Source organism: Pseudidiomarina piscicola, from assembly GCF_902806985.1.
Classification (GTDB): domain Bacteria; phylum Pseudomonadota; class Gammaproteobacteria; order Enterobacterales; family Alteromonadaceae; genus Pseudidiomarina; species Pseudidiomarina piscicola.
Map to the genome: position 1 here is coordinate 629,891 of NZ_CADCXY010000001.1, position 230,686 is coordinate 860,576.

General features: G+C 48.6%; 211 protein-coding genes, 1 tRNA gene and 1 pseudogene (2 of these 213 cut by a window edge). 88 read left to right on the forward strand and 125 right to left on the reverse strand.

From position 1 onward, the window contains the following. The 4 genes in view from aroA to gyrA are tightly spaced (at most 15 nt apart) and all read right to left on the reverse strand, a layout consistent with a single transcriptional unit that may run on beyond the window. A protein-coding gene (gene aroA / locus PSI9734_RS03180; protein WP_173919650.1) for a 3-phosphoshikimate 1-carboxyvinyltransferase crosses the window boundary here: on the reverse strand, positions 1-1,091 show its 5' portion. 181 nt of this gene lie to the left of the window's left edge; only the first 1,091 of its 1,272 coding nucleotides appear in the window; it begins with the start codon at positions 1,089-1,091; the stop codon falls past the left edge of the window. Positions 1,092-1,098: 7 nt separating this feature from the next. Next, positions 1,099-2,199, reverse strand: a complete 1,101-nt coding sequence (gene hisC / locus PSI9734_RS03185; RefSeq protein ID WP_173919651.1) for a histidinol-phosphate transaminase — start codon at positions 2,197-2,199, stop codon at positions 1,099-1,101. A 15-nt stretch (positions 2,200-2,214) separates the two neighbouring features. Beyond that, positions 2,215-3,303 carry a 3-phosphoserine/phosphohydroxythreonine transaminase gene (gene serC, locus PSI9734_RS03190; RefSeq protein ID WP_173919652.1) on the reverse strand — a complete coding sequence of 363 codons (1,089 nt, stop codon included), beginning with the start codon at positions 3,301-3,303 and terminating at the stop codon, positions 2,215-2,217. 9 nt (positions 3,304-3,312) lie between these two features. Then, the gene (gyrA, locus tag PSI9734_RS03195) at positions 3,313-5,952 is read right to left on the reverse strand and encodes a DNA topoisomerase (ATP-hydrolyzing) subunit A (protein WP_173919653.1); all 2,640 of its coding nucleotides are present in this window, start codon (positions 5,950-5,952) and stop codon (positions 3,313-3,315) included. A 182-nt stretch (positions 5,953-6,134) separates the two neighbouring features. Between gyrA and ubiG the strand changes: the two genes are divergently transcribed. The 6 genes from ubiG (at position 6,135) to PSI9734_RS03225 (ending at position 12,006) form a co-directional block, all read left to right on the forward strand. Further along, positions 6,135-6,851, forward strand: a complete 717-nt coding sequence (ubiG, locus tag PSI9734_RS03200) for a bifunctional 2-polyprenyl-6-hydroxyphenol methylase/3-demethylubiquinol 3-O-methyltransferase UbiG (protein WP_173919654.1) — start codon at positions 6,135-6,137, stop codon at positions 6,849-6,851. After that, on the forward strand, positions 6,852-7,523 hold the full coding sequence (gene gph, locus PSI9734_RS03205; protein WP_173919655.1) for a phosphoglycolate phosphatase: 672 nt from the start codon (positions 6,852-6,854) through the stop codon (positions 7,521-7,523). Positions 7,524-7,878: 355 nt separating this feature from the next. After that, on the forward strand, positions 7,879-10,218 hold the full coding sequence (nrdA, locus tag PSI9734_RS03210) for a class 1a ribonucleoside-diphosphate reductase subunit alpha (protein ID WP_173919656.1): 2,340 nt from the start codon (positions 7,879-7,881) through the stop codon (positions 10,216-10,218). Positions 10,219-10,236: 18 nt separating this feature from the next. Further along, complete coding sequence (nrdB, locus tag PSI9734_RS03215; RefSeq protein WP_173919657.1) at positions 10,237-11,367, forward strand: class Ia ribonucleoside-diphosphate reductase subunit beta; 1,131 nt, start codon at positions 10,237-10,239, stop codon at positions 11,365-11,367. 5 nt (positions 11,368-11,372) lie between these two features. Next, positions 11,373-11,636 carry a class I ribonucleotide reductase maintenance protein YfaE gene (yfaE, locus tag PSI9734_RS03220; protein WP_173919658.1) on the forward strand — a complete coding sequence of 88 codons (264 nt, stop codon included), beginning with the start codon at positions 11,373-11,375 and terminating at the stop codon, positions 11,634-11,636. A gap of 103 nt (positions 11,637-11,739) precedes the next feature. Then, positions 11,740-12,006 (forward strand): GrxA family glutaredoxin, encoded by a 267-nt coding sequence (locus PSI9734_RS03225; RefSeq protein ID WP_173919659.1) that lies wholly within the window; start codon positions 11,740-11,742, stop codon positions 12,004-12,006. Here PSI9734_RS03225 and hrpA read toward each other — a convergent pair. The 3 genes from hrpA to PSI9734_RS03240 are packed head-to-tail and all read right to left on the reverse strand — an operon-like array spanning position 12,003 to position 17,303. Then, a complete protein-coding gene (hrpA, locus tag PSI9734_RS03230) occupies positions 12,003-15,740 on the reverse strand; it encodes an ATP-dependent RNA helicase HrpA (RefSeq protein ID WP_173919660.1) in 3,738 nt (1,245 codons plus the stop codon). The genes PSI9734_RS03225 and hrpA overlap by 4 nt on opposite strands. A 60-nt stretch (positions 15,741-15,800) precedes the next feature. Further along, positions 15,801-16,223: a CBS domain-containing protein gene (locus PSI9734_RS03235; RefSeq protein ID WP_173919661.1), complete on the reverse strand. Its 423-nt coding sequence runs from the start codon at positions 16,221-16,223 to the stop codon at positions 15,801-15,803. A gap of 45 nt (positions 16,224-16,268) precedes the next feature. Continuing rightward, the gene (locus tag PSI9734_RS03240; RefSeq protein WP_173919662.1) at positions 16,269-17,303 is read right to left on the reverse strand and encodes an isoaspartyl peptidase/L-asparaginase family protein; all 1,035 of its coding nucleotides are present in this window, start codon (positions 17,301-17,303) and stop codon (positions 16,269-16,271) included. Between the two features lie 180 nt (positions 17,304-17,483). Between PSI9734_RS03240 and sbcB the strand changes: the two genes are divergently transcribed. Both sbcB and PSI9734_RS03250 read left to right on the forward strand, forming a co-directional pair. Next, positions 17,484-18,917, forward strand: a complete 1,434-nt coding sequence (gene sbcB / locus PSI9734_RS03245) for an exodeoxyribonuclease I (protein WP_173919663.1) — start codon at positions 17,484-17,486, stop codon at positions 18,915-18,917. Continuing rightward, entirely contained in the window at positions 18,901-20,535 is a 1,635-nt protein-coding gene (locus tag PSI9734_RS03250) for a GMC family oxidoreductase (RefSeq protein WP_173919664.1), read from the forward strand. Before sbcB ends, PSI9734_RS03250 begins: the two co-directional genes overlap by 17 nt. An 8-nt stretch (positions 20,536-20,543) precedes the next feature. On the opposite strand, the gene PSI9734_RS03255 is transcribed toward PSI9734_RS03250, so the two are convergent. Beyond that, positions 20,544-22,880: an efflux RND transporter permease subunit gene (locus PSI9734_RS03255; RefSeq protein WP_173919665.1), complete on the reverse strand. Its 2,337-nt coding sequence runs from the start codon at positions 22,878-22,880 to the stop codon at positions 20,544-20,546. Between the two features lie 7 nt (positions 22,881-22,887). Further along, the gene (locus PSI9734_RS03260; protein ID WP_173919666.1) at positions 22,888-24,036 is read right to left on the reverse strand and encodes a WD40/YVTN/BNR-like repeat-containing protein; all 1,149 of its coding nucleotides are present in this window, start codon (positions 24,034-24,036) and stop codon (positions 22,888-22,890) included. A gap of 231 nt (positions 24,037-24,267) precedes the next feature. On the opposite strand from PSI9734_RS03260, the gene PSI9734_RS03265 reads away from it, so the two are divergent. Next, positions 24,268-25,623: a DUF1329 domain-containing protein gene (locus PSI9734_RS03265; protein WP_173919667.1), complete on the forward strand. Its 1,356-nt coding sequence runs from the start codon at positions 24,268-24,270 to the stop codon at positions 25,621-25,623. 68 nt (positions 25,624-25,691) lie between these two features. On the opposite strand, the gene PSI9734_RS03270 is transcribed toward PSI9734_RS03265, so the two are convergent. From PSI9734_RS03270 to PSI9734_RS03285, 4 genes are read right to left on the reverse strand one after another with little or no spacing between them, the layout of a single operon-like run. Beyond that, entirely contained in the window at positions 25,692-26,558 is an 867-nt protein-coding gene (locus PSI9734_RS03270; protein ID WP_173919668.1) for an NAD(P)-dependent oxidoreductase, read from the reverse strand. Between the two features lie 29 nt (positions 26,559-26,587). Continuing rightward, on the reverse strand, positions 26,588-27,487 hold the full coding sequence (locus tag PSI9734_RS03275; protein WP_173919669.1) for a diacylglycerol/lipid kinase family protein: 900 nt from the start codon (positions 27,485-27,487) through the stop codon (positions 26,588-26,590). Next, positions 27,477-28,250 (reverse strand): methyltransferase domain-containing protein, encoded by a 774-nt coding sequence (locus PSI9734_RS03280; RefSeq protein WP_173919670.1) that lies wholly within the window; start codon positions 28,248-28,250, stop codon positions 27,477-27,479. The genes PSI9734_RS03275 and PSI9734_RS03280 overlap by 11 nt, the downstream gene beginning before the upstream one ends. Before the next feature lie 7 nt (positions 28,251-28,257). Next, positions 28,258-29,016 carry a Nif3-like dinuclear metal center hexameric protein gene (locus PSI9734_RS03285; RefSeq protein WP_173919671.1) on the reverse strand — a complete coding sequence of 253 codons (759 nt, stop codon included), beginning with the start codon at positions 29,014-29,016 and terminating at the stop codon, positions 28,258-28,260. 105 nt (positions 29,017-29,121) lie between these two features. Here PSI9734_RS03285 and PSI9734_RS03290 point away from each other — a divergent pair, with 105 nt between their 5' ends. Further along, positions 29,122-29,475: a hypothetical protein gene (locus PSI9734_RS03290; RefSeq protein ID WP_173919672.1), complete on the forward strand. Its 354-nt coding sequence runs from the start codon at positions 29,122-29,124 to the stop codon at positions 29,473-29,475. A gap of 56 nt (positions 29,476-29,531) precedes the next feature. On the opposite strand, the gene PSI9734_RS03295 is transcribed toward PSI9734_RS03290, so the two are convergent. The 10 genes from PSI9734_RS03295 to PSI9734_RS03340 form a co-directional block, all read right to left on the reverse strand. Beyond that, entirely contained in the window at positions 29,532-30,059 is a 528-nt protein-coding gene (locus PSI9734_RS03295; protein WP_173919673.1) for a DUF3833 domain-containing protein, read from the reverse strand. After that, positions 30,056-30,580 (reverse strand): chalcone isomerase family protein, encoded by a 525-nt coding sequence (locus PSI9734_RS03300; RefSeq protein WP_173919674.1) that lies wholly within the window; start codon positions 30,578-30,580, stop codon positions 30,056-30,058. Before PSI9734_RS03300 ends, PSI9734_RS03295 begins: the two co-directional genes overlap by 4 nt. Positions 30,581-30,583: 3 nt before the next feature. Then, positions 30,584-31,117, reverse strand: coding sequence for a DUF2878 domain-containing protein (locus PSI9734_RS03305; protein ID WP_173919675.1), 534 nt, complete (start codon positions 31,115-31,117; stop codon positions 30,584-30,586). Beyond that, positions 31,108-32,343 carry an SAM-dependent methyltransferase gene (locus PSI9734_RS03310; RefSeq protein WP_173919676.1) on the reverse strand — a complete coding sequence of 412 codons (1,236 nt, stop codon included), beginning with the start codon at positions 32,341-32,343 and terminating at the stop codon, positions 31,108-31,110. Before PSI9734_RS03310 ends, PSI9734_RS03305 begins: the two co-directional genes overlap by 10 nt. Before the next feature lie 29 nt (positions 32,344-32,372). Then, on the reverse strand, positions 32,373-33,116 hold the full coding sequence (locus tag PSI9734_RS03315) for a DUF1365 domain-containing protein (protein ID WP_173919677.1): 744 nt from the start codon (positions 33,114-33,116) through the stop codon (positions 32,373-32,375). Further along, entirely contained in the window at positions 33,106-34,392 is a 1,287-nt protein-coding gene (locus PSI9734_RS03320; protein ID WP_173919678.1) for an NAD(P)/FAD-dependent oxidoreductase, read from the reverse strand. The genes PSI9734_RS03315 and PSI9734_RS03320 overlap by 11 nt, the downstream gene beginning before the upstream one ends. Before the next feature lie 21 nt (positions 34,393-34,413). Next, positions 34,414-35,139 (reverse strand): SDR family NAD(P)-dependent oxidoreductase, encoded by a 726-nt coding sequence (locus PSI9734_RS03325; protein WP_173919973.1) that lies wholly within the window; start codon positions 35,137-35,139, stop codon positions 34,414-34,416. An 11-nt stretch (positions 35,140-35,150) separates the two neighbouring features. After that, positions 35,151-35,618 (reverse strand): nuclear transport factor 2 family protein, encoded by a 468-nt coding sequence (locus PSI9734_RS03330; RefSeq protein WP_173919679.1) that lies wholly within the window; start codon positions 35,616-35,618, stop codon positions 35,151-35,153. Positions 35,619-35,684: 66 nt separating this feature from the next. Then, positions 35,685-37,088: a deoxyribodipyrimidine photo-lyase gene (gene phrB, locus PSI9734_RS03335; RefSeq protein WP_173919680.1), complete on the reverse strand. Its 1,404-nt coding sequence runs from the start codon at positions 37,086-37,088 to the stop codon at positions 35,685-35,687. Further along, the gene (locus PSI9734_RS03340; RefSeq protein ID WP_173919681.1) at positions 37,088-38,026 is read right to left on the reverse strand and encodes a YbgA family protein; all 939 of its coding nucleotides are present in this window, start codon (positions 38,024-38,026) and stop codon (positions 37,088-37,090) included. Before PSI9734_RS03340 ends, phrB begins: the two co-directional genes overlap by 1 nt. A gap of 139 nt (positions 38,027-38,165) precedes the next feature. Here PSI9734_RS03340 and PSI9734_RS03345 point away from each other — a divergent pair, with 139 nt between their 5' ends. The 3 genes from PSI9734_RS03345 (at position 38,166) to PSI9734_RS03355 (ending at position 40,132) form a co-directional block, all read left to right on the forward strand. Further along, a complete protein-coding gene (locus PSI9734_RS03345; protein ID WP_173919682.1) occupies positions 38,166-38,780 on the forward strand; it encodes an LON peptidase substrate-binding domain-containing protein in 615 nt (204 codons plus the stop codon). Between the two features lie 91 nt (positions 38,781-38,871). After that, a complete protein-coding gene (locus PSI9734_RS03350; protein WP_246194702.1) occupies positions 38,872-39,453 on the forward strand; it encodes a sigma-70 family RNA polymerase sigma factor in 582 nt (193 codons plus the stop codon). Further along, positions 39,446-40,132 carry a ChrR family anti-sigma-E factor gene (locus PSI9734_RS03355; protein WP_173919684.1) on the forward strand — a complete coding sequence of 229 codons (687 nt, stop codon included), beginning with the start codon at positions 39,446-39,448 and terminating at the stop codon, positions 40,130-40,132. The genes PSI9734_RS03350 and PSI9734_RS03355 overlap by 8 nt, the downstream gene beginning before the upstream one ends. A gap of 66 nt (positions 40,133-40,198) precedes the next feature. Here PSI9734_RS03355 and PSI9734_RS03360 read toward each other — a convergent pair whose 3' ends face one another. From PSI9734_RS03360 to thrS, 7 genes are all read right to left on the reverse strand, one after another. Beyond that, positions 40,199-40,495, reverse strand: coding sequence for an integration host factor subunit alpha (locus PSI9734_RS03360; protein WP_173919685.1), 297 nt, complete (start codon positions 40,493-40,495; stop codon positions 40,199-40,201). 3 nt (positions 40,496-40,498) lie between these two features. Continuing rightward, on the reverse strand, positions 40,499-42,886 hold the full coding sequence (pheT, locus tag PSI9734_RS03365) for a phenylalanine--tRNA ligase subunit beta (RefSeq protein ID WP_173919686.1): 2,388 nt from the start codon (positions 42,884-42,886) through the stop codon (positions 40,499-40,501). Positions 42,887-42,900: 14 nt separating this feature from the next. Further along, positions 42,901-43,881 (reverse strand): phenylalanine--tRNA ligase subunit alpha, encoded by a 981-nt coding sequence (gene pheS / locus PSI9734_RS03370; protein WP_173919687.1) that lies wholly within the window; start codon positions 43,879-43,881, stop codon positions 42,901-42,903. A 127-nt stretch (positions 43,882-44,008) separates the two neighbouring features. Further along, positions 44,009-44,362: a 50S ribosomal protein L20 gene (rplT, locus tag PSI9734_RS03375; protein ID WP_173919688.1), complete on the reverse strand. Its 354-nt coding sequence runs from the start codon at positions 44,360-44,362 to the stop codon at positions 44,009-44,011. A gap of 15 nt (positions 44,363-44,377) precedes the next feature. Continuing rightward, on the reverse strand, positions 44,378-44,575 hold the full coding sequence (rpmI, locus tag PSI9734_RS03380) for a 50S ribosomal protein L35 (protein WP_126762134.1): 198 nt from the start codon (positions 44,573-44,575) through the stop codon (positions 44,378-44,380). A gap of 77 nt (positions 44,576-44,652) precedes the next feature. Beyond that, entirely contained in the window at positions 44,653-45,195 is a 543-nt protein-coding gene (gene infC / locus PSI9734_RS03385) for a translation initiation factor IF-3 (protein WP_173919974.1), read from the reverse strand. A gap of 19 nt (positions 45,196-45,214) precedes the next feature. Further along, a complete protein-coding gene (gene thrS, locus PSI9734_RS03390; RefSeq protein WP_173919689.1) occupies positions 45,215-47,131 on the reverse strand; it encodes a threonine--tRNA ligase in 1,917 nt (638 codons plus the stop codon). Between the two features lie 2 nt (positions 47,132-47,133). Between thrS and PSI9734_RS03395 the strand changes: the two genes are divergently transcribed. Together PSI9734_RS03395 and PSI9734_RS03400 are read left to right on the forward strand one after the other, a co-directional pair. Beyond that, positions 47,134-48,159 carry a DMT family transporter gene (locus PSI9734_RS03395; RefSeq protein WP_246194704.1) on the forward strand — a complete coding sequence of 342 codons (1,026 nt, stop codon included), beginning with the start codon at positions 47,134-47,136 and terminating at the stop codon, positions 48,157-48,159. Positions 48,160-48,225: 66 nt separating this feature from the next. Beyond that, positions 48,226-48,435, forward strand: coding sequence for a CPXCG motif-containing cysteine-rich protein (locus PSI9734_RS03400; protein WP_173919690.1), 210 nt, complete (start codon positions 48,226-48,228; stop codon positions 48,433-48,435). Positions 48,436-48,539: 104 nt separating this feature from the next. Here PSI9734_RS03400 and PSI9734_RS03405 read toward each other — a convergent pair whose 3' ends face one another. Continuing rightward, on the reverse strand, positions 48,540-49,151 hold the full coding sequence (locus tag PSI9734_RS03405; protein ID WP_173919691.1) for a riboflavin synthase subunit alpha: 612 nt from the start codon (positions 49,149-49,151) through the stop codon (positions 48,540-48,542). A gap of 1 nt (position 49,152) precedes the next feature. Between PSI9734_RS03405 and PSI9734_RS03410 the strand changes: the two genes are divergently transcribed. From PSI9734_RS03410 to PSI9734_RS03425, 4 genes are all read left to right on the forward strand, one after another. Further along, complete coding sequence (locus tag PSI9734_RS03410) at positions 49,153-50,241, forward strand: DUF3080 family protein (RefSeq protein WP_173919692.1); 1,089 nt, start codon at positions 49,153-49,155, stop codon at positions 50,239-50,241. Between the two features lie 103 nt (positions 50,242-50,344). Next, a complete protein-coding gene (locus PSI9734_RS03415; protein WP_173919693.1) occupies positions 50,345-50,731 on the forward strand; it encodes a DUF6746 family protein in 387 nt (128 codons plus the stop codon). Between the two features lie 9 nt (positions 50,732-50,740). Beyond that, positions 50,741-51,577 carry an AAA family ATPase gene (locus PSI9734_RS03420; RefSeq protein WP_173919694.1) on the forward strand — a complete coding sequence of 279 codons (837 nt, stop codon included), beginning with the start codon at positions 50,741-50,743 and terminating at the stop codon, positions 51,575-51,577. Next, the gene (locus tag PSI9734_RS03425) at positions 51,577-52,776 is read left to right on the forward strand and encodes a vWA domain-containing protein (RefSeq protein WP_173919695.1); all 1,200 of its coding nucleotides are present in this window, start codon (positions 51,577-51,579) and stop codon (positions 52,774-52,776) included. The genes PSI9734_RS03420 and PSI9734_RS03425 overlap by 1 nt, the downstream gene beginning before the upstream one ends. Here the strand turns inward: PSI9734_RS03425 and PSI9734_RS03430 are convergent. Beyond that, on the reverse strand, positions 52,730-53,185 hold the full coding sequence (locus tag PSI9734_RS03430) for an Rrf2 family transcriptional regulator (protein WP_173919696.1): 456 nt from the start codon (positions 53,183-53,185) through the stop codon (positions 52,730-52,732). The genes PSI9734_RS03425 and PSI9734_RS03430 overlap by 47 nt on opposite strands. A 109-nt stretch (positions 53,186-53,294) precedes the next feature. Between PSI9734_RS03430 and PSI9734_RS03435 the strand changes: the two genes are divergently transcribed. Both PSI9734_RS03435 and PSI9734_RS03440 read left to right on the forward strand, forming a co-directional pair. Further along, positions 53,295-53,516, forward strand: a complete 222-nt coding sequence (locus PSI9734_RS03435; protein ID WP_173919697.1) for a hypothetical protein — start codon at positions 53,295-53,297, stop codon at positions 53,514-53,516. 142 nt (positions 53,517-53,658) lie between these two features. Further along, positions 53,659-53,735: transfer RNA gene (locus tag PSI9734_RS03440), tRNA-Val, on the forward strand. Positions 53,736-54,157: 422 nt separating this feature from the next. Here PSI9734_RS03440 and PSI9734_RS03445 read toward each other — a convergent pair. From PSI9734_RS03445 to PSI9734_RS03455, 3 genes are all read right to left on the reverse strand, one after another. Next, the gene (locus PSI9734_RS03445; protein WP_173919698.1) at positions 54,158-56,863 is read right to left on the reverse strand and encodes a TrlF family AAA-like ATPase; all 2,706 of its coding nucleotides are present in this window, start codon (positions 56,861-56,863) and stop codon (positions 54,158-54,160) included. A gap of 69 nt (positions 56,864-56,932) precedes the next feature. After that, on the reverse strand, positions 56,933-58,486 hold the full coding sequence (locus PSI9734_RS03450; protein ID WP_173919699.1) for a sigma-70 family RNA polymerase sigma factor: 1,554 nt from the start codon (positions 58,484-58,486) through the stop codon (positions 56,933-56,935). Positions 58,487-59,233: 747 nt separating this feature from the next. Continuing rightward, positions 59,234-59,536 carry a Rho termination factor N-terminal domain-containing protein gene (locus tag PSI9734_RS03455; RefSeq protein WP_173919700.1) on the reverse strand — a complete coding sequence of 101 codons (303 nt, stop codon included), beginning with the start codon at positions 59,534-59,536 and terminating at the stop codon, positions 59,234-59,236. A gap of 85 nt (positions 59,537-59,621) precedes the next feature. Here PSI9734_RS03455 and PSI9734_RS03460 point away from each other — a divergent pair, with 85 nt between their 5' ends. After that, entirely contained in the window at positions 59,622-60,620 is a 999-nt protein-coding gene (locus PSI9734_RS03460) for an NADP-dependent oxidoreductase (RefSeq protein ID WP_173919701.1), read from the forward strand. A 63-nt stretch (positions 60,621-60,683) separates the two neighbouring features. Here PSI9734_RS03460 and PSI9734_RS03465 read toward each other — a convergent pair whose 3' ends face one another. The 4 genes from PSI9734_RS03465 to PSI9734_RS03480 are packed head-to-tail and all read right to left on the reverse strand — an operon-like array spanning position 60,684 to position 66,353. Next, positions 60,684-63,818 (reverse strand): efflux RND transporter permease subunit, encoded by a 3,135-nt coding sequence (locus tag PSI9734_RS03465; RefSeq protein ID WP_173919702.1) that lies wholly within the window; start codon positions 63,816-63,818, stop codon positions 60,684-60,686. Positions 63,819-63,829: 11 nt separating this feature from the next. Beyond that, a complete protein-coding gene (locus PSI9734_RS03470; RefSeq protein WP_173919703.1) occupies positions 63,830-64,738 on the reverse strand; it encodes an efflux RND transporter periplasmic adaptor subunit in 909 nt (302 codons plus the stop codon). After that, positions 64,735-65,982: a TolC family protein gene (locus PSI9734_RS03475; protein ID WP_173919704.1), complete on the reverse strand. Its 1,248-nt coding sequence runs from the start codon at positions 65,980-65,982 to the stop codon at positions 64,735-64,737. Before PSI9734_RS03475 ends, PSI9734_RS03470 begins: the two co-directional genes overlap by 4 nt. A gap of 47 nt (positions 65,983-66,029) precedes the next feature. Beyond that, positions 66,030-66,353: a hypothetical protein gene (locus PSI9734_RS03480; protein WP_173919705.1), complete on the reverse strand. Its 324-nt coding sequence runs from the start codon at positions 66,351-66,353 to the stop codon at positions 66,030-66,032. Positions 66,354-66,381: 28 nt separating this feature from the next. Here PSI9734_RS03480 and PSI9734_RS12120 point away from each other — a divergent pair. Further along, a pseudogene (locus tag PSI9734_RS12120) lies at positions 66,382-66,534 on the forward strand (DUF488 family protein, N3 subclade); the annotation flags it as partial. Here the strand turns inward: PSI9734_RS12120 and PSI9734_RS03490 are convergent. Both PSI9734_RS03490 and PSI9734_RS03495 read right to left on the reverse strand, forming a co-directional pair. Then, on the reverse strand, positions 66,529-66,903 hold the full coding sequence (locus tag PSI9734_RS03490) for a GreA/GreB family elongation factor (protein WP_173919706.1): 375 nt from the start codon (positions 66,901-66,903) through the stop codon (positions 66,529-66,531). The pseudogene PSI9734_RS12120 and the gene PSI9734_RS03490 overlap by 6 nt on opposite strands. A 61-nt stretch (positions 66,904-66,964) precedes the next feature. Continuing rightward, entirely contained in the window at positions 66,965-67,264 is a 300-nt protein-coding gene (locus PSI9734_RS03495; RefSeq protein ID WP_173919707.1) for a GreA/GreB family elongation factor, read from the reverse strand. Between the two features lie 562 nt (positions 67,265-67,826). On the opposite strand from PSI9734_RS03495, the gene PSI9734_RS03500 reads away from it, so the two are divergent. Further along, positions 67,827-68,036, forward strand: coding sequence for a cold-shock protein (locus PSI9734_RS03500; protein ID WP_173919708.1), 210 nt, complete (start codon positions 67,827-67,829; stop codon positions 68,034-68,036). Positions 68,037-68,064: 28 nt separating this feature from the next. Here the strand turns inward: PSI9734_RS03500 and PSI9734_RS03505 are convergent, their stop codons facing one another. The 4 genes from PSI9734_RS03505 to zwf are packed head-to-tail and all read right to left on the reverse strand — an operon-like array spanning position 68,065 to position 72,700. Next, positions 68,065-68,676 (reverse strand): bifunctional 4-hydroxy-2-oxoglutarate aldolase/2-dehydro-3-deoxy-phosphogluconate aldolase, encoded by a 612-nt coding sequence (locus tag PSI9734_RS03505; protein ID WP_173919709.1) that lies wholly within the window; start codon positions 68,674-68,676, stop codon positions 68,065-68,067. A 26-nt stretch (positions 68,677-68,702) separates the two neighbouring features. Further along, complete coding sequence (edd, locus tag PSI9734_RS03510) at positions 68,703-70,520, reverse strand: phosphogluconate dehydratase (RefSeq protein ID WP_173919710.1); 1,818 nt, start codon at positions 70,518-70,520, stop codon at positions 68,703-68,705. Between the two features lie 18 nt (positions 70,521-70,538). Continuing rightward, a complete protein-coding gene (gene pgl / locus PSI9734_RS03515) occupies positions 70,539-71,231 on the reverse strand; it encodes a 6-phosphogluconolactonase (RefSeq protein ID WP_173919711.1) in 693 nt (230 codons plus the stop codon). Next, positions 71,228-72,700 carry a glucose-6-phosphate dehydrogenase gene (zwf, locus tag PSI9734_RS03520; protein ID WP_173919712.1) on the reverse strand — a complete coding sequence of 491 codons (1,473 nt, stop codon included), beginning with the start codon at positions 72,698-72,700 and terminating at the stop codon, positions 71,228-71,230. The genes pgl and zwf overlap by 4 nt, the downstream gene beginning before the upstream one ends. A gap of 113 nt (positions 72,701-72,813) precedes the next feature. On the opposite strand from zwf, the gene hexR reads away from it, so the two are divergent. The 4 genes from hexR (at position 72,814) to dbpA (ending at position 75,957) form a co-directional block, all read left to right on the forward strand. Further along, positions 72,814-73,659: a transcriptional regulator HexR gene (hexR, locus tag PSI9734_RS03525; protein WP_173919713.1), complete on the forward strand. Its 846-nt coding sequence runs from the start codon at positions 72,814-72,816 to the stop codon at positions 73,657-73,659. A gap of 70 nt (positions 73,660-73,729) precedes the next feature. After that, the gene (locus PSI9734_RS03530) at positions 73,730-74,233 is read left to right on the forward strand and encodes a DUF2569 domain-containing protein (RefSeq protein ID WP_173919714.1); all 504 of its coding nucleotides are present in this window, start codon (positions 73,730-73,732) and stop codon (positions 74,231-74,233) included. Then, positions 74,230-74,484, forward strand: coding sequence for a hypothetical protein (locus PSI9734_RS03535; RefSeq protein ID WP_173919715.1), 255 nt, complete (start codon positions 74,230-74,232; stop codon positions 74,482-74,484). The genes PSI9734_RS03530 and PSI9734_RS03535 overlap by 4 nt, the downstream gene beginning before the upstream one ends. 72 nt (positions 74,485-74,556) lie before the next feature. Beyond that, a complete protein-coding gene (dbpA, locus tag PSI9734_RS03540) occupies positions 74,557-75,957 on the forward strand; it encodes an ATP-dependent RNA helicase DbpA (protein WP_173919716.1) in 1,401 nt (466 codons plus the stop codon). Here dbpA and PSI9734_RS03545 read toward each other — a convergent pair. After that, positions 75,952-76,953: an AraC family transcriptional regulator gene (locus tag PSI9734_RS03545; RefSeq protein ID WP_173919717.1), complete on the reverse strand. Its 1,002-nt coding sequence runs from the start codon at positions 76,951-76,953 to the stop codon at positions 75,952-75,954. The genes dbpA and PSI9734_RS03545 overlap by 6 nt on opposite strands. Positions 76,954-77,065: 112 nt before the next feature. Here PSI9734_RS03545 and PSI9734_RS03550 point away from each other — a divergent pair, with 112 nt between their 5' ends. From PSI9734_RS03550 to PSI9734_RS03565, 4 genes are read left to right on the forward strand one after another with little or no spacing between them, the layout of a single operon-like run. Next, positions 77,066-78,385, forward strand: a complete 1,320-nt coding sequence (locus PSI9734_RS03550) for a flavin-containing monooxygenase (protein WP_173919718.1) — start codon at positions 77,066-77,068, stop codon at positions 78,383-78,385. Beyond that, positions 78,386-79,288 (forward strand): bile acid:sodium symporter family protein, encoded by a 903-nt coding sequence (locus PSI9734_RS03555; RefSeq protein WP_173919719.1) that lies wholly within the window; start codon positions 78,386-78,388, stop codon positions 79,286-79,288. Continuing rightward, a complete protein-coding gene (locus PSI9734_RS03560) occupies positions 79,285-80,208 on the forward strand; it encodes an SDR family oxidoreductase (protein WP_173919720.1) in 924 nt (307 codons plus the stop codon). Before PSI9734_RS03555 ends, PSI9734_RS03560 begins: the two co-directional genes overlap by 4 nt. Then, on the forward strand, positions 80,208-80,987 hold the full coding sequence (locus tag PSI9734_RS03565; RefSeq protein WP_173919721.1) for an SDR family NAD(P)-dependent oxidoreductase: 780 nt from the start codon (positions 80,208-80,210) through the stop codon (positions 80,985-80,987). Before PSI9734_RS03560 ends, PSI9734_RS03565 begins: the two co-directional genes overlap by 1 nt. Here the strand turns inward: PSI9734_RS03565 and PSI9734_RS03570 are convergent. The 8 genes from PSI9734_RS03570 to PSI9734_RS03605 all read right to left on the reverse strand — a co-directional run bounded on the left by PSI9734_RS03570 (position 80,984) and on the right by PSI9734_RS03605 (position 91,674). Next, on the reverse strand, positions 80,984-81,709 hold the full coding sequence (locus PSI9734_RS03570; protein WP_173919722.1) for a GOLPH3/VPS74 family protein: 726 nt from the start codon (positions 81,707-81,709) through the stop codon (positions 80,984-80,986). The genes PSI9734_RS03565 and PSI9734_RS03570 overlap by 4 nt on opposite strands. Positions 81,710-81,833: 124 nt before the next feature. After that, complete coding sequence (locus tag PSI9734_RS03575) at positions 81,834-82,178, reverse strand: BON domain-containing protein (protein WP_173919723.1); 345 nt, start codon at positions 82,176-82,178, stop codon at positions 81,834-81,836. Between the two features lie 144 nt (positions 82,179-82,322). After that, the gene (locus PSI9734_RS03580; RefSeq protein ID WP_173919724.1) at positions 82,323-84,722 is read right to left on the reverse strand and encodes a cellulose synthase subunit BcsC-related outer membrane protein; all 2,400 of its coding nucleotides are present in this window, start codon (positions 84,720-84,722) and stop codon (positions 82,323-82,325) included. Beyond that, on the reverse strand, positions 84,709-85,899 hold the full coding sequence (bcsZ, locus tag PSI9734_RS03585) for a cellulose synthase complex periplasmic endoglucanase BcsZ (RefSeq protein WP_173919725.1): 1,191 nt from the start codon (positions 85,897-85,899) through the stop codon (positions 84,709-84,711). The genes PSI9734_RS03580 and bcsZ overlap by 14 nt, the downstream gene beginning before the upstream one ends. A 9-nt stretch (positions 85,900-85,908) precedes the next feature. Further along, positions 85,909-88,134, reverse strand: coding sequence for a cellulose biosynthesis cyclic di-GMP-binding regulatory protein BcsB (locus PSI9734_RS03590; protein WP_173919726.1), 2,226 nt, complete (start codon positions 88,132-88,134; stop codon positions 85,909-85,911). Beyond that, a complete protein-coding gene (gene bcsA / locus PSI9734_RS03595; RefSeq protein WP_173919727.1) occupies positions 88,131-90,695 on the reverse strand; it encodes a UDP-forming cellulose synthase catalytic subunit in 2,565 nt (854 codons plus the stop codon). Before bcsA ends, PSI9734_RS03590 begins: the two co-directional genes overlap by 4 nt. After that, entirely contained in the window at positions 90,692-91,438 is a 747-nt protein-coding gene (locus PSI9734_RS03600) for a cellulose synthase operon protein YhjQ/BcsQ (protein ID WP_173919728.1), read from the reverse strand. The genes bcsA and PSI9734_RS03600 overlap by 4 nt, the downstream gene beginning before the upstream one ends. Next, a complete protein-coding gene (locus PSI9734_RS03605) occupies positions 91,438-91,674 on the reverse strand; it encodes a hypothetical protein (RefSeq protein WP_173919729.1) in 237 nt (78 codons plus the stop codon). The genes PSI9734_RS03600 and PSI9734_RS03605 overlap by 1 nt, the downstream gene beginning before the upstream one ends. Positions 91,675-91,793: 119 nt before the next feature. On the opposite strand from PSI9734_RS03605, the gene PSI9734_RS03610 reads away from it, so the two are divergent. The 3 genes from PSI9734_RS03610 to bcsG are packed head-to-tail and all read left to right on the forward strand — an operon-like array spanning position 91,794 to position 95,112. Next, positions 91,794-93,335, forward strand: coding sequence for a BcsE family c-di-GMP-binding protein (locus tag PSI9734_RS03610; protein WP_173919730.1), 1,542 nt, complete (start codon positions 91,794-91,796; stop codon positions 93,333-93,335). Between the two features lies 1 nt (position 93,336). Next, positions 93,337-93,486, forward strand: coding sequence for a cellulose biosynthesis protein BcsF (bcsF, locus tag PSI9734_RS12125; protein ID WP_425500044.1), 150 nt, complete (start codon positions 93,337-93,339; stop codon positions 93,484-93,486). Between the two features lie 15 nt (positions 93,487-93,501). Further along, positions 93,502-95,112: a cellulose biosynthesis protein BcsG gene (gene bcsG / locus PSI9734_RS03615; RefSeq protein ID WP_173919731.1), complete on the forward strand. Its 1,611-nt coding sequence runs from the start codon at positions 93,502-93,504 to the stop codon at positions 95,110-95,112. A gap of 22 nt (positions 95,113-95,134) precedes the next feature. On the opposite strand, the gene PSI9734_RS03620 is transcribed toward bcsG, so the two are convergent. Beyond that, complete coding sequence (locus PSI9734_RS03620) at positions 95,135-96,550, reverse strand: M14 family metallopeptidase (RefSeq protein WP_173919732.1); 1,416 nt, start codon at positions 96,548-96,550, stop codon at positions 95,135-95,137. 133 nt (positions 96,551-96,683) lie between these two features. Here PSI9734_RS03620 and PSI9734_RS03625 point away from each other — a divergent pair, with 133 nt between their 5' ends. Together PSI9734_RS03625 and PSI9734_RS03630 are read left to right on the forward strand one after the other, a co-directional pair. Continuing rightward, entirely contained in the window at positions 96,684-97,745 is a 1,062-nt protein-coding gene (locus PSI9734_RS03625) for a S66 peptidase family protein (RefSeq protein WP_173919733.1), read from the forward strand. Positions 97,746-97,815: 70 nt separating this feature from the next. Then, the gene (locus tag PSI9734_RS03630; protein ID WP_173919734.1) at positions 97,816-99,273 is read left to right on the forward strand and encodes a protein adenylyltransferase SelO; all 1,458 of its coding nucleotides are present in this window, start codon (positions 97,816-97,818) and stop codon (positions 99,271-99,273) included. Positions 99,274-99,345: 72 nt separating this feature from the next. On the opposite strand, the gene PSI9734_RS03635 is transcribed toward PSI9734_RS03630, so the two are convergent. The 3 genes from PSI9734_RS03635 to PSI9734_RS03645 form a co-directional block, all read right to left on the reverse strand. Further along, positions 99,346-99,699, reverse strand: a complete 354-nt coding sequence (locus PSI9734_RS03635; protein WP_173919735.1) for a BON domain-containing protein — start codon at positions 99,697-99,699, stop codon at positions 99,346-99,348. Between the two features lie 81 nt (positions 99,700-99,780). Further along, positions 99,781-100,269: a TspO/MBR family protein gene (locus PSI9734_RS03640; protein ID WP_173919736.1), complete on the reverse strand. Its 489-nt coding sequence runs from the start codon at positions 100,267-100,269 to the stop codon at positions 99,781-99,783. Positions 100,270-100,279: 10 nt separating this feature from the next. Then, positions 100,280-100,540 (reverse strand): TIGR03643 family protein, encoded by a 261-nt coding sequence (locus tag PSI9734_RS03645; protein WP_173919737.1) that lies wholly within the window; start codon positions 100,538-100,540, stop codon positions 100,280-100,282. Between the two features lie 77 nt (positions 100,541-100,617). On the opposite strand from PSI9734_RS03645, the gene PSI9734_RS03650 reads away from it, so the two are divergent. Beyond that, complete coding sequence (locus PSI9734_RS03650) at positions 100,618-102,483, forward strand: long-chain-acyl-CoA synthetase (RefSeq protein ID WP_173919738.1); 1,866 nt, start codon at positions 100,618-100,620, stop codon at positions 102,481-102,483. 82 nt (positions 102,484-102,565) lie between these two features. Further along, on the forward strand, positions 102,566-103,813 hold the full coding sequence (locus PSI9734_RS03655) for a DUF418 domain-containing protein (RefSeq protein WP_173919739.1): 1,248 nt from the start codon (positions 102,566-102,568) through the stop codon (positions 103,811-103,813). Here PSI9734_RS03655 and PSI9734_RS03660 read toward each other — a convergent pair. The 7 genes from PSI9734_RS03660 to PSI9734_RS03690 form a co-directional block, all read right to left on the reverse strand. Continuing rightward, a complete protein-coding gene (locus PSI9734_RS03660; protein ID WP_173919740.1) occupies positions 103,786-104,181 on the reverse strand; it encodes a YchJ family protein in 396 nt (131 codons plus the stop codon). The genes PSI9734_RS03655 and PSI9734_RS03660 overlap by 28 nt on opposite strands. Further along, the gene (gene prpF, locus PSI9734_RS03665; RefSeq protein ID WP_173919741.1) at positions 104,182-105,369 is read right to left on the reverse strand and encodes a 2-methylaconitate cis-trans isomerase PrpF; all 1,188 of its coding nucleotides are present in this window, start codon (positions 105,367-105,369) and stop codon (positions 104,182-104,184) included. A 3-nt stretch (positions 105,370-105,372) separates the two neighbouring features. Beyond that, a complete protein-coding gene (acnD, locus tag PSI9734_RS03670) occupies positions 105,373-107,967 on the reverse strand; it encodes a Fe/S-dependent 2-methylisocitrate dehydratase AcnD (RefSeq protein WP_173919742.1) in 2,595 nt (864 codons plus the stop codon). A gap of 25 nt (positions 107,968-107,992) precedes the next feature. Further along, on the reverse strand, positions 107,993-109,117 hold the full coding sequence (gene prpC / locus PSI9734_RS03675; RefSeq protein WP_173919743.1) for a bifunctional 2-methylcitrate synthase/citrate synthase: 1,125 nt from the start codon (positions 109,115-109,117) through the stop codon (positions 107,993-107,995). 156 nt (positions 109,118-109,273) lie between these two features. Beyond that, the gene (gene prpB, locus PSI9734_RS03680; RefSeq protein WP_173919744.1) at positions 109,274-110,152 is read right to left on the reverse strand and encodes a methylisocitrate lyase; all 879 of its coding nucleotides are present in this window, start codon (positions 110,150-110,152) and stop codon (positions 109,274-109,276) included. Further along, the gene (locus PSI9734_RS03685) at positions 110,149-110,817 is read right to left on the reverse strand and encodes a GntR family transcriptional regulator (protein WP_173919976.1); all 669 of its coding nucleotides are present in this window, start codon (positions 110,815-110,817) and stop codon (positions 110,149-110,151) included. Before PSI9734_RS03685 ends, prpB begins: the two co-directional genes overlap by 4 nt. A 185-nt stretch (positions 110,818-111,002) precedes the next feature. Beyond that, on the reverse strand, positions 111,003-111,497 hold the full coding sequence (locus tag PSI9734_RS03690) for a fasciclin domain-containing protein (RefSeq protein ID WP_173919977.1): 495 nt from the start codon (positions 111,495-111,497) through the stop codon (positions 111,003-111,005). Between the two features lie 195 nt (positions 111,498-111,692). On the opposite strand from PSI9734_RS03690, the gene PSI9734_RS03695 reads away from it, so the two are divergent. The 3 genes from PSI9734_RS03695 to PSI9734_RS03705 are packed head-to-tail and all read left to right on the forward strand — an operon-like array spanning position 111,693 to position 116,306. Continuing rightward, a complete protein-coding gene (locus PSI9734_RS03695; RefSeq protein ID WP_173919745.1) occupies positions 111,693-112,289 on the forward strand; it encodes a YceI family protein in 597 nt (198 codons plus the stop codon). Beyond that, the gene (locus tag PSI9734_RS03700) at positions 112,279-112,746 is read left to right on the forward strand and encodes a GNAT family N-acetyltransferase (protein WP_173919746.1); all 468 of its coding nucleotides are present in this window, start codon (positions 112,279-112,281) and stop codon (positions 112,744-112,746) included. The genes PSI9734_RS03695 and PSI9734_RS03700 overlap by 11 nt, the downstream gene beginning before the upstream one ends. 53 nt (positions 112,747-112,799) lie before the next feature. Beyond that, positions 112,800-116,306, forward strand: coding sequence for an EAL domain-containing protein (locus PSI9734_RS03705; RefSeq protein ID WP_173919747.1), 3,507 nt, complete (start codon positions 112,800-112,802; stop codon positions 116,304-116,306). Here the strand turns inward: PSI9734_RS03705 and PSI9734_RS03710 are convergent. Continuing rightward, on the reverse strand, positions 116,290-118,323 hold the full coding sequence (locus tag PSI9734_RS03710) for a BCCT family transporter (RefSeq protein ID WP_173919748.1): 2,034 nt from the start codon (positions 118,321-118,323) through the stop codon (positions 116,290-116,292). The genes PSI9734_RS03705 and PSI9734_RS03710 overlap by 17 nt on opposite strands. 125 nt (positions 118,324-118,448) lie before the next feature. Between PSI9734_RS03710 and PSI9734_RS03715 the strand changes: the two genes are divergently transcribed. Further along, positions 118,449-119,819 carry an SLC13 family permease gene (locus tag PSI9734_RS03715; protein ID WP_173919749.1) on the forward strand — a complete coding sequence of 457 codons (1,371 nt, stop codon included), beginning with the start codon at positions 118,449-118,451 and terminating at the stop codon, positions 119,817-119,819. Positions 119,820-119,850: 31 nt separating this feature from the next. Here PSI9734_RS03715 and PSI9734_RS03720 read toward each other — a convergent pair whose 3' ends face one another. The 4 genes from PSI9734_RS03720 to PSI9734_RS03735 are packed head-to-tail and all read right to left on the reverse strand — an operon-like array spanning position 119,851 to position 124,918. Further along, the gene (locus PSI9734_RS03720) at positions 119,851-121,206 is read right to left on the reverse strand and encodes an MBL fold metallo-hydrolase RNA specificity domain-containing protein (RefSeq protein ID WP_173919750.1); all 1,356 of its coding nucleotides are present in this window, start codon (positions 121,204-121,206) and stop codon (positions 119,851-119,853) included. Between the two features lie 28 nt (positions 121,207-121,234). Then, entirely contained in the window at positions 121,235-122,701 is a 1,467-nt protein-coding gene (locus PSI9734_RS03725) for a phospholipase D family protein (RefSeq protein ID WP_217420744.1), read from the reverse strand. A gap of 37 nt (positions 122,702-122,738) precedes the next feature. Next, a complete protein-coding gene (hemH, locus tag PSI9734_RS03730) occupies positions 122,739-123,833 on the reverse strand; it encodes a ferrochelatase (RefSeq protein WP_173919751.1) in 1,095 nt (364 codons plus the stop codon). A gap of 17 nt (positions 123,834-123,850) precedes the next feature. Next, positions 123,851-124,918 (reverse strand): alpha/beta hydrolase, encoded by a 1,068-nt coding sequence (locus PSI9734_RS03735; RefSeq protein WP_173919752.1) that lies wholly within the window; start codon positions 124,916-124,918, stop codon positions 123,851-123,853. A gap of 182 nt (positions 124,919-125,100) precedes the next feature. On the opposite strand from PSI9734_RS03735, the gene xthA reads away from it, so the two are divergent. Continuing rightward, positions 125,101-125,910 carry an exodeoxyribonuclease III gene (gene xthA / locus PSI9734_RS03740; RefSeq protein WP_173919753.1) on the forward strand — a complete coding sequence of 270 codons (810 nt, stop codon included), beginning with the start codon at positions 125,101-125,103 and terminating at the stop codon, positions 125,908-125,910. On the opposite strand, the gene yfbV is transcribed toward xthA, so the two are convergent. Then, on the reverse strand, positions 125,907-126,320 hold the full coding sequence (gene yfbV, locus PSI9734_RS03745) for a terminus macrodomain insulation protein YfbV (protein WP_173919754.1): 414 nt from the start codon (positions 126,318-126,320) through the stop codon (positions 125,907-125,909). The two genes, xthA and yfbV, sit on opposite strands and share 4 nt — an antisense overlap. A 210-nt stretch (positions 126,321-126,530) precedes the next feature. Between yfbV and PSI9734_RS03750 the strand changes: the two genes are divergently transcribed. Genes PSI9734_RS03750 through PSI9734_RS03765 form a run of 4 tightly spaced genes read left to right on the forward strand, consistent with a single transcriptional unit; the run spans position 126,531 to position 128,870 of the window. Then, positions 126,531-126,881 (forward strand): arsenate reductase, encoded by a 351-nt coding sequence (locus PSI9734_RS03750; protein ID WP_173919755.1) that lies wholly within the window; start codon positions 126,531-126,533, stop codon positions 126,879-126,881. Beyond that, entirely contained in the window at positions 126,878-128,023 is a 1,146-nt protein-coding gene (dapE, locus tag PSI9734_RS03755) for a succinyl-diaminopimelate desuccinylase (protein WP_173919756.1), read from the forward strand. The genes PSI9734_RS03750 and dapE overlap by 4 nt, the downstream gene beginning before the upstream one ends. Then, positions 128,017-128,739, forward strand: coding sequence for a M15 family metallopeptidase (locus tag PSI9734_RS03760; protein WP_173919757.1), 723 nt, complete (start codon positions 128,017-128,019; stop codon positions 128,737-128,739). Before dapE ends, PSI9734_RS03760 begins: the two co-directional genes overlap by 7 nt. Continuing rightward, complete coding sequence (locus tag PSI9734_RS03765) at positions 128,724-128,870, forward strand: DUF2897 family protein (protein ID WP_173919758.1); 147 nt, start codon at positions 128,724-128,726, stop codon at positions 128,868-128,870. Before PSI9734_RS03760 ends, PSI9734_RS03765 begins: the two co-directional genes overlap by 16 nt. Here the strand turns inward: PSI9734_RS03765 and purC are convergent. The 3 genes from purC to dapA are packed head-to-tail and all read right to left on the reverse strand — an operon-like array spanning position 128,867 to position 131,559. Continuing rightward, the gene (gene purC, locus PSI9734_RS03770; protein WP_173919759.1) at positions 128,867-129,580 is read right to left on the reverse strand and encodes a phosphoribosylaminoimidazolesuccinocarboxamide synthase; all 714 of its coding nucleotides are present in this window, start codon (positions 129,578-129,580) and stop codon (positions 128,867-128,869) included. The genes PSI9734_RS03765 and purC overlap by 4 nt on opposite strands. Before the next feature lie 30 nt (positions 129,581-129,610). Continuing rightward, positions 129,611-130,672, reverse strand: a complete 1,062-nt coding sequence (bamC, locus tag PSI9734_RS03775) for an outer membrane protein assembly factor BamC (protein ID WP_173919760.1) — start codon at positions 130,670-130,672, stop codon at positions 129,611-129,613. Continuing rightward, positions 130,669-131,559: a 4-hydroxy-tetrahydrodipicolinate synthase gene (gene dapA, locus PSI9734_RS03780; RefSeq protein WP_173919761.1), complete on the reverse strand. Its 891-nt coding sequence runs from the start codon at positions 131,557-131,559 to the stop codon at positions 130,669-130,671. The genes bamC and dapA overlap by 4 nt, the downstream gene beginning before the upstream one ends. Before the next feature lie 145 nt (positions 131,560-131,704). Between dapA and bcp the strand changes: the two genes are divergently transcribed. Further along, a complete protein-coding gene (gene bcp / locus PSI9734_RS03785) occupies positions 131,705-132,178 on the forward strand; it encodes a thioredoxin-dependent thiol peroxidase (RefSeq protein ID WP_173919762.1) in 474 nt (157 codons plus the stop codon). Positions 132,179-132,198: 20 nt separating this feature from the next. Here bcp and PSI9734_RS03790 read toward each other — a convergent pair whose 3' ends face one another. After that, positions 132,199-133,266: an AI-2E family transporter gene (locus tag PSI9734_RS03790; protein ID WP_173919763.1), complete on the reverse strand. Its 1,068-nt coding sequence runs from the start codon at positions 133,264-133,266 to the stop codon at positions 132,199-132,201. A gap of 142 nt (positions 133,267-133,408) precedes the next feature. Here PSI9734_RS03790 and bepA point away from each other — a divergent pair, with 142 nt between their 5' ends. Then, positions 133,409-134,863 carry a beta-barrel assembly-enhancing protease gene (bepA, locus tag PSI9734_RS03795; RefSeq protein WP_173919764.1) on the forward strand — a complete coding sequence of 485 codons (1,455 nt, stop codon included), beginning with the start codon at positions 133,409-133,411 and terminating at the stop codon, positions 134,861-134,863. Position 134,864: 1 nt separating this feature from the next. Here bepA and PSI9734_RS03800 read toward each other — a convergent pair whose 3' ends face one another. Continuing rightward, on the reverse strand, positions 134,865-135,323 hold the full coding sequence (locus PSI9734_RS03800) for a TlpA family protein disulfide reductase (RefSeq protein ID WP_173919765.1): 459 nt from the start codon (positions 135,321-135,323) through the stop codon (positions 134,865-134,867). A gap of 50 nt (positions 135,324-135,373) precedes the next feature. Here PSI9734_RS03800 and arsC point away from each other — a divergent pair, with 50 nt between their 5' ends. The 3 genes from arsC to PSI9734_RS03815 are packed head-to-tail and all read left to right on the forward strand — an operon-like array spanning position 135,374 to position 136,704. After that, positions 135,374-135,724, forward strand: a complete 351-nt coding sequence (gene arsC / locus PSI9734_RS03805; RefSeq protein WP_173919766.1) for an arsenate reductase (glutaredoxin) — start codon at positions 135,374-135,376, stop codon at positions 135,722-135,724. Further along, the gene (wrbA, locus tag PSI9734_RS03810) at positions 135,725-136,318 is read left to right on the forward strand and encodes an NAD(P)H:quinone oxidoreductase (RefSeq protein WP_217420745.1); all 594 of its coding nucleotides are present in this window, start codon (positions 135,725-135,727) and stop codon (positions 136,316-136,318) included. Continuing rightward, positions 136,315-136,704 (forward strand): DUF2069 domain-containing protein, encoded by a 390-nt coding sequence (locus PSI9734_RS03815; protein WP_173919767.1) that lies wholly within the window; start codon positions 136,315-136,317, stop codon positions 136,702-136,704. The genes wrbA and PSI9734_RS03815 overlap by 4 nt, the downstream gene beginning before the upstream one ends. On the opposite strand, the gene hda is transcribed toward PSI9734_RS03815, so the two are convergent. Continuing rightward, positions 136,697-137,386 (reverse strand): DnaA regulatory inactivator Hda, encoded by a 690-nt coding sequence (gene hda / locus PSI9734_RS03820; RefSeq protein WP_173919768.1) that lies wholly within the window; start codon positions 137,384-137,386, stop codon positions 136,697-136,699. The two genes, PSI9734_RS03815 and hda, sit on opposite strands and share 8 nt — an antisense overlap. Next, entirely contained in the window at positions 137,383-138,456 is a 1,074-nt protein-coding gene (locus PSI9734_RS03825) for a DUF2066 domain-containing protein (RefSeq protein ID WP_173919769.1), read from the reverse strand. The genes hda and PSI9734_RS03825 overlap by 4 nt, the downstream gene beginning before the upstream one ends. Before the next feature lie 167 nt (positions 138,457-138,623). On the opposite strand from PSI9734_RS03825, the gene PSI9734_RS03830 reads away from it, so the two are divergent. Next, positions 138,624-139,940 carry an MFS transporter gene (locus tag PSI9734_RS03830; RefSeq protein WP_173919770.1) on the forward strand — a complete coding sequence of 439 codons (1,317 nt, stop codon included), beginning with the start codon at positions 138,624-138,626 and terminating at the stop codon, positions 139,938-139,940. On the opposite strand, the gene pgm is transcribed toward PSI9734_RS03830, so the two are convergent. Then, positions 139,937-141,574: a phosphoglucomutase (alpha-D-glucose-1,6-bisphosphate-dependent) gene (gene pgm, locus PSI9734_RS03835; RefSeq protein ID WP_173919771.1), complete on the reverse strand. Its 1,638-nt coding sequence runs from the start codon at positions 141,572-141,574 to the stop codon at positions 139,937-139,939. The two genes, PSI9734_RS03830 and pgm, sit on opposite strands and share 4 nt — an antisense overlap. Beyond that, on the reverse strand, positions 141,574-142,086 hold the full coding sequence (locus tag PSI9734_RS03840; RefSeq protein ID WP_173919772.1) for a replication initiation regulator SeqA: 513 nt from the start codon (positions 142,084-142,086) through the stop codon (positions 141,574-141,576). The genes pgm and PSI9734_RS03840 overlap by 1 nt, the downstream gene beginning before the upstream one ends. An 83-nt stretch (positions 142,087-142,169) precedes the next feature. On the opposite strand from PSI9734_RS03840, the gene PSI9734_RS03845 reads away from it, so the two are divergent. The 4 genes from PSI9734_RS03845 to fur all read left to right on the forward strand — a co-directional run bounded on the left by PSI9734_RS03845 (position 142,170) and on the right by fur (position 144,315). Then, positions 142,170-142,946, forward strand: a complete 777-nt coding sequence (locus tag PSI9734_RS03845; protein WP_173919773.1) for an alpha/beta fold hydrolase — start codon at positions 142,170-142,172, stop codon at positions 142,944-142,946. A 69-nt stretch (positions 142,947-143,015) separates the two neighbouring features. Next, positions 143,016-143,231: a DUF2788 domain-containing protein gene (locus PSI9734_RS03850; RefSeq protein WP_173919980.1), complete on the forward strand. Its 216-nt coding sequence runs from the start codon at positions 143,016-143,018 to the stop codon at positions 143,229-143,231. Positions 143,232-143,271: 40 nt separating this feature from the next. After that, positions 143,272-143,796 carry a flavodoxin FldA gene (gene fldA / locus PSI9734_RS03855; RefSeq protein WP_173919774.1) on the forward strand — a complete coding sequence of 175 codons (525 nt, stop codon included), beginning with the start codon at positions 143,272-143,274 and terminating at the stop codon, positions 143,794-143,796. Between the two features lie 72 nt (positions 143,797-143,868). Continuing rightward, positions 143,869-144,315, forward strand: coding sequence for a ferric iron uptake transcriptional regulator (gene fur / locus PSI9734_RS03860; RefSeq protein ID WP_173919775.1), 447 nt, complete (start codon positions 143,869-143,871; stop codon positions 144,313-144,315). Here fur and PSI9734_RS03865 read toward each other — a convergent pair. Together PSI9734_RS03865 and PSI9734_RS03870 are read right to left on the reverse strand one after the other, a co-directional pair. Then, a complete protein-coding gene (locus tag PSI9734_RS03865) occupies positions 144,312-144,545 on the reverse strand; it encodes a putative signal transducing protein (RefSeq protein WP_173919776.1) in 234 nt (77 codons plus the stop codon). The two genes, fur and PSI9734_RS03865, sit on opposite strands and share 4 nt — an antisense overlap. Positions 144,546-144,563: 18 nt before the next feature. After that, the gene (locus tag PSI9734_RS03870; protein ID WP_173919777.1) at positions 144,564-145,238 is read right to left on the reverse strand and encodes a Fe2+-dependent dioxygenase; all 675 of its coding nucleotides are present in this window, start codon (positions 145,236-145,238) and stop codon (positions 144,564-144,566) included. Positions 145,239-145,329: 91 nt separating this feature from the next. Between PSI9734_RS03870 and PSI9734_RS03875 the strand changes: the two genes are divergently transcribed. After that, a complete protein-coding gene (locus PSI9734_RS03875; protein WP_173919778.1) occupies positions 145,330-146,130 on the forward strand; it encodes a hypothetical protein in 801 nt (266 codons plus the stop codon). A 36-nt stretch (positions 146,131-146,166) separates the two neighbouring features. On the opposite strand, the gene glnS is transcribed toward PSI9734_RS03875, so the two are convergent. The 6 genes from glnS to PSI9734_RS03905 all read right to left on the reverse strand — a co-directional run bounded on the left by glnS (position 146,167) and on the right by PSI9734_RS03905 (position 150,753). Then, a complete protein-coding gene (gene glnS / locus PSI9734_RS03880; RefSeq protein ID WP_173919779.1) occupies positions 146,167-147,828 on the reverse strand; it encodes a glutamine--tRNA ligase in 1,662 nt (553 codons plus the stop codon). A gap of 92 nt (positions 147,829-147,920) precedes the next feature. Beyond that, positions 147,921-148,862 carry a 5-oxoprolinase subunit C family protein gene (locus PSI9734_RS03885; RefSeq protein WP_173919780.1) on the reverse strand — a complete coding sequence of 314 codons (942 nt, stop codon included), beginning with the start codon at positions 148,860-148,862 and terminating at the stop codon, positions 147,921-147,923. Then, positions 148,855-149,538, reverse strand: a complete 684-nt coding sequence (gene pxpB, locus PSI9734_RS03890; protein WP_173919781.1) for a 5-oxoprolinase subunit PxpB — start codon at positions 149,536-149,538, stop codon at positions 148,855-148,857. The genes PSI9734_RS03885 and pxpB overlap by 8 nt, the downstream gene beginning before the upstream one ends. Next, positions 149,538-150,281: a 5-oxoprolinase subunit PxpA gene (locus PSI9734_RS03895; RefSeq protein ID WP_343039739.1), complete on the reverse strand. Its 744-nt coding sequence runs from the start codon at positions 150,279-150,281 to the stop codon at positions 149,538-149,540. The genes pxpB and PSI9734_RS03895 overlap by 1 nt, the downstream gene beginning before the upstream one ends. A gap of 13 nt (positions 150,282-150,294) precedes the next feature. Continuing rightward, on the reverse strand, positions 150,295-150,585 hold the full coding sequence (locus PSI9734_RS03900; protein WP_173919782.1) for a hypothetical protein: 291 nt from the start codon (positions 150,583-150,585) through the stop codon (positions 150,295-150,297). 6 nt (positions 150,586-150,591) lie between these two features. Further along, entirely contained in the window at positions 150,592-150,753 is a 162-nt protein-coding gene (locus PSI9734_RS03905; protein WP_173919783.1) for a hypothetical protein, read from the reverse strand. Positions 150,754-150,905: 152 nt separating this feature from the next. On the opposite strand from PSI9734_RS03905, the gene PSI9734_RS03910 reads away from it, so the two are divergent. After that, a complete protein-coding gene (locus PSI9734_RS03910; RefSeq protein WP_173919784.1) occupies positions 150,906-151,406 on the forward strand; it encodes a hypothetical protein in 501 nt (166 codons plus the stop codon). Here the strand turns inward: PSI9734_RS03910 and PSI9734_RS03915 are convergent. Genes PSI9734_RS03915 through PSI9734_RS03930 form a run of 4 tightly spaced genes read right to left on the reverse strand, consistent with a single transcriptional unit; the run spans position 151,403 to position 155,496 of the window. Continuing rightward, a complete protein-coding gene (locus tag PSI9734_RS03915; protein ID WP_173919785.1) occupies positions 151,403-152,167 on the reverse strand; it encodes an SDR family oxidoreductase in 765 nt (254 codons plus the stop codon). The two genes, PSI9734_RS03910 and PSI9734_RS03915, sit on opposite strands and share 4 nt — an antisense overlap. Continuing rightward, positions 152,164-153,240, reverse strand: a complete 1,077-nt coding sequence (locus tag PSI9734_RS03920) for a phosphotransferase family protein (RefSeq protein ID WP_173919786.1) — start codon at positions 153,238-153,240, stop codon at positions 152,164-152,166. The genes PSI9734_RS03915 and PSI9734_RS03920 overlap by 4 nt, the downstream gene beginning before the upstream one ends. Position 153,241: 1 nt before the next feature. After that, positions 153,242-154,468, reverse strand: coding sequence for an acyl-CoA dehydrogenase family protein (locus PSI9734_RS03925; RefSeq protein WP_173919787.1), 1,227 nt, complete (start codon positions 154,466-154,468; stop codon positions 153,242-153,244). A 53-nt stretch (positions 154,469-154,521) separates the two neighbouring features. After that, positions 154,522-155,496, reverse strand: a complete 975-nt coding sequence (locus tag PSI9734_RS03930; protein ID WP_246194707.1) for a LysR family transcriptional regulator — start codon at positions 155,494-155,496, stop codon at positions 154,522-154,524. A gap of 90 nt (positions 155,497-155,586) precedes the next feature. Here PSI9734_RS03930 and PSI9734_RS03935 point away from each other — a divergent pair, with 90 nt between their 5' ends. Continuing rightward, the gene (locus PSI9734_RS03935; protein ID WP_173919788.1) at positions 155,587-156,147 is read left to right on the forward strand and encodes an FMN-dependent NADH-azoreductase; all 561 of its coding nucleotides are present in this window, start codon (positions 155,587-155,589) and stop codon (positions 156,145-156,147) included. Positions 156,148-156,161: 14 nt separating this feature from the next. Here the strand turns inward: PSI9734_RS03935 and PSI9734_RS03940 are convergent, their stop codons facing one another. From PSI9734_RS03940 to sdhC, 12 genes are all read right to left on the reverse strand, one after another. Then, positions 156,162-157,127 carry an MBL fold metallo-hydrolase gene (locus tag PSI9734_RS03940; protein WP_173919789.1) on the reverse strand — a complete coding sequence of 322 codons (966 nt, stop codon included), beginning with the start codon at positions 157,125-157,127 and terminating at the stop codon, positions 156,162-156,164. Between the two features lie 22 nt (positions 157,128-157,149). Continuing rightward, on the reverse strand, positions 157,150-158,439 hold the full coding sequence (locus tag PSI9734_RS03945; RefSeq protein ID WP_173919790.1) for a hypothetical protein: 1,290 nt from the start codon (positions 158,437-158,439) through the stop codon (positions 157,150-157,152). A gap of 52 nt (positions 158,440-158,491) precedes the next feature. Then, positions 158,492-158,782: an excalibur calcium-binding domain-containing protein gene (locus tag PSI9734_RS03950; protein WP_173919791.1), complete on the reverse strand. Its 291-nt coding sequence runs from the start codon at positions 158,780-158,782 to the stop codon at positions 158,492-158,494. A 95-nt stretch (positions 158,783-158,877) separates the two neighbouring features. After that, on the reverse strand, positions 158,878-159,741 hold the full coding sequence (locus tag PSI9734_RS03955; protein ID WP_246194709.1) for a DMT family transporter: 864 nt from the start codon (positions 159,739-159,741) through the stop codon (positions 158,878-158,880). A gap of 90 nt (positions 159,742-159,831) precedes the next feature. After that, positions 159,832-160,704: a succinate--CoA ligase subunit alpha gene (gene sucD / locus PSI9734_RS03960; protein WP_173919792.1), complete on the reverse strand. Its 873-nt coding sequence runs from the start codon at positions 160,702-160,704 to the stop codon at positions 159,832-159,834. Further along, a complete protein-coding gene (sucC, locus tag PSI9734_RS03965) occupies positions 160,704-161,870 on the reverse strand; it encodes an ADP-forming succinate--CoA ligase subunit beta (protein ID WP_173919793.1) in 1,167 nt (388 codons plus the stop codon). Before sucC ends, sucD begins: the two co-directional genes overlap by 1 nt. Before the next feature lie 145 nt (positions 161,871-162,015). Continuing rightward, the gene (odhB, locus tag PSI9734_RS03970) at positions 162,016-163,605 is read right to left on the reverse strand and encodes a 2-oxoglutarate dehydrogenase complex dihydrolipoyllysine-residue succinyltransferase (RefSeq protein ID WP_173919794.1); all 1,590 of its coding nucleotides are present in this window, start codon (positions 163,603-163,605) and stop codon (positions 162,016-162,018) included. A gap of 13 nt (positions 163,606-163,618) precedes the next feature. Next, positions 163,619-166,426: a 2-oxoglutarate dehydrogenase E1 component gene (locus PSI9734_RS03975; protein WP_173919795.1), complete on the reverse strand. Its 2,808-nt coding sequence runs from the start codon at positions 166,424-166,426 to the stop codon at positions 163,619-163,621. A 104-nt stretch (positions 166,427-166,530) separates the two neighbouring features. Then, entirely contained in the window at positions 166,531-167,244 is a 714-nt protein-coding gene (locus PSI9734_RS03980; RefSeq protein ID WP_173919796.1) for a succinate dehydrogenase iron-sulfur subunit, read from the reverse strand. A gap of 15 nt (positions 167,245-167,259) precedes the next feature. Continuing rightward, on the reverse strand, positions 167,260-169,026 hold the full coding sequence (gene sdhA, locus PSI9734_RS03985) for a succinate dehydrogenase flavoprotein subunit (protein WP_173919797.1): 1,767 nt from the start codon (positions 169,024-169,026) through the stop codon (positions 167,260-167,262). After that, positions 169,027-169,383 (reverse strand): succinate dehydrogenase, hydrophobic membrane anchor protein, encoded by a 357-nt coding sequence (sdhD, locus tag PSI9734_RS03990; protein WP_173919798.1) that lies wholly within the window; start codon positions 169,381-169,383, stop codon positions 169,027-169,029. Further along, complete coding sequence (gene sdhC, locus PSI9734_RS03995; RefSeq protein WP_173919799.1) at positions 169,377-169,751, reverse strand: succinate dehydrogenase, cytochrome b556 subunit; 375 nt, start codon at positions 169,749-169,751, stop codon at positions 169,377-169,379. The genes sdhD and sdhC overlap by 7 nt, the downstream gene beginning before the upstream one ends. Before the next feature lie 467 nt (positions 169,752-170,218). Here sdhC and PSI9734_RS04000 point away from each other — a divergent pair, with 467 nt between their 5' ends. From PSI9734_RS04000 to PSI9734_RS04015, 4 genes are all read left to right on the forward strand, one after another. Then, the gene (locus tag PSI9734_RS04000; protein ID WP_173919800.1) at positions 170,219-171,499 is read left to right on the forward strand and encodes a citrate synthase; all 1,281 of its coding nucleotides are present in this window, start codon (positions 170,219-170,221) and stop codon (positions 171,497-171,499) included. 285 nt (positions 171,500-171,784) lie between these two features. After that, on the forward strand, positions 171,785-172,882 hold the full coding sequence (locus PSI9734_RS04005; protein ID WP_173919801.1) for an efflux RND transporter periplasmic adaptor subunit: 1,098 nt from the start codon (positions 171,785-171,787) through the stop codon (positions 172,880-172,882). Beyond that, positions 172,879-176,136: an efflux RND transporter permease subunit gene (locus PSI9734_RS04010; protein WP_173919802.1), complete on the forward strand. Its 3,258-nt coding sequence runs from the start codon at positions 172,879-172,881 to the stop codon at positions 176,134-176,136. The genes PSI9734_RS04005 and PSI9734_RS04010 overlap by 4 nt, the downstream gene beginning before the upstream one ends. Continuing rightward, positions 176,136-179,198 carry an efflux RND transporter permease subunit gene (locus PSI9734_RS04015; protein WP_173919803.1) on the forward strand — a complete coding sequence of 1,021 codons (3,063 nt, stop codon included), beginning with the start codon at positions 176,136-176,138 and terminating at the stop codon, positions 179,196-179,198. The genes PSI9734_RS04010 and PSI9734_RS04015 overlap by 1 nt, the downstream gene beginning before the upstream one ends. On the opposite strand, the gene kdsB is transcribed toward PSI9734_RS04015, so the two are convergent. The 5 genes from kdsB to PSI9734_RS04040 form a co-directional block, all read right to left on the reverse strand. Continuing rightward, positions 179,176-179,928 carry a 3-deoxy-manno-octulosonate cytidylyltransferase gene (gene kdsB, locus PSI9734_RS04020; RefSeq protein ID WP_173919804.1) on the reverse strand — a complete coding sequence of 251 codons (753 nt, stop codon included), beginning with the start codon at positions 179,926-179,928 and terminating at the stop codon, positions 179,176-179,178. The genes PSI9734_RS04015 and kdsB overlap by 23 nt on opposite strands. Next, a complete protein-coding gene (locus tag PSI9734_RS04025; RefSeq protein WP_173919805.1) occupies positions 179,925-180,122 on the reverse strand; it encodes a Trm112 family protein in 198 nt (65 codons plus the stop codon). The genes kdsB and PSI9734_RS04025 overlap by 4 nt, the downstream gene beginning before the upstream one ends. Beyond that, positions 180,109-181,119 (reverse strand): tetraacyldisaccharide 4'-kinase, encoded by a 1,011-nt coding sequence (gene lpxK, locus PSI9734_RS04030; RefSeq protein ID WP_173919806.1) that lies wholly within the window; start codon positions 181,117-181,119, stop codon positions 180,109-180,111. Before lpxK ends, PSI9734_RS04025 begins: the two co-directional genes overlap by 14 nt. After that, entirely contained in the window at positions 181,119-182,870 is a 1,752-nt protein-coding gene (msbA, locus tag PSI9734_RS04035; protein ID WP_173919807.1) for a lipid A export permease/ATP-binding protein MsbA, read from the reverse strand. Before msbA ends, lpxK begins: the two co-directional genes overlap by 1 nt. A gap of 69 nt (positions 182,871-182,939) precedes the next feature. After that, positions 182,940-185,246 carry a DNA internalization-related competence protein ComEC/Rec2 gene (locus tag PSI9734_RS04040; RefSeq protein WP_173919808.1) on the reverse strand — a complete coding sequence of 769 codons (2,307 nt, stop codon included), beginning with the start codon at positions 185,244-185,246 and terminating at the stop codon, positions 182,940-182,942. Between the two features lie 39 nt (positions 185,247-185,285). On the opposite strand from PSI9734_RS04040, the gene PSI9734_RS04045 reads away from it, so the two are divergent. Then, entirely contained in the window at positions 185,286-185,804 is a 519-nt protein-coding gene (locus tag PSI9734_RS04045) for a DUF2062 domain-containing protein (protein WP_173919809.1), read from the forward strand. On the opposite strand, the gene PSI9734_RS04050 is transcribed toward PSI9734_RS04045, so the two are convergent. Genes PSI9734_RS04050 through PSI9734_RS04060 form a run of 3 tightly spaced genes read right to left on the reverse strand, consistent with a single transcriptional unit; the run spans position 185,794 to position 188,966 of the window. Further along, positions 185,794-187,020: a lipoprotein-releasing ABC transporter permease subunit gene (locus tag PSI9734_RS04050; protein ID WP_246194712.1), complete on the reverse strand. Its 1,227-nt coding sequence runs from the start codon at positions 187,018-187,020 to the stop codon at positions 185,794-185,796. The two genes, PSI9734_RS04045 and PSI9734_RS04050, sit on opposite strands and share 11 nt — an antisense overlap. Next, positions 187,014-187,715 (reverse strand): lipoprotein-releasing ABC transporter ATP-binding protein LolD, encoded by a 702-nt coding sequence (gene lolD, locus PSI9734_RS04055; protein ID WP_173919810.1) that lies wholly within the window; start codon positions 187,713-187,715, stop codon positions 187,014-187,016. Before lolD ends, PSI9734_RS04050 begins: the two co-directional genes overlap by 7 nt. Positions 187,716-187,721: 6 nt before the next feature. Further along, positions 187,722-188,966 (reverse strand): lipoprotein-releasing ABC transporter permease subunit, encoded by a 1,245-nt coding sequence (locus PSI9734_RS04060; RefSeq protein WP_173919811.1) that lies wholly within the window; start codon positions 188,964-188,966, stop codon positions 187,722-187,724. A 142-nt stretch (positions 188,967-189,108) separates the two neighbouring features. On the opposite strand from PSI9734_RS04060, the gene mfd reads away from it, so the two are divergent. The 7 genes from mfd to PSI9734_RS04095 all read left to right on the forward strand — a co-directional run bounded on the left by mfd (position 189,109) and on the right by PSI9734_RS04095 (position 197,848). Then, the gene (gene mfd / locus PSI9734_RS04065) at positions 189,109-192,582 is read left to right on the forward strand and encodes a transcription-repair coupling factor (RefSeq protein ID WP_173919812.1); all 3,474 of its coding nucleotides are present in this window, start codon (positions 189,109-189,111) and stop codon (positions 192,580-192,582) included. A 10-nt stretch (positions 192,583-192,592) separates the two neighbouring features. After that, positions 192,593-193,726 carry a CsiV family protein gene (locus PSI9734_RS04070; protein ID WP_173919813.1) on the forward strand — a complete coding sequence of 378 codons (1,134 nt, stop codon included), beginning with the start codon at positions 192,593-192,595 and terminating at the stop codon, positions 193,724-193,726. A gap of 23 nt (positions 193,727-193,749) precedes the next feature. Next, on the forward strand, positions 193,750-194,244 hold the full coding sequence (locus PSI9734_RS04075) for a MarR family winged helix-turn-helix transcriptional regulator (RefSeq protein WP_173919814.1): 495 nt from the start codon (positions 193,750-193,752) through the stop codon (positions 194,242-194,244). Further along, complete coding sequence (locus PSI9734_RS04080; protein ID WP_173919815.1) at positions 194,213-196,012, forward strand: ExeM/NucH family extracellular endonuclease; 1,800 nt, start codon at positions 194,213-194,215, stop codon at positions 196,010-196,012. The genes PSI9734_RS04075 and PSI9734_RS04080 overlap by 32 nt, the downstream gene beginning before the upstream one ends. A gap of 68 nt (positions 196,013-196,080) precedes the next feature. Continuing rightward, positions 196,081-196,626 carry an RNA polymerase sigma factor gene (locus PSI9734_RS04085; RefSeq protein ID WP_173919816.1) on the forward strand — a complete coding sequence of 182 codons (546 nt, stop codon included), beginning with the start codon at positions 196,081-196,083 and terminating at the stop codon, positions 196,624-196,626. Further along, positions 196,623-197,012, forward strand: a complete 390-nt coding sequence (locus PSI9734_RS04090) for a hypothetical protein (protein WP_173919817.1) — start codon at positions 196,623-196,625, stop codon at positions 197,010-197,012. Before PSI9734_RS04085 ends, PSI9734_RS04090 begins: the two co-directional genes overlap by 4 nt. Further along, positions 197,012-197,848 carry a PDZ domain-containing protein gene (locus PSI9734_RS04095; protein ID WP_173919818.1) on the forward strand — a complete coding sequence of 279 codons (837 nt, stop codon included), beginning with the start codon at positions 197,012-197,014 and terminating at the stop codon, positions 197,846-197,848. Before PSI9734_RS04090 ends, PSI9734_RS04095 begins: the two co-directional genes overlap by 1 nt. 56 nt (positions 197,849-197,904) lie before the next feature. Here PSI9734_RS04095 and PSI9734_RS04100 read toward each other — a convergent pair whose 3' ends face one another. Then, positions 197,905-198,360: an Hsp20 family protein gene (locus PSI9734_RS04100; RefSeq protein WP_173919819.1), complete on the reverse strand. Its 456-nt coding sequence runs from the start codon at positions 198,358-198,360 to the stop codon at positions 197,905-197,907. A gap of 213 nt (positions 198,361-198,573) precedes the next feature. Here PSI9734_RS04100 and PSI9734_RS04105 point away from each other — a divergent pair, with 213 nt between their 5' ends. After that, positions 198,574-199,926: an alkaline phosphatase gene (locus tag PSI9734_RS04105; protein WP_246194714.1), complete on the forward strand. Its 1,353-nt coding sequence runs from the start codon at positions 198,574-198,576 to the stop codon at positions 199,924-199,926. A 21-nt stretch (positions 199,927-199,947) separates the two neighbouring features. Here PSI9734_RS04105 and asnB read toward each other — a convergent pair whose 3' ends face one another. The 4 genes from asnB to PSI9734_RS04125 form a co-directional block, all read right to left on the reverse strand. After that, positions 199,948-201,963, reverse strand: a complete 2,016-nt coding sequence (gene asnB, locus PSI9734_RS04110; protein WP_173919820.1) for an asparagine synthase (glutamine-hydrolyzing) — start codon at positions 201,961-201,963, stop codon at positions 199,948-199,950. A 21-nt stretch (positions 201,964-201,984) separates the two neighbouring features. After that, positions 201,985-203,049, reverse strand: coding sequence for an aspartate/ornithine carbamoyltransferase family protein (locus PSI9734_RS04115; protein WP_173919821.1), 1,065 nt, complete (start codon positions 203,047-203,049; stop codon positions 201,985-201,987). A 125-nt stretch (positions 203,050-203,174) separates the two neighbouring features. Beyond that, positions 203,175-204,614, reverse strand: a complete 1,440-nt coding sequence (locus PSI9734_RS04120) for a sodium:solute symporter family protein (RefSeq protein WP_173919822.1) — start codon at positions 204,612-204,614, stop codon at positions 203,175-203,177. Then, positions 204,607-205,077 carry a hypothetical protein gene (locus tag PSI9734_RS04125; RefSeq protein WP_173919823.1) on the reverse strand — a complete coding sequence of 157 codons (471 nt, stop codon included), beginning with the start codon at positions 205,075-205,077 and terminating at the stop codon, positions 204,607-204,609. The genes PSI9734_RS04120 and PSI9734_RS04125 overlap by 8 nt, the downstream gene beginning before the upstream one ends. A gap of 128 nt (positions 205,078-205,205) precedes the next feature. On the opposite strand from PSI9734_RS04125, the gene PSI9734_RS04130 reads away from it, so the two are divergent. After that, the gene (locus PSI9734_RS04130; RefSeq protein WP_173919824.1) at positions 205,206-205,616 is read left to right on the forward strand and encodes a 2-amino-4-hydroxy-6-hydroxymethyldihydropteridine diphosphokinase; all 411 of its coding nucleotides are present in this window, start codon (positions 205,206-205,208) and stop codon (positions 205,614-205,616) included. Next, positions 205,613-206,332, forward strand: a complete 720-nt coding sequence (locus tag PSI9734_RS04135) for an SDR family NAD(P)-dependent oxidoreductase (RefSeq protein WP_173919825.1) — start codon at positions 205,613-205,615, stop codon at positions 206,330-206,332. Before PSI9734_RS04130 ends, PSI9734_RS04135 begins: the two co-directional genes overlap by 4 nt. Positions 206,333-206,383: 51 nt before the next feature. Here the strand turns inward: PSI9734_RS04135 and acnA are convergent, their stop codons facing one another. Beyond that, on the reverse strand, positions 206,384-209,062 hold the full coding sequence (gene acnA, locus PSI9734_RS04140) for an aconitate hydratase AcnA (protein WP_173919826.1): 2,679 nt from the start codon (positions 209,060-209,062) through the stop codon (positions 206,384-206,386). Positions 209,063-209,328: 266 nt separating this feature from the next. Between acnA and PSI9734_RS04145 the strand changes: the two genes are divergently transcribed. Both PSI9734_RS04145 and tesB read left to right on the forward strand, forming a co-directional pair. Then, on the forward strand, positions 209,329-210,165 hold the full coding sequence (locus PSI9734_RS04145; protein ID WP_246194715.1) for a sensor domain-containing protein: 837 nt from the start codon (positions 209,329-209,331) through the stop codon (positions 210,163-210,165). Positions 210,166-210,264: 99 nt separating this feature from the next. Beyond that, positions 210,265-211,131, forward strand: coding sequence for an acyl-CoA thioesterase II (gene tesB / locus PSI9734_RS04150; protein ID WP_173919828.1), 867 nt, complete (start codon positions 210,265-210,267; stop codon positions 211,129-211,131). 53 nt (positions 211,132-211,184) lie between these two features. Here the strand turns inward: tesB and PSI9734_RS04155 are convergent, their stop codons facing one another. Both PSI9734_RS04155 and udk read right to left on the reverse strand, forming a co-directional pair. Beyond that, entirely contained in the window at positions 211,185-212,429 is a 1,245-nt protein-coding gene (locus PSI9734_RS04155) for a NupC/NupG family nucleoside CNT transporter (RefSeq protein ID WP_173919829.1), read from the reverse strand. Between the two features lie 27 nt (positions 212,430-212,456). Next, positions 212,457-213,089, reverse strand: a complete 633-nt coding sequence (udk, locus tag PSI9734_RS04160) for a uridine kinase (RefSeq protein WP_173919830.1) — start codon at positions 213,087-213,089, stop codon at positions 212,457-212,459. A gap of 175 nt (positions 213,090-213,264) precedes the next feature. On the opposite strand from udk, the gene PSI9734_RS04165 reads away from it, so the two are divergent. The 3 genes from PSI9734_RS04165 to PSI9734_RS04175 all read left to right on the forward strand — a co-directional run bounded on the left by PSI9734_RS04165 (position 213,265) and on the right by PSI9734_RS04175 (position 218,636). Beyond that, complete coding sequence (locus PSI9734_RS04165; protein WP_173919831.1) at positions 213,265-216,051, forward strand: M16 family metallopeptidase; 2,787 nt, start codon at positions 213,265-213,267, stop codon at positions 216,049-216,051. 143 nt (positions 216,052-216,194) lie between these two features. Beyond that, complete coding sequence (gene fghA / locus PSI9734_RS04170) at positions 216,195-217,043, forward strand: S-formylglutathione hydrolase (protein WP_281351423.1); 849 nt, start codon at positions 216,195-216,197, stop codon at positions 217,041-217,043. Positions 217,044-217,133: 90 nt separating this feature from the next. Then, positions 217,134-218,636: a putative bifunctional diguanylate cyclase/phosphodiesterase gene (locus tag PSI9734_RS04175; RefSeq protein WP_173919832.1), complete on the forward strand. Its 1,503-nt coding sequence runs from the start codon at positions 217,134-217,136 to the stop codon at positions 218,634-218,636. Here PSI9734_RS04175 and PSI9734_RS04180 read toward each other — a convergent pair. Then, complete coding sequence (locus tag PSI9734_RS04180; RefSeq protein ID WP_173919833.1) at positions 218,617-219,549, reverse strand: sensor domain-containing diguanylate cyclase; 933 nt, start codon at positions 219,547-219,549, stop codon at positions 218,617-218,619. The genes PSI9734_RS04175 and PSI9734_RS04180 overlap by 20 nt on opposite strands. A 162-nt stretch (positions 219,550-219,711) precedes the next feature. On the opposite strand from PSI9734_RS04180, the gene PSI9734_RS11980 reads away from it, so the two are divergent. Then, positions 219,712-222,501: a ligand-binding sensor domain-containing diguanylate cyclase gene (locus PSI9734_RS11980; protein WP_217420747.1), complete on the forward strand. Its 2,790-nt coding sequence runs from the start codon at positions 219,712-219,714 to the stop codon at positions 222,499-222,501. Positions 222,502-222,522: 21 nt separating this feature from the next. Here PSI9734_RS11980 and PSI9734_RS04190 read toward each other — a convergent pair whose 3' ends face one another. Next, positions 222,523-222,954, reverse strand: a complete 432-nt coding sequence (locus tag PSI9734_RS04190) for a SixA phosphatase family protein (RefSeq protein WP_173919834.1) — start codon at positions 222,952-222,954, stop codon at positions 222,523-222,525. Between the two features lie 159 nt (positions 222,955-223,113). Between PSI9734_RS04190 and PSI9734_RS04195 the strand changes: the two genes are divergently transcribed. Together PSI9734_RS04195 and PSI9734_RS04200 are read left to right on the forward strand one after the other, a co-directional pair. Further along, positions 223,114-223,368 (forward strand): hypothetical protein, encoded by a 255-nt coding sequence (locus PSI9734_RS04195; protein ID WP_173919835.1) that lies wholly within the window; start codon positions 223,114-223,116, stop codon positions 223,366-223,368. A gap of 85 nt (positions 223,369-223,453) precedes the next feature. After that, positions 223,454-223,948: a DUF4199 domain-containing protein gene (locus tag PSI9734_RS04200; protein WP_173919836.1), complete on the forward strand. Its 495-nt coding sequence runs from the start codon at positions 223,454-223,456 to the stop codon at positions 223,946-223,948. Positions 223,949-223,962: 14 nt separating this feature from the next. Here PSI9734_RS04200 and PSI9734_RS04205 read toward each other — a convergent pair whose 3' ends face one another. Together PSI9734_RS04205 and PSI9734_RS04210 are read right to left on the reverse strand one after the other, a co-directional pair. Continuing rightward, the gene (locus PSI9734_RS04205; RefSeq protein ID WP_173919837.1) at positions 223,963-224,331 is read right to left on the reverse strand and encodes a DUF6768 family protein; all 369 of its coding nucleotides are present in this window, start codon (positions 224,329-224,331) and stop codon (positions 223,963-223,965) included. A gap of 20 nt (positions 224,332-224,351) precedes the next feature. Beyond that, positions 224,352-224,882: an RNA polymerase sigma factor gene (locus PSI9734_RS04210; protein ID WP_173919838.1), complete on the reverse strand. Its 531-nt coding sequence runs from the start codon at positions 224,880-224,882 to the stop codon at positions 224,352-224,354. A 132-nt stretch (positions 224,883-225,014) separates the two neighbouring features. Between PSI9734_RS04210 and PSI9734_RS04215 the strand changes: the two genes are divergently transcribed. The 3 genes from PSI9734_RS04215 (at position 225,015) to PSI9734_RS04225 (ending at position 229,554) form a co-directional block, all read left to right on the forward strand. After that, entirely contained in the window at positions 225,015-228,023 is a 3,009-nt protein-coding gene (locus PSI9734_RS04215) for a ligand-binding sensor domain-containing diguanylate cyclase (protein ID WP_173919839.1), read from the forward strand. Positions 228,024-228,047: 24 nt separating this feature from the next. Beyond that, positions 228,048-228,833: a DUF547 domain-containing protein gene (locus tag PSI9734_RS04220; RefSeq protein WP_173919840.1), complete on the forward strand. Its 786-nt coding sequence runs from the start codon at positions 228,048-228,050 to the stop codon at positions 228,831-228,833. Between the two features lie 184 nt (positions 228,834-229,017). Further along, on the forward strand, positions 229,018-229,554 hold the full coding sequence (locus tag PSI9734_RS04225; protein WP_173919841.1) for an acyloxyacyl hydrolase: 537 nt from the start codon (positions 229,018-229,020) through the stop codon (positions 229,552-229,554). A 25-nt stretch (positions 229,555-229,579) separates the two neighbouring features. On the opposite strand, the gene PSI9734_RS04230 is transcribed toward PSI9734_RS04225, so the two are convergent. Continuing rightward, positions 229,580-229,981 carry a thiol-disulfide oxidoreductase DCC family protein gene (locus tag PSI9734_RS04230; protein ID WP_173919842.1) on the reverse strand — a complete coding sequence of 134 codons (402 nt, stop codon included), beginning with the start codon at positions 229,979-229,981 and terminating at the stop codon, positions 229,580-229,582. A gap of 177 nt (positions 229,982-230,158) precedes the next feature. Here PSI9734_RS04230 and PSI9734_RS04235 point away from each other — a divergent pair, with 177 nt between their 5' ends. After that, a protein-coding gene (locus PSI9734_RS04235) for a tellurite resistance/C4-dicarboxylate transporter family protein (protein ID WP_173919843.1) crosses the window boundary here: on the forward strand, positions 230,159-230,686 show its 5' portion. It continues 543 nt past the right edge of the window; the window shows 528 of its 1,071 coding nt (coding positions 1-528); its start codon is at positions 230,159-230,161; its stop codon lies off the right edge, out of view.

A 230,686-nucleotide genomic window follows, 5' to 3' on the forward strand; every position in this document is an offset into this window, starting at 1 on the left:
TAATCTTCACCCTCTTCGACCACCGCGCCAGATTTTCGCAGTTCTGTCGCCATGGCGTGTAATCGATCGGTTTCTTTAATGCGCCAATTGGCAACGTTACGAATCGCCGTTCGGCCTTTCGCAAATAATGCCAAGGTTGCAAATGTCATAGCTGCGTCGGGAATGGCATTGAAATCGGCGTCTATACCATGCAACTGTCCACCCTGCACGTCAATATACTCGTCATGCACTGTTACCTTACCGCCCATTTGCTGTAAATAAGCAATAAAGCCGATATCGCCTTGAATACTCTTACCGCCAACGCCTTCAATACGCAGCGGGCCACCGCCTAACACACCCGCAGCGAGCCAATAGCTGGCGGCACTTGCATCACCCTCAACCCAGTACTCACCAGGCGACTGATACTGTTGCTGGCCTTCGATATGAAATTCTTGCTGACTTACCTGGATAATTTTAATACCGAAATCACGCAACATGGTGAGCGTCAGTTCGATATAGGGCCAAGACACCACGTCGCCCGTGAGCACTAAACGGCTTGCTTGGGGTGCCAAGGGCAGCGCCATCAACAACGCCGATATGTACTGGCTTGACGCACTCCCACTGACATGAATTGTGCCGCCTTGCAGGCGCTGTGAAATTAATAAAGGCGGGTAGCCAAGAGCATTTTGATAGGAAATGTCAGCCCCGCCTTCGTCGAGGGCGTCCACCAAGTCAGCGATCGGCCGCTCTTGCATGCGCGCGTCACCGGTTAGCAGTACAGGGGCAGCAAGGGTCGCCGCCAATACCGCTGTTAATGGACGCATGGCGGTACCTGCATTGCCAAGGTAGAGTGAGGCCGGCTGCAACGGCCATTGCCCGCCACAACCTACCACAGTAACCTGTGTGGTTGTCGACTCACAGACCTTAACCCCCAACGCTGCCAATGCTTCCAACATTCGTTCGGTATCGTCACTACGCAGCAGATGCTTAATCTCAGTGGGTTCATGAGCGAGTGCCGCCATCAGTAGCGCCCGATTGGCAATGCTCTTCGAACCAGGTAAATCAACCGAGCCGCGGCAACGCTGCAAGCCTTTTAAGGTTAAGGTTTTCACTGTCAGCTTACGCGCCCAGTAGCTTCTTCATCGCTTGGATAAAGGCTGCATTTTCTTCTGGCAGGCCAATGCTCACCCGCAGGTGATGCGGTAGCTCATAGCCGGCAACGGGCCGAACAATAACACCCTCGTGCAATAACTGTTGATACAACTGACCAGCATTTTCACCCACTTCAATAGTGAGAAAGTTACCGTGAGATGGGATATAAGCAAGCCGAGCTTCATCGCAAAATGCAATCAACTGCTCCATGCCCGCAGCATTTACGGCGACTGACTGCTGTAAATAGTCATCGTCATCCAACGCAACTTCGGCCGCGCGAAGGCTTAAACTATTCATATTGAACGGCTGCCGCGCACGGTTCATTAAATCGGCTATTTCCGGTTGCGATACCGCATAGCCAGCTCGTAACCCAGCTAGGCCATAAGCCTTCGAGAAGGTACGTGTGACAATCAAATTTGGATAGCTAGCCACCCACTCGAACGATGGTGCCCGTTCGTTTTCCGCGACGTATTCAGAGTAGGCCTCATCGAGCACCACCAACACATGCTCAGGTACCTGTTCAATAAACCGCTGTAACTGCTCAGTCGTTAAAAAGGTTCCCGTCGGGTTATTTGGGTTGGCGATAAAGATCATTCGCGTGTTCGCGGTAATCGCTGCCAACATAGCCGTTAAGTCATGCCCATACTCGTGCGCAGGTACCGCAACCCCTTTTGCACCAATCGCTTGCGTTACCAATGGGTAAACAACAAAGGCGTGCTGCGAGAATATGACTTCATGCTCGGCACTAACAAAAGTACGCGCCAGTAATTCCAACACGTCGTTAGAACCATTGCCGAGTGTAATTTGATCGGCTTTCAAGGCGAATTTTTTCGCTAGCTTTGATTTTAAATAAAAGCCGTTTGCGTCGGGGTAGCGTGATAAGCCACTTAACGTTTCTTGCAATGCAGTACGCACCTCAGAGCTTAACCCCAGCGGGTTTTCATTCGAGGCAAGCTTCACGATACCAGTGATACCGAGCTCGCGTTCAAGCTCTTCAATCGGTTTTCCTGCTTGGTACGGCTGCAGATTACGTACGCCTTCATTGGCTAATAGTTTTGCATCAAACATAATTTAGATTCTTTTTTAGGTGTGTTTTTGCTCAAATTCACGCATGAAGTCCACCAGCGCAACAACACCTTCAAGTGGCATTGCGTTGTAGATACTTGCGCGCATTCCGCCGACAAATCGATGGCCTTTCAAACCTAACAAGCCTTGTTGTTCAGCTGCCGCGAGGAAGGCATCATCGCGGGTTGCATCGGCGAGTAAAAAGGGTACGTTCATTTTTGAGCGATAGTCAGGGTGAACTGGGTTTCGATAGTAGTCTGAACTGTCAATATAGTTATACAGCAAGTCTGCCTTGCGCTGATTTTTTTGTCCCATCGCGGCAACACCGCCTTGTTCTTGTAACCATTCAAACACTAGGCCGGAAAGGTACCAAGCCCAAGTATTGGGTGTATTATACATCGACCTTTCTTTAGCTTGGACGGTGTAATCCATAATCGTTGAAGTGTTCGCTTGCGCGCGACCAAGCAAGTCGTCTCTTACAATCGCGATAGCAAAACCCGAAGGCCCGATATTCTTTTGAGCACCCGCATACAAAACACCGAATTTTTCAACCGCCAAGGGTTCAGACAAAATCGATGATGACATGTCGGCGACCAAAGGTGCACTTGGGTGCTGAGGGATCTGATGGAGCGCGACACCGTCAACTGTTTCATTTGGGCAGTAATGGAAATAAGCGGCATTGGGGCTTAAAGCCCAGGTTTCGGTCGGTGCAATTGCGCGGCCTTTGGCGGTATCAATAGCGCCGCCCACTACATTTACCTTCGCAACGAACTTGCCGGCCTCACGAATCGCAAACTCAGACCACACCCCAGTATCAAGGTAATCTACGGTGTCATTTGCGGCAGCAATATTCTGCGGTACCGCAGTAAATTGGCCGCGACCACCGCCATGCATAAACAGAACTTGATAGTTCTCGGGGATTGCCATGAGTGCCCGCAGGTCCTGTTCGGCTTTTTGCGCCATTTGTACAAAGGCTGGATCTCGGTGACTGATTTCCATCACCGAGATGCCACTGCCCCGCCAACTTCTTAACTCTTCTTGTGCGCGTTCTAACACCGCACGCGGCAACATCGCTGGACCAGCAGAAAAATTATACGGGGCTGTCATTGTACTTAATTACTCCTCGTTACTGTCATCCACTGCATTATCTGTGGCATCACTATCTACGTCAGTGTTCTCAGTTGAATCCAGTGCTTCACCTTCGAGCTCTTCGTCTTCATCAAGCTCATCGATGCGCTGCATTCCTACAACTTTTTCATCGTCACCGGTACGTATCAAGCGAACGCCCTGAGTATTACGACCGACAATCGACACTTCGCTAACACGGGTACGAACCAAGGTACCCTTGTTGCTAATAAGCATGATTTGGTTGGTATCGACCACTTCCATGGCACCGACGACAGTACCGTTTCGCTCGCTCACTTTAATCGAGACCACACCTTTAGTAGCACGACTTTTCGCTGGGTAATCCGTAATCGGTGTACGTTTACCAAAGCCATTCTCGGTCACGGTCAGAATCGTCGGTACTTCCTCTTCAATCGTACGTGGCACAATTAATGACACGACACGTTGTTCAGGCTCCAAACGAATACCGCGTACCCCAGTGGCCGTACGACCCATGGAGCGTACTTGGTCTTCACTGAAGCGCACGACTTTACCGGCGTCTGAGAACAACATCACTTCATCACCCGCCGAGGTCATATCAACACCAATCAGTTCATCACCTTCGACCAGATTCAGTGCAATAATGCCGCCGTTACGTGGACGTGAGTAATCAACCATAGGCGTTTTCTTAACGGTACCTTTCTTCGTGGCCATCAAGATAAACTTATCGTCTGGGTAGTCACGCGTCGGTAGAATCGCAGTAATACGCTCATCAGCTTCGAGCGGTAATAAATTCACAATAGGTCGACCACGTGAAGCTCGGCTTGCCAATGGCAACTGATACACTTTCATCCAGTAAATACGGCCACGCGTTGAGAAGCACAGAATCGTGTCATGAGTGTTGGCCACCCAAAGTCGCTCGATAAAGTCTTCATCTTTCATTTTCGTTGCTGCTTTACCCTTACCACCGCGTCGCTGAGCTTCGTACTCGGTTAACGGTTGATACTTCACATAGCCATGATGTGACAAGGTAACGACAACATCTTCCTCGTTAATCAAGTCTTCCATGGAGATATCATGGGCAGCAGCAGTAATTTCAGTGCGACGTACATCGCCGTAATCTGCTTTTATCTTCTCTAATTCTTCACGAATCACTTCCATGAGTCGTTCTGAGCTATTCAGAATGAACAGTAATTCTTCAATTTGGCTCAGCAAGTTTTTGTATTCTTCGAGAATTTTCTCGTGCTCAAGACCGGTTAACTTATGTAACCGCAGGTCGAGAATTGCTTGCGCTTGCTCTTCCGTAAGATGGTATTGATCATCACGGATACCATACTCGGGCGCTAAGTGATCCGGGCGTGCAGCATCAACACCGGCGCGTTCCAGCATGTGTGCGACATCACCTAACACCCACGAACGACCGACTAAGCCAGCTTTAGCTTCAGCAGCTGTCTGCGAGCGACGGATCAGCTCGATAACATCGTCAATGTTGGCAAGTGCAATCGCCAAACCTTCTAAGATGTGAGCCCGCTCGCGTGCTTTGCGTAGCTCATAAACAGAGCGACGGGTCACCACCTCACGGCGGTGCAAGATAAAGCAATCAAGCATGTCGCGAAGGTTAAATAAACGCGGCTGGTTCTTATCAAGGGCAACCATATTAATACCGAACACCACTTGCATTTGGGTGTTGGCATATAAATGGTTAAGCACAACTTCGCCGACTTCTCCACGCTTCAGTTCAATCACAATACGCATGCCGTCTTTATCAGACTCATCACGTAGACCACTGATACCCTCTAGGCGTTTTTCTTTAACTAGCTCAGCGATTTTCTCAATCAGCTTAGCTTTATTCACCTGGTATGGAATTTCGGTCACGATAATGGCTTCACGGCCATTTGCGCTGGTTTCGATTTCTGCTGTGGCACGCAAGTGAATGCGGCCACGCCCCGTGCGGTAGGCTTCGACAATACCGGCGCGGCCGGAAATAGAGGCTGCAGTTGGGAAGTCAGGCCCCGGGATATATTCCATCAGTTCGTCGGTGGTAATGTCTGGCTGGTCGATCATTGCCAAACACCCATCGATAACTTCGCTGAGGTTGTGCGGAGGAATGTTGGTTGCCATACCTACTGCGATACCTGAGGAGCCATTAACCAAAAGGTTCGGCACCCGCGTGGGTAACACGTCAGGAATATGCTCCGTACCATCGTAGTTCGGTACGAAGTCCACGGTTTCTTTATCTAAGTCAGACAGCAATTCGCTAGCAATTTTTGCCATCCGAATTTCGGTATAACGCATGGCTGCCGCCGAATCACCATCGACGGAACCGAAGTTACCCTGACCATCTACCAACATGTAGCGCAATGAAAACGGTTGCGCCATACGTACTATCGTATCGTACACCGCACTGTCACCATGGGGGTGATACTTACCGATCACGTCACCGACGATACGGGCAGATTTTTTATAAGGCTTGTTGAAATCATTGCGCAGTTCGTTCATCGCAAACAACACGCGGCGGTGAACTGGCTTTAAGCCATCGCGCACATCTGGTAGCGCGCGGCCAACAATGACGCTCATTGCATAATCGAGGTAGGAACTTTTTAGTTCGTCTTCGATATTGACCGGAACGACTTCTCTGGCGAGATCACTCATAGTTATATCCCTAAATGCTCAATCTTTCTTATAATTGTCTTAGTAGCAGCATTGTACCCTTAGCGCTGCACTCTCGCATCCTTTTTCCGACGCTTTTTCTGCGCCCTATACTATACCCCGACTTTTTTTAATTCGAGAGCTCCAGTACACTGTACCGAGTTTTTCAACGAAGCAGAAGTACTATGCAACAAACTACAAATGTTGATCCGAAAGAAATTGAAAAATTTGCGGCGTTAGCCTCTCGTTGGTGGGATCCTGAAGGTGAATTTAAACCGTTACACCAAATAAACCCGCTGCGCGTCGATTTTATTCAACGGCAATGCGACGGTGTATTCGGTAAAAAGGTGTTAGACATTGGTTGTGGTGGCGGCCTTGTCACTGAGGCCTTGGCTCGCGATGGGGCTAATGTCACCGGCATAGACCTTGCTGAACAATCCTTGCAAGTGGCCAAGCTCCACGCCTTGGAAAGTAAGTTAACCATCGATTATCAATGCGTTGCTGCCGAAGACTTCGCGGAGCAACACGCCGCTAGCTTTGATGTGGTGACCTGCCTAGAAATGCTCGAACATGTTCCCGACCCTGCGAGTATCATCCGAGCCGCATGCCAACTTGTGAAACCAGGCGGTACCTTGGTCGTTTCAACGTTGAACCGCAATCTGAAGTCATGGTTGTTAGGCATTGTTGCGGCTGAATATATTTTACGTTGGGTGCCTAAGGGAACCCATGAACACGGTAAGTTCATCCAGCCAGCGGAATTATTAAAGGTTACAGATGAAATGGGTGTGCATGCGAAGGCCATGACCGGTATTCACTACTTACCTTGGAAAGGCTTTTACCTTGATGCCACTAATGTCGACGTGAATTACATCGTCGCTCTGAACAAACAAGGTTCGCAATAGATGACAACCGCATTAGAAGCCATTCTTTTTGATCTCGACGGTACGCTGCTCGACACGGCTGCAGACATGGGCTCGGCGTTAAATCGCGTACTTGCTGACGAAGGGCGGGCGCCATTGGGCCGCGAAGTTGCCGAGGCTCTTGCGTCTCATGGCTCGCGAGGTTTACTCGAGCATGCCTACGGTGCTGAGTTTCACGATCGAAAGGCGGAGTTGCGAGCTGCTTTTCTGCGTCATTACGCCGACGCGATTGCTGTTGAAACAAAACTTTACCCGGGCGTTGCCGAGCTGCTTCAAGCCCTAAAAAGCGCCGGACTTGCAGTTGCTATTGTCACCAATAAGCCGCACGCCCTCACCGAACAACTTATTCCCTACTATCCTGAGCTTGCGGCGATTGATATCCGCGTCAGCGGCGACACCCTCGCCGTCGCCAAACCTCACCCTGAGCCAATATTGCACGCAGCGAAAGCACTAGGTGTTGCGGCCGACGCTTGTTGGTACGTTGGTGATGCTGAACGCGATATCATGGCTGGCCGCGCCGCGGGCATGCGAACCATACTTGCGCGTTACGGTTACATTGGCCCAAGTGAGACCCCCGAAAGCTGGCAAGCAAACCACCATATCGATCAACCATTAGACCTTCTAAAATTAGTGCAAAACACAACATTTAGTTAGATTCTAAAAAGATCGCCCTAGATATTGTGGAGCCTTTGTAAATCAAGGCTTAGATTTTTGCTCTATTATGCAACGGATTTAAAGACCAAAATGTTATTTAGAATAATCATTTTTTTGCTTGCTTTTCCTAAACCGCTAGAACGACAAGAGTTTTAGCTGAACACCGATAAATCTAGTCAAAAACTCCTCGGTGTTTTAACAAAATCGCGCTTGATCCCGTAGCAATAACTGCTAGCATACCTTAAATCATTCCAACCCAAGATATTGTGTGAATTTCGCACAGAATGCCTGTTCGATGTCCATATCTTGTGGTTTACAATTAAAAACATAACGACAAAATTGGTGGGTGCGCCGCATGAATCAAAAGCTTTTTGTTACCAAGCGTAGTGGTGAACGGGAACCGTTGGATCTAGACAAGATTCACCGCGTTATCAGTTGGGCCGCAGAAGGGCTAAATAATGTCTCGGTCTCAGAAGTTGAAATCAAGTCTCGAATTCAATTCTATGACGGTATTAAAACTGAAGATATCCATGAGACCATTATCAAAGCAGCGGCCGATCTCATCTCTGAAGACGCGCCAGACTATCAATACCTTGCTGCCCGCCTGGCCATTTTTCACCTACGCAAGTTAGCCTATGGGCAATTTGAGCCGCCCCATTTATACGACCAAGTCTCGATGATGGTGGAAACGGGTCGTTACGATAAACACCTACTCTCTGATTACAGTAAAGAAGAGTTTGAGCAAATGAATGACTTTATTGATCATTCTCGCGATCTCAACTTCTCTTACGCGGCCGTTAAGCAGCTCGAAGGTAAGTACTTGGTACAAAACCGAGTCACCGGTGACATCTACGAAAGCGCACAGTTTCTTTACTTACTCGTTGCGGCATGCTTGTTTGCGAACTACCCAAAAGACACTCGCTTAAGCTATGTGAAGCGTTTTTATGATGCGACGTCGTTATTCAAAGTATCGTTGCCAACGCCAATTATGTCGGGCGTACGTACGCCGACGCGCCAGTTCAGCTCGTGTGTATTAATTGAAGCCGGCGACAGCCTTGATTCTATTAACGCGACCGCCAGTGCGATCGTTAAATATGTATCGCAGCGTGCGGGTATCGGTATTAACGCTGGGCGAATTCGTGCCTTGGGTAGTCCGATTCGCGGCGGTGAAGCTTTCCACACAGGCTGTATTCCGTTCTACAAATATTTCCAAACAGCAGTAAAAAGCTGTTCTCAAGGCGGTGTTCGTGGTGGTGCAGCCACCCTCTTCTATCCATTATGGCATTTAGAAGTCGAGAGCCTGTTGGTGTTGAAGAACAACCGCGGCGTGGAAGAAAACCGCGTGCGGCATCTAGATTACGGTGTGCAATTCAACCGCTTAATGTATCAACGCCTCGTCAAAGACGATTACATCACCTTGTTCAGCCCCTCAGATACCCCTGGGCTTTACGATGCGTTCTTTGCCGATCAAGCTGAATTCGAGCGTCTCTACGTGCAGTACGAGAATGACGACTCGATTCGTAAAAAGCGGATTAAAGCACTTGAGCTCTTTGGTTTGTTTATGCAGGAACGCGCCAGTACTGGTCGTATTTATCTGCAAAACGTTGACCATTGCAATACCCACAGCCCATTTAACCCTGAGTTTGCCCCGATCCGTCAGAGCAACCTGTGCTTGGAAATTGCCCTACCTACCAAGCCCTTGGCTCATGTGAACGACGAGGAAGGTGAAATCGCACTCTGTACCCTATCGGCGTTCAACTTAGGGGCCATTAAATCGTTGGACGAGCTTGAAGAGATGTCTGATCTTGCAGTACGTGCACTCGACAGCTTGCTAGATTACCAAGAATACCCAGTGCCAGCAGCACACAACGCAACCATGGGTCGCCGTACCTTAGGTATCGGTGTGATCAACTTGGCCTACTACCTGGCGAAGAACGGCGTGCGTTATTCTGATGGTTCAGCAAACGGTTTAGTCCACCGGACCTTTGAAGCAATTCAATACTATTTGATGAAAGCTTCAGTGAACCTTGCCAAAGAAATGGGTGCGTGTCCGAAGTTTAACGAGACCACCTATTCACAAGGTATTATGCCGATCGATACCTACAAAAAAGACTTAGATGCGGTGTGTACCGAGCAGTTGCAACTTGATTGGGACCAATTGCGCGAAGACGTTAAAAAGTACGGTATGCGTAACTCTACGCTGTCGGCCCTAATGCCTTCAGAAACATCTTCGCAGATCTCCAATGCCACCAATGGTATTGAACCACCGCGCGGCCATATCAGTATTAAAGCGTCAAAAGATGGTGTGACCAAGCAGGTCGTTCCAGACTATGAAAACTTAAAAGACGCCTATGAGTTGTTATGGACGATTCCAAATAACAAAGGCTATCTCGAACTGGTCGGTATCATGCAAAAGTTCGTTGACCAAACGATATCTGCGAATACCAACTACGACCCAAGTAAGTTCGAAGGCGGCAAGGTTTCAATGAAGCAGTTGCTACAAGACCTACTCTATGCGTACAAACTCGGAGTTAAAACCTTGTACTACCACAACACTCGTGACGGAGCCTCAGATAACCAGGTTAACCTGCGCGACAAAGTGGATGCCAAGCAACGTGAACAAGAAAATCAGCAAGCGACAGTCGACGTCACTGAAGAAGATGACGATTGTGCCGGCGGTGCATGTAAAATTTAATAATAAGGCGCTAACTTAATGAGTTATTCAACGTTTAATCAGAACCAAATTAACCCGTTACAAGAGCCGATGTTCTTTGGCAACTCGGTTAACGTGGCGCGTTATGATCAGCAAAAACATAATGTTTTTGAAAAGCTTATCGAAAAACAAATCAGCTTCTTTTGGCGTCCAGAAGAAGTTGATGTGAGCCGCGATCGAGTTGACTTTCAGAACCTCACCGATAGCGAAAAGCACATCTTTATTTCGAACTTGAAATATCAAACATTGCTTGATTCGGTGCAGGGTCGTAGCCCTAATATCGCGTTATTGCCGATCGTTTCTATTCCTGAGCTGGAAACATGGATTGAAACATGGTCATTCTTTGAAACCATTCATTCGCGCTCATACACGCACATTTTGCGTAACCTTTTTACCGATCCAAGCCAAGTATTCGAAGATATCGTCATCAACAAAGAAATCAAAAAGCGCGCCGTTGATATTTCTAAATACTACGATGACCTAATTTTCTATACCCAACTGTGGCAAACCCACGGTGAAGGCGATATCGAAGTTGACGGCGAAGTTCACCACGTAACCATGCGTGAACTAAAGAAAAAATTGTTCTTGTGCATTAACTCGGTCAACGCACTTGAAGCAATACGTTTTTATGTCAGCTTTGCCTGCACCTTTGCCTTTGCCGAACGCGACCTGATGGAAGGTAACTCGAAAATCATACGCCTGATTGCGCGTGACGAAAACTTACACTTGGTGTCGACACAGAATATTCTTAATCTTTGGCAATACGGTCAAGACGACCCGGAAATGAAAGAAATTGCTGAAGAGTTACGTGATGAAGCCTTAGCAATTTTCATGAAAGCTGTTGAGCAGGAAAAAGAATGGGCACATTACCTATTCCGCCACGGTTCAATGATTGGCCTGAACGAAGAGATCTTGTGTCAGTATGTGGAATACATCGCGAATATGCGGATGGAAGCCATCGGCTTCGATGCACCGTTTAAACAGCGTAACAACCCACTCCCTTGGATGAACAAATACTTAGTTTCAGACAACGTTCAAGTGGCACCGCAAGAAGCTGAAATTACGTCTTATCTCGTTGGCCAAATTGATAGCTCGGTAAGCGCCTCCGATTTAGGGGACTTTGAGCTGTAATCACCATGAGCGATTGCTTTAAAGTTTGTGTAAACGGTCAGCATGAGCTGACCGTTGATCCTTCCGAAGGGAGCTCACTCCTAGAAGCCATGGAGCAAGCTGGTATTGAAACTCGGTATCATTGCCGTGATGGCTTTTGCGGAGCATGCCGTACGCAGATCAAAAGTGGCACCGTTGACTATATTAATGAACCGTTAGCGATCGTTCGTCCGGGTGATTGCCTTGCGTGCTGTTGCGTGCCCTCCTCCGATTTAGAAATTGATCACTAATCGATTAAGCCGATAGCCACAATTGATCAAGATCATTGGCCTTCAATGCTCAAATCAGGCAGACTATACGCAATTAATACGCACCAAATATGTGGGAGAAACTATGTTTACCGTAATTTTTGGACGCCCTGGCTGTCCTTTTTGTGTTCGCGCCAAACAAATCGCTGAGAAACTTACCGAAGATCGTGACGATTTCGAATTTCGTTATATCGACATGCACGAAGAAGGTATCAGTAAGGCCGATTTAGAAAAGACTGTCGGCGCTCCAGTGCAAACAGTTCCGCAGATCTTTATCGATGAAAAGCACATCGGCGGCTGCACCGAATTTGAAGCTTACGCCCGCGAAAACCTAGATCTGTACGCGGCCTAAGCTGTGACATTTGCTAGCGCTTGCTGAACCCGCTTTTCCGAAATTGGATAGCGGGTTCCTAGTTGCTGAGCGAAGAAACTTACCCTTAACTCTTCCAACATCCAGCGAATTTCAACCACCTCAGCTGGCAGCGCCTGCCCTTTCGGCCATTTCATTTTCAGCTCTGCATACTTGCTGGCAAGTTTTTGCAAAACTAAAAGATGTAATCGATCACGATTAGGATCAACCGGAAGTTTTTCCATGCGGCGCTGAATCGCCTTTAGATAACGCTCGATATCAGCGAGTCGATCAGCCCCCGCAGCACTGACAAAGCCTGGGTGCACCAGCTCATCAAGTTGCTGTTTGATATCTGCATGAGCTTGTATTTGATCTAAAGCAACGGACCCCTTCAACTGCTTACGAATTTTTTGACTAGCCATCAAGCAAGGCTCTACCTGACGTGCAATCTCGGTCACACGTTGGTTCAGCTCGCCCCTTGCCCGCTCGACGACCGCACGAAAAGTTTGCTCATCGCGGATCGGCTGCGCTGCGACAAACTCATCGATCGCAGCCACAATACAATCGTTGATCAGCGCATCAACCTTACCCCAAGGGTTATAGTACATTGCCAGCTTTGCCTTATTTGACAAACTTTGCTGTAAATAACGCACCGGCGACGGTAACTGTAATTGCAATAATTTTCGTAAGCCAAGTCGATGGGCATAAGCCGCTTGTTCCGGCTTATCAAATAAAGTCTCTCGCACGCCTTCTGCAGTCACTTCAAGGGCTGGATAGGCTTTCACTGCATAGCCACGCTGTTGGCGTTCTTTAAGTTCCGGCATCTGGCCAAACTGCCAATCAGTCACTGAGGTATTCACTGGCTCTTCCGCGACCGCTTCGCGTAAAGCATGCTGAACTTTACCTTGTAACTGCTGCTGCAGTTCGGTTAAGTCGCGACCGTCAGCGATACATTGGCCTTTATCACCTTCTACTACGAAACGCATCCGCAGATGACGCGGCAACTGCTCACTGTCCCATGCATCAGGCGGAATAGTGACCCCTGACATGCGCTTCAACTTCGCACTCAGCACCTCTAATAACGGCTGTTGTTGCAGCGCCGCAGGATCTTTGTCCTCGGCACACGCCTGCATAAATGCTTGAGCGTAATTGGGCGCAGGTACAAAATGACGACGATAGCTTTTAGGTAGTGATTTTATCCAATGGATAACGAGTTGTTCCCGTAACGCAGGAATTTGCCAATCGAAGCCATCCGGCGTTAATTGATTCACCAAGGTAATCGGAATATGTACAGCAACACCATCGCTGGCATCGTTAGGCTCAAAGTGATAACTCAGAGGTAAGCTCAAATCGCCTTGCTGCCACTGATCTGGGTAATCGAGCTCAGTGACATGGTTGGCATCCTGCGCCATCAAGTCGGCACGTTCAAAATGTAATAGTCGCGGTTGTTGCTGCGCTGATTTATGCCACCAACCCGCGAGCAATTGCTCGTTATAAATAGCTGCCGGTATTTGTGCGTCATAAGCACTAAACAGCGCTTCATCATCGACCAAAATATCACGCCGGCGCGACTTGTCCTCTAGCTCTCGAATAGATTCAATTAGGTCTCGGTTATGACGAATAAACGGCAACTGGCGCTTTAGTTGTCCGCCGACGAGTCCTTCTCGAATAAAAATCTCTCTGGCCGCGCTTGGGTCGACCGGACCATATTGTACCCGCCGCCGCGGAACAATAATCAAGCCATAGAGCGTCACTTGCTCATCGGCGACCACAGACCCGGACTTTTTACTGAAGTGCGGCTCGAAATAATTACGCTTCACCAAATGCTCAGCTGCGGGTTCAATCCATTCAGGCTCAATACGCGCATTCACTCGTGCGAAAAGTCGGCTAGTTTCTACCAACTCGGCGGCCATGAGCCACTTTGGCGGCTTTTTGAATAGCCCCGAGCCTGGAAATACAAAGAACTTACGATTACGTGCACCTAGAAACTCATGCCCTTCTTGTTTATTGCCAAGCTGTGATAAAAGCCCGGTAAGCAACGCGCGATGAACGGCTTCGAAACTGGCCTGTTCCTGATTTATTTTATACCCTTGCCCGCGAACTGTTTGCCTAATTTGGCTGTAGACATCTTGCCATTCACGCACTCTTAAAAAGTGAATAAACTCTTTTTTCAGTTGCTTCCTAAATTGATTTTTGGATAACTCTGATTGTTGCTGCTGCAAATAATTCCACAGGTTAAGGTAGCCATTAAAATCGGAGTCTTTATCATGAAAGCGCTGATGTAATTCGTCTGCTTTTTGCCGCGCTTCCTGTGGTCTTTCGCGTGGGTCTTGAATGCTTAAAGCAGCGGTGATAACCATCACCTCTTGCATGCATCCAAACTGATTTGCAGCTAAAACCATACGGCCCAAGCGCGGATCGATAGGTAATTGCGCCAGCTGCCGACCAAGAGCAGTTAATTGAGGCCCTTGCGCTTGGCCACGCCGCCGTTTACCACGACCAAGCTTAAGCGCGTGCAACTCTTGCAACAGGTTCATGCCGTCTTTTATGAAGCGTTCATCAGGCCGATCAATGAAAGGGAATTTCCTGATATCACCGAGTTTTGCTGCTGTCATCTGCAAAATAACGGCAGCGAGATTAGTTCGCAGAATTTCCGGCTCGGTGTACTCTGGACGCTGGGCAAAATCTTCTTCGCTGTAGAGTCGAATACAAATTCCCGGTGCCACACGGCCACAACGACCTTGCCGTTGATTGGCGCTGGCCTGGGAGATTTTTTCAATCGGTAAACGTTGAACCTTAGTGCGGTAGCTGTAGCGACTTATGCGGGCAGTACCTGGATCAATTACATAGCGAATGCCTGGCACGGTTAATGAGGTTTCTGCCACGTTAGTGGCGATCACGATGCGCCGTTGCTGATGCGATTGAAACACGCGGTTCTGTTCACTTGCCGAAAGGCGTGCGAATAAGGGTAGAATTTCAGTATCAGGTAAGTCTAATTCAGCGATGGCCTCAGCGAAATCTCTGATCTCGCGCTCGCCCGAACCGAAAATCAAAATATCGCCACTGGCTTCACGATACAGCTCGGTAACCGCGTCACACACACCTTGTACAACATCACCGCTGTCGTCGTCGCCTTCTAAGGGGCGATAGCGGGTCTCGACCGGATAGGTACGGCCGCTCACGGAAATCACCGGTGCGTTATCAAAGTGATTGGCAAAGCGTTCGGTTTCAATAGTGGCAGAGGTGATCACCAGTTTTAAATCAGGTCGCTTTGGCAATAGCTTGGCCAGCACACCAAGAATGAAATCAATATTCAAGCTACGCTCATGCGCTTCGTCAATAATGAGCGCATCGTACTGACGTAGCATGCGATCATTTTGCAGCTCGGCCAGTAGCATACCGTCGGTCACTAATTTCACGGCGGTGCCGGGCGCGGTTTGATCCTGAAAGCGCACTTTAAAGCCCACAGTGGTGCCAAGTGGCGTTTTCAGCTCATCGGCAATGCGTTGAGCAACACTCCGTGCAGCAAGGCGGCGTGGTTGTGTATGACCAATCAGCGTGCCCTTTTCAGCACGGCCATAGCCCATTTCTAGCAACATTTTGGGCAATTGGGTGGTTTTTCCCGAGCCAGTTTCGCCCGCCACGATCACCACTTGATGATCCTGTATGGCCTGTTGAATTTCAGTTTTGGCTTGTACGACCGGTAGGTCGCCGGGAAAATGAATGGGTGTCTGCACTACCTAACCTGCTTTTACTTCAGCGGAAAGGCTTGAGTTTATCAGTGTCACGCCAGCTTGTTAACGCTGGCGATAAGAATCTTTGAAATAGCTATCAATGGCAGCAAGAACATCGGTACGTGTGATGACACCTACCAACTGGCGGTTATCATCATCAAGTACTGGGTAAACTTTGGGTTTCTTGGCATCCATACGTTGTGCCACATCAGTGATTGTTTCATTGGCAAACACACTTAATACCTCACCTTGATACATACAATCACCGACATTGGCACTCAACTCTTTGTGATAGGTGTCGCGTAACATCGCCGCCAAGCAGTCTTGCTCTGAAATGAAGCCAATCACACGTCGTTTTTCATCCACCACCGGGCCACCGCGCTGACGGCTCTGAACTAAACGCTCCACCGCTACTTCAATCGGCAAGTCGGCGGTAAATACGGCTGGGTGACGATTCATAAAATCAACGACTTTCATTGACTGCATAACTACCTCACTTTACGACGAAAACGAACCCTAACTTCATTATAGTCAATCTTTGTAAATCGCAACTTCAGTGTCACCATACCCGACTCGGCTGGCACGATACATTCCTTCAGTATTAAACGGCATATGCACATTACCGGCGCCGTCAACAATAATCACACCGCCGGTGCCACCAGCGGGTAGTAGTACGTCATGAATCACTGTATCACCGGCTTTTTCGATGGACTGATCAAGGTACTTCACGCGGCTACAGATATCTGCGGCAACATGAAAACGTATAAAGTACTCACCATGCCCGGTTGCTGATACGGCACAGCTTTCGTTATCGGCCCAGGTGCCCGCACCAATCACTGGAGAGTCACCAATGCGGCCGTAGCGTTTGGCGGTCATACCACCGGTTGAAGTGGCGGCACTTAAATTACCATTTTTATCAACTGCCACGGCACCGACCGTGCCGTACTTAAATTTGTCATCTAGGTCTAAGTAGGCTTGTTTATCTGCTATACCTAAGCGTTCGCGCGCTTGCTCGAGTTGTTGATAACGATGCTCCGTATCAAAGTAGTCATTGTCAACTTGCTCTAGGCCTTGCTCTTGCGCGAATTGCTCCGCGCCTTCGCCACTCAACATGACATGAACCGAGTTCTCCATCACACTCCGAGCTAAGGCAATAGGGCTTTTAATTGTTTTCACGCCAGCAACGGCACCGGCCTCTAAATTTGAACCATCCATAATCGATGCATCAAGTTCATGTTCACCATCAAAGGTATACACTGCACCGCGGCCCGAGTTGAATAAGGGGGAAGCTTCCATGATCTGAACCGCTGCGATCACTGCATCCATGCTACTTCCACCATCAGCCAATATCGCATGGCCAGCATCAAGAGCTTCGGTGAGCTTTGCCTTGTATGCAGCTTCTTGTTCAGCGTTCAGATTCGCGCGGGTAATCGTTCCGGCACCACCGTGAATAGCTATTGCAAACTGATTTTGCTCACTTTTTTCAAGTGCTTGTGCCGGTTGAAGAGTGGCTAAACTGGTGCTAGCAGCAAGAACTACCGCAGCAAGTTTGAATACGTTCGTCATAGCGATACCTTTATGGTTGATATGGGTGATTGATGTTCGACAGAAAAGTTGCTGATTTATTATCCTGCCATGAGCTGCAACCAACTACTAGCCAAAAATCTGTGGTCGGGCTCAGCAATTGCGACAACTACCGCAATCAGGTAGTCTGAACATCAGTTTTCCTACAACACATTACACTACATGAGCGAAGCAAGCTTTTACTGGCACGACTACGAAACTTGGGGCGCACAACCACAGGTCGATCGCCCCGCGCAATTTGCTGGATTACGCACCAGCTTAGAGTTTGAGGCGAGTGATCGACCGCTAACCATTTACAGTCAACCCACGCCTGATTTTCTGCCCCACCCACAAGCGGTATTGATCACCGGTATCACCCCGCAACACGCACTGGCACAGGGCATGAATGAAGCCTCATTTGCGGCTAAAATCGAGCAACAAATGAGCCAGCCAAACACCACTATTGTTGGCTATAACTCTGTGGCTTTCGATGACGAGGTAACCCGTCATTTGTTCTACCGGAATTTTATTGATCCCTATGCACACACTTGGCAGAACAATAACTCACGCTGGGACTTAATCGACGTGGTGCGTGCCTGCTATGCCTTACGCCCCCAAGGTATCGAGTGGCCCGAAAATGACCAAGGTTTTGCCAGCATGCGACTTGAGCATCTAACTGCAGCCAATGGCATTGAACATGGTCAAGCTCATGATGCAATGGCGGATGTCTATGCCACCATAGCCATCGCCAAACTATTGAAAAGTGCACAACCAAAACTCTTCGATTACGCCTATTCAATTCGTCGTAAGCAGGCTTTGAAGCCTCTCATTGATCTCGTGAACTTCAAGCCTATTGTGCATATTGCTGGATTTTACGGGGCCGACAACGGATTTCTCTCACTGATCATGCCGTTGGGCTACAAAGACGACAATCCGAATGCCGTGGTGTATTGGAATTTACGTCAAGACCCGCGTCAGTTACTCGAGCTTAGCGATGAACAACTCCAAGAGCGCCGTTTTGCCAACCGAGAGCAGCGCGACAGTCAAGGCTGGGGCGTTTATGGCGGGCAACAACTACAACTTAACCGGTGTCCGTTTCTAGCGCCGCTTAATGTGCTTAGCGAGCAAGTGCAACAACGTTGGCAATTACCTTTGGAAGAAATGCTAGAGCGCGCACAGTGGTTACAACAACAACCTGAGTTACGAGAACGTATCGTGCGCAGCACCGAATTTAGCGGACCCGACGAGCTTCCAGCAGATCCAGAGTTGCAGTTATACCGTGGCGCCTTCTTTAGCGAACAAGATCGCTCAACCATGGCCATTATTCGTGCAACAGCCCCCGAACAACTTGCCGCACTTGACCTTAACTTTAGTGACCCAAGACTGCCAGAAATGTTGTTTCGATACCGAGCGCGCAACTATCCCGCGACGTTAACCGATAGCGAGTTACAACGCTGGCGTCAGTTCTGCCAACAACGTTTACTCGAGCCCTTGCCTAAAGCGCTTTCGGCAGAGCAATTCATGCTTGAACTCGAACAAGCAGCGAGTCGTTGTGCCGAACACGCAGGTAAACAGCGACTACTCAAAGACCTTTTCAATTATGCACAAAGCCTCTAAATCTGCAGATCACTTTGATTTTATTATCGTCGGCGGTGGCTCTGCAGGTTGTGTATTGGCCGAAAAGTTGTCACGTTGTGGTCGTTTTGAGGTCGCCCTCATCGAAGCCGGAGGTAGCGGTAAGTCACCACTGGTAACCATGCCGGGCGGCGTCGCAGCATTACTCCAACACCCACGACTGAATTGGCAGTTACGCAGCGATGATCAATTGCCACGTCAGTCTCGTGGGCATTTTACGCCCCGAGGCAAAGGGCTTGGCGGTAGTAGTGCTATCAACGCCATGATTTATACCCGCGGTGCCCAAAGTGATTACGATGGCTGGGCGCAGCAAACCAGTGAGCATTGGTCCTGGCAGCAACTCCTTCCGCGCTTTCGTAGATTAGAGAACAACCAGCGCGGCGCCGATCAGTACCATGGTGACCAAGGCCCTTTGCACGTTAGCGATGTAGAACCCTATTATGAAGTTTCCAAACGCTTCATAGCCGCCGGTGTGGAAGCTGGTATCCCGCATAATAACGACTTTAATGGCGGCGACCTCTATGGTGTTGGAGCCTTTCAATTCACCATGCACAATGGCGAACGCTTTGGCACCCGGCGGGCTTTTTTGGAGCCTGCCTTAACGCGTAAAAATTTAACGGTTATCACCAATGCCCAAGTGGAGCAGGTGGTTATAAAGCAACAGCAGGCGACGGGTGTACTTATCCGCCGTGGTCGCCACGCAAGTCAGTTTATTGCGGCACGCCGCGAAGTGATCCTAAGTGCCGGCGCATTTCACTCGCCGCAGTTATTGATGCTTTCGGGAATTGGACCTGCCGAAGAGCTGCGTCGTCACGGCATCATCACTGTGGTGGACAGCTCTGACGTCGGTGCAAACTTGCAAGAGCACGTCGATAGCTTAGTTCATTACCGCAATCAGCAACGTGATAGCCTTTGTTTAAGGCCGCTTGGACTAGGTAAGTTGGCACTCGAGACACTTTCATATTGGCGCAACAGGTCTGGCGCAATGGCCCACCCGCCCTCCGAAGTGGGAGGCTTTTTGCGCAGTTCGCCCACCGTAGAGACGCCTGATATTCAGCTCCACCTAGTCCCTACTCGCTTCGCCGATAATGGCTATGACTTGCGACCTGCGTTTAGCCATGGTTTTGCCTGTCATGCTTGCGTTCTGCGCCCGCGTACGCGTGGACGCTTATACCTTCATAGTGCAGAAGTTAAGCAAGCCCCCGGCTTTACCTATGACTTTCTGAGCGAGCACGAAGATCAAGAGGTACTGCTGTCGGCCATTAAGCAAGTACGCGACATTATGGCACAGCCAGCGATGGCAGAGCATAACGGTGGTGAACTGATCCCTGGAGCAAGCAACAGCGATGATGAGCTTTTAGCGTCTCTCAAATTTCATGCGGGTTTAATTTATCACCCAACCAGTACCTGTCGTATGGGTAACGACGCTAACGCCGTGGTAGATGCGCAGTTGCGCGTAAATGGGGTTGCGGGACTTAGAGTGGTAGATGCGTCGATTATGCCTACAGTAATCAGCGGGAATACCAACGCACCAACAATGGTTATCGCCGATGTCGGTGCCGACTTTATTCTAGCCGACACCGCATCGAACACACCCTAACGGTGCTTTTATTTTTTGCCGAAGCTCGCGAACAAGCGTGCCAAGGCAGGTATCAAGATTAATGCGCCAAGCATATTCCAAAGGAACATAAAGGTTAGCAAAATACCCATATCGGCTTGGAACTTAATTGGCGAGAAGATCCAGGTTGCAACGCCGATAGCTAAGGTTAAGCCGGTGAAACCAACGGCTTTACCCGTATTGTCCAGCGCGTACTTGTAGCACTCGTCTAAGTGCATACCTTGTTCAAGACCTTCCTTAATTTTGGCATAAATATAGATACCATAATCGACACCAATACCCACACCTAACGCTATCACCGGCAACGTAGCGACCTTAACACCAATGCCTAGCGTCGCCATCAGGCCTTGACTCATGATGGTGGTCAGCGCCAACGGTAAAACAATACAAGCAACGGTTCGTAGGCTTCTGAACGTGATAAACACTAACACGATGACCACGCCATAGACCCACAGCAACATTTTATATTGCGCGGCTTCGATCACTGAGTTGGTGGCCGCCTCAATACCAGAGTTACCCGCTGCCATCAGTAGCTCAAGGCCCTCTTGTTGATAGCGAGCGTTGAAGTCATCAACGGCACTAACCACGGTTTTCAAGGTTTCGGCTTTATGGTCATTAAGATAGATAATGATCGGTGCCATCGAACAGTCGGGGTTAATAAGACCCGGTGGTGTGCGTCCGGTATTGGCATTCAGCACATACTGGTTACGGTTTAAGCTAAACCATTTAAGGTTACCTTCGTTTAACCCAAAACCGCCCATTTTGGCCACATAGACCACTGACTTAACGTCTTGCACACCCGGCGTATTCTCCATGTGCCAGCTAAACCGGTCCATCACTTCAAGGTTATCGTAAGCAATACATTGTGACGGTGCGGTCTTTGCCATTACGACGAAGATATCCGTACTTGAACTGTAGTTATCAACGATAAACTTGTTATCTAAGTTGTAACGACTATCTGGACGTAATTCGGGTGCCCCCGCATCCAAGTCACCGATTTTTAGTTGTTGCCCTTGCACCAAGCCCCAGGTTAAGCCAACTAACGCAACGAGCAGCGCACTGTAAGCCCATTTCGGCTGTGAAAAGCGTTCAAAGAGGGTCAGCACTGGGTGTGACTCATTGCGCACACGTTCGCTGTACTTGCGCCCACCTTCTGAAATGCCGGTATACGACATAATGATAGGCAACAGACCCAAGTTGGTCAGTACCACCACCGCCACACCAATACTGGCAGCAATTGCGAGTTCTTGGATGACTTCGATGTCGATGACCATTAGGGTGGTAAAGCCAATGGCGTCGGAAACTAACGCCGTAAGACCCGCAATGTACAATGCGCGGAAGGCAAGTCGCGACGACATCACTCGGTCGTGCCCATCCACACGGTTACCACTCATCGCATTAATAATTTGCACACCATGGCTAACGCCGATGGCAAACACTAAAAATGGTACCAGCATCGAGTACGGGTTAATGCCGCTGCCAATGAGCTTAATAATACCTAACTGCCAGATCACCGCGATAATCGAACAACTGAGTACAGCAAACGAGCTGCGCCAGCAGCGGCTGTAGGCAAACAGCATCACTAGGGTAATAATGATCGCAAGTAGAAAGAACAGACCAACCTGCATCGCCCCTTCGATTAAATCACCGATGATTTTCGCAAATCCGGTGATGTGAATTTTTACATTATCCGATTGATACTTGTCACGAATACGTTCTTCAAGTTGTTCTGAAAACGCTTGATAGTCGAGCGGCTCACCGGTATCTGGATTCACCTCATTCAATGGCACGTAGATCAATGCCGACTGAAAGTTATTCGCGACTAAATTGCCAACTTCACCCGAACGTAAAACGTTGGTACGTAACTGTTCAAGTGATTGCTGCGACGCATCCCAATTATCAGGAATCACCGGTCCGCCGACAAAGCCCTCTTCGGTTACTTCGCTCCAGCGAACATTAGGTGTCCATATACTCTTTAAACCAGCACGATCGACGCCCGGAATAAAAAACACTTCGTCGGTGATTTCCTGCAAGGTTTTTTGGAACTCGGCAGTAAAAATGGTTTCGTCAGTGGTTTCCACCGCGATACGCACCACATTACCTAGGCTTGCTAAATCATCTCGGTGCTCAAAGTAATTTTGGATAAAGGGATGATTGGTTGGAATCATTTTGGTCAAGCTGGCCTCAGGCCTAACCTGGCTCGCATGCCAGCCCAAAAATACCGTTAGTAAGGCGAATAAAACCACCCAGAACGGGCGGAAATTAAAAATTAAGCGCTCGAGAAAAACGCTTTTATCTGTTGCTGTTGCTACCTGCTGTTCAGACATCGCGGATCTATTCCTTCTCGGTTAGCGCAAAACTTGGCATCGATAAAACACCTCGTTGACCCACAAGGGTCAATTGACCATCGGCATTGATTACCATGTCGGTCAGTGCTGCGCCGCTTTGATGAGTTCGTTCTTGTAGTTCACCTGTGGCTGACAAATAGGCCACCACGCCAGCGTTGCCGACAAAATAGAGACCGTTATCAGGGGCATCGATCGCGGTATTAATATTAACAGGATCATCAAGCTTCAATTGCGTAAAAGAAAGACCTTGATCGTCGCTGACGAAGATATTACCACGCAAACCATAAATCCATAGACGCTTTTGCTGGTCTACATGCATACCGAAAAATGAACCATAGTACGGCGAGTCTAAAACGTCCCAGCTGGCCCCTGCGTCATCACTACGGAAAAGTTGCCCCGCTTCGCCGGCTAAATACAACATTTCGCCATCAGATTGCAGCGCATTCAAATGGAAGCCGTCGGGGTTTTCCACTCGCGTATCATGAATTTGCCAACTCTCGCCGCCATCATTGCTGTACAACAATGCGCCATAGGCCCCACTCACATAAAGCTCGTCTTTCGATAAAGCTAACACGTCAAGAAATGGCTTGGTGGGGCCCTCTTCTTGTGCGAAAACGGCGTTATCAAGCTGAAACAGTGCTTCATCTAACATGAACTCAAGATCAGCTTCTTGTTCCGCGTCCAAATTGTCATTGGCTAAACGACTTTCCAGTTCATTTACGTAGGTTTCGAAAAAGGAAATTTGTAACTCAATGTAAGCAAAACCATCAAGTTGACGTTGCCAAGTAAGGCCACCGTCTGTGGTCTTCAATATGACGCCATGATGCCCGACAGCCCAACCTATATCTTGGTTCGCAAAATCGACACTGGTCAGGAAGACACTTGTTGGTACCTCCGCCTGTTGCCATTCGCTGCTGTTCTTGTCGCGGGTTACGATAACGCCGTAATCACCTACCGCAACAGCGCGCTCGGTGGTCGCGTCTATTTCTGTCAGAACCGCGGTGGTTGCTTCAGGTGCAACCATTGCGGGCGCATAGATAACGTCGTAGTCGTCGACCACCGGTGTTTGTTGCGCGGAAGCCGCACAGCTGAACACCAGAGCTACTGCGCTTGCACAGACCCTCGTTCTTCTCATGGAACCCTCTTGCATTTTCTCTGTCTTAGAATTGTTATGTTTACTGTTGCAAATTTTTCGTAAGCCGTACATGCTATGAATAAATTCGTACAGGTCAAACCAGCTGCTACCTTACCGTGAGATGCGGTTAAACGCTAGTACCGGCTGGGCAATTAATTTAGACTCTTGTTACTATAGCTTTAAGTAAGTACCTTAAGTAAAAGTACATAGAACAAACAAGGAAAAGCAACCATGAATAAAATGATGCTGAAGGCCGGGGTTTTTGCGCTATCTGTTATCTCAGTTAGCGTTATGGCGAAAGTCACTCCGGATGAAGCCGCGCGCTTAGGTCAAGACTTAACCCCTGTTGGAGCTGAAAAAGCAGCGAACGCTGATGGCTCAATTCCAGCATGGGACGGTGGCTATAGTGTCACCGCTGACGGTGACATTCCATCGCGTCCAGCGGACCCATTTGCCGATGATGAGATTTTACTGACCATTACCCAGGCAAACCTCGATGAACACAAAGACATGCTTTCAGCAGGTCAAGTTGCGATGTTCGAGAAGTACCCAGACTACAAAATGAACATCTATCCGAGCCATCGTACAGCGGCCTACCCACAAGAGGTCTACGATGTTATCAAGCATAACGCCGAAAACACTGAAATGGTGGCCGGTGGTAACGGTCTTGAAAACTTCAAGATGCACATACCTTTTCCAATTCCTGCCAACGGCTTGGAAGTGATCTGGAACCATATTACACGCTATCGCGGTGGTGCGGTGCAGCGACTGGTTAATCAGTTCCCGGTATTAGAAGATGGTAACTTCGTACCTGTGCTATTGCGTGAATCTTTGGTGTTTCCTGAATACATGGAAAGCGGACGTGAAAGTGCTGACGACAACATTCTGTTCTATTTCTTGCAGGAAGTTTTAGCCCCAGCACGTCAAACAGGAACCGTTTTGTTGGTTCATGAAACCATCAACCAAGTAAAAGAAGGCCGCCGTGCATGGTTATATAATGCCGGCCAACGTCGTGTGCGTCGTGCACCAAACGTCTCTTATGACGGTCCAGGTACAGCTTCTGACGGTTTACGTACCTCAGATGGCCTAGACATGTTCAACGGTGCTCCGAACAAGTACAACTGGGAACTCGTTGGGAAACGCGAGATGTATATCCCGTACAACAACTACAAGCTTATGGACACTGAGCTGAGTTATGACGACATCATTAACCCAGGCCACATGGACCAAGACCTAGTTCGCTACGAGAAGCACCGTGTGTGGGAAGTTAAAGCGACCTTGAAAGACGGTGAGCGTCATATTTATCAAACGCGCCACATGTACTTTGATGAAGATACGTGGACCGCAAGTGTCATCGATCATTACGACAACCGTGGTGAATTATGGCGTGTCGGTGAAGCCTATAACACTCAGTTCTACTATCACGATACTCCGTGGATGGCCGCTGAAGCGTTATATGACCTAAACTCAGGCCGCTTTGTTGTGCTAGGTTTAGCAAACGAAGAGTCATCTTATATGGACTTCGAAATTGAGCCAGAGCGCAGCGATTTCAGTACCTCAGCGCTACGTCGCAAGGGTATTCGTTAAGCGTCACTGTGATAAGTTGAAACTTAAAAGCCCCGCACTCTTACGGGGCTTTTTTTATGCTTCATTGCTTAGTATTTTTCTAGTCGGGCTAACAAGCTTGAGGTGTCCCAGCGGTGACCACCCATCTGTTGCACTTCACCATAAAACTGATCAACTAACGCTGTCAGCGGCATGCTCAAGCCGTTACGATCAGCTTCCTGTAAGGCTATTTTTAGGTCTTTACGCATCCAGTCGACAGCAAAACCGTGTTCATAGTGCCCTTGCCACATGGTTTGGTAACGATTCTCCATTTGCCATGAGCCTGCAGCACCCTGACTAATCGCCCGAATCAAGGTATCTGGATCTAGGCCTACCTTGCGCGCGAGTTGCAGCCCTTCGGCAAGCCCTTGCACCACCCCAGCGATACAGATTTGATTGACCATTTTGGCCAACTGACCATGGCCTGCCGGCCCCATATATTCACGTGTTTTACAATAGCTTTCGAGCACCGGCTGGGCTTTCTCAAAGGCTTCCTTATCACCGCCAACCATGGCTGTGAGGACGCCGTTAATTGCCCCCTGCTCGCCACCAGAAACCGGCGCATCTAAAAATAACCCGACCCGATGATGTACCTCAGTATTAAGTTCGCGCGCCAATTCCGCCGAAGCTGTCGTATGGTCGATCACAATGGTATTTTCACTGATACTCGCCAGCAATCCGTCGTCGCCATAAAATACACTACGTACGTCATCATCATTTCCCACACATACAAGCACAACGTCGGCATCAAGCACCGCTTCACGCGGTGTGGTCGCATAGTTTCCGTCAAACTCTGCAACCCATTGCTCAGCCTTGCTGCGAGTTCGGTTGTAGACCGTGGTCGCAAAACCTTTGCTTTGCAAGTGTCCCGCCATGGGATAGCCCATGACGCCTAATCCAATGAATGCACATTTCATAATAGTTGCCCTTATGTCGGTAGAAATGATTAAGTAAGCGTCGGTCGTCGCACCCGCAGTCCAGCACGAATGACTTCTATCGTTACCGGTCCGCAGAGTTCAAAGCGGTCGCCATCAAACTCAATAATATTGTCGGCATCGCCCAGTTGCACCTGGCGAACTTCAGCGAATGTTATCATCGAGCTACGTTTAGGTTGCCCACGCAATAGCCAGTAAAGCGCACTCATTTGACGCCACCGCGCGCATTTCGGCACCGTTAAAACCGCCAACGTATCGCTGGCAATTGCTGCTTGTGGGTAAACCACAATGCCACCACCGATGGTGCGATTTAACGCTACAATTTGTAGTTCGTCGTAGCCATAGCTTGAACTTGCGCTCAGTGGCTGCAACTTACAACGCCTGCTCGGTGGCAGCAGCAGATAACGTAATAGCGCTGAAATATAGCTGTAACGCCCTAACCAGCGTCTACTAAACGAGCCCTGATAAGATTGCATCGCAACAGTTAAACCGGCACCCGCATGGTTAATAAAATAATAGTCGCCAGCTTTGCCGATGGTGCGTTCTAGCACCTCACCTTGGTCTTCAAGTCGCCAACGCCAGTCGCGGATCTCTAATGCGCTCGCAAAATCATTGCCAGTACCACAAGGGATCACCGTTACTGCCACGGTGCTTTGCGCAGCCATCTGCGCAACAATATTAAGACTACCGTCGCCGCCAATTACAACACATTCGCGGGCCCTTGTTGCACTCTGTGCATCACGCCAATTGATAAGTCGCTTTACATCGTCGCCGCGATGCCCAGAGCTTGCAATAAGCGTGACATTAGTAACACCGTAGTCTTGATGAAATTGCTGTTGGTAGGTTTCGGCGTAGCCGCGCGCTCGCGCACAGTTCGATTTATAGTAAATCGCGATGGCGCTATTTTGCATGGCGGATCTGCCAATGCTGGTAACGCCCTAAACTTGCGAAAGGTTCGGTCTGGTTGTAGCGCAGCTCAAGTTGTAACAATTGCTCAAATCGCTGCTCTTCACAGGGCTCTCGAAGGTAGTCATGGAAACAGCGCACGCCAGTTTTCTGCATTACCTGAAGATCGCACTGCGATAACCAGAGACTCATATCGGCCAAGCTGATGGGCTGCTGAGGACTCATTCGAACCCGTTTCTTGACCTTAAGGTCAGCCTCAACATAGTCGAAGTTGCCGTAGACCATATTAGCCATAATTTTTGCGTCACGATTATAAAACATCAGTGACAGATGCCCCTGTGCCGCCATAAACTGCTTTAGTATCGGCAGCGCCTGTTGTGGCTCTGCTAACCACTCAAGCACCGCATGACACAGCACCACGTCGAAGGTTTCTTCAGCAAGTAGATGGGGCAGCTCTTGTAGTGGCGCACATAGATAACGATAGTGTTCAGCCAACCCCAGCGCCTGGTGCTGCTGCCGCGCATCAGCCACCATGGGTGCGGCAATATCCGTATGCAACACTTGATGGCCTTGTGCCGCAAACTTTTGCGATAGCTGACCGGTGCCACCACCGACGTCCAGTATTCGTAGGGGCTTTTCTGTATGGATAAGAGCCGCTAAATCACGCTCAAGTACGGCAAGTCTGAGCTTGCCCTTGCCGGTCGCATAAATATTTTTGGCGAACTTTGTGGTTAGCCCGTCAAAGCTCTGATCGGTTTTCTTGTTCATAGTCGGCTCATGCGGGGCTATCGATATCGATAAACTGATGCTCTAAGCCAAACTCTTCTGCTAAATACTCACCTAGTGCCTGAATTCCGTAACGCTCGGTTGCATGATGCCCGGCAGCAAAAAAGGCGATATCTTGCTCACGTGCACTATGAACCGTTGGCTCTGACACTTCACCGGTAATAAACAGATCACATCCCGCAGCTGCAGCAGCATCGATAAACCCTTGACCTCCCCCAGTACACCAGGCGATTCGACGTATCGCTTTTTGTGGTGTGTGAACAGCGCAAACCAGTGACCGTTGCAATTGCATCTCGAGTTGCTGTTTTAGTTGTTCGGCGCTTTGCTCTACTGGTAACTCAGTCATCATGACCACGCCTTCAGGCTCCACCTGCTCTAGTGCCACGGGTTCCGGCCACGCCATAAGTCGTGCTAATTGCGCGTTATTGCCTAGTTTCGGGTGAATATCAAGTGGTAGATGATAGGCAAACATATTAAGATCGTGCGCTAACAATGTCTGCAAGCGCCGCTTTTTCATTCCGGTGATTGCTGACGGTTCGCCTTTCCAAAAATAGCCGTGATGGACTAACAGTGCGTCCGCCTCTAACTCAACGGCTTTATCGACTAATTGCTGACATGCGGTCACCCCCGTAATAATCTTTTCAATGTGTTGACGACCTTCAACTTGTAGTCCATTCGGGCAGTAATCCTTGATGCGATCAATCGCTAAAAGTTGCCGTAGATGAGCGTCTAATTGGCTACGTTGCACGGGTTTCACCTCTTGTTTTAACATTTTGCGCTGAATAATAGACATAGTGCGCAAAAAACGGTATAAAAATGGAGAACTTTTACTCAATATGCAAAGGGTTTATCCATGAGCAAACTTGATAAAGACCAAGTCATCGCTGATTTTACCGCAGCTTACGAAAAGGCTCACGGTAAAAAGCCAACTATCGAAGCAAAAAGCGGTTGGTATAGCGTTGATGGTGGCAAAAATATGCGTTTAGCACAACTGGCCGAGGAAGCTGACGCCTTAGGTGGAAGTAGTAAGCCAGCTGCGAAAGCAGAAACGAAGAAACCGGCAGCGAAAAAGCCTGCGGCGAAGAAAACTGCAACCAAGAAATCAACAGCAAAGAAATCAGCTGGGGGTGGCTTAACAGCACGTGAACTTTGGCGCAAAAAACTTGAGGAAAGTGGTTCTAAATCACGTTTGCCTCGGGGCTACTAAAACTCAGTTCAATAAATGCAAAAAAGCAGCTCCTTGGAGCTGCTTTTTTAGTTAATTTACTGCTTACCAATATAAAGCGTAATTTCACCTACATTGAGACCGTATTTATACATCTGTGTACGGTTAATCATATTATTCTCGTCAACCAGATAAAGCCAGTCATCAAGCTTCACGGAAAACGGCTCACCGTCTAACTCAATGGTTAAAGTATAAGCCCAGTTGAGTACATTCCCTGCAACCTTACCGTACGCAACGCCTTCGACGTCACTGGCTCGACCTTCATACTGATCTGGTGCAGTTTTCGTTAGATACCAAATGCGTTTCTGTTCACTGCCGTCGGCGTAGTAGAAGGTCTCGTCAAGCACTCCTTCGTTGCCCTCCCAGCTACCTTCCAATTGCACCCGGAAGCGTTGAATAACCTCGCCGCTGTAGTCCTGAACCATGCCATACGCGACTAAGTCACCGTCAAAAAATTCTTCGAGTTTTAAATGGGGTTGTTCATCGCTATAGGTTTCCAATGAGGTCGAACACCCTTGCAGAATAATAACTGTTAACGCAATAATAACTAGCATGTGCTTTTTCATTTGTTCGCTCCAATTAACGCATTGCGCTCACTTTTAAAACGCGACTCGGGACTTAGCCAAATCGCTAAAAAATCATCTGTAAATTGCGGCGATTCAATCGCTCCCAGTTGACCTTGCGCATTGTAAAATTCACTAAAACCTTGTTCAGTCTCGACCAATATCAAGCAATCACCCTTGCCAACATCTGGCCACATGCGTTGCATTGACGCCAGCCACTGCTGATGTTGCGCGCTGACCGAGATGCCCAACCGACGCCACTCTTCTTCCGTGGTCTCGACCAAGTCTTTTGCTTTAATGTCGCGTAAATAACTTAACCGCAAGGCACGCCGATGGTAGTCGTCATAGACTCCCGTATCGGTGAGTAACTCGGCGTCATACACGTCCCAAAACCAGACACTCAATCGGGTCTGGCCAACGCGTTCAAGGGATTGGGCGGCAGCTGGCTGGCAGTTCGCTAGGGCACTTGTCGCTTGTAGCCCAAGCGCCAACACCACACCGTTTAAAATGAGCTTACCAAACATAGATTACTCCTCGCTTGGTCTCTTATTACGCTTCATTAGGTAAGCAAAAATCACCATATAAAGCCCCCATAACAGACCATAAATGAGCCACATTACATATTCGTCAACCTGCAACTCTGCCGCGCCGAGCCGACTGCCGATAGCATAGGTCATCGGGCCGGAGCCGATACCTATCAGGGCCGCAAGCAAATAACGCCCCGCCAACCAGTCGAGTGTGGTTGTCACCATCGCCGCAAAGCCGAGCCACAGGGCGACCAGCCAAAGTGGCAAAAAGCCCCCCGTGAAATCCAGAATACCGCTTACCACAACCACCGTCTCAAACAGCAAGCCGAGCACTAACAATTGCAGGTAGAGCCACCAATTGAACCCAACGCGAGTACTACTAAGATAGATCTGCACTGCAACTACCGGTAGCGCAACGAGCAACCAATCGTTGCGCCCCGCTACCGTACAAAACCATACCAAATCAAACCACAATAGGCCTGCGACTCTGCGCAGGCTATCCTTGGAAAGCAGCGAGCCGAGCATTAACGACATGCCGGTTTCGTGGCAACCAATTGCATTGCTGAAACACTGCGTTCGAGAAAGCCACCTTCACAATAACAAAGGTAAAAATTCCACAGCCGCCAAAACTTATCATCGTACGACGCTTGATCAAGATTCGGATAGGCTTGGTTAAAAGCTAGGCGCCAATCGCGCAGAGTCTTTGCGTAATCGAAGCCAATATCTTGTACGTGACGAACGACCATGTCGGTGTGTTTGGTGAACATTTCCGCGACCAGCGTTAGCGACGGCAAAAAGCCACCAGGGAACACATGCTGTTGAATGAAATCGACCGAGTTGGCATAACTTGGCATCCGTTGGTCAGCTATCGTAATCGCCTGCAAAGCCATTTTGCCATGAGGTTTCAGCAAACGGCTGCAGGTTTCAAAATAGGTTGCCATGTACTGTCGGCCAACGGCTTCGATCATTTCAACGGAAATCAACTTATCGTATTGCCCTTGCAGATCCCGGTAATCTTCTTTGAGCAGCGTGATACGCTGGCTGAGACCAGCGGCTTCTACTCGTTGTTGCGCATAGTCAAATTGTTCAGCGGAGATAGTGGTGGTAGTTACCTTGCAGCCGTAATGCTGTGCCGCATAAATGGCTAAGCCACCCCAGCCGGTACCAATTTCCAGCAGATGATCGTCTGGTTGTAAGTCTAAGCTATCGCACAAGCGCTTAAGTTTGTATTGCTGCGCCTCCGACAACGATGCTTCGGGCGTTTGATAAACCGCGCTCGAATACTGCATTGCCGGGTCAAGAAAGTTTTGATAAAGCTCATTGCCCAGATCATAATGCGCGGAAATATTTTCTTTCGCCTGCTGTTTATGGTTGCGGCGACGCCAATGTTGAAATTTTTGCCAAGGCATGACTAACCATCGGAACTTTGCTTCAAATGCATCTAGTGCGGGCAAGTTTCGGGCGAATAATTGAATTACTTTGGTTAAGTCGGGTGTTTCCCAAGCTTGATCGATAAAGGTCTCGCCAGAGGCGATGCTACCGCCAAGTAATAACTTACGATAGAACTCTGGCTTTAAAACATTAATTTCGGCTTTTAAGTCACTTTTCTCGCTACCGAAATGGCCGATTACTTGTCCTTGCTCGGACAAGGTGACATACCCTTGCTCTAAGCCATTGAGCAACCGAACTACGGCACGACGGGCCCATTTATCGGTGGTGCTACCTTGCTTGTCTATCAGTAGCGCTGTGTCTGTACTCATCGGATCGCTAACCCCTTTCTAAGTGTTTTTTATGGGTGATCATAGATAGGTGTTCGCTTGAACCAAAGCCGCAACGCTTGCCAATAAATAGCGCTTACGGTGGTCAAGGTATTCACCGGATATCTATAGAGTACGTGCCGAATGGATTTTGGGTTCAATTCGTGACGATGTAACTTTAACGTCGCAGTAAAATGGCGCGCTCCCTTGCGAGCCGCTAAGTGAATTAAGCTCTGATGGTTCGCCTGCATGCGTGGCGGTTTAATTTGCCATTCGTAGCGCATATCAATGGGGTTAAATGGCGAAACGTGAAACGCCTTGTCGTGGCTAAGCTCCTTCGTTAGATCGAGCAAATAGTAGTGACGCTCATTCCAAGGCGTATTGCTAACTTCCGCCAGCATATAACGAAAATCTCGTTCGTTCGGGCATTGCAAGAAATAGCAGTTAATCGGACTAAAATAGAGCCCAAATGTACGCAGATTACCAAGAAAAAACACACGACCTTTAAGCTTTTCGCCAGCGATTTCGGACATTTTGGCGCGTACCGCTGTGCTTAAATCGCTCCGCACACTCGTCTTCGTGTCAGCAAGGTAGTCTTGACGGCGAAACCATAAGGGGGCAAATCCACGGGTGGAGAACAACCGACTTTGGCTATGCAGTTGTTCAAGTTCATCGAGGGCCAGCCACCACTGAGCAATAGGGTAATCAAACTTATGCTGGGTTGGCTTAAGTCGATGGTGATACACACGGCCACGTAAAATCGCACTATTGAGCATGCCATTCCACTCCAAGCCGACGCACAACATCGAGTGCACTGCGAACGCCGTCTTCATGAAAGCCGTTGTACCAGTAGGCACCACAAAAGTGGGTATGCTGTTGGCCACAAATAGCGCTACGTTGTGAGCGTGCCTGCATCGATTGCAAACTATAAACCGGATGGTCATAGGTAAAACGCCGTAAAATTTTATCCGGCTGAATTGCATCGGTATTATTCAATGTCACACAAAAGGTTTCTGGTGCTTCAATACCTTGCAGTATATTCATGTTGTAGGTAACGGAGCTTGGCCGTTGACGAGCATCGTCTGTACCGTGCAGCAAGTAGTTCCAACTTGCCCACGCACGAGGTTCACGGGGCAATAACCGAATGTCTGTATGTAACACTACATCGTTACTTTGATAGGGTATCGCTGCTAAAACCTCGGTTTCCTGCGCCGTAGGTTGCGCCAATAATTCCAGCGCTTGGTCACTGTGTGTGGCAAAAATGACCTCATCAAAATCAATCCATTCACCCGAAGCAAATTCTAGGCTAACCGCATGCTGACGTCCTTCCACATGCCGATGAACAGCCACGATAGCGGCATTGGTGTGGACTCTTCCAGCCTCTATTAGTGAACCAATCAGCGGCTCGATATAAGCCGATGAACCGCCATTAATGGTTGCCCACTGAGGTCGATCCGCGACATTAAGCAGCCCATGGTTCTCGAAAAAACGTAAGAAGAAATCTAACGGGAAATCAGCCGCATCATCAATACTTGCTGACCAAATCGCTGCCACCATCGGCAGTAAATAGTAATCAGCAACAGGTTGTGGCAGTTGCTGTTGCTGCAGGAACTCGCCAAGGGTTTGCTCAACTTCACTATCAAGTTGCTGGTGCGCCCTTTTGGCTTGCTTATTAAACGCCAAAATCCCCTTAACCAGACGATAGAACGATGGGCTGAATAGATTTTTTCGTTGTGCAAACAGCGTATTTAGCGAGTGACCATTGTACTCAAGCCCCGAGACTGGGTCACGAACACTAAAACTCATTTCAGTGTCACGCCAGTCGACGCCTATCTTGCGCATCAAAGCACGGAAATTCGGGTAGGTACGATCGTTAAAGACAATAAACCCGGTATCTACCGCATAGGATTTGCCTTGCACCTCAACATCGACGGTATGGGTATGGCCGCCAATGTAGTCATTCTTCTCATACAGTTGTACATCATGCGCCTCACTTAAAAAGTGTGCACAGGTCATCCCTGCAATGCCACTACCTATAACTGCAATCTTCATCCATTATTCCAAATTAAAGTGTTAAGACGCCTGCTTAAAGCGTCGAGACAGGGCTAGTTGCCAGCTCTGTGGCAAGCGCGAAGCAAATTTAAGAAACCAACCGAAGGTACGGGGGAAGGTAATATCAACCTTGTTTTTGGCGATCCCTCGGCGAATTGAGTTAGAGGCAAACTCAACGCTCACTTGCATTGGCATTTCAAAGTCGTTCTGTTGGGTCATGGGAGTTTCGACAAAACCGGGCGATACACTTAAAACTTTAATGCCGCGCTCTGCGAGGTCAACCTGCAAGCTTTGCGTAATGTAGTGTAGCGCGGCTTTTGAGCCGCCGTAAGCTTGCGCCTTGGTGAAAGGCAGGAGTCGCGCGGTACTGCCGACAATCACTAACTTGGAGCCAGCACGCAGGTTCGGTAATAAGCCCTCGACGCAGCGCATGGTGCCAACCACATTGACATCGAACACCCGAGCAAATAAGTCGGCGCTAAAATTATCAACATCAAGATACTCACACAAACCAGCCACAAGGATAACCACATCAACATTGCTATAGGCGCGCAACGCCTGCACTGTCTCTTGTGCATTCGTCATATCTAGCACTTGGCCGGCGATATGTTCTGGATACCGCTGTTCGAGCTCGCTCAACGCCTGTTGATTGCGCCCACAAGCCACCACATGGTGGCCTTCGGCGGCGTAATCGAGTGCTAATTGTTTACCTATTCCGGACGTCGCACCGGTAATTAGAACCTGCATTGGATCACTCATTAAGGCACCATCCGCGCTTTGATTTTATTTATGACATAGCCGAGCAAAGTGACATGTTCGTAGATCATCGCACCGAGATCGTAATAATCGCGTTGATGAATAATCTTGTCGTCTTCGAACTCTAAGTGGCTCACGCCAGGCACCACAATTTCTTGGCCATCGGCAAGCTTCGGGTGCTGCAGGCGCATCTGCCAATTAACAAAAAACTGCTGTTCATTTTGTGCCCACTCGGTAAACGCGAAATGGCATTGCTTCACACCATCCATCGTGCCCTTGAAGTAACTTTTAAGATCATCGAGCCCTTGCACATGATGAATCGGATCAATAAAGGTCACATCATCATGATAAAGCTCACTGAGCTCATCAATACTCACCTCACTGAACTCGTCGTAATACTTCCGTAAGCGTTGAATGACTTCTGGATAGTCTTCCTGCTCGGCAAGTTCTTGCGCTTTGTTATCAGCCATCCTAATGCCTCCTTTAGCTCACTAATGTTGTCAAAATTTAGCTCACCCATAAGTGTAGCTGGTTTTCTACAATGCTTTGAACTTACGCAGAAATTCTTCTCTCGCCTGCTTGTGATTCACAATGGGTTCGGGATAATCCACCGAATTTTGTTTGAGCCATGCTTGGGGCTCATGAATCGCACTCGTTGGACAGTCTGCTAACTCTTTGACATAAGAACGAATATAAGTGCCATCTGGATCAACTTTTTTGCTCTGTGAAGTGGGATTAAACACACGAAAATAAGGCACGGCATCGGTACCGGTTGACGCGCTCCATTGCCAGCCACCGTTATTAGCGGGAAAGCTGCCATCAATCAGGTGCTCCATGAAATAGCGCTCGCCTTTGCGCCAATCGATATGTAGGTCTTTTACTAAAAAATTCGCGACAATCATGCGCACTCGGTTATGCATCCAACCTTCGTTTTTGAGTTGACGCATCCCCGCATCCACTATCGGAAACCCAGTGCGCCCTTCACACCAAGCTTTGAAATCATTTTCGCTTGAGCGCCACGGAAAAGCTTCGGTATGTTGCTGAAAAGCTTTGCCGTAACTTAACCGCGGCACGGCATCCATCAAGTGTTGATAAAATTCCCGCCAAGCAAGTTCGCTAAGCCAGGTTTTCGCGCCCTCGTTAAGACCGTCGGGAAACTCGGGAACCCCACGCTGAAGTCGTCTCGCCGCTGCCTGCGGAGCCAAGATGCCTAGTTCCCAGTACGGCGAAAGTTTAGAGGTGCCAGCAATCGCCGGTCTATCGCGGTCACTATTGTAATCAGCTACCGTGGCGTCGATAAATTGATCCAACTGCTGATAACATGCTTCTTCCCCAACCTTCCAGGCACTGCTATCACTACGCTCATATGCTATCGACGCTGGCAGCTCAGGCGGAGTCACCGGCTGCCGCTCGGGCTTACCATAAGGTGCCGGAACCCCACTTACTCGAAGGTGTTCAAGCCAAGAACGAAAGTAAGGCGTAAATTTCTTGTAGTAGTCACCAGCCTGAGTTCGTAGTACCGGTGGCACCAACACTAAGCCATGAAAATCTTGTACGCCGATGCCCTGTTCCGCCAACCAACTCCGCGTCGCTCGATCGCGACGTTGTTCATCAAGCGGATACTCACAGTTAAACATGACTTCAGAAATATTGAATTCACCACAAAAATCACGCACAACGCGCGGCACGGTTTGCCAATTTTGAACCCGCTTTACGTGTAACTGAATGCCCCACTCGGCAGCTTCTTGTTGAAGCTGCTCTAAATGGCGCCATAGTAGGTCCACTTTAATCGGCGCCCAGTGATGTCGACGCCATTGCTCCTCACTATAAAGATACAAAGCATAGATCGGTTCATCATTAGCGGTGGCTGACAATGCAGCTGCCACCGCCGGGTTATCTCGTAAGCGCAGGTCATTGCGAAACCAAATTAATGAAGCCATTAAAGTGCATACCTCAATTTCAAGTCTTTTGGATAAGGGTTCAAGTAGGTTTGGCCCGACAGGTAGGCATTAGGGTATTCGCGCAAGTAGTGCCGCAGGAGAGTTAATGGCACCAACAACGGCTCAACACCTTCGCGGTACGCTAAAATCGTCTCGGTAAGCTCTTCGCGCTGCGCTTCGTTGAGATGGCTTTTAAAGTAGCCTTGAATATGCTGTAAAACATTCGTGTGGTTGGCCCGTGTTGCAGGGGCTGATAACGCCGTCATGACACTTTCGATATAGCTCTTTGCGGTAGCGTTGTCCACTTCCGAAATTTTCGCAACCCGGCGACCTAACTCGCGATAAACTTGCTGATTATGGGCTAAGAGCAGCAACTTCAAGCTGGTATGAAAGTTCAGCAAATCGGCTTTTGACATAGGGCTCGGCAGGCTTTTCCAGCTAGCGTAAACGAACACCCGCATCACAAAGTTTTCCCGTAACTGCGGATCATTAAGGCGACCATCTTCCTCTAGTGGTAACGCCGGATAACGCTGCTGTAATTGCGCGGCGAAGATGCCTTGTGCTTCTTTTCGCGCGTGCCCATTTTCTGGGTTGTAAAGCTTCACGCGTTCCATACCGCAACTCGGTGACTTCGCACAAAGTACGTAACCGCTGATCTGTTCAATATGAGGCTGAGAGCGATCGGCGAAAGCAATCAACCGCTCGGTAACATCTTCCCCTGTTTTAGGAACAATGGCGCGGGGGCCATCTGGGCTTTGTTCTAAGCGTATGGTGGGGCGAGGCACCGGCATACCTATGCCTACCTCTGGACAAAGTTTGACAAACTGCACATGTCGTCCAAGCTCGTCGGTGCAAAACGCAGAGCGCTTGTGACCACCGTCAAAGCGCACCTCATCGCCTAACAGGCAAGCACTGATCCCTACTTTGATTTGCTGCATACATCCCTCTATTTATTGAACTGCAATTTAAGGTACGCCGACCGCGTAAAAAGGTTCATCGCCATCGATCTAAAAGTTAACCTTTGGCGTAACTAAGCTAATTGAATTTAAACGCTATCAGCTAAAAGAGACGTTTTATATGACTCCTACACTTACCAACATACCATTGTTTCCGTTATCTGGGCATGTTTTGCCCGGCGGAATCATGCAGTTGAAAATATTCGAACCGCGCTATTTGCGTATGATTCGCGAGGTGTGTAGCAAAGGAGAACAGGGCTTAATAGGTATGTGTATGTTTAACGAGCAGGGATCCATTGAACACAACACACATATTCACGCCCTAGCAACGTTAGCGAAAGTGATCGACTTTGAGCATCGCGATGATGGCTTACTAGGGATCACGGTTGAAGGTGTAGAAATAGGTGAAATTACTTCGATAGACGTAGCGAACGATGGCCTCAGAAGCGGCACTATCGAACGTCATAACAACTGGCCTCAACACTCGCTAGATGACGACTATCAACACCTGGCGACACGGCTATGTGAGGTTTACAAGGAATACCCCGAACTCGGTTCTTGCCCGTCTGGCGAGTGCCTCAGCCATGCTGACTGGGTGTGTCAACGATGGCTCGAACTGTTACCCATTAGCGCCCAGGTTAAACAGGAGCTGTTGCGTGAGCAATCGTGCCTGCCGGCATTGGAATACCTAAAAAGTTTAATTCGCGAAAGTGAAACTATAAGTGATCCGGAATAAAGTTGGCGGCGTAAGCTTAAGTAACTTGAGTAAACGCCCTATAGGGAATACTATGCAGACAGCGACTGAAACCAATATAAGATCTAAATCTATGTCCTCTGCGCAGCCTGATAATCCAGACCATGCTGCGGCTTTGCTATCTCTCGTTGCGAACGAACAATCTCGTAGAGCTTTTAGTGAGTTGTTTGCTTATTTCGCGCCACGCTTGAAAGCTTATGCCACACGCCAGTTTGGGAATGAACAAACCGCCATGGATTTGGTGCAAGAAACCATGACCAATGTCTGGAAGAAGGCGCACTTGTTTAAACCTGATCGCGGTTCAGCTTCCACTTGGATTTTTACCATAGCACGTAATATTCGTTTTGATATCCTTCGCAAAAATAAGCATCGCCAATATGACTTGAGTGCTGATGAATTATGGCCTGTGCTTGCTGAGCAAAACGAAAGTTTTAACGATGATTACGGCCTCGACGATGAATTGCTGATGCAGCAACTTGCCAACTATTGTGAGGAACTACCCAAAGCACAACGTACGGTCATTGAAATGATCTATGTAGTGGGTAAATCTCAACAAGAGGTGGCTGATGCGCTAGGCATACCGCTTGGCACAGTAAAGTCTCGTACTCGCTTAGCCTTACAGAAATTGAAAGAATTGGTGCAACGCAATGATTAAGTTTCATCCCAGTGAAGAGTATTTATTTAATTATGTGACCGGAGAACTGTCTCCTGCCATGTTAATGATGGTCGGTACGCATGTCGATATGTGCCCTCAGTGTGCAAATACAGCACAAGAGATGGAAACGGCGTTAGCAAACAAGTTATTCGGTCAAGCACAACTCCCTGAGGAGTTTGAAGCTGGTAACGAAGGCTTCGACGGTGCTGCTATGCTTGCCGAAATTATGGCTCAAACGCCGCAGCAGCATGATGATAAAGTAGTGAAGCTTTCCAACGAATTAATTTTGGAAGGTAAACGCTTTGAGTTACCGGCTACCTTAGCCCGCAACCATCACCGTATTGGTCAGTGGCAGAAGCTGATTGGCAAAATGTGGCGCGCCCCTGTGCAAGTAGGCGGTCAGGATGTTTTAACCATGATTTATATGGCTGAGAACACTCGTGTGGCTGAGCATACTCACAAAGGTAATGAAGCGACATTAGTGGTGAATGGCGTCTTTAATGACGAGACCTCTGAATACCGTGATGGCGATATCATGTTTTTAGATGGTAAGGTCAAACACACACCAGAAACGCGCCAAGAAGACTGCCTAACATTGGCAGCATTAGATGCACCGATGCATTTCACTTCGGGTGTTAGCCGCTTATTGAATCCTTTTAGTAGCTTATTCTTTAAATAGAATCGCCCCGCTACAACATATAAAAAGCCGCTCTTACGGTTGCGTAATGAGCGGCTTTTTTAGTTTCTAGCTCTTGGGTTTTGCAGTGCTTACCCGTTGCTTGAGTTTTTGTCCTGGGCGGAAGGTAACCACCCGTCGGGCGGAAATAGGAATATCTTCACCGGTTTTTGGGTTTCGACCAGGACGTTCATTCTTAGTCCTTAACTCGAAGTTTCCGAAACCAGAAAGTTTAACTTCCTCGCCTTGCTCAAGAGTACGACGGATCTCTTCAAAGAAATTTTCGACCAAATCTTTCGCATCGCTTTTGTTGATGCCAAATTTTTCAAATAGATGCTCGGCCATTTCGGCCTTGGTCAGCGCCATAGCTTACTCCCTCAGGGTTGCCCCAAATTCGTTTGTCAGCATTTCAACCACAGCTTTAACAGCTGTATTGATTTCTTGATCTTCAAGAGTGCGATCATCGTGTTGTAAGGTTAACGACAAGGCTAAACTGCGATAACCATCAGCAACTCCTGTCCCTTCATAAACGTCAAATAAGTTTAGGTCAACTAAATGATTTACGCCAACCTTTTCAATAGCCTTGATAATTTCACCAACCGCTAGCTGAGTTGGTACAACAATCGCAAGGTCGCGACGAATCGATGGGAAGCGAGAAATAGGTTTGGCAGCTGGTAAACGGCGCTGTGCTATCGCATCTAACTCAAGTTCAAACACGAACGTACGACCGTTTAGGCCCAGTTTTTTCTCAAATTGCGGGTGAATAGCGCCGGCATAACCAACACACTTGCCATTTTTAAAGATGGCAGCAGATTGCCCTGGATGAAGCGCTGGATGCGCTTCAGCAACGAAGGTGTATAATTCCGCTTCACCCGTTGTTGCTAATACGGCTTCTACGTCACCTTTGATATCAAAAAAGTCGACGGCGCGCTCGGTTTCATCCCAGTGTTCTAACTGCACTTTACCGGCGCGGATACCGGCCAGCATCGCTTGTTGTTGAACACCATTTTCGGCATCTCGCTCTGGCACAAAACGTAAACCGGTTTCGCAGAAGGCTAAGCTCTGCTGCTGGCGTTTTTGGTTATGCGCCACGGCACCGATAAGGCCAGGCCACAAGCTCACCCTCATGGATGACATATCAACGCTAATCGGGTGTGGCAAGTTTAACGTCGGCGATTCGGCAAATAACAATGCCTGATGCTTAGGATCGACAAAACTGTAGGTAATCGCTTCTTGGTAACCGCGGTCAACCAAAAGATTCTTAAAGCTGCTGCCACTCAAGTGGGCTTCTTTGCGGCTTACCATGCGTAATTGTGCTGCCGGGGCAGCTGCTTCGATACGATGATAGCCGTATATGCGTGCCACCTCTTCAATCAAGTCTTCCTCGATGGCAATATCAAACCTGAAGGTTGGCACGGACACCTGCCATTGGTCTGCGTCGGACACAACATCAAAGCCTAAGCGTTCAAGTATTTCAGTTACCTGCGCGTCATCAATGCGAATACCAAGTACTCGGGCTAAGCGCTCTTTACGCAGGGTTACCTGTTGCGGTTGCGGTAAATAACGATCAGCTTTCGCTTCAATCACCGGCCCCGCTTCACCACCGCAGATATCAATTATCAATTGGCTCGCGCGTTCCATAGCTTGGCGTTGTAATTCGGGATCAACCCCCCGCTCGTAGCGATGTGAGGCATCGGTATGTAAACCAAAGCGTCGCGCACGGCCAGCAATGGCCGCAGGTGCGAAAAAGGCACTTTCGAGGAAGATGTTTTGGCTTTCCGTGGTAACACCACTACTTTCACCGCCAAACACACCCGCCATAGCCAACGCTTGCTCGCTATCGGCAATCACCAGTACATCATCTTGCAATGTCACTTCATTGCCATCTAATAAGGTAAGCTTTTCTTCGGCTTTCGCCATGCGCACTTGCACGGCACCACTGAGTTTGTCGTTATCAAACGCATGCATCGGGTGACCCAACTCCAGTAACACGTAGTTGGTAATATCAACCACTGGATCGATACTGCGTATGCCACTGCGGCGTAACCGCTCAGACAGCCATAATGGCGTCTCCGCCTTCACATTAACGTTCGTCAACACGCGCCCTAAATAGCGCGGGCAGGCCTCTTCAGCAATTAACTCAATGTCACGATGCTGTTGATGAGCTACCGTGACTGCCGGAACCTCTGGCGCATTCACAGCCATACGGTTCAATACGCCAACTTCGCGTGCAATGCCTCGCAGGCCCAGACAGTCGGCCCGGTTTGGTGTTAGATCAACATCGAAGGTGACATCATTTAACTCAAGGTAATCGCGGTAATCCATGCCCACAGGAGCATCACTTGGTAGCTCAACAATACCATCGTGATCGTCCGTTAGACCCAGCTCTGAATTTGAGCAAAGCATGCCGTGAGAGGGTTGCCCACGTAGTTTGGCTTTTTTGATTTTGAAATCGCCAGGCAATACAGCGCCAACGGTTGCGACCGCAACTTTCAAACCTTGTCGGCAATTCGGCGCACCACAAACGATGGTGGTCGGCTCGTCAGCGCCAACATCAACTTCGGTTACTTGTAATTTATCGGCGTCGGGATGTTGCCAACATTTGGTCACTTCACCAACCACAACTGAGCTAAATGCTTCTGCAACTGGCGTAACATCGTCAACTTCCAGCCCAGCCATGCTCAACTGTTCTGCTAATTCAACTTGGTCAAGCGCAGGATTTACCCAACTGCGTAGCCATTTTTCACTAAATTTCATCTCTGCACCCGAACTTAATTAAACTGTTTCAAGAAGCGCACGTCGTTTTCAAAAAACGCACGTAGGTCATTCACGCCATAGCGCAACATCGTCAGGCGCTCAACGCCCATACCAAACGCGAAGCCAGTGTACTTTTCGCTATCGATACCCACCGACTGCAACACTTTTGGGTGCACCATTCCGCAACCCAGAACCTCTAGCCATTGGCCATCTTTACGGCGCACATCGACTTCGGCAGAAGGCTCGGTGAACGGAAAATACGAGGGGCGAAAACGCACTTCTAAAGACTCTTCGAAGAAGTTCACTAGAAAGTCTTCCAAAATGCCTTTCAACTGCGTAAAGCTAACGTCGGTGTCGACCATTAAACCTTCAACCTGATGAAACATTGGTGTGTGTGTTTGGTCGTAATCATTCCGATAAACTCGGCCCGGAGAGATGATCCGTAACGGCGGCTGCTCATGCTCCATGGTACGGATCTGAACGCCCGAGGTTTGCGTTCGCAACATCGTCTTTGGCGTAAAGTAGAAGGTATCGTGATCGGCCCGCGCCGGATGATTCGCAGGAATGTTCAAAGCATCAAAGTTATGGAAGTCGTCTTCCACTTCTGGGCCTTCCACCACGCGAAAGCCTAAGTCGCCAAAAAATTGTTCAATACGTTGAATGGTCTGGGTTACCGGATGCAAGCCCCCGACTGCGGCACGACGGCCTGGCATGGTGACATCGATACGCTCAGCCGCCAATTTTTCGGCCAATTGCGCTTGCTTAAGCGCCTCATTGCGTGCATTAATGGCCTGCTGCACTTGCTGCTTGGCTTGATTGATCGCTTGCCCCGCGGCGGGACGCTCTTCGGCAGATAGCTTACCTAAGCTTTTTAGTTGCTCAGTCAATAAGCCTTTCTTACCCATATATTCGACCCGCACGCTGTCTAATTCTTGTGGTGTCGTTGCCTCTGCGACGGCTGCTTCAGCCTTCGCTACAATGTCATTTAACTCCATGACCTTCCTCGATGATGCGTGAATGCCGACCAGCGGCATAATTGAAACCCAGTATATGCGTCTATCATAGCGAAAAAGCATAAAAAAAGGGAGCAATCATGCTCCCTTTTTCAACTTTCTTCATGGCTTACAGAGAGCTTTTAGCTTTCTCTACCAATGCAGCAAAACCTTTTTGGTCGTGTACTGCAATGTCAGCCAAGATTTTACGATCGATTTCTACCGATGCTTTTTTCAAGCCGTTAATAAAGCGGCTGTATGACAAACCACTTTGACGGGCCGCAGCATTGATACGCACAATCCATAATTGACGGAATTGACGTTTCTTTGCACGGCGGTCACGATAAGCATATTGACCTGCTTTGATAACCGCTTGCTTCGCTACGCGATAAACACGTGAACGAGCACCATAATAACCTTTCGCCTGCTTCAGGACTTTCTTGTGACGCGCACGCGCGATCACACCACGTTTAACTCGTGCCATTTGCTGTCTCCTTCCTTATGCGTACGGTAACATACGTGCGACTAATTGAACGTCGGCTTCGTGCACCATGCTTTTCGCACGTAGGTGACGCTTCCGCTTTGAGCTCTTCTTAGTCAGGATGTGACGCAAGTGTGATTGCTTGCACTTGAAACCGCCTGAAGCGGTTTTTTTAAAGCGCTTTGACGCGCCTTTATTGGATTTCATTTTCGGCATGAAAATAACTCCGCATTGTTAACATAAAAGTGTAACAGGGTGAGCTCGGTCGAAACCTTACTACTTGTAAACCACAGTTACTTCTTGGCAGGGGCCAGAACCATAATCATCTGGCGACCCTCAGCCCGTCTTGGGAACGACTCAAGAGTTGATATCTCTTGTAAATCGTCTTTAATACGATTTAACAATTCAATACCAATTTCTTGGTGCGCCATTTCACGGCCACGGAAACGGATAGTGACTTTAGTTTTGTCACCTCCCTCTAAAAAGCGAGTCAGGTTGCGCAGTTTTACCTGATAATCGCCTTCATCAGTACCAGGACGGAACTTAACTTCCTTCACCTGAATTTGTTTCTGATTTTTCTTTTGCTCTTTTGCGTTCTTAGCTTTTTCGTAGAGGAACTTGCCATAATCCATCAGACGACACACTGGTGGCTCCGCATTCGGGCTAATTTCCACCAGATCAACACCAGCCTCTTGGGCCTTCTCAAGAGCTTCTTGAATACTTACGACACCAATCTGTTCACTGTCAACTCCGATTAAACGTACTTCATTGACGCGAATATCTTCGTTGATACGATTTTTGTCAGCAGGTTTCTGAGTTCTTTTTCCGCCTTTAATGGGTCATTCCTCCAATCAATTAACTAATTTTGCGACTACGTACTGCATCGGTAAGCTCTGCAATAAATTGCTCCAGGCCTTTTACGCCTTGGTCTTCACCGCGACGCGTACGTACCGCAACCGCTTGGTTTTCGATCTCTTTATCACCGACAACCAACATATAAGGAACACGTTTTAATGTGTGTTCACGAATTTTAAAGCCTATTTTCTCATTTCTCAAGTCGGCTGTCGCCCTAAATCCGAGTTTATTCAACTCTTTTACCGTATTTTTTACGTAATCGGCCTGATTATCGGTAATATTCATCACCACAACTTGAGTTGGCGCCAGCCAAACCGGGAAATAACCCGCGTATTCTTCAATAAGAATACCCATGAAGCGCTCAAGTGAGCCAAGAATCGCTCGGTGGATCATCACTGGCGTATGACGCTCGTTGTCTTCACCCACGTAGGTGGCACCTAAGCGACCCGGCAAGGCAAAATCGAGCTGGACCGTACCGCACTGCCATGCACGACCGAGACAATCATGTAAGGTGAATTCAATTTTGGGTCCGTAGAACGCCCCTTCACCAGGCAGGTATTCAAATTCGATACCGTTATTCTTTAATGCTTCAGCGAGCGCTTGTTCAGCATGGTCCCAGGTTGCATCATCGCCTAACCGCTTTTCTGGACGCGTTGACAGCTTCACAACAATCTCTTCGAAGCCAAATGTCTTGTAGGTTTCATAAACCATTTGAATACAAGCACTGACTTCACTTTGTACTTGCTCAGGCGTACAGAAAACGTGCGCATCGTCTTGCGTAAAGCCTCGCACACGCATTAAACCGTGTAGTGCACCTGATGGCTCATTACGATGGCAACAGCCAAACTCAGCCATACGTAACGGTAGGTCACGATAGGACTTCAAGCCTTGGTTGAATATCTGTACATGGCCAGGGCAGTTCATCGGCTTGATTGCGTATTCGCGATTTTCCGAGGCGGTGGTGAACATCAACTCTGAGAATTTTTCCCAGTGACCTGACTTTTCCCACAGCACACGGTCCATCATCAATGGACCTTTCACTTCCTGGTAGTCATATTCACGCAGTTTTTCGCGCACATAATTTTCCAGTTCCTGAAAAATAGTCCAACCGTTGTGATGCCAAAACACCATGCCTGGCGCTTCTTCTTGCCAATGGAATAAGTCTTGCGACTTACCGATTTTACGATGGTCGCGCTTTTCAGCTTCTTCCAACCGCTGTAGGTAGGCCTTTAATTGTTTCTTGTCTGCCCACGCGGTGCCGTAGATCCGTTGCAGCATTTTATTGTCTGAACTACCACGCCAATAGGCACCCGCCACTTTCATCACTTTAAAGTGTTGGCAGAATTTCATCGTTGGTACGTGCGGGCCACGACACATGTCGACATATTCTTCATGATGATAAAGGCCTGGCGAGTCGTCTTGACTAATATCGTCATCAAGAATCTCGACTTTATAAGGCTCATGCCGCGCCACAAAGGTTTCCCGCGCCTGTTGCCAACTGACTTTTTTCTTTACAACTTGATATTCAGTTTTGGCTAACTCTTTCATACGCTTTTCAAGCGCATCTAAGTCGTCTTGGGTAAGGGCTTTATCGATATCAACATCGTAATAAAAACCGTTATCGATCACCGGCCCAATGGCCATTTTAGCCTCGGGGAATAACTGTTTTAACGCATGACCCAGTAGGTGCGCGCACGAGTGGCGAATAATATGCACGCCATCTTCGTCTTTCGGGGTGATAATATGGACCGCAGCGTCATCAGTAATCAGCTCACAAGCGTCCACTAACTCGCCGTTGATTTTGCCAGCGACTGTGGCTTTGGCAAGACCAGGACCGATATCTTGAGCTACTTCGAGAATTGAGACAGGTTTATCGAAAGCGCGTTGACTTCCATCAGGCAGCGTTACTACAGGCATTCTTGAGTTCCTTTAACAGTGGTGACACCTACCATGTGCCACTTGTGATTCAACGAAACGTGAACTATACCGCACCGTGCCTATTGGCGCAACGCAGCTATTGGCGTGAGTTTCAACTAAGGTTATCATCCGCAGTTATGGAATGGATTATCGGCCCTTTAGCCGCTCTCTTCGCCGCCTTGTTTTGGGCCTTAGCCACCCTGCTCTACAGTCAGGCAGGGAGCTATTTGTCCGCCAGCCAGCTCAATTTAGTCAAAGGATTTGTTGCAGTTCCCCTACTCTTTATCGTCGGCCTGTTAAGTGGGCAACTGGTAACGTTTGACGGCAGTACTGCCGCTTGGCTGTTACTTGCCAGTGGTGTCATCGGCATCACCCTTGGCGATACGCTTTATTTCACCGCTTTACGCCGAATCGGCCCTTGGCACACCATGCTTTTCGAATACTTGGCACCACCGTTTGCCGCCGCTATCGCTTGGCTGGGGCTGCGCGAAGCAATGAGCTGGAGCGAAGTAGGCGCAGCATTAGTCGTGTTAGTAGGCATACTTATTATTGTCACAGACCGCGGTGGAGCCAGCGTACGACAGCCATTAACAAAGGCAGGAATGGCCGCTGCAACGGGCGCAGCGTTTTGTCAGGCCTTGGGTTTAGTTATGGCCTTCGAAGCCTTAGCAAGCTTTTCAATTAACCCCTTGCAAGCGGCCTTTGTCCGGCTCGCAGCGGGTACTTTTGCACTCACCATTGCCCTGTTGCTTCTTAAACCCACGATGATCATACAGACACGCGCCGCCTTGCGGCATACGTCCTTACCGTGGCTTCTCATTGCCATCGTTATGGGCACGTTTTTGGCGATCTGGTTACAACAAACGGCGATTGCTTATTTGCACCCAGGCTTAGCCCAAACGCTGTTAGCAACAGCCCCGCTGTGGTTAATTCCTATTCAGTGGTGGCGAGGCGAACCACCTACAGGTCGCAGTATTAGCGGTGCGCTGATTGCGGTTATCGGCATCGCTTTGCTATTTTCCCGTTAAAGTTGGCGTTCCCCAGCATTCATGTTCCATACTCTAAGCATGACAAGCAACGAATGAGGTGCTCTCATGAATGCAGACAAGCTTCACGATGCAGCGGTGTTATGCCCACACTGTGGTCACCACATCCATCTCAGCATCGATGCCTCGCAAGGCGCACAGGACTACCAAGATGAATGCCCTGCCTGCGGCAGTGATATCCATTTAGAGATGTCGATTGATGATGTGCGCGATAAGATTGTCGTAAAAATCCGCAGCGACGACGAGAATTACTACTGACTGCGCGTTGTTCGTACGCTGCGCTGTTCGTATGTTTGTTCTTTTCACAAGCAGCGAAGCGTACGAATAACGAGTAACGAGTAACGAGTAACGCTTTTATTTTTTTAGGCTTTGCCTTCTTGCAGCACTCGCTGCACCGTTTCCACAATAGTGATCGTCTGCTGATCAAATTCAAGATTCACTCGTTGGCCCGGTTTTGCCTCCGCTAGATTGGTTAGGCGCAGAGTTTCGGGGATCAGGTGTAATGAAAAACGTTGATCAGTCACTTGACCGATGGTCAGGCTTGCGCCATTGACGCCAATAAACCCTTTACCGAACACGTAAGGCTTAAACTGAGCTGGGAACTCAATCCACATAGCAACATTGTTGTCACTTGCGGTAATGGTATCAATAGTACCGGTTGTATGAATATGACCTGAAACATGATGCCCACCAATTTCATCACCAACTTTCAATGAACGCTCGAGGTTCACCTCTGAGCCAACCTCGAGTTCACCAAGGTTGGTCAAACGTAGGGTTTCGTCAATGACATCAAAGCTAACGGTATTTGTGCTAAATTGAACCACCGTAAGGCAGCAACCGTTAATAGCAATACTGGCACCGATCTCCAGTTGCGTCAGAAACTCAGGCGCAACTTGAAGTCGAATTTGACGAAATTGGTCACGCTGCTCAATGGCGATGACTTCAGCTTGGGTTTGAACAATACCGGTAAACATAATGATGCGAGATCCTCATCAAAATCAGAATGGCGTTATTGTACGGTTTTACCGACGCCTTTGCTATGTGCTTTGTGGGTTGATTAGCTGGAGTATTTTGAGTGCTTGCAGCCCGGCCCCTGAAGGTCTGGCCCACCTCATTGACTATCAAAGCCGAGTTGCCTCGACGCTCAACCGCAAGCCGGTTGAGTACCAACCTAGTGCGGTGTCTCAACTGCCTGACATTAGAGAGTTGCGCACTGACTACCAGCGCGTCAGTATTTCCCTACTCGATTCTTGGCGTATCAACGAATGTGCGGCTGGTCATCTCATCGCCGAACGTAATAGCGCCCTTGGAAAACTCGAACAAGGTCTCAGCCGCTACCATACCGACCTACGTTTAGTTGTGGCACTGCAACAATGTATCACTTTGTTAAGTGACGACGACCCGGCGCTAGCTCAACGCCTGAGCACTGCGCTCAAACAAAAACGGGCCAACCTAGCAGCGTTAAAACAACAAGCCATTGCCACCGATCCTGCATTACGCCATGGTCTGAGAATAGGCGCGGCGCCGCTCAGAGAATTAAATGCGCAGTCGCTTGCGCAAAGTCTGAGTGCGCTTGCAACTATCGTGCAGTTAGTCGAAAGCCCAACTGATACGTCGCTGTCAACGTCCCAGCTTCCATCCACTGCAGCTGTCGAACAGGCCCTGCAAACATTGCACCAAAGCGATTACCTACCCCAGCTATGGCGCACCTTGCACACCCAGCAACACTACCTAGAGCAACTCGCACCGCTGCTTGTTGATTTAGCTACTGCTGCAGGCTGCGATTCACCGGGAACGCCCGAGCGGGCGACTATTTTACATCGGGTGTTTTTGAAATTTTTCATTGGCCAAGTTCAGCCCCAACTCGCCGCCACTGCTGCTCAAGGTGCTGCCGCGAATCAATTATTACAGCAGTTGAATACCGCAATAAGTAACCCTAAACTCGAGCGCTATATAACACAGCTTCAGGGCTTGTCGCCAAAGTTAACCCACACCACCAAAGCTCATGTGAAACCCTGGCAAGATTTCTTTTCACAATGTGGTTTTGAGCCCGGTGCACAATGAAAAACCTCTGAGGTACCCCTCTTGGTGTATCGACAGGCTTCAGGTATTATTGATAATTATTCGCATTAACCAAGTCGTTTTACTCGAACCTAAGGATACTGTTATGAAACTTCATTTACTTGCTGCATCAGTGCTTGGCTTTGCACTCACTGCCACTTCACCAGCGCTCGCTGACGACGATGACCGTTACCAACACTTTAAAGGACAACCGGCAAAGACGCTTGATCAAGCGCTATTCAATTTAGCCAATTTCAACGCTAAACTTGCCGAGCTGATGGAAGACGGTGAGTTGACACCTGAAGACATGGCCACCGTGCACCAGCTCAGCTACACCCTTGAAAACGCATTGCAGAAGCTCGACGAAGAAGTAGATACCTTGCAAGACGTACTTGAAGAAGTTCACCTTGCCTCAGAGAGCATGGATTATGATACCGTGAAGGAACAAGCTAAGGTTTATCTCGAAACTTCGGCGAAAATCGTCAAAAAATAAGGATCTTTCATGCAGTTTAGTAGTACCTCAAACTATATCGTTGCTGACGAATTAGCCCTAGCGGTGCAAGCCGCAGTCACGCTCGAGAAGCCATTGTTGCTTAAAGGTGAACCCGGCACCGGGAAAACTAAATTGGCCGAAGAGCTAGCGGCCAGCCTTGAGGTACCGCTGCTGCGTTGGCAAATCAAGTCGACCTCGAAAGCGCAGCAAGGGCTTTATGAGTACGATGCGGTGTCACGCTTGCGCGATAGCCAGTTAGGCAGCGATAAAGTTCATGATATCGCCAACTACATCAAGCCAGGAAAGCTCTGGCAGGCGTTTACCGCCAGTGAACGGCCGGTGTTGTTGATTGATGAAATCGATAAAGCTGACATTGAATTTCCCAATGACTTGTTACACGAGCTCGACCAAATGGCGTTTCATGTCTACGAAACGGGTGAACAAATTAGTGCCAAGCACCGGCCTATTGTGGTGATCACGTCCAATAATGAAAAAGAATTACCCGATGCTTTTTTGCGTCGTTGTTTCTTTCATTACATTAACTTTCCAGACGCTGAAACCTTGGCGAAAATTGTCGATGTGCATCATCCAACCATTCAGCGCGACCTACTAGAAACTGCGTTGGAAGTGTTTTTTGATGTGCGTAAACTGCCCAACATTAAGAAAAAGCCTTCTACGTCTGAGCTTATTGACTGGCTGAAGTTGCTTCTGGTAGAAGATATCGGCGTTAAAGATCTCAAAGAAAGTAACGGCCTAATGCCCATGTTCGGCGCCCTATTGAAAAATGAACAAGACGTACAGTTGGTTGAAAAACTTGCCTTTATGTCTCGTCGCCGAGAACGCTAATGCTCATCGAGTTTTTCTTTTGCTTACGTAAACATGGGCTAAAAACAAGCATCACCGAGCTACTCGATCTGCTCAATGCACTCGAGCAACAGGTGGTGTTTGCAGATATTGAAGCTTTTTACTATTTGGCGCGACTTACCCTCGTCAAAGACGAAAGTCAGTTTGATCGCTTCGACCGTGCCTTCGCTGACTATTTTGAAGGTGTTGAACAGGTTGACTTGGCCGAGGCCATTCCAGAAGATTGGCTACGGCGTTCAATGCAGCGACAGCTAACCGAGGAAGACAAAGCAAAGCTACAGGCGCTAGGCGGCCTTGATGAGCTACTTAAAACCTTTCAAGAACGCATGAAAGAACAACAAGAGCGCCATCAGGGTGGTAATAAGTGGATTGGTACCGGTGGCACCTCACCGTTTGGCGCCTATGGCTATAACCCAGAAGGCATCCGTATTGGTCAAGATGGTTCAAATGCGCGGCGAGCAGTTAAAGTTTGGGACAAGCGCGAGTTTCGCGACCTGGATACTGACGGCGAGTTGAACAACCGCACCATGCAACTGGCTTTACGTAAGCTGCGCAAGTTTGCGCGTAGCGGTAGTGCTGACGAACTGGATCTGGATGAAACCATTCGCGCGACCTCTAAAAAAGCTGGGCTGCTCGATCTAAAATGGCGGCCCGAGCGGCACAATGCCGTCAAAGTACTCCTGCTTTTTGACGTGGGAGGCTCAATGGATGACTTTATTTACGAATGCCAACAACTGTTTGCCGCCGCGCGAAGTGAATTTAAACACCTAGAGTTTTTCTACTTCCATAACTGTGTTTACGAGGAAGTTTGGCAGTCAAATGAGCGGCGCTTTAGTGAAAAGACACCGACGCGGGAATTAATCAATCGCTACGGTCGCGACTACAAGCTTATTTTTGTCGGCGACGCGACCATGGGGCCTTACGAAATAGCTTATCCGGGCGGCAGTGTTGAGCATTGGAATGAAGAGCCCGGAGCGGTGTGGATGCGGCGTTTACTTAACCATTTCGACAGCGCCGTCTGGTTAAACCCACAACCTCGAGAACATTGGCGCTGGCACCATTCAATCGACATGATGCATGAGCTGATGAGCGCGCGTATGTATCCAATGTCGTTAGACGGAATTAGTGATGCAATTACGACGCTGTTGAGAAAATCTGCAACAACTGCCCCTGTTTCTTAAGTAAATCATTCAGGGTAAATTGTGCTAAATAGTCGTAAAACAGCTCTTTACCACGCGCCACAATACCGTTGAGCTCACACGCGGGCAATGCCACACAGTACGGGTTGTGGCATTCGATCCAGGGCTCATCCCCCTCTAATTGCCGAATTACGAAATCTAGGCGTATTTCGCCCGGAGCCTTGGCCAGCAAAAAGCCACCGTTTTTGCCGCGCCGTGTTTCAATTAAGTTTAAGCGACCAAGATGATGAACCACTTTGTTGACATGATTCACAGATAAATCAAAGGTGTCGCAAATATCACGAATCCGCGTCAGTTGACCTTGCTCTTTGTCGGTCGTCTGAGCGCCCTCTTTCGCCCCAAGGTACATTAGGATACGTAACCCATAATCCGTGTATTTTTTTAACTGCATCGAACCTGCCTGCTATTTCGCTTTTACGACTTTTTAAGGAAGAAACTTGACCTGAATCAAAGATACATGAATAATGCACTTTATTAAAGATGCATTATGGATGTAGGTTATGACAGCAAAGACATTATTACGCAGTGCCAATACCGCAATGGTCGTTTTTCTTAGTCTATTTCTTATTGTCGCTTATCTCGCGTGGGGTATGGAAGCACAGTTTCCACTTATGTTGATCGCGGTCTTACATTTTTTGCAGATTCTGCTTGCTGGACTCTTCAAAGTTTCTTACGTTGTGCGCTTAATCGCCCAAAACCAACTAGGCCAGCCGCTACACTAAACCTCGCAACTTAGGTGAACTGTTGAATTGTTAAACAAACAGTTCACCTGCGACGCTTTTTTCGCAAAAATGCCTTGCGTCGCTCAGCCAGAATGACTACTATAGCGGCCGTTCACGCAAGGTGAACAGACTCCCCAAGTGTACGACCGTAGCTCAGTTGGTTAGAGCGCTACCTTGACATGGTAGAGGTCGGTGGTTCGAATCCACTCGGTCGTACCAATTCTTTAGATATTGCCAGCCCTTTATTTATAAAGCCTTCAGCCCGATCACGTATTCAAGCACTCAATAAATTTAGCGTTAAGAATTTCGTATGTGACCAAACTGTGACCATATCGTGACCATCATGTCTGTTACTCCGCTGTTTGCTCGCCTCAACGTTTCGCTAAAATAGTATTGAGCTGTCTCTCCATTTTTGAATAGTTATTCAGTACGCACTAGTCCATTATGGTAGCGGCAACAAGGACATCGGCGTCTGCTTCATGCCAGGAGCGGACGTTAACGCTCGCATTTGCGGCTGGCTTGGAGCGCAGCGTAAAGCCAGTCCGACAACATGCGTTTGTTATATGATGCCTTGACCAACATGCCCATCTACCGTTTCCAAGACTGTAGTATTTTTTATCTAACCTAAAGACCGCAAAACTCTAAAGCGAATATATCTTCTGCCGCTGTAAAAATGCTCTCTCCCCTCCTTCCAAGATTGAACAGCAATCTTTCTGAATGGACTCCCGGTCGATGGACCCTCGATTTATAATCGATGTTTTATCACTTGTGCTTCGAAGCGGGACAATCAATTCTGCATCGCCCAAAACTGCAATGTTTGCGTTATGCGTAACAATAATAACCTGTCGTGTTTCTTTGATTTTTTTTAGATTAGCGACAATTGTCTTATATACAAATTCACTATCTAGGTGATCTTCTGGCTGATCTATGAGAAGCGGGATGTTATTTTTAGATTGAATAAGAATTGCCAGAAGAATTGATTGTTGTTGGCCTAGTGATAGTTTTGATATCGACTTAGATATGTTTGTTTTCTGCCCGTTAACCACTACCAATTTAGTTACCAGAATGTGCGGTCGATCTTCATAGGTAAGAGCTTGAAAATCCTCATATGAATTATTCTCTCCAACCTGATCAAAAATGCGCTCTATCTCTTCGTCAGAGAAGACACGCCGACCATCCTCATCCAAAATGTTCTCAAAGTTCGTTTTTCGTCGGCGCCTGACGTCCGAAGCAAAAGCTATAGGTGACATTGTGGATGCTATAATCTCTGATCTTTTAACCTGGGATGTCCTCCATCCCATCGTTTGTTTTAGAAGCTCCTCGAACATGGGAGAGTAGTTTCCCTCGGAAAATGTTGCCGAAACATAAAGCCCATCAACTGAGTTTTTTAAATTATTATTCACTTGGAGGCAAAAAGCATACCGTTCTTTATAAATATCTTTCTTAAGCTCGATCCGTTGCTTCAGGAGCTCTGTTCTTTCTCGCTCCGCCTCTTTCAACTTAACCTGATCTGCCTGAAGCTTTCTAAGACGTTTATCATAATACTCTAAATCTTTGGCAATCTGATTAATCTTCCCAATATCGAATGGTATACCAGCTTTTTCTAGCTCAGCCTTTTTATCATCAATTTCTTTTTGAATTTTAGACTCTTTAGACTTCCATGACTCAAGCTGGCTTTTTAAGAGGGTTATTTTTTCTTTTAAGGCCTCATTTAGCTCATCAGACTTACCTGAAACAATTTCTGAAAACTCATTGATTAGCTTCTTCACCTCAGCAATCTGGTCTTTTCCTACGATGATTTCATCATCAGAAAATTCGTTAAAGTAATCGAATAGTGTCGTATCTTTAAGAACTTCTCGATAGGTCTTGACTAGATTATTAAGTTGTTCTGCAAGATCTTTCCTTAGGCCCTTCTCTTTAACCAACGCGACTTGGTGCTTAACAAGATCGCCGACTTTATCTTGCTCTAACCTTAATTTTTTCTCTTTTAGAGACCGAAGCTGTCTCTCGGTATCTTTTATTGCTGCGACTTCGTTTCGTAGCTTTCCTAACTCACTCTGATTGTCGAGCAGAAGTTGGCGTACATTATCGTCTTCCTTTCTTAGGTGCTCTATCTCCAGAAAACCGTCTAAAAAATTCAGTAAATTGTGCGGATCATTATCACTATTCTTTATGGTATCAGCTGTTTCGCTTTGCCCATAACATTCTACAGGAACTCTTTGGAGCCCATCATCTCCGTCGGTATTGTTGAATGCATCGTCATTCTTAGATCGGCGGAATTCTACAGCCTTTCCTGTTTCATCTTCGTAAATCAAACTAATATCATCAGGCCAAACATCACTATCGATAACTTCGTTTGACGATTCATTTCCTGAGGCTGCCCGTATAATCTCCATTAATGTTGACTTGCCAGTGCCCCTTCCACCTATTATACAGCTTAGATTATCACTGAAATCGACGACTTGACCGTCTAGGAGACCTCCACTTATCTGTACTTTAATAAATTTTGCAACTTTCTCAGGGATTACGTCTTCAATTCGAACACGTGATTCATAGGACATCAAGGCAATACGAAGAGCGTGAAAACTCAGCTCATCAACTTTGAAGCGTGTCAGCTTCCTATTGCCTTCCGCATTTGTTCCAAGCTTATTTATTGAGTGCGCATCTGAGGACATTACTTTAGGTAGTATCACGTCATCATGAAGCTCAAGACGTTTTCTCCGTTCTTTCACCAGAGCTAAACGGTTGCCATCAGAATCGTTATCCGTATATAGGTCATAACTATCCTTTTTGCTTATCTCTAGAGCAAGCAAAGAGGGATGACAAAATATATCATCCATTTGAGCATTAAATCTTACTACCGTCTTTTCAAAACCAGAATCCAGTTCTATATGAGCAAGTATTCCAAACCCATTGAACTGCGACGCCAAATTCAAACACTCGACTATCCCTTGAGAGCAGCGCTGTTTATCATCAGAAATAGTAAGCTTCCCGTGAAATAACCTTAACTCTTGAAAGCTCCTAAAATATACTAGAAGATGCCCTTGCGTCGTGCTGACTTCAATTCCGGGTACTACGAATATATCCTTCCCTTCGGCGTAATCAATTGCAGTTTTGCTGTTTAGAATCTCGTTGTGATCAGTAATGCTAATTATTTTTAGATTGGAGGCTATTGCAGTATCTACAATGTTTTGTGGTGTCATTTTATCGTCATTAACATCAAACGACCCGGTGTCTGAGCTGTATGAGTGTATGTGAAGATCAGCTCGAACAAACTTTGCACCATTATTACAATTGTTATCCACAATTAGCTCCGAAGTAAATGGCAAAAACGATGCTGCCAGCATTGTTCTTGACCGTTGTAGTATTTAAATAAAACTTGCAAGCCAGCCCGTTGGTGGCATATAACGCCGCATTCAGCGGCTTGTCCGCTGCAATGCTTTGTTAGGCGAACGAAAATAGGATCGATTGCCTAGAAGCCATTTTGAATCTACTACTCGGCCAACGAGATCTTCAATAAAACCAGATTCAGCGCTTGCATTCGAAAGAGATACGCCGCGTTTGATTTCAGCGCCATCGATATAGATATACATATCTTCATAAAGATAGTCACATCCCATCACACACACAGGCATGACAATATATGGGTCCAAACGTTCTGCGTCATTACAGTCGGCTCTTGGTTTTTTGTGTGCAGTGACTAAAGTTTTTATACTGAACTCTTTCCCGCAAATAGCGCAATCTTCATGCGTTTTATCTTTGAATAGCCATTCTTGTAATATGTGCTGTTCTTTTCTTGCTATTTTCTCTCTTGTTTCATCAGTCCCGACATCAAGCAATGCTCGCAATCTGCGAAGATAAAATTCATAGGTATCTATACCTGAACTATCATCCCGTTCTGAAACAGGATGACCAAGAAGGCTGTATAAATAATGCTTTCGACCTTTAGTCTTATCAACGTATACCAATGGTGAAAAATTCGTAGTTTTTAATATATGTGGATTTCCATATCCTTTTTGAGATAAGAATGCTCGAAGCTCAGGAAATGATGCACTTCTACGAGAATCAAAGAAAGATATTAGATCCGCTTCAATTTCATTGAGACTTGTGGTTTCACCAATAAATTTTAATCTAGAATCAGTGTTAACTAGGTAGACTGAACTTCTTAAGTATTCCTCAATAATTTCTGAAGGTGGATACGGATATTTATAGGTTCTCCCATCCAAAGCATTTCTAAATGTAACTGCCAGCCTTGCAGGGTCGCAGTGCTCAATAACACTAAAAACCTTTTCGCAGTAGTTGATAACGGTATTATCTCTATTCTCAAAAATATACCAGAAGTCATCGCCAATCACTCTAACCCAAGACATAGGAGAGCTTTCAATTAGCAATGAAACGAGTGAATAGTATTCGCCTAACTCTTCTTCCAGATAATTTAATTTCGCAATACCACAACGCCCAGGTAGGCCTTGCGCTTTTTTAAATAATTTTTCTATAACCTTAACACGAGACTCTCTGATCAAGAATATATTCTTGCTCGTCGCTAATGTGCTCCTTGATGCTAGTTTTAAATCTGGAGTAAAAATATCGAATCCACAATCAAGATTTACATCATTAATTAGATTTAATATTCCCTTTAGGTGGCTTTCCCTATCTATTAGCTCAGCATTACAAATTTCTTCTTCAAATTCCGAGGCCACCCAATAATCTCTGGACTGTAGAACATCAACTACATTTTTTAAAGACGGTATAGAACGCTTGCTGACATTATCTCTGAACTTGGAATTTATTAACTGCCTTATCCTCTCTCTAGTACCGACACCAAACCTGCTTGCAGTTTCCTCTAATGTAGGCCAAGGCGATTCATTCAGGCCGTAGTAGAATTTTACAATTTCCATATCCCTAGCCTTATTCGCCCCATCCTTAACAGTGCTTTCTAGGAAATCTACCAATTCAGTTTCAATGCCCATCTATACCCCTTGATTGAGAAATCGCCTAACATTTTTATATTGTGCGTGCGCATTTAGCAACTCGTCCATTTGACGGTTTTCGGCTCTTGACTTACTGAGCAAGCAGGCATTCCTAACTTGAAAGGTTTCGAGTTAGCAAAGGCAATTTGAGCATGCTCAGTTACACTCTATCGAGCGCAAAATATCCAACCTTTATTTTTTTGTTATGTCATTGACAGTAAACGACTAAAATAAACAACACAACAACAAAACGCACAATATTGCCGACGTGAATGTGCCGTGCTCCGCTAGCGACACCCACACTTACGATTAACAGGAAGGCTAGTCACTAGTTGAAGTCGAACGAAAGTCAGAAGGTCCGCTCCTCGCTCAAAGCAGACGCTAACGCCTTGCCTGCCGCGACTCGATCTCAACAACTTTATTGCCTGAAAAGAGCACCGTTAAATAAAATTTGCCGCCAATATCGCCACGCACGGCATAGGACCACGCTTCAGTTGAACGGCCACCACGGCCATCGGAGGCATTCCGCCCAAACAATTAACGCAAGCGGTTCACTAATTCTACGAATAACTGCTGCTTAAAATGGGGGGATTACATTTACATGGAAAGGGATTTAACTAACGTACATTTATGTCTAAGCAAGGAAACTCCCCTAAAACACCTTGACATGGCAGAGGTCGGTGGTTCGAATCCACTCGGTCGTACCAATTCTTTACTCGGTGTTTTAGCTGAGGCCCCCAGAAAACATCAAGCATTCGCGTCCCGAATCGCTTTAACAAGCTCGTCTTTAGTCATGTTGCTGCGCTGGTCGATATCAAGCTCTTGAGCACGGTTGTAAAGCTCTTGGAAGGTTCGCTCTTCAAGTAAGGTGTTTGGATTGCCTGTGCCTTGAGTGGTTTGATTTTCCGTTTGCCCCTCTTCTCGGCGTTGTTTATTGACTGTGCGCGCGGCAATCTCCTCTGCCTCTGACGCGGTTTTCCCCTCATTCACAAGATTCTTTTTGATATGTTGGTACTGACGTTCAGCTTTATCACTCCACGCATCTGGCATTGATGGGTCCTCCATTGAGTTCTATGAAAACGCCCCAAGTTTAGTAGAGAGAATCGTTTTTTTCATATCAAACCCAAGGTAAATCATGACAACTTATAAAGCGATAAACCTAGTTAAACGACCAGAACCAGGCCCAGTTTCGAAGGATATTTTCGAGGTTGTAGAAAAACAGCTACCTCAAGTAAACGACGGCCAAATGCTCATTAAACAAAGCCAGATGTCCCTTGACCCTGCGATGTTTGGCTGGATGAGCCCAGACACCGAGAGTTACATTCCACCAGTTGAATTAGGCACGGTAATGCGTAGCTCTGGGGTTGGCGAAGTTATCGAAAGCAAGCACCCAGACTTTCAAGCCGGCGACCGAGTAATGGGCATGATGGGCTGGCAGGAGTACGCCCTGAGCGATGGTCAGGGTATGAATAAGGTGGAAGCTCAAGTGCCTGACGAAATGGTATTGTCGGTATTTGCGCTACCGGGCCTAACCGCCACCCAAGGGCTGTTTAATGTCGGCAAGCCACAACAAGGTGAAACTCTTGTCGTAACAGGGGCAGCCGGCTCGGTCGGCTCCATCGTCGGCCAGCTTGCTAAAGCTGAAGGCTTAACAGTGATTGGAGTGGTCGGCAGCGACGAGAAAGCCGATTGGATCGTCAACGAGCTTGGCTTCGACGGTGCAGTGAATTACAAGTCAGATGACTTAGCAAAGCAACTCGCAAAGCACACTCCTGACGGCATTGATCTGTACTTTGAAAATACCGGTGGCCCCATTCAACAGCTGGTTTTTGAGCGCATGAATGCCCATGGCCGTGTGGTGGTGTGTGGCATGATTGCCGACTACGATAAAGCGGTGCCAAATCCGGGCCCAAGTTGGATCCCTATCATCAAGAAGCGATTGAGCATTCAAGGCTTTACGATGCCAGATCACTTTGATCAAGTGCCTAGCTTGTTGGCCAAACTTACCCCCTACGTAATGTCAGGAAAAGTAAAATATCGGGCCCATGTAATTGAGGGTTTAGAGTCCGCCATTGAGGGGCTTAACATGTTCTTCACCGGCGACAACCAAGGCAAGCTTATCGTTAAGCTTTAACGCCAACCAATAAAAAAGGGCTCGTTTAGTTACGAGCCCTTTTTTTCATCTTCGTCGCCCCATTTAATTAGGGGTCTTGTTGCCCTTCAATCGTTGCACCAGATAGAACAACGCTGGCAGCACCACTAAGGTGAGCAAGGTTGACGACACAATACCGCCGATGACGACCGTCGCTAATGGTCGTTGTACTTCTGCCCCCGTTCCCGTATTAAACGCCATAGGCACAAAACCAAGACTCGCAACCAGTGCCGTCATTAAGACCGGTCGCAAACGCTGCTGGGCACCGTCGAAAACGGCATCCCTAAGTGGGCGTCCGTGCTCGATTAACTGTCGTATAAACGTCAGCATGACCACGCCATTTAACACTGCAACCCCTGATAAGGCGATGAAGCCAACGGCCGCCGAAATAGACAGCGGCATGCCCCTTAGAGCCAGTGCAAAAATACCACCGGTAAGGGCCAGAGGCACGCCGGTAAAGATCACTAAAGCACTGCTGAAGGAATTAAAGGCGCTGTAAAGCAAGCCCAGAATTAATATCAGAGCTAAGGGTACCACTAGACCAAGACGTTGCGATGCTGATTCAAGCTGCTCAAAGGTACCACCGTAATCAATCCAATAGCCGGCGGGTACCGACAGTTCATCATTCAACGCCGTTTGCACATCGCTCACAAACGAGCCCAGGTCGCGCGCTTCAACGTTGGCGCTCACAATAACGTTACGCTTGCTGCTTTCGCGATTGACCTGATTCGGCCCATTTGCCAAGCTCAAATCGGCCACCTCACCTAACGGCACATAGCTTAGCTCTGGATTGGCGCGAGACACATCAATAGGTAAGGCTGCAAGTTGCGCGATGTTTTCACGCCATGCCTCGTCGAGCCGCACCATGAGCTTGAAACGCTTATCACCTTCGTAAATGATGCCAGACTGAACACCACCTATCGCTGTTTGCACTGCTCGTTGTACATCATTCACAGTTAAGCCAAGCAAAGCTAAGTGATCTCGTTTTGGTTCTATGGAAAGTGTGGGTAAGCCAGTCATCTCTTCTACCCGCACATCGGCAGCTCCGGACACCATGCGAATGATCGATGCAGCACGGTCACCAAGGCGTTTTAAGGTGTCTAAATTATCACCATAAATGCGTACACCTAGATCAGCCCGCACACCAGCAATCAACTCATTGAAACGCATCTCGATAGGCTGCGTGAACTCATACTTATTACCAGGCAGATCATTTACTGCGGCTCGTAACTCATCAATCAATTGATCTTTAGTTTTACTTGGATCTGGCCAATCGCTGCGCTGCTTCAACATAATAATCGTATCGGCAACACTCGGCGGCATTGGGTCTGTTGCCACATCGGGAGTACCAATCTTCGAGAACACCCGTTCAACTTCAGCAAACTGAGTAACCACCGCTTCGACATCTTTTTGCATCGATACCGACTGCTGCAACCCCGTTCCGGGGATCCGCAATGCGTGCATGGCAATGTCACCCTCGTCAAGCTGTGGTAGAAACTCTGTGCCCATGCGATTGGCCTGAAATAGCGAGGCACTAAATAGCCCGAACGCAATTAAAATGACCAACACTGGTAGCTTTAAAGAAAGTTTCAATAGCGGTTGGTACAGCTTACGCGCACCTCGCATCAGACGATTTTCACCGTGCTTGATAGAGCCACGTACAAAGATCGCCACCGCCGCAGGAACAAAGGTAACCGAGAAAATTAATGCACCTAAAAGTGCCGCCACGACGGTGAATGCCATCGGATGGAACATTTTCCCTTCGACGCCGCTGAGTGCAAAAATAGGCAAGTACACCAGCATAATAATCAGCACACCAAATACCGCTGGGTTAAAAACCTCGCGCGTACTTTGAGTGACCTCGATTAAACGCTCTTTGGTGGTCAACACACGACCTAAGCGCTGCTGTGCATTACCTAATCGTCGGAGTGCGTTTTCAACGACGATAACGGCACCGTCAACAATAATCCCAAAGTCGATGGCACCAAGGCTCATCAGGTTACCGGAAACCTTATTGGCCACCATACCGCTAATCGCAAATAACATGCTTAGCGGTATTACACAGGCGGTAATCAAGGCTGCGCGGATATTACCTAACAAGATCAGCAACACGACAATCACCAGCACAGCGCCCTCAAAGAGGTTTTTCTCGACGGTGGCGATGGTCTTGTCGACCAGTGTAGTACGGTTATAAACCACTTCTATAACCACGCCATCAGGCAAGCTACGCTGCACTTGGGCTATTTTATCGGAAACATTCTGCGCCACCACGCGACTGTTTTCACCGATAAGCATCATGGCGGTACCCAGTACCACTTCACTGTTGTTGGAGGTAGCTGCGCCTGTGCGCAGTTGCTCCCCTAATTGAACGGTGGCGATGTCTCCCACCCGCACTGGGGCATCATCACGTTTCGTAACCACCACATTACGGATCTCTTCAAGGTTTTTTAGTTGCCCTGGCGAGCGCACTAACCACTGTTCACCATTGCGTTCAATGTAGCCGGCGCCAGCATTACGGTTATTTAAATCAAGCGCTTGTAATAATTGCTCCATGGTCACTTTATAAGCCAGCATACGGCCTGGCTCAGGTGCCACTTGATATTGTTTTTCGTAGCCGCCGAGACTGTTAATTTCTGTCACACCAGGTACTTTCACCAACTGCGGCTTAATGATCCAGTCTTGAATGGTACGCAGCTGCTCGGGGGTGTAAGGCTGGCCGTTCGCATCAGTGGCACCTTCTTCGGCCCGCACCACGTAGTTAACGATTTCCCCTAATCCCGAAGCGATTGGCCCCATGGTTGGATCGATCCCCAGTGGCAACTCACTACGCACCTGCTGTAGGCGCTCGCTGATTTGCTGACGGGCCCAGTAAATATCCGTTCCTTCTTCGAACACCACCGTTACTTGCGACAGTCCGTAACGGGATATTGAGCGGGTATAATCAAGCTTAGGCAGCCCCGCCATTGCTGTTTCGACCGGAAAAGAAATACGCTGCTCGGTCTCGAGCGGCGAGTAACCTGTGGCCTTGGTATTTATTTGCACCTGAATATTAGTAATATCCGGTACCGCATCTATGGGTAACTTAAAGGTGCTATACACCCCTGCCGCTGCAACTAACAAGGTCGCTGCTAGAACTAACCACCGACGCTCAACCGCAAAACGAATGAGTGCATCTATCATCACGACTCTCCTTAGTGGCTGTGCCCGGCACCTTGTTTAAGAATGTCGGCTTTAATCAAATAGCTATTTTCGACCACATAACTTTCGCCGCCTTTGAGTCCATCAAGTACTTCCACGTAACGACCGTCGGTACGACCTAACTTAATCACTCGGGCCTCAAACCGATTGCCATCACGTAAAAACACCACGGGTTGTTCCTCTAGGCGCTGAATGGCATCGCTATGCACGGCAACATTCGCTGCAAAGCTGTCAGTGATAACATCTGCTTTTACATGCATGCCAGGTCGCCAATGGCCGGCGCTATTCGCTATTTCGATGCGTGCCCGCGCGATGTGGCCACCCGTCATTTGGGGGGCAATATAAGCCACTTTTCCTGTGACCCTTTGATGATGGTGTAAATCATAAACGTAGGCGGTCTGTTGTTCTTTCATCACTTCAATATTTTCTGGAAAAGCCGATAGCTCTACCCACACCGACGAGACGTCTAAGATTTCAAAAAACGGCTGTTGCGCCACTACTTCACCGCGATTAGTGCTGCGCGCTGTTACTTCACCGTTCAATGGACTGGTAACATTAAAGCTCGCACCCGTGCTGATATTCTCAATCACAGCAAGTGTTTGCCCTTGTTTTACGGTATCGCCTACGTTTGCCAGCAACTGGGTTACGACGCCTTGGTACTTCGCCCCTACGTGAACAATATTGTCGTTATTCGCAGCAATCACACCAAACAATGTATGCTTAACATCAATAGAGCGCTTTCCGACGGTGTCTAGGGTGAGATTGGCATTTGCTATCGCGGCATCCGTCAGCCTGGTATGGGGAATTTCTTCATTATCGTGATGGTCGTCTTCAGACGCCCCTGCAGGTATTAACGTCATTGCTGCGCACAAAATCGCAATCATTAATGCATTAAAATTCATGGTTGTACTCCTAAGAACGACTGCCCTGTCATCCGTTCAATTTTGATCATGTCGCGAACCAAGGCATGCTGGCGCGACAATTGCTGATATTCAGTTTTAGCCAACTCGGTTTGTGCATCGAGCACCTGTAACAACGAATGCGTACCGCGGGCGTAGCCTTGCTGGTTTTCATCCAACAATTGTTGTGCCAATGGCAGTAACCGCTCGGTCACTGATGTTAAATAAGCTTTATGGGTTTGCAGGCCACTGAGTAATGCCAGCACCTGTGAGCGCAGTTGTTGGCGCACTAACTGCTGCTGTTGTAGATTCGACTGCTGCAAAATGCGTTGTTGCTTTAATCGACCAAGGTTTGGATCGGATAACTGAAATGGCATACCAACCGAAACTACGAACCCTGTGTCGTCAAACTGATTGTTGTAACGAATACCGGCTTGCACTTTAAGGTCTGCAGACGAGTCTGCTTGTAAGGCGTTAACTTGGGCTTGCAGAAGCTGTTCCGAGTCAAGCAAACGCAGGTACTCGGGCGCTCGATTGACTGCCTGCAACACATCAGCTTGAGTTGGTAAGGCAAGTGGTACGGTAAACTCACCGGCAACCCGCTCGAAGGTTGGCTGCGCGGCCCACATTGCCGCAAGCTCGGCCTTTAACCGTTGTCGTTCGCCATCGAATTGCACTTGTTGCGCTTGTTGCCGTTCGTGCTGCAAGGCTATCCGGGTGACCTCTGACGGTGGTACCGCCCCTGCAGCTACGCGCTCTTTTGCCAGTGCCAGTAACGATTCGGTGCGCTTAATATGGCGCGCTTGAAGCTGCGATAACCGCTGAACTTTTACCAGATCGTAAAACCTTTGGGTTGCCTCGGCGAGCACTTCAATACGGCGATAGTGGTATTCAGCGAGTTGCGCTTGTTCTTCTGCAGTGGCTGCTTTTAACCGGTATTGCCGCTTATTTCCCATTTCGATCAACTGCGCAAACGACACAGTCATTTGCGCGTTGCTCAAGCCCGATTGGCGACCAGAGCCGGCGAAATTCTCAAGCTCGACCGTCCAATTTGGATTAGGTGATAGATCAGCTTGCAGCTTTAGCGCTGCAGCCGCTTTAACGCGATAGTCATAACTTTGTAGTTCGGGGTGACTTGCCAGCGTACGCTGTAGCACTTGCTCTAAAGTCACTTCTGCTGCCGTAACTAGCGAAGTTGGCATAAACACAGCCAAACTCAGCAGTACGACAAAGCTTAAACGCTTCATCTGATTGCTCCAATGTTTGAATAATTAACGAACTATTAAACAGCAAATCAAGCGTTTGGAGGGGGGAGCGGTGGTTGATGGGTTATGCTTTGACCAAAGACGAAAGCAGTTGGCTGCGAAGCAAGGCTAATAGGTTGCGCCGCAAACAGATTTGCCTTACCGGCAATACAGCTACTGTGTGCATGAACGTCATGCTCGCGATCTGCGTCGGCACACAAACCGCTTTCCACACAGTCTTCTGTTGGGCTCTGGCATTCAGCGCCTACTTCAGTCACTTGTTGTACACCGTCACTAAGATGCCCAGCAGCAACTGCACAGGTAAAAAAACTGTGGATAAGGGCAACAACGATGAACAACCATGCGAGTTTCATGGCGGCAATATAGCAATATTCAGCCGCAACTGCTAGCGAAGCTGATGACTATCGCGAGCAGCTACGCCCGCTCTCCAACAAAGCTGAAGAGCAGTGCGTAACTTTGCTTTATGCATCGACCGACACTGAGCATAATAATGCCGTAGTGCTAAAGGAATATTTAGGTCGCCTTGGCTCATAACTCGACAGCGAGAACCTCAACCGTTTGCACGCCACGGTTCGTTTGCCAATCGATAATCTGACCTACTTTTAGGCCAATAAGCGCAGCACCTAAAGGTGCAAATACCGACAAACTATCGACATAAGTGTTGCTGTGCTCTGGCACTGTCAGTGTTCGGGTATACACCTTATTGGTATCACGTACACGGAACGTTACCTGCCGGTTAAGACACACCACATCGTTAGGCAGGTCGCCGGTTTTAACCACTTTAGCTCGACCTAACTCGCTTTCTAGATCAACCACAAAGTCTGGCGTCAATTCGACACTTGATAGACCTTTTTCGATGGCATCTAAATCCACATTAGAAATAATGATTTCTGGTTTATTCATGGTTCGATTCTCCCTAATAAAAAGGGCTCCGAAGAGCCCTAATTAACGTCTCTTAAAGTTTTCAGTTTCGGTTCACTGCGAGCACTTCCCATTTACTTTTTTGCCCATTCCAGTTCAGCTCAATTACTGAACCTCGGCGCTTACCAATCACGGCGCTACCAATAGGTGAGAGTAATGAGACACAGAGTTCGCTTGGTTTTGCCTCTTCTGGTGTCACTAAACGAAAGGTGATTTGCTCTTTCGTTTTGCGGTGGCGCAATGTGACTTGCGAACCAACCGCGACTCTTGCATCTATTCGCGAACGCGACTTCTCGCTACGCTCGATGTTGCTTAACAATAATTGCAGCTTGAAAGGCTGCATTAAAATTCTCTGGCTGGCATCTTGAAAAATTGACTGCCTCGTACACACAGACGTTGAACACGTCTTTAACATGCGCAAAAGCACGGCTTTATCTCCAAATCAACAGGGGTGGTTAACGTTCTTATTATTTTTGTATTGACTGCTTGGTCACGCGGAAACGCCGGACACAGCGGCTGCGTCCGGCTTAAATTGGAAAGGTGAGATCGGTACTCTGTAATGCAAAGTTTGACTTAAACATTGGGGTCCTCATCTACAATGAGCCCTATCATAGCCCAATGGGTATTATAAGCAAGCAATCGACACAACTTACCGACTTTAAAGGAGTTTTATGCTAAGGACGGTGCTTCACAAGAAAAATAACTGAAATAAACTTTGACATGTCTGAGAATCAGCGTATGGTGAGCGGCGTTGGATAAGAATTTGAAAGTTAAACCTCTCTACGTCGCATTATTAGCAGTATATCTTCGTCCTGTAGTTTTAAATCTCCCGTTTTTACCCGCATGACCCCGTTCAAGGCACAAGCTTTGGCGGAAACTTTTTAAAATTTTTCAGGATTAATATTATGTCTAATACAGTAACTGGCGTTGTAAAGTGGTTTAACGAAGCAAAAGGTTTTGGTTTTATCGAGCAGCAAGGTGGCGCAGACGTGTTTGCTCACTTTAGCGCAATCGCTAGCACCGGTTTCAAAACCTTAGCCGAAGGCCAAAACGTATCGTTCACGATTACGCAAGGTCCTAAAGGCCCACAAGCAGAAAACATCGTCGCGCTTTAATTAGCCCGAACGACCAAAAAGGGACCTATCAGGTCCCTTTTTTTGTGGCTGTAGGTAAATCTTCTGGCGATGGCACCAGCCAAGAACCACCGACACATGCCACATTGGCGAGCGCTAGGTAGTCTTGATAATTCGCCGCATGAATGCCACCTGTAGGACAGAATTGCACTGCCGGAAACGGCCCTGCTATGGCTTTCAACATAGCTACGCCACCGGCTGCTTCTGCTGGGAAGAACTTAAGGTAGCGATAGCCTAACGCATAAGCCTGCATCAGTTCCGAAACCGTTGCCACACCTGGAATCAAGGGAATTTGACTGGTGCGCCCGGCTTGCAGTAAATCGTCAGTAATGCCTGGGCTAATAGCGAATTGTGCTCCCGCCGCAGTCACCTGCGCCAACTGTTCAGGCGTGGTCACGGTGCCAGCACCAACACACGCATGGGGAAACCGTTCTCGAAGTAACTGAATAGCTTCAAGGGCTACCTTGGTGCGCAACGTCACTTCAAATACGTTCACCTGTTTGGCTAGCAAGGCCTGGGCCAGCGGAATTGCGTCGTCGATGTCGTTAATGACCATCACCGGCATCACCTCAGACATGGCAAACAGCTGCTTAGGTTTTAACGTCCAGTTTTCAAAACTCATTCGTTCCCCGTCATTTTATTCGCTAATTATGTATCGCTAAAAAGGGTGCACGCGCCCTGCTCGGCACCACTAAACTGTGCTCTAAAATTACCGAACAACTCGCGCCCCATACCTTGATGGCTGTCACTTAGATTCAGTGTTGCTTGTGGGCGTTGCTCGAGCTGCTCTGCTTCCACTAAGAGCTCAACGGTGCCACTTTCAGCATCCACTCGAACCAGATCACCATCTTGGATTTTACCAATTAAGCCGCCATCCACCGCTTCAGGAGTCAAGTGAATCGCCGCTGGAACCTTGCCAGAGGCACCCGACATACGGCCATCTGTTACTAAGGCGACACGATAACCGCGATGCTGTAACACACCTAATGGCGGTGTTAGCTTATGTAGCTCTGGCATACCAATAGCTTTAGGGCCTTGGAAACGGACCACCACGACACAGTCTCGATCTAGGTCGCCCGCTTTAAATGCCGCATCCAATTCATGCTGGCTCGACATAACAACTGCCGGCGCAGTGACACTTGTATTTTCAGCTGGCAGCGCCGACGTTTTCATCACTGCGCGGCCTAAATTGCCCTGTAGAAGAGCTAAGCCGCCATGTGAACTAAACGGCGCAGAACTACTTCGCAATACCTCAGGGTCAAGCGACTCTGTCGGCCCATCGCGCCAGGTCAGCTGGCCATCGAGCAACTCTGGTCGTTGGGTGTAGCGTGTTAAGCCTCGCCCCGCAACCGTTTCAACGTCTTCATGCAACAATCCTGCCGCAAGCAATGTACGGATAAAATACGCCATACCACCGGCACGCTGAAAGTGGTTAATGTCCGCCTCGCCGTTGGGATAGATACGTGTGATTAATGGCGTTACCGCAGAGAGCTCGGCAAAATCATCCCAATCGATGATATAGCCGGCAGCACGCGCAATCGCGACAAGGTGCATGGTGTGGTTCGTTGACCCGCCAGAAGCTAACAATCCGACAATACCATTCACCAGACTTTTAGCGGTCACAATAGAACTGATTGGGGTGTAATCGGTACCTAAATCGGTGATCCGAGTCACTTGCTGGGCAGCGACACGCGTTAATTCATCACGTAGGGGCGATGTAGGGTTAACGAATGAAGCACCAGGTAACTGCAAGCCCATCAGCTCAATCACCAGTTGATTGGAGTTTGCCGTACCATAAAAGGTACAGGTGCCAGGGCTATGATAAGATGCAGCTTCCGCCTCAAGTAACTCATCTTTCGTCACTTTACCTTCAGCAAATAGCTCGCGCACTCGGGCCTTTTCTTTGTTGGTGATGCCCGACGGCATCGGCCCGGCCGGCACAAAAACAAAAGGTAGATGGCCAAAGCTGAGTGCTGCCATTAGTAGCCCAGGCACTATTTTATCGCAAATACCAAGCATCAAGCCGCCATCAAACATATTATGCGACAGACTTACCGCACTCGACATTGCAATCACATCACGGCTAATTAGACTCAGTTCCATACCTGGCTGCCCTTGCGTGACGCCATCACACATCGCCGGCACACCACCGGCCACCTGAGCCACGCTGCCAACGTCCCGAATCGCCTGTTTTAGCTTTTGCGGATAGTCGTGATACGGCTGATGCGCAGAAAGCATATCGTTATAGGCCGTGACAATCGCAATATTTGCTTTTGTAAGACTCCGGAGACCGCCTTTATCGTCTGCCCCACACGCCGCGAAACCGTGCGCAAGATTCCCACACGAAAGAGCTCCTCGATGAGGCCCCTGTTGGCGGGCATGCGCCACTTTATCAAGATAATGTTGGCGTGACTTCGCACTACGTGACTCAATTCGTTGGGTCACGGCTTCGATAACTTTATGCATGACACACTCCTCGTCTGATTACGGTGCTGCTAACAGTACCTCAATAGGTACCTGCTGCTGGTGCAGAAAGGCTCTGACCGGCATCGCGGTAGGGTCGTTAGCCGCCAGTGCTTGTTGTAATACCTTGGCCTTTGCAGCGCCACTCAAATGAAAATAGATTTGTCGACTATCAAGTAAACGCGCCTTGCTCATCGACATGCGCTGACGCGGTTCCGTGGTTGCCGTCACTGCCACCGCTGCTTGCTGCGTTGTTAGCCCCTTCTGTAGTTCGACAGAACCTGGAAATAATGACGCTGTATGGCCATCTTCACCCATCCCTAAAATTACCGCATCAAAAGTGGGTAGTTCTGCCAAGCGCCGACTCACCAGCTGCTCCGCTTGATAGACGTCGGCATCTGCAGTCAGTAAACTGACAAACGTTGCCGCTGCGGCTTGATCTTGCAACAGATAATCGCGCACCAACTTTTCATTACTTGTTGCTTCACTGGGCGTCACCCAGCGTTCGTCGGCGAGCACCACCGTTACCTGTGGCCAAGCAAGTTGTTGTTTGGCGAGTCGTTTAAATAGCGCTATTGGCGTGCGCCCTCCCGAAACCACTAAGTACGCACGCCCACGTTGAGCAATAGCAGCTTCTAGCTGCAATCGTAACTTGCGATCAAAATAGTCGAGCAAGTCACCGTCAGAGGTGAAATTTTGCGTTGTCAGCGTCATGATTCATCGTCCCATTCGCGTCCGTCTTGCGCCATCAAGGTCACCGAAGCAACTGGGCCCCAGGTTCCTGCAGCGTAAGATTTCGGTGGCTCCGCGAGTTCCTCCCATGCCGCACGAATACCATCGATCCAGCGCCAAGCATGTTCTACTTCATCGCGGTGCACAAACAAGTACTGATTCCCCTCGATGGCCTCTAATAACAATCGTTCATAAGCATCAGCGATACGCTTATTTTCGAAGGTCTCATAAAAGCTTAAATCCAGTGTGGTTGGTTTTAATTGCATTCGTTTTCCCAACCCCGGGATCTTATTCATCATTTGTATTTCGACCCCTTCATCCGGTTGCAAACGAATAATTAAACGATTCGGTGGCAGTTGCGCTAAGGTCTCGTGGAAAATATTGTGCGGTTGCGACTTGAAGGTGATCACAACTTCCGTACGCTTTTGCGGCATACGTTTGCCAGTTCGCAAGTAAAATGGCACCCCAGACCAACGCCAATTATCGATATGCACTTTTAAGCCAACAAATGTTTCCGTGGTACTGTTGGCATGGGCACCGTCTTCTTGTAAGTAGCCAGGTACTCTGTTGTCACCGACAAAGCCTGCAGTGTACTGCCCTCGTACCGTATCTTCGCGCACATTTCTTTGGCTGATAGGACGCAACGACTTCAAGACCTTAAGTTTTTCATCACGAATGCTATCAGCATCAAGACGCGTAGGTGGCTCCATCGCAATCAACGACAACACTTGCAACAAATGGTTTTGTACCATATCGCGCAATTGCCCAGCTTGGTCATAGTAGCCCCAACGACCTTCAACACCGACTTGCTCCGCCGCAGTAATTTGAATGTGATCAATGGTGTTATGGCTCCAATGATCAGAAAAGATAGAGTTCGCAAAGCGCAGCGCTAGAAGGTTTAAAACCGTTTCTTTACCTAAGTAATGGTCAATACGGTAAACCTGGGACTCGTTAAAGTAACGCGCGACATGTTGATTAATGTGGCAGGATGACGCGAGGTCTTCACCTAAAGGCTTTTCTAGAACCACCCGTGTCGGCTCTTTATTCAAGCCAACCCGTGCTAAACCATCACAAATAACAGGGAACAACGTGGGGGGCGTGGCGAAATAACATATCGGTGGACGCGTGCCGGCATCGAGCAATTGCGCTAAGCCGTCATAGGCATCTTCATCAGTTAAGTCTAGTGCGCAGTACTGAAGTTTAGCGCTAAATCGTTGCCAGACCTGCTCATCAAGTGCTTCTTTCGTTACGAAGGTGTTTAAGCTTTGCTCTACTTGCTGACAAAATTCAGTGGACGAGAGGCTTTGACGAGCGACACCAATAATACGCGTGTTTTCATCTAAGAGATTCGATTTCTCGAGTTGATAGAGAGCGGGAAGAAGTTTTCGTCGGGCTAAGTCTCCCAGCGAACCAAACAGAATCAAATCACAACATGCTGCAGGAGTGGTCATTATTCGCCTCTTGATTATGTAATTTTACAACAAATCAGCTAAGATGCTAACAACGAAAGTCTAATAAATCCAATTAATGTAATTAAATTACGAAAGCAACTGGAATGCCGACCATGAATTTAATTGAAAAATTACAAAACAAAATGGCTTCACTGAGTAAATCCGAGCGTAAGGTCGCACAGGTGGTGCTTGCCGACCCGCAAGCAGTGATTCATAAAAGTATTGCGCGGCTGGCCGCGCTCGCCGAGGTAAGTGAGCCTACCGTTAACCGTTTTTGTCGTACTCTTGGCGCCAAGGGTTACCCCGACTTTAAATTACAGCTTGCCCAAAGTTTAGTTGAAGGAACGCCTTTTGTGAGTCGTCATGTTGAAGAAGGTGATACGACGCTCGCTTTAAGCCACAAAATTTTTGAATCGTCGATGGCAGCCCTCAATACAGCACAGAAGCATCTTGATTTAGCCGCGCTGGAATCAGTGATCGATGCCGTTGGTAGCGCAACAAAGATCTCTTTTTTTGGACTCGGTGCCTCAGCGTCCGTCGCACACGATGCACAAAATAAATTTTTGCGTTTTGATACCCCGGTGATGTTCTCCGATGACATTTTAATGCAGCGCATGGCAGCGATTAATGCTGGTGCTGGCGACGTTATTATATTTATCAGTCATACTGGCCGCACTAAGGCGTTATGTGAAATCGCCACGATTGCTCGCAAAACCCAAGCCACCGTCATTGGTATTACGGCATCACCTAGCCCCTTAGCTGACATTTGTACCCTCGTTCTATCAACTCAGGTACCCGAAAACACCGATATTTACATGCCCATGGCATCGCGCCTTGCGCAACTGGTACTCATTGACATTCTTATCACTGGTTACACCTTACAACGCGGCCCCGACTTTCAGCATAAGCTGCGGCTGATTAAAGATAGCTTGCGTGACTCTAGATTTAAAAAGACCTAAGACTCTTGACGCCCGTGGTTAGATCGCAATAATAACCGTCTTAAAACATTTATTTACAAGGAATTTAACGGTGACAAAAGCCGCAACCGACGGAACAGGCAACGAGCTCAAAGGAATAGCTGGCTGGCTTTACTTAGTCGCACTCGGCGTAGTCGTAAGCCCAATACGAGTGTTTATCGATTATTACCCGATGTTAAATGACTATTTTTCTGGAGCCTATGACAGCCTCACAACGAACCCTAACGCAAAGTCTTATATTCCACATTTCGAAACCCTTATAAAGGCTGAATTGATAGGAAATGCTTTGATTCTCATACTGGCTGTTGGGCTCGCCGTATTATTTTTCAGTAAACACCGGTGGTTTCCACGAACCTATATTTTTTTAGCCGCTTTTACACCCATTTTTTTAGTTACCGATTTATGGATGGCTGCGACCTTGATTCCAGGCGCCGAGGTTTTGAATAGCGATATGGTTGGTGAAATCGTTCGCTCGCTGTTAGCGGCCTGTATTTGGATTCCCTATATGTTAGTTTCCAAACGCGTCAACAATACTTTTAGAAGGCAAAACAAATGAAACTAACCGTAGACATCAGTAAATATCCTCTTGCCGATAACTACATAGAGCCGATTAAAGGCTTTATCGAGCAGTTAAACCAGTACCAAGAGCTACACGTCATCACCAACACTTTAAGTACGCAGGTATTTGGTGATTACGAGCAGGTAATGGCGGCAGTACAAGACTGTATCAAATGGTCGTTTGAGCGTTACGGTAAAGTGGTTTTTGTTTGTAAGTTTCTACATGGTGATTTGCGGCCCGAGCAGTAACAGATACTGTGCGAATTTTAACGATTCTGGTATACTCTTGGTTCAAACTTACCCCACTCGTGAACTCTATTTATGCCAGAATCAACTCCCTCGTCAGACAACGAATCCTTTTTGCAACTCGAGCTTAGTGATGCACTTCTACAAAGCGTGAAAGAAGCTGGTTTCGAACAAATGACGCAGGTGCAAGCGCGCAGTCTACCGACACTACTTAAAGGTGAAGACACAGTCGTTCAGGCGGCGACGGGTTCCGGTAAAACCGCAGCCTTTGCACTCGCACTACTGGCTAAACTTGATGTTACCCATTTCTCGCCGCAAGCGCTTGTGCTATGCCCAACACGGGAACTTGCTGAGCAAGTCGCTGAGGCGATTCGAGCCTTAGCTAAAGCGATGGCTAATCTGAAAGTATTGACACTTTGCGGTGGTGTTCCCGCTCGTGCGCAAATCGCCTCTCTTGAGCATGGTGCACACGTGTTAGTCGGCACGCCGGGCCGGGTTCTTGATCATCTAAACCATAAAAGAATTGAGTTTTCTCAATTACAGACATTAGTTTTAGATGAAGCGGATCGAATGCTAGACATGGGCTTTCAGGATGAGCTTAACGCCATTGTCGAACAGACGCCTAAATCACGCCAAAGTTTATTATTTAGTGCGACCTTCCCTAAAAGTATTGCTGAACTATCACAACGCGTGAGTAAAAATGCCACCTCAATTAAAGTTGCAGCGGTGCAGCAAGCCAACACAATAAAGCAGGTGTTTTATCAATTTAGCGACACCAGCGACGCCGCTGCGGTCGCTTTAGTACTGTTAACCTATCAGCCCAGCAATGCCATCGTGTTCTGTAATACCAAAGTCGCATGTCAAGCCATTGCCGATCGCCTACTGAGCAGCGGTCATAGTGCGTTGGCGCTTCACGGTGACTTGGAACAAAAAGATCGTGACCAAGCCATGGTGCAATTTGCCAATGGCAGCGCGCGTGTTTTAGTGGCAACCGATGTTGCCGCACGAGGTTTAGACATTGCCGAACTTGATTTAGTGATCAGCGTTCACATGGCACATGACCTAGATACTCATACGCATCGTATTGGCCGCACCGGTCGCGCCGGCGCAGAAGGCTTAGCTGTGACCTTGGCCGGGCCACAAGACGACTATAAAATGCGCCTACTAGAAGATACCTTAGACGCTCCGATTCAACTACAAGAGCTGCCGGCAGCCACTACCAACGCCAAACCACTAGTGGCCGACTTTGTGACCTTGCAACTGAATGGCGGCAAGAAAAATAAGTTACGCCCCGGCGACATTGTTGGCGCACTTACCCGTGACGGCAAACTTACCATGGCAGATATCGGTAAAATAAAGGTACAAAACAACTTCGCTTTCGTCGCTGTGCAGCGGAATGCTGTGCGCCATGCGCTAACGCTTATCAGTAACGACAAAATTAAAGGTAAACGCTTTCGAGCGCACAAGCTTTCATAATGTATCGCGGGTAGCTGGTACTGCCGCCTGTTGACTGCGGTAGTCCCAGAAGCCCATGCCGGTCCAACGTTTAAATGCCTTGGCGAAAGCCTGTTCATCGCTATAGCCAAGGTACTCGGCCAGTTGCGCTTGGGTTATCTCTAATTGCTGAATTTTCTCGAGCGCATGCTGCCGTTTCACTGCTTGGGACAGGTCATTAAAGCTCGTACCATGCGCCTTAAGGTGACGGGCTAATGTACGCTCACTCACCGCTAAGTTCGCAGCCACATCTACTCGTGACAGCCATGGCTGTTGTAGTAATATGCCTTGTGCTCGCTCATAGAGCGAACGATGCTGAAGTTGGTTGAGCTGCTGCTGCGCAAGTTCAAGCATTTGTGTTTGCACAGCTGGGTTCACTTCTCGTTGCCGAAAGTGCCACTCAGACGTAGCGTAGACAATAGCGTTTTCGTTCTGATTAAACTCAAGCGCTGCGCCCTTAAACGCCTGTTTATAAAGCTCGTCCGTCGCTGATTTTGCATGTTTGAATTTAACCAACAACGGGGCGATCGGTTTACCAGCGACCCATTGTGCACCGTTGGCGATGCTGGCAAAAATAGCTTCAATGCGAAGCGCAACCGCCACCGAAAATAGATCTGTATAGGTAATCTTCCAACCTAAAGCAGTGTGAGATTTTTGAAAGCTACCGCCCTCTCCTATCAGCGACGAATAATTCACTAAACTTTCTACCGCCACACTCAAAGAAGGGCTGCTCAGCAATAAAAACCCCGTGGTATCAAAATGCTGCGGTAACATCCCCAGACCTATTTTCAATCCCAAACTGTGATCGCCATGACGCTCTAGCTGCTGCCATAGCGCATCTTGCTGCGCTAGAGGCAGCCGCTGGCCGGGCTCATGCAAGCTCAGTTGTAATTGCAATTGCGGATCAAGCTCAACGCCGAGTGCCGGCAGTTGATCAACGATTGCACGAGTAAAGCTTCGCGTAACACTTGCTTGCATAGGTTTAGAAAGTACCTGTCCTAAATTAACCAGTTAATTGTCCTACTATAGCCATAGATTGATTCAGATCAATTGTTATTATTCATTTATGAGCCGTCGTGAGAGTTTGGAAATGAATCCAAGTGTTGTCATTGGTGCCGGTCCGATGGGATTGTGTACCGTTCGTAGATTGCTAGAACAAAATATTGATGTCATTGGCCTTGAAGCTCACAGCGATGTCGGTGGGCTATGGGATATCAATAGTGCAACGAGCACTATGTACGACTCCGCACATCTTATTTCTTCGAAGCGCATGACCGAATTTAGCGATTTCCCGATGGACGATAGCGTGGCAACCTATCCACGTCATGACGAGCTAAAAAAATATTTCACCGCTTACGCTAGACATTTTAATTTGCTTCAACATTACCGCTTTAATTCTTGGGTTGAGCGAGTAGAGCCGGTATCAGACGAACGAGAGGATACCACGCCAGCTTGGCGCGTTATCTATCGTGATGCGAATCAGCAACAACATGAAATTATTGCTGCGAACGTACTGCTCGCCAATGGTACGTTACACCACCCCAATAAAATCAGCCTCAGCGGGCAGTTCGATGGCAAAATGATGCACAGCTGTGACTATCGCAGCGCCGATATTTTTGCCGATAAGCGGGTGTTGATCGTCGGCTGTGGTAATAGTGGCTGTGATATTGCAGTGGATGCGGTGCACCGAGCAAAAAGTGTCGATATGGCAGTACGCAGAGGCTATTACTTTTTACCTAAGTTCGTTGCTGGACGCCCAACCGATACCCTCGGCGGCAAGGTGAAACTACCTAGGCGCCTCAAACAATGGCTTGACGGCTTGCTGGTAAAAATAATTTCAGGAAAACCGAGTCAGTATGGACTCCCTGATCCCGATTATCGAATGTATGAGTCTCATCCGGTGATTAACTCTCTTTTTCTGCATCATATAGGTCATGGTGATATAACCGTTCGGCCCAACATTGCGAAACTCACCTCCAGTGGCGCGGCGTTTGTCGATGGTCAACAGGCAGACTACGACCTTATTCTGCAGGCTACGGGTTATAAGCTGCACTACCCGTTCATTGATGATCAACACCTGAACTGGGACGGCCATGCACCGCAGCTGTATTTAAATATCTTTACCCCCAAACATACTAATTTATTTGTCATGGGTATGGTTGAAGCAGCCGGTCTAGGTTGGCAAGGTCGCGACCAACAAGCGCAATTAGTCGCGCAAGTGATTCGTCAGCAACAACAGGACCCAGCTCAAGCTTCGGCATTTTTTGCTAAAGTGAAGCAACATACACAACAACGGGTTGATGGCGGTATGAACTATCTACAGCTCGAACGTATGGCCTACTATGTGCATAAAGATAGTTATCTGAAGGCCATAGCCAAAGAACTTAAACACTTAACACGGCTAGCTTAAATGGCTTCGACCACACTTTTTGCGCTCAATGGCGTGTTGGCAATGATGATGTTCGGTATTGCGTTAAGCCTAAAAGCAGCCGACTTTAAGCGTGTGATCCAACAGCCTAAAGGTCCGCTTATTGGCCTAGCCGCTCAGTTCTTAGTGTTGCCCTTTGGCACCTTTATGGCGATATCAGTGATCCCCATGCCGGCCGAAATTGCCTTAGGCCTACTGTTAGTCAGCTGCTGTCCGGGTGGCAGTTTCTCAAATATTATGACCTTTCTTGCCAACGGCAACACGGCGATGTCCGTTAGTATGACCGGCATCGCTAGCCTATTGGCATCGCTGCTCACGCCGCTCAATTTTATGTTTTATGCCAGCTTAAACAGCCATACCGATGCGCTGTTACAAGAGATCGCAGTATCAACCTGGGATATGTTAACCATCGTCTTCTTGGTGCTCGCTATTCCGTTAGCCTTAGGTCTCGTGACCGCACACAAATTGCCTAACTTTGCGCGTCGTAGCGAGGGGTTCTTTCGTATCGTTTCACTAGCAGCGCTGTTTGCTTTTGTGGCCATCGCTCTGGTTATAAACTGGGCCCAATTTATTGCCGGTGCCAGTCTGTTTGTGCTGGCGGTTGTCGCTCATAATGCCATCGCCTTAGCGATAGGCTGGTCGGCAGCGAGAGCGGTCGGCATGGCTGCGGCGGAGAGGCGAGCAATCAGTTTGGAGGTTGGTTTACAAAACTCTGGCTTGGGGTTAGGTATTATTTTTACTTATTTTGCGGACTTAAGTGGCATGGCAATTATAGCTGCCGCCTGGGGTATTTGGCATTTAGTCTCCGGCCTTGGGCTCACGCTATTTTGGCACTACTGGGACCGCAATCACGGTGTTGGTCAAACCCAAGGAGCAAAGTCATGAGAGTGCTAATTACTGGCAGTGAAGGCTATCTTGGTCAAGCTCTTATTCGCAAACTCGCCACCGACGCTGAGGTGTTCGGCATTGATCTACGCTCAGCAGCCAACCCTACTGCCAGCTATCATTATCAGGCCATGGACATTCGCGACGCCAAGCTCAATGATTATATGCAGCAACACGGCATTACGCATGTTGTGCACCTTGCGAGCGTGTTACAAGCAAGTAACGATCGACAACGCGACTATGACATCGATGTCAACGGCACTAAAAATGTTCTTCGTGCTTGCCTTCACGCCGGGGTAAAACACCTTACCGTAACGAGCAGCGGCGCTGCCTACGGCTACCACGCAGATAACCCTGAATGGCTGACCGAAACGGACCCTCTGCGCGGTAATGAAAGCTTTGCCTATAGCTGTCATAAACGGCTCGTCGAAGAGCTGTTAGCAGAGTATCGGCAACATTCGCCGCAGCTTAAACAACTTATTTTGCGCCCTGGCACGATTTTGGGCGCCACCACTCGCAATCAAATCACTCAGTTGTTTCAGCAAAAGCGTTTGCTCGCGATAAAAGGCTCAGCATCACCCTTTGTTTTTATTTGGGATCAAGATGTCATCGAAATCATTCGCCGCGGGGTAAGCGACAGTAAAACAGGTATTTTTAACCTTGCTGGCGATGGCGCAATGCCAATGGCCGAAATTGCCGACGAGCTCAATAAGCCGCTGTTGCAGCTACCCGCTTGGCTCTTAAAACTGCTACTCACGATGGGGCACAAGCTCCACTTAACCAATTACAGTGCCGAACAGCTTGATTTTTTACGCTACCGCCCGGTACTTGATAACAGGCAATTGAAACAGGATTTTGGTTACACGCCGCAACTTACCACCCGTGAAGTTTTCGCCTATTATTGCGAGCGCAACCACTAATGCGTGCGCCGCCCATTGCACTCATCACCGGCGCGGCTTCAGGCCTTGGCCTGGAGCTTGCAAAGGCGCTTCAATGCAGTCATCAATTGGTCTTAGTTGATGTCAACGAACAGGGCTTAGCAGCTTGTAGAGAGCGGTTCCCCAACGCCTATTGCGAGCATGTCGACCTTGCCGATAGTCATGCTATAGAACAGCTTTTAGATAAGTTACTCACGCAACTTCCACGACTTGACCTGCTGATCAATAACGCCGGCATTACCCACCGCTCGCCCGCAGCGAGCACCTCGATTCAGGTCATGGAAAAGGTGATGGCCGTAGACTACTTTGCGGCAGTGCAGTTAAGCCAAGGGTTACTGCCTCTGCTAACCGCTTCAGCGGGAAAAATTGTCAATATTGGCTCGATGGCCGGCTGGATGCCTGTTATCGAGCGAGCTGGCTACTGTGCAGCTAAGTCGGCACTACATCAGTATTTTGAAACCCTGCGCGCCGAGCTAAACCGCCCGGGCGCTGTGCTAATGGTTTACCCCAGCTTTCTTGATACGCCTATTGAGCACCACGCATTAGACAGTCAAGGTGCCATTGCCTCGCACCCACGCACCACGGCGGGAGCTATGCGTAGTAGCGATTGGATGGCCAAGCGCATCGTCAAGGCAATGAACGGTCATCAAGAGCGCCTATTCCCTGATCGCCTGACCTATTTTGCGAGCGTGTTGTATCGCCTAGCACCACGACTCTACCTACGCCTGATGCGTCGTAAACTGGGTGGCCAGCGGGGTTAACACGACGGCGTAGTGCTGGTCGACGCTGTGGTTGCAGCCATAATGGCCGGCATAATTGCTGTCATCATTACCGCCACTTCAATAGCGGCAATAACATCCTTGGTCGACTGCCCCAAGAGCTCACCGTTAATAACCTGTTGCACACGTTCTTTGTTGGCTTTTAATTCATCTTTACTGAACACTTGGTTCAATAGGCGTGCGCCTTTGGCTAGGGAAATCATCACCGCAATGCGTGGGTCAATTTCCAGCGGCCGATCTAAAATAAGTCGTCGCATTTCAGTACGTAAATAACTTTCAGGCTCTGGGTTTACCTCGGGATACACTTTTTGCGTGAACAGCCAAAGCACCTTCTTTTCTTCCAACTTGACGATACCGCTGGCAACCAACGCCTGTGCGACCTTTTCTTTCAACTTACTAATCGAACCTAAGCGCATCACCCAATCATCAAGTTTACGAGGTTTCTTGGCGTCTTGGAGCTTGGCTAATGCTTCATCAAATAGCGGGTCTTCGGTGGGTGATGCATCAATAACTATGACTTTATTCTTATTTTCAGCATCAATTTCGATACGTTTCAGAAGTAATAGATCGGCCAGCATCGCAGCCGCCACGCCATAATTAATGTAGGCTGCACTCATGGTGCCTTTTTCTTCGCATAGCGCCAACAACATCAAGCCTTCATAGAGCTTCAACGGTTGACGTTGTGGTGGTTGAACTGTGGCCATGTCGTGATTCCTGTGGTGAGCTTAAAATCTTAGAAGCTCCAGCATACGACAATTAACCCCTAAAATAAAAAAGCCCCATGCAGGTTAACCTGCATGGGGCCATAGCTCAGACGAAAACTGGGGATTATTCGCCTTTCACTGCAAGCTCGTTGCGAACACTTTTAACGCCTTCGACATCGCGAGCTGCTCGTTCAAGAGCAATCACATCATCTTGGGTCTCAACTTGACCGCTAAGTGTTACCGCGCCATTGGTCACTTCGACGTTGATTTGCATACCACGAGCCTTCGCCATTAGCGCGCTTTTAACATTGGCTTTAATAGCTGAATCGCTAACATGATCGCCGGCTTGCTCTGCTGCTTGTTCAAGCCCTTGGCTTTGCGGGTCTTGCAAAGTCGTTGCCATTGCAACCGTGCCAAAAGTTAAGGCCAATACTGAAGCTGTTGAAGTAATTACGTTGCTAAGTTTCATAGGTATTTCTCCTCGTTATTGAATAGCATAATTGCTTGGTTCAACTTCACTATAGTCATTCTATGCGACAGTAAAAGCCGCTTTGCAGAGCTTTTGCTTTATAAAGATTAGGTTAATAAATAGACAGCATTGAGAGCCATGGGGTTACTCCCACCATGGCTCACTCACATACTCTTGTGGCGGGTAAGGTGGTCGGTTTGGTGAGCGACGCTGGCCAGCAAAATCGTAACGTAAGTACAATGAGAAGTGATTAGGATCATAAAATTCAGAACGCTGAATGTTGGTGCTACCGCCAATATACCAATGATTACTCAACCTATATTCCAGCGTGGCACGAAGGCTGGTACCAAAGCCTCCACCTGTGCCGCCTGCAAAAACTGGATTAATGCCTGTTTCACCACTCAGCGCAAGCGCTTGTTGCTGTAGCTCAGGATGCGCTGGGAAAAACTCACTTGCGCTCAGCTTTGTTGTCGATTGACCTAATGACGCGCGCACAAGGTATGACAACCGACCGACGCGGCCGTAGACACTCAGCGGAATACTTAACGAGGCATAACTTTTCGGGCTGTAATAGCCGCCTTGGCCAAAGGTTGTTTGACTTTGATCGTTTGCATAGCCCCATGTAAGTGCAGTTAAACCACTATCAAAAGCAAAGGCTTCGGTGTCATAAAAAGTTTTATACACACCGGTATAAGCATACCAACGACGATTCGACTTGAGTTCCTTGCCGCCATAGTGGCTAACGCCAAAGTTAGACCACCAACCCCAGCCGGTGCCTTGATCCCAATTAAAGCTACCACCTAAAGTGGACTCCATAACCGGCCCCCACTCTCGGCCTGAGTAAGGATCTTCCGCCCCGGCAAAATTAACCAGTGCCGATGTGAGTACACGCCGTTCCGCTTCGATACCCCAGCCAAACTCGCCAAGATCGCCATCATAACCAACTGAGCCGACCCACTCACTTTGTCGAAAACCAATGGGGCTGCGACCTATATCAGCGTGCCAGTTCTGCCATTCAACGCCAAAGCCAATAGCAATGCCCTGATCTTCAGCTTCAGGCCAGATCCCCGTAGGGCAGCTGTCATCGCACAGTAATCCCGTACCAAAACGCGGACGCCAGTAGCTATCATCAAGATCTGCAGCGCCGGCGCTCACGGTGGTTGGATCTAGTTGTAAAAACCATCGATTCTGCTGCTCATCGCCAAACGTTGAACTTAACCTCAACATAAGCGTGTTGCTATCGAGAGAGCTAATACCTGGCGTACTCTCACGCTCAGACAAAGTATAACCAAGCCACAAAAAGGTCTCTTGGCTTTCGTCACGGTCACTAGTCCCCACCGCAACAGTTGAGGTGTCCGATGCTGATGCATCAGTTGCTACCTGGTTTGCCTCGTCAGCAGCTTGTTGCGCGGCAATTTCAGCGGCTCTTTGACGTGCAACTAAGCGCTCAAATAGAGCGGTCACGCCCTCGCCTTTGTCTGTTGCTAAAACCTCTCTCGCAAGCGCGAGTGCCTCGTCATCACGATCAATTTTTTCCAACAATAAGGCCTTTGCAAAACGTGCGTCTGAGCTTTGATTCTGCATCAGTAATTGCTGCATGATTCGTTCTGCCGCGGTGGCATTATTTTGTTCTAGCGCGGCCACGGCTCGGTCATACGCCGCCCAAGGATCAGGTAAAGGAGCAGCCTCAGGCGCTTGAGAAGTTGTTTCAGTTTGCGCCGTTTGGCTCGAATTTGAGCGAGCGTTTGCATCACGCTGGGCATATAAGATTTTACGATAGCGAGCAATGTCACTATGGCGCGGGAAGTAGCCAGCTAAGGTATTAACTTGACGAATGAAGTCTGGCGTTGCTGGTAGTTCAGACAGAGCGCGTAGCCAAATCCCCAAAGCCTGTTCGCCAAACACCGGATTCAAACTCAACTGCGTTAACTGTGCAAGGTCTGACGGTTTAAGCGCATCGATAGCCAATTTGTGGCTGGCAATACTCAACGTTAATTCTGGCGCATCAGGGTACAACCTCTGTAGCTGTTGCAAACCACCAATAGCACGTTCACGACTCTCCACGCGACCTATAACGTCCCAATACAAGATTGCAGTGGTCAAGGTCAAAGGCGGCTCATCATAAAGCGTGCGAAGTATGCTTGCCGCTTCTTCATAGCGCCCCGCAAAAAGATAAAGCTCGACTTGCGACAGTGATTGTTGCTGTTCATTACTTAAGGTCATACGCTCGGCAACCCGTCGGGTAGCCAAGTGCTGTGGTGCACGTTCTCGCAATAACTGCCAAAGTCGTTCGGCATCGTCGCGCCGCCCTTCGGCCAGCGCGGCATAGATCGCAATTTCAACTAACCGCGGATGCTCCGGTGCAACACGCATCATCTGCGCGATAACTTCGGTTAGTTGTGAGTCTTGTTGGCGGTGACTCCAGAGTTTTAAACGCTGCTCTACTAATTGTTTTGAATGCTCATAAAGTTTGCTGTCAACTTGCTCTAGTTGACTACTTTGTAACAACATTAGGGATAATGTGAGTGTTTTAATCACCAACATAGACACATTCCTCACGTTCCCATTGCGGTTTTAAAGCACCATCGGCGGCAAACACTAAACAGCCTTGGTCACTCCCCACACCATAGAGTAACAACATGGTGTCGTAATAGTTTTGACGGTACTTTGACGGATCTGTTGCAACGATTCGCTGGCGTTCTAACTCTGCTAATTGGGGCGCAATCTGTTCTAACATCGGCAGTACCGCTGAGGAAAAACCAATAGGGCCGACACCGGCGTAGCTGCCATCGCGCCAGTTGGTGCTTTTCGGCATACTTCCCAATTCATTTATCGACGTTACTACACCACTAAAAGTTTCTAGCTGACGTTCCACCAACGGGTCATGCTTCGCTGCGATAGCCCACCACAAATAGACGCGTATGGCATCGTAGTCGGCTTCTGCTTGCTGGTTTTCGGCCAGTTCTCCAGTTTCTTTAAGAATCGCCCAGTCACTGGCAAAGCCTGCTTCATGCAAGCTTGCTAAATAGAGTCCACTGTCATAAACCTGCTGCCAGAGTTCGTCGCCCGTTCGATTGGCAAAATAATCTAACATTGGCAGTGCATAGTAGCTTAAATTAAGTTTAATGCTGGCCTCTTCATCGGCATTCGTTAGCGGTTCAATAAAGCCAAAATAGCCAGGCAGTAAATAGTGTCTGTGCTGCCACTTGGCAATTTCGTAACGTGCTATTTGCCACAACATGCGCTCACCTAAAGCAAGATAACGGGGTTCATGCCATAGCTCCCCCGCCTGCAGCAAGGCGTAAGCCATCACAATGTCGGCATCACTTGCTGAGTTAGTATCGATGACGCCCCAATCGCCACTTTCTTGCTTGCCCCACAGCCATGCCGGAAGTTGTTGGGTTAAATCACCAGCGGCAAGGTTGTTTTCGGTCCATTGCAGGAGCTGTCGAAAGGTCGCGGGGTCATTTGCAAGCAAAGCAAACAACATTGCATAACTTTGCCCCTCCGACGTTGTAATAAGTCGTGCATCGGCACCATCGATCACGCGACCTTGGCCATCGATGAAGTCGTCCACTAAACGCTGATAGTGGTACTGAAACTGCAGTGCTTGTGGTTTAGCAGGCGGCTCATCAAGCACAGGTTCAGGGCTGCAGCCGGGTGCTAGCACCAAAACCACAGCCACTTTAAGTAACCTTTGCAGACCCTGTGTTAGCTTCAAGCTCGCTCCCTACTGTCGCTTGCTCACCGCAGCGGAAAACAGCCGATACAAGGCAATCACAAGCACCAACAATGCCAGCAACGCTAGTACCGTTACCAATATTGGGTATTTTGCCAAGTGGTACATCATGCGATTAGACCAGCTTAAGTTGCCCACATAGTACTTGTGTTCCGCTTCATAAGAAGTGACACGTGCGGGTGTCAGCACCGCCAAGAAACCTATCATATCGTTAGACAACGCATCACTTGTCAAGGCCTCACGGAAGCGCGTCAAGTAACTATCACTTGTTGCCGTAATCGCGACCACCGAACGCTCATTCGAAAATGGCGATTGAAAACCCACCACGGCTGCGCTCGGGCCACTGTTACGTAGCGCTAGATCAGGACTGTAAAGTAACTGTTCGCGCCCCGCTAACGTTTTACGATTGACTTGCTGCTGTAATTGTTCGTCACCAAAACGTTGCAGCCAAGCCTCAAGTGGTCGAGCGCCAAAAATCAGCACATCTTTATCGGTCGTTTCGGGCAGCGCGCCAACCGACGTAAGCGTTAACTGAGTGGCTGGGTAACCCGTCGCACCACCTAGCTTTGCCAGAGTCATAAGCAAAGTGGTGTACAATTCACTATTTAGCTGTTCCGGAACTACGACCAGCGTTTGCGATAAATCATCCCAGCGGGTAAACGGATAGCCCGTTTTCATAAACAGCTGAACATCAGGCAGCGCAACGTAATTATCGTAACCGCGCAAATCGATTGTTGAATTGCCATCGATCACACCCTGCGCATTGAGTAGCGGCGGCGTACTACATTGATCACTTACCGTACCCATATCAAAGTGGAATTGCATACGGTTGACCGCACCAAGACGAAATGACGGCAAGGTTACGTTGTCAGCCTCTTGCCCTAAGGCGCCCGATAAAATCGGAATCCGCAGCCGCTCTTCAGTGTTTTCACTACCGCTCTCACCTAAATCGAATGCCTTCACAAATTCATCATTGATGCTTACTAGCATGCGACTTTCATCTTCAGTCAGCGGCGGTGTATAGCGGAATCTCAAATCCAGTGGAATACCATGGCGCTGCCAAATAAATAAATCAGGTGGCAGTCGCAACTCAATATTCACCGGCGCTGTATTGCGGGCAGAACGCTGCAGTTCGCTTGGGTGATCAACTAATTCTTGTAGCATGACTGGGCGCTCGGTACTAACCCAACGAGGCGCTGCATAAGCGTCGCGGGGGTCGAGTTCTTGCGGACGCACCGTAACATGTTCACCACTCATACTCTCACTACTCAACACAAAAGTGGCCGTGGCCGCCCGCAACTGAGTGTCGTTGGGCGCAGCTATAACCAATAGCTTATAGGCTGGGTAGGCCGGATTCGCCAGCATCATTACAGTCGGCTCAGCAACCTCTGGAAGATCATCAAATGGCCGTGGCCGCTGGTCATTAGTAAGCGTGATAATGGCATGATCACGGGGCCATTCCTGGCGCCATTCTGAGTCTTGCAACAAGCGCCCTGGCGCTGGCTCAACATCGTGGTGTACAACCTCTACCGAGCGCCAATCGGCCATTTTACCAAAGTAGCTAGCTAAAACCCCGTGGGCCTCGGTTGCAGCCATTGAAGGCATACCGAAACTGACGAAATTGAGTTTTAGTTCACTAAAGTCATTGGCATCGAACCACGGCTCCGGGAAATAAGATAGTTCGTTGGCCACGCGCAATTGACGATAGCTTAATTCAAGTTCACTGGTATCTAGAAACTCGGCCCAAGCAGCTGGTGAAGCTAGGGTACATTGCCCATTAAACACTTCGCTCACTAACTCAATACGGAGCTGGTTATAACTACTAAATAAGCGTGGGTTAATATTAAAACTGCGCTTTTGAACGGTATTTGCCATGCCTTTTTGTAAGGCGATCACGCCAAATACTTCTTGATTCATACTCACGCGGATCTGGCTCACAGTATCGACCATCGCTGGCGAAATCATAAAGTCCAAATTAAGCTGGGCCGCCTCAACAACGCGATCGTAACGCCCACCGAAACCTATAGTCATTTCCGGCCGCAACCCATGAATCCGAAGCTCTTGCGAGTTTGCTGCAGCATTTAGGCTATAGCTCTCTTGCCAGCTAGGAAGCTTTTGCCACTCAGGTAACGTTTCAGAGTCGACCTGCGCAGCTACAGTTTGCGTGCTTGCAACTAGCACCATGATTAAAACAGTCAAAACCCAGCGGAACTTCATCCTTCACTCCTTGTTACTGGTGAGCGCGGTAAAAGACTTGAAACGACTCGCCATCCTTTCGCCAACAACCTTGTGATGGGTCGCACTTGCGGCGCTAAATGGAAAAATAATCGTTGATAGCCTTTAAAACCTATACCTACAACTTCTCTTAAACTAGTGATTGGTTTGTCTACCGAATCATCAGGCATCCAACCGACCCACGCATCAGCTCGCGCAAAAGTTGAGCGTAAAAACGCTCGCTCTTGTGCGTAATTTTCAAATAAAATACGAGTACCCAGGTGTTGGCCACGCTTGAGCATCACTTTGATGTCAAGCGCATGATACTGATCGCCATCAGCGAGAATCAGCGTCAAGGTGTCACCCTCGCGTACTTCCATCCCCTGCACTATTTTAATACCTGCACCTTCATGGGAATAATCAGTCATAGTCGCTTGATACATACGCTCATTTTGATCGTACAGAGTTACTTTACGATCAACGGCAACGCGGTGCGCTGTTCTGACTTGCTTCGCCTCTTCGGCCACCGCAACAGCTCCCCCAAGCAAAATCAAATTATAGATAACCCAAAATAAATTGAGTATAACCGTCAAATATTCATTATCTGGGCCAGTAAAGAGCCGCCAAATACCAAAACCTAGCCCCGTTAAGCTTAACCCCATTAACGTAAGATAAGGCCATGAGATACGCCAATCGAAAAACGAGTACTCTGTTTTGCCACCTTTTTGCGTAACATTAAATTCACCATGCTGTGGTGACAGCAATGCCACTGTTGTCGGCCGCAAGATGTACCACGCTAGCACAGTTTCATACATTTCAGCCCAGAAGGAATGACGAAATTTGCCTTGTGAGCGAGAGTTTGCCAGGTTCGCATGTACTAAATGCGGAATCGCGTAAATGGCAATCATAATCGCCGGCGCGAAAACCACGTAACTATGCAAGAGCAGGAATGCCAGTGGCGCCAGCAAAAAAATGACGCGCGGAATACCGTTTAAAAAATACAGCATGGCGTTGGCGTAGCAAAGTCGTTGCCCCCAATTCAGCCCTTTACCTAATAACGGATTATCAATTCGAAAAATTTGAGCCATCCCACGCGCCCACCGAATGCGCTGGCCAATATGAGCCGACAAACTTTCAGTCGCTAACCCAGCCGCTAAAGGCACATTCAAATACGCGGTGTTGTAGCCTAGGCGGTGCATTTTCAATGCGGTATGAGCATCCTCGGTGACGGTTTCAACAGCGATACCACCGACTTCTTCCAACGGCCCACGCTTGAGCACAGCACAAGAGCCACAGAAGAATGAGGCATTCCACATATCATTCCCATCTTGGATTAAACCATAAAACAACTCACCCTCGTTTGGGTTCTTACGAAACACTCCGAGGTTTTTTTCAAATGGGTCCGCCGAGAAAAAATGATGCGGTGTCTGTACTAACGCAAGCTTTTCATCACGCAGAAACCACCCCATCGTTAACTGTAAGAATCCACGAGTAGGAATATGGTCACAGTCAAAAATTGCGACATAATCACCGGACGATAAACCAAGCGCATGGTTTAGATTACCAGCTTTCGCATGTTTGTTATCTGGCCGTATAAAATAGTGCACGCCAATTTCCGTGCAGAAGTCTCTAACGCTGTCTCTTTTACCATCATCAAGCACGTATATTCGAATCTTGTCTTGCGGCCAATCTATGACTTGCGCAGCCAGTATCGTGTGCCGTATTACACTTAACGGTTCATTATAGGTTGGAATGAAGATATCGACCGTAGGCCAACTTGCAATACTCTTAGGCAGCGCAGCTATTTTCCTCTGCAGCGGCCAAGCTGATTGAATATAGCCAAGAATTAATATGGTCCAAGCATAAAATTCCGCACTAAGAAGCAATAACCCAAACACCATGTCAATCGGCACATCCCAATTCACTGTTTGGGTGACACGCCAGAATAAATAACGTGTACTGACCACCAGCGACAAGGTGATCATCAATAACATAGGAATACGGCCCTGAATATTTCTTACCCAAAGAGCTACGGCCCAGAATGCCAACAGTAAGACAGCCTGCGACCCTGCCTCCATCGGCAGCCCAATAATAAGCAAGGCAGTAAGGCTTGAAAGAATGGTTAAAATAATACGAAAAGGTAAATTCCACCGGGTCGCTTTTTTTTGCGTTTGCCGATGAAACACGTACTCAAACCATCGCGTTGCCCACCGCAATGGATGTCGCAAAGCGGCCGCGACACCTCGGCGACTTAGTTCAATAGGCGTACCAATTGAAGCTTTGAGCTGCTGGGCTTGGCGACGCTCTTGTTTGGTTTTGAAAAAAATTAAATAGAAGAACTGTAAAATAATCCGTAGCGGATCGAGTAGCGAGTGTTTATCCCAATCAACTTGCGGAACCCAGTAGCGAAGCCCTCGCTGGCCACTGTTCGAGCTATCTGCTTGCGTGGACGCACTCACTCGGAAAAAAACAGCCTCCGCATAAAGTGCAATAAAGCTTAAAAGCGCACTAAAAAGAGAATCTCTCCGTCGTAGTTCGCGCCAGTGTTTTTGCATGATACTCATGCCAACTGCTCCGACTCGGTAGTCAGCCAAAAAGCAACTTCTTGTATATCGGCATTGGCTTGCGCACCAAGCGTGTATTCGTAAATCAGTTGCTGGGTCGCCAGCGCTTCAGGAACATGCTGATCACGATTAATAGAGTAAGGCAGCAGCCAGCCATCACTCAATTCAGCCCGCATTAAATCGTAACTATCGCGCTGCAACTCCATATGCGGGGCGACTTTATTAATGAGCCCTCGATAACGCATTGTTGGGCTGGCTTTGTGCGCATAATGCCACCGTTGTAGAGCTATATAGCTTCGCGGCTCGGGTTCAAACACCAGCATACAAGGTGTATCTTTGGGTAAGTAACAGGAGTCTTGAAAACTGTGCCCGGTTGGCAAGTTAACCAATAAGTACGTCACCGAAACTGATTGCAGGGTCGTCAATGCGGTTAATGTTTTATCGAACGCTTCTACACATTGGCTTGCGGTTGGCTGTCGTTTAGGGGCGCCAAAGGGCACCACGATCACCTCAGAAGCAGCTCTGAATGAATTATCTAAGACACTCGCAACAAGGCCTTGATCATCAAAGAGGCCACGCGGCTCAGCTAGTTGCTGCGCAAAATGCGCTGCTAAATTATTTTGTGCACACAGATCGAGTACAGCCACCTGCTCGCCATGGCGTTGGAGCGCTGCCGCAAGGTTTGCTGTTAACGTCGTCGCCCCCGCACCACCGACGAGACTTTCAAAGGCAAGTAGTTTCATCAGTCACCACCGTTAACACTATCGATTCTTGAGCTTGGCTTGCCGTCAGAGTTAATTCCGGGGGTATTGAAAATACGCCATTTCTGGCGCACAGCTTTTATTCGCTCCGAAGCAATAATTTCTTTAAAAGCGGGTTCATAAGCTGCTACAAATGAACGTAGTCGAGCAATGTCTGGCGCCTCATTTTCTGCTGTAACGGACTTTTGCAGAGTTTTATTTGGTGTAGTTGAGGACATACAAGGCTCTCAATTCACATACGTCGACAAAAGGTCATAGTAAGCACCTTAAATCGTGTGCATTTTTTGGTTTATTTGTTACTATCTTATACATTATCTGCGCTGGATCCACAACAAATATGATAAAGCAAGAACACCTGATCAAGGATCTTGAGGCCCCTCTTCCGCCGCTTTTGAGTGGGCATATCTACACGTTCTATTCGGGGCATACCAGATTACTCAAGGAACTCATTGCGCACTATTCAGCGCAAACAACGAGCTGTTACCTTTGCGATAGTTCGGTTCCGGTAGATGAACGCCTACTGTCATCGACTACCTGTGCCAACGCGATGGAAGTCAAACAAAGACATCGCTATCACGGCAGTCAATTCCTAGCGGCCTTGAGTAGTCTCAGCCAACGCACTAACTTTATTGTGATTCACCTAACTGCTGAGCAAACTGCTTTTCACCAATTTCTCTTGTATGACCCTCAACTCATTGCACTTGAGAACTGGGCAGCAGAGCACGGTAAGGTTATCTGCCTAGCAGTTTCAGGGATCGATACCACGAAGGACACACAAGAGTGGATCACCACTAACGAGAATCACTTTCAAAGCTTAACCCGTCTCGATAAAACTCCAAGCGGGCTAATGCTAACGGTGCACTACTGGTTTTATCGCGGTAAGGTCATTAACCGCTCGCTCCCCCTCGAGATAGGTGCTGACGGTGCTTGGGCACTCGATAAAAACAAACAAGTTGATAGTAGCACTACCGAATTGAAACATGAAAATGCGCCCGTTTACTTTATTAGTTCAGCGGTCACTGGGCGCGAGATTACGCCCGCTGGGTGGCGTTCGCTAAGTCATGAGAGTGAAGCTCATACCTTGGTTGATCCAAATAGTGACGATATTATTTTGCTAGCTTTCTATCGTGGCCAAGATGTCTCCGCATTGATGCGAACAGTCTTCGAATTACGCCAGCATTTTGGCAACTATATTCGAATTTTCATACGCGAATTAGACCAATCAGTGAGGCACACAGATGAACAATTGCTGTTACAGTCGGGTGCAACCCTAATACTGCCACTCAACCTGCGGTTTAGCCAAGTCATCTCATTAATTCGAAGTTCAAGTGGTTGGCGTTTTCCCCATAAACTGGCAGCCGACTTTGCACAAATCGAACAGCGCTATATCCCCAGTGACCTTGAAGGCTATCGCACCTGCGAAGACTTCATTCGGGACGCCTATAAACTGGTAGAGCTTACTCAGAAGAAGCAAGTTGAATTCAGTTATACCATTGCAAAGCCTGCTCCTGGACTTAAGTTGGTAGATATCTTGATGCGCTTTAAACACCGCCGTGAGGGGGACTTGATTACTAACTGTGGTGACGAAATACATATTTTCTTGTTTGGCTGCCGCGAGCAAGATGTTCAACCAACGTTAGAATATCTCTTCGGTGCACCTGTCGCCAACTTGTTCGACAGTGACGTTCATGTTAACACCGCGAAATTAGCGCTTCGTAAGTTAGAAAATCTTGCCGAACAGCCACCGTCGAGGGACTACAGTGTGGAGCTAGAGCTCGCTAAGCAAACACTCAGTACCGACGAAAAAGAGCAATACCGGCGCATGTTCCCCACTGATTTCGCACCGTTGAGTTCGATCGATAGTAAGCAGGAGCCTTAACATGGCAGAATCTCAATTGATCCAGATCGTCCTTTTCACCTTTGCATTAGGATTTATTGCCGGTTTGATAAGCCTTAAACTGCTTTCACGCCTTTGGCAACTTTTGCGGCAGCGGACTGCCCACTTTCGTTATTTTCGAACATTAAAGTAGGAAGCAGGTATCGACATGGAAGAGCGCAGTTTGTACTGGCGACAAAAGAAAGAGTTACTGAATAGGCCAATGTTCATTTGGCCCGGGCTCAGTGCATGGGCGTTTTACTTTATCGCCAAGTCGTTATTAGCTTTAAATGGCGATTTAAGCTTAGCGCTATGGCTTAATTTAGCTATGATCTCGTTGCTGGTTATTCCAGTAAGGCCCAAGGCGCTCAAGGTGCTTCGTCAATGTATCGCTGTGCCTTGTGCCCTCAGCTTGCTCTATTACGAGAGCCATTTACCGCCGTTTAGTTCAATCGTTGATCAATGGTCCGCGATTAGCGGTTTTAGTTTCGCCTACTTAACCGAGCTGTTTGCGCGTACGGTAGAACTTCAGTGGTTACTTGTTTTACTCGTTGCTTGGATCGCATACGCCTACATACAACAAGTATTGCGTATGACAGTCGTGGCCATTGTTATGGTCGTCATCGCCAGTACCGTCTCGATGCAACAAAGCACGCTGCCTCCGATAGCACCGCAGAGCATTGTAGATTTGAATAGCACCGAACAGCGTACGGACAGTGTCTACGAGTCTCCTGACGCCAAGCTTGCGGCTTTCTATCAAGAGCAAAAGAGTCTAGTTGTTCAGCCTTTGCTAGACACCCCTGCGGGGTTTGATGTACTTATTGTGAATATTTGCTCATTATCATGGGATGACATCGCACAAAGTGGGTTACAGCAACACCCACTGCTCACCAGCAGCCAGTTAGTGCTTAAAAACTACAATAGTGCAAGCTCCTACTCGGGCCCGTCTGCTTTACGTTTACTCCGTGCAAGTTGCGGCCACTCTAAACATGAAGAACTCTATACCCAAGCGCCACAATGTCTGGTTAGCCGACAACTGGCCGAGCTCGGCTTTAGTTCGGAATTACTACTTAACCATACCGGCGAATACGATAACTTCTCGGGGCTATTGCAACAATATGGAGGCTTGCCACAAAGTAACTATGATGTGTCGGCACCGGTGGCAATGACAGGCTTCGATAACAGCTTGATTCGTTCCGACCAAGCGGTACTTGATAACTGGTTAGCCGATACCGCTGGAGACTCAGCGCGCTTTACCTTTTACAACACGTTGTCGTTGCATGACGGTAATCGAGTGCCCAACTTTTCTGGAAATAGTCTTGAAAGTTACGAGTTTCGTGCCGCTAAACTAATGGATGAGCTATACCAATTACAACAGAAGATTGAAGCCTCAGGGCGCCGCGTGTTAATGGCTATTGTCCCTGAGCATGGCGCAAATTTGGCCGGAGATAATTTACAGCTACCCGGGTTACGTGAAGTTCCCACACCGCCAGTGACCCACGTTCCAGTGCTTATCTCGCTGTTTGGTGAAGGGCTAGAACCACCTACTGAACAAATCGCTGTTGAACGTACAACCGGTCCAACAGCTATCACCAGTGCAATCTTTAATATTCATGCGCAGCAGCCGTTTGCCAACAGTGACTTTTCGCTGAGTTCAGTCGCAGAGCAATTGCCCGCAACTGACTGGGTGGCCGAAAACAAAGATGTCAAAGTTATGGAGTTTCAGCAGAACTTCGTACTCAAAATCAAAGAGCGTGACTGGCTACCCTATCGTCAGTAACCAGCCAAAGTGATGCCCAAAATCAGTTGAAGTGAATGACCACCCCCGCCAACACGGCAATTGCGACCTTGCCTTGCTGTTGCAGCAAGAAGGTTGCACTTTGTCGTTGTTGGGGGCGTGATCCAGGGACCGTGACTGGATTAACTACAACCGGCAGATGCGACGTGACATTTAGCTGGTCAGCATCACCGGTAAAATGAGTGAAGCCACCTTTGATTAATTTCAGATACTCATGGTGCGACAGCTCAAGTCCCGTTTCAGGAATGCGATACGCAGCGCCTGCTTGATACGTCAAAGCACCAGCATCGTAACGTTCAAACGCAGGGAATACGGACAAATCACCGACTTCGCGAATGGTTCCGCTTTGCCGCGCATCGGTACTGCGGTTAATACCAATATCAAGCTGATACTGATGCGCGCCATCGACGATGGTCACCGCATCGAAAATAACGTCTTTGAAACTATTTGAGTTGTTCATCGGAATCGCATGGTAAGGCTCTAATGTAACGTCTTGATAGTCCTGCTTCGCAATGCTATCGATGCCCGCCACTAGCATGGCGCCGTTCACCGCGCGGGCTTTTTGGCGATTTGGATCGTTTGCATAGGCACCTGACTCTATTAATATCGTGCTAATACCCATGGCCGAGAAGTTGTCGCCAAATGCACGTGGGGCGAAGGTATCATTGTAGCGACCCACATGCCCTGGTATTAGCGCATCAGTGACCTCGCTTAACTTACCAATGAGCTTCATCGCCCGGGCTCGGCTTGGGTTGATGTCTTTGGCATGATTAAAAGCCGGCGCCAAAACCGAAATAGTCGCTGCTTTGCCAGTGTTACCTACTTCGTAATAGCGGCTTTGATCGTGCAAATTGAAGCCAAAATCCGGCTCCAGCTGTTGCCCTTGAGCCATTAACGTTTGCCCTTCAGGCGTTTGTAATGCTTGGGCATCGCGATTCACATCAATACCCTGCACGTTGTAGCGTTGCGCTAACTCAGCACCATCTGGGTTAAGCATAGGGATCATATGAATCGTTAACTTATCACTCCAGCTGTTACGCCAATCCGTATCACTCGCAATTTTATGCATCAGATCGAACAACGCCGGTGTCGCCGTAGATTCATCACCGTGCATTTGCGACCACATCAGGACAACCGTCTCGCCGTTGCCAACGCTAAACCGATAAATCGGTCGCCCCTGATAAGACTGGCCAACTTGTGCAACTTGAAATACGTTGCTTTGCTGAAACTGCTCTATGAACGGTTCGATGTCTGCAAAGCGTACCTGTTGTTTTGCTAAACCGGGCAGCATATCAAGCTCATGCCCATGATGGTGATGATGTTCACTTTCACTGTTTGGGTCATGTGCAAAGGCTGGCTGAGTAGCGAGAGAACTATAGCTTAATGTCGCTAAAACAAAGGGTAGCAGAAGTTTTTTCATTTTTTATTGCATCTCAGGGTTCAATTACTAATAAATTATTACTAGGATTGAGGTTAGCGGTTGGCCAGAGGTAAGGTCAACCTTCGTACGTTCAACAGGCACAAATCTAAGACTAATAAAAGGTACCTTTATCATGGATCGCAGATCTTTCATGAAAACCCTCGCTGCTGGGGCCGTCGCTACCCAATTTATGTCACCTTCCCAACTTGCCGCATCGCCGTTTGCAGGTGGAAGCTCAGCACTTGGCGCTGGACGTTTACCTAAACGTCTTAAGACCGGCGATACCGTTCGTATGGTTGCCCCAGCCAGTGCCGTGCAAGACCGCCACCATGTGATGATTGCCAAAGAAACTTTTGAACAGCTCGGTTTCAAAGTGCAGCTCGGTAATTATGTTTTTGGTCGCCACGGTTACTTGTCGGGAACGGACGAAGAACGTGCCGAGGATGTCAACGCCGCCTTCGCCGACGACGCAGTCGATGCAGTAATTGCGGTACGTGGCGGCTGGGGTTGTAACCGCATATTGCCATTGCTTGATTACCCAATGATTAAACAAAACAACAAAGTGCTACTTGGCTACAGTGATATCACTTCATTGATGAATGCGCTTTATGTGAAAACAGGTATGGCATCGTTTCACGGCCCTAATGGCTTCTCTTATTGGGCTGATTTTCAGGCACAGCAATTCAAAGATGTCATCATGGCCGGTAAAGCCACCACGATGCGCAACTATAAAGAAAAAGAAGAAACGCTAACAATGATGACCAACCGCACTACCACAGTCACCGGTGGTAAAGCACAGGGCGTACTGGTTGGGGGAAACTTAACCGTTCTAACCAGCTTATGCGGTACCGAGTACTTCCCTGACCTCAAAGGCAAGATCTTAATGCTCGAAGATGTCGGAGAGTCCATTTATCGTATCGATCGCTTTTTATCACAGCTGCAACTCGCAGGACATCTAGAGGGTGTCGCCGGAATTGTCTTCGGTCACTGTACTGAATGCGACCCGGGCGGCGGCTTTGGCAGCTTTACCTTGCACGAAATTTTCGAGCACTATTTCAAACCTTTAGGCGTACCTACTTATACGGGTGCCCAATTTGGGCATATCCGCGATAATCACATCCTGCCCGTAGGACATGTGGTTGAGCTGGATGCTGACGCTGCAACATTAAGTTTGATAGGTGCTGCGGTCACCTGACGCGGCTCATTCATGCTTCGACATGCTGTGTTACACTGCCGAAATCAAACGCAGTAAGAGGTTATAATGAATGCCTTTCCAGCCTGAAAACAGCTATGCCGAACTTGACGCGCGATTGAGTTCATCATGTTCACCGACCAAGGTTCTGAATCCACAATGGATCGCCTTTAATGAACCCTTGGCCAAACAGTTGCAGCTGCCTCAAAGTGCTCTCTCTGGGGCAGCTGGCTTAGCGACCTTTTCTGGCACCGCCGTTCCTGATTGGGCGCAGCCCACTGCCTTGGCTTATGCAGGGCACCAATTTGGTAACTTTGTTCCGCAACTAGGGGATGGTAGAGCTGTCTTACTAAGCGAGGTTTTGGACCATCAAGGGTCGCGTTTTGACATTCAACTTAAAGGTTCAGGCCGCACCCCCTACTCGCGAGGTGGTGATGGTCGCTCACCGCTGGGGCCAGTGCTCCGTGAATACTTGGTAAGTGAGGCCATGCACCGACTCGAGGTTCCCACAACCCGTGCTCTTGCCGCGATTGCTACGGGTGAGATGGTGCAACGTGAACATGCGCAGCCGGGCGCCATTTTAACCCGTGTCGCCAGCAGTCATTTGCGGGTAGGCACCGCGCAGTTTGTTGCAGCACATAAAGACCGCGAGCTACTTCAGCGCTTTGCCGATTACGTTATTGAGCGTCATTACCCGCACTGTGCTGCGGAAAATTCTCCCTATTTAGCCTTACTAACCGCCGTTATCGATCGCCAAGCCTCGTTAATCGCAAAATGGATGAGCCTGGGTTTTATTCATGGGGTGATGAACACTGACAACATGACCTTATCTGGCGAAACCATTGACTATGGTCCCTGTGCATTTATGGAGGCCTATGACCCAGCGCAGGTGTTTAGCTCAATCGACCGACGTGGTCGTTACAGTTATCAAAACCAGCCTGCGATTGCGATGTGGAACCTGGCTCGCTTTGCTGAAACTCTGCTGCCGCTCATTGACCAAGACCCCGATACAGCAATTGCTCGAGCGACTGCTGCCGTTGAGAATTTTGATGCCGTTTACCAGCGTTACTACAGCAAACAGATGTCCGCCAAACTGGGACTTAGCGCCAGCGACGCGGCAACACAGCAACTGCTCGAAGACTACCTTGACCTTATGCAACAACAGCAAGTTGATTTCACCCTCGCCTTTCGTTTTTTAGGCGATGCAGACAACATTCGTAGTGCAGAGCTTTTTCAGCAGCATCAAGACTGGCAAGATTGGTATCAGCGGTGGCGCCAGGCCCTCGCTCAGCAACACCCCACAGCGGCGGATGCATCAGTTGCTTTAAATAGCGTCAATCCGGCCTATATCCCTCGTAATCACTTAATTGAAGCGGCCATAAGTGAGGCAACAAACGATGGTTCTCTCGAGCTATTTAATCGCTTGCAACACCTGTGGCAGAGCCCGTTCGTTGAACAGCCCGAGGCCAGCGAATTTATGCGTCCGGCAAACCAAGAGCAGCAAGTTAAACGGACTTTTTGTGGCACTTAAAACGAAAAACCCCGCACAAATTTTGTGCGGGGACGTCTTCGCGGGAGAGACCTCGTTGAGGTCAGGCTTAGACTAAGAAGCGTCGGACTTTACCTTGATGTCATTTTTGACATCTTTTACTCCTTCGACACTAAGCGCAACACGCGCTGCGGTATCGATATCTTCTTCTTGGGCAACAAAACCACTCAGTTGCACTACGCCGTTGCTAGTTTCGACGTTGATTTCAAGCACGTTAAGGGCATCGCTCGCCAAAATCGTAGACTTCACTTTAGTGGTAATCGCAGCATCACTCATGTAGCCTTCGGCAGATTCAACCGTGCTTTCATTGCTTGTTGCTTGCGGTTCAAAATTTGCCGCAACCACAGCTGGTCCAAAAGTAACTGCAGCCATACCGGCAATTAAGCTTACTAAACGTAGGTTAATCATATGCACCTCCTGTTTCGATTCACCTTCACTATAGCGAAGACAAATCTACGTAAAAGGTGCTTTACGCTACTTTTGCAGTGCTTATAAAACGTAAGGATTTAACTGCCAAATACTGTAATTCAAGGCCATGGCAAAACTAACCCACGCTAAATACGGCAATAATAGAATGGCCGCAGCTCTATTTAATCGCCAATAGAGCACTATGGTGGTGACGATCGCGAACCACAGAACGATAATTTCGACAAAGCTAACGGCGCCTAAATACCAAGCAAAGAACAGCCAGCTCCAAAGCATATTAAGTGCGAGTTGCACAAGGTTTACTTGTAACGCCCGTTTCGCTGCTCCAGTGAAGCCAAACTCACGCCATACCAGCCAGGCAGCGACGCCCATCATCGTATAAAGAGCTGTCCAAACCGGCCCAAACAACCATGCCGGTGGCGCCCACTCTGGTAACATCAGTTCACGATAGAATACCGGTGCATTTGCTGAGCCCCAACCACCAATTCCAGCAACAATGAAGGATAAAGCTAACCACCCAAGCAGTCCGCCAACTTGTTTCATTAACGACATTATATGGCCTCTATTTTTGTTTGTATTGAGTTGGGCAAAAGCCTCTGTTTATATCTGGGTGACGAAGTTTTTGGTGCTTCGTTACACGTCCATTCACTCGCTTTCGCCACAGCCTATAAGAGCTTGGCTTGAGCTCGCGGCGCATCAGAGTTACCACCGCAGACTCGTTTAGCCCGTAGAGCTGTTCAATTGCCTCAAATGGCGTGCGATCTTCCCACGCCATTTCAATAATACGAGATACATCACTTTCTAACCGACTATTTTCTGACATCGCATTTCTATCTTAGTGAATTTGGTACAGAATACGAATTAACCGATCATTTGGATGGCCTAAAACCCAAAATAAAAATGGTACAACAAAAACAACAAACCACTTTTTCTTGGTTAGATATCATCATAGCTCTGCTGCGCTTTACTCCGCGCTTGCCGCGTTTCGTGCTTACCCTTGCGCAGATTGCTCGCGCTAAAAAACATCAACGAGGTTCAACCGGATACTTTTTACAATGCGCTGCGGAGCGGCACCCCACGCGTACATTTTTAAAGTATATCTCGCCCGGCACTAACGGCGCATTGATGCATTTGAGTTATGGTGATTTCAATCAATGGGTCAATCAACGAGCCCACGCATTGCACGCTTACGGTATTACTCAAGGTGACTGTGTCGGTCTACTTTTTAAAAATTCAGCAGAGCAGTTAGCCTGGGCCTTTGCCCTCAATAAGCTGGGGGCCGTTGCCGCGATGCTGAACCCTCAGCAACAGGCGCAGCAACTGATTCATAGCATTAACGTGGTGCAACCTAAACTGGTCATCGCCAGCTCAGAATTTGCAGCGCAAGTTAATCAAGTAGCACACAGTTTGCCTGCTGCTATACAGCTGAGCTTCATTCGCTTTAATGCAAAAGCTTTGCCAGAAAGCCCAGTTGAGGGTGATTCCACGCGCTACGTTGATATCTGCTCTTATATCAAACCTGAACGTTGCGAGAACCCCAAGTTAACCGCCTCGTTGACCCTCGGCCAGAACTGTTTCTATGTTCTAACATCAGGAACCACTGGCTTACCTAAAGCCGCCGCGATGACGCATTTACGATGGTACAAGGCAGGCATCGGTTTTGGCCGAATGTCTATTGGCTTAAAAGCCAATGATACCCTCTATAACTGCCTGCCACTGCATCACAATACCGCACTGTCGATTGCTCTAAGTTCAGTAATTATGACTGGCAGTAGCTTAGCCTTAGTGGAAAAGTTTAGTGCCAGTAACTTTTGGAACGATATCAAACGGTTCCATGCCACCTGCTTTGTTTATGTTGGTGAGCTCTGTCGTTACTTGCTGCAACAGCCTGCTAAGCAGGCAGATGCGGACAGTCCAGTACGCTCAGTGCTCGGCAATGGTTTACGTCCCGAGCTCTGGGACCAATTTCAACAACGTTTTGCCATTCCGCGCGTTTGCGAATTGTATGGTGCAAGTGAAGGTAACGTTGGCTTTGTAAATGCCTTCAATCTAAAGCGTACGGTTGGTTTCTCGCCAATGACTTACGCCATCGTAAAATTTGATTTTGACCATGAAACGCCTCGACGAGATAGCCATGGCCGTTTGCAAAAAGTAGCGAAAGGCGACATTGGACTACTACTTACGCAAGTTTCCGCGAAAGCACCATTTGATGGCTATACCCATGATGAAAACGCCAACAGAGGCAAACTGTTTCATGATGTCTTCAAGCGCGGCGATTGCTGGTTTAACACCGGTGATCTGGTTCGCCGACAAGGTTATCGCCACATTTCGTTCGTTGATCGCGTGGGCGATACGTTTCGTTGGAAATCTGAAAACGTCGCGACCACAGAAGTTGAAGCTCAGGTCGTTACCTTTAAAGACGTGCTTGAAGCCGTTGTCTATGGTGTCAAGGTGCCGCACACTGAAGGGCGTGCCGGCATGGTGTCTTTAATTCTTCAACAAGGCCGAGATTTTAAGCCGCAAGCTTTTTATCAACACCTTAAAGCACAACTCCCCGATTATGCCTTGCCCTTGTTCGTGCGACTGCGTGAAAATCATGATCTTACGAGCACTTTCAAGGTTCGAAAGGGCCAGCTTAAGCGCGAAAGCTTTTCAATGAGCGACGTTGATGATCCTGTGTATGTTTTGGTTGACCCGCAACAAGGCTACCAACGGTTAAACGCAGAGCTCTATGCTGCCATTCATGACGGCAAGCTACGCTGGTAAAACAAACATATTAAATTTGTAATTTGCCACATTAGAACTACGATTAAACCGCAAAAAATAAAAACTATAAAAGAGAACCTTCATGACTCATATGACCCAACCTATCAGCTCTAACGAGCGTATATATATGCTCGATGTTATCCGTGGTTTTGCTTTGCTTGGCATACTCTTGATGAACATTGAATATTTCCAACGTCCATTAACGGCAATGATGTTCGGCTTCGATAGTAGCCTTCAAGGTCTTGACCATAGTGTTGCCTGGACGGTTTTTACTTTTGTTCAAGGCAAGTTCTACACCATGTTTTCGTTACTTTTCGGTATCGGCTTTGTGATTTTTTACGACCGCGCAAAGCAAAACCATAAGCACCCTCGCTGGTTGTTCTTCCGTCGCTTGTGCGTGCTTGCGCTGTTTGGGCTTGGTCATATCCTATTTATCTGGGGCGGTGATATTCTACTCACGTATGCCATCGCCGGGCTCTTTCTATTACTCTTTATCAACAGCAGTGCCGCACGCCTTTGGAAATGGGGCTTAGCACTGTTTCTACTACCGCTGCTAATGTTTTGGTTAGGCGCCGTCGGTTTGCATTTCGCAATGCAATCACCTGATATGGCGCAACAACTGGTTGCCGACCAACAGCAAACAACAGACCTTCTTCACGGTTTAATCGCAAGCTCAGAACAAGCTTACGCGAGTGGTAGCTATGGGGACGTTTTCCATGCTCGGTTGGCGGAGCTTGCCATGCTCTACGGTGGTGGCGGCTTTTTCTTTTTGCCAACAATCTTGGGTATTTTCTTAATCGGTGCCGCCTTTGCTCGTAGCGGTGTGTTTACCAGTTTTGATCGGCGCCCCATGGCCTATAAAAACCTTCTGCGTTGGGGGCTTATTTTTGGCTTACCCTCAGCCCTGTATGTCGGTTTCTACGGTACCAATATTGAAATGATGACACCGTCAATCGATTCGGCCATAGGCTTTACCCTCACTCAAGTTGCTAACTTCGGACTTTGCTTTGCGTACATGTCGATCATCGCTTTAGCGCTGCGGGCAGCCCACCGCGCAAAACGCCAACATTGGTTACAACATTTGGCACCTGCGGGGCGTATGGCACTGACGAACTACCTGCTACATTCGATTATTTTCACGACCTTATTCTATGGCTATGCCATAGGTTTTTACGGTGAATATGGACGCGCGCTCACGACTCTTGCAGCAGTGGTCCTTTGGTTAGTTCAAATTCCATTCAGCAAGTGGTGGCTTGATCGTTACAACTACGGCCCCTGTGAATGGCTGTGGCGTTGTGCCACTTATGGTAAGTTTTTTGCCCTTAAGTAGAACCAGCGGCCCTGCTCTGCACGAAACTCTGAGTGTTCGTCGTGCACTAAAATGTCGTGGTCAACTTGGAAAAACGCACGGAAGTGAACGGTGCCTTGGTTTCCATGTTGGCCACTGGAAATAATTTGCAGTTGCACCCATTGAGGGTTATCTGAAAAGTCGAGCTGTTGCGGTCGTGTTGAGGCATGCCAGGTCGCAAGTAAGTAATCTCGAAGCTCCAGCACAAAGGCCGAATACCTCGAGCGCATTAACAGTTCAGGCGAACTCGGTAGCATCGGCTCACCCGCACTTTGCGGGTGAAACCGACCACAGCACTTGCGATATAAACCACCACCACAAGGGCACTTCTTTGGCGCTTTTATTGGCATTTAAAAACAGTCGCCTGGAACACGAACATTGCCTTCCATTAACACCCGCGCACTACGGCTCATAATCGCCTTAGTTACCGTCCATTCAGTGCCCTCTTGCTTGGCTTCTGCACCCACTTGTAAGGTACCCGACGGATGGCCAAAACGAATCGAGTTGCGCTCACCACCACCGGCAGCTAAGTTCACTAACGTACCTGGTACAGCAGCGGCAGCGGCAATAGCAACCGCAGCGGTTCCCATCATTGCATGATGTAGCTTACCCATCGACATGGCGCGCACGAGCACATCAACGTCAGTCGCATGGATCTGCTTACCACTTGAAGCTAAATAGTCTTGTGGTGGTGCCACAAACGCGATTTTTGGCGTATGTTGGCGATGAACAGCGTCGGCCACATCGTCAATCAACCCCATTTTCATGGCACCGTGGGCACGAAGACTTTCAAACATCTGCAGTGCCTGCGGGCTTTCGTTAATCGCACCTTGTAGTTCAGTGCCGTGATAACCAATGGCCTCAGCGTTCACAAATATCGTTGGAATACCGGCATTGATGAAGGTCGCCTCAATTTGCCCAAGCCCTGGCACGTCAAAACTATCAACCACATTGCCAGTTGGGAACATCGCACCAGCACCAGCAGCCGGCTCCATGAACTCAACCTGTACCTCGGCGGCAGGAAAGGTCACACCGTCTAACTCGAAGTCACCGGTTTCTTGTACCTCACCATTGCGCATCGGTACTTTCGCAACGATCGTCTTTTCGATATTGGCTTGCCAGATTCGTACAGTGCAAATACCGTCTTTGGGTAACCGTTTGGCATCGACCAGTCCGTTGCTAATTGCGAACGAACCTACCGCGGCGGTTAAGTTGCCGCAGTTACCACTCCAATCAATAAACGGCTTATCAATCGCTACTTGACCAAAAAGGTAATCAACATCGTGATCAGCTTTGTCACTGGCCGATAGAATGACTGTCTTACTCGTACTTGAGGTTGCTCCCCCCATACCGTCCGTATGCTTCGCATAAGGGTCTGGGCTACCAATCACACGCAATAACAGTTGGTCGCGCGCTGGCCCCGGTTGCTGAGCAGCTGCAGGAAGATCATCGAGACGAAAGAAGACGCCTTTCGAGGTCCCGCCACGCATATAGGTGGCGGGTATTTTGATTTGCGGAACAAAGTTATCAGTGCTCATTACTTAGCTTGCCTCAGCTTCTAGAAAGTCTTGGGCAAAGCGTTGTAGCACACCACCAGCTTCGTAAATCGATTGTTCTTCTGCAGTATCTAGACGACATTTCACGGCGACTTCAAACACTTCATCACCACGATGAATCAGCAACGTCATCATCGCACCTGGCGCTATCGCTCCTTTGACGTCGAACGTTTCGGTACCATCAATACCTAAGGTCTCGCGTGTCGTACCTGCTTCAAACTCCAGCGGTAATACCCCCATACCAATTAAGTTGGTACGGTGAATACGTTCAAAGCCTTCTGCTACGATACACTCGACGCCCGCTAAACGGACCCCTTTCGCAGCCCAGTCTCGTGAAGAGCCTTGACCGTAGTCTGCGCCCGCAATAATGATTAACGGTTGCTTGCGTTCCATGTAGGTTTCAATCGCTTCCCACATACGCATTACTTCACCTTCAGGCTCAACACGAGCATACGAGCCCTGTACCACGTCACCTTTTTCATCACGAACCATTTCGTTAAACAGTTTCGGATTCGCAAACGTCGCTCGCTGTGCGGTCAAGTGATCACCGCGATGGGTTGCGTAAGAGTTAAAGTCTTCCTCGGGCACACCCATTTTTGCTAAGTACTCACCGGCAGCGCTTGAAGCCATAATGGCGTTCGAAGGTGACAGGTGATCGGTGGTGATGTTATCGCCTAACACTGCCAGTGCACGCATGCCTTTGAGTTGGTTCTCAGAGGCAAATGATCCTTCCCAATACGGCGGACGACGAATGTAGGTACTCATCTCACGCCAATCGTAGAGTGGATCTGTTTTGTCGCCGTAGTCCACGGATAAACTAAACATCGGATCATAGACGGTGCGGAATTGTTCTGGCTTCACAGAGCTTTTAACGATCGCATCGATTTCTTCATCACTTGGCCAAATGTCTTTCAGAGTAACGGCGTTGCCCTGCTCGTCATAACCAAGAGCATCTTTTTCGATGTCAAAACGCATGGTTCCAGCAATTGCATAGGCCACCACCAACGGCGGTGAGGCAAGGAAGGCTTGCTTGGCGTACGGATGAATGCGGCCGTCAAAATTTCGGTTGCCTGACAATACAGCGGTTGAATAAAGATCGCGGTCAATAATTTCCTGCTGGATTTTCGGGTCCAAGGCGCCGCTCATACCGTTACAGGTTGTACATGCAAAGGCCACCACACCAAAACCAAGTTGTTCTAATTCCGGTAATAGCTCGGCTTCTTCGAGATACATTTTAACGGTCTTCGAGCCCGGTGCCAGTGATGATTTCACCCAGGGTTTACGAGTTAAACCAAGCTTATTGGCGTTGCGTGCGATCAAACCTGCGGCAATCATATTGCGTGGGTTGCTGGTATTCGTACAACTGGTAATTGCGGCAATAATACACGCCCCATCAGGCATCAAACCTTCTTCATTTTCTACTTTGCCTGAAATACCACGTTGCGCCAGTTCCGACGAGGGTAAGAGTGCATGCGGGTTCGAAGGTCCAGCCAAGTTACGTTGAACTTTACTAAGGTCAAACGTCAAAATTCGGCCATACTCAGCAGTCTTAAGGCTATCGGCCCATAAGCCCGTTTCTTTGGCAAATTGCTCAACCAATTGTACTTGCTCGTCTTCACGGCCAGTAATCTTCAAATAGTCGATGGTTTGTTCATCAATGTAGAACATGGCTGCGGTGGCGCCATACTCTGGCGTCATATTTGAAATCGTTGCACGGTCACCGACCGTTAGAGCATCCGCTCCCTCACCATAGAACTCCAAGTAAGCACCGACCACGCGTTCTTTACGTAAGAACTCAGTCAATGCCAGTACCATATCTGTGCTGGTAATGCCTGGCTGTAATTTCCCGCGCAGCTCAACCCCAACGATATCCGGTAAGCGCATGTAGGACGCGCGGCCCAGCATGACACTCTCAGCCTCTAAGCCACCAACACCGACCGAGATCACGCCCAACGCATCAACCATTGGTGTATGGCTATCGGTACCTACGCAGGTATCTGGAAATGCCACACCATCGCGTACTTGCACAACCGGCGACATCTTCTCTAAGTTAATTTGATGCATGATGCCATTACCTGGCGGAATTACATCAACGTTCTTAAAAGCGGTCTTGGTCCAGTTAATAAAGTGAAAGCGGTCATCGTTGCGACGGTCTTCAATTTGGCGGTTCTTCTCGAACGCATCTTTCTCAAAACCAGCGTGCTCGACGGCCAACGAGTGATCGACGATCAACTGCGTTGGTACCACAGGGTTAACCTTTGCCGGATCGCCGCCCTTGGCGGCAATGGCGTCACGTAGCCCAGCCAAGTCGACCAACGCCGTTTGACCTAGAATGTCATGGCACACAACGCGTGCTGGATACCACGGGAAATCAAGGTCTTTCTTACGATAGATCAATTGGCTTAAGGCATCTGTTAGTTGCGCCGGCTCACACCGACGCACTAAGTTTTCGGCCAAAATCCGTGAGGTATACGGCAGCTTGGCATAGGCACCGGGCTCAATGTCCTCGACCGCTTTACGCGTGTCATAGTACATCAAAGAGGTACCCGCTAACTGCGTACGATACGCTTCGTTATACATCAACAAACTCCTATTCGATTGGCCTTTAGCGTTCGTCAATTGCAGGTACTGGACGCGGTTCTGGTCCAATATAGTCAGCACTTGGACGAATAATACGGTTATTTTCCCGTTGCTCTTTCACGTGCGCGGTCCAACCGGTGACACGCGACATCACGAAGATCGGCGTAAATAGCTTGGTTGGAATGCCCATGAAGTGATAGGCAGAAGCATGGAAAAAGTCAGCATTTGGGAACAATTTCTTTTCACGCCACATGACTTCTTCACAACGCACCGATACATCGTATAAACGGCTGTCGCCATTTTCTTCAGCGAGCTTCTCTGACCATGCTTTGATGATATCGTTACGCGGATCAAACTCACGATAAACCGCATGCCCAAAGCCCATAATTTTTTCTTTACGTTCAAGCATACCCATCAGCGTTTGCTCAGCGTCATCGGCATCTTTCATGTCTTCGATGAGCTCCATCGCAGCTTCGTTGGCACCGCCATGTAATGGCCCACGTAATGAACCTATAGCGCCCGTCACACAAGAGAAAATATCAGACAAGGTTGACGCACAAACACGTGCGGTAAAAGTCGACGCATTGAATTCATGCTCGGCATACAAAATTAGCGAGGTATTCATCACATCAGCATGCAACTGAGATGGCTTTTTACCATGCAACAGCTCGAGAAAGTGCGCACCAATCGAGTCTGCGTCTGTGACTGTTTCAATACGCTTATTGTTGTGACTGAAGTGGTACCAATACAACAGCATGCTTGGGAATGCTGCTAACAGGCGTTCAATTTTGTCGTCGGCGTGGCTGAAGTCTGCCTCTGGCTCAATGTTACCCAAAAATGAACAACCGGTACGCATGACATCCATCGGATGCGCATCAGCAGGAATACGCTCGAGTACGTCTTTTAATTCTTGTGGCAGGCCGCGTAATTTTGCTAAACGCCCCTTGTAAGCAGCTAAAGCATCTGCTTTTGGCAACTCACCGTGCGCCAAAAGGTATGCAACTTCTTCAAAGCTCACTTTCTCAGCCAGTTCTTTTATGTCATAGCCAGAGTAAGTTAAGCCAGAACCACTTTTACCAACGGTGCATAATTTTGTTTCACCGGCGACTTGTCCGCGCAATCCTGCGCCACCTAATTTCTTATCTACCATCTTTAACTCCTTAGATTAAATCGAAATGCGTTCTTCGTACGCTTCGCTGTTCGTCACTCGTCCGCTGCGCTGCTCGTTAACCCCGAATCGCGAATGATATGAGCGTACGAACAGAGAGGCAAAGCCGACCGTACGAATAACGGAAAACGCTTTTTTTTACTTGTTAAACAATGCGTCGAGTTTTTGTTCGAACGCGTGATAATTCAAAAAGTCATATAACTCCGCACGCGTTTGCATCGTGTCGACCACTTCTTTTTGATCGCCATTGGCTAAAATATTTTGGTAAACATTTAATGCAGCTTTGTTCATCGCGCGGAACGCACTTAGCGGGTAAAGCACCATCTCTACCCCAACATCACCCAGCTCTTGTTTATTAAATAGTGGCGTTGCACCAAACTCGGTAATGTTAGCAAGAACCGGTACATTTAGCGCTTTCGTGAAGGCGTCATATTGCTCAAGGGTATGCACCGCTTCGGCAAAAATAGCGTCAGCGCCTGCATCAGCGCACGCTTGTGCACGTTCAATTGCGGCCTCAAGACCTTCTTGTTGCAGTGCATCGGTACGCGCCATAATTAAAAACTGATCGTCAGTGCGCGCATCTACCGCGGCTTTCACACGGTCAACCATTTCACCTTGGGTGACGATTTCTTTGTTCGGTCGATGGCCACAACGTTTTTGCGCTACCTGGTCTTCAATATGGAAACCCGCTGCACCGGCTCGCGTCATTTCTTTTACGGTGCGCGAAATATTAAATGCCCCACCCCAGCCAGTATCGGCATCGACCAACAAAGGTAGGTCGGTGGCACCAGTGATCCGACGAATGTCTTCACACACATCGTTTAACGAGGTCATACCAAGATCTGGCAGACCAAAAGAGGCATTGGCCACACCGGCACCAGATAAATACAAAGCTTTATGGCCTACTTTTTCCGCCATCATCGCCGTGTACGCATTAATTGTGCCGACGATTTGCAATGGGCTTTCAGTTTGAATCGCTTGGCGCAATTTAGCGCCAGCGCTGCTTACGTGTGTCATGCTTGGTCCTTTTCGCTTGCAAGTTGTTGTTCAATATTGCGGCGTGATGCACTTATATGGCGACGCATCAGCAAATCCGCAAGTTCCCCATCACGATTCGCAATGGCATTAAGAATAGCTTTGTGCTCATCGAAGGCACGCGACACCCGCGGTCCATTCATTCCCATTTGAACTCGGTACATGCGCACCAAATAGTAGAGTTCGTCACAAAGCATGTTAATAAGGTAAGAATTTTTACTACCGAGGATCACTCGGTAATGGAAGTCGAGATCACCCGCTTCTTGATAATAGCTTTCTCCTTCACGCACCCGTTGACTGGAAAGGTGCTGATCGAGAAGGGCTGCCAACTCATTAATTTCTTCAATAGGCATCTGTTCGGCGGCAAGCCGACAAGCTAAACCTTCGAGTTCTTCGCGAATTTGGTATAAAGAGATGAGTCCTGCGGGCGTTAACGTCACCACTCGCGCTCCGGCATTCGGCGTACGCTCAATTAAATGGCACCGTTCAAGCCGCGCTAACGCCTCACGCAGCGGCGCTCGGCTTACATCAAAGCGTTTGGCCAATTCGGGTTCGCTTATTTTACTACCAGCCGCAATATCACCCTCAACGATGGCCCGCTGTATTTCATAAAGAACGCGGTCAGAAGCGGTAATAGCTTGACGCATGATGCTCGGATGCTTGGTCACAGACTTAACCTTCGGTTACATCGACGACTGTCGACAGTCATGAAGAATTGCAACTGATTTTACAAGCTAAGAAGGGTTATTTCAATGTGGTATAACGAATATTGTCGACAAAAATGGCACCCTCCGTCGAAACAGGCGGTGCCATTTGAACTAAAACTTGACTCTTAACGCATTGATGGAGGTAAAATTACCGCGTCGATAACGTGAATGACACCATTGGACGCCTTAATATCCGCGGCAACCACGTTCGCACCAGCAACATTCACACCATTGGTTGCGTCGATGGCTACTTCCTCGCCTTGCACTGTTGCTGTCGACAATTCCTTTCCAGCGATATCACCACTCATGACTTTTGCTCCCAGTACATGATAGGTCAACACGGCCTGCAACTGACCTTTGTTTTCTGGTTTGAGTAACATCTCAAGCGTACCTTCAGGTAACGCGGCAAAAGCATCGTTGGTAGGTGCAAAAACCGTAAACGGCCCCTCTCCTTTCAACGTTTCTACTAAGTCAGCAGCTTTCACTGCCGCAACTAAAGTCGAAAATTGCCCATCTGCGGCAGCGATAGCGACAATGTCCTTTTTCATACCGTGATTGTGTGCGGCCGCTGACATCGACATAGCGGCAACCAACAAAGCACTTGCTAACCATTTACCCATTGAAACGATATTTAACATGACAAACTCCTCAGTAATTTAAATTAGTAGACTGACTTTTAGTTGTTCGATGTGTTTTACGTTTAACTGTACAAAAAAGGTTCACTTTGACCGTGCATCTTAATGACACTCATTATTATCGGGGCAATTATGGTATGCTGTGGCTAACTAATTAATCACTGAATGCGAGGTCTATTTATGTTGAAGACGCTGTTTTGTACGTCATTGGTCGCTTTGCTTCTTACCTTTGGTAGCCTGTCACCGGTGCGAGCTGACACTTGGCAGCTCGACCCGGAGCAATCGAACCTAAACTTCGTATCCGTTAAAAATGATTTTACCGCGGAAACACATACCTTTAATCAACTCAACGGTGAATTAAAGGGCGAGAAACTGCGGATTTCAATTCCGGTAGCAAGTTTAGACACGTCCATTGCTATCCGTAATGAACGCATGCTGGAACATCTATTTTCGGCTAATGAGTTTGCAACGGTGAGTGCCACCGCGGACGTACCGGCGACAATTTACAGAGCCGCCAGCGCGACAGTTTCGGTGCCAGCAGTGATTCCATTAACCGTTACTATTGCCGGCCAAACCGCGCAGTTAGATGCTAACGTGCAGATCACGCGACTAAGCACGGACCGTTTGCGAGCAACCACAACACAACCACTACTGATCAACAGTCGTCAGTTCCAACTCGCTGAAGGTATTAACAAACTACGTGAAATTGCGGGTCTTGAGCGAATTGATTACGTAATACCTGTCACCTTTAGCGTGCAGTTTGACCGTGTCCATTAATTCGTCGAAGTGGTCGTTCGGTGCTGCCAAAGCTGAGCATTTAGCAGCACTCACTACTATCGAAACTGAGCACTACGCTAGTGAAGGGTATCCCGAGCCGCTGTTTTATCAAGCACTGCACCAATGGCCCGAGTTGCTGCAGGTTGCCTACTGTAACGATCAGCCTGCTGCTTACATCATGGGCGCACCCGCAACTGAGCATGACACTGTTTGGTTGATGTCGGTGTTAGTCAGCAACGACTACCGAGGGCAAGGTGTTGGTAAAAAGTTGATGAAACACTGGCTCGGCTGTGTCGAGAAGCTCACTTTTAGCACCATTAAGTTGACCGTAGACCCGACGAACACGCAAGCGATTCAACTCTATCAAGCGCTTGACTTTGTTGAGTTAGATTTACAAAAAGACTACTTAGGGCCGGGGCAACATCGCTTGCTAATGCAACGCCAAGCATTGACCTAGGCAGTCGTTTCCCACATAGTGGGCGGGTGGCTTAAAAAATAACAATAAAACCTATGATTCATCGTCGTAGCTTCGCGCTGTCTTTGGTTAACGTAACGCTTTATGTAACCATTAGCGCGACCTTCTTATTCGGCTTACTCGGGCTGGCATATAATATTTATGCGCAGCCTGAAAGTGCGTTCGAAAGAGTGATCTCAACCACCTCGGCGTTGGTCGCCATCGCTACGGCGTTAGCGCTGATGGGGCTCTCTGCGAAGCGGCGAGTGCTACAAGTTAGCTTCGCATTCGTGGTTTTTCTTGCGGCCTTACACAGCCTTATTGTCAATTTATCGCTCGCGCCGCTGCTTTACTTAGACTTCCTCAAGGCGATTGACGCTTACTTCTATCCGCCTGTTGCTTTAACCTTTTTGCTTTTAGGCATCACCTTAATGCTGAACCCGCGCGAGTCGCTACAACGCCGCTGGATGCGTTCGTTTGCTCTATTCCTGGTGATATTAGCGTTGGGTGCGATGGGGTTGCACTTCGTCGATAACGGTTTTGCTTATCTTGGCCCGCATCCGCCAGTAACGACACTGGCTGCAATTTGTGTGCTGCTCATAGGTATTTCACTCTTTCTTAGTAGTTCAAGTCGCATACTGTTATTCCCGCTTAATAAAAACTCAGCCGCTTGGATAACACTCTGCTTCGTTGCCATTATTTGTACGTCATGGTTTAGCTTGAGCTTAAATCAAATCAAAACCATACGTGCTGATGCTATCAGCACTATTGAAAAGGTAGCCACCGCGCGCCAGCAAACCATTCAGGTAAATATTCAAATTCTCAATCGCTTGCGTGAACGCTGGGATTATCTCGACGTTTCGCCAACCTCAGAGTTTGCAAAGTTTGACGTGGAAACCTACTTGCGTGACATACCTCACTACCTTGGTATTCAACTGGTCGATAGCCAAGGTCGACCGCAGTGGCAATTGCAAAGCGAGCGTGATGCTAATTATCTGAGCCACCTGAATCATACCGAAGTGCAACACTGGCTGACATCAACACCGACTGATATTTCCATGTTGTTACCCAAAGCAGAGTTTCTTCAACAAGGCCGGCCCGTTGGCCTGATGCTGATGCCGGTAGGTTACGAGGCTGACCGTGGCTTTTATCTATTAGTTGCCTTCGATTTAAAGCGCTTGATTAGTCCTGAAACAAGGTTACTACCCGACTATTTGAAAGTTTATGTAGCGCTCGATGACACCCATGTCATTAGCTTTGATCAAAGCAAGCCCAGCTCATCACGCGAATTGCAGATAGCTCATCAACAACTTGATATTCCCTATGGTGAACCACTAGAGCTATCGATTAGCCTTTATAGCTTTTCAGAGCTCGCTAATGCTTCAAATTTACGCATGGTAACGGCCACTATAGGTTTTCTATTTTGCATCGCGTTTTTAGCCTCAGCACAGCAAAATGCCATGTTACGCAAGCATGCACGACGCCTCAACCGAGTGCGTTCACAGTTGCAAAGTCAACAAAAGCAGCTAAAACTGAATGAACAACAATACCGCTCGCTTTTTACCTATCACCCCGATGCCGTCTTTTCCTTGGACCGCGACGGTCTTCTCACCAGTGCCAACGAAGCCGTTTTAAATATTTTAGAGATCGATATCGAGCAAACTCTAGGAGCGCACTTCAGCGCATTTATTTATCCTGCGGACCGAGTACGGGCTCAACAGTATATGGATATCGCCTTAAACGGTGAATCAGCACGTTACGACTTAAGAGTCTTTGGTCGTGACGGCGAGCTTTTACACATTGATATTACGAATTTGCCGATCAAAATAGATAACCAAGTGACCGGTGTATTTGGTATTGCCAAAGACATTACTGCGCAAAAACAACAAGATGAACAACTAAATGTCCTCAAGCGCAGTATTAATGTAAGCACCAATGGCATTATTATTTCCGATGCCACGGACCCAACAAGCCCAGTCATCTACAGTAACGAAGCCTTCTGCCAGATGACTGGCTACCAAACGGACGATATTATCGGTAAGTCTTGCGACTTTTTAATTGGCGCAGAGACTGCGCCCGAAACCGTTGAAAAGGTTCGTACTGCGTTAGCTGAACGTACCGAGTGTAAAGTTGATGTACTTCATTACCGCCGTGACGGTAGCAGTTTTTGGGATGCTTTACAGTTGACTCCCGTCGCCGATAGTGCCGGAGTGATTAGCCACTTTATCGGCGTCCATCAAGATGTCTCAGAGCACATCAAAAGCCAGCAACTACTTGCAACTCAGGCTGAGCATGATGCCCTAACAAACATTCTTAATCGTCACGCTTTTGAACACCGACTTAGTGCAGAGCTTGAACAAAGCGAAACCGCAGAACAAACCTCTCAACCGTGGGCCGTATTATTTATTGACCTTGATGGGTTTAAGCCGATCAATGAAGCCATGGGGCTAGAAGCCGGCGACGACATATTGCAACAGGTTGCACGACGTTTAGGTGATTTTGCCAATGACAGCTCCATTATCGCTCGCTTTGGTGGTGATGAGTTTGTGTTTGCCAGCCGTTATACCCATCGTTCAGAGCTTGAAGCCTTTGGCCAACGGCTGCTCGAAACATTAGCAGAACCCTATCCTGTCGCGCAGCAAAAGGTTTATTTAACGGCGAGTATCGGAATATCTTGCTTCTGCCGAGCCCAAACTCAAGCGACAGACCTCATCCAACAGGCCGATATGGCTATGTCGATGGCGAAACGTCAGGGCCGTAACCACATCTTTTTCTATCAAACAGAAACGGCCCATCAACAGCGTTTAGATGTCAATTTAAGAAATCAGTTTCAGCAGGCTATCGAACAGCAATCTCTGCAGCTGTTTTATCAGCCTATTGTTGAATTACAGAGCGGCCAAGTAGTCGCTGTTGAAGCCCTTATGCGTTGGCAACTAGCTGACGGTAGCTTTGTTTCGCCCGCACGTTTTATTCCTATGGCGGAGACCACCGGACAGATTATCCCGGCGAGTCAATGGGCCTTTAAGCAGGCCTGTAAGGACTTGCGTATATTGCAGCAACACCAGAGTAACTTGCGGATGTCGGTGAACCTGTCGGTGCTGCAGTTCGGTCGTGCGAATTTCTTCGAGCAAATCACCTCGACCATCGAAGCCTACGAGCTTGCCAATAGCGATATAGAACTGGAGCTAACCGAGAGCATCTTAATGGACGATAGCAGCCATGCTATTGCTTTAATCCAGCGTTTTCGTGAAGCTGGTTTATCCGTTTCAATTGATGACTTTGGCACCGGCTTTTCTAGTTTGAGTTATTTAAATAAACTGCCAGTCAACAAGCTTAAAATTGATCGGGCCTTCATTTCTGAAATTATCACTAAACAAAGTGATGAAGCCATTGTGCGCGGCGTTCTGGCAATGGCCAAACGTCTGAATATGACTGTCGTTGCGGAAGGTATTGAGCACTCGGAACAAGCGGTTCATTTGGCGGGAATGGATTGCGACTATGGGCAAGGCTACTACTTCGCCAAGCCCATGTCGCTTGCAGAAATGATTAAGTTTCTGACTTAAGGTCCTCATCATGTTGTTGCAAGTCCCACGGCAAGCTGCCTGGTGAAATATGCATAAACTGCAGATAGTTTTCAAACTGGTTGATAATATCGTTGATGATATCTCCAGGCTCATAACCGTATAGGTCGTAGGCCTGTCCGCCTTGACGTAAGAAAACCTCAGCGCGGTAGTATTGTTTATCACCACTGTTACCGACTAGGGCGAAGCCAGGGCGTTGATACGACCGCATCCGCACTTCGTAGTTAAACTCCATTTCACCTTCTGTATGCACGGTTAAGATCGAGCGTATATTTTCTGCATCAAATTCCGTATGCGTGTCCCACCCGTGTTCCTTGAGTTCCTTGCCAACATCTTGCAGGCATTCTACGACAGTATGCTCGATAAATTCTCGCACCTGCTGTTGGGCTGGGTAATCAACGACACCGGCAAGGCGTTTTTTCCAGTAGCTAGGGCCCGCGTGGACACCTCTGCGATGGGTTCGCATGGCACTTTTCAAACTGGCGTACTGATGCCCCTCTATCACTAATGCTCGCCACATACCAAAGGCTGCGAGTAACAAAATGAAAGCAAAGGGCAAGGCACTTGCTATCGAAGCTGTTTGCAGAGCACTTAAGCCACCGGCAATCAACAGAACTCCTGCAACGACACCTTCTGAACTCGCCCAAAAAATACGCTGCCAGACCGGGGTGTCGGTATGTCCGCCCGAGGCTAACGAGTCAATCACCAAGGAACCGGAGTCTGACGAGGTAACAAAGAAAGTCACAATCAGTAGCACCGTGACAAAAGACAATATACTGGTGAGTGGTAAGTTCTCGTAGAGCTTAAACAATGCAATGGCTTCGTTCTCTTGCACCTGCCCTATTAAGGTGGTGTAGCCTTCATTCATGATCATATTCAAGGCCGTATCACCAAACACACTAAACCAGAAGAAAGTGAACATGGTCGGCACAAACATTACCCCAAAGACAAACTGGCGGATAGTGCGACCACGGCTGATTTTAGCAATGAAGAGACCGACAAAGGGCGCCCATGCGATCGTCCAGCCGAAGATAAAGAGTGTCCAGTTCCCGATCCAGTCACTACGGGTGTAGGCTTGCAAATTGAACGTCCGTTCAACAATGTTATTTAAATAAGCACCCGTGTTTTGTAGATAGGTTTCAAGAATATGAACCGTTGGCCCAGCAAAGAATACAAACAGTAAGATAAACATCACAAGAGCCATGTTTAGGTAGGATAAACGTTTGATTCCTTTATCGAGCCCAGCTACCACCGACATAATGGCGAATAGCGTTATTACCGCGATTGCAATAACCTGCACCATGGTTCCTACGGGAATATCTGGCCATAAATAATTTAGCCCTGTATTAATTTGTATCACCGATAGCCCCAAAGTGGTGGCGATACCAAACATGGTTCCTAAAATCGCAAAGGTATCGACCACATGCCCTGCCACTCCATGTATTTTCTCACCAATAATGGGGTACAAGGTCGAACGCATTGATAGCGGTAAACCATGTCGAAAAGAAAAATAGGCTAGAACCAAACCAACCAAGCCGTAGATGGCCCAGATATGGAAGCCCCAGTGGAAATAAGCAATTTGCATTGCCTGTTTTGCCGACCCCACCGTTTCTGCGGCTCCCGCGGGAGGACTTGAATAGTGCAATACCGGCTCAGCAACACCAAAGAACAACAGCGCGATGCCGTAGCCTGCGGAAAACAACATAGCGAACCACGCTAGAAAGCTATATTCCGGTTCAGCATGATCGGGGCCCAATTTGATGCGTCCCCACTTGGATATCGCAACACTGACAATAAACACCAGGAAAATTGCGACTGCCAGCATATAAAACCAGCCGAAGTCGGCTGTGATCCACGCCAAAACATCACTAAATACTTCCCCCGCAAGCTCCGGATTACTTAAGGTTCCGATCACCAATAAGGCAATCACAGCTACTGCCGGAAAGAACACCGGTGCGAGAATAGCTGAATTCCATTTTTTCTTTTTGGCTTCTGACATCAGCGACTCCTTTTTTAAATAGACCCGTTAACCCTATGCGCTTGCGCTTAAAATTTCAAATAAGACAATTATTTGCTAGTCTAAATTCAACTCCCCTGACCGGATAACTTTAAAAGATACCTCCGATGCAAAAATGGCATTTAGCGTTAGCGCCACTAGCGGCTTTAACCGTTTATTTATTGGCTCAGTCCATCGCCGGATTTTCTCATGCGCCAGCATGGACTCTCGCAACCACCGTTTGGGTGGCTTGGTGGTGGATCACTGAAGCGCTTCCTTTACCCGCTTCATCGCTCTTGCCCTTTGTATTGCTGCCATTAGGTGCCGTTACCCCACTCAACGAGGTCTCAAGCGCTTTAGGCAACCCAATTATTTGGCTGTTTATGGCAGCTTTTATGTTGGCTAAGGCGGTGGAGCTAAGCGGCGTTCATCGACGACTTGCGTTAACTTTAGTGCACTCGATTGGCAATGGTCATGGCAAACGTATGTTATTTGCCTTTATGCTTGCCACCGCTTTGTTATCTATGTGGATTTCAAATACCGCAGCAGTACTTGCACTATTGCCCGTTGCCTTAGCTTTGGCTGACGCCTGTGATGATGCTCACTTTCAGCGTGCCTTGCTGCTCGGACTTGCCTACTCTGCATCAATCGGCGGCGTCGCGACGTTAGTAGGAACACCCCCTAACTTGATCTTTGCATCGGTCTACGAAGCAAGTATAGGCAGCCCCTTCGGGTTTACAGAATGGTTTGCCATTGGGCTTCCGTTAGTGGTGGTAAGCCTGCCCATAATGGCCTGGTGGTTAGCACGTAAGGTTTCAACTAACATCGAACTACATATTGACACGCCCGGACCTATGCAGAGCGCCGAAAAACGTGTACTGCTGGTTTTTGGCATAGTGGTGGCTCTGTGGATCACCCGTACCACACCTTTCGGTGGTTGGGCGGCATGGACCGGCTTCACCTACCTTGGTGACGCAAGTATCGCAATTGCCGGAGTTATTGCGATGTTCATTATTAGAGATAATCGCGGCAAGCAATTACTCACCTGGACTCAAGCAAGTCAAATACCCTGGGGTATATTACTCCTCTTCGCCGGCGGTATTGCCTTGGCCCAAGGGTTTATTAGTAGTGGTTTAAGCGTGTTGATTGGCGACGCTCTCAGCGGACTACGAGGGCTTCCCATTTGGCTTCTGGTCTTTTGTTTAACCATCAGTGTGTCGTTTCTCACCGAAGTCACTTCAAACACCGCTACGGCGACGCTACTGATGCCGATTATGGCCGCTGCAGCGGTTGCACTCGAAGTGCCCCCAGCCCTACTGATGATACCGGCAACCATCGCCTGTAGCTCGGCATTTTGTATGCCTGTCGCCACCCCACCCAATTCGATTGTGTTTTCTTCAGAACGCATTACCGTTAAAGAGATGGCACGGGAAGGATTGGTACTTAATGTTTTATTGGCTGTTATTACCACGGCTGTCGTCATGCTGCTAGTTGCCTAATGCCTAAACCGGAAGTAGCCAACCCTAACCACTAAAAGTGTAAAACCTGCCGGTAACCCGCAATATGTACCTCGTAACGGGTCTTCTGTTTGAGATAATCCGACATTGCTTCTAATGCATCGGGTTCACCGTGAACCAGATAGATTTTAGTCTTGTCGGTTAATGCCGAGTCTCGTAACCATTGTTCCAGTTCGCAATAATCCGCGTGTCCGGATAACCCATCGAGCTGGCGAACTTTGGCTTTTACTGGCAGCCACCGCCCATGAACTTTGATCCGTTCAACCCCCTGCACCATTTTAGCACCTCGGGTTCCCCCGGCCTGGTGCCCACTAAATAAAACGGTACTCCGATAATCACCGAGCCAGTGTTTAAAGTGATGCAGTATTCTTCCGCCTGTTGCCATGCCACTGCCAGCAATAATGATATGGGGCGCCCGTTGGGAAGCGATCTGCTTAGATGCCTCGACACCCTGGGTATAGATAATAGTTTGTTCAAATTCACTGCACTGGGCATTGGTTAAGCGATGGTACGCATGCTGCTGGTGATAAACATCAGACACACGGATAGCCATCGGGCTATCTAAGAAAATCGGTAGCCGCGGTATTCTGCCTTCATTCATCATCGAAACAAGCATATGCTGCAGAAGCTGCGCGCGCCCTACAGCAAAACTAGGGATCATCAGCACCCCGCCTGCGGCCGCTGTTTCGTTCACTACATCTGCGAGCTGCTGCCACGGGTCTTCATCATCATGGCGACGGTCGCCATAGGTCGACTCTAACAGCAAGTAATCGACCTCTGGAAGTGGCTTTGGCGGACGCATAAGAATATCGTTAGGACGCCCCACATCACCACTAAAACCAATGCGCACGCCGTTGTGTTCGGCAATTATCGAGGCCGCCCCGACGATATGTCCAACCGGTTGCAAGCGCAACTCGATATCCCCGACCCGAAATACTTGCTCGAACTCAACCCCCTGCATAAGACGCAATGCTTCTTCGGCTGTTGCTTCATCGTAGAGTGGTTGCGGATCGGTATGGCGACTTAAGCCGTGCTTCTTATAAAACTTTGCGTCTTCTTCTTGAATACGGCCACTGTCGGGCCATAAAATTTGGCATAAGCCAAGGGTGCCATAATGCGTATAAACTGGGCCCCGAAAGCCATGTTTATAAAGTACTGGGGTGAAGCCAGAATGATCAAGATGGGCATGGGTCAGAACAATCGCATCGACATTCTCAATGGCCAGCGGCAAAGGTTGGCGGTTACGTTTACGCAACCACTTGTAGCCCTGAAAGAGCCCGCAGTCGATCAATACTCTGGTAGTGTCGGTCTCTAACAGGTATTTGGAGCCTGTGACGGTTTCACTTCCGCCTAAAAACGTTAAGCGCATGGGCCCTCCCCCTGCTGTGGATCCGTAGCTACAATAGTCGCTCGATGGGTAAACGTTCAAGAATCCGCACTGCTAAACGCCGCCAAATGGAAGCTCCAGGCTCTGAGCGGTAATAGGTCCGCTGCTTTCCTAAACGTTCTACCCAAACCACCTTATTCTTTATTAGACGTAATTGATAGGCATAATGGGGCAATGTTTGTACAATGGCCTGTTCAATTTTCAGCGCCAGATCTCGACTATGCATGACAAAACCTAACTCCGTATTAATTGCCGCCGAACGTGGATCAAAGTTCAATGAGCCGACAAAAACGCGGGTTAAGTCCACCATAAATGTCTTTGCATGTAAGCTCGACGCCGAGCTACCAAACCGCTCTTTACCTTTCAATCGTTGACGTCGTTCCTTTCGCTGTTGCCGCCGCGCCAAAGGTGATAATTTTTGCAGCTCAAAAAGTTGAATGCCATGGCGTAGCAACTTGCGGCGCCACTTTGCATAGCCGGCATGAACGACCGCAACATCGGTTGCGGCTAACGAGTTGGTGAGAATGATGATCTGAACCCCCCGTTTCGCCATGGCGATAAGCTCTTTCACCCCGTTTTTGGTCGGCACAAAATAAGGCGACACCAAGGTGACATGTGATTGTGGCGTTCCTATCGCCTGCTGCAGTTGGTGTGGAATCATTTGTTGCGGTCTGGCGCGGCCCAGTGCTTTGGCCGGTGAGTCACTCACTAACTGAGTTTCCGACCAATAGACTTTTATCTCCTGGCGTTGTAGTTGCTGCACAAAGGGCAGCTCATCGATAGCCTTAACATAGGCCTGCGCCTTGGGATTCTGTTTATACCGCGCGGCAACTTGCTTGAGTGCAGATAATTCTTGCGGCTTTGTTAGGGTAAAAAGCTTATCCAGCGGTACTGCCGAGGTTGACGTCCAGTAGCGTTCAAAGTCATTCTGCACTGCCTCAACCACGGGGCCGATTAATAAAGCATCAAGGTCGGCAAAGAGAATATCGCTGGTGGCACCAAAATATTCATCACCGATATTGCGGCCCCCGCTAATAACCACGCTACCATCGGCAATGAAGCATTTATTGTGCATCCGGCGATTCACACGTCGGAAGTCAAACAGATAATTTAGAAACCGCGGCCGTCTTAATTTCAACGGATTAAATAAACGAACTTCGATATTCGGATGTTGCTGAAGCCCAATCAGCAAGGCATCTAACCCCGCAGTATTATGGTCATCAAGCAACAGGCGCACCTTAACGCCGCGGTCTGCCGCTTCATGCAACTCTTCAAACAACAAGGTACCGGTGATGTCTTTGCGCCAAATATAATATTGTAGGTCGAGTTGATATTCCGCTTGCCGTGCAAGCGTCACTCGAGCCGCAAATGCTTCGCGCGCATCAACCAGAGGGACTGTTCCGCTATGGCCTTGATGCTCAGCTTGCAAAGGCGCGACTGCTTGCGCTAACCGTCCTTGTGCCTTTCCATCTTTCACCGCCTTCGCAGCTCCTCTGTAACCGATGAACCCTATCTCAGTTCGTCAATTTGCCATAGTTCTGTTCTCGGGCCGTTGCTTGTTGCTGCCGTTCCGCTTCGTGATGCGACAACTGCCAGCCGTGCAGCTCGCGTTTAACCAAGGCAGCGAGCGCTTCAATATGCGCAGGCGTGGCATTTAGCGCGGGAATATAGGCATATTTCTTCCCACCGGCTTCGATAAAGTACTCGCGATTTTCTTCACCGATTTCTTCAATCGTTTCTAGGCAATCGGCGCTAAACCCGGGACAGAATACCTGAATATTAGTCACGCCCAAGCTTGGTAATTCTTGTAACGTTTTATCCGTATACGGCTTTAACCACTCTTCACGGCCAAACCGCGATTGAAATGTGGTTAAGTAATCATCCTTACCTAACCCTAGCTTTTCGGCAATTAAACGCGAACTTTTATGACACTGACAATGATAGGGGTCGCCCTGCGTCAGATACTTTTTCGGCACACCATGATAGGAAAAAATCAGCTTTTCTGGTTTTCCATGTTGCTGCCAAAATGCTTCGATTTGCGCGGCACATGCGTCGATGTAACCACTATCGTCGGCATAATGACTGATAAATCTTAAATCTGGTAGCCAGCGACGCTTTAAAAAGTCCTGCGCGAGAGCATCGAAGGTCGACCCTGAAGTTGCCCCAGAATATTGTGGATAAAGGGGAAGCAGCACCAATTTGCGAACGCCCGAGCTTAGCATCTCATCTAGCACGTCGGCCATCGCTGGCGAGCCGTAACGCATTGCGAAGCGCACAACTACATCGTCGCCATAGTCTTGCGCTAATGCCTGTTGCAGCTTGTCCGCTTGATCTTTTGTATGAAACAAAAGTGGCGAACCGCGCTCGGTCCATACAGTTTTATACGCTGCCGCAGATCGTCTCGGCCGAATACGCAAAATAACGCCATTTAGAATCAGCCACCATAGCAAACGCGGAACCTCAACCACTCTAGGGTCCGATAGAAACTCTTTTAAATAACGTCGTAACGAAGGGGTATCCGGTGCGTCTGGAGTACCTAAGTTTGTAATTAGCACGCCAACTTTGTCTTTTTGAGCGTGGGAGAATCCAGCATAACCACGATAGTCCATTCTTTACCTCATTCAAGTTATGTCCAAAGTTCTACTTTGTCGCGAATTTTATCCGTGGCAATCCACTCATGCAGTTGATCTGCCATCCACTTCCCTTGCTCGATCGCTTGCTGCCAGTATTTTAAGCGTTGCTCGGCATCAAGTTTAGCAAAGTCAGTGCGGTCAGGGATTTTGCCAAATGGTAATGCATCAATAAATTCTTGCGTTGGGGTTAAAAGGATCACATTTGGCCACTGACGCCCGGTTGTTCGGCGCTTTTTGTTGCGTTTGTCAAACCAGCCCGGGATCACTTCATGATGGAAATGTGGATAAAGCACCAACCCATCAACGTGGCTTAAATCAAGGTCAAAATGATAATCAGTGACGCCACCATCACGGTAGATGCCAGGTGGCGCGCCAGGAATGTCACGCACTCCTTCGAGCACCAGAGGAATCGAGCCTGTCGCTAACAATGCTTTTTTAAAGTTATCCGACGATAGAGTTGCATACAAAGTTGGTAAGTCGTTCCAGTGCTCGGTAAAGCTGGCAGAGGACGCTGGATGATGAAATATCACTCGCTCGTAAAACTTTCCAAGCCAACTGCGCTTAACTGAGTTTGCCGCCGCCGACGTAAGTAACCCGAACAACTGGCGTTTGCCCTCGGAGCTTGTTAGGCCACGACAGCGAGCGACGATCCAGTGGTGCCGAAAGCGCTCTTGGCGCAAAATATCGTGTACCGCATCATCAGGAATATACTCGTTTAAAAGCTTCCTAGCTTCGTTGGTGATTTCATTTACATCAGGCTTGGCACTGTAGGTTTGTGTGCTATACAAACGACTAAAGAGTTCACTAGCTGCAACCGGGTCTTGTTGCCCCAACGCAGCAAAGCGCCACGCTCCCGCGGAGGTACCTAATAGGTCAAGAGGCGTTTGTCGCTGGGCAAAGAACTCGCCAAATAGGTAGCGATCTAAACCTTGCAGAATAAACCATTTTGGTCCTCCTGATGCGCCCATTAGCAACTTCACTGCGTTTTCATTTAACCCTTGTTCTTTTATCTGCAACCACGCACGCTCTCCGGCGCGTAACTGCAACCAATCGGTTGCCATCAGCGTTGTGTCCTGTCATTGATACTTTTCAATTAATAACTGCCAGTATACCCAAAACATCGCGCCACGACACCCTCGACACTGGCTCACTATCGCACCTATTTAAGGGTTCTGGTATGCTTGGCAATGATTCTTGATTTGTCACTTCAATGCTAATTCAATGCTATGGGAAATAAGCTGTTATGAAACTCATTTCGTTTAACATCAATGGAATTCGAGCTCGACTTCACCAACTACAAGCACTCATCGAAAAGCACCAACCCGACGTGATCGGTCTGCAGGAAACGAAAGTGCACGACGACCAATTTCCTCTCGCTGATGTTGAAGCACTTGGGTATCACGTTATTTTCCACGGGCAAAAAGGCCATTACGGCGTTGCTATGTTGAGTAAAAAGCCGTTAGAAAATCCGCAGTTCGGTTTTCCAGGCGATGAAGAAGACGCACAGCGGCGAATGATTATGGGCGATCTTTGCTTAGATGATGGCACCCGCGTACGCATCTTAAATGGCTACTTTCCACAGGGTGAAAGTCGCGACCACCCGCTGAAGTTCCCGGCAAAAGAAAAGTTTTATGCCGACTTAATGAGTTATCTCAATCAGGACCTCGACCCCAGCCAACCGGTTGTGGTGATGGGTGATGTGAATATATCTCATCAAGACTGCGATATTGGAATTGGGCCGGATAACGCGAAACGCTGGCTGAGAACAGGCAAGTGTAGCTTCCTTCCTGAAGAACGCGAGTGGCTTAATACCCTTATGAACTGGGGGCTAGTTGATACGTATCGGTTGCAACACCCAGACGTCATCGACCAATTCAGCTGGTTTGATTATCGGTCGAAAGGCTTTAACGATAATCGTGGACTGCGCATCGACCTCATTTTAGCCACTGAAAAGCTGGCGGCAAAGCTTGTCGACTCGGGTATCGACTACCAGTTGCGCGGCATTGAAAAGCCTTCAGATCACGCGCCTATATGGAGTGAATTCAAACTTTAATGTTGATCGGGCGGTAGTTCGGCTAGAGCTCGGCGGATCAGTTTTGCCAAGTCCATTCGTGTGGGCTTGTTGCGAGGTTGCACGCCGAGTTTTTGCGCTAACTCCAAATACCATTGATGCAAGCTAGGTTCGAGTTCACTTAAGGCTCTGCGGCCAAGCCAAACCCACCCCTGAATCGGCAGAGATAGCATGAAAAGCGAGCTCACAACAGCCTGAGCTAACATCGCACTGCCTAACCATTGCCACTGTACTAAGAAGTTCACCACGGCCACAGCCGGCATCCACTGTGCCGCAAACTTTACTGCCGGCACGACCCGCGTTTCTGTCATCGCAGCAACAACCGCATGATGCGGCCAAATCGCCGCATACTTTTGACCACTTTGTAAAACATGCCATAGCGAATGTGCCATTAAATTTCCTTTAATAATGCTTGACAGATCAGCTTTCGATCAACCTGGTTAACTTTCAACCAAAGGTATTTTCCCTTAATTTTCAGCTTCTTATATACTTCACAGCAGCTAACCCACAGAGTTATCCACACAAACTGTGGAGAATCCACAGCGCTTTTGTCACAATGCAACGGCAGTTCGACTCATCCGTTAAATTTTACAGAGACTATTATGACCATTACTGTTTTTGGTATCCCAAATTGCGATACCGTTCGTAAAGCTCGTCGCTTTCTTGATGACCATGCGGTTGATTATGACTTCCACGATGTCCGTGAGCAACCATTACCACTTGAGACGTTGCAGGATTGGGTTACACAAGTGGGGCGTGACAAGTTAATCAATAAACGCAGCACTAGTTGGCGCGAGCTGTCTGATGAAGAAAAACAGTTACTCGACGATACCATTGCGGTGCAATTACTCCAACGCTTTCCAACCTTAATGAAGCGCCCAGTGTTAACCCGCGAACAACTAACTTTAGTTGGTTTTAAATCAGCAGACTGGCAACGAGCGCTGGAACTATGAGTCTATCGGCAGCGGCTGAAACCGTAGTCCAGCTCGCCGAACAACTCATCGCGCGAGCGTCGGTTACACCCAACGACGCTGGTTGCCAAGAGATTATCGGTCAACGTCTGCAGGCCCTAGGCTTCGAGCTAGAAACGATGGTGTTCGTCGATACCACCAACCTATGGGCACGCAAAGGCAATTCAGGCCCGGTATTTTGTTTCGCTGGGCATACTGATGTTGTTCCTGCTGGCCCTGAGCAGGCATGGCGGTTTCCCCCCTTCACTCCCACCCGCAGTGAGGGATATTTATTCGGCCGCGGCGCGGCGGATATGAAAGGTAGCATCGCGGCGATGGTGGTCGCAGTGGAACGCTTTACCCAGCGATTTCCCAACCACAAAGGTAGTATTGCCTTTCTGATCACCAGCGATGAAGAGGGCCCCTTCATTAATGGCACGCCAAAAGTTGTAGAGACCCTAGAAGCACGTAATGAAAAGATAGACTGGTGCTTGGTGGGCGAGCCTTCGAGCACTGAGTACCTAGGCGATGTTGTTAAAAACGGGCGCCGTGGTTCACTGTCCGGTGAGCTGACATTGTTTGGTGTTCAAGGCCACGTAGCCTACCCTCATTTAGCAGATAACCCGGTGCACCGAGCGGCTCCCGCGCTGGCTGTTTTGACCGCCACAGAATGGGACCAGGGTAACGCCGCATTTCCGGCAACGAGTTTTCAGATCTCAACAATCCAGGCCGGTACCGGTGCAGGCAACGTTATTCCCGGTGAGTTAAACATCAGCTTTAATTTCCGCTTCAGCACCGAGTCCACCGCGCAACAATTAAAAGCTCGCGTTACCGCAATACTAGACGCACACCAGCTCGATTATGCGCTAGACTGGAAATTAAATGGCAACCCGTTTTTAACCGCCGAGGGCGAGCTAATTCGAGCGACGACCCAGGCAATTCATCAAGTAACGGGCCGCTGGACCGAACTTTCAACGGCAGGTGGCACCTCCGATGGTCGTTTTATTGCGCCTACGGGCGCGCAAGTGATCGAACTGGGCCCAGTCAACGCCACTATCCACAAAATAGATGAACGCGTTGCTATCGACGATTTAGCCGAACTTAGTGCCATCTACGAAGCTGTATTGGAGCAATTACTATGTTAACGACAGATGAGCTCACCGGCCGGGCATCGAGTCATGTGGTAAGCCACCCACTCTGCCGCTCTAGCGTTAAACTACAAAGCCAAGCGTTCGCTGCCTATGAGGCTATGCATGCGGCCGCAACAGCAGCAGGCTTGGGCCTTGATATTGCTTCAGGCTTTCGTGATTTTGAGCGCCAACGGGTTATATGGAATCGTAAGTTTTCAGGGAACGCACCACTTTATACCAGTGCTGGAGCGCAACTCGACTTTGCCAGTTTAGCAACCGGTGAAATCGTCGAAGCTATCATGACCTGGTCGGCGCTTCCAGGCGCCAGCCGACACCACTGGGGGACTGATCTTGATGTCTATGACCCGCGTCCGTTTAGCTCTGGCCAGCGTAAGTTGGAACTGGTGCCAGAGGAATACTCGGAAGGTGGCCCATGCCATGAATTAGCGCTTTGGTTACAACGTCATGCCGGCGACTTTGGTTTTTTCTTCCCCTACCGTCGCTATCGTGGTGGCATTGCCGCTGAACCTTGGCATCTAAGCTATCGCGCGGCAGCGCATCAGGCCCACCAACAACTCACCTTAGATGTATTACAGCACGTTATCAGCAACGCTGACATCACCGGTAAAGACTATGTTCTCGATTGCTTAGCTAGCTTAAAAGAGCGTTACATAGATACTATTTGCAGCGCAACTGAAGAGCAGGAGGATAGTGAATGGCTTTTTGGCTAATTTTATTGATCGTTTTCGGTGTGGTCATTGGCAATTTGATGTTGTTAAAACACACCGCAAAAATGAAAATGCCGTCGCTAAAGCAACGGCATTCTGAGCATGACGACGATTCGTCAAAGAAGCACGACTAGAGGCTGACACCAAGTCGTTGAGCAACTTCTTCATACGCCTCAACAACACCGCCAAGCCCCTGACGAAAACGATCTTTATCAAGCTTTTTACGGGTTTCTTTATCCCATAAGCGGCAGCCGTCGGGGCTGAACTCATCACCGAGTACAATGGTTCCGTTGGCATCGACACCAAACTCCAGTTTGAAGTCGACTAACAGCATACCAGCGTCATCAAAAAGTTGTTTCAACACCTCATTGACGCGACCGGTTAAGGTCTTCATTTGTGCCAGCTGTTCAGCAGTAGCCCAACCAAAAACAACCGCATGAGATTCGTTGATCATTGGATCATGCAACGCATCATCTTTTAAAAACAACTCAAAGGTCGCGGGTGTTAACTCCTGTCCCTCGGTAACACCTAAACGACGCACCAAACTACCAGCGGCATAGTTTCGCACCACACACTCAACGGGGATCATGTCTAGACGCTTCACCAAGGTTTCAGTTTCACTGAGTACTTTGTCCGTTTGGGTGGCGATACCAGCGGCTTCTAGCTTGGCCATAATAAAGTTATTAAACTTATTATTGATCATTCCCTTACGCTCAAGCTGCTCGACCTTTTCGCCGTCAAACGCTGAGGTGTCATTACGAAAATGCAGAATCAAACGTTCCGGGTCATCTGTTGTATAAACAGTTTTGGCCTTACCTCGATACAATTCAGTACGTTTTTCCATGAGCAGCAGGATCTCCAGCTAATTCAACAATTACAGCGCGCTACGCCGACGAATTTCAGCCGCAATCGGACCATATAAACGATCAATATCCGCTGCGGTTAGAGGTTGGTCACCACTAAAGATGGTAATGGTCGATTCGTCATCATCACCTTTAATATTGATTTGGTAATCACCATCTGGCAAATCGAGTTTGCCCTCACTGCGTGAGTTCCAGAACGCTAAACTAAAGCCGGTGTCGTTCAGGTAGTTGGTGTAATACATGCCTTTGCTTTGATTTAAGTCTTCAATTTCAAAGCCAAGATTTTCAATCACATCTGCCATTAATGGCCACGCAGTATCAAAGCCAATATCAACCTTGTAGGCTGGAAAGCCATCATCGTTAAAGCTCGGCTCGACATTAACCACTGCAGCCTCTTCAGCCGCTTTGAAAATACCTTGTTGGCGAATGGCTATTTCGTTGATCATATTATTGAGTAACGCCGCTTCAGCGTTGTTATCAGCCACGCCGGCAGGGAGCACTCCGCGACCAGGACCAGACTCTCGTTTATCAATTAAATCAACCTGCAAGGTAACTAAACGGCGGTGGTTAGGCACGTCCATTTTGACTTCATAGCGCCGTTCAATAACCACTTCTTTTTCGTCTTCACCGACTTCTAACCGCTGGCTATGCCAGCCCGTTACTAATCGTTGCTCGGCGACTTCTTCAGTAATACTAATGCCCTTGCGGCTCAGAGTTTCCTTCACCTCTTGCCAAGTAAAACTAGGCAAGTCATCCATGCCTTCTAACTCAGAGAAGTCGACTGCGGTCATACCAATAGTTTGGTTGGGACGGCTACCCGCAGCGGTTGCTCTTACTAGAACGGGGGCAATAATATTTATATTCTTACCGATGGCACCGTCTGTTTTGGTCTCGGGTACTGCAAACCGGTTCGTTGGCGTAGGTAATTGCTTGCCTGGTGCTGGCTTAACCGGCTCTGAAAGCTCAGCTTTGGTGTAGTCAAAACCTCCTTCAGCCTGCTCACGAGGGGTAAAGCTACAGGCCGATAGGGCCAGTGAGGTAATGCAAAAAATTCCAATTTGAGAAAATTTCATTCGTGCTCCGCGCTTATTAATCCAGCTTGTTTTAATGTTTGTTCGATATGTTGTTGTTGCGGAAGTTCCGGAGCCGTCATTGGCAACCGGTAATTCGGTTCAAGTTTGCCCATGCATCCTAACGCCCACTTAACTGGAATAGGGTTAGCTTGCGCGAACATAGCGGTATGTACCGCTTGCATTTCGGCGTCGAGCTGTTTCGCTCGTTGGTGATGAGCGGTGCAAGCTGCCGTCACCATTTCTTTCATTTGCGCCGGCATTAAATTTGCCGTCACACTGATCACACCGTTGCCACCTTCTAATAGAAAATCACAACTCGAGCTATCGTCACCACTGAGTAAAATAAAGTTACTGCCACAAAGTTTGCGCAATTCAGCGACTCGGCTAACATCTCCCGAAGCTTCTTTGATACCGACAATGGTTTGAATTTCGGCAAGCTCGGCGACCAGATCAGGGGTCATGTCCGCGCCCGTTCGACTTGGCACATTATACAATAACTGTGGCAAGTCACTGGCACTACAGCAGGCTCGATAGTGCTCCATGAGACCGCGTCTTGAGGGGTTATTATAGTAAGGGTTAACGTTGAGGAAGCCAGCGAGTGGTAAGTGTGCCATACGCTCGGTGAGATGCACCGCTTCTGACGTCGCATTCGAGCCATTACCGGCGATGACATGAAGGCGCCCATCGGCCAACTCACATATCGCACTGACGACCATAATATGCTCATCATGACTCATGGTTGCTGATTCGCCTGTGGTTCCCATCGCAACAATTGCGTCGGTCCCCTGCTCTACATGCCAATTGACAAGGCTTGCCAGAGCGCTGTAATCAACGTTGCCCTGCTCAGTAAAAGGCGTAACTAATGCGACGATACTACCTGTTAACATTACTGCTCCTGATCCTTTTTAAGGCGACAATGGTACTTTTGTACGGTTATAAAGACAAGGGCTGACGCCTTTGCGTTCCCTAATTTGTTTGCTTAAGATAGGCAACGCAACGAGCTTTTTCACCTGCAACTCACTAAGGACACTTATGAACACATTAAAAGCTGGCGATAAAGCGCCACAGTTTACGTTAAATGATGCCAACGAACAGCAGGTCGCACTGTCAGAACTATTAAAACAAGGCAAAGTTTTGGTTTACTTTTACCCCAAGGCGATGACCCCCGGGTGCACAGTGCAAGCCCAGCAACTGCGTGACCATCAGCAAGAACTGGAAAAACATAATGTTGTTACCGTCGGCATTAGTCCTGATGCCCCCAAGCGTTTAGCTAAATTTACCGAACGGGATGAGCTCAACTTTACACTGTTAAGCGATGAAGACCATGCCGTTGCCGAAGGCTTTGGCGTCTGGGGACTGAAAAAGTTCATGGGCCGCGAGTACGATGGCATTCACAGAATGAGTTTTCTCATCAATCAAGACGGCACCATCGCCAAAGTGTTCGACAAGTTTAAAACAAAAGATCACCATCAAGTAGTGCTCGACGAACTTGCCTCAGCTCAATAGATGCTAGCCGCCGATTTCTTCTAAGAAGTAGGAGGAATCGGCTCACTGGCAGAAAGTGCTGTAATGATCGCTTTGACCAAACTCGCCAACGGGATGGCGAAAAACACGCCCCAAAAGCCCCAGAGCCCGCCAAACACAAGCACAGCGGCAATAATATAAACCGGATTCAAGCTGACCGCCTCTGAAAACAACAACGGCACCAATAGATTTCCGTCCAGCGCTTGAATAATCAAGTAAGTGATCATCACATACGCAAACATCGCGCTCCAACCAAACTGGAACAATGCCACCAATGCCACAGGCAAGGTCACCACGGCCGCACCGATGTAGGGGATCAGCACTGATAAACCGACTAATACCGCTAGCAATGCTGCGTACTGCAAACCAAATAAGGCAAAGCCGATATAGGTAAAGCCACCAACAATGACCACCTCGAGCGCTTTGCCGCGAATGTAATTCATTATTTGTAAATTCATTTCGTCGCTCACCTGAGAAATCAAGCGACGATTCGCCGGCAATGACCGGCTTAGATGGTCGACTAACTGACGTTTGTCTTTCAGCATGAAAAACACCAGCAGCGGCACCACAATCAAGTAAATCAGTAGCGCCATAATACCCACCAGTCGACTCAACGACTGACTAATGAGACTCTCACCGAACACCACCAAACGTTGATTGAGGTTGTCGACGATATGGTGAATATTGGTTTCGCTAATGTAGCCCGGAAACATTTCCGGCAAGCGGTTTAACAGCACCCGTAGTTGGCTGATCATCTGCGGTAGCTCACCAATAAGGGTCACGCTCTGCTGCCAAATCACCGGCACAAAAAAGAAGATAAGTAACACATTGAAGGCAATGAACAGCGTGAAAACGCAAAACACTGACACCAGATGAGTGACGCCCAAACGTTGTAACCGTTGCACCGGCCAATCCAACAAGTACGCTAACACCACCGCAACCAAAATCGGCGCTAAAATGGCGCCAAAAAAAACGATGATGAGAAACAACGCTAAAATCAGTAGGAACAGTGTAATTGCGTCTGGGTCAGAAAACTTTCGTTGGTACCAGGCTTTAAGATAGTCCCACATTGCGCTGACATCTCCGTGCTAAAGGTGTATGAGCATCATGATAGCTGTGTTCCACCAGATTATACAATTTAAACTATTCAAATGTGGGAACCTTTTACCTATAGTGAACTCTATCAAGATGCCGTAGCTGTTAGGTAACTATATGTTGTACTCGTTGTTGTCGCGTTTAGCGACCCTTGCCATCGCTTTATTGTTTGCCCTTTCAGCGGCTAGCGCCGCTGCGCAACAAACACGTTTACCGGATATTGGTACCGCCGGTGGTGGCATTATGTCGATCGAGCGCGAGTTAGCGGTCGGCGAAATGTACATGCGCCAAATTCGTGCGTCTGCGCCAGTGTTGGGTGATCCGGTTTTAAATGCCTACCTGCACGATGTGGGAACACGCTTAGTTCGTAACGCAAACGACGTAAACTTTCCGTTTAAATTTTTCTGGGTGAATCAAAACCAGATTAATGCGTTTGCTTTCTTTGGCGGCCATATCGGTGTCAACACTGGTTTAATTGCTGAAACTCGTAACGAGTCTGAACTTGCATCGGTGCTCGCGCACGAAATTGCACACGTGTCGCAGCGCCACATTGTACGTAATATGGACGCAATGCAGCGCAGTGGCCCTACAGCCTTGGCCACCATGCTAGGCTCGATCTTATTGGGCATCGTCAACCCAGAACTCGGTATGGCAGCTATTTCTGCCAGTATGGCAGGCATGCAACAGCGCAGTATTAATTACACACGACTGTTCGAGCAAGAGGCTGACCGGATTGGTATTACCATTCTGGCGGAAACCGGCTTTGACCCAATGGGGGCACCGGACTTTTTTGGTCGACTCGCGGAAAAATACCGCTACGCCAGTAAACCTCCAGAAATGCTGCTAACTCACCCATTAAGCGAGTCACGCATTGCCGATACACGTCTTCGCGCTGAACGTATGCGCCGTCCAAATCAAGGTCAACGCGACGAGCTTGCATTTTGGCTCGCCAAATATCGGGTCATGGTGCGACACACCAAAACTTATAATGCCACCGCCGCTCGCAACGACATGACCGACACCAATCAGACGATCGCCACCGCTGCGCAATATGGGCTAGCGATTGCCCTACTCGACTCAGAGCAACCACAAGCGGCCGCTGAGACACTCGCGCCACTGCTAGAAAAAGATCCCTACAATACTTTTTATTTAGATGTACAGACCGATATCTTCTTGGCCTTGCAAGATTATGACTCCGCACTGTCGATGCTTGAGCAGGCCTATCAACGGATGCCAAACGAACAAACGGTCACCCTGAACTTTGCTAATGCAGCGATGCAAGCGGGTCAACTCGACCTTACGGTACAGCTGTTACGTGACTATTTAGTGCGAGAGCCTAAAAGCGTCACCGCGATGTCACTATTGGTCGATGCTTACCAAAAGCGCGGCGACACCAGCGGTATGCACGAAACCCGTGCCGAATTACTTGCATTGTATGGTCAGTTTGATCAGGCGATTAATAGCCTCCACAATGCCCATCGACAGAGTTCGAGTACCCTTGAACAGCGCCGATTACAAGCCCGCATCGAGCAGCTTATGGCGCTCAAACGACAGCTGGAAAAACTTAGCTAATTTAGTGCACGCCAATGGCTTTGAGTAAACTCTGCTCGGTTTGCTCACCAAGCAAGGGGCCTTTCACCTCGCCCGCAGGAGTTACCACATAAGTTGCGGGTAACATGGTCGGCGAAGCAAACGGCAATTGTGCCGGGGGCTGGTTTAAGATCAACGGAAACTCGATTCCGTGGTCGTCACGTAGTTGGGCCAGTTGCTCGTTGCTCAAACCATCAAAGCTTACGCCAAAAAGTTTAGCCCGATGGCCGTGCTGTTGATAAAAATGATTCAATTCTGGAAGCTCTCGCAGGCAAGGTGCGCACCATTCGGCAAAATAATTGACGATCACATAGTCACCCTCTAAGTCTTGCCAATGATATTGCTCACCTTGGTTGGTATGAAAGTCCGCACTTGGTGAACATGCTGTTAACAGCCCGGCAACAAGCACTGCGCCAGCGACTGACAAAAATCGACAATACATACTGATTCCCTTATGCTATCTCACAATCGAGTATCTCAAAGGAAGCTAGCATGTCTGAAGTTACTATTTTTCACAACCCTCGCTGTTCAAAAAGCCGCCAAACCCTTGCTCTGCTAGAAGCTAAAGGGATTCAACCGCAGATCTTTGAGTACCTGAAAGAAGCCCTTTCAGCGGACGATATCAAAGACCTTTTGCGCAAGCTTGGGTTCGTGTCAGCACGCGAGTTGATGCGCTCTAAAGAAGACGCCTACAAAGAGTTACAACTTAAAGATGAGAATGACGAAGACAAGCTCATTGCGGCTATGGTGGAGCATCCTAAACTGATTGAGCGTCCCGTTGTTATTAAGGGTGAGCACGCTCGGTTAGGGCGTCCACCGGAAGCCGTTGAGGAGATCCTCTAAGTGGCGACTCCGGCAACGATTGTCATTCTCTATTATAGCCGCAGCGGCAGCACACAGCAGTTGGCCGACGCCATCGCAAACGGCGTCCGAAAAACAGGTGCAGAGCCGCTACTGCGCACCATCGACAGCGACGATGACGCGGCCAGCTCGCGCGATCTAGTTATTGCGAATACCGACTTAGCCGACTGTGATGGCCTTATCATGGGCAGCCCCACGCGGTTTGGCCACATGGCCAGTGGCTTACAAAAGTTTTGGGAGCAAACGTCGCGAGAATGGTTGCGCGGTGTGCTGGTCGATAAACCAGCAGCAGCTTTCACCTCGAGTAGCTCAATGCACGGTGGTCAAGAAAGCACACTGCTTTCGATGTTAGTGCCGCTGTTGCACCATGGCATGTTAGTACTCGGAATTCCCTACACTGAGCCCGAATTACAACAAACAACCGCCGGTGGCACCCCTTATGGCGCGTCTCATGTTGAACATGCGGCAGGTTCACGGCTCAGCAAACATGAGCTTAGTTTGGCGGAAGAGCTTGGCAGTCGCGTGGCGCGAACAGCGCTGCGGTTAGCAGCCCAGAAGGAAACAAAATCGTTATGAGCACCGCAATTCAACGCTACCGCTGGCTTGCACTGGTCAGTTATTTTGCCCTTTTTATCTGTGTGGTTGTTTGGCAGTTCGCTACGGCGCACAGTGAGCAGTCGCTGCTGTTTCGTGGTTTATTCTGGGTGTTGCCTTTACTGTTTCCGATGTACGGCATCGTTAAGGGTAAGCCTTACACTCATGCATGGGCAAATTTTGTGCTGATGTGGTATTTCCTACACAGCCTGACCATGCTCTATATTGCACCGGAACAACGCTACTGGGCGGCTGCCGAATTACTCTTTGCGACCTTAGCTTTCGCCGGCTGCACGCTGTATGCACGCCATCAAGGGCGCGCTTTAGGGCTTGGTTTGAAGAAGTTAAAAGATGAAAAGACTAGATAGCTAAAACGGCTTTAATAAAAGGCTTGGTGAGTTTTCGTTGAGCTGCGATTGAAGCTTTATCTAAGCGCTCTAAGCACTGAATTAAGCTCACCAAGTCGCGCCCTAGCCGTTGTACCATAAATTGTGCGGTGTCATCGCGCAATTCAAGCCCCATCGCCTGTGCGCGTACCTGCAACGCCTTCACTTTATCCTGGTCTTCTAGGGTATGTAGCTGTACCACAACACCCCAGCTTAAGCGCGATTGTACATCAGGATACGCTGCGGTTAAGTGTGCGGGCGAGCTATTCGCCGTAATAAGGACTCGACTTTGACGGGCATCTCGAATGCGATTCAACAGCGCAAAGAGTTCATAGCACCATGTTTCGTCGTCAATCACCGCATCTATATCATCTAGGCACAACCAAGGGTACACATCTAAGCCCCGTAAAACTTGCGCCGCGACCGTATCGCGCAGCTCTGCTAAGGGCAAATACATGACCTGTTCTTGGGCGGCTGCACAGGTGGCATGTAACAAATGACTTTTACCAACGCCAGCGCGCCCCCATAAATAGAGTAACGAGGGCTCGCCAAATTCATCACCTCGGGCCAACCGAATGGCTTCATCATTAGGTCCGGATATCAGGGTAGCAAAGGTTTCGTTTGCCGGTAACTGCACATTAAGTGGTAACTGCTGCAACGTCATTGCGGGTCGACCCACCTATAGTCTGCACTTAAGTTAGCTGATTCTTCATCGGTCGATGTGGTCGCAATGGGGCGCAACTGCTTACTCAGATCAATGGCTTGCCGGATGCGTGCGATGTCTGCTTGCATTGTTAATTCGTACCGCGCAGCGTGATTACCGTAACCGAGTAATTGGACGTCGATAATCGCCGGGATACTTGCTAAAACCTTTTCTGCCGCAATTGTCGCTTCCAGGGTTTTAAGGTCATGAATGGTCAGTTGCCAACGATTCAAAACATCTGACTGACTACCGATGCGATAACGCTCGGCGAGATCAGCAGTCAGCGCGCTAATCGCTTTAGCACCTAGCTCACTTTTATCCATGCCAGTAACCTGACCTTGCCAGCGCAATTGACCAAGATTGAGGGTCCAGTCAGCCATCCATTTATCCGTTTGTTCTGCACTAGGTTCGGTTTGATAAACGCGTATCACCACAACGCCATCAGGGCTGTAGCGACTACTGGCAAAATTGATGGTATCCATAAAGCGTGCCCATGCATCAAGCACCGACACCGTCATGGTGTCGTTTAAATCGAGCAATGGAAATTGTACGGGTACACCACGTCGACGCGCTGCATTCCTTAGTTGCTGTACGATAATGGCTTCACTGTCTGCTGCCATGAGTTGGCGCGAAAGGTCTTCTTCTTCAACGACCATCCAAACCAGTAACCGCGGGCGCACATTACTCCAGATACCAGAGCCAGCTTGCTGAATCAGACGATCGACTTGCGGTTGATCAAATTGTGCCCACAGCCATAATTGTTCTTCTTGCTGGTAACCGTACTGCACCAACAGCCCGCGTACATCGGCAAGGGCCGACTGCACCGCTGGGTGCTCCATCACCGTATCGTCGCCCGTCAGTTTAAGCAGCGTGGCTTGCAACGCATCTCGCAAAGCGGACGCTCGCTCGCTCGCAGCTTGGCTATTCACCTGTACTCGATGCTGATAGAGTTCGGTCGTTTCGTCCGCCGCCTGGACCGGCAGAAAACTTGCTATTAAAACCAAACCTACGATGATCATCAGTCGCTGCATAACTGCCTCATTTTCTCTCTATTTGTACATCATAAACAGGCCGCGTAGTGCGAGCAAGTAACAAGCTGTGGATAACCTCTTAGCGTTTCGCTAATTTTGCATCCGTGCTACACTTCTTCCACTTTTTAGTGCTTCCAATATAGCCTCTGCCAGCAAGGATTAAGCTTATGCTAAAGCAACAGCTACGCGCGATCAGCTCTCTACTTTCTAGCATTACCCTGATTGGCATCTGCGTCGGCATGACCAGTACTCTGCTAAGTTTACGCGCCACGATCGAAAACTTTGGTACCCTAACCACGGGTATCATTATGTCGGCTTATTTCATCGGCTTCTTGTTCGGTGCAACACGCGCTCCCAAAGATATTCGTCGGGTTGGCTATATTCGAGCTTTTGGCGGCCTCGCCGCACTAGCCGCCGCATCCATATTGATTCAGGCAATTTGGGTTGAGCCAACGGTGTGGTTCATTATGCGTTTTATCACCGGCTTTGCCATATCTGCGATTTTCGTGATTGTGGAAAGTTGGTTAAATACCATGGCGGACAACAAAAACCGAGGTACTTTACTCTCTATTTACCTGGTGCTGATTTATGCGGGGCTGATCGCTGGCCAATTACTACTTGGGGTTGCCGACCCGTCAGGGTTTATGGCGTTCGCACTCGTAGCATTGCTAATTAACTTAGCACTAATCCCGATACTTATTAGCGTTACCGTTGAGCCAACAACCCATGAAGCGAAAAAAGTTCCTATTCGGAGTTTGCTCAAATTGGTGCCGCTTGGCATCGTCAATGCCTTTATCATGCAGGCGTGCTACTCGATGTTTTATGGTATTGGCCCCATGTACGCCATCTATATTGGTCTGAGTATTACCCAAGTATCGTTATTTATGGCGTCGTTCATTTTTGGCGGCATGGTTGCACAAGCACCGATTGGGCTGCTTTCCGATCGCTTTGATCGACGAGTGATTATGTCGGTCTGTGCCGGCCTAGGCTCGGTGATGGCACTCATTCTGGCTCAGCTGGACGCGTCGATTATCTGGCTTATTTATCTCTGCGTCGCATTATTTGGCGCCTGTGTCATGCCACTTTACTCTTTGGGAATGGCGCATACCAACGACTACCTTGAGAAAGATCAGATGATAGGTGCGACCGGCGCAATTATCAAAGTAGGTGGTATTGGTTCGATTATTGGTGCACCCGCTGTTGCGGCTTTAATGCAATTTGGCGCTGTGGATTACTTTTTCTTATTAATTATGAGCCTCACCCTTACGGTGTGTCTCTACTCGCTGTATCGTGTCACGCGTCGCGCTCGTGCCGAGGACCAAATTGGCAGCAGTTATGCCATGCTTGGTCCAGCACAAACCTCGGACGAACTGCTTACCAGCTTGGTCGATGAATACGAATACCAAGTCGAGCAATACACTGAAGAGCAAGAAGCCGCCGAAAACAACTCAGATGACACACCAAAGTCTGGCTCGCCGTCTTAGGCGAGCCATTGCTTAACAAGGGCTTGAGCTTCTTCTGCCAACTGGGTTAAATGCGCTTCACTCACAAAGCTTTCACAGTAAATTTTATAAATCGGCTCGGTGCCCGAGGGGCGTGCCGCAAACCAACCGTTTTCAGTGGTTACTTTGACCCCACCGATCAAAGCATCATTGCCCGGAGCTTTGGTCATGATTTCAACAACCGCATCGCCTGCAAGTTCGGTGAGCTTAAGTTTATAGCCTCGAATACCCGCAAAGGCTTGGTTCATTTCAACGGTTGAGGCGGCATCAACACGACGATAATAGCTGGTGCCATGGTCGCGACAAAGCTGCTGGTAATAATCGGCTAAATCTTGGCCTGTCACCGCGACAATTTCCGCGGCTAACAAGGCTAGAATAATACCGTCTTTGTCGGTACTCCATGGCTGACCTTGGCGGTCCACAAAGGACGCACCGGCGCTCTCTTCTCCGGCAAACGCCAGACTACCGTTGGCAAGGCCAGGTGCAAACCACTTAAAACCTACCGGCATTTCTAACAGCTTGCGTTGATGCTTGTTGGCAACGCGATCGATTAAGGCACTCGATACCAGGGTTTTCCCTAAGGCTAATTCGGGCTGCCAATCACGGTGCTGACATAAGTAATCAATGGCAATAGCAAGGTAATGATTAGGGTTCAATAGCCCTTGTTTGGGGCTGACAATACCGTGTCGATCGTAATCAGGGTCATTACCAAGACCAATGTCGTAGTTATCTTTTAATTTTAATAACGAGGCCATCGCATAAGGCGACGAACAGTCCATACGGATCTTGCCATCTTTATCGAGGCTCATAAATCTAAAGCTGGCATCTGCCTCGGCATTGAATACTTCAATATCAAGTTGGTAGTGCTCGGCGATACCTTGCCAATAACTTGCGCCGGCGCCTCCCATAGCATCCACACCGATGCGTAGCTTTGCCTTGCGAATTGCCTGCATATCAATCACTTGATCAAGTGCCTCGATATAGTCTTTTCGCCAATCTACCTGGTGCAATAACTGGCTCGAGCGCGCCTCGGCATAACTGACGGCATTCACCCCCATGAGCTCTGACGACAAGAGCGCATTGGCGTACTTTTCAATGACTTTGGTTGCGTCGCTGCCTGCTGGGCCACCGTGGGGTGGATTGTATTTAAAACCACCGTCACTCGGCGGGTTATGTGATGGCGTGATAACCACGCCATCCGCTAAACCGCTGGTGCGGCCTTGGTTATAGCGCAAAATAGCATTACTGATCACAGGTGTTGGCGTGTAGCCATCGGCACTTTGCACATGAACCTCGATGCCGTTACCGATGAAAACTTCAAGAGCTGTCATATAGGCAGCTTCTGATAACGCATGAGTGTCGCGACCTAACAATAGTGGCCCGGTAATCCCCTGCTCTTCTCGGTAAGCAACCAACGCTTGGCTAATAGCGAGAATATGTGCTTCATTGAAGGAATGTTGTAACGAACAGCCACGGTGCCCCGAAGTGCCGAACTGCACCTGCTGTGCACGCTGGCGTGGGTCTACTTCATTGACAAAATAAGCGCTCACTAGTTGCGCAATGTTGGTCAAGTCTTCTGCTTGAGCCGGCTCACCGGCGCGAGGGTGCAGTGCCATTATAAGAAATCCCTTATTTTTTCCGCTTCACTTTGATCATACCCCAACTCTAACGCGACCTGATTTAACATCGACTTCTTGCGCGTCGTATTATTATTGGTGACCACATAAAATTCAGAATTTGGAATCTGTTTCGGGTTGGTACTGGTGCCGCTGGCTTCTAACTCAGCCGCACTGCGCGAAAAGTATTGGCGATCACGGCCGCTGATCTGCAATACCTTAGGAAACATTTCAGGATGGCATTTATGCAGCATTTCGAGAATATATAAGAACCGCGCCACCACACTCCGTTGTCCAGCGAGATCTGCACTGGTCATACTGTCAAAAATAGTTCGACCGTGCGCCTTCTCTGCAACTTTAGGTTCAACTGCGGCCGTACTTTGCGGCTGGTCCTGCTGCTGATCCAGACCTAGTAAGCGACGTAAAATAGCAGAGGCACTCTCACCGATATGCTGGGTATGGCTGGCGATATGGCGATAGATATCGTCGTCAATTTCAATCCGTTTAGACATGCGCTGTTCACTTTTTTTAGGTTTATAGCTGACGTTATGCAGGCTATTATACCCAACGGACCACAAGGGTACAGGAGTTCGATATGTCAGATCCGCAACAAAGTATCGTAAATCACGAAATTATGGGCTCCAAAGGCCCTACAGTACTGCTTATTCATGGATTATTCGGCGACTTAGATAATTTAAAACGCCTCGGCCGTGACCTGGCTGACGACCACCGGGTCGTCGTCATGGACTGCCGCAATCATGGTGATTCATTTCATAGTGACAGTATGAATTATGCTGCGATGGCCGAAGATGTAAAACACTTACTCGATCATCTCGAGATTGATCAAGCTAGTCTTGTTGGGCACTCCATGGGTGGCAAACTGGCAATGGAGTTCGCCTTAACTTACCCTGACCGAGTGAAGAAACTGATTGTGGCCGATGTCGCTCCCGTTGCTTACGATGCTCGGCATCGTCATATCTTGGACGCTTTAGAAGCTATGGACATGACGACCATTCAATCGCGTAGCGACGCCGATAAGGCGCTCGCCGCGGCCATTGACGAGCGAGGCGTACGACAGTTTCTGTTGAAAAACCTTAAACGCGACAATGACCACTATCAATGGCGCTTAAATTTAGCCGTCATCGACCAGTGCTACGAAGAGATTTCCGGAGGTGTTCGCGAAGGAACATTCTCAGGCCCGGTGCTTTTTATTAAAGGCGGCAACTCAAACTACCTTACTGAAGCACACCGCGACGCAGTTAACGCACGCTTTGAAAATGTCGACATTAAAATAATCGAAGGTACGGGCCATTGGTTACACGCCGAAAAGCCCCGTGTATTTAACCGGCTAGCGCGCGGATTTTTAGAGTAACCACCTCGCACGTGCGGCCTGCGCATGTTATAATCGGCCTTTGTATTTAACTGAATGAGTGTTGCTGTCATGCTGTCACAACATTACGAAACCATCGAGATTCTTGGCACCAATATCGCTATTGGAATTCTGTTTCTCCTTATTGGTCTCGCCATTCAAGACGTGCTCACGAAGAGCAACGTACCAAAATTTGGCCGTTGGTTTGTTTGGCTGGTGCTGTTTCTTGGCTGTGCCGGTTTTATCGCTAAAGGTATTATTCAAGTAATTTGGGAAGCTGGAATTTAACCGGCACTCCGTTCATTTCAATAAAGGTAGTAGTACATCTATGGCTAGTGTTGGAATTTTCTTCGGTAGCGATACAGGTAACACCGAAGCTATCGCACAAATGATTCAAAAAGACTTAGGCAAAAACCTAATTGATGTGTTTGATATTGCCAAGTCGAGCAAAGAAGATATCGCCAGTTATGACCTGCTGATGTTGGGTATTCCAACATGGTACTACGGCGAAGCTCAATGTGATTGGGACGACTTTTTTCCTGAGCTTGAAGAAATTGACTTCAATAATAAGTTGATTGCGATCTTTGGCTGTGGCGATCAAGAAGACTATGCTGAATACTTTCTTGATGCTATGGGAACAGTTCGCGATATCGTTGAAGCGCGTGGTGGTATCATTATTGGTCATTGGCCAACCGCAGGGTACGATTTTGAAGCCTCTAGAGCGTTAGTCGACGACGACCACTTTATCGGCCTTGGCATAGACGAAGATCGCCAACCCGAACTCACTAAAGAGCGAGTCAAGCAATGGTGCGCTCAACTTCGAGACGAAATGGCCCTCGACCAATTAGCTTAATTGGTCGTTCCCTTTCCCGCTGAACTTTGCCTATAATGGCTTCAAGCTTAATTAACGAGAAAGTGAATTCTAATGAGCAGCAATGGTGAAGAACAACTAAAGAAAGCAGGACTAAAAGTTACCTCTCCACGAGTCAAAATCCTTGGAATCCTGAAAAGCCCAGACAATCAGCATATTAGTGCTGAAGATGTCTATAAGATTCTGTTAGAGATGAATGAAGAAATTGGTTTAGCCACCGTCTATCGCGTGCTAAATCAATTTGAAGACGCTGGTATTGTGACCCGCCATCACTTTGAAGGTGGCCGTTCGGTATTCGAGCTTAGTGCTAAAGATCATCACGATCATCTCGTTTGTTTGACCTGTGGTCATGTCTACGAATTCGAAGATGAGATCATTGAAGAGCGCCAGCTTAAAGTCGCCAAAGAACATAATATCGAGCTGACCAATCACAGCCTTTATCTCTACGGTGAATGCAAAACGCCCGAAAGTTGCGTGAATAATATCTCAGACGCTGATTAATCAGCGTCTGTTATCGCAAACTCGCCGTTCTCATAACCTTTAATAAGCTGCGTTGCCGAGTCAATGTCTTCATCGGCTACCCATAGCTTAGCAAAGCCGGTTGCGGCCAAGTCACCGACCGCGCCTTGCAAATAAAAGCCGCCACTATGACAAGCGATACCGTTCGATTCGAGTAAGCCTTTCACTAATTCCGCTTCAACCACGTTGTCCGCTTGAAATACACACTGCATAAATCACTCCGTTCAGAATTAGCGCTTGGCCCAGCGACGTAACAAGTTATTGTAGGTTTTACTAAGTTGGTCAAACTGGCTTGTTTTGCCATGGGCGTTAAATTCATACTGCAGACTCTGGAACAGATCAAAACAGATCTCGCGTTGCTGAGGCTCTCTTAACAAACTTTCAATCCATCCCACCATAGCTGTACGTGTTCCCGCTGAAACTGGATTCACTCGGTGCAGAAAGCTACTGGGATAAAGCAATAAATCGCCGGCGTCTATACGCCAAGAACGCTCACCTGAGCTATCCTCAATCACCAGTTCACCGCCCTCATAATCTGCTAACGGTGTTAAACCTAAGGTAAACGAGAGATCCGTGCGAGTGCTTATGGCCACACCACTGTCGCGTGCAAACATTAGCGCGTCGTCCATGTGCGTGCCGTAACTTTGCCCAGGCTGATAGCGGTTAATCATGGTGTTAACAAACTGCAGTGGACGCGCAGCCTGTTGCACCATTTCATGTTGCTGCAGCCGCTTCAGTAGTAATTCGATTAACGGATGCGGCGCCCGCAACTGCTCATTGTCTTTCACACCTTGCGCCGCCCAGCCGGCACTTTCCCGACCGTTCGCAAAGCTTGCGCTGCCTAATTTGTCCTGAATAACCGACAAGGTACCGGTATCAATAACCTGTTTAATATGTAGGATCATCTTCGCCGCTATTGAGAATGACTCTCATTTGTGAAATTATAGGAAGTATAACTAATCTATTGCTGATAACGCAATGTAGAAGGTCATTACCATGAAAGAGAAACGTAAAGTTTGGCTCGCAGTTAGCGCAGCTGTTTTAGGTTCATCAGTTGTTCACGCTGATGGTATCGATACGAATGCCCCCCACCCGCACACCATGAGCGTTGTTGCCCCCTTTGAAGGTGGCGGCGGTGAAGGCGAAGGCGAAGGTTCTGGGAGCGTTGACTTACGCACCAATGACAGCGCCTACTTAGCGCACTTAGGGCTTATTCGTGGCCACTTGTATGTTGGCAAGAAGCTCTATGATGAAGGTCATTTAACAATGGCAAAAACCCATATGAAGCATCCTGAGGATGAGCTTTATGCGGCGCTCATTCCAGCCTTTACTGCGCGGCAAGTGCCGGGCTTTGGCGCTAAACTGAGTAATCTAGCCGACGCGGTGAACGGTGAGCTTGGCGAAGCAGCGGTGAATGCTGCCTATAAAGATTTAATGACGGCAATTACCACTGCTGAAGCCGTCACTGAGAAATCTGTCAAAGCAGTTTTGATGAGTTTAAGTACCATGTTACTGACCGCTGCCGAAGAATATGACTTAGGTGTAGAACAAGGCACTGTGGTAAACGTACATGAATTTCAAGATGCCTATGGCTTCACGCAAATCGCCCATGCTCGCATCAATGAGTTGTCTGCAGCGCAACGTGAACAAAACAGTGACGCCATTGCCGAGGTTGAAGCCCTGCTTAAAGACTTACCTAACCTGTGGCCAACAATTACTCCAGAGGGTGTCGTAGAGGGGGACTCTAGTACCTTATACGCAACCGCAGCACGCATTGAGCTGGCAACCTTAAATTAACCGATCGCCAGCCTCAATAGTGTCGACGAAGCCTGATCAGGCTTCGTCGTTCCAGGTGTCTCTTAAGCCCACGGTTTGGTTAAACACGAGATGCTCAGCTGAACTGTCTTTGTTATCGGCACAGAAGTAACCAATACGCTCGAACTGAAATGACTTTTCAGCTTCCGCATTTACCATTCCAGGTTCAACAAAGCCTTGCTTCACCACCAGGCTGTCTGGGTTTAACGTACTAAAGAAGTCTTCTTCGGCCGCTGGGTTAGGCACTTGGAACAGTCGGTCATATAAGCGAAACTCTGCTGGCTTAGCGTGCTCAGCGGCAACCCAATGAATGACCCCCTTCACTTTACGACCGTCTGCTGGAGCTTGACCTAGAGTCTCTGGGTCATAGCTACAGTAAATAGTGGTGATAGTACCCTCACTATCTTTCTCAACCCGCTCTGCTTTAATCACGTAGGCGTTGCGTAACCGAACTTCTTTGTCTAACACTAAACGCTTATATTTTTTGTTGGCAGACTCACGGAAATCTTCTCGCTCGATATAGATTTCGCGCGCAAACGGAACTTCGCGAGTACCCATTGTTTCATCATTCGGATGATTCGGTGCTTGTAGTTGTTCAACTTGCCCTTCTGGATAATTCTCGATCACGAGCCGGATCGGGTCAATGACCGCCATGGCACGTGGTGCGCCATGATTAAGCTCATCACGGATACAGGCTTCAAGCATGCTCATTTCGACTTGATTATCCATTTTTGTCACGCCGATACGGTGACAGAATTCACGCACCGAATGTGGCGTGTAGCCGCGCCGACGCATGCCGGCGATCGTTGGCATACGCGGATCATCCCAACCACTTACTTTGCCGTCTTCAACCAACAAATGTAACTTACGCTTGCTCATCACCGTGTACTGTAAATTGAGGCGCGAGAATTCAATTTGCTGCGGATGACAATCAATACTGATGTTTTCCAGCACCCAGTCATACAACCGGCGGTTGTCCTGAAACTCAAGGGTACACAACGAGTGCGTAATCCCTTCTAAAGCATCCGAGATACAGTGGGTGAAGTCATACATTGGATAAACACACCACTTGTCACCAGTTTGGTGATGATGTGCAAAACGAACGCGATAGATCACCGGGTCGCGCAGAACCATGAACGGCGAACTCATGTCGATTTTAGCGCGTAGTGCTGCCTTACCTTCTTCGTATTTTCCGGCGGTCATATCGGCGAAATGCTTTAAGTTTTCCTCGACCGAGGTTGCGCGATAAGAGCTGTTAACACCAGGCTCTTTCAAGGTACCACGCATTTCTCGCATTTCTTCTTGGCTGGAAAAATCAACATAAGCCAAGCCTTTCTCAATCAATTCCACCGCAAAACCATGCAACTGATCAAAATAGTTTGAAGAATAGCGCGGCTGGCCTTGCCACTCATAACCTAACCAACGCACATCGGCTTCGATTGACTTCACAAAATCAACGTTTTCTTTCAGTGGGTTAGTGTCGTCAAAGCGTAAGTTACAGGTTCCCTGATAGTCTTCGGCGATACCAAAGTTAAGCACGATCGACTTAGCGTGACCAATGTGCAAAAAGCCATTAGGTTCAGGCGGAAAACGAGTATGAACCTGGCTATGTTTACCACTGGCCAGATCCTTGTCGATGATATGACGAATAAAGTTACTGCGAGGCGCGTCGGCTGCCATGGAATTTACGTCTCCAAACATCAAAAAATGAGCGTTATGATCGCAGTTTATGAAGCGGCTGGCAAGGCTTGAAGGCTTACCCCCACGCCCTTTTACCGCAGGATATTAAAAAACCTACGAACTTGGCGTAACTCGCGCTGTGCTTCATCAAGTGGCAACCAACGGAACTGAAACTTACGCCCTGCTGGTAGTTGCGCTAACAGGCTACGTGCGGTCCAACTCAACACACCTATTTTGGGATAACCACCAAGGGTTTGATGGTCATTCATCATCACAATAGGCTGACCATCTGGCGGCACTTGCACACTTCCTATCGGCAGCGGTTCAGAAATCATATTACCCGGAACCTCAGTCAGTGGCTGTGGCCCCTGTAAGCGAATGCCCATACGATCTTGCTTGGCGGTGACTTGGTACGTTTGTTGCACCAACAGGTCACGTGCCGCGGCGTTAAATTGCTGGAATTGTGCTGCAGGTATTAATGATAACGTCGGTCGACTTGGTACTGCGGTCATTACCCGGCTACTTGGTCGTCGACTCTCAAGAGTCTGTTCAGGGCTTGGCAGTGTTGCTATCACATCACCTGCTGCTAACGGTGTGCCTTGTTGTGAAAGGCCGCCGAGCCGATCTCGTACCACGGTGGCGACACTACCGAGCACCGGCTCCGCACTAAAACCTCCGGCCACCGCCACATAGCAACGTAAGCCAGAGTCATTGGTGCCTATCGTTAAGGTATCGCCGGCTTGGGCTTGGTTCACGCGCCACGTTTTCATGGGGCGTTTATTGAGCGTTAGCGGATAGTCGGCACCGGTTACGACAAATAACGTCTTGCGCAGGAAGGTGAGACTAAATTGCCCGAGGGTTACTTCAATTTGTGCTGCATCAAAGGCGTTACCAAGTAAGCGGTTTGCCCACAAGAACGCGCGTTCGTCCATCGGCCCACCTTCAGTCACCCCTTGCGCTTGTTGACCAAAGCGTCCGAGGTCTTGCAATGTCGCCAATAGTCCCGGCTGTTCTATCCGCACCCCGTCAGTCATGGTTGACTCCATGGGCTTTACATTGCTCGGCAAACTCCGCGCGACTTATGGCATTAAATTGTACTTTATCGCCGGGGGTTAGACGCGGCCACGTAACAGCGCGACCAATCACTTGCCACCCTCCTGGTGATGTTTGTGGGTAAAGTGCCGTTTGTTGGCCTGCAATCGCGACGCTGCCCTGCACCACTTTTTGTCGTGGCGTATCATGCCGGGCGACTCTAAGTTTTTCATCGACATCGCCCATATAGGCAAAGCCCGGAGCAAAACCTAAAGTGTAGACATGATAAAGTCGATCCGTATGTAAGCGCACGACCTCATCGGTTGACATCCCTAAGGTCGCTGCAACAGTTTCGAGATCGATGCCAAGCTCGGCATCATAACAAACATCGATCTGATGCTGACACACGTCTGACTGGGTTTTATCTTCAGCGGCGAGGACTTCCTCGACAAGTGGTCTAAGGGCCTGCTTGACTTGCGCTTCATTGCATTCGAGCACGTCGTAGTACAGCAGCAAACTACGATAACTGGTAACCACTTCAACCACCCAATCGTAGTCGTTGTGGTTAAGTAGGTAAGCCAAACGATGAACTTTGGCGTTGATCTCAAGGTCAATTTCTTCTTCAAATTGCACCATCAGTGCATCAGCCGCAGCTGTTAAGAAGTCCCAACGCATCATTATAACCTTTCACGAATGGCTTTTATCGCTGCCACCGCCTGCGGATTGTCACCATGCACACACAAGGTGTCAGCAGACAGCCGTAATTCGGCACCATCATGGGCTTGAATCACGTCACCACGGGCAAACGCTACGGCTTGTTCGACAATCGCTGCTTGCTGCTGCAATACTGCGCCTTCAAACTGCCGCGCCCGGAGTTCGCCGTTAGCTTCATAGCGGCGATCAGCAAAGGCTTCAAACAACAATGGAACATCATACCTAGCAGCTATATTTGCTTCTGTATCAGATTTTAATTTGGCCAGCGTCATCAAAGCCAACGGCTTAGCCCGACCGCGATTCATGGCATGCAGTGTTCGTACAACCACCGCAAATAGTTTACTGTCCGTTTGCATGGCGTTGTACAGAGCACCGTGAGGCTTCACGTAGCTCAGGCTTACTTGCTCAGCATGGCAAATAGCTTCTAAGGCACCAATTTGGTGTAGCAACATTGCCCGCAGTTCATCTTCACTAAACTGCATTGCCCGACGACCAAAGCCATGCCTATCGGGGTAACTCGGATGGGCACCTATCAGTACATTATGTTGTTTTGCCAAGCGTACCGTGGCTTGCATAATATTGTAGTCACCGGCGTGAAAACCACAGGCGATATTAGCGCGGTCGATAAATGGCATCACTGCAGCATCATCACCCATCTGCCAAACGCCATAGCCTTCACCTAAGTCACAGTTGAGATCCATGGGCATGTTTCGCTACGTGTTAAAGGGCCAAAGAGATAACTGCGAGCACGGCAGCAATCACCGGAACCCAAAGAATGGGCGATTGATACCAGCGCAGCGGTGGTGTTTCTGAGCGTTGTTGGGCAGCTACGGTGCGTTGTTCCGCAGTGCTACGTTGCCCAAGTAGAAAGTAGACACCGAGCAAAATCAAAAACAAACCGAACCAGCGCCAACTTGCAGTGTTGCCTCCCGCGGGCGCCAAAACAGCCGCTAACAAACCAGCGACAATAACCGCAAGCGAACTAATACGTTTTATAATACTACTGTTCATTGTTAATTATTTTCCCTTGTTTTTGGCGGCTCGCCACGCAATATAGAATCCTAACCAACCACCGCCTTCCAGCAGCGCACCTAGGATTATCGTGCTTAAATTTTGTTCCCAGATACCGCTAAAGAACACTGCAACGCCAATTACTATGACAATAATTGCATAAATCATAAAGGCTCCTTATTGGTGTTGTCACCATAACTAATCTTAGCCTAATAAGGAAGTATCCGTACTCGCGGTGATTGTTATTCGTAAAAGGTATCCGCTACACTGACCAACAACAGTTACCTCGCATCGACAACACCAAAGGAACCGTAAAAGTCATGGGATTTTTTCGCAGCATAAGTAACTTTACCAAACGTCTGGGCCTCTGGTTTATTGCCGCAGGCGTAACACTGACTGTGGTTTTTGTCGGGGTCTTCATTTACCAATGGTCGACCTACCAACCGGAACAACCACAGGCTAGTAACTGCCAAAAAATACAGGGGCTGAGTACCGCCGACAATGAGGCACAGCTTGGCCTCTATCGTTGCCAACGAGGCAACGATCTAAGCTGGGAAGGCCACGAGGTATGGGTTTATAAAGCCTATGATGACGAGTGGCAACGCTTAGCTACGTCGCCACTGAACAAGGGCTGTTTGCAACTTGTCTTGGATGAACGGCAACTTACCATTCAGCATAGCAGTTCACGTGGCGAGTTAAGCATTGCCATCACATCGTTTGTTTACCCGCACGCCGCAGGGGGCGCCAGCACGCTAAGTATTGCGACCCAGCGTGTCAATCAATGCCGGCCGTTAGAAGCAACAACAAAGGTGATGAATTAACCGAGCTTCATCACCCACTTTAGCGGTAACCGCTTCATTAAAAAGCCGATCACGGCCCATGGCCAGCTTGGTACATACGATTGTACAGGCTCTTTGTCGATCGCTTTCACTAACAAACGACAACCGGTTTCGTTATCAATCATAAAGGGGGTGTTTTTGACCTTTTCATTGATTTCCGAGCGGATATAACCGGGCAGAATACAGCTCACCTTAATCGGTGAATTCGACTTTATCAGATCGGCTCGGATGCCTTCGGTCAGTGATAGCAAACCTGCTTTTGTTGCCGCATAGACAGTCATTGCCCTAGGCATGCCACGCAGTGCGCTGATCGAGCTCACGGTAACTAGATGCCCACTATTTTGCTCACGGAAAATCTCTAGCGCAGCTTCGCACTGAGCCAAAGCTGCAACAAAATTGGTTTGTGCGGTTTGCACATTGGCATAGAAGTACCCCGTGCCCAACGACGCTCCCTTGCCCATACCGGCATTCACGATCACCCGGTCAAGGCTGCCAAATTCCTGCTTAAACTCTTTAAACACTCTAAACACCGCATCATGATCATTCACATCAAGTGCTTTAATGCTGACACGCGTCGTCGGATACGCTTGCTCGAGTTCTACCTTTAATTGCTCAAGCCGGTCGGTACGCCGCGCACACAAGGCAAGATCGCGCCCTTGCTTGGCAAACTCACGTGCCATTCCCTCGCCCAAACCTGAGCTTGCGCCGGTAATAAGTATTGTTTTACGCACTGCTTGGGTCATACTTTCCCCTGCTGTTTAATAAGTCGGCGACAACGCCAATGTAAATAATGCACCAAAAACCAAAAGTTTTTAAAGGCTGGATTCCGAGTTTGTTTATGATGATAACGGTAATAGATTTGCTGCGCGATCACGCTAAGTCGAAACAGCCCAAATACTTCGTAAAAGGTAAAGTCAGCAACATCAACATCCATACGCTGGCAATAGTATCGAATTACCTCGTCGCGACTTAACATGCCCTGTAAATGGGTAGGTTGCCTGCGCGTTGAACGAGCGATCGCATCATCGTCCGCTTGGATCCAGTAGGCAAGGCTGTTACCAAGATCCATTAATGGATTACCCAAAGTAGCGAGTTCCCAGTCCAACACACCAATAATTTTAGTCGGGTCTTGCGTATCTAACACTAAATTGTCGAAGCGAAAATCATTGTGGGTCATGCACAAGCGTTCATTTTGTGGCTTATTTTGTTCGAGCCACGTCATGATGCGTTCGCTTTTCGGAACATTCCAAGTTTTGGCTTGCCGATAACGCTTATTCCAACCCAGTACTTGTCGTTCCGTGTAGCCTTGCCCTTTGGCTAAATGATCAAGCCCGTGCGCATGAATATCGATTTGGTGTAACTCGATTAAACAATCGAGTGCGTTTTCACAGAGCTTACGTGTTTGTGGCTCACTTAAAGATAAATCGCGGGGCATATTCTTGCGCGGTATAATACCGGCCACCCGCTCCATAATATAAAACTCGGCACCAATCACCGTCTCGTCATCGGTATAGTGCAACATTTTAGGCACATAGGGGTAGACGTCTTGCAGTGCTTTTTGCAGGCGGTATTCACGGCCCATATCATGCGCCGAAGCGGCCTTAGTTCCTGCGGGCGGTCGCCGCAAAATCCAATCGGCATTGGCAAACTGCAAACGATAGGTCCAATTCGAGGCACCTCCGGCAAACTGTGTGACCTCGAGTTCGCCTTGCAAGTGCGGAAAGTGGTGAGTTAAATAGCTCGCAAGCTGCTGTATTGGCAGCTCTTCACCTTCGCGCACTGTTCCTGCTTTATCTTCTAAGCCCGACTGAGCCATACTAGCGCTCCCGATACTTGTTGAGCTCAACTTTGGCAATGGTTGCCCGGTGTACAGCATCTGGACCATCGGCGATACGCAGCGCACGCGCAACAGCAAAGAGCTGAGTCAGCGGTGTGTCATGACTCATACCCGCACCACCGTATAGCTGAATGGTTTCATCAACCACTTGTTGCAATACATTTGGCGCGGCTACTTTAATTGCAGAGATCTCGGCTAAGGCCTTCATAGCGCCTACCTGGTCGATCTTCCATGCTGCGAAAAAGGTTAACAAACGTGCTTGGTCAATACCTATGCGCATATCGGCCACACGTTCCATATTTCCACCTAACTGAAGTAACGGTCGGCCAAACGCAATGCGTTCTTGGCCACGTTGCATATACAGTTGCAAAGCTTTTTCAGCGGCACCTAAAGCCCGCATGCAGTGGTGAATACGACCTGGTCCTAAGCGCCCTTGAGCAATTTTGAAGCCGTCGCCAAGCCCTGCGATTAGGTTCTCTTTCGGTACCCGCACGTTATCGAACCTTACTTCACCATGGCCGTAAGGTGCATCATACTCGCCGAACGCAGGCAGCATGCGCTCAACACTAACGCCCGCGGTTTCAAGGGGAACAATGACCATCGAGTGGCGCTGATGTTTAGCTGCTTCAACGTCAGTAAGCCCCATAACTATGGCGAACTTAGCATCTGGATGCCCTAATCCGGTTGACCACCACTTGCGCCCGTTGATCACCACATCATCGCCATCAGCAACAATCGAGGTTTGCATATTGGTCGCATCTGACGAAGCAACATCAGGTTCGGTCATACAGAACACCGAACGTATGTCTCCCGCCAACAAAGGTGTAAGCCATTGCTGCTTTTGCTCAGCACTACCGAAATGATAGAGCACTTCCATATTACCGGTGTCAGGCGCATTGCAATTGAAAATTTCAGGCGCTAGCAGACTGTGCCCCATCACTTCGGCTAAGGGTGCGTATTCCAGCGTAGACAAACCGGCGCCCAGTTCAGCGTCGGGTAAGAATAGGTTCCATAACCCCTGTTCACGGGCTTTTTGCTTTAGTTCAGCAACCGCCGGCGGTACCTGCCAATGACGCCAATCACCATCTGGATTAATGCGCCGTATGTCTTTGTGATAATCCGCCTCGATCGGCTCTATATTCTCTTTTATAAATTCTATCAGACGTTTACGGTACTCAAGCGTCTTCTCAGTAGGACTAAAATCCATGGTTTTTCGCGCCTTTTTCAAACAATCGTTTAAATGATTGTAGAGAGCATTGGTCATCCGATCAATAACGAACGTTGCGCTAACGCAGGAATATGTTCCACCATGAAGTCAATAAAGACTCTGACCGCGGGCAACAAGCCTCGTCGATGCGGATAAACGAGGTGCATAATACCTACCGGTAACTGCCAATCCGGCAGTACCTGTTGCAGTTGTCCGGCAGCCACAGCCTCAGCACACAGGTAATTGGGCAAGGCGACTAAGCCTTGCCCCTGCACTGCGGCCTGTCGAAGTACCAACATATCGTCGGTCACTAGACGCGGTTGAAAACTTACCGTTAATTGCTCTCCGTCGCTGGCCAAAAGTTGATAGCCATAGCGCCCACTGGTGTAATGCAACGACAGGTGAGGAAACTGTAACAGGTCAAGAGGATGCTTCGGAATTCCATAGCGAGCAATAAGCTCTGGTGCACCATATAAAGTGCTGGGTGAGTCAGACAATGGCCGTGCAATCAAACTGGAGTCTTCAATACTCGAACGAACCCGTAGTGCAACATCAACGCCTTCATCGACAAGGCTTACCGGTCGATTGGTTGCAAATAGCTGCACGTCAACTTCGGGGTAGCGCTGCATAAATACGGGTAGTAATTCTGTTAACAAGCTTTGGCTCAAAGCGTAAGGCGAGCTCACTTTGACTCGGCCTCGCGGAATATCGCGTACTTGCTGAGTAACTTGCTGCGCGGCCTCAGTCGCACTTTCTACCGCCTCACAATGAATCAAAAATGCTTGGCCAATGTCTGTCAGTTTTAGGCCGCTGCGCGTGCGGTGGACAAGGCGTACCCCCTGCTCCTCTTCAAGCTCAGTCAATCGCCGGCTCACCGTCGACTTGGGCATTTCTAATGCGCGCGCACCAGCACTGATACTACCAGCGCGAACCACGCGGGCAAAAATAAGGTAATTCGTGAGATCTGGTAATGACATAACACACCCCGCAGCGATAGCACCCATGCTATCGTTCCATTTATGGAACATAAAATTCCATTATAGACATCTACCACCAATTTTGGAACTTGTTAAACTGTCGGCATCGTTAAGTCATACGCACAACTATTGGAGTTCATTATGAATTTACTACATTTAGACTCAGGCATTTTTCTTGAACAATCCGTAAGCCGCAAACTAAGCCAGCAAATTGTCGATCGTATTTCGAGCGACGCCGATACTATCGTTTATCGCGACCTGGTGACGGCCCCCATCCCGCACTTAGATGCAGAGTCACTGCTCGCCAACAACGAACCGCTAACAATGCAGCTATTAGATGAGTTAAAAGCTGCCGATACCATCGTTATTGGCACCCCAATGTACAACTTTACGATTCCTACCCAATTAAAAGCTTGGCTCGATCGGGTACTCAAAGCGGGAGTTACCTTCAACTACACTGAGCAAGGACCAAAAGGTCTCCTCGAAGGAAAGAAAGTTTATATCGCTTCGGGCCGCGGCGGAATTTACAGTGAAGGGGAAGCAGCGGCGATGGACCATCAAGAAAGCTACCTGCGTCAGGCGCTTGGCTTCATAGGTATTACCGACGTGCAGGTAATTCGAGCTGAAGGTGTAAACTTAGGCGACGAACCTCGCCAGCAAGCTCTCGCAGCTGCTGACGAGGTCATTGCAGAACTGATTTAAGGTTTTGCCAGCACCTATTGAATATCAGTCGTGTAGTTGGCGGGTATCCAGCGGTACCCGTCATTAACCTGCTTGAGACGACCAATCCCTGGAAAAGAAATATGCGCACCACCGACCCAATAGCCATTTTCAGCGATGGTTTTAAACAGTTGCAAACGCTGCGCACGAGCCTGCTCGGGATTACTATCGTAGGCGATCGTCACCTGCGGATACGGAAACTGCACCGCTGCGACATGCAAGGTATCGCCCCACAGAACCATGGTCTCTCCTTGGCTTTGTAGATGATAAACGCTGTGCCCCGGCGTATGCCCAGGCGTAGGGTTGACCACGATACCCTCGTGTAATTGCTCACCGTCGCTAAAGGTTACCAACGCATTCGCCTGTTGGTAGGGGCCGAACACCCGCATAGCATTTTTAAACCCACCTCGACGCTCCTCGGCAACCTGCTGCATTTGCTCTTGATTTAGCCAGTAACCGGCTTCATCTTCATGTACGTAAACGGTGGCGTTTGGAAAAGCACGCTGCTCGCCATCCACCAGACCGCCAATATGATCGCCATGCATATGAGTAATGTAGATCGCATCAATGTCAGCCGCTTGATAACCGGCCGCATTTAAGTGCGACTGTAATTTACCTAAACTTTCGCGAACACCACTGCCCATCCCCGTGTCAATGAGTACTTGCTGTTCACCCGTATCAACTAAGAAGCTATTAATCGACCCTTCAACGGGCGACGTTAAGTACTCGGCTGCCAACGCCGCCTTAATTTTGTCTTCGTCCCAGTGCAACAGCCGATGTGCCGGCATCGCGCCAGTGCCGTCGTTAAGCGCTGTGATACGAAGTTCACCCACATTCATGTGATAGTAACCTGGTGCCTGTTGCACCTTAGCGTCATCGGCCCACGCGAGGCCACCGGCTAAGGTACTTAGTAACGCGGCACTATAGAGTGCCAAGCCTTGGGTAAAATTGGAATTTGCCATTTTAACTGTTCCTCTCGTTTCGCTAGAGCGTCGGTAGTCGCTGATAGCGTGTTTGAATACGCTCTCGAAGTTGCGCCGCAAAGGCGTCATCGGTCAATTCGCTAAGTAACTCAAAATACAATGGGGTCGCATTGGTTCGCGGCGCGTCGGTTAGCTGTTCTACGTACATAAACCATAAAAAGAACAAACCGTGGGGGTAGGTCTTCTTTATGTATTGATCGATCTCGGCGGCCCAAAGTAAGCCACAGGCGTAGTGCACTTGATAACGCTGCTCAGTGCTAACGCAGGTTTCACGCGCTGTTGCCACACGTCGATCAAGATAAACACCGTTCGTACGGATAGAGCGCAAGTAACTGAGCGCCATAAATTCGGCCGCCCCCTCGTGCAGCCACGCATCCTCATTGCTGAATTGGCTGGCTTGATAAAGGTGGGCAAACTCATGGGCCACAAACCACAGAGTGTCCTCGACAAAGTATGGTGCATTCGCACGTTCCGCTAAACTGTGCCCATACCAGTGCAGCACCATTTGGTTGGCAACAACGCCTCCTTGATAGCCAAATTGACCATTACGAGTAGCACTAAATGAGGCCAATAACATCGGTCGTTCAGTTAGGTGCGGCATACGTTGGTTGAAGTAATTTGTTAGCGGCGGCACGTCACGAGTTAAGCTGCGCTTCAATGAATCAGGTAGAATTGGATCGATGATCGTTTCAAACTTGGTGTCGCTTGCCGCCATCAGCTGTTGCGGGCCCACATAAACCATTTGTCCGTCGCTTGCCGACTCTTGCCAAGTAAGTTGCCCTCGTTGTGACTGCTCTGGTAAACGAATAAAATCGGCTAAGGGGGCCTGCATCGTGAACTGGTAGGAAAACTTTAAAGCGCTCGCACAATGCTCGGGGCATACCTTGAAACGTCCGGTAAACCAAGCGGTACCGCCATCGGAAAACGGTGTAAAGGGGGCATAGTCTTTGCGCAGTGCCACATAACTAGCATCAAGTTTAAACGCCACCGTGGTAAATGTTTGTCCGTCGACGCGGGCTATATACTCGTGACCTGTTTCACTATCTATCGCTAAGTAGAACTCTGACTCTACTGGTTGCCAACGCTGTAGGCGTGTGTGGTCGGGATTGCGAACAAAGGTAACGCGGGCCACTTGTTCATCAAATTGATAAACCACAAACCATTCTTTTTCTGCGCTTTTGGTGACGTTCACCTGTATCCTGGCATGTGAGTTTGCGTCTAGCCACGCTGCCGCAAGCCAGATAACAATGGCACAAACCAAGAGTGTACCCAGTACAAGCTTTTTATGCATTTGCCGAGCCTAAGTCGTGTGTTCAATCTCAAGGGTAGCTTAAAACGGGAGGTTACTCGATGGGAAAGTCTTCTTCGCAAGGAATACCGTTATCATTGTCGTCGAGTTGCGTCTCCGGACAGTTGGTTAAAAAGAACAAGGCTTCATCTTGAGACCTCATTTGCGCACAGTATTTTCGGCCATCGCAGCGATATTGCGGGTCACGCTTAAACACTGCCCCCTGCACCCCCTGCACGATCTCTTTGACTAAACCGCGTTCTTCACCCTTTTGTGCTGCTTGTTGATTAAGATGATAATTCCACGCCGCCAAAGCTAGAATCGCTAACAAAATCCACTTTTTCATTTGCTGTCTCCGCAGTACGGCCCAAGGGTGTGATTCTTTTCTAATTTTTAGCCTAGCGTATTATCAAAAATAGTAAACCTATAAATAAAGCTGGGTCATTTTGTTGGTGTTATGTTACCACGGTTTTTGATAACAACGAATATACTGATTAAAATGATGCCACTGGCAATGGTAAATCGCTGGCTAATTGCTTCCCCGACAAACAGGTTACCGCCTAACGCCGCAATAATTGGGACACTCAATTGTGCGACAGCAGCGGTGGTAACACGCAACTGTGGTAGCACCTTGAACCAAATGGCATAACCCACAGCGGAGGTTATCGCGCCAGAGCTTAGCGCTAGCACCGTAGCGGCTACCGACCACTGCTGCCAGCTATCAATCAAAAACACCAACGGTAAGCCTAAAATGAGTGCTCGCCCAAAATGTACTTTGGTATCTTTTAACGGCGTCAACGCCCCGCGACCTAAGGTGCTGTAGGCGCCCCACGCAATGCCGGCACTAATCATGAGTACACTCGATGCCAGTGACAGCGGCTGTGAAAACTGCGGAAGAACGAGGTAGCCAAAGCCGCCCAGCGCACAGCAGATACCAACGATCTGGGTGAGGTTATGACGCTCTCCACGTAACGCTGACAAACCTAGCATCGTGAATTGTACCGCGGTGAATAAAATAAGGGCGCCAATGCCTGTCGCGAGCCCCACATAGGCATAACCGAAACCTGCCGCATAGACCAGTAACCATAGCGCGCCCCACCATGAGGTGGGCTGCGAGCGTGGTGGCTCAGCCCGACCTCGCCCTGCTAGCACTATGAGTACTGCTGCCCCGCTGGCGAGCCGAAGCAAGGTAAAGCTGGCAGGATCCATTTGATACTCGACCAGTGCCCAGCGGCAAAGCACCGAATTGCCCGCAAACGCCAGCAAAGCGAGGAATGTTAAAGTAAGCTTTTGTGGAATTTGCACGGGCTTCGCGTCACCTCACCAACAAAAAAGGCATTGTCGCTACCGACAATGCCTTTTGATTCACTATGCACAGTCTTTTTAACTACGCACTTACCAACCGGTTTTCTCACGTAAAGCTTTACCGATGTCGGCTAAGCTACGAACCGTTTTAACACCTGCAGCTTCAAGGGCAGCAAACTTCTCGTCTGCAGTACCTTTACCACCAGAGATGATGGCGCCGGCGTGGCCCATACGCTTACCTGGAGGCGCTGTAACACCAGCAATGTAAGATACCACTGGCTTGGTCACGTGGTCTTTGATGTACTCTGCTGCTTCTTCTTCAGCCGTACCACCAATCTCACCGATCATGACAATAGCTTCAGTTTCTGGATCTTTCTCGAACAACTCAAGAATGTCGATGAAGTTAGAACCTGGGATAGGGTCGCCACCGATGCCCACACAGCTAGACTGGCCGAAGCCTTCGTCAGTGGTTTGCTTAACAGCTTCATAGGTTAAGGTACCTGAGCGTGAAACGATACCCACTTTACCCTTCTGATGAATATGACCAGGCATGATACCGATCTTACACTCGTCTGGCGTAATTACTCCTGGGCAGTTTGGACCCACCATACGTACGCCTTTATGCGTTAAGTATTCCTTAACGTAAAGCATATCGATGGTTGGGATACCTTCGGTGATACATACGATCAATTCGATGCCCGCATCCGCCGCTTCAACGATAGAGTCTTTACAGAAAGGTGCAGGTACATAGATAACAGATGCCGTTGCACCGGTTTCTTCTACAGCTTCACGAACAGTGTTGAACACAGGTAAACCTAAATGCGTTTGACCGCCTTTACCTGGAGTGACACCACCGACCATTTGCGTGCCGTAGTCGATTGCTTGCTCAGAGTGAAAAGTACCCTGACCGCCAGTAAAACCCTGACAAATAACTTTGGTGTTTTTATCGATCAAGATAGACATTATTGACCTCCTGCCGCAGCAACCACTTTATCAGCAGCGTCAGACAAGCTTTCTGCTGCGATGATGTTAAGGCCACTTTCTGCTAATTTCTGACGTCCCAATTCTGCGTTGTTACCTTCAAGGCGTACAACAACTGGAACTTTCACGCCAACTTCTTCTACTGCGCCCATGATGCCTTCAGCGATCATGTCACAACGAACGATACCACCGAAGATATTGACCAATACTGCTTGCACAGCACTGTCAGACAGGATGATCTTGAATGCTTCAGTGACGCGTTCTTTGGTTGCGCCGCCACCAACGTCCAAGAAGTTAGCCGGCTCGCCACCCGCTAACTTAACGATGTCCATAGTACCCATCGCCAAGCCTGCACCATTCACCATACAGCCAATGTTGCCATCAAGAGCTACATAGTTAAGCTCCCAGTTTGCCGCTTGCGCTTCACGCTCGTCTTCTTGCGAAGGATCGTGCATTTCTTTGATTTTCGGCTGGCGATACAACGCGTTGCTATCGATGTTGATTTTACCATCCAAGCAATGCAAGTTGCCTTGCTCGGTGATCACCAACGGGTTGATTTCAAGCAGTGCGAAATCGTACTGTTCGAACATCTTCGCCAAACCTAAGAAAATAGAGGTGAACTGCTTAACTTGCGTCGGGTTAAGACCCAGTTTGAAGCCAAGTTCACGACCTTGGAACGGCTGTGCACCCACGGTTGGGTCGATCACAGCTTTCAAGATTTTTTCAGGTGTCTCTTCAGCGACTTTTTCGATCTCAACACCGCCTTCAGTTGACGCCATGAACACAATTTTACGTGTTGCACGGTCAACGACAGCGCCTAGATAGAGTTCAGAACCGATATCGGTCAGACTTTCAACCAAGATTTTCGCTACTGGCTGACCGTTAGCGTCTGTTTGATAAGTCACTAAGTTTTTACCTAGCCAATCGCTCGCAAATGCGTGCACATCGTCAAGGCTAGAAACAAGTTTTACACCGCCCGCTTTACCGCGGCCGCCGGCGTGGACTTGGGTTTTAACAACCCAACGATCACCGCCAATTTTTTTGGCAGCTTCAACGGCTTCATCCGCAGTATCAACTGCGTGGCCTTCAGATACTGGCAAACCGAACTCTTTAAAGAGTTGTTTAGCCTGATACTCATGCAAATTCATGATGATCTTCCGATTCGTTTGAACAACAAAAGCAGCGTCGTGCTGCTTACCCGAAAATTCGCGCGTATTTTACAGTTATGCGCGCAAAAAAGACAGCCGCAAGCGTAAATGTAACAAGATTACAACGCTGCGGCCGTGATTAATGTTAAATGTCCAACAATAAACGCTGTGGATCTTCTAACAATTCTTTAATTGTAACTAAGAAACCAACGGACTCTTTACCATCGATGATCCGGTGATCATACGACAACGCTAGGTACATCATTGGTAAAATTTCTACCTTACCGTCGACCGCCATAGGTCGGTCTTGGATTTTATGCATACCTAGAATCGCACTCTGAGGTGGATTCAGAATCGGGGTTGATAACAAGGAACCGAACACCCCACCATTGGTAATGGTGAAGTTACCGCCCTTCATATCGTCCATGGTTAATTTGCCGTCGCGACCTTTAATCGCCAAATCGCGAATGCCATTTTCAATTTCAGCAATGCTCATTTTGTCGGTGTCACGTAACACTGGCGTTACCAAGCCACGCGGCGTCGACACAGCAATGCTGATATCAAAGTAGTTGTGATAAACAATATCATCACCGTCTAACGAAGCGTTGACTTCTGGGAAGCGTTTCAGAGCTTCAGTAACCGCTTTCACATAGAAGCCCATAAAGCCTAGACGCGTGTCATGACGTTTTTCAAACTCGTCTTTGTATTTCTTACGCAAGTCCATAATCGGCTTCATATTGACTTCATTGAAGGTCGTCAACATTGCCGTGGCGTTTTTCGCTTCTAGCAAGCGTTTCGCGATGGTCTTGCGTAGACGCGTCATAGGCACACGTTTTTCTTCACGATCTCCGCTGGCTGCAGCTGCGGCTGGCTCCGATTTTGCAGGTGTCGATGAGGCTTTCTTGCCGCCTTCTTTGACATGTTTTTCAACGTCTTCTTTGGTTACGCGACCACCTTTGCCGGTGCCTTTAACGTCGGAAACTTTAAGGCTGTTCTCAGCCAGTAATCGACGTACAGCTGGGCCTGCCACTTCGCTATCAGAAGCTTCTGACTCCGCAGTATCGCCATTGTCAGAGCTAGCGCTGCTGGTTGAGTCGTCTTTGGCTGCGGCTTCGCCGCCAGCTTCAACAACGCCAATCACATCATCCGCACCTACGGTAGCGCCTTCGTCTTGCTTAATTTCTGCCAACACACCATCAGCTGGAGCAACGACTTCGAGCACCACCTTGTCCGTTTCAATATCGACAAGATTTTGGTCACGTGTCACTTTTTCACCGGCTTTCACATGCCAAGTCGCGATCGTCGCATCAGACACGGATTCAGGTAGCTGTGGTACTTTAACTTCTAGCTTTTCGCCTGAGCCACTAGCGCTCTCTTTCTTTTCAGCTTTTTGTTCAGACTTTTGCTCAGACTTGTCATCTGCTTTTTTGTCAGACTTGTCATCTGCTTTTTTGTCAGACTTGTCATCTGATTTTTCGTCAGTTGAACCGCCACCGTTACCTTTATCTAGCTTACCGATCACTTCATCAGCACCCACAGTGGCGCCTTCTTCAGCAATGATTTCGCCAATCACACCGTCTTCCGGCGCCACGACTTCCAACACCACTTTATCGGTTTCAATATCGACCAGATTTTGATCGCGCGAGACTTTGTCACCTGGCTTCACATGCCAAGTAGCTACTGTTGCATCAGCAACAGATTCAGGTAGTTGTGGAACTTTAATATCTATAGCCATGGTCAATTATCACCTATTTAATGGTTAGCGCGTCATCGACTAATTTCTGTTGTTGTTTATTGTGCTCGGAGAGGTAACCTACTGCTGGTGCAGCCGATGCCTCACGGCCAGCGTAAGTTAGGTCAGCCCCTTTCGGAATCGCCGCTCTGAAATGATGTTGGCTACTGTACCAAGCACCTTGGTTCTGCGGTTCTTCCTGACACCAAACAAAGTCTTTTACGTGTTTGTATGCTTTCAAGATGTCACTGACTTCGTCCGCTGGGAACGGGTACAACTGTTCGATTCGAACAATCGCTACATCTTTACTTTCCCGCTCACGTCGTTCTTTCAGCAAATCGTAGTAAACCTTACCTGAACAGAATACCACTCGTTTCACTTTCTTAGCGTCCAAAGAATCGATTTCATCAATCGCGTTTTGGAATACACCGGTACTCATGTCTTCTAACTCTGAAACGGCCAACGGATGGCGCAACAGCGACTTCGGTGTCATTACAATCAGTGGTCGACGCACTGGACGTAAATGCTGGCGACGTAACATATGGAATACCTGCGCCGGCGTGGTCGGTATACAGACTGACCAGTTATGGTCGGCTGAGAGTTGCAAGAAACGCTCGAGTCGAGCTGAACTATGCTCAGGCCCTTGCCCTTCGTAACCATGGGGCAGTAACAATGTTAAGCCGCATAGGCGCCCCCATTTTTGTTCACCAGAGCTCAGGAATTGGTCAATGACCACCTGGGCTCCGTTCACAAAGTCACCAAACTGTGCTTCCCACATTACCAACGCTTCTGGCTCTGCGGTTGCATAGCCGTATTCAAACGCGACGACTGCAGCTTCTGACAGTACCGAGTCATAAAGTTCGATCTGGCCTTGGCCTTCACGAATGTTATTCAACGGCATATAAGTCGACGCGTCATTCTGATTGTGCAACACCGCATGGCGATGGAAGAAGGTTCCGCGACCACTATCTTGACCGGTCAAACGAATATGCACACCTTGATCAACCAAACTTGCATAGGCAAGCGTCTCAGCGAAGCCCCAATCGGCTTTCTTTTCGCCTTTCGCCATTTTCATACGTTCGTCGTAAACTTTTTTCACGCGCGAGTGCAGTTTATGGTCTTCAGGATAACTGCTCATTTCAGTACCAAGCTGCTCTAGCTGGGTGGTACTAATTTTTGCATCGTAATCGACATCCCACTCGTTACCAATATAATCAGACCAATCGCTCGAGTGTGCTTTCATTTCGCGGAACTCATCGACGACGATCTCGCCTTTATCCAACAAGTCACGATAGTTACTAACCAGCGATTCTTCTGTGTCTTCACTCACCAGCCCTGCGTCTTGCAGAACTTTTGCGTAACGCTTACGCGCCACTGGGTGTTTTTTAACTTTGGCGTACATCACCGGCTGGGTTGCACTCGGTTCGTCCGCTTCGTTATGGCCATGACGGCGATAACAGACCAGGTCGATCATCACGTCACGCTTGAAGGTGTTGCGATAATCAATGGCTAATTGCGTAACGAAGACCACCGCTTCTGGGTCATCTGCGTTGACATGGAAAATCGGCGCTTGGACCATCTTCGCGATGTCAGTACAGTATTGTGTGGAGCGGGTGTCTTCACGTTTCGAGGTCGTGAAGCCAACTTGGTTGTTAATGACGATGCGAATCGAACCGCCAACTTGGAATGCGCGTGTTTGAGACATATTAAAAGTCTCTTGCACAATGCCTTGACCAGCAATTGCTGAGTCACCATGAATCGTGATAGGCAGTACTTTAGCGCCTTCTTTGTCACCCAAGCGGTCCATCCGCGCACGCACTGAGCCCATGACGACCGGGTTCACAATTTCTAAGTGCGATGGGTTAAAGGCAAGGGCCAAGTGAACATCGCCACCTGGCGTTGCAAAGTCAGAAGAGAAACCCATGTGGTACTTAACGTCACCAGAACCTTTATTGGTACTGTGTTTACCGGCAAATTCGTCAAACAGGTCTTGCGGCTTTTTACCAAGAACGTTTACCAGTACATTCAAACGACCACGGTGCGCCATTCCGATGACAGCTTCCTTCGTGCCCTGTTCGCCAGCGCGACGAATCAACGCTTTGAGCATCGGCACTAAACTGTCACCACCTTCTAGCGAGAACCGTTTGGCACCTGGGAATTTAGAGCCCAAGTACTTCTCTAAACCGTCTGCGGCAACCAGTTCTTTTAAGATGTTCTTCTGTTCGTCGGTGTTAAATTCCGGCCGGCCACGAACGCCTTCTAAACGTTGTTGAATCCAACGTTTTTCTTCCGTCGAGACGATGTGCATGTACTCAGCACCAATCGACCCACAGTAAATTTGTTCTAGCAGCTGGTGAATCTCACCGAGCTTCATGGTCTCTTGACCCACTGCAAGTGATCCAACATTGAATTCTTGCTCGTAGTCGTCTTTAGACAAATCGTGATGCTCGAGCGAGAGGTCAGGAACAGTTTCCTGTTTCCATAGATCAAGGGGGTCAAGATTCGCGTGTTGATGACCACGGAATCGATAGGCGTTGATAAGCTGTAACACCTTCACTTGTTTTAAGTCAGGTGCCCCTGCAACGACCGTACCTGCTTGCTTCAGCTTATTCTTCGCCAGCGCTCTAAATTGCTCACGAATTTCACTGTGTTTGGTGTCATGGCCGCTACCTTCACGCGGTAACTGGTCGAAAAACGTTCGCCATTCATCACCAACAGCTGTCGGGTCGTCAAGGTAAACTTCGAAGAGTTCCTCAACATAAGCCATGTTACCACCAGCTAGGTGGGAGGATTCTAGCCAGGCTTGCATTACACCATCTTGCATCGCTGTTCCTTCACACTCACATTTTATAAAAAAATAGCCACCCAAGCTGGATGGCTATTTCGATACAGCTCGGCCATTACTATAGCAAAATCAGCGCGATTACACTAAACCGCGCGACTCAATAGCATGGATTTGATGTGTCCAATAGCCTTTGTCGGGTTAAGACCTTTCGGGCAAACGTTGACACAGTTCATGATTCCGTGGCAACGGAAGACACTGAATGCGTCATCTAACTCATCAAGACGTTGCTCTGTTGCAGTGTCTCGGCTATCGATTAAGAATCGATACGCATGGAGTAAGCCAGCGGGTCCGACAAATTTATCTGGATTCCACCAGAACGACGGGCATGAGGTTGAACAGCATGCACAGAGAATACACTCGTACAAGCCATCCAGTTTTGCGCGTTCTTCTGGCGACTGGAGACGCTCGCGCGCCGGAGGCGTTTTGTCATCGTTAATCAGATACGGTTTGATTTTTTCGTATTGTTTATAGAACTGCGTCATATCAACAATCAAATCACGAATAACCGGTAACCCAGGCAATGGACGAATTACAACTTTGTTGCCCTTAAGAGCTGACATTGGAGTAATACAGGCCAAGCCATTTTTACCATTCATGTTCAAACCGTCTGAACCACAAACACCTTCACGGCATGAGCGGCGAAATGCTAACGTTGGATCTTGCTCTTTAAGCTTTAACAGCAGATCCAGCACCATCATGTCTTGCCCTTCATCAATTTCAAGGGCGTAGTCTTTCATATAAGGTGCGTTATCAACATCCGGGTTGTAACGATAAACTGAAATACTCAACTTCTTCATCGTTGTCACCTAACCTTAGTAAGTCCGCGCTTTCGGCGGGAATGCTTCACGCAGCGTAGGCTGCATATTCACTTCTCGTTTAATCATGTCTTCTGTCTCTGGACGATACACCGAGTGTGCCAGCCAGTTTTCATCATCACGATCAGGGTAGTCTGCACGGCTATGCGCACCACGACTTTCAGTACGGAAGTTTGCAGCTACCGCTGTTGAATACGCAGTTTCCATTAGGTTATCGAGCTCAAAGCACTCGATACGCTGCGTATTAAACTCTTTACTGGTATCGTCAAGACGAGCATTTTTCAGACGTTCACGGATCTCTTTCAATTCCGCCAAACCTTCTTTCATTGCTTCACCTTCACGGAATACCGAGAAGTTCAACTGCATGCAGTTTTGCAAATCTTTCTTAATTTGTACTGGGTCTTCGCCTTGTTGAGTATTTTCCCAACGCTGCGTGCGCGCCAGCGCTGCATCGACATCGTCGCTACTAGCTTCGCGTGCTTCGCTATTAGCTGCCAGTGATTCACCAAGGTGTAAGCCAGTTGCGCGACCAAACACGACAAGGTCAAGCAGTGAGTTACCACCTAGGCGGTTTGCACCATGCACTGATACGCAGGCAATTTCGCCACAGGCAAACAAACCTTGAACTGGTTTCGTTTTACCATTTTCGTCAATCTGTAAGGCTTGACCGTTTACGTCCGTTGGAATACCACCCATCATGTAGTGACAGGTTGGAATTACTGGAATTGGCTCTTCCGCTGGGTCAACGTGACCGAAGGTCTTCGCCAGATCACATACGCCAGGCAAACGACTTTCCAGGACATCGCGACCAAGATGGTCAAGTTTCAATTTCAAGTGCGTACCCAGTGGCCCTTCACAGCCACGACCTTCACGGATCTCAGTCATCATCGACCGCGCTACAACATCACGCGATGCAAGGTCTTTGGCATTTGGTGCGTAACGCTCCATGAAGCGCTCACCATCTTTATTCAACAGGTAACCACCTTCACCACGACACCCTTCAGTAACCAGGGTTCCCGCGCCGGCAATACCGGTTGGGTGGAACTGCCACATTTCCATATCTTGAACTTGCACACCGGCACGCAGTGCCATACCGATACCGTCACCAGTATTGATGTGGGCATTGGTAGTTGACGCGTAAATACGTCCAGCACCGCCGGTTGCCAAAATAACTGCTTTCGCTTTAACGAAGAATACTTCACCAGTTTCGATGTTCATGGTGGTTACACCTACCACAGCACCGTCTTGGTTTTTCACTAAGTCTAACGTGTACCACTCAGAAAATACGGTGGTCTTATTCTTTACGTTTTGCTGATAAAGCAAATGCAACAATGCGTGGCCGGTACGGTCAGCGGCTGCCGCTGTACGCGCTGCCTGCTCACCACCAAAGGCTTTAGACTGACCACCAAATGGGCGCTGATACACTTTACCGTTTTCAAAACGTGAGAACGGTAAGCCCATGTTTTCCAGCTCTAGAATTGCTTCTGGGCCGGTTTTACACATGTATTCAATGGCGTCTTGGTCACCGATATAGTCCGAACCTTTAACGGTATCGAACATGTGCCATTCCCAGTTGTCTTCGTGCGCATTACCCAGCGCCACGGTGATACCACCTTGCGCTGAAACAGTGTGCGAACGAGTTGGGAAAACTTTGGACATCAGCGCACAGCTCATGCCTGATTCAGAAATTTGCAAGGCCGCACGCATTCCCGCGCCACCTGCACCAATAACTACAGCATCAAATTCTAGAGTTTGTACGCTCACTTACACACCCTCCACAGGCCACACTACGAGTAAACCGGCGAGCCAGTACACGATGAGCGCGACGCTTACTACGAATTGAATGAAAGCTCGTAAGCCAGAATTTTTGACATAGTCAGTGATCACCTGCCAGATACCAATCCAGCCGTGAATTAACACTGAGGTCAATGCCAACATGGTGAAAATCTTCATACCTAAATGACCAAAAAGATTGGTCCATACGGCATAGTTCAGCGTGTCAGCTGAAACTAAAAAGCTCACCATGAAAATGGTATATAACGCCATAACGATGGCTGATGCGCGTAGCAAAACGAAATCATGTGTGCCGCTACGGCCAAATGTTGAAGCTACCTTTACCATAACCACACTCCTGCTAACACGGATAGTACGACAGCAAGTACAAACACAATTTTCGCACTTACACGGCCAGAATCGAGTTCTTCAAAATAACCCATATCCATGCACATGTGACGCACGCCAGCTAACAGATGATAACTAAGTGCAGTAAGGATGCCCCAGGCGATAAACTTAGCAATGAAGCCGGTGAATAATTCATGCACCATTGCAAAGCCTTCGGCTGATTGCAGAGAAGTAGCTAACGCCCAGACTAACAAACCTACAGAAACCAACATGATAACGCCGGAGATACGGTGTAAAATCGAGCTGATTGCTGCCGCTGGGAAGCTAATAGTTGTAAGTTCTAAATTTACAGGTCTTTGTTTTTTCACGATTGTTGTGCCTTTCAGAAAAGCATTGTTAACATGCTCGGAACTTCAAACATCCTCATCCTTGATGACCCAGTGCCAAAAAGGAAAGAGAACCCTGTGAGATCGCCGCCAAAGTATATAAGCCACAGCCTCGAATTACAATTCTCTAGCGCCGACTTTCCAAGAAAAACGGTAATTTTTTCGGTTTAGATCAATCGACTGTAAACTTGCTCTTGATACAATCCTACCTTAGTCGTATACACACAACTGTTCGAAGCACGTATAAAGTTCACCAGAGAAAAGGTAGACTAGCGGTTTGAGTCATCCAAATCACAGACAACTGCGTAGTCATGGCAGTTTTATTTGACGTAGCTCATGCTTTTTCGCCGCAATTAAACAGCTGTTTGAATTGACATGAGCGGTAAAGATCAAGTAAATTCTATCGCCCTTTTTAGTGATGAAGCAGACTTAAACAAGGAGATTTCCTTATGGCTGATCGTAAAGCCACACTGCAGATTGACGGCCAATCCATTGAATTGCCAGTATTATCTGGTACAGCCGGCTATGATGTTATTGACGTGCGTACCTTAGGTAAGCATGGCCACTTCACGTTTGACCCAGGCTTCCTTGCCACGGGCTCATGCGAATCAAAGATCACCTATATCGATGGTGAAAACGGCATCCTTCTGCACCGCGGATACCCGATTGATCAGCTAGCGACGCAAGCGGATTACCTAGAAGTCTGCTATATGCTGTTGCACGGTGAAGCGCCAACGGCCGACGAATACGCCGATTTCCAGCACACCATTACGCAACACACAATGGTTCATCAAGGCCTGCATAATTTCTTTAACGGCTTCCGCCGCGACGCGCATCCAATGGCGATGCTTTGCGCAGTAACCGGCGCCCTGTCATCGTTCTATCATGATGACCTTGATATTCACGATGAGAAGCAACGTCTTCGCAGTGCCTATCGTTTGATCGCAAAAATGCCGACCATTGCAGCGATGGCTTACAAATTCAGTATTGGTCAGCCTTTTGTATACCCACAGAACGACCTGTCCTATTCTGAGAACTTTTTAAATATGATGTTCTCGGTGCCGGCTGAAGACTATAAAGTTAATCCAATTATTGCCAAGGCAATGGACCGCATCTTCACCTTGCACGCTGATCACGAGCAGAACGCATCTACCTCGACCGTCCGCTTAGCGGGTTCGTCAGGTGCCAACCCTTACGCTTGTATCGCCGCGGGTGTAGCATCCTTGTGGGGGCCTGCCCACGGTGGTGCCAACGAAGCTTGCTTACGTATGTTGAAAGAAATTGGTAGCGTCGACAATATTCCAGAATATATCGACCGCGCCAAAGACAAAAATGACCCGTTCCGTCTAATGGGCTTTGGTCACCGTGTCTATAAGAACTTCGACCCACGCGCAACAGTCATGCGTGAAAGTGCGCACGAAGTTTTGCAAGAACTCAACATCGATGATCCTTTACTCGACGTGGCAATGGAACTCGAACGCATTGCGCTTGAAGACCCCTACTTCGTTGAGAAGAAGCTTTACCCGAACGTCGATTTCTACTCGGGCATTATTTTAAAAGCTATCGGTATTCCAACCAATATGTTCACCGTAATCTTTGCGCTATCGCGTACGGTCGGGTGGATTTCACATTGGCATGAAATGATGGGCGAAGAGAACCAGAAGATTGGTCGTCCACGTCAATTGTATACCGGTGAAGCGAAACGTGATTTTACGCCGATTAAGCGTTAATTGAACGTTTTCACCAATTATTAGTAAAAAAGCACGCTCCGGCGTGCTTTTTTTATGGTCTCTGGCGCCTCTTCTTTTATTGTTGGTTCTAAAGCGTTTCTCTCCATCGCTCACTAATGGTTATAACTTATTGGTTTAAAAGGATATAACACCTTTCACCTCGGTTAAAAGTTACACTTGGCACGTTCCCTGCATAAACTTAATCATCTTCGCTAACGTCTTAACTCTTTGAACACAGCTACGTTTCGCGATTAATGAATAACAAAGTTCACGGGGACACTAACAATGAATACCAAACCGATTCTTAATCATCTTAGTTTTGTCGGCTTGACTGCTTTAATTCTGACTTCAAGTCTGTTGCTAAACGGTTGTGGTCAGGCCGACGCTTCTAATCAATCAGCCCAGCAAGAAGAACAGCTGGTGCGTATCCCCGTCGCCACTGAAGAAGTTCGTCGGGGCACCATTACCTCGAGTTTTAAAACCACAGCAACCTTGGAAGCTCGCGATGAAACAGACGTGATCAGCAAGGCTAACGGCATTGTTGAAGAAATTTATGTAGAAGAAGGTCAATATGTAGAGCAAGGCGAACTACTAGCCAAGCTACGGGATGATGAGTACCGCATTCAACTCGCGCAGGCCCAAGCTGAGCTAAACAGTATTCAACAAGAGCTACGTCGTGTTAAAGATATGGCTGACCGCGATATGATTAGTGCTGACGCCTATGACAAACTGCGCTATCAAGCGGATTTGCAGCAAGCACGTTTCGACATGGCCAAGCTAAACCTTACCGAGACACAAATACGCGCGCCAATTGCCGGTGTTATCGCTGCACGTTACGCCAAATCCGGCAATATGATTAGCCAATACCAAGCGCAGAAACTATTCCATATTATTGCGCTGGACCAGCTAGAAGGTAATGTTTACCTGCCTGAACGTGAACTACCCTACGTTGCTGTTGGCCAAGCTGCACAGCTACGCCTAAGTGCCTTTCCTGAGCAACCTATTACCGCGACTGTCGTTCGGATAAGCCCCATGATCGATACACAATCGGGAACCTTTAAAGTAGTACTGAGCGTGGCAAACCCTGAACGAAAACTAAAATCCGGGATGTTCGCACAGGTTAATTTAGATTATGCCACCCATGACAACGCCATTACGGTACCGCGCTACGCAGTGCAGAGCCTCGACGGCCAACATTCAGTATTTACCGTTGATGCCGAAGGTGTGGCCCATAAAGTCGACGTAACACTCGGCTTTGAAGACGAAACCCACGTTGAAATAGTAAGTGGTATCAATGCCGGTGAACAACTAGTGGTTAGCGGCCAAGCCAACTTAAAAGATGCGGCATTGGTGCAGGTTATCAAGAGTGAGCAACAATCATGAGTCTGGCCCGTTTAGCTGTGCGCCGACCGGTAACTGTCGCGATGTTTACCCTCGCAGTTTTGTTATTCGGTATGGTTTCCCTAGGCCGCATTCCGGTCACCTTATTACCTGATCTTGCGTATCCTACGTTAACGGTTCGTACCGACTACCCCGGAGGTGCTCCGGGAGAGGTCGAGCAACTCGTTAGTAAACCCGTTGAAGAAGCACTTGGAACAGTAAAAGGAGTGCGACGAATTGAGTCGATATCACGTGCGGGGCAAAGTGATGTGCTGATCGAATTTGCCTGGGGCACCAACATGGATATGGCCAGCCTCGATGTACGTGAGAAAATGGACCTGGTTAACCTGCCCTTAGATATTGAAAAGCCAACCTTATTGAGGTTTAACCCAGCAGAAGAGCCGATCGTCCGCTTAACTCTCGGTTTTGAAGCTATTTCCGAACCCAATATTAGCGAGCTAAAACGATTAAGAACCTTTGCCGAAGAAGAGTTAAAACGTCATCTCGAAAGTATAGAAGGTGTGGCCTCAGTGCGGCTTGGGGGTGGCTTAGAAGACCAAATTCAAGTTTTAGTCAACGAGCAGCAAGCCACTCAGTTGGGCATTCCCATGAGTTTGATCATGCAACGCTTGCGCGACGAAAATATTAACCTTTCAGGTGGTCGCCTTGAGGCGCAGCGCGCTGAATACTTGGTACGAACGTTAAATCAATTCCAAGATCTTGACGACATAGGTGAAATTTATATCGCAACTCGAAGCGAACGGCCTATTTTGCTGCGCGATATTGCCACCATCGAAAATAGCTTTAAAGAACGTGACTCTATCAGTCGTATCGGAGGTAAAGAGGCAGTAGAAGTATCACTATACAAAGAAGGTGATGCCAACACCGTACAAGTGTCTAAAGCGATACAGTCGCACCTCGCACAATTGCAAAGCAACCAACTTATTCCAAACAGCTATCGTGTCAGTCCGATTGCCGATCAAGCGGTGTTTATCCAAGCTGCGATCGCTGAAGTTCGCAATGCGGCGGTACTCGGTGGTCTACTCGCCATGGTGGTTATCTATCTATTTCTACAACGGCTGTGGCCCACCGTAATTATCTCTCTCGCGATTCCAGTGTCGATCATTGCCACCTTTAATTTAATGCACGGCTATCACATTTCATTAAACATGATGTCACTAGGCGGTATCGCCTTAGCTGTTGGTATGCTGGTAGACAATGCGATTGTGGTGTTGGAGAACATTGCCCGGCACCGGGAAGACAAAGGCGCCGACGATGCAGAAGCAGCAGAACAAGGTACCAGTGAAGTCACGGGCGCCATTATCGCCTCAACACTCACCACTATGGCGGTGTTTTTCCCGCTGGTTTTTGTCGAAGGTTTAGCAGGTCAGTTGTTTGCTGATCAAGCTTTGACGGTCACATTTTCATTGCTGGCGTCATTATTTGTCGCCCTGACCCTCATTCCAATGCTTTCTGCTAAGCAGCGCAGTGCCGATGCCCCAATCACAGACCGTCAGCACTTCCCCGCGGCCGACCGTCGCAGTGGCTGGAAGTTTTGGCTAATGTCGCCGGTTTTGTTGGTGTTTCGCTGGCTCCCCCTTGCCTTGGTGAGCGTTACGCTTTTACTTTGGCGCAGCATCGCCAAACTACTCGGTTGGCTTACGACGCCCTTGCTTCGTGGGTTCGATTGGGTCTACCAAAGATTAACCCTAAGTTATCAAAAGCTACTGCGAGCGGCGCTCGCACACGCAAAAACAACCTTGGCCATTATTGTGGTGTGTGCTGCAGCTTGTTATGCCTTGATCCCGTTGTTGCCGGTCAGCCTGCTACCGAGTATGGCCCAAGGCGAGTTCTACCTAGAGGTTGAGCTGCAGCCAGGTGCCACTATCGACGATACCGATGCGGTATTACAGGGTTTGGCCAATCATTTAGCCGAACAACCTGAGCTCAACGCTACGGTCGCACGTTCCTACAGCATTGCCGGAACCGGCAGCCTGCTAAATGCAGCGCCAGGTCAAAACGGCAACCAATGGGGACGCTTCAACGTTGTCATGCAACCGGGCAGCGCTCCGCTAGCGGAGAGCCGCGTTCAGAATGCATTACGCCGCTATGCCGAGCAATTGCCTGGTGTACAAACAAAATTGGGCCGGCCGGAGCTATTTAGTTTTAGCAGCCCTATTGCGATTGAGGTGACCGGCTACGATATCGACTTGTTACAACAAGCGGGCCAGCGCATCGCACAAGGTTTAGCCCAGCATGAGGTCTTCACTGACATACGGGTCAACATGAGTGATGGCCAACCAGAAATCGCCATTTATTTTAATCACTCGAAATTGGCTCAATATGGTTTAACCAGCGCGTCCGTATCTGAACTATTAGCAACCAAAATTGGCGGCCGCGTAGCCACACAATTTAGTCTTGATGACCGTAAAATTGACATCTTGGTTCGCAGCCAGGCCAGCGACCGTGATTCTGTACGTGATCTCGAGCAACTTGTGATTAACCCTGGTGCGTCACGCGAGATACCGCTGCAAGCTGTGGCTGATATTAAGCAAATTATGGGGCCGAGTGAAATTAACCGGATCGACCAGCAACGTACTGCTGTGGTGCAGGCTAACTTGGCTTCGGGGGATCTCGGTAGTGCGGTTGCAGTGGCGCAAGAAATTGTCGCAAACACCCAACTACCACTTAGTATTCAAGCCAATGTTGCCGGCCAAAGCGAAGAAATGCAGCGCTCATTTTTATCTCTGCAATTTGCCCTGTTACTGGCTATTTTCTTAGTCTATTTGATCATGGCATCACAGTTTGAGTCATTATTGCACCCGCTACTCATTTTATTCAGCGTGCCTCTGGCCGGTGCAGGTTCGGTTTTAGGGTTGTATTTAGTGGGTACCGAGCTGAGCGTTATCGTGTTTATTGGGTTAATTATGTTGGCGGGCATCGTGGTCAACAATGCCATTGTTCTCGTCGACCGAATTAACCAATTACGCCAACATGGCGCGAGTCGTTACGATGCAGTGTATCAAGCCGCCCAACAGCGCTTACGACCTATTCTAATGACCATGTTCACCACCGTTCTCGGCTTGCTCCCGTTAGCCATTGGTATTGGCGAGGGCGCGGAAATTCGAGCGCCTATGGCGATAAGTGTGATCGCAGGACTACTGTTCTCTACGTTACTAACACTGGTCTTTATCCCGTCACTGTACTTGTTAGTTGATCGCAAAGAAATGCGGTCGGCCGGCACGGAGGGCGTGTAATGACTGCTGCCAAGTTAGGCGCAAGTTTGGCCCAGTGGGCTCTTCGCCGCCCAGTAACAACCTGTATGGTGTTCTTATCCATGCTCCTGTTAGGAGCCATTAGCTCTCGTTTATTGCCACTCGAGAAGTTTCCCGGGATCGAGATCCCCGAAATTATGGTTTCGGTGCCCTACCCTAACTCGACCCCACAAGAAGTCGAACGATTGATAACGCGTCCGTTAGAGGAAGCTTTAGCCACGCTAAGTAACGTTGAGCGGATGCGATCTTGGTCAAGCAGCGATAATGCCCAAGTTTCTTTGCAGTTTCAGTGGGGAGAGGACATCAATGCTAAGGGAATTGAAGCTCGGGAGAAGGTCGATGGAATGTTGCACCTATTACCCGACGATATTGAACGGGTTCAAGTGCTACAGTTCAACACCGAGGACATGCCCGTATTTCAACTGCGGATCTCCAGCCAACGTGATTTAAGCAACGCCTATGACTTGCTTGATCGCAGCTTACGACGCCCTATTGAACGTGTTGCGGGAGTTTCGCAAGTCACCCTATACGGGGTCGACAAGCAAAACATCGTGATCCGCCTAGAGCAGCAAAAGCTGATTCAGCATAACCTTTCTGCCGCGCAAGTAACCGCACGACTACAGCAAGCCAATTTTGCTTTAACTGCAGGCTATATCGAAAATCCAAACGAACGTATTCTGGTGAACCCCAAAGGTGAGTTTCAGTCGGAATATGAGATCAGAAACCTGCCCATTACCGCCCGTTTAAAGTTAGGAGATATTGCCTCTGTCAGCCGTGAAATGCCGCGCCGCAACGACGGCCGTCATCTGGATCAAACCTATGCCATTGGTATGGATATCTTCAAAGAGTCGAGTGCGAATCTGGTTGATGTATCACAACGGGTGATGAGCGTGGTCGAAGAAATAAGAGATGATCCGCAGTTCAATGGTATTAATCTGTTTGTCATGAACGACACCGCCGATGGCGTCACCACGTCACTGAATGACCTGCTCATGGCAGGTTTATTGGGGGCGCTGCTGTCGTTTATCGTGCTCTATCTGTTCTTGCGTAACATTGTGATCACTCTTGTTGTGGTTTTATCCGTGCCCATCGCTATCTGTATTGCCTTAGGCGGCATGTACTTTTTAGGCTACTCACTGAATGTACTCTCACTTATGGGACTGATGTTAGCCGTAGGCATGCTCGTTGATAACGCCGTCGTTATTACTGAAAGTATTCAGTTTGAGCGCGAAGCAGGCCATGATGCCGAACAAGCGACGTTACTGGGCGTGGGCAATGTTTCAATGGCGGTCATTGCCGGCACCTTAACCACGGCTATCGTATTCTTACCCAATATTTTTGGTAAGAAAATTGACCTTACCATCTTCCTTGAACATACCGCGGTGGCCATTTGTTTATCGCTTTTAGCCTCGCTGCTAGTTGCCCAAACGTTGATTCCATTACTTGCAAGTAAGCTCCATCGAGCCATGCAACCGCGAGTAAAGAAGGCCGTAGCGAAACCCTCCCGCTATCGTCGCTTACTTGAGTGGAGTTGGCATCATCCGCGCTGGACCGGGCTGTTTGCAGTGCTCGTGCTGGCCAGTATTGTCATTCCGTTTGCCGGGGTTAGTGGCGACCAAGAGCCACAAGGGTTCAACGACCGTTTATTCATTAACTATAACCTGCACCAGCAATACAACCTTACTGAGGTAGAAGACGAAGTCGCACGTTTCGAAGATTTTCTTTACCAGCATCAAGAAGCCTTCTATATAGACGCTGTTTACAGTTATTACACCTCTTCAGAGGCGATGTCGACCTTACTACTTAAGCCCGATCGCCCAATAAAACTTAGCGCGCTGATGGACCAAATGCGCGAAGAGTTTCCCAAAATGCTTCGTAGCGAACCGCAATTTGGCTTTGGCGGCAATGGCGAAGGCGTTCGCGTTACCCTAACCGGTCAATCAACCGACGTTTTACAGCAGCTATCTGAACGCTTGGTGCCTATTATTGCCGCCATCGATGGTTTAGATGATGTTCGGGGTGAAACCGAAGCCGGACAGTTCGACTACCTTGTGCATATCGACCGCGAGCGTGTGCATCGGCTCGGCCTCAGTAGTGCCGACGTTGCACGCCAAGTGGCAACTGCTCTTCGAGGGCAACGGTTACGCTCGTTTCGCGGTGACCCAAATGGCGAAATTCCCATGCGCGTAGCTTTCGACAAAGATCTTGAGCTGTCTCTCGAGGCACTTCAAAACCTACCGGTAATGCAGCATGAAGGTCGCGTTATCCCCTTGCATGCCGTCGCCAGCTTCGAGGTGCAATCACGATTTGGTACTATTCGTCGGCTTGACCGGCGTACGTCGCTTGCCATTCAAGCCAATCTAAGTGACGAGCTACCACTTAATGAGGCGCGGGCACAATTAACCGCGGCTTTGAGTCAGCTAAGCTTACCCGACGGTTACGCCTGGAGCCTTGACGGGAGCTTCCAACGCCAACAAGAAGCCGAAAACGTTATGCTGGTGAACACTCTGCTCGCCGTCGCGCTGATCTATATTGTCATGGCAGCACTGTTTGAATCGGTGTTGTTACCCACTGCGGTTATCAGTTCATTGCTCTTTTCCATTGTCGGGGTATTCTGGGCGCTGTTTTTAACTGGCCAGTCGATTACCGTCATGGCAATGATAGGCATTCTAATTCTGATGGGGATTGTCGTGAATAACGGTATTGTTCTTGTCGATCGCATCAATCAATTACTCGGCGAAGGCTATCCGCTGAAAGACGCTGTGATTGAGGGGAGTGTGAGTCGGCTACGACCGATTTTAATGACCGTTGCGACCACCGTACTCGGGTTAGTACCTTTGGCGTTTGGTACCACGCAAATTGGCGGTGACGGACCACCGTATGCGCCCATGGCTATAGCCATTATTGGCGGTTTGGTAGTATCGACCTTAACCAGTTTGCTGTTGGTGCCCTACGTGTACACTCGTTTACTATGGTGGCGCGAACGCTGGCACGCATTGAAGTTACGTGCCAGCGCTATGGTTAGTCAGTTGATTGCTCGTTAGCCCGTGCTAAGTCGGCTGGCGTGTCAATGCCAGCCGGCGGGTTGACGATAGCCTCAGCGACATGAATACGTTCACCGTACCAAAGTACCCGTAACTGCTCGAGCGACTCAATCGCTTCTAACGGACTAGGTTGCCACTCGACATAACGCCAAACAAAGCCCGCACGATAGGCGTAGATACCAATGTGGCGCTTATAACATGCCTGCTCACCCATACGGTTGTCGGTCAAGGCATCACGTTCATAAGGAATCGGTGCACGTGAGAAATAAAGTGCATAACCGTTTGCATCGGTCACCACTTTAACCGCATTCGGGTTCTTTACTTCCTCAATACTAGTGATAGGCACCGCCAGCGTTGCCATTTGAGCGGCGCGTTGGTTCATCAAGTTATCAGCCACTTGGCGAATAATTTCCGGTGGAATAAAAGGTTCGTCACCTTGTACGTTGACCACCACATGATCATCGGCAATCGCAAGGTAATTAATCACCTCGGCAATACGCTCAGTACCCGATTGATGCTCTGCGGCCGTAAGCATTGCTCGCCCGCCAAAGGCTTCAACTGCATCAACAATGCGTTGATCGTCGGTCGCAACAATCACTTCGGCGGCGCCGGCAGCGGCAGCTCGTTCATAGACACGCTGAATCATTGATTTTGAACCAATCATCGCCAGTGGTTTACCTGGTAAACGTGTCGAGGCGTAACGCGCTGGAATAATCACGGTAAAACTCATTTCGGCATTTGCTCCAAATCCTGCGGGCTCAGTGTACGCGCCGCACTTAATAACAACATAGGAATTTCATTTTGCACCGGAAAGGCAAGTCGATCACCGCGACAGACTAACTCTTGGCTGGTCGCTAGCCATACCAAACGCCCTTTGCATAACGGGCATGCGAGCAAGGCTAGTGTACGTTCATCGAGGCTCATGTTGATAACTCGCTAATTTGCTAGACAACTGCTGCCAAAAGGCTTCTGGCAAGCTTGCGGTAACCGGTAAATAATAGCAGTGTTGGTGCGCAATGCTACGCCATTTAGTCGCATCTTTTTCGGTCATCAGTAACACCTCATACGCTTTGAGCTGTTCGCGGTCTGCCCCACTGTACTGTTGATGATCTAGGTAGGCGCGCGTCGCAAATGAGCGCGCTTCAATGCTGCGCACCGTTGCAAAAAATCGTTCTGGATTGCCGATACCGGCTAAGGCCAACGTGCGCCCCTTCGGTAACTCATCGACCACTTTATTATCGGTGACGCGGCGCCAGGCTTGTGGCACTAAACGCATCACATAATTTTCATGGCTTAGTTTGGGGCTGGTAACGGACGTTTCCAGTTTACCGTTCACAATAACCGCATCGACCTGCTGTAAGCGTTTAAGTGGCTCGCGTAGTGGCCCTATTGGTAAACGCCAGCCATTGCCTACACCACGGCTACCATCGATAACGGCAATCTCAAACTGACGTGCAAGACGGTAATGCTGCAACCCATCGTCACTGATAATAACGGTGGTATCAGGAAAGTCTGCCAGTACCTGCTGCGCTGCAGCAACTCTATTCGGTGCAACCACCACCGGTACGCCGCTACGTTCGGCAAGCAGGCGCGGCTCGTCGCCGCAACTTTGGGGAGCAGTGTTACCATCAACGGACAATGGAAACGGCCCCTTGCCGCCATACCCGCGCGACACGATTGCTGGCCGCTGACCTTGGGCTCGTAAGTAGTCGACAATAGCTAAAGTAACCGGGGTTTTGCCGGTACCACCAACACTAATATTACCCACCACCACCACTGGCACCTGAAGCTTTTGCGGTGGCCACCAGCGATAGCGTTGGCGACGAATAAAACTGCTGACCACAAACAACGCATGCAAAGGTAAAAGCAACCACAATATGGGCGCCACAGTGATTTGATACCAAGCGCGTTGCAGCTTCATTAACTTAATTCACCACTGAATTGCAGGCTATAGAGCTGATAATAAGCGCCTTCTTGTTCGAGCAATTGCTGGTGGTTACCACGCTCAATAACAGCGCCATCTTCTAACACTAGAATCTCATCTGCGTTTTCGATGGTCGACAGGCGATGGGCGATCACAATCGAAGTACGATCTTGCTGCAGCGCTTGCAAGGCACTTTGGATATGACGCTCCGACTCACTATCTAACGCCGATGTCGCTTCGTCGAGTATAAGAATGGGGGCGTCACGCAGTAAAGCGCGAGCAATGGCAATACGTTGACGTTGACCACCGGACAACATCACACCGTTCTCACCCACCGTGGTATCGAGACCATTAGGCAGGTTATCGGTAAACTCGGTCACATAGGCTTGTTCAGCGACGCGACGAATATCATCTAGCGTTACGTCACCATGGGCACCGTAGGCGATGTTATTGGCAATACTGTCGTTGAACAAAGTGACATGCTGCGAGACCAACGCAAACTGGCGGCGCAGCGCTTTCAAACGGTAGTCATAAATATCACCGTCATCGAGCTTGATCACTCCCCCTTGCGGGGTATAAAAACGCGTCAGTAGGTTTGAAATCGTCGACTTACCGCTACCAGAGCGGCCAACCAGCGCCAGCGTTTTGCCCGGCTTAACGTGAAAGCTAACATCGGCTAATGCAGGGCTTTCAGTTTCATTGTAAGCAAAATTCACATGTTCGAACTTGATATCTCCGCGCGCGCGGTCGAGGTTTTGTTTACCGCTATCTACTTCGGCATCCTCATCAAGCACGCTAAAAATACTTTGCGCTGCTGCAATACCACGCTGAAAATCACTATTGACCGTGGTCAACTGTTTTAGCGGGCGTAGTAGCATAATCATTGCCGTTAACAGCGTGGTAAAGGCACCCGCTGATAATTGTGCCAGCATATCCGGGAAGCTCGCCAGTACCAAAACCATGGATAAGCTAAAAGAAGCAATCAACTGAATCAACGAGGTACTGAGACTCTGCGCATTAATCAGCTTCATATTCTGGTTACGAGTAATGTTATTAATGGTAGAAAAGCGTTTAGATTCACGCTTTTGACCTTCATACATCACCACCACTTTGTGACCATTTATCATTTGTTCAGCGGTGGTCGTTACATCACCCATGGCGGTTTGAATACGGCCTGACACTTTGCGGAAACGCTTCGATACCACAGCGACAATTTTGGCAATTAGCGGGCCAACCACCAAGAACACCAGTGATAGCTGCCAACTGTGATAAAACATAAGGCTTAACAAGCCAATGACAAATGCGCCCTCACGAATCAAAATCAGTACCGCGCGGCTACTCGCTTCTGCCACCTGCTGGGTGGTATAGGTGATTTTTGAAATCAAGTCACCGGTTGAATGACGATCGTGGAACGACACCGGCAATTTCATCATATGATCAAACAGCTGCTGCCGCAGTGTGGTCACCACACGGAAGCCAACCCAGTTCAAAAAGTACGTCGAAATGAAATTAAATAAGCCCCGCAGAATAAATACAACCGGCACAAAAATAGCCCCATAAAGCAATATTTTGGGGTTACTGCTGGTTAGGCCATCATCGATTAGGGTCTCAATTTGCGAAAAGAAAAAGGTATCGACGCCCGCATACCCGAGCATTCCAATAATCGAAAAGAAAAAGGCCGCACGGTAGGGTTTGATATACCCCATTAAACGTCGAAATGTTTTTTGTTTTACAGTTTCTGCACTCATGCATCAGAATCTACAAGTAGGTCATAACTGCATTCTAACCGTTTTCACCGGCCACTGGCTAGTTTCTGCCTACGGATGTGGCTGAATTGCGTAAGGATCAGCATCGAACCAGGCACCATGATGTGCTGCTAGCGGCTGCCATACCCGCCAATAACGACCATCTGACCAAACTTTGATTTGTCCGCCACGGGCTGTATCGAGCAGCGGAATCCGGTGCTGCTGGTAACGTTCAACAACGGCCGGGTGAACCTGTCCATAGGGATTATTACGGCCACGGCTAACAAGCGCGAGCGACGGCTTTACATGACGAATAAAGTAGTGCTCTGAAGAACTGTTACTGCCATGGTGTGGCACAATAAGTATGTCTGCTTCTATGGGAGCAACGCGCGCCAACAAGGCACGTTCCGCAGAGGTTTCTATATCGCCAGTGACCAAAATTTTCAGTGCGTCAAATTGCAACATCAGCACACATGATTGATTGTTATGTTGATTACCAATGCCACCTGCATCATACGGGTGCAATACGTGCCACTTCACGCCGCGCCAATCTCCCTCTTGCCCTGCTATGCAAGGTAACGGGCTACGCCCACCAAACCAACGCACCATGGGATAACGTTTGGCCAAGAACGGCTGCCCACCCTGATGATCACTATCGGTATGGGTTATAAATCCGAGCTCAGGTTGTAGTCTTTGCTGCTCAAGAAACGGCGTAACGATTCGCTCTGCCATCGATACCGAGCCCTCCCAGCTTGCTCCAGTATCGATCAGCAACGCGTGCCCTTGCCGTTCAAGAACCAGTGCCGAACCTTGTTCGACATCTAGCATATTAATCACCAGTTCATGCCGCTTGGGCAGCGCATTAACGACCATATAGCTAAAGCCCAGCGTGCAAAACATGATCCATCGATAACGCCAACCTAGGGGCAGTAACAGCATCACCACTGCACCGAATAGCCACGGCCACAACGGTAAAAGTGCCGCTTGAAGCCACTGCCACGGCTGTTCCGCGAGCCACATCAAGCCGGGCCACAATTTAACTAACGGCCATTCGGCAAGCATAAAGATACGCTCAGCAACGGCGAGCTCACCGCCTAACACTGCAACCACGGCTAATAAGCCCAGCGGTAAAATCCATAGGCTCACAACAGGAACCACAACCAAATTAATCAATGCCGCGGCAAGGGAAATGCCACCAAACCATAAACTCATCAATGGCCAAAATAAGAGCGTGATTAACCACTCGAAGCGCCACCACTCACGTAGCTTGGCCCAACGTCCGCGGTAACGCGGCCAACGCCAACTCATCAGCAAAATTGCCGCAACGGCACCAACGGAAAGCCAAAAACTAGTGGTTAGCGGTGCCGTCGGCTCAATCAAGATCACAACAGTAACCGCGCGCAAAAACAAACGCGGGGGTGTTACGTGCCAAGCAAGGTGTTTATGAAGAACAACCACAGTTAACATTAGAACAGCGCGAAGCGTTGCAATAGCAAAGCCGGCAAGCCACGCATAAACGAATGCCATACCTAGAGCCAACCAAGGGACATAACGCCATAAACAGCTAGTTTCCCGAGCCTTGCGCGTACGTACCAAGGGCGCGCTAAGCCGCCACAGCAGTAACAATGAAAAACCAGCAACCAGCGATAAATGTAGCCCGGAAATGGCAATTAGATGTGCTAAACCAGTTCGTTGTACAACGGTCCAGGTTTCCGCACTCATTAGAAACCGTTCACCTACCACCAACGCCATTAAAGGGCCGGCCTGTTGTCGACCATTGAGAGCTGCATAGACACCGGTCACAATACGCTGGCGCCAGCCGACCTGACCTGACAAATAATGACCGCTACGGATGGAACCCAAGGCGTCATAGCTCTGTCCAACTAAATAGCGATGATAAAGCATACTCCCTTCATTACGGGTTCCCTGCGGGTGTCGCAACCGCAACTTAAAGCGCCAGGTTTCACCTTGTCTGGGGATCCGTTGAGGGCCGTTAGCATGGGGCTGGTACCACTGTAATCGTGCTTTCAGTTGGCGTTTTAATGATTCATCGTTAATAGTGGACAGCGTACCGGTAATGCGCCATACCCCAGGTTGATGATGGCTGACTTGAGTAATATGCATCACTGCCAATAGGTTGGTTTTGGTCCACTGGGCGTCAAGCGCGGTCTGTTGCGTAAAATAGGCGTTGCCAGTACCCCATAAAATGCCGCACAATAGCCACCCTAAGAAAAAGGTTGGCAACTGATAGCGAACAGACAGTAAAAAGCTCAACGCCGCCAAACCAGCAAATAACAAACATTGCCAGATATCGGTGCTTGTCGAGCCTAAAAAGCTCACGGCAAAGCCTAAAAGAAATACGCACAACCACCGATCCATGGATGTTGTACCTGTTAGTTACAGTAACGAGTTGTAAGCATGCCGAGAAAGTTTTTTCAGCGCATCATGCCTAATCATGATGTGATTAAAAACAGCCGCAGCCTAAAAGTATTCGGTAAGTTGCTGCACGATGCGAACCTCTGGCACCTGAACCGCCGCTCGGCTTCAGGCGCGTTCGCTATTGGCTTATTTTGTGCGTTTATTCCAGTCCCGTTTCAGATGGTACTGGCAGCAGCAGCGGCCATTCCGTTCCGCGTCAACCTGCCATTGTCTATCGCTCTGGTATGGGTTTCGAACCCCATCACCATGCCGCCCATGTTTTACTTCTGCTACGTCGTCGGCACCTGGGTTATCGGCGCCCCTTCACAGCCTTTTCACTTTGAACTTTCTTGGCAGTGGTTAGGCGAAAGCATCACCACCATAGGCCCAGCATTTCTGCTTGGCTGTCTTATTCTAGGCACACTCTCCAGTGTCATTGGCTACTTTGTTATCCGTTTACTCTGGCGCCAGTCGGTGGTCAGTGCTTGGCGCGCTCGCTCACTTCGTATCAAGCGCTAATAGCTTTCACTACTTCCACTCGCGTCGCCTGCCATGCGGGATAGAGCGTTGCAATAAGGCTGAGAATAAAGGCCACAGCAGCCACGGCGAAAATATCCGTGCTTTGGAGTTGTACCGGAATACTATCGATAAAATAGACATCGCTGGCGAGTAACGTTGTCCCTGTATACAGCTCCACTAAGTTGAGCAAGCTCGGAAGGTTCCAACTGAGCACAATGCCGGCAAAAGTTCCAAGGGTGATACCCAAAACGCCATTTTGTAGTCCCTGCAACACAAAAACTTTTACCAAACCTGAAGCCCGCAAGCCCATCGTGCGCAGAATACCAATATGTCGCTGCTTCTCTTGCACGGTCATAATCAACGTCGAAACAATATTAAAGCAGGCCACCGCCAGCACCAGCACCAGCACTAAATACATGACCATACGCACCATTTGAATATCACGGTAAAGATGGCCCTGGGCACGCATCCAATGGTCTAGGTAAACATAATCACGCAACTGATAGCCGATTTCATTGGCGATTTGTTCGGCAGCAAATAGCAAATTCACTTCAAGCTCAATGGTCGAAACCCCTTGCTCGATGCCGGTCAGCTGACGGGCAGTAGCTAAGCTGACATAGCCTCGTTGATGGTCTACCTGGCCGCCGAATTTAAAGGTACCGGTAAGGGTTAAGGTTTGTCGCTGCGGAGCTTTGAAGCCGCGTTCAGAAGCGACCACCAGGGTAAGTTTATCGCCACGAGATAACGCTAACTTTTGCGCTAAGTCTGCACCTAAGACTATCGAATTCGGCTGCGCGAGTGACTGCCAGCTCTCAGTGCTCATGTAATCTGCGATGGCATGAGTGCCGTCAGGGGCAATACCGTTAACTTGTACCCCCACAAACTCGCGGCCCTTTTGCACTAACCCCTGGGTGCGAATAACTGAACGAGCAGCAACAACATTTGGGTGCTGTTCGGCCAGTTTTAGCAGTTCCTCTGGGTACTGCAAACGCCCTTCTACAGCCGTAAATTCAATATGGGGAACCAGCTTCAAAAAACGTTCCTCGAGGACTTTTTCAAAACCATTCATCACGCTCAAGCCGGTGATAAAAACCATACAACCAAGCGCAATACCTAAGGTCGACGAGGCAGAAATAAATGACAAAAAGCCACTGCGCTCACGCCCTTTGCGAAACCTACGAGCTAACTGCCATGCCAACCGCCAAGACATCAACATGACTCAGGCTCGATTGCCGGTGCAGTTATTTTACCTTGGTTAAGGTGAACTTGGCTGGGCAGGCTTTGTGCCAGCTTGAGGTCGTGGGTCACGATGACAAACGCCGTGCCTAATTCACGATTCAGCTCTAACATGAGTGCCATCACCTGTTGTGCCGTTTCCGTATCTAAATTGCCGGTAGGTTCATCAGCTAAAACCACAGCTGGGTCGTTCGCCAGTGCACGGGCGATGGCAACACGTTGGCGCTCGCCACCAGAAAGCTCTGCGGGACGATGCTTGCCTCGTTCAGCAAGCCCCACGCGCTCGAGCAAGTGTTGGGCGACCGAGCGCGCCTGCTTGGCGGTTTTACCACTAATCAATAATGGCATTGCGACATTTTCTAGCGCCGTGAATTCTGGCAACAAGTGATGAAATTGATAGATAAAACCAAGTTCTTGATTACGCCAATCAGCGAGTGCCCTTGGCGACCAACGAGCGATATTAGTACCGCGAAAGTTAACTTCACCTTTGGTAGGTGAGTCTAAGCCGCCTAAACAGTGCAATAAGGTACTTTTACCTGAGCCAGAGCTGCCAACAATCGCCAACAGATCTCCCTCGTTTAGAGTGAGATCGACGCCCTGTAACACTTCAAGATCGTGGTTACCGTCCCAGTAGCTTTTGCCCACCTGCGTACAGCTCAATAATTGCGTTGTCATAAGTCCTTACTCATATCTAAGTGCATGGGCTGGCAATACACGACTAGCGCGCCAGGCAGGAAATAATGTCGCCAAAAACGTCAGTAATAGCGCAGCGATTACAGTCGCCGAAACTTGCCCGTAATCAATCACAACCGGCAAACCTTGCGGCCCAGCAAAGCTCAAATCTACTCCTAACGCACTGATAAAAGGATTAATATAGCTACTACCGAGTATCCCTAACAGCAGCCCCATCGAACAGCCAATAACGCCCGTTGTCATGCCCTGCATGACAATCATCCGCCGCACTTTATGGGGAGCTAAGCCCATGGTCGTTAAAATTGCGATATCACTACGCTTGTCTTGTACCACCATCATCAGCGACGACACTATATTGAACGCCGCAACCGCAATAATTAAACCAAGTAACAAGTTAATCATGCGTTTTTCCATACTCACCGCATCGAACAAGTGCCCATAGCTTTCACGCCAACTTTGCACCCTAAAGCGATCATCAAGCTCAGCCGCCAGTTGTTCGGCTGCAGGTAGCGCCTGAAACGGATCATTAAAGTAGTAGCGTACCCCAGTTACTTGGTCTTGCGCTAGCCGCAATAGACGTGCGAGATCGGCTCCATGCATGATCACTAAATGCTGATCCGCCTCTGATTGCATGCGCACCACTCCAGCGACGGTGACTAATCGCTGCGCCGGCACTAAGCCAAGCGGGGTGTAAATGCCGCCACCCGCGGCAATTAAGCGCACTTTGGCGCCTGGCCATACGCCTAGCTGCTGCGCTAGGGCGTAACCGAGCACCACATGATAACTTCCGGCGGTTAAGTCGATAGCACCGGCACTAAGGTGTTGCTGCAATGGTTGCAGCTGTATCGCGCTGTCTTGTGCTGCAGGGAAAACACCTTGTACGCTCACGGCTTGCAGTTGTTGGTCGCCTTGCAGTAATCCGGCACTGCTGACTTCCGGCACCACAGCGCGCTGCCCCACTGTCGATGGCAATGCGCTGATCAGCTCTTGCCAATCGGCAAAGCCTCTTTGTTGACGACTTTGCTCGGTGATCTTGAGCTGCGGCACCACTTGCAGAATTCTATTTTTCAGTTCAGCTTCAAAACCATTCATCACCGAACCGACAATAATCAGCGCCGCCACACCCAGCACTAAGCCCACCAAAGAAACTCGCTGAATAAAGCGGGTAAATCGTTGGCCGTGTCGGGCACGGGTATACCGCAGTCCGAGGAAAAGGGATAATGGTTGAAACATAATGGTTTGCCGAGCGTCTCTGCTGTTTGTCGCCCCGCACCAATACAGGGTCGCGTTGCAAGCATAATGAAATCTGCGCACTGATCCAAGTGAGAGTTTCAGGTATACTTTCAGCTATCGAGAAGTTAACTAAGCAGGACCTATGAGTAAGGCATCGATCCTAACCCCACCACGACCCTCTTCTGCACGTACTGATATCACCTGGCAAGGGCTTGCTGGTAGCAGTATTGCCTACGCACTCGCACGGCTGATAGACCAACATGATCGCCCGCTGCTGATTGTCACGCCAGATGCGCCGCAAGCGCACAGGTTAGAGCATGAAATCAGTTACCTAAGTGCTAAAGGTAGCCAAGTGTTGGTGTTTCCCGATTGGGAAACCTTGCCCTACGATAGTTTTTCGCCTCATCAGGACATTCTATCCGAGCGGTTGAGTGTGCTGGCGCAACTACCGAGCATGCAAGATGGCGCGCTGATCGTTTCGCTAAATACTTTGTTGCACCGTATTGCTCCCACGGACTATGTAAGCGGGCAAGCCTTGCAAGTGCAAAAGGGGCAACAACTCGACGGCCATCGTCTTCGGCAGCGACTCGAGCGAGCCGGCTATCGCCATGTGAATCAAGTGATGGAACATGGTGAGTTTTGTGCCCGCGGCTCATTACTTGACCTCTTCCCGATGGGCAGTGCCATTCCGTATCGCATTGACTTTTTTGACGACGAAGTCGACTCCATCCGCACCTTCGATCCGGATTCGCAACTGTCTGCGGCAGAAGTGGATGCTATCGATTTATTGCCCGCGCATGAGTTCCCCACGACACCTACGGCAATAGAAGGCTTTCGCCAACGCTATCGTGACTTGTTCGACGCCTCTAATGAACGTGATTCGGTGTACTACCAGGTATCGCAGGGGCAACTTCCAGGCGGCGTGGAATACTATTTACCGCTATTTTTTGAGACTACCGCGACCCTATTTGATTACTTGCCCGAAGATACCCTTTTGGTGACCTTTGGTGATCTACAAGGTAGCCTCGATCAGTTATGGCACGATATTAATCAACGCTATGATCAGCGTCGCTACGACCGTTTGCGCCCGTTGCTACCACCGCAGCAGTTATTCATGCCGGTCGACCAGGTTCATCAGCGCTTCAAACAATTGCCTCGCATACGAGCTTTTGTGCCCGAAGACAAGCCACAACCGGGCCGCAAAGACTTTGCCACCACCGGTATTGGTGAAATAGCCTTAAACCATCAGTTAAAAGATCCCTTGCAGGCACTTAGCAGCAAGTTAAAAGAGTTCTTTAACAACAATTATAAAGTCGTATTTGCCTGTGAAACAGCAGGTCGTCGCGAATCACTGCGCGAGCTGTTGGCGCCGCTCAAGCTTGACTTACAAGAGCTGGAACACCTTACCGATATTCACCAGCACGCTGCGACCAGCGCCATTACCGTAGCACCTATTGTCAATTCATTCGTACTCGATGACGCCAAGTTAGCGGTTATTACTGAGACCGAATTATTAGGCAACCGCATTGCTCAACGACGCCGTCGCGATCAGAAAGCTACGGTTTCCAGCGATCAAATGGTACGCAACCTTGCGGAGCTAAAAATAGGTCAACCTTTGGTGCACATTGATCACGGCGTAGGCCGCTATCAAGGCTTACAAACCATAGAAACCGGTGGCATGACCACTGAGTTTGTCACCATCGAGTACGCCAGTAACAGTAAACTCTTCGTTCCCGTTGCCTCGCTACATGTATTGTCACGATACAGTGGCGGTGAAGAAGCCAGTGCACCCTTGCATAAATTAGGCAGTGATACCTGGGAACGCGCGAAACGTAAAGCTGCCGAAAAGGTACGCGACGTAGCCGCCGAATTACTTGATGTCTACGCCCGCCGTGAGGCGAAGCCCGGGTACCAATACCAGCTAGACAATGACGAATACCAACGGTTCGCCAACAGCTTCCCGTTTGAGGAAACCGACGACCAACGCAACGCTATTCAGGCGGTGTTAGACGACATGCAATCAGAGCGTGCCATGGATCGCTTGGTGTGCGGTGATGTCGGCTTTGGTAAAACCGAAGTAGCCATGCGCGCGGCGTTCGTCTCGGTGAACGACGGTAAGCAGGTTGCGGTGTTAGTACCAACCACACTGCTGGCCCAACAACACTTTGAGAACTTTAAAGACCGCTTTGCCGACTGGCCCATGCGTATCGAAGTATTATCACGCTTCAAAACAGCCAAGCAAACCCAACAAATTCTGACAGACGTTGAGGCCGGTAAGGTCGACATCGTGATAGGCACGCACAAGCTACTGCAAGGCACAATAAAGTTCCAAGACCTGGGTTTACTTATCGTTGATGAAGAACACCGCTTTGGCGTGCGACAGAAAGAGTCTATCAAGCGCTTAAGAGCCGACGTTGATATTCTTACACTCACCGCTACGCCTATTCCGCGAACCTTAAACATGGCAATGAATGGGGTCCGTGATCTTTCAATTATCGCCACCCCTCCGGCGAAGCGCTTAGCGGTGAAAACCTTTGTTCGTGAGTACGACGCGCCAACGATTCGTGAAGCCGTACTGCGAGAAATACTCCGCGGTGGGCAAGTTTACTTTCTGCACAATAATGTTGAAACCATCAATAAAACCGCCCGTGAAATTGAAGAGTTAGTGCCTGAGGCACGCGTTACTATCGCCCACGGCCAAATGCGTGAGCGCGAGCTGGAACGCATTATGTCTGATTTCTATCACCAGCGTTATAATGTATTGGTGTGTACCACCATTATCGAAACCGGAATTGATGTACCAACCGCCAATACCATTATCATGGACCGTGCTGATCACTTAGGTCTTGCGCAAATGCATCAGTTGCGCGGTCGCGTAGGACGTTCGCACCATCAAGCCTACGCCTATTTGTTGACACCACACCCAAAACGAATGACCAAAGACGCACTCAAGCGACTTGAGGCCATTGCGCAGCTCGAAGACTTGGGCGCTGGCTTTATGTTAGCAACCCATGACTTGGAGATCCGTGGTGCCGGCGAACTTCTTGGCGACGACCAAAGCGGTCAAATCGAAACTATTGGTTTTACCCTGTATATGGACATGCTCGAACAAGCGGTGACAGCACTGCGTGAAGGTAAAGAGCCGGCTCTAGACACCCTGTTGCAAGCACAAAGTGAAGTGGACCTGCGCGTTCCGGCGCTGCTACCCGAGCACTATATTGCCGATGTTACGCTACGACTAAGTATGTATAAACGCATCGCCAGTGCAGAGTCAGCCGATGATTTACGCGCACTGCAAGTAGAAATGATCGACCGTTTTGGTTTGTTGCCCGATGCAGCTAAGAACCTTATTCGCATCACTCAATTGCGTAACCATGCGGGCCGTCTTGGCATTCAGAAAATAGACGGCGGTCCGCAAGGCATTAGTCTGGAATTTGCCGCTGACACTAAAGTGAGCGCTGATTATCTAATTGAGTTGATTCAAACTGCACCGCAAGACTACAAGCTGGAAGGGCCTGCACGTTTACGTATTCTTGGTAAAATTGAAGATACTCAAGCACGACTGAAACTGGTAGAGTCGCTACTAGATGATTTTGCAGAACACCTGCAACGCTAAGGATATGGATATGGCCCGAGACTCACTTTGGCAACACATCACTAAAGTTAGTAAAAGTGCATTGGTGATCGCCGCTTTAGTTAGCGGTCCCGGTGCACTGGCACAAGACGATTACGATACCTGGCGATGGTTCGAAATTGAAGTATTAGTGTTCAAGCACACCTCGAATCAAGCTGAAGTTGAAAGTTTCAATTCGCAGGGCCCGTCGGCACCGAGCACCGTTAGTTACGACCCGCTTCCCAGCTACTATGTGCCAGATAGCCGTGCCGCCGTGCGAGATCTGCCTGAATGTGACGTGCCGACGGTTATACCAACGTTCAGCCGTGATTCACTTTGGTGCGTTCGACCATGGGAGCTCAGTGACTGGTTGCCCATGAACTGGCATCAACCAGCGCAGGCATTAGCACAACTCGAGGTTGCTCCAGCGACAGTGATCAGCGGCCCGGGTGGGCCGGTGCAAGAAGCTTTTGGGCCTTACTTAGCACCTGCGGAGCAACATGAACTTAGCGAAATGCGTGAACAAATCGTGCGCCGAGGTGTTGGCGAACCGCTATTGCACATGAGTTGGTACCAACCTGTTTTTGAAAAAGGACAGAATCGTCACGTTCGCTTATTTGGTGGTCGTAATTTTGGTAAAGACTACGCACCAAGCGGCTACCCTTATGCCGCAGAAACCTCGGAATTTGAAAGCTTACAAGACAACGGCACCAAGCCAGCTCCAGACGTGAGTATCAAAGAACGACTAACACAGCTGATTGAACTTCAACAACAAGGTGAGCTTCAATTCACCGCCCGTACTGAAGACCAGCCCCTAGCCCCACCGCTGAAAATTGAACAGCCACCACAGCCCGAGCCGGTTTGGGAGCTTGACGGTAGCCTTCACGTTTACTTAGTCGGCAATTACTTGCATATCGCCAGTGATCTTGAGTTACGTCAGCCGCAGATGACCATGTGGCAACCCGCAGAGCTCACAGCACAAGCCGACCAGGCATTGCAAGGCGTTACCAGCGGCAGCTTTTTACGTAGTTTTAAGTTACAGCAGCTGCGACGAGTGATTAGCCATGAAACGCATTACTTTGATCATCCGAAACTCGGTTTTGCGATACAAATACGCCGCACACCGCTTTCCGCTCGACGTTACTAGCGAGTGATTGAAGGGAATCTGCTATGGAAAAGTATGAAGAATTACTATTGGCTCTGCGCAAAGTCATCCGCGCGACGGATCTGCACTCGAAGCAACTCCATAAACTGACGGGTCTTACGGCGCCCCAGTTACTTATTTTACGCGAAGTTGCTGCTGCCCCAACGGGCATTACGGCCAGTGCAGTCGCACAAAACATAACGCTTAGCCCGGCCACTGTGAGCAACGTTATTGATCGGCTCGAACAGCGCGAGCTACTGCACCGTGAACGCAGCACGCAAGACCGCAGACGTGTGGTACTGTCGCTCACCGCCCGAGGCGTCGAGCGGATGAAGGCCGCACCGCGGCCACTACAAGATAATTTTATTAACAAGTTTCAAGCCTTAGCCGATTGGGAACAATCACAACTGTTGTCCTCAATGCAACGCATCGCAGCCATGATGGATGCCGAACGCCTTGACGCGGCGGAAGTACTCGAAGTAGGAACCTATGAACAACAACAATTCAGCCAAAATGATTAACGGATATCGTTTACTACTCGCCGCTGCTGCGGTCATCAGTTTAACGGCATGCTCGTCGTCAACAAACGAAGCCAATACAGCGCTTGCACAGTGCGAAACTCAGCTCAGTTTGCCCGCCATTCAAGGTTCGACTGCACAGTCACCTTATCTGGACCAACACGTGACTGTTAGCGGTATCGTTACCGCTAGTTGGCAACAAAGCCAGGAGCTTGGTGGTTTTTTCATGCAACAAACGACTGCCGAGCAAACCGCCGGAATTTTCGTACGCACCAGTGAGCGCGAGGTGAAAGCAGGCGATCTAATTAAGGTCAGCGGTGTGGTGCGTGAACATCAACAACTGACTCAACTAGATACCGTTGAGCAGGTGCTCATTTGTGGCCATACCGAGCTACCAAAGCCGAAAGAACTGCGATTGCCGGTAGCAACGCAAGCCGTGTTGGAGCAACTGGAAGGCCAGTACGTCAATTTGCCACAACAGTTAGTCGTGAACGGCACCTACTTACTTGGACGTCACGGCAGCTTCGATGTCGCCAGCGAACGCCTGTACACGCCAACTCAAGTCGCCGCTCCAGGTGCTGCCGCCCGCGCCCATGCCAAGAATAATGCGCTTAAACGCCTGGTTATCGATGACAATCAAGCACCTTCACCCGCGGTTGTCCCCTACCCGTCACCGGAACTAACTGCCGCAACGCCTTTACGCAGTGGCGACCACGTAACAAACGTCAGCGGTATTTTAAGCGAATATAATGGAAGTTATCGTATTCAGCCTACCTCAGAGTTGGTGTTTCACGCTCGTCATCCGCGTCCAAAACCACCAGCTAAATCCGATGACCCGAGGGTGCTGCGGGTTGCAACTTTTAACGTGCTGAATTATTTCAATGGTGAGGGAGCAACTCATCAATTTCCAACCGACCGAGGGGCCGAAACTGCAGCGGACTTTGCCCGTCAAGAGGCTAAAATTATTGCGGCGCTGGCTGCTTTAGATGCCGACGTGGTTGGCCTTATGGAACTTGAAAACGACGGCTACAACGAGCATAGCGCCATTGTTCGGCTGACCGAACAGCTCGCCCAAGCAACCAATCAGCCATGGCAGTTTGTGCGTGCAGCAGAAAACCAGTTTGGCGATGCGTCGATTACCAATGGTTTGATTTATCGCGCCGACCGAGTAACCACCATTGGTCAACCATTAACGATTACCACCGGTCCCTTTAGCAATCGTAGCCGTTACCCGCTGATCCAACGTCTGCGGCCACAAGGCTCGCAAGAAGCCTTTGTGATTGCAATTAATCACTTTAAATCAAAAGGCTCTTGCCCGCGCGATGCTAACGACCCCAATGCCAATCAAAATGATGGCCAAGGCTGCTGGAACCAAGTTCGCAGCGAGTCGGCGCAGTTACTTGTAGATATCATGCAAGACCAGCCCGTGTTAGCGCAAACGCCAGCCCAGATAGTATTAGGCGATTTTAATGCGTACGCACAAGAAGACCCAATTAAGGTAATGACTGACGCTGGTTTTCATAACCGCAGTCAGCATTTCGAGCCCAACGGCTATTCCTATGTGTACGACGCCCAGGCGGGTAGCCTAGACCACGTGCTGGTGTCAGCCGCATTGCACGGACGGGTACTGAACCAGCAACATTGGTACATTAACGCCGACGAGCCACCTGCATTAAGTTATGAGGGCTATCAAGACAACCCTAAATGGTATGCCCCGACACCTTATCGTTCATCGGATCACGACCCAATCATTACCGATATACAATTTTAGTCGTGTACTTGTCACAGCCTGCGCTCCTGTTGCATCTTATACTCTAGAAACATTGCAACAGGATGCGCATGGCTACGACCGGATTTGCTCAATCTATCTCTGCGGGAACAATCAAAGGTGCACAACGTGGCCGCCAGGATTGCCAGCGGGTGCTATTTGAGACCTTTCAGCCAAGTGTTCAACGCCTACTCACCGGCATCTGTCGCGACTCAGAGTTAGCCCGTGATCTAACCCAAGATGTCTTTATTCAGGCATTTAATAAACTCGCCCAACTGCGCGATGTCAATGCGTTCGGTGGCTGGCTCAAACAGCTAAGTATCAATACAGCCCTGTCACATTTTCGACGGCCGCAGCATCTTTCCGTAGCAGAGCACGACGAAAATCAACTCGACGCCAGCGACTGGTTAAGCCAAACCGATTGGTTACAGCAACTTGATAACATTGAGCAGTTGCTAGCAACGCTTGATGATCACGAGTACCAATTAATATGGTTATACCTCGTTGAAGGCTACAGCCATGACGAGTTAGCTGCGCTTTTTGAAGTGAATGCAGCAACCGTACGCCAACGTTATCATCGCGCACTCAAGAAATTACGTCAGAGGACTCAACCATGACCACAACCAAGCAGCGCCCCGAACTTTCCGCCGCCGAACGTGTGCTGCAAGCACAGTTAGAGCGTTGTGCCGAACCATCAGCGCCGGTCACTTGGCAGGAGCTGCAAGCAAAACGTCAAAGTACTACTATCGCCAAACGCAAGATTTGGCCACTTTGGCTCACGCCATTTGCCGTTGCTGCAGCTGTTGCCTGGTTGTGGGTATTGCAACCGCAGCAGATGTTGACGCCAGTAACGAATCCTACGCCCATGCTGTTGGCCAGTAACTACAGCCTGGACGCCCTCGATAGGCAAATTCAACAAGCTTATCTACAAGGGGCAGATGAAAAGCGCATTCAACAACTTTGGCAACAACGCGAACGTATCACCGGACAGGAGACTCACTAATGATAAAGCTTCAGTTGCTCAAGCTTAGCGCCTTGCTGGTACTTGCCTTGGCAATCGTACCGACGACTCAGGCTCAAGAACAACAAGCTCGAGAGCACGCTCGCGCCGCTGCTGTTGCGGCTGCAAAAGCCGACGGCAAAGCAGAATCAGTGACCCTTGAGGAACCTACCCGTAGCTACTTTGATTGGGGTGCGATTTTAAACCCAAGCGGTAAAGTGATGTCGGTTCGTAACGACTCGGTTGCCGCAAAAATGGGGCTGATGGTCAACGACCGCGTGCTAAAAATCGATCAGTTAGAGGTTGATAACCGCTCGCTAGAAGAAGCTATTAGCTATTTAGAAGGCTTAGAGCATGGACGGACCTTTATCACAATGGTCCGCCGTAAAGGTGAAACTCAACGGCTTTCAGGGCAAGTACGAGCAACGGTTATCCCTGGCTGGCGGCTAGAAGTCGACGTTGCCCAAGCGATCGTCGATAAAGCGGCGCCAGGCAGCTGTGGCCGCGTAAGTGTCTTCGTAACACCGCCTCAAACCCGCGACTTATACCCTGCTTACTTCGTTCGAATTGATGAAGATAACGTGCTCACGCGGCGTCCGATCGTTAAATTATCACCGGGCAAACATACCATCGAAGTGCACGAACTCATAGATGACCCGTGGGTACGTCGTTCACGTAGTGTGAATCACCCAAAAACCGTCGAAGTTGATGTCGTTGCCAATACCACCTATTACATTGCTGCCCGTTTTATTCGTGACAAACGACTTAGTACCGTTCGCGAAGAATATTGGGAGCCCGTAGTGTGGCGTGAAACCGAGCAAGAGTGTGACGCCAACTAATCAGCCAGATACAAAAAAGGGCAGTCACCTGCCCTTTTGACCTTTCGAACTACACCTTACTTTCCATTTTCTTCAAGTAGGTTTAGTGAAGTGCCGATTTCAATTTTCCGCGGCTTCATAGCTTCAGGGATAATTTTCTCTAGCCCAACGGTTAACAGACCGTTTTCCATTTTGGCACCTTTCACCTCAACATGGTCCGCCAAATTGAACTTGCGTTCAAAACTGCGGAAGCCAATGCCTTTGTGCAGGTACTGACGCTCTTCGCTATCTTCCTGTTTCCGGCCTTGGATTTTCAAGATCCCGTTTTCAATTTCGAGGCTGAGCTCGTCTTCAGCGAAGCCTGCGACCGCAAGGGTAATCGCGTAACGGTTCTCGCCAATAACTTCAATATTATATGGCGGGTAACCTCCCGCAGCGTTACTGTCGGCGCGCATTGCCGAGTCTAACAAGCGAGCCATGCGATCAAACCCGATACTACTACGGTAAAGTGGTGACAAATCAATTGTTGCCATAATCATTCTCCTTTGGAAGCAATGTTAAATTTCATCGGGACTCTCTCTGAGACGTCACCGATACCTTATAAATGGGAGCTACTTTTCGAATTTCAAGAGTTCGTCGCAAAACGTTTTATGTCTATCTCGTGGCGTACGATTGTCGGCAGAGCTGTGGTATCCTGCTGCCCAATACCTACTGCTAGATGAACCGTTTTTATTAGGAGTTCCACCGTGTTACGACGTACCTTTCTTGTGGCCAGTTTAGGACTGGTTTTAAGTGCTTGCGCGCAAACCTCAACGCCAGTTGCAGCAACACAAGCGAACAACGAAACGCCACCTAATATCATTTTCCTGATCGGTGATGGGATGGGCTTTGAATATATCTCTGCCTATCGTTACGCCATAAGTGAGCGCGGCCAAGCGCTTACCCCGACCCCCTTTGACGAGATGCTGGTGGGTGCTGCAACGACTTACCCCGATGACGATACTTGGGTCACCGATTCGGCTGCTGGTGCGACGGCTCTGGCGACGGGGGTAAAAAGCTACAACGGTGCGATCGGTGTCGATGCCGACGAACACCCACAACAAACTGTCATGGAAAAAGCACGTGAGATGGGCTGGCATACGGGTGCGGTATCAACCTCACAAGTGACCCATGCGACCCCTGCATCATTTTTCACCCATCATCCGTCACGGAGTATGTATAACGCCATTGCCGACTCATTCGCCACCACTAAGTATGGCGACAAATGGAGCTTTGATGTATTGCTAGGCGGTGGCATGAGCTACTTTGACCGTGCAGATAAAAACTGGTTACCGGAGCTTGAACAACAAGGGATGCACGTTGTCGATAGCTATCAAGCGCTTGAAGACAGCATGCAACTACCCGTATTAGGACTTTTTGCCCCTGTAGCTCTGCCCTATTCGATTGATGATCAGCCACGACTCGCACAGCTTACGCGCAACGCTTTAAGATTACTAAGTAATGCGCAAGCAGAAACTGGAAAGCCTTTTGCACTGATGGTTGAAGGAAGCAAAATTGACTGGTGTGGACACGCCAATGACATTGCTTGCTTAGTTGGCGAAATGCAAGATTTCGCACAAGCATTAACTGTCGCAAGAGCCTTCCAAAGCCGTCACCCAAATACGCTTATCGTGGTAACAGCCGACCATTCAACGGGCGGGCTTACCCTCGGCCAAGGCGGTGTTTATGAATGGCATGCAGAACGTGTCATGGCTATCAATAACTCATTGGAAGTACTGGTACCAGGGCTTCTTGAGCGCCCGCGAGACGAATGGCAAAGTTATTTAACGCCACGCTTAAATCTCACGTTAAGTGAGGCCCAATGGCAGCGCTTATTGACCGTTGAGCTGCGCGCAAGCTGGGAGCTGAATCAACAACAGCGCGCACTGCGTAAAACCTTAGCGAGTATTATTAGTGAAGTGACGCGCACGGGTTGGACAACCACGGGGCACACCGCAGTCGATGTTCCTATCATGGCGTCCGGTCCACAGGCAGAACAGCTTCGTGGCTACAAGAATAATACCGATATTGGTCAACTATTACTGCAAATCGTGCGCTAACACGATTTGCAGTAGCTGGTGCTAGGCGTGCCAACCTAGTTCATGGGCACGCTGGGCTGCCAATACAGGTACGTCAGTTTTAACGAAGTGGTGATGCATAATTTGCACTCCTAGCATATGGTTAATCACCGCATCGAGCTGCACTTTTTCATCAATGCTCACCTCATCAGACTCATGCTTGGCAAAGGTCAGCTGCACTTCGTCAAAATCTAAAAGTCCCGCTTCTTCCACCGCATCTTTGGATAAATACTGATCGGCAAGCTTTTCGACCGCTTGCCACTTCTTCGGATCCGTATGCGCCGGCGGTGCCATAAAGGCGAACTTTTCACGCTTATAAAGCGTTTCAGGCAGCAAGCCCTTCATCGCTTCACGCAACACGTACTTTTCTTTGTTACCTTTAATTCTTAAATGCGGTGGCACCGTAAAGGCATATTCTGCCAAATGATGGTCGAGAAAAGCAGGTCGTGCCTCCATCGAGTTGGCCATATCAACCCGATCACCGCCCCAGGTTAATATTTGCCCTTCAAGCATCGTTTTAATCCATACATACTGCGCGCGGTCTAACGGGTGCCGCCCTTTTAGCATGGTTTCATCTAAGGTGTCAGCGATAGCCTTACCGGGGTCATAATTTTCAACCTCATGGCGACGGTGTGGGGCAATCAGCGGCAAAGCAACGCTTGAAACCGACAACCAAGGTTGCACACAACTCGGCGTAAAGCCCATTTTTGTATTAAATGCAGGGCTTACGTAGTCTTCGCGCGCCAGCATCGCTCCTTTAAAGAGTTTGTTGTTTTTTTCAAGCAGCTCTTGCCAGGCTTTGCGCTCACTATCAGGTAAATGATCAAGGCCGTGCAAGAACATGTCTTTACGGAAGGCTGGATAACCGGCAAATAGTTCGTCAGAGCCCTCACCCGTCAATACGACTTTGTAGCCTACTTGATTTACTTGCTGGCTCATCAAGTATTTAGCCACCCCAAGGGTGTTATAAATGGTGCGTTCGGTATGCCAAATGGTTTTCACAAAATGGTCATAAAGGTCATCCGCATTGAGCCTCATAATATGATGATCAGCGCCAGTTGCTTCGGCCATTTCTTGGGCTATCGGGGTTTCATCATACTCGTCTGAGTCAAAACCAATGGTAAATGCCTTCACTGAGGTTTGTGTCGAAGCCGCCGACAACCCCAAAATAGCACAGGAGTCGATACCTCCCGATAAATAGCATCCCACAGGCACATCTGCCGTTAAGCGGTGCTGAACCGCTTCCAGCAAATGTTTGCGAACACCGTCGATATAGGTTTGTTCATCAACGTCATCGCCGGGGTACTCGCTTTCTTGAGGAAAATCGACATCCCAATATTTATGATCGGTTAATTCGAGCTGCCCGTTTTTACGCTGAATTTTAATAACGTGACCAGGTGCCACTTGACGCACCCCTTCAAACGCAGTCGAGCCAGGCACCATCACCTGAATCAACTGATGATACAGCCCTTCGCTAGAAAACTTACGCTCTACCGACGGGTGCGCAAATAGCACTTTTAGTTCAGAGCCAAACACCACGCCGTCGTCGGTTTGGGTATAATACAAAGGTTTAATACCAAAGCGATCGCGCACCAGGTAAAGGCTATCTTCATTCTGATCGTATAACGAAAAAGCGAACTCACCGCGCAAATGTTTTAGAGTTTCCTCTAGCCCTTCTCGTTGATACAAATGCATCACGATTTCGGAGTCACTTTTAGTTCTAAAACGGGCGCCTTGGGCGGTTAAATCGGCGCGGATTCGTTTAAAGTCATAAAACTCACCGTTATGCGCAAGCAACAGGTTTCCATCAGCTGAAAGAAAGGGTTGCCGGGCGCGCTCTTCATTCAAGTCGATGATCGATAAGCGGGCATGGCTAAATCCGATACCGGTGTTATCTAAAGTTTCATAGCCAAAGCCATCCGGACCACGATGGTGCATGATGGCGGCCATATTAACGAGCGTTTGCGCGTCGGGCGTTTGCTCCGCACGCTGATTAAAAATTCCTGCAATACCACACATTTTGCTTAATCCTCGTAACTGTTAAACCACATCCATCACGCGTTCTGCGCGTTCGACCATACAAGTAAGTAGTGCCATGCGCAGGAACACTGCACCACGCGCTTGGCTGAAGTACCAATTGTGCGTTGTGTGATCGAGTTCTTGCGCTAATTCATCGCCGCGAGCTAACGGATGCAGAATAATCGCATCCTCTTTCAAGGGAGAATCGGCGGTTAAATGGAATGCACTCCCATAGGTATTAAAGGTATCGCCTTCCCAGGAAATAGCGTTGATATAAACCACATCAAGCTCGGGCAATACCTCGTTTAGTTCTGTCACTGTGCGAATACGAATACCGCGCGCTTCAAGCTCCTCGCGTTGCCCTTTGCCAAACAGTTCACTCGTGCTTTTTTCATCGTGAATAATAACTAACTCATCCACCGCTTCGGGAAATACCGACAAACACTTGAGAAAACTACGCACGGTGCGCATTTTATTTGGCACACCAATCACGCCAATTTTAATTTTGTCGTTACACTCATTTTCGAGCAGTGTCGGTCGCCATTTAAAAATCGCATACATGTCGGCAAGTGCTTGGGTTGGGTGTTCATCTACCCCGTTACCAGCGTTGATGATCGGAATTCTCAGTGCATCCATCATTTCAAACAACGAACTCTCATTGTTATCGCGCAGCACCACACAATCGCCATAGTTATTGAACATCTCAGCGACATCGGCAAGGCACTCACCTTTTGCAATTCCAGTCGTTGAGCGGTCGGTGATCGACATAATATCGCCACCTAACCGATGCCATGCACTCTCGAACGAGAGCCGAGTACGCGTGCTGGGCTCGTAGAAAGCACTAATTAAGATTTTATTCTGCAGCGGCGAGCTAAATCGCTTGGGATTACTTTCAATTTTGGCCGCTAGGCGAAAAAGTTGCTTCATCGTGTCTTGATCAAATTGATCCCCAGACACAATATGCTGATTCGCCAGCTTTACTAAGAAGTCGCCGTCTTCCTGAATGGTCCTAAGCAATGCTTTCGGATGCGCATCGCCATAGACATCAGGACGTTTACGCTCAAACGAAACGTCATTTACGTTCATAATGATTTACCATAATTGTTTTGAAAGGAAATCCTTTAGCCATAGTCCAATAAGGATCACTGGAGCGCAAGCAGTTAATAATAGACAGATAATGACCAATGCACTGAATGCCGTTAAACCCATCATCATAACGAGCTCTCCTCTTGTTCATCCAGTTGTTGCCAATCAAACTGCTGCTTGCTGAGCAATAAACCTAGACCACAAATAGCTGCGGACACACTGCAAGACACCAGCGCTGCAACATAAAAGCCAATGACAAAATAGCCAACCAGACCACAAAGGGTACCAAGCGTCATCGCTAGCGCGGCGTAACCACCGCTAAGGCGTCGTTGGTAGAGGCCAAGCACTACTGGGAAAATCGTACTTGCGACAAAGGCTCCGGCAAAATTAAGTAGGGCGCCAAGCGTGGCTATTTGTGGCAAACAAAATAACCAAGTAAGCACACCTAAACCAAGGATGCTATAGCGGTTAAAGCGCAACAAATGCTTATCCGTGGCTTGGGGTTTCAATTTTTTATGGTAAATATCTCGAGTGACTAAATCTGATGTGGCGGCAAGCAACGAGTCTAAGCTTGATGCCAGTGCGGAGAATACGACAATAAACACCACCACCGCGCCTACTTTGCCGAGTACCTCGGCCGCCACCATCGGACCCACCATATCCGCACTTGGTGGGAAAATACCGAGCTGAGGTGCGGCGAGTGCAATAAACCCGGTAACAATTGGGATGGGCAACCATAAAATGCCGCCGAGTAAATAGGCTTTGAAGGCAACATTGCCCTTGAATGCCAGCGCCCGCGACCACCAAACATTAGAGTGAAATATTTCGCCAAGACCGAAAAAGATATTGTTAAATAGGAACATAATTGCGGCTGGAAACAACAAATCAAGTAACTGTGGATGGTTAGTTTGCACTTCACTATGAATGCTCTCAAGGCTCACTGTATCGATCAAAAACCACGCAATTAGTACCACGCCAACAATAATAATTAATGCTTGGATGAAGTCGGTCGCAATCACCGCACGTAAACCGCCAAAGAGCGTATAGCCGACACAGATAATCAAAATTGCGGTCATGCCAATGTGATAATCAAGACCACTTAGCGCTTCTAGCAAAATTCCGCCCGCCATGCCCAAACTGACTAACCAGCCAAAGGCATAGACCACGGAAATAACGATAAATGCCCACCAAGCAGCTTGCCCATACCGCAATCGAATAAAATCACCTGAGGTATAGCCATTTGGCATCAGCCGTTTAATTCGCGCAGCTAGCGGCGCAAAAAGAATTAGCCCTAGGGCGGCAAAGGAATAGCCAACCATACCCCAAATACCGAATTGATAGGTAAGCTGTGGCGCCACCAGCGTCGTATTACTGGTTACCCAAGTCGCCATGGCAGTGGCAGAGGCCAGCGCAAAGCCAACATTACGCCCGGCGAGCGCAAAATCTTCATGGGTTTTATTGGCTCGCCCGAGATACCAGCCGAACAAAATCCATGCCAGACCGAAAATCACAACTAAGGTAAGGCCTAAGCTACTTGAAAGAGCAAAGCCACTCGCTTCAGTCATCAGGCCCCCTATTTGATTCTCTACTGCGCGTTCGGTGCAGCACAATAATCGTCACCACCAGCAGACTAAACAGCGCTAAGCCGATGAAGAACAATGTGTAGGCTTGCCAAGCTGGATAATGGCGAACCTTTACTGCAACGCTATTGCTAGCCACTTCTGCACTCGGCGCGATTCGAAAATAGTAATCTCCGTTACTGAAGCCAGTCAGAGTCATTTTTTCAAAGTCACCGAACCAAACGAACTCAGCGGTAATCACCGAAAAATTTGGATTCGAGCTTTGCTGTAGCACCATCCCAGGCTGTGGAGCTTGGTCGAGTGAGACCACGAAGTAGCCTTCACGGGATGATTCAGGGGCGGTAAGAGTAAAATGGGTGGTTGTGTCTTGCGCACTAACAGGTCGCGCCAACAGCGTGATGAGGAACAACAGAGCAATGTGAGTAATAAAGCCGTAACGGTTCGGCACGATTCCTTCCTGTAGCTCTTTGTTGCTAGGCTAGCAAGCGATTAAAATCATTGCAACTTAAGGGATCTGTCTTTCGAGTTCCGTCGTATCAGGGTATGCTTATATCAGTCAACGAAAGGTCGTCCGTCATGGTTTATGTCTATCTATGCAGTATGGGTGCAAACATTGCACCTGAAAAAAATTTCGCACGGGCCAAACTCCTGCTCTCTGATCTTGGTCAGGTGAACTACTCTCCTGCAGAGTACACCCGCCCCGTTGCCATCAACACTGAGCATGACTTTCTCAATGCCCTATTCCTAATACAAACAGAGCTTAGCCAGCAACAGCTTAAACAACACTTTAATGCCATTGAAGAGACTTTAGGGCGCGATCGCTCCGACCCTCTATGTAGTGAAAAAGACCGCCCGATGGACATCGATATTCTTGGCACCTTAAGCAATGACGAAGCGCAAGCAGTATGGCTTGAGGTTCCCGACTACCTACAAAAAATGAGCACAAGCCTGAAGCCAATCGCTAATCAACTGGAGCTCACCCCATGACTGATTCTGTAAAGCCTGTTGCTCTTATAACCGGGGCCGGCCGACGCTTTGGCTTTGAGTTAGCGAAAGCGTTACTGGAAGAAGGCTATCGCATTTTTGCCCATTACAATACCTCGCGTGATGGTATCGATGAATTAGAGTCGCGAGGTGCCATTGGGGTACAAGCCGACCTTACAAATCATCAAGCCGTTTTAGCACTGATTGCGACCGTTAAAGAGCAAACAAATCGCTTAGACCTGATGGTCAACAATGCTTCGGTTTTCGTTCAAAACCCCGCTGTTGACGACGACCCAAAATTATTAGCAGCGATGTTCGAAGTTCACGTGCAGGCGCCCTACTTGCTTATCACACAGCTGCGTGAGCAACTGGAAACTAGCGATAATGCCTTAGTCGTCAATATTACCGACATTTATACTGACAGCCCCTCCACGGATTACATTGCTTATTGCGCTGCCAAAGCTGGCTTAGCTAACCTGACGTTGAGCTTTGCTAAACAACTGGCGCCAAAAGTTCGCGTTAACGGAATTCAACCGGGACCTATTTTATTTCTTCCTGAGCATGATAATGAGCACAAAAACAGCGTGCTTGCACAAACGCCTCTTAAGGTCGAAGGCGGCTTACAGCCGATGATTCAAACCGTACGGTTTTTACGTGATAACCCGTTTATTACCGGCGAATTCATCAAGGTTGATGGCGGTCGAGCATTAAACCTATAAAAAAAAGCCAGGCTCTGAAGCCTGGCTTTTAGCGTCGAGTGGAACGCTCGTTTAGTCCAACATCTGGCGCAGTACATAGTGGAGGATGCCACCATTTTTGTAGTACTGCAGCTCGTTATTGGTATCGATACGACATTTCACTTCAAAGGTAACCTCTGAACCATCATCTTTCTTCGCTGTAACTTTCAGCATCTGACCTGGTTTAAGGCTTTCATTAATACCCTCGATAGAAATTTGCTCATTACCGTTGAGACCATGAGCTTGCACGCCTTTGTCATCTTCAAACTGCAGCGGCAATACGCCCATTCCAACTAGGTTAGAACGGTGAATACGCTCAAAACTTTCCGCAATAACAGCTTTCACACCTAGCAAAGTCGTACCTTTTGCTGCCCAGTCACGGCTAGAGCCAGTACCGTATTCTTTACCGGCGAGTACCACTAAAGGCGTGTTGTCTTTTTGATACTTCATTGCTGCATCATAAATCGACATCTGTTCGCCTGACGGAACATGAACTGTGTAGCCACCTTCCACATTATCTAGCATTTGGTTCTTGATACGGATATTTGCGAAGGTACCGCGCATCATTACTTCATGGTTACCACGGCGCGAACCATAGGAGTTAAAGTCCTTGATTGCGACACCATTTTCTTGCAAGTATTCACCAGCCGGCGCATCAGGTTTAATCGAGCCTGCGGGTGAGATGTGGTCGGTTGTGATGGAGTCGGCAAATACCGCTAATACCCGCGCATCTTCGATATCACTCATGACGGTTAACGGTTGATCGATTTCCGTGAAGTACGGCGGATTTTTAACATAGGTTGAGTCATCACTCCAACTGTAGGTTTTACCCTCACCTACCGGAATGTCTCGCCACTCGTCATCACCTTTGAATACTTCACCATATTCACGACGGAACATTTCACCATCGACAAAACTGACCGCATCCGCGATCTCTTTGCTGCTTGGCCAAATATCCTTCAAGTAAACAGGGTTGCCGTCTTGATCGTTTCCTAGCGGCTCTTTGCTTAAGTCAGTCCGTGTCGTACCGGCAAGAGCGTAGGCAACCACTAAGGGTGGCGACGCCAGCCAGTTGGCTTGTACTTCAGAGTGCACGCGGCCTTCAAAGTTGCGGTTACCAGAGAGCACCGACGATACCGTCAAATCACCCTCTTTAATTGCCGCGCTAATTTCCTCGGGCAGCGGGCCCGAGTTACCGATACAGGTGGTACAGCCATAACCAACAAGGTTAAAACCTAATTTATCGAGGTAAGGCGTGAACCCAGCTTTGGCTAAGTAATCGGTCACAACTTTTGAACCTGGCGCCAGTGATGACTTCACCCAAGGTTTACGCATTAGGCCTTTTTCTACGGCCTTCTTCGCCACTAAACCTGCTGCCATCAGTACACTCGGGTTCGAGGTGTTGGTACACGACGTAATCGCCGCAATCACCACATCGCCATGCGATAAATTGTAATCGGTGCCAGGTACCGGAACTTTTTTGTCTTTTTCACTCGCTTGCCCTGACTGCTCAAGAATCAAGTCAAAGTTCGCACCTAACTGTGGCATTGCAACACGGTCTTGAGGACGCTTAGGTCCCGCAAGAGAAGCCTCAACCGAGCCCAAGTCAAGCTCCATAGAGTCGGTAAACTCTGGTTCTTTACCAGTTTCTCGCCACATGCCTTGTGCTTTGCTGTAGGCCTCGACTAAATCAATGGTTTCTTGTTCACGTCCTGACAGCTCAAGATAACGCAAGGTTTCTTGGTCAACTGGGAAGAAACCACAGGTTGCACCATACTCTGGCGCCATATTAGCAATGGTCGCACGGTCGGCCAATGGCAGATTATCAAGGCCAGGACCATAAAATTCGACAAATTTTCCGACCACGCCATGTTTACGCAGCATTTGGGTTACGGTTAACACCAAGTCTGTCGCTGTCACGCCCTCAGGCAGCTTCCCGGTAAGGCGGAAACCGACAACTTCAGGAATGAGCATCGAAATCGGCTGACCAAGCATAGCCGCTTCGGCTTCAATGCCACCCACACCCCAGCCCAAAACACCAAGGCCATTGATCATTGTGGTGTGCGAATCGGTGCCGACGAGCGTGTCTGGCATCACATAGGTTTTACCGTCTTGTTCTTTGGTCCAAGCGACTTTGGCTAAATATTCCAAATTAACCTGGTGGCAGATACCTGTGCCTGGCGGTACTACGCGGAAGTTTTCAAAGGCACTTTGGCCCCAGCGCAGAAACTGGTAGCGCTCGAAGTTACGCTCCATTTCAATTCTAACGTTTTCTTTAAACGCTTCTGGAGAGGCAAACTTGTCGACCATTACCGAGTGGTCGATGACCAAATCGACGGCCGATAGTGGATTAATTTGTTCAGGATCTTGCCCTGCTTTGGCCACCGCATCGCGCATTGCCGCTAAGTCGACAATTGCCGGTACGCCAGTAAAGTCTTGCATTAAGACGCGCGCTGGACGGTATTGTATCTCTCGATCTGACTTTCGTTCAGCTAACCAGTGTGCAATCGCCTCGATATCGTCGGGCACCACGGTGTCGCCATCTTCGTTGCGCAGTAAATTTTCTAGCAACACTTTCATCGACGTCGGTAATTTATCGACATCGCCAATATCTTTAAGCTGTTCAGCAGCTTTCGGTAAGCTGTGATAATGATAGGTTTTACCGTTTACTTCTAACGTACTTAACGTTTTCAAGCTGTCGTTACTCGACATGGCTTACTCCTTTATCCAACGATACATCCCCTAAGCTTAGCCGCAAAAGTGCGGTTCAGCCATAGCGCGTAGTTATATTCACTATGGGATCTTAGACCACAAAGATCAACTGATAACGCCCTGTTACAGCACTCAATTGCCATGCTTTCGCTTTTGGTCAAGATGATGTTATAAAGTGACTTAACAATTTAGCCAACATTAAGCTAACTATGCCGCATATAAACCTGCAGAAAATAGCCGCATTGGGCCAATATATGGATCTTCTCTTGGACGCAATATGTGTGGTCGATGAGCAAGGTCGCTTTGTCTATATCAGTGCTGGCGGTGAGCGTGTGTTTGGCTATCCGCCGGAAGAAATGATTGGTAAGTCAATGTTTGAGTTTATTCACCCAGAAGACCATGAAGCCACGCGGGCTGTTGCTGCAGAAATCATGGCTGGAGAGCACAAAGTTGACTTTAAAAACCGCTATATTCGTAAAAACGGTGAGGTTGCCTATCTCTTGTGGTCGGCACGTTATTCTGCGGCCGATCAAAGTCGTATAGCGGTTGCGCGGGATATCACGCAACAGCATCATGCTGCCCAAGAACGGGAACAACTGCTGCTGCGTCTTGAGCAGCTTGCCCACTTTGATCCGCTTACTGGCTTACCGAATCGCAGTTTTTTTTATTCTCGCGCCGAACAAGCACTTGCGCATTCCGAGAACATCGCTGTCGCATACATTGACTTAGATCGCTTCAAAGAAATTAATGACCAGCACGGTCACGCCGTTGGTGATCAGGTATTAAGCGCTGCCGCCCAGCGCCTGCGCGACAATATACGTAGCCACGACACTCTGGCACGCCTTGGCGGTGATGAGTTTGTGGTTCTTTTCGAACGCATACAAAACCCAGAGGATGCTGTGCTTATCGCCAATAAACTCAATGAGTCGCTGGCTGAAACGATCCACGTCGCTGACGGCGAGTTTCAAATCGATGCCAGCGTTGGTATCGCTTTCGCCGGCCTCCACGGTAAAGATTTAGAGGTGCTGTTGCAGTTGGCTGACCAAGCAATGTACCAAGCCAAACGGCTCGGTAGTCATTGCGCGATGCTCGCAGCGTGTTAACTCTCATCTCTGAAACTTGGTAATTTCTCTTAATCGTCTATTGTCGAGTGGGTCTAGCACCTTATAATAGCCCAATAGATCCCGAGCTAAGGAACACTCATGAGCCAAGTTTTAGACGATTTGCTAGATTTACTGCGCTTAGAAACAATTGAAAACGGAATTTACCGTGGCCAAAGTCAAGATTTAGGATTTGGAGCGGTGTTCGGCGGACAAGTGATCGGTCAAGCTCTATCGGCAGCAAAAGAAAGCTTACCTGAAGATCGAAAGGTTCACTCTCTTCATTCGTATTTTTTACGCCCTGGTGATGCGCAAAAGCCGATCATTTATGATGTTGAGAATGTCCGTGATGGTAAGAGTTTTTCGACCCGTCGAGTGAAAGCCGTGCAATACGGCAAGCCGATTTTTTACATGACCGCATCGTTTCAAATCGATGAACCTGGATTCGAACATCAAGATACCATGCCGAGTGTTCCAGGCCCTGAAGGACTAGTGTCCGACATCGATATTTATCGTGAACATGCCGACTTAATTCCGGCAAAGATTCGTAATAAATTCATTTCTGAAAAACCGATAGAAATGCGCTTTGTTACCGCTAACAATCCGTTTAAACCTAAAGTAGATGAGCCGAAACGCTATGTTTGGATCAAAGCCAATGGCGAAATGCCAAACGACCCACGCATTCATAAATACTTATTAGCTTACGCCTCTGACTTTAACTTCTTACCGACCGCACTGCAGCCTCACGGCGCAAGTTTCGCCCAACCCGACATGCAAATGGCGACCATCGATCATTCCATGTGGTTCCACAAAGACTTTCGCCTAGATGATTGGATTTTATACGCCATTGATAGTCCGGTTGCCTGTGGTGCCCGCGGCTTGGTACGCGGTCAGTTCTTCACGCGCGACGGCGTACTGGTGGCCTCCACCGCCCAAGAGGGCGTTATGCGCAAACATGTCAAGAAGTAAGCGTTCATACAAAAAAGCCCGCAATCGCGGGCTTCGTGGACTTATTGTAATACCTAGGAAATACTGAAGAAGAAGCCTGCGATAGCAGCGCTCATCATATTGGCGAGCGTTGCTGCGAGCAGAGCGCGCAAGCCAAGACGGGCGATGTCGTGGCGGCGACTTGGGGCCATGCCGCCTAGTCCGCCGAGTAAAATGGCAATGGACGAGAAGTTAGCAAAACCACAAAGCACGAAGGTAATAATAACCTGGCTATGGGCACTGAGCTGATCTCGATAATTGACAAAATCGAGGTAGGCAACGAATTCATTAATGACCAATTTCTGCCCGATAAAGCTTCCTGCTAGTTGCGCTTCGTCCCAACTTACGCCTAGCACATAAGCAATCGGCTGAAACACATAACCGAACACTTCCTGCAGCGATAAACTTGGATAACCGAACCAGCCGCCAACCCAGCCAAACAAGCCGTTAATCAAGGCTATCAATGCCACGAATGCAATCAACATTGCACCTACATTAATGGCCAGTTGAACACCACTCGAAGCACCAGCGGCTGCCGCATCAATAACGTTAACAGAGCGATCTTCAACCTCGATATCGCCGGCCTTTTGCGCATCGCTACCTTCGATAATACTTTCGATATCTTCGCGCGGTTTATCCAGCTCAGGAATGATGATCTTCGCCATCATTAAGCCTGCCGGAGCCGCCATGAAACTAGCAGCAATTAAATATTTAAGTTCAACGCCAACACCAGCATAGCCAGCTAACACTGAGCCTGAAACCGAACACATGCCACCAACCATTACCGCGAATAGCTCTGAACGGGTCATGCTACGTATAAAAGGCCGCACCATCATTGGTGCTTCGGTTTGACCGACAAATATGTTGGCTGCCGCCGACATCGACTCAGGGCGGCTACTACCAATTACTTTTTGCAGAGAACCACCGAGAATTTTGATGATCCACTTCATAATGCCTAAGTAATATAAGACAGAGATTAACGACGAGAAGAAAACAATGACACTTAACACACGGATCGCAAAAACAAAGCCAAAGTCATCGGATGCGAGCCCACCAAACATAAAGTCGATACCGGCATCGGTAAAGGAGATGATATTTGCTACCCCTGACGCCACTGCGTAAAGCACTTCTTGACCAAAAGGAACATATAAAACAAAGGCACCCAGCGCCAGTTGAATGGCGAAAGCTCCACCGACGGTGCGCCAGCGGATGCTTTTACGACTCGTTGAGAAAGCAATGGCGATAAGAAACAGAATGGCGATGCCAAAAAAACTATTCATAAGTTTGACCGTGTTTGTTGTTAGCTCTTACTCCGCCAGTAACTGACGGATTTTCGATTTTATTAGGTCGATAGCGATCTCATTTTGACCGCCGCGAGTGACTACCAAGTCGGCAAACTGCTTCGACGGTAGAATAAACTCAAAGAATGCTGGACGCACCGTTTCTTCATACTGCTCGGCAACGGACTGAATGGTTCTGCCCCGCTCTTCTACATCTCGAGTCACTCGGCGTAATAGGCATACATCAAGTGGTGTATCCATAAACACCGAGATATCAAATAACTTACGCAAATGTGGATCGTGGAGCAACAATATCCCTTCCACCATGATGACCCGACCGGTTTGAACTTTTATTGTTTCATCTGTGCGCGTATGCGTTTTATAGCTGTATTGCGGCATCTCCACCGCCTGTCCAGCACGCAACTGCTCTAGATGCTTGACTAACAGTTCGTGTTCAAAGGCTGACGGATGGTCGTAGTTGGTAAGCTGTCGTTGTTCAAAGGTTAAGTGGCTTTGATCTCGATAGTAAGCATCCTCTGCCAAGATGGCGATGCCGTTACCGCCAACCTCCGCGACCAGCTCTTGGTAAACTGTTGACGCAAATAAGCTTTTACCCGACGCTGAGGCACCAGCGATGGCTATAATGGTCGTTTTTCCCACACTCAAATTCTTCATTTGCCTAATAACAGCGTGCAATTATCCTTGATTCGTCCACTAATTGGAAGCGTTGTAACAGATTGACCACGCTTGTTACATTTTCTTACCTTACACAAGATTACAACACTAACGCACTGCTCTATCATCATTGGGTTAAAACACTAAATGGAAGAGAGCTATGCGATTATCCAAAACTTTAACGGCAATGGCCGTTGCTACAGTATTACTTGGCGGCTGCCAAGCAACAGCACAACAATCACAAGCAAACAATGCTGCTGTGGTGCAACAACAAAATCTACCTGACGTCGACATTAGCTATGAAAGCTTCACCCTCGATAACGGTTTACGGGTTGTGGTCCATGAAGACCGCAAAGCCCCCATCGTCGCCGTTAACGTTTGGTATGGCGTGGGTTCAAAAGATGAAAGCCAAGGCCAGACAGGCTTTGCGCACTTGTTTGAACACTTAATGTTTAACGGTACTGAAAACTACGATGATGAATATTTCGGCCCGTTTGAACGTGCCGGTGCTACCGACATGAACGGCACCACCAATAACGACCGCACCAACTATTTCCAAAACGTGCCAACCCCAGCATTAGATATGGCCTTGTGGATGGAATCAGACCGTATGGGTCACCTACTTGGCGCCGTCACACAAGCGAAGCTCGATGAGCAACGCGGGGTAGTACAAAACGAAAAACGCCAAGGTGAAGCACAGCCTTACGGCCGCGTATTTGGTTTCTTGGCTGAGCAAACCTTCCCTGAAGGTCACCCATACTCGTGGTCGGTGATTGGTTCAATGGAAGACTTGAACGCAGCTTCACTTGATGACGTGCATCAATGGTTTAACGATTATTACGGCGCTGCCAATGCGGTCGTCGTGTTAGCTGGTGACATTGATGTTGAAACAGCTAAAGCCAAAATGAACAAATACTTTGGCGACATCGATGCCGGTAAACCACTGAAAAAAATTGAAAGTTGGGTTGCTAAGCGCGAAGGCACGAAGCGCGCAACGATGGAAGACAATGTTCCTGCACCGCGTCTTTATAAGTTGTGGAACACAGCAGAAATGGGCACAGCTGATTCTGACTACTTAGGTCTGTTGGTTGATATTCTTGCCAGTGGCAAAAACTCTCGTCTTTACCAACGCTTGGTTTACGATGAGCAAATTGCCAGCATGGTTTCAGGCTTCAATTATGAGCGCGTTTTAGCCGGTCAATTTTTTATCATTGCCGATGCCAAACCAGGCGTTGATATGGACCGCATCGAAGCAATCATTGATGAAGAAGTTGCTAAGATAATTGCTGAAGGCCCAACCGCTGAAGAACTAGCTCGTACCAAATTCAGTACGGTTGCCGGCTTTGTTCGCGGCGCTGAACGTATCGGTGGCTTCGGTGGTAAGTCAGATATCTTGGCTGCGGGCGAAGTCTATCACGGTGACCCAGGTTTCTATGAGCAATCAATGGAGCACCTTAAAACAGCAACTCCTGCGAAAGTTCAAGCAGCAGCTGAACGTTGGTTAAGCGATGGCGCATTCGTGTTGAACGTAGTTCCACAACCGAACTACACCACTATTGAAGGCCAAGCAGATCGCTCTGAGCTACCAGAAGTTGGCGAACTGCCACAACTTGACTTGCCTGAACTGACTACCTTTACCCTATCGAATGGTTTAGAAGTCGCTTTAGCTGAACGCCACGATGTGCCAACGGTTCAAATGCGCTTAGTTATCGACAGCGGTTATGCATCTGACTTCGGTGGTAAAGTAGGAACGGCAAGCTACACCATGAGTATGCTGCGCGAAGGTACAGCCACACGCGATAGTTTAGAATTAAGCAAAGAACTAGAGTCGCTGGGCACCAACTTGTACGCAAGTGCGAGCCTTGATAATTCAACGGTCAGCATGGATGCATTAGTTACCAACCTCGAACCAAGCCTTGACATTATGGCTGATATTTTGATGAACCCGGCGTTCTCAGAGGAAGAAATCGAGCGTAAGCGCGGGCTCTGGATTGAAAACATCAAGAAAGAGAAAGCCCAACCAACAGCACAAGCATTCCGCGTGCTGCCACAGCTAATCTTCGGCGATAACCATGCCTACAGTGTTCCGTTCACTGGTTCAGGTACTGAAGCCTCGATTAACTCGCTAACCCGTGAAGATCTCGTTGATCATGCCAACACTTGGTTACGTCCTGACATGTCTCGTTTAGTCATTGTCGGTGCTACTACTGAAGCGGAAATCAAACCGCTGCTTGAAGCGTACCTCGGCGACTGGGAAAACCCTGCCGCAGCGGCGCCCGAAAAGCAGTTCACTGCAGTAGCACCTCAACAGGAAGCACGAGTGTACTTGATCGATCAGCCAGGCACTCCGCAGTCAACCATTATTGCTGGCCATTTAGCGCCATCAAGCAACGTTGATAATGCTGAAGCCATTGACGTGATGAACACCATTTTAGGCGGTAGTTTCACCAGCCGCTTGAACATGAACTTACGTGAAGACAAAGGCTGGTCATACGGTGCTCGCTCGAGCTGGTATTCGGCAGAAGAAGCCGGCATGATGCTAGCTACAGCGCCGGTACAAACCGACAAAACCAAAGAGTCAATTCAGGAAATTCTGAAAGAGTTAAACGGCTACTTAGGTGATAACCCAGCTTCTGATGACGAACTTGCTAAAGTTGTTGCGAATAAAACCGCCAAGCTACCTGGTGCCTATGAAACCAAGTCAGCTTTACTTGGCTCGATTGTCAGCACGTTAGAAAAAGGCAAAGACATGACTTGGTTAGAGTCTTATGGCCAGCGTGTTCGTGCGCTTGAAGTAGACACTATCCGCGATACCGCTGATGATGTACTTCGCCCTAACGCCTTAACTTGGGTGATTATCGGTGACTTAAGCCTTATCGAAGATGATGTTCGTTCATTAAACCTTGGTACAGTTACCAAGTTGGACAGCAACGGTAACCCGCTTTAAATAAAGCCTGATTACCTGCACCAAAAGCCGCTCATCGAGCGGCTTTTTTTTTGCCTTTTGGCCTATTGCAAAACAAAGGTGTACTATGGCGCTTTTACCGGTTGGCCGGCCCAACTTAGCGCAACTATATGATGGAGCTGAACATGTCGCAGAGTCACTTGAAATTAGTTAGTCGTGTTCGTTGCTTTGATGGCGAGCAACGTCGTTATGAGCATCTTTCTGAAGCTTTGAATTGCACTATGCAGTTTAGTGTATTTCTACCAGCGCAGGCCTTACGAGATGAACCCGTTGCCTCAGTTTTGTGGCTTTCTGGCCTGACATGTACCGATGAAAACTTTAGTAGTAAGTCTGGCGCTCAACGCACCGCAGCTCAGTTAGGGCTTGCTTTAATTATTCCTGATACCAGCCCGCGTGGTGACGATGTCGCTGATGACGATGCTTACGACTTTGGTAAGGGTGCAGGGTTTTATGTCAACGCAACTCAACAACCTTGGGCTAAGCATTACCAAATGTATGATTACATTTGCAAAGAACTGATCGACCTCGTCTGTCGCAGCTTACCACTCAATGGCCAAATGAGTATCAGTGGCCATTCTATGGGCGGACATGGCGCACTTGTTATGGCATTGCGTGAGACCGACCGGTTTGCGAGTGTGTCGGCGTTTGCACCAATCGCACACCCAAGCGAATGTCCTTGGGGGAACAAAGCTTTCACTGGCTATCTTGGTGATAATCGCGAGCATTGGCACGCGTATGACGCGGTAGAGTTAATCCGAAGCGGCCAAAACTGTCCGCCACTTTTGGTTGATCAAGGCAGTGACGATAACTTCCTTGCCGAACAGCTCAACTTTTCAACTCTGCGTGAGGTCGCCGATGAATTTAAGCTGGTCGCTGAGCTACGCATGCAACAAGGCTATGATCACAGCTATTATTTTATCGCTAGCTTTATCGAAGACCATCTAAAGTTTCATAAATCGTATTTAAAAGGTTAATTTATTGGTATTTTCTGTACTCCTTGCTATCTTTTAATCTGTAGCAATTAATAGTTACGCTGCCCAAATAGCAAAGGAGTACAGACGACTATGTCACCGCGCCGTGCCGCAGCGTTCATCGCCATTCTCTATGTCGTCGCAGGAGTGGTATGGATACGCTTTTCTGACCAATTTTTACTCTCGGTTATTCCAGATCCTAACTTGTTAACAGAGTACCAATCCTTCAAAGGTTGGGCGTATGTTTTTACCACTGGGGTGGTGCTGTACTTGTTGGCAAAAATGGCACTTGATCGCGAGCGTCGTCTTTCACAGCGTGATGGCCTAACCAAACTACTCAATCGCCATATGTTTGGTCAGGAACTTGCATCTGAACTCGAGTTTTGCGCCGAAAGCCAACAACCCATGATTGTCGTGGTGCTGAACATTGATGGCTTTAAGCAACTAAATCGTAATGCTGGCAGCGAGGCAGGTGACAGCTATTTGCAAAACATTGCAGCACTGCTTCGTGAGCATTTCCAACAACGCATTATTTTAGGGCGTTTCGGTGGCGATGAGTTTGCGATTGCCATTCCTGCAAGCTCATGGCCAGGACAAGTTTTAGCGCAACTGCAACACCTGCAACAACGTATACAAACGCAAACCATTTCAGAGTTGCCTGACACCTCACTTACCGCTTGCTTTGGCATCGCTTGCTACCCTACCGATGCACCAAATACCGAATTGCTTGTCAAAGCCGCTCTCACTGCCCTCGATGAAGCGAAGTCAATGGGCACCAATAGGTTGCGGGTCTACAAAAGCGAGTATGGTGAACATGCATCGCGGCGTACCAAGTTACTGTTTGACTTAAAAGCTGCAATTGCCAATCGACGGCTAAGTGTTGCTTATCAACCACAGTTTAAACTCGATGAAAGCGGCATCAGTGGCGTTGAAGTTTTAGCTCGCTGGGACCACCCTGAAGAAGGCGTCATTGCACCAGATGTCTTCATACCACTTGCAGAACAGCATGGGCTTATATGCGATATTACTGACTTTATTATGCAAACTGCCATTCAAGAATTGACCAATGCTGATCTGCTCTATCGGCAGGTTCCTCGTCTTTCTTTTAATGTATCAGCCGCAGACTTCAACAATAGCCACGGTACTGAGCGCTTTTTGCATAATTTAGCTGAACTCACCGGTGACTGGTCGGTTATTGAACTTGAGCTCACGGAAACCTCAGCTCTACTCAACCTTGCTGGCGTTAAAGGTGTACTGAATGTGTTGCGAGAGCGAGGTGTTCAGGTGTCCCTAGACGATTTTGGCACCGGTTACTCATCGTTGAGTACACTGCGTTTATTACCTATTCAGGAAGTAAAAATAGACCAAAGCTTCGTCCGCGATTTGGCAACGAATGCCAACGATGCGCGCTTAGTTAAAACAATTATTGCCATGGCGAATGCACTTAATTTACGGGTGATTGCCGAGGGCGTCGAAAGCCAACAACAGGCACATTATTTAAAACAGGCAGGCTGCGATGAAGTTCAAGGCTATTTATATGCCAAGCCTATGAACCTAAAAGCGCTTCAATCGTTTATTAAGAATCTATCGAGCTAAACTCTATGGTTGTGATTTGGTTTTTACCGGCTCGCTTGCCTTTATACATTGCCGCATCAGCAAGCCGCAGAATTGTCTCAACCCTGTAATCTTCATGATCAATCGGGGTGTCCGAAGCACAATAACAAATGCCCACCGAAATACTTATATTCCAATTATTTTCTGCACTCACCTTTAACACTTGTGCGCGCGCCCGCTCAAGAATCGTCATGCCCTCGTCGAGAGTTGAGCCTGGATGGATCGTTGCAAATTCATCTCCACCTATACGCGCAACAAAATCACTGCCTCGAACCGCTGAACAAACCGCATTGGCGATCGCTTGCAGTGCACGATCCCCTTCTTCGTGGCCTAAACTATCATTTAAGCCTTTAAAATTATCTAAATCGATCAGGGCGACATTAAATTTGTGGGGCCGCAACCGAGCCTCAGTAATCTCCTGTGCCAACTCTTGATGAAAAGCACGGCGGTTCGCTACCCCTGTTAAAAAATCAGTGGCAGCCTGTTTCCTTTCATGCTCGAGTTGCCGTCTAATTTTTTCTTCCGTTTCACGTGCTTGGGTGGCGTCACGAATAAAAGCAATCGCATAGGAATTCTGCTTTACTTCAACATGGCTAAGCATGATGTCGACATTAAAGGTACTCTGGTCTTTACGCTGCCCCAGAAAACGAAAGCCTCGCCCCATTGGACGGCTTTGTTGGGTATTAAAAAAACTTGCGACATGGAATTTATGTTGCGAACGCATGCTTTCAGGGAGTAAGTTATCAAGCGGTGCTTTTAATAACTCATCGTGGCGGTAACCAAATAGTTCAGCAGCGAGCTGATTAACAAGCACAATCATTCCGTCTTGATTGACAACTATGGCTGCGTCAGGAATGATTTCAATAAGTTCACTTAGATCGCGTTCGTCTTTCATCGATAATTGGCACTAATTTTTAACCTTATATTCATAGCTTAACGGAACTAACCTCAAATGCCCATAGCGCATCTAAAACTTATAATTACAGCTTTGGCAGTTATCATATTCAACACTACATTTGCTGCCGAGCCAAAAGCGCCCCCCCTTAGTGAACGCGCGATGCGAGTCTGGACCACTAACGATGGCTTAGCGCACAATTCGGTTAACCATATTATGCAGGACAGCAATGGTTATTTGTGGATAGCGACCTGGCAAGGTCCGACTCGTTTTAACGGGCGCAGCTTTGAGCTTTTTTCCGAAGCGACCGGGGTACCCGACCCTGGCTCACTTTTTGTTGGAGAAAACCCTTACACCCAAGCAATCATCTCTACTGGACCGCGGGGTGGCGTGACCCATTTCCGTGACTCCGAGACAGGTGGCCACTGGCAACCACAGCCTCGCGTATACGACCGAGTTGATTACGCCCTATTTCAGTCATCACAATGTACTTGGTATGCAACCGTCAATACCGGAGTTGTTCGTGAGTGTGATGGGCAACGCGAAACCTATACCGAAACTGACGGCTTACCGAGCGCAGAAACCTTTCATATCGCAACCGACCAGCAAAGCCGGATTTGGGTGGGAACGGATCAGGGTGCCGCCTACTTTGATCCTGACTTGAATACGTTTAAAACCTTACCCGAACTCCCAAGGGGCGCCAGCTTTGGTATTGTGGCGGCGGCTCGCGATACGATCTATATCTCCATCGATCGAAGTATTTTTGTGGTGAATGGCGAAACCCTAGAAGTGAAACAGTGGCCAATAACTTACCCGAGTACGGTGACAGAGCTCTACCAAGCACCCGATAAAACTGTTTGGGTTGGTACTCATGAACATGGGCTGACCAAACTATCGACCGATGCGCTGCAAATGGTTTCCGTCGAAAACGGCTTACCGAACAACCATATCTTAAGTATCTTTGTTGATCGTGAAGAAACGCTATGGGTTGGAACCCACCGTGGCTTAGTACAGTTTCGAAAAGCTCAGTTTCACAGCCATCGTGCTGAGGATGGATTAGGCTTTGATTATATTCGTGCACTCGCAGAGACCGCTGATGGAAGTATCCTCATCGGTGGTCTAGGTGGTGTTAAACAACTGAAAGACGAACAGGTTTTGCCTTTGAACACCGACAGCAAGGTGGTCAACGAAAGTATTCTAAGTTTCGCTCTAGACTCTGATCAACGCTTATATATCGGCACCTTTACCAACGGTCTTTATGTTTTAGAACGCGGTAAACAAATTGCTCACTATCAGGAACTAAATGGATTTCCAGGCGACAATATTCGCGACCTTTTAATTACCCGTGAGGGTTTTCTTTATGCCGCGACCTCTCTTGGTGTTTTACAAAGTAAAATTAATCACGACGGTACTTTAGAGTCTCCTCGCTACTTCGGAACCAAAGACGGTCTGCCCGACGAAATCATATACAGCATTCATCAAACCCGTGAGGGCGATATTCTGATTGGCAGTATGCGTGGCCTTTCGCGACTCAAAGATAACAACATCACACAAATTGATGTGTCATCCGTCAGCAATGCTGAATTTGTGTTCGGGCTACACGAAGACACTTCCCATATTTATGCGGCAACCGACCGTGGACTTCTCGTGTTCACTAAAAAGACTAACTCATGGCAGGTATTTGACGCTGACAATGGCTTTCCAACAATTAAGTTTTTTGATGTGGTTCGCGACCATGAAGCTAACCTTTGGTTAGGTTCAGGGCGAGGGTTGCTGTTCGTTGAAGCTGAAAACTTTGAGCGCGCACTGCACGATGATGACCCGACCACTCACATACCGAACACCTTTTACCAAAGCCACCATGGGCTCGCTAGTGCCCAAATTAACACGGGTGGTCCAGCGATGTTGGTCGCAAAAAACGGTGAGCTATGGGTCGCAACCTCACGCGGCGCTGGCCATTACATTCCAAGTCAAAGTAAAACTATTTTGCAGTCGCCACCCAGCCCTGTCATCGAGCGCGTTAAAGTTGATGGCAAAGCCATCTTTCAAGATAGTTACCTAGCTGCAGACAGCAGCCGTGTTGAGTTCCAGTTTGCCGGACTAGGCTTCCAGTATCCCGAGAGTATTCAGTATCGTCTACAACTAGCTGGGTACGACAACGATTGGGTTTACCCAAGCAATTCTCAACTAACTGTCTCTTATACGGAGCTACCACCTGGGGCATTTATTTTCCAAGTTCAAGCAGCATACCCAAACGGTCAATGGAGTGATGCCGCAACCTTTACCTTGCACAAGCTACCGACCCTTTGGCAACGGCCCCTCGTATGGCTAGCCCTTATTCTTGGAGGACTACTACTTGTCGGCGTCGGCTTGCGCCTTCGAGTCTACACCATCACACGCAGCAAAGAACGGTTGCAACAGTTGGTTAGAGAGCAAACGAAATCATTAGAACAGCTTGCGAATCAAGATAGCTTGACCAAGCTGGCAAACCGTCGCGCCTTTGACGAGCTGCTGTCGCAGAAAGTTTTGCAATACGGAAGCCAACAGCCTTTAGCCCTTATCTTGATGGATCTTGACCATTTCAAAGAGGTCAATGACCGCTACCTCCATACCACCGGCGATAAAGTTCTACAGCGCGTTGCACTATTACTCAAAGACTCCGCCCGCGGCAGCGATATGATTGCTCGGTGGGGCGGTGAAGAGTTTGCAATTCTCGTCACCGGCGCCGATGCTGCAAACGTCGAAACTATCTGTGAGCGCATTCGCACGACGATTATGCACGCCAACTTACAAGACCTCGCTCGAAACCTCAGCGTAACAGGTAGTTTTGGTGCCGCCATTTGTGTTCCTGGCGAATCAGCTGCAAACCTTATTCGCCGGGCCGATAAAGCGATGTACCGTGCGAAGCATGGAGGTCGCAACCGCGTAGAGGTCGCGGCCGGTGACGAGTAACAAAACGCTTGTTGATACTATTTATGGCATTGGGATCATCAGCCTAATAAGCTGTGCTTGGCCATTGTGAAACTGAACAATAAACAGGTCGCCATAGTCTTTCTCGGTGAGGTTTTCGACCTCCATGCCAAGTGCTCTAACAATCGCCGGAACCGTATTGCTATGGCCTACCACTAATGCTGATTGCCCAGCCTGTTTTAGTTGCTCGGCCAAAGCTTCACCACCACCAGCGGGATAGTTTTGTACGCTTAAGTTAAGCGCTGATGCGAGCGGTGCGACGGTTTGCTCGGTCCGCTTAAATGGTGTGCTATACACCGCTTCCAAGTTGCTTTTGCTTAGCATCTCGGCAAGTACTTTAGCGCGAATGACCCCTTTCTCGCTCAGGCTTGGATTACTGGTCTCTACTGTTTTTTCTGCATGCCTTACCACAAAAACTGAAAAATCCTGTGCCATTACAACCTGACTCCCGATGATCTCAATACACATAAGTATGACTAAAACTAAGGACGGTTTCATTATTGCTTACTCTCTTTTTCTGATTGACAGCCATTCGAGGTACACATAAAGTCATAATGCTGTGCTAATTTATTAACAATAACAAGGATAATAATTATGGATAACCAAGGCTTTGATAATTCGAGCACTGTTAGTGTTGGCGAGTGGATGTTAACAATCTTTTTAACCTTCATTCCGTTGGTAAACCTAATCGCACTAATTATTTGGGCGTTTTCAAGCGGTACTAAGCCATCAAAGGCTAACTGGGCTAAAGCCTCTTTACTCTGGATGGTGATTGCGATCGCCCTTGGTATTCTTATGGCCATTATGGGCGTAGGTATTGGCATGATGGGGATGAATAACTACTCCTAACCACTTGTGGGGCCTGAACTTATTTCATGGCCCCTGTTTTCGAGTCATCACCTCGCTGCCCTCCCCTAAACGAAGGAAAACTAAAATGCTAAAAGAACTTAAATGGGGTGTACTCTTTGCCGGTGCTATATTGCTGTGGCTAATTATTGAGCGTGTCGCTGGTCTGCACGGTGAGCGTATTGAATACCATGTGTACTTCACCAACCTTTTTGCCGTTATCGCTATCGTGATTTATGTTTTAGCGCTTCGCGATAAGCGCTCTTCGCTTCCCAACCAGCAAATGCGGTGGTCGCAAGGCTTTATAAGTGGTCTGCTCATTGCAGTTGTTGTCGCGATATTATCGCCATTGTTGCAAATCATCGCTCACTACGTTATTTCCCCGGACTTTTTTGCCAATATGCAGGCATATGCTATCCGCGAAGGAATGATGGAACCGGCAGCCGCACGAGACTATTTCTCGCTCGAATCGTACATGCTGCAGTCAGCCATTGGTGCGTTGATCATGGGTGCTATCACCAGTGCTATTGTCGCCTTCTTTCTGCGAACCAAAGCCATCGACCGAGACCGCTCCTCAACCTAATAACTGAGACCAAGTTAATCACTGTGTTGTAACCTTTGCACCAAGCGCAATTCCATACGGCGAATTTCTTTGGCCGTATGATTGCGCCCGGTTTCTAAGAATATCCATGACTTCACCGCAACTTGCGCGTTAAATACCAAAATTAACAGTACGCCCCAAAACAGTTGTTGCTCAGCACCAACCGTGAAAAATTTATAACCTGCACCGAAAATAGCAAGCGTTAGAACAATAGCTAAAACATAAGCAAACGTCATGACCCAGCCGAGCTTCGAGGAAAGCCCTTGTTTTAGATAGCCGCTGAGACCAGTGTCATCCGCCATTAATTTATTAAGTTCATCAGCTTGAGCTTTAAGTTGTTGTTCAAACTCATCTTGATTGTTCATGGTTCTTTGCTCCTAATAGGTTACGAAATATCAGCTAAGTAAAGCTGTTTAAATTGTTCCCGTGCTCGATACAGCCGCGACTTTACAGTTCCTGTGGGCACACCAACGATTAAAGCAATGGACGTCAGCTCCAATTCATACAAATAGTGAAGTTCTATCACTTCACGCTCTTTCGCAGGCAGCTTGGCACTTAAAGCCCAAATACCTACCTGCAAGCTTTGCTCGCCATTTACTGTTTGAAAGCCCATCGACTGCTCATCGAATTCAAGCGTCCGTTGTAGATGCTTCGATTTTGTTTGGTCCATAAGTTGCCATCGCAATAATTGATACAGCCAACTCTCAAACACCTGAACATCGTCTAATTTGTGTATGTTTTTAGCTAACCTCTCCCAAACATTCTGTACCACATCATCGGCCTGCGACGCGTCGCTTAAACGTGCCTTGGCGTAATGAGCTAAGCGGGGAGTAAAATGTCGATAGAGCTTGTCAAACGCTTGTTTATTGCGCTCTTGAAAAGCCAACACCCAAAATTCAATTTCGGCTTTGTTCATGCATCCTCCGCGTAACACCCTCATCAAGACGATGCCTCACCGCCCAAGGTTCATTTAATTAACTAGAAAACCCATTGGTAATTCGCTACTCTTTGTAAAACAAAATAATTAAATATAACTAAAGAATACTTTATGTTTAGATTCGCCAGTAGCTGTGCACCCTACTTTTTTGGCATTTGCCTCCTGTTATCTTTCACTTCAGCCAGTGCTCAAACCGATACCTCCGCACACAACCTTTATGAATTTAACCATGTCGATCAGCCTATCGCTGCCCGCCAAAGCTCAATTTACCATGTGCTCGCCGATAACCGAGGGTTAATCTGGTTAGCTTCTGACACTGATGGCCTGTTGCGTTTTGATGGTTATGACTACCAGCCATGGACAGATGTGCTACTAAGTTCACCTGAACATGCTGGCTTCTCTAAGCTGCTGATCAATAATGATGCTATTTGGGGCGCTACTTGGGGCCAAGGTCTTATTCGGTGGGACTCTTCTGAGCAAAGCGAGATTGTTTATAAAGCATCGCCAGCACCGTCAACTATTAACAGCGATCGCGTACAAACGCTCTACAAAGACAGTCAAAATAGACTGTGGATTGGTACACTTAAAGGATTAAGCTACATTAACCTAGATGATCCAACGAAGGTTTATAACCTAGCCGATGACAACCCGCTTAGCTCATTGCGAATTTGGTGGTTACAAGAACGTGAGGATGCAATTTGGGTAGCTACCGCACGCGGTGTGTTTAGACTCAGCAAAGATCTTTCGTTATGGCAAGAGTATTTAGTTGCGTACAACGATTCTGACCAAAATCGTTCCAATGAAATCCGCACACTCGAAATCATTGATGGCGCTATTTGGATAGGCACCGACGAAGGCCTGTTTCGGCTCAACGAAGACACCAATCAATTTGAAGGGATTAATTTAGAAAGTGATTCTGAGTTTGCCTCGAATATGCGCGTAAACGATATTCTTTTTGATGACTCAAGTGGCCAAGCAAACACCATATGGATAGGTACGAACAAAGGTCTTTACCCGCTCGACTCGCGGTCTTTGTCGCTGCTTGACGGCCCTCAACAGACTCCAACACTCCGCGGTATCGATATCAGAAGTCTGTATCAAGATGATACTGGCATTATTTGGGTGGGCACCCGTGGTCAGGGCTTATTTAAGGGTGTTCAAACCAAAACTAAGTTTGTCGATTTGTTGCAATCCCCGGCACAGTCACTGTCAGATAGTGATTCTACTTTAGTCGAAGCCGTTCACTATGATCCGTTCGGCAACCTCTGGCTAGCCACCACCCAGGGGGTCTTTAAACGCACGACGGTGAATGACCAGTCCAAGTGGTCCTATGTCGCCTTTCCCAAGTACCATAACGTTCACACGGTTCGCGTTCTACACGTCGATCAAAACGGTCGGCTATGGGTCGGCACCAACCAACGGGTTTTTCGCGCCGAAGCCGACACTTTCACTGAGCTCACGGAGTTTTTTGGCTTTCAAAAGATAGGTCTTGAAGACCTTAGCCTAACCGCTGTTTATGAGAACCAAAGCCGATTACTGTTCGGTATCTGGGGGCTTGGCATTGCCGAAGTTGCGCTTGATACCGGTGACATAAAATGGGTTGATCAGAAAATAGCTGGGCTGCGCGGCAATATTGCCTATGACATTTTAAACATTGAAGATTTAGGCCTTTATGCTGCAACCCGTTATTCGGGACTGATCCCCCTCGAGCAGAGCCCTAACCTTGAAGGTATTTCTAATAATACAGTACTCTTTTGTGCGCATAGCTTTCCGCAAAACATTGTCTGGTTGTGTTCAGATAAAGGGTTACTCAAATATGATATAAATTCAGGTGACCTTGAACAGTTTGGTGAACAGCACGGGTTTCCGTCAACTAAAGTGCTTGGGCTCACGCACGACAGTAATGGCATTTTGTGGGTGATGACCCATCAAGGCTTAGTGCGCTTCGCCCCAACCACGCAGACAGTACGCTTGATCGGCCTAAATGAAGGCCTACCTTTGGAGTTATTTACTGAAGGTGGTATGGCCCAAGCGAAAACCGGTCATATCGCGCTAGCTAGCCCTAATGGTGCCTTCGAATTTGCCCCAGAAGCCATTCAAGTCAAAGAACAGCGGTCAAGTGTTCACCTTACCAACCTGGTTCTTGGACAGGAAGATATAACCCATCAAACGGCTTTTTCAAAAACAACCTTCAACCTTCCATACGACTATGGCAGTTTACGTTTCTACTTTAGCGTCACCGATTTTCGGGCCCCGACGAAAAATATGTACCGGCACCGCATCGTCGATGGGCAACAAGGCTGGAGTTCTTGGTCGCGCGAGCCTGAAGTGCTAGTTGCCAACCTTCCTGCGGGAAACCATGTTATCGAGGTCGAAGGTAAAAATAGTCAAGGGATCACCACTCCGTCGCCATTGCAGCTTGAAGTCGTTATCAAGACGCCTTGGTGGAAAAGTGTATGGTTTATTGCACTGGTCATCGTCGGTGTCTGTCTCATTATTTACCTTGGTATTCGACTTAGAACTCAGCGCTTAGCACGACTCACCATAGCCCTCGAGTCAGAAGTTGCACAGCGCACTCAAGAACTTAAAGAAGCCAATTCAGCATTGCGACTGCTTTCGGAGACCGATTATTTAACCGGTTTGGTGAATCGCCGTGGCTTTGAAAAAGCATTTGGTCTGACCCAAAAACAACATCGCCGCGCCAAGCAAGAGTTTTCTCTGCTGCTGATTGATGTTGACCATTTCAAAAAATTTAATGACCAATATGGGCACCAAGAAGGTGACGCCTGTTTAGAGTTAATTGCTAAGTGTTTAACAGATAATTTGCGTGAACAAGATATTATTTGCCGCTGGGGTGGCGAAGAGTTTGTTGTTTTACTGCCGAACACGGGTTCTGCTGATATCATCGAATTAGCTAAAAAATTAAACACCAAAGCGAAACAGGCCGTGCACCAACAGTTCGGTTCCAGCGAACTTGCAACCCTAACCATCGGTGTTGTCGTCTGTGCAGACCCAACACAGCCCCTTGAATATTGGTTGCATTTAGCTGACGAGGCGCTTTACCGTGGTAAAGCTGGTGGACGTAATCAAGTTGTTTTAGCTGAATCGCCACCGAACTAACCGACGAAGTTACGAGGAGAGATAATGCGTGGTTTCTTAGCAGTATTGCTACTTCTTAGCTCGAATGCTTTTGCAGCGAACTTTGATCATGCTCATCAGGCGCTGGACAAGCTCCTTAAGCAATATGTAGTGGTATACGATAACGGACTAAAGTCTGCCGTAAATTATACCGAGCTAGCCCGTGAACCACACCAGCTTACTGACTATCTAGCAACCCTCTCTTCCGTTTCGCTTAGCAGCTATCAGCAATGGAACGCGAATCAACAGTTGGCATTTTTAATTAATGCCTATAACGCTTTTACATTGCAGCTTATTATCGAAAACAACGCTGCTTTCACCTCAGGCGATGCGACTTCGATACGCGATCTTGGTGGTTTTTTTAGTACTCCTTGGCAACAGACGTTTTTCGTTTTGCTCGAACAAGAACGCACCCTTGATTGGATCGAGCACGAAAAGATTCGTATCGACTTTGCTGAACCGCGCATTCATGCTGCGCTTGTTTGTGCAGCCATCAGCTGCCCTAAACTTCGTGCTGAAGCCTTCACCGCAGCCAAGCTAGATGCTCAACTTGAAGACCAAATGGTGACGTTCTTAAGTGATACCGATAAAAATGGTCTCGACCAACAGGGCCTTTATTTATCGAAAATATTCGACTGGTACCGGCAAGACTTTGGCGACCTCAAACGCTATATGCAAAGCTACAGTCAGGCTTTCGGGAATAAAGCTGGCAATAAGCAAGATCTTAATGCCGAAACACCTATCCGCTTCACCGACTACAATTGGCAGCTCAATAGCGTAGAAAATCTTTGAGCCTCCTACTTTTTACATCAATCCGCACTTGTTCTTTTTAATAGAATGATTTGCGCGAAATAAAGAAATTTCATTCTCCTTAATCCTGACCAATAATATCGCCCGCAGGTTAGCACTGTTGAAAGCCCTATCGCAGCTGACAAAACTTAATTTATTCAATAACCGAAACTTTTAGGAGTTCGTAATGAAGTCTGTTGTCTCATTCATCACTCTGGCAATTATTTCGGGACTGCTGGTGTACCCTGCACCAGGAGCTACCAACGAAATTCACATTGGTGGAATTTACTCTGCCGACCAATTACGCGGAGCACGCCTTGGTTATCGTACCTCAGCGCTGCAGCCATCTTGGCTTGACTGGGCCGGCGCACCGTCTCTCGCCTTTGAAAGCGCCGTCAACTTTTGGCAAAACAGCAACAATAGCAGTGATTCGATCACAGCGTTCAGCATTTCGCCCGTGCTAAGTTGGCAGTTAAACCAGTCTGCGCGACCGCTGTTTTTAGAAGCCGGTATCGGCGGCAGCTACATCGACCAAACACAAATTGGTAACCGTAAGTTGTCGACCCGTTTTCAGTTTGAAGATCGTGTCGGACTTGCTTGGCAGTACAGTTCAGATTCAGACGCCCGTATCTCATTGCAATACACGCATTATTCCAATGCAGATATCGAACAGCCAAACGATGGCCTCGACTTTTTCTCAGTGTATTGGGTCATTCCCCTTTAGTGAACTTGGGTGTGCGTAGTGTTTATCAATCATCGATAGAGCATTGCGCACAGCGCTCTTTTCCCGTTAATAGCTTTGAAATAAGGTTACGATGGCGGGCAAAAAATAAGTATGCTTGGTCGGCAAACCAACGCAAAATAGGCCAGCGTAAGGGCGCTATCATCCAGCCTCGGCCCACCAGCGACCAAGCACGATAGGTTACATCAAGGCCATAGAGCATTTCGCCAGATGCAACTTGACCATGCAGATACTGATTCGCTTTGCCGACGTTTACCTGCGGATAACGCTGCTCGAAGTCCACTGCGTTGATGTTCTCGAAACGAATTTGTCCCTTGCGATCCTGTCGATGTAGCTGCCGCATTTCTTTTACACATAACGGACACCCACCATCATACAAAACCGTCAGCCTTGTATCTAAACTCGACATATACACCTCTTTCACTGGGGTTATAGCCATTATACGCAGGTTCTCTAAGTTTCGATTCCCGCCATAGCAGCTATCAATAAGATTATACTTTTCCTTACGGTTATTGATACAGGTCTAAGTTCAAGGTGAGTTCCGCACGCTATATTGATTAGAACCACCTGAGTAAGGGGATTCTCAATGAGCGACACAACGAAACCTTGGTTTACGCGCTTAGCTCAGCTCACATTAGCGGCTGCCGCGAACCTTTTCCCAGGTTACTTTGCGGTTGTCATGGCCACTGGGGCCACCTCTATTGCGTTGAATTTATTAGATTACCGTGTTTTGGCTTTGTTCCTACTACTGGCTAACTGTCTTGCTTATGGTTTTCTTTGGTTTCTGACTGTGATCAGAGTGCTGTGGTATCCGAAGTCACTTGTCGAAGACATGGTCAGCCATGCCCGCGGACCAGGATTCTTTACGTTGATTGCCGGTACCTGCATCCTTGGCTCTCAGTTCCAGCTACTGTTTGGCTGGAACCAAATCGCAGCTGCTTTTTGGTGGGTTGGCGTTATTCTTTGGGCAGTCATCATGTATCTATTCTTCATCGCGGTGACCACGCGCAAGAAGAAACCTGCTCTAGATTCCGGTATCAATGGCGCTTGGCTACTGGCCGCAGTTAGCACCCAATCGGTGTCGATACTGACGGCTCTTGTGCCTTGGAGTGGC

What these genes read in the sequence shown, in the direction of transcription:
- fldA (WP_173919774.1), top strand. Translation starts at nt 143,272, where the DNA reads ATGGCTAGTGTTGGAATTTTCTTCGGTAGCGATACAGGTAACACCGAA.
- PSI9734_RS03900 (WP_173919782.1), bottom strand. Translation starts at nt 150,585, where the DNA reads ATGAACAGTAGTATTATAAAACGTATTAGTTCGCTTGCGGTTATTGTC.
- lolD (WP_173919810.1), bottom strand. Translation starts at nt 187,715, where the DNA reads ATGACAACGCAATTATTGAGCTGTACGCAGGTGGGCAAAAGCTACTGG.
- PSI9734_RS04090 (WP_173919817.1), top strand. Translation starts at nt 196,623, where the DNA reads ATGACCACAACCAAGCAGCGCCCCGAACTTTCCGCCGCCGAACGTGTG.
- PSI9734_RS03915 (WP_173919785.1), bottom strand. Translation starts at nt 152,167, where the DNA reads ATGACCCAAGCAGTGCGTAAAACAATACTTATTACCGGCGCAAGCTCA.
- hemH (WP_173919751.1), bottom strand. Translation starts at nt 123,833, where the DNA reads ATGGACTATCGTGGTTATGCTGGATTCTCCCACGCTCAAAAAGACAAA.
- PSI9734_RS03400 (WP_173919690.1), top strand. Translation starts at nt 48,226, where the DNA reads ATGAATGCAGACAAGCTTCACGATGCAGCGGTGTTATGCCCACACTGT.
- PSI9734_RS03360 (WP_173919685.1), bottom strand. Translation starts at nt 40,495, where the DNA reads ATGGCGCTGACCAAGGCCGAAATGGCCGAGCATCTATTTGAAAAATTT.
- PSI9734_RS03975 (WP_173919795.1), bottom strand. Translation starts at nt 166,426, where the DNA reads ATGCAAGATGGTGTAATGCAAGCCTGGCTAGAATCCTCCCACCTAGCT.
- PSI9734_RS03825 (WP_173919769.1), bottom strand. Translation starts at nt 138,456, where the DNA reads ATGCAGCGACTGATGATCATCGTAGGTTTGGTTTTAATAGCAAGTTTT.
- PSI9734_RS04155 (WP_173919829.1), bottom strand. Translation starts at nt 212,429, where the DNA reads ATGAATAGTTTTTTTGGCATCGCCATTCTGTTTCTTATCGCCATTGCT.
- phrB (WP_173919680.1), bottom strand. Translation starts at nt 37,088, where the DNA reads ATGGCTTCATTAATTTGGTTTCGCAATGACCTGCGCTTACGAGATAAC.
- hisC (WP_173919651.1), bottom strand. Translation starts at nt 2,199, where the DNA reads ATGTTTGATGCAAAACTATTAGCCAATGAAGGCGTACGTAATCTGCAG.
- PSI9734_RS04005 (WP_173919801.1), top strand. Translation starts at nt 171,785, where the DNA reads ATGAATACCAAACCGATTCTTAATCATCTTAGTTTTGTCGGCTTGACT.
- ubiG (WP_173919654.1), top strand. Translation starts at nt 6,135, where the DNA reads ATGCAACAAACTACAAATGTTGATCCGAAAGAAATTGAAAAATTTGCG.
- PSI9734_RS03885 (WP_173919780.1), bottom strand. Translation starts at nt 148,862, where the DNA reads ATGACTGACGGGGTGCGGATAGAACAGCCGGGACTATTGGCGACATTG.
- xthA (WP_173919753.1), top strand. Translation starts at nt 125,101, where the DNA reads ATGAAACTCATTTCGTTTAACATCAATGGAATTCGAGCTCGACTTCAC.
- PSI9734_RS03320 (WP_173919678.1), bottom strand. Translation starts at nt 34,392, where the DNA reads ATGAAGATTGCAGTTATAGGTAGTGGCATTGCAGGGATGACCTGTGCA.
- PSI9734_RS03850 (WP_173919980.1), top strand. Translation starts at nt 143,016, where the DNA reads ATGCTGTCACAACATTACGAAACCATCGAGATTCTTGGCACCAATATC.
- PSI9734_RS03310 (WP_173919676.1), bottom strand. Translation starts at nt 32,343, where the DNA reads ATGAGTACAGACACAGCGCTACTGATAGACAAGCAAGGTAGCACCACC.
- PSI9734_RS03260 (WP_173919666.1), bottom strand. Translation starts at nt 24,036, where the DNA reads ATGAGAAGAACGAGGGTCTGTGCAAGCGCAGTAGCTCTGGTGTTCAGC.
- PSI9734_RS03465 (WP_173919702.1), bottom strand. Translation starts at nt 63,818, where the DNA reads ATGATAGATGCACTCATTCGTTTTGCGGTTGAGCGTCGGTGGTTAGTT.
- PSI9734_RS04100 (WP_173919819.1), bottom strand. Translation starts at nt 198,360, where the DNA reads ATGGCAACAATTGATTTGTCACCACTTTACCGTAGTAGTATCGGGTTT.
- PSI9734_RS04135 (WP_173919825.1), top strand. Translation starts at nt 205,613, where the DNA reads ATGACTGATTCTGTAAAGCCTGTTGCTCTTATAACCGGGGCCGGCCGA.
- PSI9734_RS04095 (WP_173919818.1), top strand. Translation starts at nt 197,012, where the DNA reads ATGATAAAGCTTCAGTTGCTCAAGCTTAGCGCCTTGCTGGTACTTGCC.
- PSI9734_RS03475 (WP_173919704.1), bottom strand. Translation starts at nt 65,982, where the DNA reads ATGAAGCGTTTAAGCTTTGTCGTACTGCTGAGTTTGGCTGTGTTTATG.
- PSI9734_RS03415 (WP_173919693.1), top strand. Translation starts at nt 50,345, where the DNA reads ATGAAACTTCATTTACTTGCTGCATCAGTGCTTGGCTTTGCACTCACT.
- sdhD (WP_173919798.1), bottom strand. Translation starts at nt 169,383, where the DNA reads ATGGTAAAGGTAGCTTCAACATTTGGCCGTAGCGGCACACATGATTTC.
- PSI9734_RS03845 (WP_173919773.1), top strand. Translation starts at nt 142,170, where the DNA reads ATGTCAGATCCGCAACAAAGTATCGTAAATCACGAAATTATGGGCTCC.
- PSI9734_RS04220 (WP_173919840.1), top strand. Translation starts at nt 228,048, where the DNA reads ATGCGTGGTTTCTTAGCAGTATTGCTACTTCTTAGCTCGAATGCTTTT.
- PSI9734_RS03235 (WP_173919661.1), bottom strand. Translation starts at nt 16,223, where the DNA reads ATGCAGTCAATGAAAGTCGTTGATTTTATGAATCGTCACCCAGCCGTA.
- bcsF (WP_425500044.1), top strand. Translation starts at nt 93,337, where the DNA reads ATGGCAGAATCTCAATTGATCCAGATCGTCCTTTTCACCTTTGCATTA.
- PSI9734_RS04180 (WP_173919833.1), bottom strand. Translation starts at nt 219,549, where the DNA reads ATGAAAGACGAACGCGATCTAAGTGAACTTATTGAAATCATTCCTGAC.
- mfd (WP_173919812.1), top strand. Translation starts at nt 189,109, where the DNA reads ATGAGTAAGGCATCGATCCTAACCCCACCACGACCCTCTTCTGCACGT.
- PSI9734_RS03265 (WP_173919667.1), top strand. Translation starts at nt 24,268, where the DNA reads ATGAATAAAATGATGCTGAAGGCCGGGGTTTTTGCGCTATCTGTTATC.
- PSI9734_RS04130 (WP_173919824.1), top strand. Translation starts at nt 205,206, where the DNA reads ATGGTTTATGTCTATCTATGCAGTATGGGTGCAAACATTGCACCTGAA.
- PSI9734_RS04190 (WP_173919834.1), bottom strand. Translation starts at nt 222,954, where the DNA reads ATGGCACAGGATTTTTCAGTTTTTGTGGTAAGGCATGCAGAAAAAACA.
- PSI9734_RS03295 (WP_173919673.1), bottom strand. Translation starts at nt 30,059, where the DNA reads ATGAAAAAGCACATGCTAGTTATTATTGCGTTAACAGTTATTATTCTG.
- edd (WP_173919710.1), bottom strand. Translation starts at nt 70,520, where the DNA reads ATGCATAAAGTTATCGAAGCCGTGACCCAACGAATTGAGTCACGTAGT.
- gyrA (WP_173919653.1), bottom strand. Translation starts at nt 5,952, where the DNA reads ATGAGTGATCTCGCCAGAGAAGTCGTTCCGGTCAATATCGAAGACGAA.
- prpF (WP_173919741.1), bottom strand. Translation starts at nt 105,369, where the DNA reads ATGAGCACTGATAACTTTGTTCCGCAAATCAAAATACCCGCCACCTAT.
- PSI9734_RS03250 (WP_173919664.1), top strand. Translation starts at nt 18,901, where the DNA reads ATGCACAAAGCCTCTAAATCTGCAGATCACTTTGATTTTATTATCGTC.
- PSI9734_RS03575 (WP_173919723.1), bottom strand. Translation starts at nt 82,178, where the DNA reads ATGAAACTTAGCAACGTAATTACTTCAACAGCTTCAGTATTGGCCTTA.
- PSI9734_RS03910 (WP_173919784.1), top strand. Translation starts at nt 150,906, where the DNA reads ATGGGATTTTTTCGCAGCATAAGTAACTTTACCAAACGTCTGGGCCTC.
- PSI9734_RS04025 (WP_173919805.1), bottom strand. Translation starts at nt 180,122, where the DNA reads ATGAGCCTCGATGAACGTACACTAGCCTTGCTCGCATGCCCGTTATGC.
- PSI9734_RS03980 (WP_173919796.1), bottom strand. Translation starts at nt 167,244, where the DNA reads ATGAAGAAGTTGAGTATTTCAGTTTATCGTTACAACCCGGATGTTGAT.
- PSI9734_RS04045 (WP_173919809.1), top strand. Translation starts at nt 185,286, where the DNA reads ATGCCGAGAAAGTTTTTTCAGCGCATCATGCCTAATCATGATGTGATT.
- PSI9734_RS04230 (WP_173919842.1), bottom strand. Translation starts at nt 229,981, where the DNA reads ATGTCGAGTTTAGATACAAGGCTGACGGTTTTGTATGATGGTGGGTGT.
- sucD (WP_173919792.1), bottom strand. Translation starts at nt 160,704, where the DNA reads ATGTCTATCTTGATCGATAAAAACACCAAAGTTATTTGTCAGGGTTTT.
- yfaE (WP_173919658.1), top strand. Translation starts at nt 11,373, where the DNA reads ATGAGCGATTGCTTTAAAGTTTGTGTAAACGGTCAGCATGAGCTGACC.
- PSI9734_RS03870 (WP_173919777.1), bottom strand. Translation starts at nt 145,238, where the DNA reads ATGATCCTACATATTAAACAGGTTATTGATACCGGTACCTTGTCGGTT.
- PSI9734_RS03940 (WP_173919789.1), bottom strand. Translation starts at nt 157,127, where the DNA reads ATGGCAAATTCCAATTTTACCCAAGGCTTGGCACTCTATAGTGCCGCG.
- PSI9734_RS03565 (WP_173919721.1), top strand. Translation starts at nt 80,208, where the DNA reads ATGCGTGCGCCGCCCATTGCACTCATCACCGGCGCGGCTTCAGGCCTT.
- PSI9734_RS03425 (WP_173919695.1), top strand. Translation starts at nt 51,577, where the DNA reads ATGCTCATCGAGTTTTTCTTTTGCTTACGTAAACATGGGCTAAAAACA.
- PSI9734_RS03710 (WP_173919748.1), bottom strand. Translation starts at nt 118,323, where the DNA reads ATGTCAGAAGCCAAAAAGAAAAAATGGAATTCAGCTATTCTCGCACCG.
- PSI9734_RS03460 (WP_173919701.1), top strand. Translation starts at nt 59,622, where the DNA reads ATGACAACTTATAAAGCGATAAACCTAGTTAAACGACCAGAACCAGGC.
- arsC (WP_173919766.1), top strand. Translation starts at nt 135,374, where the DNA reads ATGTCTGAAGTTACTATTTTTCACAACCCTCGCTGTTCAAAAAGCCGC.
- PSI9734_RS03865 (WP_173919776.1), bottom strand. Translation starts at nt 144,545, where the DNA reads ATGCAGTGTGTATTTCAAGCGGACAACGTGGTTGAAGCGGAATTAGTG.
- PSI9734_RS03655 (WP_173919739.1), top strand. Translation starts at nt 102,566, where the DNA reads ATGACTCATATGACCCAACCTATCAGCTCTAACGAGCGTATATATATG.
- zwf (WP_173919712.1), bottom strand. Translation starts at nt 72,700, where the DNA reads ATGACCACTCCTGCAGCATGTTGTGATTTGATTCTGTTTGGTTCGCTG.
- PSI9734_RS03315 (WP_173919677.1), bottom strand. Translation starts at nt 33,116, where the DNA reads ATGCTCAATAGTGCGATTTTACGTGGCCGTGTGTATCACCATCGACTT.
- PSI9734_RS03455 (WP_173919700.1), bottom strand. Translation starts at nt 59,536, where the DNA reads ATGCCAGATGCGTGGAGTGATAAAGCTGAACGTCAGTACCAACATATC.
- PSI9734_RS03505 (WP_173919709.1), bottom strand. Translation starts at nt 68,676, where the DNA reads ATGAGTTTTGAAAACTGGACGTTAAAACCTAAGCAGCTGTTTGCCATG.
- PSI9734_RS04050 (WP_246194712.1), bottom strand. Translation starts at nt 187,020, where the DNA reads ATGTTGATGTCTTGGCGGTTGGCATGGCAGTTAGCTCGTAGGTTTCGC.
- PSI9734_RS04085 (WP_173919816.1), top strand. Translation starts at nt 196,081, where the DNA reads ATGGCTACGACCGGATTTGCTCAATCTATCTCTGCGGGAACAATCAAA.
- pheT (WP_173919686.1), bottom strand. Translation starts at nt 42,886, where the DNA reads ATGAAATTTAGTGAAAAATGGCTACGCAGTTGGGTAAATCCTGCGCTT.
- PSI9734_RS04225 (WP_173919841.1), top strand. Translation starts at nt 229,018, where the DNA reads ATGAAGTCTGTTGTCTCATTCATCACTCTGGCAATTATTTCGGGACTG.
- PSI9734_RS11980 (WP_217420747.1), top strand. Translation starts at nt 219,712, where the DNA reads ATGCGAGTCTGGACCACTAACGATGGCTTAGCGCACAATTCGGTTAAC.
- PSI9734_RS03350 (WP_246194702.1), top strand. Translation starts at nt 38,872, where the DNA reads ATGTCCTCTGCGCAGCCTGATAATCCAGACCATGCTGCGGCTTTGCTA.
- PSI9734_RS04120 (WP_173919822.1), bottom strand. Translation starts at nt 204,614, where the DNA reads ATGACTGAAGCGAGTGGCTTTGCTCTTTCAAGTAGCTTAGGCCTTACC.
- PSI9734_RS03800 (WP_173919765.1), bottom strand. Translation starts at nt 135,323, where the DNA reads ATGTATTGTCGATTTTTGTCAGTCGCTGGCGCAGTGCTTGTTGCCGGG.
- PSI9734_RS03240 (WP_173919662.1), bottom strand. Translation starts at nt 17,303, where the DNA reads ATGACGAACGTATTCAAACTTGCTGCGGTAGTTCTTGCTGCTAGCACC.
- PSI9734_RS03660 (WP_173919740.1), bottom strand. Translation starts at nt 104,181, where the DNA reads ATGCCAATAAAAGCGCCAAAGAAGTGCCCTTGTGGTGGTGGTTTATAT.
- PSI9734_RS03790 (WP_173919763.1), bottom strand. Translation starts at nt 133,266, where the DNA reads ATGTGGGACTATCTTAAAGCCTGGTACCAACGAAAGTTTTCTGACCCA.
- PSI9734_RS03270 (WP_173919668.1), bottom strand. Translation starts at nt 26,558, where the DNA reads ATGAAATGTGCATTCATTGGATTAGGCGTCATGGGCTATCCCATGGCG.
- PSI9734_RS04200 (WP_173919836.1), top strand. Translation starts at nt 223,454, where the DNA reads ATGCTAAAAGAACTTAAATGGGGTGTACTCTTTGCCGGTGCTATATTG.
- bcsG (WP_173919731.1), top strand. Translation starts at nt 93,502, where the DNA reads ATGGAAGAGCGCAGTTTGTACTGGCGACAAAAGAAAGAGTTACTGAAT.
- PSI9734_RS03500 (WP_173919708.1), top strand. Translation starts at nt 67,827, where the DNA reads ATGTCTAATACAGTAACTGGCGTTGTAAAGTGGTTTAACGAAGCAAAA.
- PSI9734_RS03590 (WP_173919726.1), bottom strand. Translation starts at nt 88,134, where the DNA reads ATGAAGTTCCGCTGGGTTTTGACTGTTTTAATCATGGTGCTAGTTGCA.
- pxpB (WP_173919781.1), bottom strand. Translation starts at nt 149,538, where the DNA reads ATGATGCGTTGGGACTTCTTAACAGCTGCGGCTGATGCACTGATGGTG.
- PSI9734_RS03875 (WP_173919778.1), top strand. Translation starts at nt 145,330, where the DNA reads ATGAAAGAGAAACGTAAAGTTTGGCTCGCAGTTAGCGCAGCTGTTTTA.
- fur (WP_173919775.1), top strand. Translation starts at nt 143,869, where the DNA reads ATGAGCAGCAATGGTGAAGAACAACTAAAGAAAGCAGGACTAAAAGTT.
- PSI9734_RS04000 (WP_173919800.1), top strand. Translation starts at nt 170,219, where the DNA reads ATGGCTGATCGTAAAGCCACACTGCAGATTGACGGCCAATCCATTGAA.
- yfbV (WP_173919754.1), bottom strand. Translation starts at nt 126,320, where the DNA reads ATGGCACATTCGCTATGGCATGTTTTACAAAGTGGTCAAAAGTATGCG.
- sbcB (WP_173919663.1), top strand. Translation starts at nt 17,484, where the DNA reads ATGAGCGAAGCAAGCTTTTACTGGCACGACTACGAAACTTGGGGCGCA.
- PSI9734_RS03630 (WP_173919734.1), top strand. Translation starts at nt 97,816, where the DNA reads ATGCCTTTCCAGCCTGAAAACAGCTATGCCGAACTTGACGCGCGATTG.
- PSI9734_RS03345 (WP_173919682.1), top strand. Translation starts at nt 38,166, where the DNA reads ATGACTCCTACACTTACCAACATACCATTGTTTCCGTTATCTGGGCAT.
- msbA (WP_173919807.1), bottom strand. Translation starts at nt 182,870, where the DNA reads ATGAGTGCAGAAACTGTAAAACAAAAAACATTTCGACGTTTAATGGGG.
- PSI9734_RS03275 (WP_173919669.1), bottom strand. Translation starts at nt 27,487, where the DNA reads ATGCAAAATAGCGCCATCGCGATTTACTATAAATCGAACTGTGCGCGA.
- PSI9734_RS03715 (WP_173919749.1), top strand. Translation starts at nt 118,449, where the DNA reads ATGCAAAAATGGCATTTAGCGTTAGCGCCACTAGCGGCTTTAACCGTT.
- pgl (WP_173919711.1), bottom strand. Translation starts at nt 71,231, where the DNA reads ATGACGCTGACAACGCAAAATTTCACCTCTGACGGTGACTTGCTCGAC.
- PSI9734_RS03930 (WP_246194707.1), bottom strand. Translation starts at nt 155,496, where the DNA reads ATGTTCCATAAATGGAACGATAGCATGGGTGCTATCGCTGCGGGGTGT.
- PSI9734_RS03840 (WP_173919772.1), bottom strand. Translation starts at nt 142,086, where the DNA reads ATGTCTAAACGGATTGAAATTGACGACGATATCTATCGCCATATCGCC.
- PSI9734_RS03410 (WP_173919692.1), top strand. Translation starts at nt 49,153, where the DNA reads ATGATGCGAGATCCTCATCAAAATCAGAATGGCGTTATTGTACGGTTT.
- PSI9734_RS04175 (WP_173919832.1), top strand. Translation starts at nt 217,134, where the DNA reads ATGTCACCGCGCCGTGCCGCAGCGTTCATCGCCATTCTCTATGTCGTC.
- PSI9734_RS04010 (WP_173919802.1), top strand. Translation starts at nt 172,879, where the DNA reads ATGAGTCTGGCCCGTTTAGCTGTGCGCCGACCGGTAACTGTCGCGATG.
- pheS (WP_173919687.1), bottom strand. Translation starts at nt 43,881, where the DNA reads ATGGAGTTAAATGACATTGTAGCGAAGGCTGAAGCAGCCGTCGCAGAG.
- PSI9734_RS03620 (WP_173919732.1), bottom strand. Translation starts at nt 96,550, where the DNA reads ATGAAAAAACTTCTGCTACCCTTTGTTTTAGCGACATTAAGCTATAGT.
- PSI9734_RS03945 (WP_173919790.1), bottom strand. Translation starts at nt 158,439, where the DNA reads ATGCATAAAAAGCTTGTACTGGGTACACTCTTGGTTTGTGCCATTGTT.
- PSI9734_RS04040 (WP_173919808.1), bottom strand. Translation starts at nt 185,246, where the DNA reads ATGGATCGGTGGTTGTGCGTATTTCTTTTAGGCTTTGCCGTGAGCTTT.
- nrdB (WP_173919657.1), top strand. Translation starts at nt 10,237, where the DNA reads ATGAGTTATTCAACGTTTAATCAGAACCAAATTAACCCGTTACAAGAG.
- PSI9734_RS04080 (WP_173919815.1), top strand. Translation starts at nt 194,213, where the DNA reads ATGAACAACAACAATTCAGCCAAAATGATTAACGGATATCGTTTACTA.
- serC (WP_173919652.1), bottom strand. Translation starts at nt 3,303, where the DNA reads ATGACAGCCCCGTATAATTTTTCTGCTGGTCCAGCGATGTTGCCGCGT.
- PSI9734_RS03600 (WP_173919728.1), bottom strand. Translation starts at nt 91,438, where the DNA reads ATGAAACTACTTGCCTTTGAAAGTCTCGTCGGTGGTGCGGGGGCGACG.
- PSI9734_RS03445 (WP_173919698.1), bottom strand. Translation starts at nt 56,863, where the DNA reads ATGCTGGCAGCATCGTTTTTGCCATTTACTTCGGAGCTAATTGTGGAT.
- PSI9734_RS03255 (WP_173919665.1), bottom strand. Translation starts at nt 22,880, where the DNA reads ATGTCTGAACAGCAGGTAGCAACAGCAACAGATAAAAGCGTTTTTCTC.
- lpxK (WP_173919806.1), bottom strand. Translation starts at nt 181,119, where the DNA reads ATGAAGCTGCAACGCGCTTGGTATCAAATCACTGTGGCGCCCATATTG.
- PSI9734_RS04070 (WP_173919813.1), top strand. Translation starts at nt 192,593, where the DNA reads ATGGCCCGAGACTCACTTTGGCAACACATCACTAAAGTTAGTAAAAGT.
- PSI9734_RS03635 (WP_173919735.1), bottom strand. Translation starts at nt 99,699, where the DNA reads ATGATTAACCTACGTTTAGTAAGCTTAATTGCCGGTATGGCTGCAGTT.
- PSI9734_RS03280 (WP_173919670.1), bottom strand. Translation starts at nt 28,250, where the DNA reads ATGAACAAGAAAACCGATCAGAGCTTTGACGGGCTAACCACAAAGTTC.
- hda (WP_173919768.1), bottom strand. Translation starts at nt 137,386, where the DNA reads ATGACGTTGCAGCAGTTACCACTTAATGTGCAGTTACCGGCAAACGAA.
- PSI9734_RS04060 (WP_173919811.1), bottom strand. Translation starts at nt 188,966, where the DNA reads ATGTTTCAACCATTATCCCTTTTCCTCGGACTGCGGTATACCCGTGCC.
- PSI9734_RS03430 (WP_173919696.1), bottom strand. Translation starts at nt 53,185, where the DNA reads ATGCAGTTAAAAAAATACACGGATTATGGGTTACGTATCCTAATGTAC.
- PSI9734_RS03470 (WP_173919703.1), bottom strand. Translation starts at nt 64,738, where the DNA reads ATGAATTTTAATGCATTAATGATTGCGATTTTGTGCGCAGCAATGACG.
- PSI9734_RS03435 (WP_173919697.1), top strand. Translation starts at nt 53,295, where the DNA reads ATGACAGCAAAGACATTATTACGCAGTGCCAATACCGCAATGGTCGTT.
- kdsB (WP_173919804.1), bottom strand. Translation starts at nt 179,928, where the DNA reads ATGAGTTTTACCGTGATTATTCCAGCGCGTTACGCCTCGACACGTTTA.
- PSI9734_RS03765 (WP_173919758.1), top strand. Translation starts at nt 128,724, where the DNA reads ATGGCTTTTTGGCTAATTTTATTGATCGTTTTCGGTGTGGTCATTGGC.
- dapA (WP_173919761.1), bottom strand. Translation starts at nt 131,559, where the DNA reads ATGTTAACAGGTAGTATCGTCGCATTAGTTACGCCTTTTACTGAGCAG.
- gph (WP_173919655.1), top strand. Translation starts at nt 6,852, where the DNA reads ATGACAACCGCATTAGAAGCCATTCTTTTTGATCTCGACGGTACGCTG.
- PSI9734_RS03405 (WP_173919691.1), bottom strand. Translation starts at nt 49,151, where the DNA reads ATGTTTACCGGTATTGTTCAAACCCAAGCTGAAGTCATCGCCATTGAG.
- dapE (WP_173919756.1), top strand. Translation starts at nt 126,878, where the DNA reads ATGAGTCTATCGGCAGCGGCTGAAACCGTAGTCCAGCTCGCCGAACAA.
- PSI9734_RS03905 (WP_173919783.1), bottom strand. Translation starts at nt 150,753, where the DNA reads ATGATTTATGCAATTATTGTCATAGTAATTGGCGTTGCAGTGTTCTTT.
- PSI9734_RS03290 (WP_173919672.1), top strand. Translation starts at nt 29,122, where the DNA reads ATGAGCAAACTTGATAAAGACCAAGTCATCGCTGATTTTACCGCAGCT.
- PSI9734_RS03535 (WP_173919715.1), top strand. Translation starts at nt 74,230, where the DNA reads ATGAAACTAACCGTAGACATCAGTAAATATCCTCTTGCCGATAACTAC.
- PSI9734_RS03560 (WP_173919720.1), top strand. Translation starts at nt 79,285, where the DNA reads ATGAGAGTGCTAATTACTGGCAGTGAAGGCTATCTTGGTCAAGCTCTT.
- PSI9734_RS03625 (WP_173919733.1), top strand. Translation starts at nt 96,684, where the DNA reads ATGGATCGCAGATCTTTCATGAAAACCCTCGCTGCTGGGGCCGTCGCT.
- PSI9734_RS03545 (WP_173919717.1), bottom strand. Translation starts at nt 76,953, where the DNA reads ATGCAAGCAAGTGTTACGCGAAGCTTTACTCGTGCAATCGTTGATCAA.
- PSI9734_RS03735 (WP_173919752.1), bottom strand. Translation starts at nt 124,918, where the DNA reads ATGGCAACCGATTGGTTGCAGTTACGCGCCGGAGAGCGTGCGTGGTTG.
- PSI9734_RS04205 (WP_173919837.1), bottom strand. Translation starts at nt 224,331, where the DNA reads ATGAACAATCAAGATGAGTTTGAACAACAACTTAAAGCTCAAGCTGAT.
- glnS (WP_173919779.1), bottom strand. Translation starts at nt 147,828, where the DNA reads ATGGCAGCCGACGCGCCTCGCAGTAACTTTATTCGTCATATCATCGAC.
- PSI9734_RS03490 (WP_173919706.1), bottom strand. Translation starts at nt 66,903, where the DNA reads ATGAATAAACCAGAAATCATTATTTCTAATGTGGATTTAGATGCCATC.
- prpB (WP_173919744.1), bottom strand. Translation starts at nt 110,152, where the DNA reads ATGACACACGTAAGCAGCGCTGGCGCTAAATTGCGCCAAGCGATTCAA.
- PSI9734_RS03420 (WP_173919694.1), top strand. Translation starts at nt 50,741, where the DNA reads ATGCAGTTTAGTAGTACCTCAAACTATATCGTTGCTGACGAATTAGCC.
- asnB (WP_173919820.1), bottom strand. Translation starts at nt 201,963, where the DNA reads ATGTGTGGTATTGCAGGAATTTTTAATCAGCGTGCGGAGCAAACGCCC.
- tesB (WP_173919828.1), top strand. Translation starts at nt 210,265, where the DNA reads ATGAGCCAAGTTTTAGACGATTTGCTAGATTTACTGCGCTTAGAAACA.
- PSI9734_RS03685 (WP_173919976.1), bottom strand. Translation starts at nt 110,817, where the DNA reads ATGCGTCAAGCTATTACCGCTTCTGACCGCGTTCTTTATGAAATACAG.
- PSI9734_RS03570 (WP_173919722.1), bottom strand. Translation starts at nt 81,709, where the DNA reads ATGGCCACAGTTCAACCACCACAACGTCAACCGTTGAAGCTCTATGAA.
- hexR (WP_173919713.1), top strand. Translation starts at nt 72,814, where the DNA reads ATGAATTTAATTGAAAAATTACAAAACAAAATGGCTTCACTGAGTAAA.
- bamC (WP_173919760.1), bottom strand. Translation starts at nt 130,672, where the DNA reads ATGAAATTTTCTCAAATTGGAATTTTTTGCATTACCTCACTGGCCCTA.
- PSI9734_RS03705 (WP_173919747.1), top strand. Translation starts at nt 112,800, where the DNA reads ATGATTCATCGTCGTAGCTTCGCGCTGTCTTTGGTTAACGTAACGCTT.
- purC (WP_173919759.1), bottom strand. Translation starts at nt 129,580, where the DNA reads ATGGAAAAACGTACTGAATTGTATCGAGGTAAGGCCAAAACTGTTTAT.
- PSI9734_RS03815 (WP_173919767.1), top strand. Translation starts at nt 136,315, where the DNA reads ATGAGCACCGCAATTCAACGCTACCGCTGGCTTGCACTGGTCAGTTAT.
- PSI9734_RS04015 (WP_173919803.1), top strand. Translation starts at nt 176,136, where the DNA reads ATGACTGCTGCCAAGTTAGGCGCAAGTTTGGCCCAGTGGGCTCTTCGC.
- PSI9734_RS03480 (WP_173919705.1), bottom strand. Translation starts at nt 66,353, where the DNA reads ATGAAACTCGCATGGTTGTTCATCGTTGTTGCCCTTATCCACAGTTTT.
- PSI9734_RS04115 (WP_173919821.1), bottom strand. Translation starts at nt 203,049, where the DNA reads ATGAACGTAAATGACGTTTCGTTTGAGCGTAAACGTCCTGATGTCTAT.
- PSI9734_RS03225 (WP_173919659.1), top strand. Translation starts at nt 11,740, where the DNA reads ATGTTTACCGTAATTTTTGGACGCCCTGGCTGTCCTTTTTGTGTTCGC.
- bcp (WP_173919762.1), top strand. Translation starts at nt 131,705, where the DNA reads ATGAACACATTAAAAGCTGGCGATAAAGCGCCACAGTTTACGTTAAAT.
- PSI9734_RS03925 (WP_173919787.1), bottom strand. Translation starts at nt 154,468, where the DNA reads ATGGATTTTAGTCCTACTGAGAAGACGCTTGAGTACCGTAAACGTCTG.
- thrS (WP_173919689.1), bottom strand. Translation starts at nt 47,131, where the DNA reads ATGCCTGTAGTAACGCTGCCTGATGGAAGTCAACGCGCTTTCGATAAA.
- PSI9734_RS04210 (WP_173919838.1), bottom strand. Translation starts at nt 224,882, where the DNA reads ATGAACAAAGCCGAAATTGAATTTTGGGTGTTGGCTTTTCAAGAGCGC.
- bepA (WP_173919764.1), top strand. Translation starts at nt 133,409, where the DNA reads ATGTTGTACTCGTTGTTGTCGCGTTTAGCGACCCTTGCCATCGCTTTA.
- nrdA (WP_173919656.1), top strand. Translation starts at nt 7,879, where the DNA reads ATGAATCAAAAGCTTTTTGTTACCAAGCGTAGTGGTGAACGGGAACCG.
- rplT (WP_173919688.1), bottom strand. Translation starts at nt 44,362, where the DNA reads ATGGCACGAGTTAAACGTGGTGTGATCGCGCGTGCGCGTCACAAGAAA.
- PSI9734_RS03920 (WP_173919786.1), bottom strand. Translation starts at nt 153,240, where the DNA reads ATGGCTCAGTCGGGCTTAGAAGATAAAGCAGGAACAGTGCGCGAAGGT.
- PSI9734_RS03550 (WP_173919718.1), top strand. Translation starts at nt 77,066, where the DNA reads ATGAATCCAAGTGTTGTCATTGGTGCCGGTCCGATGGGATTGTGTACC.
- prpC (WP_173919743.1), bottom strand. Translation starts at nt 109,117, where the DNA reads ATGGTAGATAAGAAATTAGGTGGCGCAGGATTGCGCGGACAAGTCGCC.
- PSI9734_RS03300 (WP_173919674.1), bottom strand. Translation starts at nt 30,580, where the DNA reads ATGTTTGGTAAGCTCATTTTAAACGGTGTGGTGTTGGCGCTTGGGCTA.
- PSI9734_RS03690 (WP_173919977.1), bottom strand. Translation starts at nt 111,497, where the DNA reads ATGGGTAAATGGTTAGCAAGTGCTTTGTTGGTTGCCGCTATGTCGATG.
- PSI9734_RS03325 (WP_173919973.1), bottom strand. Translation starts at nt 35,139, where the DNA reads ATGCAGGTTCTAATTACCGGTGCGACGTCCGGAATAGGTAAACAATTA.
- PSI9734_RS04075 (WP_173919814.1), top strand. Translation starts at nt 193,750, where the DNA reads ATGGAAAAGTATGAAGAATTACTATTGGCTCTGCGCAAAGTCATCCGC.
- PSI9734_RS03640 (WP_173919736.1), bottom strand. Translation starts at nt 100,269, where the DNA reads ATGTCGTTAATGAAACAAGTTGGCGGACTGCTTGGGTGGTTAGCTTTA.
- PSI9734_RS04215 (WP_173919839.1), top strand. Translation starts at nt 225,015, where the DNA reads ATGTTTAGATTCGCCAGTAGCTGTGCACCCTACTTTTTTGGCATTTGC.
- bcsA (WP_173919727.1), bottom strand. Translation starts at nt 90,695, where the DNA reads ATGAGTATCATGCAAAAACACTGGCGCGAACTACGACGGAGAGATTCT.
- PSI9734_RS03330 (WP_173919679.1), bottom strand. Translation starts at nt 35,618, where the DNA reads ATGGCTGATAACAAAGCGCAAGAACTTGCCGAGCAGGAAGACTATCCA.
- acnA (WP_173919826.1), bottom strand. Translation starts at nt 209,062, where the DNA reads ATGTCGAGTAACGACAGCTTGAAAACGTTAAGTACGTTAGAAGTAAAC.
- PSI9734_RS03305 (WP_173919675.1), bottom strand. Translation starts at nt 31,117, where the DNA reads ATGTCGTTAATGCTCGGCTCGCTGCTTTCCAAGGATAGCCTGCGCAGA.
- PSI9734_RS04195 (WP_173919835.1), top strand. Translation starts at nt 223,114, where the DNA reads ATGGATAACCAAGGCTTTGATAATTCGAGCACTGTTAGTGTTGGCGAG.
- fghA (WP_281351423.1), top strand. Translation starts at nt 216,195, where the DNA reads ATGTCGCAGAGTCACTTGAAATTAGTTAGTCGTGTTCGTTGCTTTGAT.
- PSI9734_RS03935 (WP_173919788.1), top strand. Translation starts at nt 155,587, where the DNA reads ATGAATTTACTACATTTAGACTCAGGCATTTTTCTTGAACAATCCGTA.
- PSI9734_RS03695 (WP_173919745.1), top strand. Translation starts at nt 111,693, where the DNA reads ATGTTGAAGACGCTGTTTTGTACGTCATTGGTCGCTTTGCTTCTTACC.
- PSI9734_RS03750 (WP_173919755.1), top strand. Translation starts at nt 126,531, where the DNA reads ATGACCATTACTGTTTTTGGTATCCCAAATTGCGATACCGTTCGTAAA.
- PSI9734_RS03760 (WP_173919757.1), top strand. Translation starts at nt 128,017, where the DNA reads ATGTTAACGACAGATGAGCTCACCGGCCGGGCATCGAGTCATGTGGTA.
- PSI9734_RS03555 (WP_173919719.1), top strand. Translation starts at nt 78,386, where the DNA reads ATGGCTTCGACCACACTTTTTGCGCTCAATGGCGTGTTGGCAATGATG.
- PSI9734_RS03645 (WP_173919737.1), bottom strand. Translation starts at nt 100,540, where the DNA reads ATGTCAGAAAATAGTCGGTTAGAAAGTGATGTATCTCGTATTATTGAA.
- PSI9734_RS03355 (WP_173919684.1), top strand. Translation starts at nt 39,446, where the DNA reads ATGATTAAGTTTCATCCCAGTGAAGAGTATTTATTTAATTATGTGACC.
- pgm (WP_173919771.1), bottom strand. Translation starts at nt 141,574, where the DNA reads ATGGCACTGCACCCTCGCGCCGGTGAGCCGGCTCAAGCAGAAGACTTG.
- PSI9734_RS03340 (WP_173919681.1), bottom strand. Translation starts at nt 38,026, where the DNA reads ATGCAGCAAATCAAAGTAGGGATCAGTGCTTGCCTGTTAGGCGATGAG.
- PSI9734_RS03950 (WP_173919791.1), bottom strand. Translation starts at nt 158,782, where the DNA reads ATGAAAAAGTGGATTTTGTTAGCGATTCTAGCTTTGGCGGCGTGGAAT.
- acnD (WP_173919742.1), bottom strand. Translation starts at nt 107,967, where the DNA reads ATGTATAACGAAGCGTATCGTACGCAGTTAGCGGGTACCTCTTTGATG.
- dbpA (WP_173919716.1), top strand. Translation starts at nt 74,557, where the DNA reads ATGCCAGAATCAACTCCCTCGTCAGACAACGAATCCTTTTTGCAACTC.
- PSI9734_RS03830 (WP_173919770.1), top strand. Translation starts at nt 138,624, where the DNA reads ATGCTAAAGCAACAGCTACGCGCGATCAGCTCTCTACTTTCTAGCATT.
- PSI9734_RS03450 (WP_173919699.1), bottom strand. Translation starts at nt 58,486, where the DNA reads ATGGGCATTGAAACTGAATTGGTAGATTTCCTAGAAAGCACTGTTAAG.
- PSI9734_RS03895 (WP_343039739.1), bottom strand. Translation starts at nt 150,281, where the DNA reads ATGCCCATGGATCTCAACTGTGACTTAGGTGAAGGCTATGGCGTTTGG.
- PSI9734_RS04165 (WP_173919831.1), top strand. Translation starts at nt 213,265, where the DNA reads ATGCGATTATCCAAAACTTTAACGGCAATGGCCGTTGCTACAGTATTA.
- sucC (WP_173919793.1), bottom strand. Translation starts at nt 161,870, where the DNA reads ATGAATTTGCATGAGTATCAGGCTAAACAACTCTTTAAAGAGTTCGGT.
- PSI9734_RS03605 (WP_173919729.1), bottom strand. Translation starts at nt 91,674, where the DNA reads ATGTCCTCAACTACACCAAATAAAACTCTGCAAAAGTCCGTTACAGCA.
- PSI9734_RS03650 (WP_173919738.1), top strand. Translation starts at nt 100,618, where the DNA reads ATGGTACAACAAAAACAACAAACCACTTTTTCTTGGTTAGATATCATC.
- PSI9734_RS03495 (WP_173919707.1), bottom strand. Translation starts at nt 67,264, where the DNA reads ATGCAGCCTTTCAAGCTGCAATTATTGTTAAGCAACATCGAGCGTAGC.
- odhB (WP_173919794.1), bottom strand. Translation starts at nt 163,605, where the DNA reads ATGGCTATAGATATTAAAGTTCCACAACTACCTGAATCTGTTGCTGAT.
- PSI9734_RS03580 (WP_173919724.1), bottom strand. Translation starts at nt 84,722, where the DNA reads ATGTTGGTGATTAAAACACTCACATTATCCCTAATGTTGTTACAAAGT.
- PSI9734_RS03610 (WP_173919730.1), top strand. Translation starts at nt 91,794, where the DNA reads ATGATAAAGCAAGAACACCTGATCAAGGATCTTGAGGCCCCTCTTCCG.
- PSI9734_RS03720 (WP_173919750.1), bottom strand. Translation starts at nt 121,206, where the DNA reads ATGCGCTTAACGTTTTTAGGCGGAAGTGAAACCGTCACAGGCTCCAAA.
- rpmI (WP_126762134.1), bottom strand. Translation starts at nt 44,575, where the DNA reads ATGCCGAAAATGAAATCCAATAAAGGCGCGTCAAAGCGCTTTAAAAAA.